This is a genomic window from Flavobacterium sp. RSB2_4_14 (assembly GCF_051547085.1).
GTDB lineage: Bacteria > Bacteroidota > Bacteroidia > Flavobacteriales > Flavobacteriaceae > Flavobacterium.
This window is the reverse complement of the sequence record NZ_JBPTTL010000005.1, coordinates 1-180,409: the sequence shown is the minus strand read 5'-3', so window position 1 is coordinate 180,409 and position 180,409 is coordinate 1. Positions and strand designations below refer to the sequence as shown.

The 180,409-nt window shown below is 33.3% G+C and carries 168 protein-coding genes, 1 other RNA gene and 1 pseudogene; 106 read left to right on the top strand and 64 right to left on the bottom strand.

Annotated elements, in window-relative coordinates; genetic code table 11:
• Positions 1 to 2,793 (bottom strand): annotated as a pseudogene (locus tag ACSVH2_RS10800) (hypothetical protein); the annotation flags it as partial.
• A 159-nt stretch (positions 2,794 to 2,952) separates the two neighbouring features.
• Between ACSVH2_RS10800 and folE the strand changes: the two are divergent.
• From folE to lgt, 4 genes are all read left to right on the top strand, one after another.
• Positions 2,953 to 3,624, top strand: coding sequence for a GTP cyclohydrolase I FolE (folE, locus tag ACSVH2_RS10795; RefSeq protein ID WP_438093191.1), 672 nt, complete (start codon positions 2,953 to 2,955; stop codon positions 3,622 to 3,624).
• Between the two features lie 104 nt (positions 3,625 to 3,728).
• Positions 3,729 to 5,210: a cysteine--tRNA ligase gene (gene cysS, locus ACSVH2_RS10790; RefSeq protein ID WP_438093190.1), complete on the top strand. Its 1,482-nt coding sequence runs from the start codon at positions 3,729 to 3,731 to the stop codon at positions 5,208 to 5,210.
• Positions 5,211 to 5,215: 5 nt separating this feature from the next.
• On the top strand, positions 5,216 to 5,458 hold the full coding sequence (yidD, locus tag ACSVH2_RS10785; protein WP_438093189.1) for a membrane protein insertion efficiency factor YidD: 243 nt from the start codon (positions 5,216 to 5,218) through the stop codon (positions 5,456 to 5,458).
• A gap of 76 nt (positions 5,459 to 5,534) precedes the next feature.
• Entirely contained in the window at positions 5,535 to 6,461 is a 927-nt protein-coding gene (lgt, locus tag ACSVH2_RS10780) for a prolipoprotein diacylglyceryl transferase (protein ID WP_438093188.1), read from the top strand.
• 49 nt (positions 6,462 to 6,510) lie between these two features.
• On the opposite strand, the gene ACSVH2_RS10775 is transcribed toward lgt, so the two are convergent.
• Both ACSVH2_RS10775 and ACSVH2_RS10770 read right to left on the bottom strand, forming a co-directional pair.
• Positions 6,511 to 7,551: an RluA family pseudouridine synthase gene (locus ACSVH2_RS10775; protein ID WP_438093187.1), complete on the bottom strand. Its 1,041-nt coding sequence runs from the start codon at positions 7,549 to 7,551 to the stop codon at positions 6,511 to 6,513.
• Positions 7,541 to 8,158, bottom strand: a complete 618-nt coding sequence (locus tag ACSVH2_RS10770; protein ID WP_438093186.1) for a PASTA domain-containing protein — start codon at positions 8,156 to 8,158, stop codon at positions 7,541 to 7,543. Before ACSVH2_RS10770 ends, ACSVH2_RS10775 begins: the two co-directional genes overlap by 11 nt.
• 106 nt (positions 8,159 to 8,264) lie before the next feature.
• Here ACSVH2_RS10770 and ACSVH2_RS10765 point away from each other — a divergent pair, with 106 nt between their 5' ends.
• The 4 genes from ACSVH2_RS10765 (at position 8,265) to ACSVH2_RS10750 (ending at position 12,065) form a co-directional block, all read left to right on the top strand.
• Complete coding sequence (locus ACSVH2_RS10765) at positions 8,265 to 9,239, top strand: D-alanine--D-alanine ligase (RefSeq protein ID WP_438093185.1); 975 nt, start codon at positions 8,265 to 8,267, stop codon at positions 9,237 to 9,239.
• A 9-nt stretch (positions 9,240 to 9,248) separates the two neighbouring features.
• On the top strand, positions 9,249 to 9,863 hold the full coding sequence (locus ACSVH2_RS10760) for a zinc-ribbon domain-containing protein (RefSeq protein WP_438093184.1): 615 nt from the start codon (positions 9,249 to 9,251) through the stop codon (positions 9,861 to 9,863).
• Between the two features lie 3 nt (positions 9,864 to 9,866).
• The gene (coaD, locus tag ACSVH2_RS10755) at positions 9,867 to 10,331 is read left to right on the top strand and encodes a pantetheine-phosphate adenylyltransferase (protein WP_438093195.1); all 465 of its coding nucleotides are present in this window, start codon (positions 9,867 to 9,869) and stop codon (positions 10,329 to 10,331) included.
• Positions 10,332 to 10,544: 213 nt separating this feature from the next.
• Entirely contained in the window at positions 10,545 to 12,065 is a 1,521-nt protein-coding gene (locus ACSVH2_RS10750; RefSeq protein ID WP_438093183.1) for a carboxypeptidase-like regulatory domain-containing protein, read from the top strand.
• An 8-nt stretch (positions 12,066 to 12,073) separates the two neighbouring features.
• Here the strand turns inward: ACSVH2_RS10750 and ACSVH2_RS10745 are convergent, their stop codons facing one another.
• Both ACSVH2_RS10745 and ACSVH2_RS10740 read right to left on the bottom strand, forming a co-directional pair.
• A complete protein-coding gene (locus ACSVH2_RS10745; protein ID WP_438093182.1) occupies positions 12,074 to 13,438 on the bottom strand; it encodes a DEAD/DEAH box helicase in 1,365 nt (454 codons plus the stop codon).
• A 55-nt stretch (positions 13,439 to 13,493) separates the two neighbouring features.
• Positions 13,494 to 14,096, bottom strand: a complete 603-nt coding sequence (locus ACSVH2_RS10740; protein WP_438093181.1) for an NUDIX hydrolase — start codon at positions 14,094 to 14,096, stop codon at positions 13,494 to 13,496.
• Positions 14,097 to 14,103: 7 nt separating this feature from the next.
• Between ACSVH2_RS10740 and pyrE the strand changes: the two genes are divergently transcribed.
• The 3 genes from pyrE to ACSVH2_RS10725 are packed head-to-tail and all read left to right on the top strand — an operon-like array spanning position 14,104 to position 15,568.
• A complete protein-coding gene (pyrE, locus tag ACSVH2_RS10735) occupies positions 14,104 to 14,745 on the top strand; it encodes an orotate phosphoribosyltransferase (protein WP_438093180.1) in 642 nt (213 codons plus the stop codon).
• 13 nt (positions 14,746 to 14,758) lie between these two features.
• A complete protein-coding gene (locus tag ACSVH2_RS10730) occupies positions 14,759 to 15,172 on the top strand; it encodes a hypothetical protein (protein WP_438093179.1) in 414 nt (137 codons plus the stop codon).
• Positions 15,173 to 15,175: 3 nt separating this feature from the next.
• Entirely contained in the window at positions 15,176 to 15,568 is a 393-nt protein-coding gene (locus ACSVH2_RS10725; RefSeq protein ID WP_438093178.1) for an SRPBCC family protein, read from the top strand.
• An 83-nt stretch (positions 15,569 to 15,651) separates the two neighbouring features.
• Here the strand turns inward: ACSVH2_RS10725 and ACSVH2_RS10720 are convergent, their stop codons facing one another.
• A complete protein-coding gene (locus ACSVH2_RS10720; protein WP_438093177.1) occupies positions 15,652 to 17,577 on the bottom strand; it encodes an LTA synthase family protein in 1,926 nt (641 codons plus the stop codon).
• 115 nt (positions 17,578 to 17,692) lie between these two features.
• Here ACSVH2_RS10720 and ACSVH2_RS10715 point away from each other — a divergent pair, with 115 nt between their 5' ends.
• From ACSVH2_RS10715 to ACSVH2_RS10585, 27 genes are all read left to right on the top strand, one after another.
• Positions 17,693 to 19,465: an AMP-dependent synthetase/ligase gene (locus ACSVH2_RS10715; RefSeq protein WP_438093176.1), complete on the top strand. Its 1,773-nt coding sequence runs from the start codon at positions 17,693 to 17,695 to the stop codon at positions 19,463 to 19,465.
• A gap of 19 nt (positions 19,466 to 19,484) precedes the next feature.
• Positions 19,485 to 20,543, top strand: a complete 1,059-nt coding sequence (locus tag ACSVH2_RS10710; RefSeq protein WP_438093175.1) for a proline iminopeptidase-family hydrolase — start codon at positions 19,485 to 19,487, stop codon at positions 20,541 to 20,543.
• Between the two features lie 123 nt (positions 20,544 to 20,666).
• Positions 20,667 to 21,056: a hypothetical protein gene (locus ACSVH2_RS10705; protein ID WP_438093174.1), complete on the top strand. Its 390-nt coding sequence runs from the start codon at positions 20,667 to 20,669 to the stop codon at positions 21,054 to 21,056.
• A 246-nt stretch (positions 21,057 to 21,302) separates the two neighbouring features.
• Entirely contained in the window at positions 21,303 to 21,644 is a 342-nt protein-coding gene (locus ACSVH2_RS10700) for a cupin domain-containing protein (RefSeq protein ID WP_438093173.1), read from the top strand.
• Positions 21,645 to 21,692: 48 nt separating this feature from the next.
• Complete coding sequence (locus ACSVH2_RS10695) at positions 21,693 to 22,262, top strand: helix-turn-helix domain-containing protein (protein ID WP_438093172.1); 570 nt, start codon at positions 21,693 to 21,695, stop codon at positions 22,260 to 22,262.
• A gap of 96 nt (positions 22,263 to 22,358) precedes the next feature.
• Positions 22,359 to 22,898 (top strand): helix-turn-helix domain-containing protein, encoded by a 540-nt coding sequence (locus ACSVH2_RS10690; protein WP_438093194.1) that lies wholly within the window; start codon positions 22,359 to 22,361, stop codon positions 22,896 to 22,898.
• 23 nt (positions 22,899 to 22,921) lie between these two features.
• Positions 22,922 to 23,116: a hypothetical protein gene (locus ACSVH2_RS10685; RefSeq protein ID WP_438093171.1), complete on the top strand. Its 195-nt coding sequence runs from the start codon at positions 22,922 to 22,924 to the stop codon at positions 23,114 to 23,116.
• Positions 23,117 to 23,254: 138 nt separating this feature from the next.
• Positions 23,255 to 26,614 (top strand): CHASE3 domain-containing protein, encoded by a 3,360-nt coding sequence (locus ACSVH2_RS10680; RefSeq protein WP_438093170.1) that lies wholly within the window; start codon positions 23,255 to 23,257, stop codon positions 26,612 to 26,614.
• A gap of 19 nt (positions 26,615 to 26,633) precedes the next feature.
• A complete protein-coding gene (locus tag ACSVH2_RS10675; RefSeq protein ID WP_438093169.1) occupies positions 26,634 to 27,068 on the top strand; it encodes a response regulator in 435 nt (144 codons plus the stop codon).
• A gap of 413 nt (positions 27,069 to 27,481) precedes the next feature.
• On the top strand, positions 27,482 to 28,936 hold the full coding sequence (locus ACSVH2_RS10670) for an OmpA family protein (RefSeq protein ID WP_438093168.1): 1,455 nt from the start codon (positions 27,482 to 27,484) through the stop codon (positions 28,934 to 28,936).
• A 199-nt stretch (positions 28,937 to 29,135) separates the two neighbouring features.
• A complete protein-coding gene (locus ACSVH2_RS10665) occupies positions 29,136 to 29,801 on the top strand; it encodes a hypothetical protein (protein WP_438093167.1) in 666 nt (221 codons plus the stop codon).
• Positions 29,802 to 29,905: 104 nt separating this feature from the next.
• Entirely contained in the window at positions 29,906 to 30,049 is a 144-nt protein-coding gene (locus tag ACSVH2_RS10660; protein WP_438093166.1) for a hypothetical protein, read from the top strand.
• A gap of 305 nt (positions 30,050 to 30,354) precedes the next feature.
• Complete coding sequence (locus ACSVH2_RS10655) at positions 30,355 to 31,113, top strand: MlaE family ABC transporter permease (RefSeq protein ID WP_438093165.1); 759 nt, start codon at positions 30,355 to 30,357, stop codon at positions 31,111 to 31,113.
• A gap of 2 nt (positions 31,114 to 31,115) precedes the next feature.
• Positions 31,116 to 31,853, top strand: a complete 738-nt coding sequence (locus tag ACSVH2_RS10650; protein WP_438093164.1) for an ABC transporter ATP-binding protein — start codon at positions 31,116 to 31,118, stop codon at positions 31,851 to 31,853.
• A gap of 16 nt (positions 31,854 to 31,869) precedes the next feature.
• Positions 31,870 to 32,727, top strand: coding sequence for an MlaD family protein (locus ACSVH2_RS10645; protein WP_438093163.1), 858 nt, complete (start codon positions 31,870 to 31,872; stop codon positions 32,725 to 32,727).
• Positions 32,728 to 32,747: 20 nt separating this feature from the next.
• A complete protein-coding gene (locus ACSVH2_RS10640) occupies positions 32,748 to 33,395 on the top strand; it encodes a diguanylate cyclase (RefSeq protein WP_438093162.1) in 648 nt (215 codons plus the stop codon).
• Between the two features lie 201 nt (positions 33,396 to 33,596).
• Entirely contained in the window at positions 33,597 to 35,360 is a 1,764-nt protein-coding gene (locus ACSVH2_RS10635; protein WP_438093161.1) for an Ig-like domain-containing protein, read from the top strand.
• A gap of 68 nt (positions 35,361 to 35,428) precedes the next feature.
• Positions 35,429 to 37,429 carry an OmpA family protein gene (locus ACSVH2_RS10630; RefSeq protein ID WP_438093160.1) on the top strand — a complete coding sequence of 667 codons (2,001 nt, stop codon included), beginning with the start codon at positions 35,429 to 35,431 and terminating at the stop codon, positions 37,427 to 37,429.
• Between the two features lie 165 nt (positions 37,430 to 37,594).
• A complete protein-coding gene (locus ACSVH2_RS10625) occupies positions 37,595 to 37,909 on the top strand; it encodes a hypothetical protein (RefSeq protein ID WP_438093159.1) in 315 nt (104 codons plus the stop codon).
• A gap of 135 nt (positions 37,910 to 38,044) precedes the next feature.
• Positions 38,045 to 38,284, top strand: coding sequence for a hypothetical protein (locus tag ACSVH2_RS10620; protein ID WP_438093158.1), 240 nt, complete (start codon positions 38,045 to 38,047; stop codon positions 38,282 to 38,284).
• The gene (locus tag ACSVH2_RS10615) at positions 38,281 to 38,661 is read left to right on the top strand and encodes a hypothetical protein (protein ID WP_438093157.1); all 381 of its coding nucleotides are present in this window, start codon (positions 38,281 to 38,283) and stop codon (positions 38,659 to 38,661) included. The genes ACSVH2_RS10620 and ACSVH2_RS10615 overlap by 4 nt, the downstream gene beginning before the upstream one ends.
• Before the next feature lie 11 nt (positions 38,662 to 38,672).
• Positions 38,673 to 39,104 carry a low affinity iron permease family protein gene (locus tag ACSVH2_RS10610; RefSeq protein WP_438093156.1) on the top strand — a complete coding sequence of 144 codons (432 nt, stop codon included), beginning with the start codon at positions 38,673 to 38,675 and terminating at the stop codon, positions 39,102 to 39,104.
• Positions 39,105 to 39,220: 116 nt separating this feature from the next.
• Positions 39,221 to 39,406: a CsbD family protein gene (locus ACSVH2_RS10605; RefSeq protein WP_438093155.1), complete on the top strand. Its 186-nt coding sequence runs from the start codon at positions 39,221 to 39,223 to the stop codon at positions 39,404 to 39,406.
• 72 nt (positions 39,407 to 39,478) lie between these two features.
• On the top strand, positions 39,479 to 39,631 hold the full coding sequence (locus ACSVH2_RS10600; protein ID WP_438093154.1) for a lmo0937 family membrane protein: 153 nt from the start codon (positions 39,479 to 39,481) through the stop codon (positions 39,629 to 39,631).
• Between the two features lie 25 nt (positions 39,632 to 39,656).
• Positions 39,657 to 39,896: a YtxH domain-containing protein gene (locus ACSVH2_RS10595; RefSeq protein WP_438093153.1), complete on the top strand. Its 240-nt coding sequence runs from the start codon at positions 39,657 to 39,659 to the stop codon at positions 39,894 to 39,896.
• Positions 39,897 to 39,920: 24 nt separating this feature from the next.
• Positions 39,921 to 40,268 carry a hypothetical protein gene (locus tag ACSVH2_RS10590; protein WP_438093152.1) on the top strand — a complete coding sequence of 116 codons (348 nt, stop codon included), beginning with the start codon at positions 39,921 to 39,923 and terminating at the stop codon, positions 40,266 to 40,268.
• Between the two features lie 2 nt (positions 40,269 to 40,270).
• Entirely contained in the window at positions 40,271 to 40,591 is a 321-nt protein-coding gene (locus tag ACSVH2_RS10585) for a hypothetical protein (RefSeq protein ID WP_438093151.1), read from the top strand.
• A 102-nt stretch (positions 40,592 to 40,693) separates the two neighbouring features.
• Here the strand turns inward: ACSVH2_RS10585 and ACSVH2_RS10580 are convergent, their stop codons facing one another.
• Positions 40,694 to 41,083 (bottom strand): hypothetical protein, encoded by a 390-nt coding sequence (locus ACSVH2_RS10580; protein WP_438093150.1) that lies wholly within the window; start codon positions 41,081 to 41,083, stop codon positions 40,694 to 40,696.
• A 227-nt stretch (positions 41,084 to 41,310) separates the two neighbouring features.
• Between ACSVH2_RS10580 and ACSVH2_RS10575 the strand changes: the two genes are divergently transcribed.
• The 7 genes from ACSVH2_RS10575 (at position 41,311) to ACSVH2_RS10545 (ending at position 50,967) form a co-directional block, all read left to right on the top strand.
• Positions 41,311 to 41,742: a MarR family winged helix-turn-helix transcriptional regulator gene (locus ACSVH2_RS10575; RefSeq protein ID WP_438093149.1), complete on the top strand. Its 432-nt coding sequence runs from the start codon at positions 41,311 to 41,313 to the stop codon at positions 41,740 to 41,742.
• 54 nt (positions 41,743 to 41,796) lie between these two features.
• Positions 41,797 to 44,187 carry a 3-hydroxyacyl-CoA dehydrogenase NAD-binding domain-containing protein gene (locus ACSVH2_RS10570; protein ID WP_438093148.1) on the top strand — a complete coding sequence of 797 codons (2,391 nt, stop codon included), beginning with the start codon at positions 41,797 to 41,799 and terminating at the stop codon, positions 44,185 to 44,187.
• Between the two features lie 46 nt (positions 44,188 to 44,233).
• Complete coding sequence (locus tag ACSVH2_RS10565; protein ID WP_438093147.1) at positions 44,234 to 44,587, top strand: four helix bundle protein; 354 nt, start codon at positions 44,234 to 44,236, stop codon at positions 44,585 to 44,587.
• A gap of 55 nt (positions 44,588 to 44,642) precedes the next feature.
• Entirely contained in the window at positions 44,643 to 45,824 is a 1,182-nt protein-coding gene (locus ACSVH2_RS10560; RefSeq protein ID WP_438093146.1) for an acetyl-CoA C-acyltransferase, read from the top strand.
• A 120-nt stretch (positions 45,825 to 45,944) separates the two neighbouring features.
• On the top strand, positions 45,945 to 47,732 hold the full coding sequence (locus ACSVH2_RS10555; protein WP_438093145.1) for an acyl-CoA dehydrogenase family protein: 1,788 nt from the start codon (positions 45,945 to 45,947) through the stop codon (positions 47,730 to 47,732).
• A gap of 123 nt (positions 47,733 to 47,855) precedes the next feature.
• On the top strand, positions 47,856 to 49,640 hold the full coding sequence (locus ACSVH2_RS10550) for a DUF885 domain-containing protein (RefSeq protein WP_438093144.1): 1,785 nt from the start codon (positions 47,856 to 47,858) through the stop codon (positions 49,638 to 49,640).
• 28 nt (positions 49,641 to 49,668) lie between these two features.
• Positions 49,669 to 50,967 carry a M20/M25/M40 family metallo-hydrolase gene (locus ACSVH2_RS10545; protein ID WP_438093143.1) on the top strand — a complete coding sequence of 433 codons (1,299 nt, stop codon included), beginning with the start codon at positions 49,669 to 49,671 and terminating at the stop codon, positions 50,965 to 50,967.
• 65 nt (positions 50,968 to 51,032) lie between these two features.
• On the opposite strand, the gene ACSVH2_RS10540 is transcribed toward ACSVH2_RS10545, so the two are convergent.
• Together ACSVH2_RS10540 and ACSVH2_RS10535 are read right to left on the bottom strand one after the other, a co-directional pair.
• Positions 51,033 to 51,854 carry a hypothetical protein gene (locus ACSVH2_RS10540; protein WP_438093142.1) on the bottom strand — a complete coding sequence of 274 codons (822 nt, stop codon included), beginning with the start codon at positions 51,852 to 51,854 and terminating at the stop codon, positions 51,033 to 51,035.
• A gap of 83 nt (positions 51,855 to 51,937) precedes the next feature.
• Positions 51,938 to 54,331 (bottom strand): arylsulfatase, encoded by a 2,394-nt coding sequence (locus ACSVH2_RS10535; RefSeq protein ID WP_438093141.1) that lies wholly within the window; start codon positions 54,329 to 54,331, stop codon positions 51,938 to 51,940.
• Positions 54,332 to 54,603: 272 nt separating this feature from the next.
• Here ACSVH2_RS10535 and ACSVH2_RS10530 point away from each other — a divergent pair, with 272 nt between their 5' ends.
• Together ACSVH2_RS10530 and ACSVH2_RS10525 are read left to right on the top strand one after the other, a co-directional pair.
• Complete coding sequence (locus ACSVH2_RS10530; RefSeq protein ID WP_438093140.1) at positions 54,604 to 55,725, top strand: helix-turn-helix domain-containing protein; 1,122 nt, start codon at positions 54,604 to 54,606, stop codon at positions 55,723 to 55,725.
• Between the two features lie 219 nt (positions 55,726 to 55,944).
• Complete coding sequence (locus ACSVH2_RS10525; protein WP_438093139.1) at positions 55,945 to 56,661, top strand: hypothetical protein; 717 nt, start codon at positions 55,945 to 55,947, stop codon at positions 56,659 to 56,661.
• A gap of 235 nt (positions 56,662 to 56,896) precedes the next feature.
• On the opposite strand, the gene ACSVH2_RS10520 is transcribed toward ACSVH2_RS10525, so the two are convergent.
• Both ACSVH2_RS10520 and ACSVH2_RS10515 read right to left on the bottom strand, forming a co-directional pair.
• Positions 56,897 to 57,583, bottom strand: coding sequence for a hypothetical protein (locus ACSVH2_RS10520; protein WP_438093138.1), 687 nt, complete (start codon positions 57,581 to 57,583; stop codon positions 56,897 to 56,899).
• A 437-nt stretch (positions 57,584 to 58,020) separates the two neighbouring features.
• Complete coding sequence (locus ACSVH2_RS10515) at positions 58,021 to 58,767, bottom strand: hypothetical protein (RefSeq protein ID WP_438093137.1); 747 nt, start codon at positions 58,765 to 58,767, stop codon at positions 58,021 to 58,023.
• Between the two features lie 354 nt (positions 58,768 to 59,121).
• Between ACSVH2_RS10515 and ACSVH2_RS10510 the strand changes: the two genes are divergently transcribed.
• The 6 genes from ACSVH2_RS10510 (at position 59,122) to ACSVH2_RS10485 (ending at position 66,310) form a co-directional block, all read left to right on the top strand.
• A complete protein-coding gene (locus tag ACSVH2_RS10510; protein WP_438093136.1) occupies positions 59,122 to 59,793 on the top strand; it encodes a hypothetical protein in 672 nt (223 codons plus the stop codon).
• Positions 59,794 to 60,021: 228 nt separating this feature from the next.
• A complete protein-coding gene (locus tag ACSVH2_RS10505; RefSeq protein WP_438093135.1) occupies positions 60,022 to 60,714 on the top strand; it encodes a DUF4386 domain-containing protein in 693 nt (230 codons plus the stop codon).
• A gap of 95 nt (positions 60,715 to 60,809) precedes the next feature.
• Positions 60,810 to 62,198 (top strand): serine hydrolase, encoded by a 1,389-nt coding sequence (locus ACSVH2_RS10500; RefSeq protein ID WP_438093134.1) that lies wholly within the window; start codon positions 60,810 to 60,812, stop codon positions 62,196 to 62,198.
• 232 nt (positions 62,199 to 62,430) lie between these two features.
• Positions 62,431 to 63,270: a T9SS type A sorting domain-containing protein gene (locus ACSVH2_RS10495; protein ID WP_438093133.1), complete on the top strand. Its 840-nt coding sequence runs from the start codon at positions 62,431 to 62,433 to the stop codon at positions 63,268 to 63,270.
• Between the two features lie 407 nt (positions 63,271 to 63,677).
• Positions 63,678 to 64,664 carry a hypothetical protein gene (locus ACSVH2_RS10490; RefSeq protein WP_438093132.1) on the top strand — a complete coding sequence of 329 codons (987 nt, stop codon included), beginning with the start codon at positions 63,678 to 63,680 and terminating at the stop codon, positions 64,662 to 64,664.
• A gap of 320 nt (positions 64,665 to 64,984) precedes the next feature.
• A complete protein-coding gene (locus tag ACSVH2_RS10485; RefSeq protein ID WP_438093131.1) occupies positions 64,985 to 66,310 on the top strand; it encodes a T9SS type A sorting domain-containing protein in 1,326 nt (441 codons plus the stop codon).
• A gap of 702 nt (positions 66,311 to 67,012) precedes the next feature.
• Here ACSVH2_RS10485 and ACSVH2_RS10480 read toward each other — a convergent pair.
• Positions 67,013 to 68,020, bottom strand: coding sequence for a carboxypeptidase-like regulatory domain-containing protein (locus ACSVH2_RS10480; RefSeq protein ID WP_438093130.1), 1,008 nt, complete (start codon positions 68,018 to 68,020; stop codon positions 67,013 to 67,015).
• A gap of 568 nt (positions 68,021 to 68,588) precedes the next feature.
• Here ACSVH2_RS10480 and ACSVH2_RS10475 point away from each other — a divergent pair.
• The 4 genes from ACSVH2_RS10475 (at position 68,589) to ACSVH2_RS10460 (ending at position 71,769) form a co-directional block, all read left to right on the top strand.
• Positions 68,589 to 69,335 (top strand): DUF3667 domain-containing protein, encoded by a 747-nt coding sequence (locus tag ACSVH2_RS10475; RefSeq protein ID WP_438093129.1) that lies wholly within the window; start codon positions 68,589 to 68,591, stop codon positions 69,333 to 69,335.
• A gap of 12 nt (positions 69,336 to 69,347) precedes the next feature.
• Positions 69,348 to 69,872: a hypothetical protein gene (locus tag ACSVH2_RS10470; protein WP_438093128.1), complete on the top strand. Its 525-nt coding sequence runs from the start codon at positions 69,348 to 69,350 to the stop codon at positions 69,870 to 69,872.
• A gap of 163 nt (positions 69,873 to 70,035) precedes the next feature.
• Positions 70,036 to 70,563 carry a superoxide dismutase family protein gene (locus ACSVH2_RS10465; protein ID WP_438093127.1) on the top strand — a complete coding sequence of 176 codons (528 nt, stop codon included), beginning with the start codon at positions 70,036 to 70,038 and terminating at the stop codon, positions 70,561 to 70,563.
• Positions 70,564 to 70,572: 9 nt separating this feature from the next.
• Positions 70,573 to 71,769, top strand: coding sequence for an LETM1-related biofilm-associated protein (locus ACSVH2_RS10460; protein ID WP_438093126.1), 1,197 nt, complete (start codon positions 70,573 to 70,575; stop codon positions 71,767 to 71,769).
• Between the two features lie 116 nt (positions 71,770 to 71,885).
• On the opposite strand, the gene ACSVH2_RS10455 is transcribed toward ACSVH2_RS10460, so the two are convergent.
• Positions 71,886 to 72,815 (bottom strand): LysR family transcriptional regulator, encoded by a 930-nt coding sequence (locus ACSVH2_RS10455; protein ID WP_438093125.1) that lies wholly within the window; start codon positions 72,813 to 72,815, stop codon positions 71,886 to 71,888.
• A 92-nt stretch (positions 72,816 to 72,907) separates the two neighbouring features.
• On the opposite strand from ACSVH2_RS10455, the gene ACSVH2_RS10450 reads away from it, so the two are divergent.
• From ACSVH2_RS10450 to ACSVH2_RS10425, 6 genes are all read left to right on the top strand, one after another.
• Positions 72,908 to 74,344 (top strand): NADP-dependent isocitrate dehydrogenase, encoded by a 1,437-nt coding sequence (locus tag ACSVH2_RS10450; protein WP_438093124.1) that lies wholly within the window; start codon positions 72,908 to 72,910, stop codon positions 74,342 to 74,344.
• 13 nt (positions 74,345 to 74,357) lie between these two features.
• On the top strand, positions 74,358 to 74,597 hold the full coding sequence (locus ACSVH2_RS10445) for a hypothetical protein (RefSeq protein ID WP_438093123.1): 240 nt from the start codon (positions 74,358 to 74,360) through the stop codon (positions 74,595 to 74,597).
• Positions 74,598 to 74,670: 73 nt separating this feature from the next.
• The gene (locus ACSVH2_RS10440; RefSeq protein WP_438093122.1) at positions 74,671 to 74,877 is read left to right on the top strand and encodes a hypothetical protein; all 207 of its coding nucleotides are present in this window, start codon (positions 74,671 to 74,673) and stop codon (positions 74,875 to 74,877) included.
• Between the two features lie 10 nt (positions 74,878 to 74,887).
• On the top strand, positions 74,888 to 75,730 hold the full coding sequence (locus tag ACSVH2_RS10435) for a DUF6671 family protein (RefSeq protein ID WP_438093121.1): 843 nt from the start codon (positions 74,888 to 74,890) through the stop codon (positions 75,728 to 75,730).
• A gap of 3 nt (positions 75,731 to 75,733) precedes the next feature.
• Positions 75,734 to 76,684, top strand: coding sequence for an L-threonylcarbamoyladenylate synthase (locus ACSVH2_RS10430; protein ID WP_438093120.1), 951 nt, complete (start codon positions 75,734 to 75,736; stop codon positions 76,682 to 76,684).
• Between the two features lie 3 nt (positions 76,685 to 76,687).
• Positions 76,688 to 77,650, top strand: coding sequence for a sodium-dependent bicarbonate transport family permease (locus ACSVH2_RS10425; RefSeq protein WP_438093119.1), 963 nt, complete (start codon positions 76,688 to 76,690; stop codon positions 77,648 to 77,650).
• A gap of 5 nt (positions 77,651 to 77,655) precedes the next feature.
• Here the strand turns inward: ACSVH2_RS10425 and can are convergent, their stop codons facing one another.
• The 3 genes from can to ACSVH2_RS10410 all read right to left on the bottom strand — a co-directional run bounded on the left by can (position 77,656) and on the right by ACSVH2_RS10410 (position 80,315).
• Entirely contained in the window at positions 77,656 to 78,300 is a 645-nt protein-coding gene (gene can, locus ACSVH2_RS10420; RefSeq protein WP_438093118.1) for a carbonate dehydratase, read from the bottom strand.
• Positions 78,297 to 79,964, bottom strand: coding sequence for a SulP family inorganic anion transporter (locus ACSVH2_RS10415; RefSeq protein WP_438093117.1), 1,668 nt, complete (start codon positions 79,962 to 79,964; stop codon positions 78,297 to 78,299). Before ACSVH2_RS10415 ends, can begins: the two co-directional genes overlap by 4 nt.
• A 63-nt stretch (positions 79,965 to 80,027) precedes the next feature.
• On the bottom strand, positions 80,028 to 80,315 hold the full coding sequence (locus ACSVH2_RS10410) for a hypothetical protein (RefSeq protein WP_438093116.1): 288 nt from the start codon (positions 80,313 to 80,315) through the stop codon (positions 80,028 to 80,030).
• 87 nt (positions 80,316 to 80,402) lie between these two features.
• On the opposite strand from ACSVH2_RS10410, the gene ACSVH2_RS10405 reads away from it, so the two are divergent.
• Positions 80,403 to 81,344 (top strand): LysR substrate-binding domain-containing protein, encoded by a 942-nt coding sequence (locus ACSVH2_RS10405; RefSeq protein WP_438093115.1) that lies wholly within the window; start codon positions 80,403 to 80,405, stop codon positions 81,342 to 81,344.
• A gap of 32 nt (positions 81,345 to 81,376) precedes the next feature.
• Here ACSVH2_RS10405 and ACSVH2_RS10400 read toward each other — a convergent pair whose 3' ends face one another.
• From ACSVH2_RS10400 to ACSVH2_RS10380, 5 genes are all read right to left on the bottom strand, one after another.
• Complete coding sequence (locus ACSVH2_RS10400) at positions 81,377 to 81,571, bottom strand: hypothetical protein (RefSeq protein WP_438093114.1); 195 nt, start codon at positions 81,569 to 81,571, stop codon at positions 81,377 to 81,379.
• 210 nt (positions 81,572 to 81,781) lie between these two features.
• Positions 81,782 to 81,979 (bottom strand): hypothetical protein, encoded by a 198-nt coding sequence (locus ACSVH2_RS10395; protein ID WP_438093113.1) that lies wholly within the window; start codon positions 81,977 to 81,979, stop codon positions 81,782 to 81,784.
• A 117-nt stretch (positions 81,980 to 82,096) separates the two neighbouring features.
• Entirely contained in the window at positions 82,097 to 82,795 is a 699-nt protein-coding gene (mnmD, locus tag ACSVH2_RS10390; protein ID WP_438093112.1) for a tRNA (5-methylaminomethyl-2-thiouridine)(34)-methyltransferase MnmD, read from the bottom strand.
• A gap of 3 nt (positions 82,796 to 82,798) precedes the next feature.
• The gene (locus tag ACSVH2_RS10385; RefSeq protein WP_438093111.1) at positions 82,799 to 83,278 is read right to left on the bottom strand and encodes a hypothetical protein; all 480 of its coding nucleotides are present in this window, start codon (positions 83,276 to 83,278) and stop codon (positions 82,799 to 82,801) included.
• A gap of 12 nt (positions 83,279 to 83,290) precedes the next feature.
• Positions 83,291 to 83,791 (bottom strand): DUF4920 domain-containing protein, encoded by a 501-nt coding sequence (locus ACSVH2_RS10380; RefSeq protein WP_438093110.1) that lies wholly within the window; start codon positions 83,789 to 83,791, stop codon positions 83,291 to 83,293.
• Between the two features lie 279 nt (positions 83,792 to 84,070).
• On the opposite strand from ACSVH2_RS10380, the gene ACSVH2_RS10375 reads away from it, so the two are divergent.
• Complete coding sequence (locus tag ACSVH2_RS10375) at positions 84,071 to 85,138, top strand: branched-chain amino acid aminotransferase (protein ID WP_438093109.1); 1,068 nt, start codon at positions 84,071 to 84,073, stop codon at positions 85,136 to 85,138.
• Positions 85,139 to 85,196: 58 nt separating this feature from the next.
• Here the strand turns inward: ACSVH2_RS10375 and ACSVH2_RS10370 are convergent, their stop codons facing one another.
• The gene (locus tag ACSVH2_RS10370; RefSeq protein WP_438093108.1) at positions 85,197 to 85,580 is read right to left on the bottom strand and encodes a hypothetical protein; all 384 of its coding nucleotides are present in this window, start codon (positions 85,578 to 85,580) and stop codon (positions 85,197 to 85,199) included.
• A 47-nt stretch (positions 85,581 to 85,627) separates the two neighbouring features.
• Between ACSVH2_RS10370 and ACSVH2_RS10365 the strand changes: the two genes are divergently transcribed.
• The 5 genes from ACSVH2_RS10365 to ACSVH2_RS10345 are packed head-to-tail and all read left to right on the top strand — an operon-like array spanning position 85,628 to position 88,513.
• Positions 85,628 to 85,846 (top strand): hypothetical protein, encoded by a 219-nt coding sequence (locus ACSVH2_RS10365; protein ID WP_438093107.1) that lies wholly within the window; start codon positions 85,628 to 85,630, stop codon positions 85,844 to 85,846.
• 53 nt (positions 85,847 to 85,899) lie between these two features.
• A complete protein-coding gene (locus ACSVH2_RS10360; RefSeq protein WP_438093106.1) occupies positions 85,900 to 87,003 on the top strand; it encodes an SRPBCC family protein in 1,104 nt (367 codons plus the stop codon).
• A gap of 57 nt (positions 87,004 to 87,060) precedes the next feature.
• On the top strand, positions 87,061 to 87,603 hold the full coding sequence (locus tag ACSVH2_RS10355) for an RNA polymerase sigma factor (RefSeq protein WP_438093105.1): 543 nt from the start codon (positions 87,061 to 87,063) through the stop codon (positions 87,601 to 87,603).
• Positions 87,604 to 87,633: 30 nt separating this feature from the next.
• Positions 87,634 to 88,047, top strand: a complete 414-nt coding sequence (locus tag ACSVH2_RS10350) for a hypothetical protein (RefSeq protein WP_438093104.1) — start codon at positions 87,634 to 87,636, stop codon at positions 88,045 to 88,047.
• Positions 88,048 to 88,051: 4 nt separating this feature from the next.
• Positions 88,052 to 88,513 (top strand): sensor of ECF-type sigma factor, encoded by a 462-nt coding sequence (locus ACSVH2_RS10345; protein WP_438093103.1) that lies wholly within the window; start codon positions 88,052 to 88,054, stop codon positions 88,511 to 88,513.
• Positions 88,514 to 88,538: 25 nt separating this feature from the next.
• Here ACSVH2_RS10345 and ACSVH2_RS10340 read toward each other — a convergent pair whose 3' ends face one another.
• Positions 88,539 to 89,588, bottom strand: coding sequence for a VPS10 domain-containing protein (locus ACSVH2_RS10340; protein ID WP_438093102.1), 1,050 nt, complete (start codon positions 89,586 to 89,588; stop codon positions 88,539 to 88,541).
• Positions 89,589 to 89,710: 122 nt separating this feature from the next.
• Between ACSVH2_RS10340 and ACSVH2_RS10335 the strand changes: the two genes are divergently transcribed.
• Positions 89,711 to 91,006, top strand: coding sequence for a hypothetical protein (locus ACSVH2_RS10335; protein WP_438093101.1), 1,296 nt, complete (start codon positions 89,711 to 89,713; stop codon positions 91,004 to 91,006).
• 139 nt (positions 91,007 to 91,145) lie between these two features.
• On the top strand, positions 91,146 to 93,125 hold the full coding sequence (locus tag ACSVH2_RS10330) for a KUP/HAK/KT family potassium transporter (RefSeq protein WP_438093100.1): 1,980 nt from the start codon (positions 91,146 to 91,148) through the stop codon (positions 93,123 to 93,125).
• Here the strand turns inward: ACSVH2_RS10330 and ACSVH2_RS10325 are convergent.
• Positions 93,115 to 94,287, bottom strand: a complete 1,173-nt coding sequence (locus tag ACSVH2_RS10325; RefSeq protein ID WP_438093099.1) for a poly(ethylene terephthalate) hydrolase family protein — start codon at positions 94,285 to 94,287, stop codon at positions 93,115 to 93,117. The two genes, ACSVH2_RS10330 and ACSVH2_RS10325, sit on opposite strands and share 11 nt — an antisense overlap.
• Positions 94,288 to 94,408: 121 nt before the next feature.
• Here ACSVH2_RS10325 and ACSVH2_RS10320 point away from each other — a divergent pair, with 121 nt between their 5' ends.
• The 3 genes from ACSVH2_RS10320 to ACSVH2_RS10310 all read left to right on the top strand — a co-directional run bounded on the left by ACSVH2_RS10320 (position 94,409) and on the right by ACSVH2_RS10310 (position 99,121).
• Positions 94,409 to 95,629 carry an RsmB/NOP family class I SAM-dependent RNA methyltransferase gene (locus ACSVH2_RS10320; RefSeq protein WP_438093193.1) on the top strand — a complete coding sequence of 407 codons (1,221 nt, stop codon included), beginning with the start codon at positions 94,409 to 94,411 and terminating at the stop codon, positions 95,627 to 95,629.
• An 8-nt stretch (positions 95,630 to 95,637) separates the two neighbouring features.
• Positions 95,638 to 96,714, top strand: a complete 1,077-nt coding sequence (locus ACSVH2_RS10315; protein WP_438093098.1) for an endonuclease — start codon at positions 95,638 to 95,640, stop codon at positions 96,712 to 96,714.
• A 181-nt stretch (positions 96,715 to 96,895) separates the two neighbouring features.
• Positions 96,896 to 99,121, top strand: a complete 2,226-nt coding sequence (locus ACSVH2_RS10310) for a DUF349 domain-containing protein (protein WP_438093097.1) — start codon at positions 96,896 to 96,898, stop codon at positions 99,119 to 99,121.
• 32 nt (positions 99,122 to 99,153) lie between these two features.
• Here the strand turns inward: ACSVH2_RS10310 and ACSVH2_RS10305 are convergent, their stop codons facing one another.
• Both ACSVH2_RS10305 and pyrR read right to left on the bottom strand, forming a co-directional pair.
• Positions 99,154 to 100,080, bottom strand: a complete 927-nt coding sequence (locus tag ACSVH2_RS10305; RefSeq protein WP_438093096.1) for an aspartate carbamoyltransferase catalytic subunit — start codon at positions 100,078 to 100,080, stop codon at positions 99,154 to 99,156.
• 78 nt (positions 100,081 to 100,158) lie between these two features.
• Entirely contained in the window at positions 100,159 to 100,692 is a 534-nt protein-coding gene (gene pyrR / locus ACSVH2_RS10300) for a bifunctional pyr operon transcriptional regulator/uracil phosphoribosyltransferase PyrR (RefSeq protein ID WP_438093095.1), read from the bottom strand.
• 248 nt (positions 100,693 to 100,940) lie between these two features.
• On the opposite strand from pyrR, the gene ACSVH2_RS10295 reads away from it, so the two are divergent.
• Positions 100,941 to 103,160, top strand: a complete 2,220-nt coding sequence (locus tag ACSVH2_RS10295) for a S41 family peptidase (protein ID WP_438093094.1) — start codon at positions 100,941 to 100,943, stop codon at positions 103,158 to 103,160.
• A gap of 52 nt (positions 103,161 to 103,212) precedes the next feature.
• On the opposite strand, the gene ACSVH2_RS10290 is transcribed toward ACSVH2_RS10295, so the two are convergent.
• Positions 103,213 to 104,832, bottom strand: a complete 1,620-nt coding sequence (locus tag ACSVH2_RS10290) for an ABC-F family ATP-binding cassette domain-containing protein (RefSeq protein ID WP_438093093.1) — start codon at positions 104,830 to 104,832, stop codon at positions 103,213 to 103,215.
• A gap of 150 nt (positions 104,833 to 104,982) precedes the next feature.
• Between ACSVH2_RS10290 and ACSVH2_RS10285 the strand changes: the two genes are divergently transcribed.
• Entirely contained in the window at positions 104,983 to 106,392 is a 1,410-nt protein-coding gene (locus ACSVH2_RS10285) for a TlpA family protein disulfide reductase (protein WP_438093092.1), read from the top strand.
• Positions 106,393 to 106,473: 81 nt separating this feature from the next.
• Here ACSVH2_RS10285 and fsa read toward each other — a convergent pair whose 3' ends face one another.
• The 4 genes from fsa to ffs form a co-directional block, all read right to left on the bottom strand.
• Entirely contained in the window at positions 106,474 to 107,130 is a 657-nt protein-coding gene (gene fsa / locus ACSVH2_RS10280; protein ID WP_438093091.1) for a fructose-6-phosphate aldolase, read from the bottom strand.
• Positions 107,131 to 107,170: 40 nt separating this feature from the next.
• Positions 107,171 to 107,974 carry an SDR family oxidoreductase gene (locus tag ACSVH2_RS10275; RefSeq protein ID WP_438093090.1) on the bottom strand — a complete coding sequence of 268 codons (804 nt, stop codon included), beginning with the start codon at positions 107,972 to 107,974 and terminating at the stop codon, positions 107,171 to 107,173.
• Between the two features lie 82 nt (positions 107,975 to 108,056).
• Entirely contained in the window at positions 108,057 to 109,055 is a 999-nt protein-coding gene (locus ACSVH2_RS10270; RefSeq protein ID WP_438093089.1) for an enolase C-terminal domain-like protein, read from the bottom strand.
• Positions 109,056 to 109,104: 49 nt separating this feature from the next.
• An RNA gene (gene ffs / locus ACSVH2_RS10265) (signal recognition particle sRNA small type) lies at positions 109,105 to 109,202 on the bottom strand.
• Between the two features lie 85 nt (positions 109,203 to 109,287).
• Between ffs and ACSVH2_RS10260 the strand changes: the two genes are divergently transcribed.
• Complete coding sequence (locus ACSVH2_RS10260) at positions 109,288 to 110,337, top strand: glutaminyl-peptide cyclotransferase (RefSeq protein WP_438093088.1); 1,050 nt, start codon at positions 109,288 to 109,290, stop codon at positions 110,335 to 110,337.
• A 30-nt stretch (positions 110,338 to 110,367) separates the two neighbouring features.
• Here the strand turns inward: ACSVH2_RS10260 and ACSVH2_RS10255 are convergent, their stop codons facing one another.
• From ACSVH2_RS10255 to ACSVH2_RS10245, 3 genes are all read right to left on the bottom strand, one after another.
• Complete coding sequence (locus ACSVH2_RS10255) at positions 110,368 to 111,549, bottom strand: acetate/propionate family kinase (protein WP_438093087.1); 1,182 nt, start codon at positions 111,547 to 111,549, stop codon at positions 110,368 to 110,370.
• Positions 111,550 to 111,558: 9 nt separating this feature from the next.
• Positions 111,559 to 113,652 carry a phosphate acetyltransferase gene (gene pta / locus ACSVH2_RS10250; protein ID WP_438093086.1) on the bottom strand — a complete coding sequence of 698 codons (2,094 nt, stop codon included), beginning with the start codon at positions 113,650 to 113,652 and terminating at the stop codon, positions 111,559 to 111,561.
• Positions 113,653 to 113,824: 172 nt separating this feature from the next.
• Positions 113,825 to 114,550: a bacteriorhodopsin-like gene (locus ACSVH2_RS10245; RefSeq protein WP_438093085.1), complete on the bottom strand. Its 726-nt coding sequence runs from the start codon at positions 114,548 to 114,550 to the stop codon at positions 113,825 to 113,827.
• Positions 114,551 to 114,657: 107 nt separating this feature from the next.
• Between ACSVH2_RS10245 and ACSVH2_RS10240 the strand changes: the two genes are divergently transcribed.
• Positions 114,658 to 115,554 carry a Brp/Blh family beta-carotene 15,15'-dioxygenase gene (locus tag ACSVH2_RS10240; protein ID WP_438093084.1) on the top strand — a complete coding sequence of 299 codons (897 nt, stop codon included), beginning with the start codon at positions 114,658 to 114,660 and terminating at the stop codon, positions 115,552 to 115,554.
• Positions 115,555 to 115,592: 38 nt separating this feature from the next.
• Here the strand turns inward: ACSVH2_RS10240 and dnaK are convergent, their stop codons facing one another.
• Complete coding sequence (gene dnaK / locus ACSVH2_RS10235; protein WP_438093083.1) at positions 115,593 to 117,485, bottom strand: molecular chaperone DnaK; 1,893 nt, start codon at positions 117,483 to 117,485, stop codon at positions 115,593 to 115,595.
• Between the two features lie 166 nt (positions 117,486 to 117,651).
• Positions 117,652 to 119,373 (bottom strand): transcription termination factor Rho, encoded by a 1,722-nt coding sequence (gene rho, locus ACSVH2_RS10230; RefSeq protein ID WP_438093082.1) that lies wholly within the window; start codon positions 119,371 to 119,373, stop codon positions 117,652 to 117,654.
• 182 nt (positions 119,374 to 119,555) lie between these two features.
• On the opposite strand from rho, the gene ACSVH2_RS10225 reads away from it, so the two are divergent.
• Positions 119,556 to 119,966 carry a DUF4293 family protein gene (locus tag ACSVH2_RS10225; protein ID WP_438093192.1) on the top strand — a complete coding sequence of 137 codons (411 nt, stop codon included), beginning with the start codon at positions 119,556 to 119,558 and terminating at the stop codon, positions 119,964 to 119,966.
• 57 nt (positions 119,967 to 120,023) lie between these two features.
• On the opposite strand, the gene ACSVH2_RS10220 is transcribed toward ACSVH2_RS10225, so the two are convergent.
• On the bottom strand, positions 120,024 to 120,518 hold the full coding sequence (locus tag ACSVH2_RS10220) for a metallophosphoesterase family protein (RefSeq protein ID WP_438093081.1): 495 nt from the start codon (positions 120,516 to 120,518) through the stop codon (positions 120,024 to 120,026).
• Between the two features lie 174 nt (positions 120,519 to 120,692).
• On the opposite strand from ACSVH2_RS10220, the gene truA reads away from it, so the two are divergent.
• From truA to lpdA, 3 genes are all read left to right on the top strand, one after another.
• Complete coding sequence (gene truA, locus ACSVH2_RS10215; protein WP_438093080.1) at positions 120,693 to 121,430, top strand: tRNA pseudouridine(38-40) synthase TruA; 738 nt, start codon at positions 120,693 to 120,695, stop codon at positions 121,428 to 121,430.
• A 3-nt stretch (positions 121,431 to 121,433) separates the two neighbouring features.
• On the top strand, positions 121,434 to 123,188 hold the full coding sequence (locus ACSVH2_RS10210) for an ABC transporter ATP-binding protein (protein WP_438093079.1): 1,755 nt from the start codon (positions 121,434 to 121,436) through the stop codon (positions 123,186 to 123,188).
• A 113-nt stretch (positions 123,189 to 123,301) separates the two neighbouring features.
• Positions 123,302 to 124,690, top strand: a complete 1,389-nt coding sequence (gene lpdA, locus ACSVH2_RS10205; RefSeq protein ID WP_438093078.1) for a dihydrolipoyl dehydrogenase — start codon at positions 123,302 to 123,304, stop codon at positions 124,688 to 124,690.
• A gap of 58 nt (positions 124,691 to 124,748) precedes the next feature.
• Here the strand turns inward: lpdA and ACSVH2_RS10200 are convergent, their stop codons facing one another.
• A complete protein-coding gene (locus ACSVH2_RS10200; RefSeq protein ID WP_438093077.1) occupies positions 124,749 to 126,071 on the bottom strand; it encodes a tetratricopeptide repeat protein in 1,323 nt (440 codons plus the stop codon).
• Between the two features lie 16 nt (positions 126,072 to 126,087).
• The gene (gyrA, locus tag ACSVH2_RS10195; protein WP_438093076.1) at positions 126,088 to 128,652 is read right to left on the bottom strand and encodes a DNA gyrase subunit A; all 2,565 of its coding nucleotides are present in this window, start codon (positions 128,650 to 128,652) and stop codon (positions 126,088 to 126,090) included.
• 265 nt (positions 128,653 to 128,917) lie between these two features.
• On the opposite strand from gyrA, the gene ACSVH2_RS10190 reads away from it, so the two are divergent.
• From ACSVH2_RS10190 to ACSVH2_RS10170, 5 genes are all read left to right on the top strand, one after another.
• Positions 128,918 to 131,461, top strand: a complete 2,544-nt coding sequence (locus ACSVH2_RS10190; RefSeq protein ID WP_438093075.1) for an ATP-dependent Clp protease ATP-binding subunit — start codon at positions 128,918 to 128,920, stop codon at positions 131,459 to 131,461.
• A gap of 91 nt (positions 131,462 to 131,552) precedes the next feature.
• Positions 131,553 to 132,923, top strand: coding sequence for a 30S ribosomal protein S6--L-glutamate ligase (gene rimK, locus ACSVH2_RS10185; RefSeq protein WP_438093074.1), 1,371 nt, complete (start codon positions 131,553 to 131,555; stop codon positions 132,921 to 132,923).
• Positions 132,924 to 133,025: 102 nt separating this feature from the next.
• Complete coding sequence (locus tag ACSVH2_RS10180) at positions 133,026 to 133,208, top strand: GldL-related protein (protein WP_438093073.1); 183 nt, start codon at positions 133,026 to 133,028, stop codon at positions 133,206 to 133,208.
• Positions 133,209 to 133,724: a DUF421 domain-containing protein gene (locus ACSVH2_RS10175; RefSeq protein WP_438093072.1), complete on the top strand. Its 516-nt coding sequence runs from the start codon at positions 133,209 to 133,211 to the stop codon at positions 133,722 to 133,724.
• Positions 133,725 to 133,727: 3 nt separating this feature from the next.
• Positions 133,728 to 134,087, top strand: a complete 360-nt coding sequence (locus ACSVH2_RS10170) for a DUF1304 domain-containing protein (RefSeq protein ID WP_438093071.1) — start codon at positions 133,728 to 133,730, stop codon at positions 134,085 to 134,087.
• Here the strand turns inward: ACSVH2_RS10170 and ACSVH2_RS10165 are convergent.
• Both ACSVH2_RS10165 and hutH read right to left on the bottom strand, forming a co-directional pair.
• On the bottom strand, positions 134,079 to 134,747 hold the full coding sequence (locus tag ACSVH2_RS10165; protein WP_438093070.1) for a hypothetical protein: 669 nt from the start codon (positions 134,745 to 134,747) through the stop codon (positions 134,079 to 134,081). The genes ACSVH2_RS10170 and ACSVH2_RS10165 overlap by 9 nt on opposite strands.
• Positions 134,748 to 134,789: 42 nt before the next feature.
• Entirely contained in the window at positions 134,790 to 136,292 is a 1,503-nt protein-coding gene (hutH, locus tag ACSVH2_RS10160) for a histidine ammonia-lyase (protein ID WP_438093069.1), read from the bottom strand.
• Positions 136,293 to 136,687: 395 nt separating this feature from the next.
• Here hutH and thrA point away from each other — a divergent pair, with 395 nt between their 5' ends.
• From thrA to ACSVH2_RS10135, 5 genes are all read left to right on the top strand, one after another.
• A complete protein-coding gene (thrA, locus tag ACSVH2_RS10155) occupies positions 136,688 to 139,135 on the top strand; it encodes a bifunctional aspartate kinase/homoserine dehydrogenase I (protein ID WP_438093068.1) in 2,448 nt (815 codons plus the stop codon).
• A gap of 59 nt (positions 139,136 to 139,194) precedes the next feature.
• Positions 139,195 to 139,689, top strand: coding sequence for an STM3941 family protein (locus ACSVH2_RS10150; RefSeq protein WP_438093067.1), 495 nt, complete (start codon positions 139,195 to 139,197; stop codon positions 139,687 to 139,689).
• Between the two features lie 15 nt (positions 139,690 to 139,704).
• Positions 139,705 to 140,625 (top strand): homoserine kinase, encoded by a 921-nt coding sequence (locus tag ACSVH2_RS10145; protein ID WP_438093066.1) that lies wholly within the window; start codon positions 139,705 to 139,707, stop codon positions 140,623 to 140,625.
• A gap of 70 nt (positions 140,626 to 140,695) precedes the next feature.
• The gene (gene thrC, locus ACSVH2_RS10140; protein ID WP_438093065.1) at positions 140,696 to 141,985 is read left to right on the top strand and encodes a threonine synthase; all 1,290 of its coding nucleotides are present in this window, start codon (positions 140,696 to 140,698) and stop codon (positions 141,983 to 141,985) included.
• A 33-nt stretch (positions 141,986 to 142,018) separates the two neighbouring features.
• Positions 142,019 to 143,203 (top strand): hypothetical protein, encoded by a 1,185-nt coding sequence (locus ACSVH2_RS10135; protein WP_438093064.1) that lies wholly within the window; start codon positions 142,019 to 142,021, stop codon positions 143,201 to 143,203.
• Positions 143,204 to 143,240: 37 nt separating this feature from the next.
• Here ACSVH2_RS10135 and ytxJ read toward each other — a convergent pair whose 3' ends face one another.
• Positions 143,241 to 143,627 (bottom strand): bacillithiol system redox-active protein YtxJ, encoded by a 387-nt coding sequence (ytxJ, locus tag ACSVH2_RS10130; protein WP_438093063.1) that lies wholly within the window; start codon positions 143,625 to 143,627, stop codon positions 143,241 to 143,243.
• Between the two features lie 159 nt (positions 143,628 to 143,786).
• Between ytxJ and clpB the strand changes: the two genes are divergently transcribed.
• The 8 genes from clpB (at position 143,787) to ACSVH2_RS10090 (ending at position 152,173) form a co-directional block, all read left to right on the top strand.
• Positions 143,787 to 146,390, top strand: coding sequence for an ATP-dependent chaperone ClpB (gene clpB, locus ACSVH2_RS10125; RefSeq protein WP_438093062.1), 2,604 nt, complete (start codon positions 143,787 to 143,789; stop codon positions 146,388 to 146,390).
• 81 nt (positions 146,391 to 146,471) lie between these two features.
• Positions 146,472 to 146,987: a hypothetical protein gene (locus ACSVH2_RS10120; RefSeq protein ID WP_438093061.1), complete on the top strand. Its 516-nt coding sequence runs from the start codon at positions 146,472 to 146,474 to the stop codon at positions 146,985 to 146,987.
• A 153-nt stretch (positions 146,988 to 147,140) separates the two neighbouring features.
• Positions 147,141 to 147,581, top strand: coding sequence for a hypothetical protein (locus tag ACSVH2_RS10115; RefSeq protein WP_438093060.1), 441 nt, complete (start codon positions 147,141 to 147,143; stop codon positions 147,579 to 147,581).
• Between the two features lie 171 nt (positions 147,582 to 147,752).
• Entirely contained in the window at positions 147,753 to 149,825 is a 2,073-nt protein-coding gene (locus tag ACSVH2_RS10110) for a prolyl oligopeptidase family serine peptidase (RefSeq protein WP_438093059.1), read from the top strand.
• A gap of 69 nt (positions 149,826 to 149,894) precedes the next feature.
• Positions 149,895 to 150,383 carry a hypothetical protein gene (locus tag ACSVH2_RS10105; protein ID WP_438093058.1) on the top strand — a complete coding sequence of 163 codons (489 nt, stop codon included), beginning with the start codon at positions 149,895 to 149,897 and terminating at the stop codon, positions 150,381 to 150,383.
• 502 nt (positions 150,384 to 150,885) lie between these two features.
• Positions 150,886 to 151,089: a hypothetical protein gene (locus ACSVH2_RS10100; RefSeq protein ID WP_438093057.1), complete on the top strand. Its 204-nt coding sequence runs from the start codon at positions 150,886 to 150,888 to the stop codon at positions 151,087 to 151,089.
• Between the two features lie 6 nt (positions 151,090 to 151,095).
• Positions 151,096 to 151,686 (top strand): hypothetical protein, encoded by a 591-nt coding sequence (locus ACSVH2_RS10095; protein WP_438093056.1) that lies wholly within the window; start codon positions 151,096 to 151,098, stop codon positions 151,684 to 151,686.
• Positions 151,667 to 152,173: a hypothetical protein gene (locus tag ACSVH2_RS10090; protein ID WP_438093055.1), complete on the top strand. Its 507-nt coding sequence runs from the start codon at positions 151,667 to 151,669 to the stop codon at positions 152,171 to 152,173. The genes ACSVH2_RS10095 and ACSVH2_RS10090 overlap by 20 nt, the downstream gene beginning before the upstream one ends.
• Positions 152,174 to 153,097: 924 nt before the next feature.
• Here the strand turns inward: ACSVH2_RS10090 and ACSVH2_RS10085 are convergent.
• The 22 genes from ACSVH2_RS10085 to ACSVH2_RS09980 form a co-directional block, all read right to left on the bottom strand.
• On the bottom strand, positions 153,098 to 153,565 hold the full coding sequence (locus ACSVH2_RS10085; RefSeq protein ID WP_438093054.1) for an Hsp20/alpha crystallin family protein: 468 nt from the start codon (positions 153,563 to 153,565) through the stop codon (positions 153,098 to 153,100).
• A 231-nt stretch (positions 153,566 to 153,796) separates the two neighbouring features.
• On the bottom strand, positions 153,797 to 154,270 hold the full coding sequence (locus tag ACSVH2_RS10080; protein WP_438093053.1) for a 4'-phosphopantetheinyl transferase family protein: 474 nt from the start codon (positions 154,268 to 154,270) through the stop codon (positions 153,797 to 153,799).
• The gene (locus ACSVH2_RS10075; protein ID WP_438093052.1) at positions 154,267 to 154,521 is read right to left on the bottom strand and encodes an acyl carrier protein; all 255 of its coding nucleotides are present in this window, start codon (positions 154,519 to 154,521) and stop codon (positions 154,267 to 154,269) included. The genes ACSVH2_RS10080 and ACSVH2_RS10075 overlap by 4 nt, the downstream gene beginning before the upstream one ends.
• A 3-nt stretch (positions 154,522 to 154,524) precedes the next feature.
• Complete coding sequence (locus tag ACSVH2_RS10070) at positions 154,525 to 155,796, bottom strand: beta-ketoacyl-[acyl-carrier-protein] synthase family protein (protein ID WP_438093051.1); 1,272 nt, start codon at positions 155,794 to 155,796, stop codon at positions 154,525 to 154,527.
• 229 nt (positions 155,797 to 156,025) lie between these two features.
• On the bottom strand, positions 156,026 to 156,454 hold the full coding sequence (locus ACSVH2_RS10065; RefSeq protein ID WP_438093050.1) for a 3-hydroxyacyl-ACP dehydratase FabZ family protein: 429 nt from the start codon (positions 156,452 to 156,454) through the stop codon (positions 156,026 to 156,028).
• Positions 156,455 to 156,657: 203 nt separating this feature from the next.
• Positions 156,658 to 157,710, bottom strand: coding sequence for a type III polyketide synthase (locus ACSVH2_RS10060; protein ID WP_438093049.1), 1,053 nt, complete (start codon positions 157,708 to 157,710; stop codon positions 156,658 to 156,660).
• A gap of 210 nt (positions 157,711 to 157,920) precedes the next feature.
• Positions 157,921 to 158,652: a methyltransferase domain-containing protein gene (locus ACSVH2_RS10055; RefSeq protein WP_438093048.1), complete on the bottom strand. Its 732-nt coding sequence runs from the start codon at positions 158,650 to 158,652 to the stop codon at positions 157,921 to 157,923.
• Positions 158,653 to 159,783, bottom strand: coding sequence for an NAD(P)/FAD-dependent oxidoreductase (locus tag ACSVH2_RS10050; RefSeq protein WP_438093047.1), 1,131 nt, complete (start codon positions 159,781 to 159,783; stop codon positions 158,653 to 158,655).
• Positions 159,784 to 159,897: 114 nt separating this feature from the next.
• Positions 159,898 to 160,179 carry a hypothetical protein gene (locus ACSVH2_RS10045; RefSeq protein ID WP_438093046.1) on the bottom strand — a complete coding sequence of 94 codons (282 nt, stop codon included), beginning with the start codon at positions 160,177 to 160,179 and terminating at the stop codon, positions 159,898 to 159,900.
• Positions 160,180 to 160,317: 138 nt separating this feature from the next.
• Positions 160,318 to 162,225, bottom strand: coding sequence for an acetate--CoA ligase (gene acs / locus ACSVH2_RS10040; RefSeq protein ID WP_438093045.1), 1,908 nt, complete (start codon positions 162,223 to 162,225; stop codon positions 160,318 to 160,320).
• A 107-nt stretch (positions 162,226 to 162,332) separates the two neighbouring features.
• Positions 162,333 to 163,004, bottom strand: a complete 672-nt coding sequence (locus tag ACSVH2_RS10035; RefSeq protein ID WP_438093044.1) for an ABC transporter ATP-binding protein — start codon at positions 163,002 to 163,004, stop codon at positions 162,333 to 162,335.
• Positions 163,005 to 163,006: 2 nt separating this feature from the next.
• A complete protein-coding gene (locus ACSVH2_RS10030; RefSeq protein WP_438093043.1) occupies positions 163,007 to 164,230 on the bottom strand; it encodes an ABC transporter permease in 1,224 nt (407 codons plus the stop codon).
• Positions 164,231 to 164,232: 2 nt separating this feature from the next.
• A complete protein-coding gene (locus ACSVH2_RS10025) occupies positions 164,233 to 165,318 on the bottom strand; it encodes an efflux RND transporter periplasmic adaptor subunit (RefSeq protein ID WP_438093042.1) in 1,086 nt (361 codons plus the stop codon).
• Positions 165,315 to 165,902 (bottom strand): TetR/AcrR family transcriptional regulator, encoded by a 588-nt coding sequence (locus ACSVH2_RS10020; protein ID WP_438093041.1) that lies wholly within the window; start codon positions 165,900 to 165,902, stop codon positions 165,315 to 165,317. The genes ACSVH2_RS10025 and ACSVH2_RS10020 overlap by 4 nt, the downstream gene beginning before the upstream one ends.
• Positions 165,903 to 165,985: 83 nt before the next feature.
• Positions 165,986 to 167,881 carry an acetate--CoA ligase gene (locus tag ACSVH2_RS10015; protein WP_438093040.1) on the bottom strand — a complete coding sequence of 632 codons (1,896 nt, stop codon included), beginning with the start codon at positions 167,879 to 167,881 and terminating at the stop codon, positions 165,986 to 165,988.
• A 92-nt stretch (positions 167,882 to 167,973) separates the two neighbouring features.
• On the bottom strand, positions 167,974 to 168,339 hold the full coding sequence (locus ACSVH2_RS10010; protein WP_438093039.1) for a response regulator transcription factor: 366 nt from the start codon (positions 168,337 to 168,339) through the stop codon (positions 167,974 to 167,976).
• A complete protein-coding gene (locus tag ACSVH2_RS10005; protein ID WP_438093038.1) occupies positions 168,336 to 171,029 on the bottom strand; it encodes an ATP-binding protein in 2,694 nt (897 codons plus the stop codon). The genes ACSVH2_RS10010 and ACSVH2_RS10005 overlap by 4 nt, the downstream gene beginning before the upstream one ends.
• A complete protein-coding gene (locus ACSVH2_RS10000; RefSeq protein WP_438093037.1) occupies positions 171,022 to 171,216 on the bottom strand; it encodes a hypothetical protein in 195 nt (64 codons plus the stop codon). Before ACSVH2_RS10000 ends, ACSVH2_RS10005 begins: the two co-directional genes overlap by 8 nt.
• A gap of 70 nt (positions 171,217 to 171,286) precedes the next feature.
• Positions 171,287 to 171,502, bottom strand: coding sequence for a DUF6814 family protein (locus ACSVH2_RS09995; RefSeq protein WP_438093036.1), 216 nt, complete (start codon positions 171,500 to 171,502; stop codon positions 171,287 to 171,289).
• 11 nt (positions 171,503 to 171,513) lie between these two features.
• On the bottom strand, positions 171,514 to 173,052 hold the full coding sequence (locus ACSVH2_RS09990) for an MFS transporter (protein ID WP_438093035.1): 1,539 nt from the start codon (positions 173,050 to 173,052) through the stop codon (positions 171,514 to 171,516).
• Between the two features lie 22 nt (positions 173,053 to 173,074).
• The gene (locus ACSVH2_RS09985) at positions 173,075 to 174,328 is read right to left on the bottom strand and encodes a hypothetical protein (protein ID WP_438093034.1); all 1,254 of its coding nucleotides are present in this window, start codon (positions 174,326 to 174,328) and stop codon (positions 173,075 to 173,077) included.
• A 97-nt stretch (positions 174,329 to 174,425) separates the two neighbouring features.
• Positions 174,426 to 174,845 carry an IS1/IS1595 family N-terminal zinc-binding domain-containing protein gene (locus tag ACSVH2_RS09980; protein WP_438093033.1) on the bottom strand — a complete coding sequence of 140 codons (420 nt, stop codon included), beginning with the start codon at positions 174,843 to 174,845 and terminating at the stop codon, positions 174,426 to 174,428.
• Between the two features lie 823 nt (positions 174,846 to 175,668).
• Here ACSVH2_RS09980 and ACSVH2_RS09975 point away from each other — a divergent pair.
• From ACSVH2_RS09975 to ACSVH2_RS09955, 5 genes are all read left to right on the top strand, one after another.
• A complete protein-coding gene (locus ACSVH2_RS09975; protein ID WP_438093032.1) occupies positions 175,669 to 175,944 on the top strand; it encodes a hypothetical protein in 276 nt (91 codons plus the stop codon).
• A gap of 463 nt (positions 175,945 to 176,407) precedes the next feature.
• A complete protein-coding gene (locus tag ACSVH2_RS09970) occupies positions 176,408 to 177,328 on the top strand; it encodes a carboxypeptidase-like regulatory domain-containing protein (RefSeq protein WP_438093031.1) in 921 nt (306 codons plus the stop codon).
• A 414-nt stretch (positions 177,329 to 177,742) separates the two neighbouring features.
• Positions 177,743 to 178,705 (top strand): site-specific tyrosine recombinase/integron integrase, encoded by a 963-nt coding sequence (xerA, locus tag ACSVH2_RS09965; RefSeq protein ID WP_438093030.1) that lies wholly within the window; start codon positions 177,743 to 177,745, stop codon positions 178,703 to 178,705.
• 154 nt (positions 178,706 to 178,859) lie between these two features.
• Positions 178,860 to 179,609 carry a YqjF family protein gene (locus ACSVH2_RS09960; protein ID WP_438093029.1) on the top strand — a complete coding sequence of 250 codons (750 nt, stop codon included), beginning with the start codon at positions 178,860 to 178,862 and terminating at the stop codon, positions 179,607 to 179,609.
• A gap of 10 nt (positions 179,610 to 179,619) precedes the next feature.
• A complete protein-coding gene (locus tag ACSVH2_RS09955; protein WP_438093028.1) occupies positions 179,620 to 180,276 on the top strand; it encodes a hypothetical protein in 657 nt (218 codons plus the stop codon).
• Positions 180,277 to 180,409: the final 133 nt, after the last annotated feature.

The following is a 180,409-nucleotide window of genomic DNA, read 5'->3' as shown; positions in this document are numbered from 1 at the left end:
AGGATCTGGCACGGTTACTACTGGCAATGGGTTGACTACTAAATTAAAGGAACTTACAGTATTACATCCGGTTGTATTATTGCGGATGTTAATCCAGATTTGTTGTGGGTTACTGGTGTTGGAATAACTATTCGGTAACGCATTGGTTTGACTTGTCGCATCGCCTTGGCTTGCATAATAGCTTACTGTTACATTGCTTTGCCCATTGGCAATTTCTGCTGTTTTTGTATTTAAAGTAAATTGTTCTGTATTGTCTCCTGGCGTGGTGTAGTCACACAATTCATAATTAGTAATTACTGGATTGGCTAGTGGTAATGGGTTTACTATTAAATTGAAAGTAGTATTGGAATAACACGCTGGCGAACCTAATGTGTAGGCTCTAACGTAAATCGTTTGTAATCCAGAGTCGATATTGCAATACAATCCGGTTATAGGATTAGCTCCCGTTTGTGAATTGGTCAGTGTCTCGTGGTAAGTAACAACTATGTTTGGATCACCGCCTGTAATCTGATTGGTCATGGTCGTTAAATCAAAACCACAATAAAATCCATCGTTGTTGTTACTGTCATCACATACCACATAATTAGATGGCGTGAATATCGTTGGGGAAGTGTTTACTGTTACTACCGCTGAACCTGATTGGGGTTGAGAACAGGTGGTTGAACTTCCTTCTTGCACACTTATTAAACTGTAAGTAAACGTTCCAAAAGAAGTTGTTGGAACATTAATAAAAGCTGTATTTCCTCCACCAGAAGTTGAAAGTGGTGGTTGAATTGCGTTGTTGATGGAATATATAAAGGTGTAAGGAGCATTTCCATTTGAAGCAGTTAAAACTAATTGCGGAGATGGCGAATTTAAACACGTTGAAACACTTCCTGAAATAGTTGCTGTAGGTAATGCATTAACCGTAATAATAGCAGATCCTGCCTGATTTTGAGCACATGATAGCGCTCCAGAACTTTGAACATTTACTAAGGTGTAATTGAAAACGCCTGAATTTGTGGTAGGAACATTTAAAGAAATACTATTTCCAACGATAGTTGTAATGGTTGGTTGAACAACATTATTTAATGAATATGTAAATGAATAAGGTGCTGTTCCTCCAGAGCCAGTAAATGTTATAGTTGGACTAGGAGCATTTTGACAAACAGCAGTTGTTCCCGAAATACTTGCTGTCGGCAATGCGGTTACAGTAACAGTTGCTGAACCTGAAATAGCTCTTAAACAAGTAGTTGAAATATTAGAAACACTCACTAAACTATAAATGGTATTGGCATTAAGATTAGGTGTTGTTATAGTGTTAGTTCCTGAAGCATTTAATATTATTGTTTGATTAGGACCAGCATTTACAGTATAAGTAACTGTTGCATTTGGGGTACCATTAAAAGTAATACCAGTAGTAGTTCCAGAGCATATCGTTGTTGTTCCTGATATTGTTACTGAAGGCAAAGGATTTACTATCAATTGAAAAGTAGTAGTGCCAAAAGTCAAAGGATTAGCATTCTCCTCCATTCTAACGTAAATCGTCTGAGGATTTGATGTGTTTACATATGCATTTATTGGACTTATTGCAGCAGTATCATTATCGGCATCTGCTTGAGTTAAATGATAAGTAACAGTGTAATTAGCTGGATTGTTAGCACCAAGAATAATTGCTGTTTGTGGAGTGAAATTGAAGGTAGCTGTACCACTACCCAAACTACTCTCACACAATGTTAAATTTGATGGTTGAATAGGAGTTGCATTACAAGAAATAAAACCTATTGTAAAAGAAAAAACAGAGATACATCCACTAGAAGTGGGTCCATTATCTGTAACTGACATGTATATTGTTGCTCCACCAACAGGACCAGGATATGATGCGGGGTTTGGAATAGAATTATCTAAATTTTGAGCTCCATTTGCTGTTGTATGATAATAAATCTCATAATTACTTGGTGTAAGTCCTGTCCCTGTAAAAATATTTGCTGCTGCTGCATTCAAGTTAAAATTTGGCAAATTACTACATTGAGTTAAATTTACAGGTTGATTTATTGGAGGTGGTGAGCTGAAGGTTACTGTAGCACTAGCGGATGCATTCGCAACGCATCCAGGTTTATTGACAATAACTGTGTAAGTAGCAGGCTGAGTAACCGTAATTGATTGTGTATTTCCAGCTATTGGACCAGTTACTGAAGATGACCATTGATAAGAGGTTGCTCCTGCAATTGTGGCTGTCAAAATAGCTTGAGCTCCAGGGCAAATAACTTGATTAGCTAATGATAACGGACATATAATATTACAATCAGTTGCTCCTGCACCCGCTTGTCCTGCATTAGTTTGCGTAACAGTAATGTTACCTGCTTGACCACTATAATTGGTCAACAAAACAACATATATATCACCTACGACAGCATTTAGAATTGTGAAATTTTCTACTGCAGCAGCAGAAAAACTACAACTGACACTTGTAGTTGGATTCAAATCTGCTGGACCACAAGTCGGTGCAGGAAATGGTCCCCAAAGAATATAATCAACATCAATTGGAGTTCCACCGTTTGTTGCTTGTGAAATTTGAAAATTAATATTTCCAGCAACTCCAATTTGCATGTAAAACCATGCCGGATTGGGCTGACTCCCCAAACACTCATAATCAATACCAGTCTCAGAAGTTGTTCCTGTAGAATTAGGGAAAGTTAAAGCAGATCCACCAGCACAAAATGCGTCACTCGAAGCACAATTAGCACCTTGAGAAAAAATTGAATTAACTGTTAATAAATTAAATAATAGTAGAAAAAAATAAATATTCTTCATGTACATTAGCATTTTTAAGGAGCGAAATGTACATATTTTTGAGAAATAATTAAGTTAAAATTGAATTATTTTTAAATATTAATGGTAATAAGTAGAGATTGATTTTTATTATTTATATTTGTCTTTTTAAAATTTAAACCCCAATTAATATTGAATTTAATGACAAACAGTGATTCCATTAATGATGAAATAGGAGATAATCATATTGCAAGTAGTGCTCAAAATCCTCTGCGAAGTGATGCTTTCGAATTATCTGATGATGTAAAAATAGAACTGATAAAAAAAGATGTTGAAAACATATTAAGCACTCTTGGTATGGATTTGACTGATGACAGTTTAAAAGGAACTCCGAATAGAGTAGCAAAAATGTTTGTTAAAGAAATTTTTGGAGGTTTAAATCCTAATAAAAAACCCAATTCTTCTACTTTCAAAAACAACTATAAATATGGTGAAATGCTAGTAGAGAAAAACATTACGGTTTACTCCACTTGTGAACATCATTTGTTGCCAATCGTTGGAAGAGCTCATGTTGCTTATATTTCTAACGGAACAGTAGTTGGACTTTCAAAAATGAATAGAATTGTTGATTATTTTGCCAAAAGACCTCAAGTACAAGAACGATTGACCATGCAAATAGTTCAAGAATTGCAAAAAGTTTTAAATACCGATGATGTGGCTTGTGTCATTGATGCAAAACATCTTTGTGTTAACTCTAGAGGTATTCGTGATATAGAAAGTAGTACTGTTACTTCTGAATTTGGCGGGAAATTTAAAACAGAACAAACTAGAAGAGAGTTTTTGGATTATATTAAACTAGACACTCAATTTTAATCTAAATCTTTAAAAAATAGCCCTGATTAAAGTGGAAATCCTTTTCTTTTTCTTTCAAAAAGAAAAGATTGTAACGGAAAGCAGGAAATAGCTCAAAAAAAAACATGCAACTTTACAAAAATCATCAACTTAAAATATACAATTCTCTTTCTGGAGAAAAAGAACTTTTCAAGCCTGTCCATGAAGGAAATGTAGGTATGTATGTTTGTGGACCAACAGTTTACAGTAATGTACATCTTGGAAATGTTCGTACATTCATGTCATTTGATATGATTTTTAGATACCTTCTACATTTAGGTTATAAAGTTCGTTATGTTCGTAATATTACTGATGTTGGACATATCGTAGATGATGTGGATGACGGTGAAGATAAAATTGCCAAAAAAGCTCGTGTGGAACAATTAGAACCAATGGAAATTGTACAACGTTATACGGTAGATTTTCATGATGTTTTAAATCAATTTAATTTTTTACCACCAAGTATAGAACCTACAGCCACAGGACATATTATTGAACAGATTGAAATCGTTAGAGAAATTATTGAAAAAGGATTCGGATACGAAACAAACGGTTCTGTTTATTTTGATGTGGTAAAATTTAATGAAACTAATCATTACGGGAAATTGAGTGGCAGAAATATTGACGAAATGCTTGCCAATACTCGAGACACTGACGGACAAAGTGATAAAAAAAATCCACAAGATTTTGCCTTATGGAAAAAAGCCGAACCAGAACACATCATGCGTTGGCCTTCGCCATGGGGAATTGGTTTTCCGGGTTGGCACTTAGAATGTACCGCTATGAGTACTAAATATCTTGGCGAAACATTTGATATTCACGGTGGTGGAATGGATTTAAAGTTCCCGCATCATGAATGTGAAATTGCTCAAAATGAAGCTTGCACTGGTCATAGTCCTGTGAATTATTGGATGCATGCCAATATGCTTACGCTAAATGGTAAAAAAATGTCAAAATCAACTGGAAATAACATTCTTCCAGACGAAATATATAATGGAGGAAGTCCTTTTTTAACCAAAGCTTTCTCTCCCAATGTGGCTCGTTTTTTTATGATGCAAGCACATTACAGAAGTATTTTGGATTTTACCAATGATGGAATTGTAGCAGCAGAAAAAGGATTTAATCGATTGATGGAAGGAATGGAAATTCTGAAAGGATTACAACCCAGCAATTCTTCATCTGTTGACATTATTTCATGGAAACAAGATTGTTATGAGGCTATGAATGATGATTTTAATACACCAATTTTGATTGCCAATCTATTTGAAGGCATCAAGTTTGTTAATTTGATTAATGATGGAAAAGAAACCTTGAGTGCTAATGATTTGAAAACACTTTCGGAGACATTACATACTTTTACATTTAATGTTATTGGCATTAAGAATGAAAAAAGTGCTTCGAATAATTCAGATAAATTAGATGGCGTTGTCGAAATGTTAATCACCATGCGAGAAGAAGCTCGAGCGAACAAAAATTTTGCGCTGTCGGATCAAATTCGTGACAAACTCTTAGCATTAGGAATTCAACTAAAAGACGGAAAAGAAGGAACAAGTTTTAGCATTCAATAAACTTTATGATAAAGAAAATCGTAATAGCGCCACTCCTATTGCTCATCTATTTTTATAAAATTGTACTATCACCTTTAATGCCATCAACTTGTCGATTTCAACCTACTTGTTCTAGTTATTTTATAGAAGCACTAAAAATTCATGGCCTTTTTTATGGCTCATATCTTGGTACAAAAAGAATACTACGGTGTCATCCTTGGGGCAAAAATGGTTATGATCCTGTTCCAGAGAAAAAATGCTCACACTAAAGAAATCTTAAATTATACATCTCTTTTTGTAACAAATAACTATTTTTACAATCAATCTTAAACAAAATAACTCATTATGATTTGGAATCCATCAGAAGGAATTAATATAGGTTTCTTTACTATCCGTTATTATAGCTTGATGTTTGTAATTGCATTTGGCTTAGGATGGTATATCATGAAGCATATTTTCAAAAAAGAAAATGAGCCAATAGAAAAACTAGACACCTTATTTATATGGACAGTAGTCGCTACTTTACTTGGTGCGCGTCTAGGTCATGTATTTTTTTACGACTGGGAATATTACCGAAACAATTTATTAGAAATTTTATTACCCTTCCGATTTAGTCCTGAATTTGAATTTACTGGTTTCCAAGGCTTAGCAAGTCATGGCGCGGCAATCGGTATTATTCTTGCGATGTATTTTTACAGTACCAAAGTTATCAAACGTCCTATACTTTGGGTTTTAGATAGAGTTGTCATTCCAGTTGCGAGTGGTGCTGTATTTGTTAGAATTGGAAATTTTTTTAATTCAGAAATATATGGACATGTCACCTCAAAAGATAATTTTTATGGAGTGAAATTTATCAGAGAAGATGAATTTTGGGATAGTCATAGTTTATCTCAAATTACAAATACCGTAAATAAAAATGATGCCTATAATCTTATTCAAAATGACCCAAAATTTGCTGATATTTTAAATCAAATTCCATACAGACATCCAGCACAATTGTATGAAGCAGGTTTGTATATTGTTGTTTTTTTCATTCTTTTCTTTTTATATTGGAAAACAAAAACAGCCGAAAAACAAGGATTATTATTTGGTTATTTCCTTATACTTCTATGGTCAGTTCGTTTCATAGTAGAATATGTAAAACAAAGTCAAGGCGGAATTGAAGAAACATTCGGTTTATTTACCACAGGTCAATGGTTGAGCATTCCTTTTATTTTAGTGGGAATATATTATTTGTTCGTTGCCGAAAAACCAGTTGAAGATAAAATATAAACTTGAATATTACAAAAAAAAGAAAAGTCCCTACTCGGGACTTTTTTTATTATTCCTCACTTTCGGAAGCATTTGATTTAGCATAATTCCGCCATTTTTCAATACAGTCTTTCATGTCTTGAGGCAACTCAGTGTCAAAACTCATAAATTCTTGAGTTGTTGGGTGAACAAAACCAAGCGTTTTGGCATGTAATGCTTGTCTTGGTAATGTTTTGAAGCAATTATCAATAAACTGCTTGTATTTGGTAAAAGTCGTTCCTTTTAAAATTAAATCACCACCATAACGTGCATCATTAAACAAGGTATGCCCTATGTGTTTCATGTGCACTCTAATTTGATGTGTTCTTCCAGTTTCCAATTTACAAGAAACCAAAGTAACATAGCCAAAACGTTCCAAAACCTTATAGTGAGTAACTGCATGTTTTCCGATTTCGGGATCGGCAAAAACAGCCATTTGCATTCTATCTTTAACATGACGAGCAATATTCCCAACTATCGTTCCTTCGTCTTCTTTCACATTTCCCCAAACCAAAGCAATGTATTCGCGCTCTGTAGATTTATCTTCAAATTGCTTTGCCAAATGCGTCATGGAAGCTTCTGTCTTGGCAATAACCAAAAGTCCAGTAGTATCTTTATCAATTCGATGAACCAAACCTGGTCTTTCACTTGAATTCATTGGTAAATTTTCAAAATGAAAAGCTAAGGCATTGACCAAAGTTCCTGTGTAATTTCCGTGTCCAGGATGAACAACCAATCCTGCAGGCTTGTTGATAACCAAAACCGCTGCATCTTCAAAAACAATATCCAATGGAATATCTTCTGGATCTATTCTGTTTTCAAAAGGTGGATGAGACAACATTATGCGTACAACATCAAAAGGCTTTACTCTATAATTGGATTTTACAGGAACATCATTCACCCAAATATTGCCTTTTTCAGCAGCTTGTTGAATTTTATTTCGAGTGGCATTTTCAACTAATGACATTAAGAATTTATCCACACGTAGAAACGATTGTCCTTTTGTAGAAACAAAACGATGATGCTCAAAAAATTCTTCTTCTAAATCGGGAATCTCTTCGTTATGGCTCATTTACAGGAATAATTTCAGTTGAATCAACTGCTGTTGAGTCAATAGTTTCTTCATAAGTAATTTTTCCGTCACCCAACACTAAATCTATTTTTGATGATTTCAAAACTTTATCACCTGCTTTCAATTTTTTTCCATTCATTCTCATTTCAAGAACCATATCTTTACCCAAGTAAGGTTTATAAGTTATCGTTCCTTCTAACAGTCCAACGGCTTCCAATGTTGGAACCGCTTGACGATAGGTTTTCTCAATCAAATCTGGAACCGAAACCATAGTATATTTTGAAGCATTGATTTTAATATATATTTTTCTTCCTTCTTTAACCTTTGCTCCTGCTTTTGGTTCTTGTTCAACAATAGTCAACTTTGGAAAATCAGGTTTGAAATCAACGGTATCTAAAATTATATAGTCTAAATCAATAGCACTCAATTTTTCTTCGGCTTGTTCAACTGAAAGCTTACTCAAATCAGGAACTGCAATTTCTTGCCCATGATGAGTTGTATAGGTTAACCAATGAAAAAACAAATAGGATATACCAGCAACAATAGCCATAGCAACAATAATTTGTGCAAAAAACACTTTACTGGTTAAATACGAACGTAAACTCATAAATAAATTTAATTTGAGCAAAGATATAAAAAACATAAAGGTTATTCGTTTGAAAAAAAATGATAATTTTGTTATTACTAATACTTACACATAACTAATGTTATCTATGAAAAAAGTTGCCATCATCATGGGCGGTTATTCTAGTGAATTTGAAATTTCTCTAAAAAGTGGAAATGTGGTTTACCAATTTCTTGATCAATCAAAATATAAAGGATATCGCATTCATATTTTTAAAGAAAAATGGGTTTATGTTGATGACAATGATGCTGAATTTCCTATTGACAAAAATGATTTTTCAGTGACCGTAAATGGCATTAAAATTAATTTTGATGTGGTTTTTAATGCTATTCATGGCACTCCAGGAGAAGATGGATTGATGCAAGCTTACTTTGAATTATTAGAAATTCCTCAAAGTTCTTGCGATTATTACCAAGCTGCTTTAACCTTCAATAAACGTGATTTATTGTCTGTTTTAAAACCCTATGGCATCAAAACGGCAACTTCTTATTATTTAAATTTTGGAGATGAAATTCATGTTGATGAAATCTTAAAAACGGTTGGCTTGCCTTGTTTTGTTAAACCGAATAAATCGGGCTCGAGTTTTGGTATTTCAAAAGTAAAATCTAAAGAAGAATTTTTACCAGCTATTGAAACTGCCTACAAAGAAGACAATGAAATCATCATAGAAAGTTTTCTTGATGGAACAGAAGTATCTGTTGGTGTTATCAATTATAAAGGAAATATAACTGTTTTACCCATAACCGAAATTGTCTCTGAAAATGACTTTTTCGATTACGAAGCCAAATATCTAGGGAAATCTCAGGAAATTACACCTGCTAGAATTTCTTCAGAAATGACGGCTAAAGTTTCGGCAGTAGCCAAAAAAGCCTATGAAGTGTTGAAAATGAGTGGATTTTCTAGAAGCGAATTTATCATCGTTAACGGTGAACCACACATGCTCGAAATGAATACCATTCCGGGTTTAACCACTGAAAGTTTAATTCCACAACAAGCCAAAGAAGCCGGAATTTCGCTTACTGATTTATTTAGTAATGCTCTGGAATTAGCATTTAAAAAGTAAAATTAATTTATGATAATTATTTTTGGGACAAAAGCTCGTTGTATTAGAAATGGACAAATTGATCATGTAGATTGTCCAAATTGTGGAAAAGTAACAAGGATGAGCTATAGTATATATGGAAAGTATTTTCATTTATTCCATATACCATTCGTACCAATAAAGAAAATTAAAATTGCTGAATGCAATAATTGTAATAAAACATTTGATTATATTGATTTGTATGAAAGTATTAGGATAAAAATTCATAAAGAAAAAGAAAAAAGACCACTTCGTTATCCTTTTACAATGTATTCAGGGATTATAATTCTAATTTGTTTTTTCGCATATGGATTTTATGATTCAAAGATGACTGAAAGTGACACTTTAAAATTCATTAAAAAACCTCAAGTTGGAGATATGTACTATGTGAAAATTTCGGATGGACAGTTTTCAACATTTAGAATTGACAGTATAACTCGAACAGAGTTATACGTCACTAATAACGATTTTCAAATCGACTTAGATTATGATATTGACACTATAGATGAAAATAAAAACTATACAAATTCAAAAGACACTCTAAGTATTTTGGATTTACAAGAATTTTTAAATAACGAAACAATAATCAAAGTAATCAGAAAATAAATGATACGAAAAGCAGTTTTCCCCGGTTCATTTGACCCAATAACTTTAGGGCATTATGATATTATTAAAAGAGGCGTTTCGCTTTTTGATGAAGTAATTGTAGCTATTGGTATCAATGCCGATAAAAAATACATGTTTACTTTGAACGAAAGAAAAAAATTCATTGAAGACGCTTTCAAAGATGAACCTAAAGTTTCGGTGATTACTTATGAAGGATTGACAATCAATTTATGTCGAAAGTTAGACGCTCAATTCATACTTCGTGGTTTGAGAAATCCAGCCGATTTTGAATTTGAAAAAGCCATTGCACACACCAACAGAAAGCTCTCTCAAATAGAAACTGTTTTTTTACTAACAGCTTCCAAAACTTCCTATATCAGTTCCACCATAGTTCGAGATGTCATTAGAAATGGTGGTGATTATACCGTTTTGGTTCCCGATACTGTAATTGTAAAAAAAGGAAAATAATTATTATACTATTGATATTCAAAGTTATAATTTAAATAATTTATCTTTTAAAAACTAGTGTTTGCTAAATTTAAGTTAACACACAAAAGCAGAAAAAATATTTAACTAAATTGCAATAGCAGATTTCCACAAGATTTCCTGCTACAATAGTGCTACAGTTTTTATAATCTCAATGATTAAAAAAACTTTTAATTAGAAAATTATACCTGCTTTATGACTACTATTAAAACTTCGATTTTCATTTTCTCCTTACTATTTTTTTTTCAAATAGCTATTGCCCAAAATATTTCTGGAAAAATTATTGATTCCCAAACTGGAGAAAGCATTCCTTATGCTACAATTTTGGTCAACAACGCTGAAAATTTGGTTTCAAATGCAGAAGGATTATTCACTCTATCCGAAAATAGTAGCAGTCCAAATACAATGTTAACTATATCCTATCTTGGCTATGCAAACCAAAAACTATCGGTTGGCAATTTAGTAAAACAGCAAAATATAATAAAACTTCAAGCTGGAATTATTGAACTTAAAGAGGTTAACGTCTCTAATAAAAGACTAAGTCCTTATGAAATTATGGCAAATGTCAAGGCGAATATCAAAAATAATTATGCTAAAAATAGTATCCCAAAAAAGGATATGATTTTTTTTAGGGAAATAACAAATTTCAAACCTTCCATTCTTGATGTAGAAATTGATGAGTCATCTGGATTTTCAAAAAATGCTCTTAAAACAGCAAATGCTCAGATGACTGCATTCACTTCAAAGTTAATAGCGCAACCACCACGAGAATATGTTGATATCCTTTGCAATAATTATTCTTACCTCACTACAAAAGATGACAAACCATATTACTTATCAAAACTTGAGGTGTTGAAAGCTACAAAACTCAAAAACGAAAATAGCTCGACTTCTCTTGATGATTTACAAAAATCGGCCACCGATATTATTTTGACACACCTTGATTCAACAAAATATTACAGAGTGAAAAGTGGACTTTTTGGTTCACGAGATACTATTTCATTGCGAAAAGATTTTAATAAAAAGAAAAGACCAAAGTCAAATCAATTAACATCGACTAAAGCTAATCTCACGTCATTTCTAACTGAAAATAATATTACTAATGTCACCAAATTTGATTTTATTCATGAGCCACAGACGTATGACTATACTTTTGAAGGTGCTACTTATACTAATGAAAATGAATTTGTTTATGTTTTAAGTTTTAAACCCAAGAAAAGCAAATCTAAATACAAAGGAAAATTATATATCTCAGAAACTGATTTTGCAGTAATTAGAGCTGATTATAAATTAGAAGATGGAAAAAAAGTTAATGGTGTTAATTTGAAACTTTTGCTTGGAATTAAAGCCATAGAAAACGTAAGTAAAGGAACCGTGATATACAAAAACAGTCCCGTTGGAAATGGTTATTATTTGCAATATGCACTTCAGGAAAAAGGACAATATATTTACATAAACCGACCTTTAAAATTTATCGAATTAACCGATGAAGACAAAGATGTAGTGGCATTTGATTTAAAAGTAGAAGGAAATTCGTTTGAAAAACTGGAATACCTCAATATGAATCGTTCAGAAAGTTCAGAAGCCACTATTGGAAAAATAACAGAAGATGATTTCAGTTTTATAAAACTAAAATCATACGACCCAAAAATTTGGAAAGATTACAATGGAATAGAACCTTTGGAGGAAATGAAACAATTTAAAGCAGTAGATTAGTGTTGAATTTAGTATTTATCAGTCTTACTATCTTCCTCTTTCTTAATAACTTTGCGCGCTACTTCAATTTTAAACTTCTTTCCTTTCATTTTTTCGTCACGAATGTTGGAAAGTAAGGCTGCAACTTTATTAAATTTCACGGCTGCAAAAGAAATAAAATCTTTTACTTCAATCAATCCCAAATCACCTTTCTCCAATTTTCCTTTTTGGGAAAAGAAACCCACAATATCAATTTTATTCAATTTATTTTTCTTGCCACCACTGATGTAAATGGTTTGGAATTCTGGAGGTTTTGGTAATGTTGTGGCATTGTCCACTTTTAAAACTGGCATATTATAATCGATATAATCCATTTTCTTTTCACTTTCATGTATTATAATATAAGCTGTTCCAGAAGCTAACATTCTCGCAGTTCGTCCGTTTCTATGTGTAAAATCCTCTTCCTTTGAAGGCAAATGATAATGAATAACGTGTTTCATTTCGGGAATATCCAAACCTCGAGCCGCTAAATCAGTGGTGATTAAATAACTCACACTACCGTTTCTGAATTGAATTAAAGCGCGTTCACGTTCATCTTGGTCCATTCCACCGTGATAATATGTGGCATAAATACCTTTTTCGTTTAAAGTGTCACTAATACGTTCTGCAGCATCTCTATGATTACAAAAAATCAATGCCGACTGCGATTTTAAAGAACAAATCAAGTTAAACAAAGTAGTAATCTTATCTTTCTCTTTAGAAACAACCATCTTCATAGAAAGATTCACTTTTTCTTCGTCCGATGGAATAAAATCTAAAACCGTTGGGTTTGTAACTTTCGTATATTTTGGAATTTCAATTCCAGAGGTTGCAGAAACTAATATTCGTTTGTTTACTTTTGATAATCGGCTTATGATGAATGACATTTGTTCATGAAAACCAAGTTGTAATGATTTGTCAAATTCGTCTAAAACTAATGTTTGAATGCGGTCAACCTTGAAAGTTCCTCTGTCAATATGATCAGCAATTCGTCCTGGAGTTCCAATCAATATGGCTGGTGGATTGGATAAATTCTTAATTTCAGTTTCAATGGAATGTCCGCCATAGCAAACATTAACTTTATAATCAGTACCCATTTTTTTCCAAACTTGCTCAATCTGTAATCCCAATTCTCTTGAAGGTACTAAAATCAAACATTGCACTCCGGCAATTTGCTCGTCAATTAATTCAAAAATGGGTAATAAAAAGGCCAATGTTTTTCCAGAACCTGTTGGCGACAACAACAAAACATTACTATCGTTTAAGATGGTTTCTTGAGCGGCAATTTGCATTTCGTTTAGGTTTTCTATACCTAAATTAAGCAGTAAATTATTGGAATGATACTGATTTTTCATTCGGCAAAGGTAAAGCCAATTTATTGGAATCCTATTTTAGCAAATAAAATCTAATTTAGTGAAGCAATTTTTCCTCTTCAAACAACAATTTTATATTTTCATAGGAATTTTTTAAAGCTTCTTTTACTTGCTCAGGGTTGAGCCAAGCCACCTTTTCAATACCTTCATTAGCTTGTGGTATTGGAGTTCCTTCAAAAGTGGATTGCATTTCAAACCAATGCGTGATTTTTAATTTGTATTTGCCGTTGCGTTTAAAAATGTGATAGGTTTTTTGAAGTTTATGAGAAACTCTAAGTTTGTTTACACCTGTTTCTTCCTCTACTTCACGCATGGCAGTATCTTCAATTTCTTCTCCTTTTTCAATTCCACCTTTAGGTAAATCCCACTTTCCATTTCTGAAAATGAACAGAACGTCACCATTTTTATTATAAACTAATCCTCCACCCGCTTTACAAACTGGAATTTTTTCCTTTACTTTTTTAAGAATTGCCTTTTCATCAGGATAATACAAATAAGCTTTCTGAATTTTGTTTTGAAACATTTTAATGATGACTTGCTCAATATCAACACTTTCCAGTAAGAACAACTGAAAATCGGTTTCTTTGGCTATTTCATTAGTTAAAAAAAGGGGTTTGTCGTTGACAAAAACTTTATACATTTGTACTATGATTTTTAATAAAGACACAGCCGAAAAAACAGCCGAATTGCTTTTACAAATAAATGCAATTAAATTGAATCCTAAAAATCCTTTTACATGGGCTTCAGGATGGCACTCTCCAATTTACTGCGACAACCGATTAATACTGTCTTTCCCAGCGATAAGAAATTTTGTTAGAGAAGAATTTTCGAAGCATATTGAGAAAAAATTTGGTAAACCAGACGTTATTGCCGGTGTTGCAACTGGTGCAATTGGCATCGGAATGCTCGTTGCGGAGTATATGGGATTGCCATTTGTATATGTTAGACCAGAGCCAAAAAAGCACGGAAGACAAAACCAAGTGGAAGGTTTTCTGCAAAAAGGACAAAATGTAGTTGTGGTAGAAGATTTGATTAGTACTGGAAATAGTAGTTTGGTAGCCGTAGAAGCTTTAAAAGAAGCTGGTGCCAATGTAAAAGGTATGGTTGCTATTTTTACCTATGGATTTGATATTTCAGTTGAGAATTTCAAAAAAGCCAATGTAAATTTACACACGCTAGCCGATTATGAAAACCTATTGCAATTGGCAGTAGCCAAAAATTATATCACCGAAAAAGAACTCACTACATTACAAGAATGGCGTAAAAGTCCATCGACTTGGAATGTGTAAAAAATTGTATTAAATGAAATCAAGAATACTTTTCATTTTTATTTCTGTTCTTTTCATTAACTGTAGTTCTGAAACTAATAATTCTGGCGAATACCGAAGTTTATGGATTATCAAAAGTATTTCCCCTGAAATACCATCAAACCCAAACCAACCAGATTGTAGATTGATGAACGATCAAATATTCTTTTCTGATTTTGGAACATTAACATGGTCATATCCATTACCTGACTCAAATGGTAGTTATTCTCAGCCATGTCAATCGGGATCAAATGCAGAATATTTTGATTACAAAAAAGTTGGCGGTGAAATTAAAATTTATGAACCAAACACAAATACCGAAGTAAATTGGGATTTTCAATTAGTCGACAATCTAATAACCGTTACCAGACCCAATTCGATAACTGTTTACGAAAAATATAATAATTAAATTATGAACTTAGAAAGCCCTAAAGTTACCGTAGCACAATCAGCAGAATATTTGTTCAACGCTCTGTCTGATGTGAAAAACTTTGAAAAATTAATGCCCGAAAACATTGCCAAGTTTGAAGTATTGGGCGATGATATTTTCAATTTTGGGTTAAAAGGAATGCCCGAAATTAAATTACGATTAAAAGAAGGTGTGCCTCATTCAAAAGTAAATCTTGCTGCAGCAAGTGACAAATTACCTTTTACTTTAACGGCAAATTTGGACAAAGTTACGGATGCATCAACCGAAGTTCAACTGCATTTTGAAGGTGATTTCAATCCTATGATGGCCATGATGATAAAAGGTCCAATTACCAAGTTTATTGAGACATTGGCACAGAATATGGAGAAATTGTAATGATTTAAGTTTTTTGATTAATGATTTTTGATTGCAGAATTTAAAACTTCAAAAATCTTAAATCATAATTCAGTAATCTGCATTCATTTCACAGTAGTCAATCGTTTATCAATCACCCTTTCCATATAATCTTGTATGAATGCTTTGCATCGCAATTCTAGTGCATTCATTTCGGCATTACGTTTTCCAATCAAATTGTTTTCCATGCCTTTATCCATTGCTGCATAAAACCCAACAGCTTTTTTCCCATCAAACGTGCAAATGTAATTGCCGCTCATAAATTGATACACATTGGCACCATATTTTACTACAAAAGGTGGAACCTTTTTTTCGTTAATCAAACTTCTACCCCAACTTCTAAATGGTTTTTGATACCCAATCATGTCTAAAAGTGTTGGATAAATGTCAATTTGCTGTGCCCAATCATTGTTCACTCCAACATAGTTGCCATTAGGAGAAAAGAATAAAATAGGAACTGTGTGTTTGTTAAACTCTTTTCGATATTCATCATAAGCAATAGTGTTGCCATGGTCGGCAACCAAAACAAAAATAGTGTTGTTGTACCATGATTGCTTTTTAGCTTCGGCAAAAAATCGTTTTAAAGCATAATCAGTGTAACCAATGGATTCATTGATATTTACTTTTCCTTTTGGAAATTTTCCTTCATACTTTTCTGGAACTTTGTAGGGTTCGTGTGAAGAAACAGAGAACAACGTGGCCATAAAAGGTTGTTTCTTTTGTGTTAATGTTTGATTAAAATATTGAAAGAAAGGTTCGTCCCAAATTCCCCAAACGCCATCAAATTCAGCATCGTTGTTGAATTCTGTTTTGCCATAATAATGGTCATAGCCCAAAATGTTTCCAAATCCTAAAAAACCCATTGAACCATTTGGTGCACCGTGAAAAAAGGAAGTATCATAACCTTCACTTTTCAAAGTAGAAACTAGTGACTCGATTTTCTGTTTTGGAAAAGGCGAAGAAGTAAAAGCATCTTTAAACGATGGAATTCCAGCAATTATTGATGACATTCCGTGAATAGATTTCCATCCATTAGCATAGGCGTTGGTAAAAATCAAACTGTGTTGCGCTAACGAGTCAACAAATGGTGTATATCCTTCATAATTTGGGATTTTTGTGCCTTTATTAAAAGCACCACTATATTCTCGACCAAAACTTTCTAATATAAAAATAACAATATTTGGAGTTGTCTTAGGGTTGTTCTTGTATAACTTTATTGGAACCAATAAACTGTCAACTTCCGATTTAGTAACCAAATTCACTTTCTTAAAAGTATTGGTATTCCAAGTTCTTATGACAGCAAAAGGAGTGTTCAAAACTACATCGGCTTGCGAAGCATTTTTCACATAACGACTAGCATCAAGCATATTTATTGGTCGGGTACTTTTCTTGAAATCACCTCTAATTCCACCTATACAAAGTGTGGTAATTAATAAAAAACTAACCACTGAAGCCGCAAAATATTTCACGGAAGGTTTTTCAACTTTATGGTGAACTTTTATCTTTTTATACAATAAAATCCAGATGTAAGACAAAGAAAAAAACAACAGAAAGACATGCCAATAATTCAATAAAAAATTAAAAAATAACTCTGTTTTATTGCTCTCGTTTTCTAAGGTATCTAAAGACGCTCTAGTACTTCTACTGAAAGTATATCGGTAATAAATAAAGTCAATGAAATTGGCAGAATAGACTAGTAAATTAGTTGCGAAATAAATGTAAAACAGTACTTTCTGATACCTTTTTTTGGTATTGATAATAGCAGGAAAAACAGAAATAATAATGAATAATGCATTAGCATACAAAATGGTTGTAGTATCAAAAGCCAATCCGTGATAGCACAATCTAAAAAAGTCGTAAATTCCATCAAGTTGAATAAGATCTTTATTGTATATAAAAAATAAAAGTCGGGCAATAAAATAAAAAACATAAGCTAATAAAATCCTAAAGACTACTGCTTTATATTCTTCAATGCGGGGGAATTTTTTCATTTAAATCATAAAATTAACGATGCAAAACTACATATTTCAGAGGTATGATTTTAAAATTTTAAATTAATATTGTGAATGAAGGTAATATTATTTAATTTGCATTAAAATTTAAGAAATGACACAAATCAAACGTCTTTTTGACTTTCCCTATTTTCAACTTGAAAAGAATAATATTTCCAATTGTCTAGTTACCAAATACGATGGAAAGTGGATTGCTACTTCTACTCAAGAATACCTTGATAAGGCGAATACTATCTCGAGAGCTTTGTTGCGTTTAGGCATCAAAAAAAATGATAAAATAGCCATAATTTCAACTAATAACAGAACCGAATGGCACATTATGGATATTGGTGTATTGCAAATTGGTGCTCAAAATGTGCCCATCTATCCAACAATCTCCGAAGTAGATTATGCCTACATTCTCAATCATAGTGAGGCAAAATATTGTTTTGTATCAGATGAGGAAGTATTGCGAAAAGTTACTTTAATCAAACAAGATGTCCCAAACCTATTAGAAGTATATTCTTTTAACCAAATTGAAGGATGCAAAAATTGGGTTGAATTATTAGAATTAGGAAAAGATACGAGCAATCAAGATGTGGTTGAAGACAGAAAAAATAGTGTTGATACTATGGATTTGGCTACTATTATATACACTTCTGGTACTACTGGACAACCAAAAGGCGTCATGCTATCGCATAATAATATTGTCTCCAATGTTTTAGACAGTGCCAATAGAATTCCATTTGGCGAAGGAAAAAGTGTTGCCCTTAGTTTCTTGCCTATTTGCCATATATACGAAAGAATGGTCACTTATATTTATCAGTTTTACAGTTGCTCTATTTATTTTGGTGAGTCGATGGATAAAATTAGTGATAACATAAAAGAAGTTCATCCTACGGTAATGACTGGTGTTCCTCGTCTTATCGAAAAAGTTTACGAACGAATTATTGCCAAAGGGTCAGACCTTAGCGGTATAAAGAAAAGATTGTTTTTTTGGGCAGTTAATGTGGGTTTAAAATATGAACCTTATGAAGCTAATGGTTTTTGGTATGAATTAGAATTGAAAATTGCCCGAAAACTAATTTTCAGTAAATGGAAAGAAGGTTTGGGTGGAAGATTAGATCTTATTGTAAATGGAAGTGCCGCTTTACAACCTCGTTTGGCAAGAATTTTTGCTGCGGCAGAAATTTATGTGATGGAAGGTTATGGATTAACAGAAACTTCACCTGTAATTTCGGTGAATGATATGCGAAATCGTGGTTTTAAAATTGGAACTGCAGGACGTATTATTGATAATGTCGAAATTAAAATTGCAGCTGATGGAGAGATTCTTTGCAAAGGACCAAATGTCATGATGGGATATTACAAAGACGAAAAACTAACCAATGAAGCCATTGTTGATGGATACTTTCACACAGGAGATATTGGAGAAATCGATAGTGACGGATTTTTAAAAATTACCGACCGTAAAAAGGAAATGTTCAAAACTTCGGGAGGAAAATATGTCGCACCACAGTTGATTGAAAATGCCATGAAACAATCCCGATTTGTGGAGCAAATTATGGTTATTGGCGAAGGGCAAAAAATGCCTGCCGCTTTTATTCAACCTAATTTTGTTTTTGTCAAAGAATGGGCTGCAATACATCATATCAATATTGGAGAAACAAATGAAGCTATTTGTGCCAATAATGAGGTTAAAGAACGAATATTAAAAGAAGTAGAAACTGTAAATAAAAAATTTGGAAACTGGGAACAAATAAAACGTTTTGAACTCACACCCGATGTTTGGTCTATTGATGGTGGTCACCTCACTCCAACTATGAAACTAAAACGAAAAGCAGTAATGGAAAAATATAAAGATTTATATCAAAAAATCTATAGCTAACACTTTAAATCTTTCAATTATGAAGTTAAAATTATTTCTAACTATTCTTCTGGCATCAATTTTATTTTCGGGTTGTAAAGAAAATAGTCCTGTAGATTCTATCAAAGCAAATTATCTTGATTATTCCAAAAGTGATGATCAAGCTACTGGTGGTATAAAAATGATTCCCATCTCCACTCCTATTGGCAAATTCAATGTTTGGACTAAAAGAGTGGGAAATAATCCAAAAATAAAAGTGCTTTTACTTCATGGTGGTCCTGGTGGAACGCATGAATTTTTTGAAAGTTTTGACGGTTATTTTCCCAATGAAAGTATCGAATATATATACTATGACCAATTAGGTTCGTATTATAGTGACCAACCGAATGATAATCGACTTTGGACAACCGAGCGATTTGTAGAAGAAGTAGAACAAGTGCGCAAAGCTTTGAAATTGGACAATACCAATTTTTATTTGTTAGGACAATCTTGGGGTGGAATTTTGGCAATGGAATATGCTTTAAAATATCAAAAAAATCTAAAAGGTTTGATTATTTCAAACATGATGGCAAGTGCACCAGCATATAACAAATATGCCGAAGAAGTTCTTGGACCACAACTTGATCCAAAAGTTTTTTCACAAATTAAAGAGTTTGAGAAAAACAAAGATTACTCCAATCCTAAATACATGGAATTGTTGATGAATTATTACTACACCGAACACATCCTTAGAATGCCAGTTGACCAATGGCCAGAATCTATTAATAGAGCATTCAAACATTTAAACCCAAATGTATATGTTTATATGCAAGGTCCGAGTGAGTTTGGAATAACAGGAGATGCAACTCTAAAGGATTGGGATATCACATCCAAATTAAAAACATTGACGATTCCAACATTGGTAATTGGTGCCAAATATGATACAATGGATCCAAAACACATGGAATGGATTTCAAAAGAAGTGCAAAATGGACGATTTTTACTCTGTCCAAACGGTGGTCATTGTTCTCAATATGACGATCAAGAACATTACTTTCCTGGTTTGATTAGCTTTTTAAAAGACGTTGATAACGGTAGTTTTTCAAAAGACAAAAACTAGTAAATTATCAAAAACGTTATTAACAATATTGATTAATAAATAGTTAACAATTAAACAACTGTTAAATTATTACATTCTCAAAATAATAATAATTTTATATCACTAACCCATAAATTATTAATTATGAATGTAAAAAACTTTTTAATTGGTGGAATTGTCGGTGGAATTACCGATTTTCTATTAGGATGGTTATTCTACGGAATTTTATTAATTGATTTTTTCCCTCCTATGAAAGGAACCGAAAACATGTTGTTCATTTTCTTAGGTTGTATGTCTTTTGGATTTTTAATTTCTTTTGTTTTTGCTCAAGGCGAAAGTATTTCTAAATGTGTTCCCGGTATTAAAGTTGCCGCTGGTATTGGATTATTCATGAGTTTGTGTATCAATTTTTTTAACAACATGATGAATGAAACAATAGATGTAAAAATGATGGCAACTGATGTTATTGTTTCAGTAGTTTTAGCTTCTATTGTAGGCGCTACTATTGCAGTTACTATTGGGAAATTGAAATAACTTATAATAAATGTTTATTGAAACGCTTTAGATTTTTCTAAAGCGTTTTTTTTTGTTTATTAGAAAGAGATATTTTAAAAAGAAACTTTAAAGCCACAATTAGCAATTTATACAAATAGAATATTTCTTTTTATGAATTGTTGAACCTTTAACCAATTTAAAGCGTCACCTTTGTAATGAGAATGCTTTTTTCAATACAATTGCTTATTGCAAATTTTGAATAAAAAGTGTATTTCTAATCAAAAAATGGATACTTCAGAAGTTGAAAAAGCAAAATCACATATCATTGTTGAAATCATACAATACATACCCAATGCTGTTTTAAGTAAAACTATTATTAAAAAAACTACTGGAAACATTACGGCTTCCTCTTTTGATGCTGGTGAAGAACTAGCCGAAAAAACATCTCCATTTGATAATTATATTCAAATAATAGATGGTACTGCGGAAATTATTATCAACGAAAAAACACATAAACTTACTCTGGGTCAAGGAATAATTATTCCTGCGCATGCTAAACATTGCTTTAATGCTAATGTACAATTCAAAATGTTATCCACTATTATTAAAAGTGGTTATGAAGATTAGATTACACTATTTAAGTAATCTGCAAATTCATAAAAAAATAATCAAACCATGAAACTCTATATTAAATATATGGTGAGTATCCGCTGTAAAATGGTGGTAAAAGATGCGTTGGAAAAACTAGGGCTTCATTATGTTATTTTGGATTTAGGCTTGGTAGAAATTATGGAAAATTTAACCGATGCTAAACGAGAAAAATTAAAAATAGCATTACAACGCTCTGGGTTAGAACTCATGGATGATAAAAAAGCCATTCTTATTGAAAAAATAAAGAATGTCATCATTGAAATGGTACATTACACAGACCAACTTCCCAAAGTAAATTATTCTGATTACATCAGCGAAAAACTAAAATTAGATTACACTCATATATCCAAAATATTTTCAGAAGTAAAAGGCATTACCATTGAACAATTTATCATTGCGCACAAAATTGAACGTGTCAAAGAATTACTTTTATATGACGAATTAAATCTTACTGAAATATCATATATTCTCAACTATAGTAGTGTTTCGCACTTGTCTCGACAGTTCAAAAAAGTAACAGGACTCACTCCTAGTTTCTTCAAACAATTGAAAGATAAAAAGAGAATTGCGCTCGAAAATATCGGAATTGTATAACTTCTTTCCATTATAGTGCAACCCAAATTTTCCATTAAAACTGAACTTTGTTATAAATAGATAAACCTGCTTATTTTGAAACTATACATTAAATATATGGTAAGTAATCGTTGTAAAATAGCGGTTAGAGACGAGTTGAAAAAACTAGGTCTTCACTTTATTGTGGTTGATTTGGGAGAAGTAGAAATTATGGAAAACATCACATTCGAGAAACGTGAAATGCTGAAAGAAGGCCTTTTGAAATCGGGGTTAGAACTCATGGAAGACAAAAAAGCCATACTTATTGAACGTATAAAAAATATCATTATTGAAATGGTTCACCATTCTGATGAAATTATCAAAGTTAATTTTTCTGATTATTTGAGTGAAAAATTGGGACAAAATTATACCTATTTGGCCAATTTATTTTCGGAAGTTCAAGGAACAACTATTGAACAATTCATGATTTCCCATAAGATTGAACGAATCAAAGAACTGATGATTTATGATGAACTAAACATTACTGAAATCGCATGGAAAATGAATTACAGTAGTGTAGCGCACTTGAGTACACAGTTTAAAAAAGTTACTGGACTTTCGCCCTCACATTTTAAAAAGTTAAAAGACAAAAGAAGAATTTCTATTGAAGAAATTTAATTACTACTTAAAAAACCATTTCTATGAATATTAAAAGAATTTTTGGCGCCATACTCACCATATTAGGAATTGGCGGACTGATTTATACTGCTACTATTTTCTCGAATACTGCTGGGAATAACCATGATATAAGAATACTCATAATTTATGGCGTTTTAGGGTTATTGTTTTTTGGAACTGGAATAAGTTTAGTTCGCACCACTAAAGACGAATCTTAATTGCATTTATAAAAACAGATGATGAATATTATTTTACATAAAAAAAACAGTCTCCTTTATTACTTTTCTATCGGTTTGATAGTTGCGTTATTGGCTGCTTCATATTACAATTTTTTTATTGTAAAATCAACTCAAAAAATGGTTGAACATTCCCAAGAAATCATTAAAAAAAATAATGAAATTTTGGTAAACATTGTTAATATCGAAACAAACAGCAGAGGGTTTTTATTAACGGAAAACAATGATTTTTTATCCACAATTAATCAAAGTCAAAAAAATATTGACCACATTATCGAAGACCTATTTGTTCTCACCAATGATAATTCAGCACAACAAAAAAGAATTGCGATTTTAAAAAAATCTATTTCAAAAAAAATCAGTTTATCTCAATCTTTGATTTATAATAAAAAAAATAATATTGGCAGTAATCAGAGTGAATTAGCAACTTTAGCGACAGGAAAAGCCGTTATGGACTCCATTCGAGAAAACATCAAAATGATGAATTTTGAAGAACTCCGATTGCTAGAACAACGAAAAAGTGAAAATAATTCAAGCGCAGGAATGTCTGACTCGTTATTTATAGTCATTGCTATTTTTCTTGTTCTTTTAATCATTTTTATTTATTACATATTTAAGTTAGAAAAAAATAGAAACTCCGAATTAGAAAACTATATCCACAACCAAAAACTTGCATCTCAATATTCATTGAGTTTGATTGAAGCTAGTTTAGATCCTTTGGTTACCATCAACAACGAAGGGAAAATTACCGATTTAAACCAAGCCACAGTAAAGATTACCGGAATTGCCAAAGAAGAATTGATTGGATCAGATTTTATCAATTATTTTACCGAACATCAAAAAGCCTTAGAAGTTTATCTTGATGTATTTGCAAGAGGTTCTGTGGTTGATGCACCATTAACTATTCGTCACAAAAACGGGAAATTAACCGATGTGCTTTTTAATGGTTCCATCTATAAAGATGAATTAGGAAACACAAAAGGTGTTGTGATTGTAGCTCGTGATATAGCGGAACAAAAATGGGCTAAAGACTTACGGATTGCAAATAATGAATTGGCATTTCAAAATGATGAAAAAGAAAAGCGTGCGGCTGAATTGGTTATTGCCAATGAAGAATTACTGTATCAAAATGAAGAAAAAGAAAAGCGCGCTGAGGAATTGAGCATTGCCAATTTAGAACTTGAATTCCAAAATAACGAAAAAGAAAAACGAGCAGAAGAATTACTCATTGCCAATAAAGAACTCGAATACCAAAATAAAATAAAAGAAAAAAAAGCAGCAGAATTAATCGTTGCCAATAAAGAACTACTGTTTCAAAAAAACGAAAAACAAAATCGTGCCGACGAACTAGAAATTGCCAATAAAGAACTTTTATTTCAAAATGACGAAAAGCAAAATCGGGCTGATGAATTAAAAATAGCTGACAAAGAACTTACTTTTCAAAACAGTGAAAAAGAAAAACGTGTTATTGAAAACAAAGAATTGGAAGCTTATAGTTCTTCTCTAGAAATTACTTCGCAATATTCTCGTAGTTTAATTGAAGCCAGTCGTGATCCATTATTTACCATCAGTCCACAAGGCAAAATAACCGATACCAATAAAGCTTCGGTTAGAGTTACTAATGTGACTAAAGAAGAATTAATAGATTCTGATTTTATCTCCTATTTTACTGAACCCGAAAGAGCAAAAGAAGGATACGAACTCGTATTTTCTAAAGGATTTGTTGTTGATTATCCGCTTACCATCAAAGATCATAAGTTTACAGACGTGCTGTTTAATGGTGCTGTTTATAAAGATAATGATGGAAAAGTTATTGGTGCAGTGGTAGTTGCCAGAGATATTAGCGAACAAAAGAAAGCCGAGAAAGAGCTAATTGAGGCCAGAATTTTTGCAGAACTCGCCACTTCCATTGCTGAAGATGCCAAAGTTACAGCTGAAACTGCTACTTTAAAAGCAGAAGAAGCCGTGAAATCAAAACAACAGTTTCTGTCCAATATGAGTCACGAAATTAGAACACCGATGAATGCCATCATTGGTTTTACCAAAGTGGTACTCAAAACGGATTTAACCGCTAAACAAAAAGAATATTTAACGGCTATAAAATTGAGTGGCGATGCCTTAATTGTTCTAATCAATGACATACTTGATTTAGCCAAAGTTGACGCTGGAAAAATGACTTTTGAAAAAACACCTTTCAAACTAAAACAGTCAATCAATGCGATGTTGCATTTATTTGAAACGAAAATACAAGAGAAAAATTTAAAATTGATTACTCATTATGATTCCAACATTCCCGAAGTATTAGTTGGCGATCCAGTGCGGTTGCATCAAATTATACTGAATTTAGTGAGTAACGCAGTTAAATTTACTCAAAAAGGAAACATAACCGCAAGTGTTCAATTAACCTCAGAAACGGCTGAGGAAGTTGCCATTACATTTCAAATTGCCGATACTGGAATTGGCATTAAAGAGAGTAAAACAGACAAAATATTTGAAAATTTTCAGCAGGCAACAAGTGGTACATCCAGAATATTTGGAGGAACAGGTTTGGGACTTGCCATTGTAAAACAGTTGGTTGAAGCACAAAATGGCAAAATCGAAGTTGAAAGTGTTTTAGGCAAAGGGTCGAAATTTAGTTTTACTCTCCATTTTAATAAAACCAATCAACCAGCAGCTTTGGAAACAGAAATTATTGAATTAGACACCAAAATAAAAGATACCAAAATACTCGTAGTTGAAGACATGGAACTCAATCAACTATTGATGCGAACGCTTCTCGATGATTTTGGTTTTGAGTGTGAAATAGCTGCAAACGGAAAAATTGCCATTGAAAAACTCAAAAAAAACAGTTACGATATTATTTTGATGGATTTACAAATGCCCGAAATGAACGGTTTTGAAGCCACAGAATACATTCGACAAACCATGAAATTAGATATTCCTATCATTGCCTTAACCGCTGATGTAACAACCGTTGATGTGGCAAAATGCAAAGAAGTAGGCATGAATGATTATGTTTCAAAACCTGTTGACGAAAAGTATTTATACAGTAAATTAGTAGGTTTATTAAAGAAAACAGATGAATTCATAACGGATGATTCAAACGAAATAGCTGACGGTGAGCATACAAAATATGTAGATATTAGTTATTTAAAATTGCTGACTAAATCAAATACAAAGCTTATGTCTGAAATGGTAGAAGCCTATTTAAAACAAACGCCTCCTTTAATTATGTCGATGAAACAAAGTTACAGAGACAAAGATTGGCATATGCTTAAAGCTACTGTTCACAAAATGATACCTTCATTTACTATTATGGGTATAGATCCAGAATATACAGATTTAGCCAAAAAAATTCAAGATTATGCCGATAAGCTAGACCAAGCAACAGAACTTGAAGAATTGGTCACTAAGCTTGAAAAAGTTTGCAAACATTCCTGTTTTGAATTAGAAAATGAATTAAAAAATATAAAGCAATAAATTGCTAAAAAAAGTACTAATGAAAAGTGAAAAAAAGATTAAACTGTTTCTTGTTGATGATGATGCTGTTTTTTTAAAATTATTAGAAATTGAGTTCATGCAAAATGGTGATTTTGATATTGAAACATTTGCCACAGGTGAATTATGTCTCAAAAGTTTGTCAAAAAATCCCGATATTATTGTACTTGATTATCATCTTGATGGTATTGTAAAAAATGCTATGAATGGAATTCAAACTTTAGATGAAATAAAAAAAATAGATAGCAAAATTCCAGTTATCATGCTCTCTTCTCAGGACAAAATTGAAATTGCTGTAAAATGTATGCATCACGAAGCTTTTGATTATGTCGTTAAAAGTGAAACGGCATTCGTTCGATTGAAAAAAATAATTGCTCTAATTTTTGTTTACAAAACCATGAGAAAAGAACTGGATTGGTATATGGATAGAATGTAAGTTAGATTTCCAATACTTTCGCTCTTATCCTCATTAGCATTTCGCTTCTCTCCTATTCAAATCTGAATACTAAATTTAAGGCGCTTTTGCTTCTTCAAATTTCATTTTGTTAAACCAAATATATTACAACTTTTGAATAAAATTCTGTAATAGATTAGCGTTTATAAAGCAACATCTTTGTAAAATAAATATAGAACAATACTACTGTTTTATAAAGTAAAATAATATAAAAATTTGTTTGTTTGGTTGGTCATTATTAGGGGTAGTAATGACAAAGGCAAGGGTAAAACCTTGCCTTTTTGTATTTACCAAATTTCATAACAAATAATAATACAAACAATTACAATAGTTATGTAACTTAAACATTCAAGTTGCCACTGACCTTTGTACCAATATTAATAAATATAAACAAGATGAAAAAATTACTATTACTATGTATCTGTACTGCATTTACATTTAGTGCTAAAGCACAAACAGAAGACAAGAAATGGAATGTCGGACTTAATGGTGGTATTATCCAGTACAACGGAGATTTAGGCAGAGATTGGTATCAAACAGATAAAGCTTCATATGGTTTTGTTGGTGTATCGGTTTCGAGGTATTTATGGGATTTTCTTGATGTGAATGCAACCTATTCAAGAGGAACACTAGGTTATGACAGTGGTACAACAGGTTTCAAAAGTGACTTTAGTGCTGTTGGTTTAAACTTAAGATGGAATTTAATAAATCAAAAATATGCCATAAGACCTTATGTTTTTGGTGGTATTGGTGCTATTTTATTTGACAGACAATTAAACTTTCATAAAGAAAAAATTGACACCGCATTTCCAACTGTTGGTGGTGGTATAAACATTCGTTTGACACCTGAATTGACACTTAACTTACAAGAAACATTTATGTATACTAACAATGATAGCAGAGATGGTGTTGTATCAGGTAAAAAAGATGATTATTTAATGCACACAGCTGGATTATCTTATAGTTTTGGGAAAAAGAAAGATGCTGATAATGATGGTGTTTCGGATAGTAAAGACAAATGTCCAGATACGCCAGCAGGAGTTTCTGTTGACAAAAATGGTTGTCCAGTAGATAAAGACAATGATGGCGTAGCCGATTATTTAGATGCTTGTCCAGATGTTGCAGGTTCAGTCATGATGAATGGTTGTCCAGACAAAGATAATGATGGTGTAGCTGATGTAAACGACAGATGTCCAGATGTAGCAGGAACAGTAGCACTAAAAGGTTGTCCTGATAGTGATAATGATGGTGTTGCCGATTTAGATGATAAATGTCCTAGCACTAAAGCAGGCACAAAAGTTGACGCATCAGGTTGTGCACTTGATAATGATAAAGATGGTGTGAATAATGAAGAAGATCGTTGTCCAGATAACTTTGGTCCAGTTAGTTTAAAAGGTTGTCCTGATACTGATGGCGATGGTGTAGCTGATATTGATGACCGTTGTCCTACTGTAAAAGGAACTATTGTTAACAAAGGTTGTCCAGAAATTGCTAAACAAGATGCAGTTAGAATAACGTATATCGCTAGCAAACTTTTCTTTGAAAACAACAGTGATAAATTAAAAGTAGCTTCACTTGTTTTATTGGATGAATTAACCACTATTTTGAACAAATATGAAGGTGCCAATTTATTTATAGATGGTCACACCGATAGTAATGGTTCAGATGATTTTAACATGGTATTATCACAAAAACGTACAAACTCAGTTAGAAGTTATATGATTGGAAAAGGAATTTCCGAAAGCAGAATTACCGCCACTGGATTTGGAGAAAGTAAACCAGTAGCTGATAACAAAACATCTTTAGGTCGTGCTAAAAACAGACGTGTAGAGTTGAAAATTAATTACTAGAAAAATATAATTTAGTTTTTTTGGTTGAAGAGCTGTCAATTTATTGGCAGCTTTTCTTTTTTAAACAAACATTGAAAATCTTAACGACTACAATAATTGTATAATTAAAAACGCTAATTATGTAACACGCAACCATGGCGTTATAACTAGTTTTACAGTAAATATTTAAACTTAATTAAATATTATTAAACGTACTATTATGAACAAAAATGTATTAAAAATTGGGTTATTTTCATTAGTTCTTTTGGGATTTACTTCTTGTAACAAAAAAGAAAATGATTTAGCTGAACAAAGAATTAGCGAATTAGAAAGGTATGTTGATTCCTTAAAAACTGTTTCGGATGAAGATATGAAAGCAAACTGGGATAAAATTTCAGAAGACTTTGAAAAAAGAAATGCTGAAGCGTCAGAAGCATTGGCTAATCTTGATGAAGAAACAAAATCTACATCACAAGTTAGAATTACTACTACCACAACGTATTATGATCAATTTAAAAAGAACATGGAACCTAAACCAGTAGTTACTCCTTCTCCATCACAATTGTTGAGAGATCGTTTATTTGGTGCAGGAAAAATTGGAGATGATATGAGTTTTGCTTGGGTAAACAAAGATAACATACTTAATGTTTATGAAAACTTTTTCCAATCATATAAAGATAATAAAGGTGACTTTTCAAGAGAAGATTATGATGAAATAAAATTGATGTATGAAGCATTGGACAGCAGAAAAAATACCGTTGAAAAAGAAGGATTATCAAATGATGATAATATGAAAATTTCTTCTATCAAATTTAAATTTTCTCCTATGTTTAAAATGAATAGAATGGGAGCTAAAAATAGAGAAGCTACAGAAGCAAAAGAATAATTATAATTATTATTAATTCAAGTTGGAAATGGCAATCAGGGATGGTTGCCATTTTTTTTTAAATCAAATAAGTTTTAATCAATTTCAATTAAATTCTAAAAACTATGGCAATTAAAAAAATTCATGTTATTGCAACTAAAAAAAGTGATGCCAAGAAAAATAAAGAGGCATCAAAAACGAAATCAACTCATCCAGAGCAAAAAATAAAGAAGAAGCTGAACGAATTTGGCGATGATGATGCCATTTAGTTAACAAATTTTCAATACAAAATGAACCTTAATACAACTGAAACCATATTAATTTTATAACATATCAATACAATTATATAACAGTTTAACAGTTCAATTTACTCAATTTTACATAGTTGAAAATGCTACTCAATAGAACTGAATATGGTAAGCGAAAGTATCATTTTATGAAAATGAAATAAATAAAGTTATTTAGTCAAGAGAAGAAGAACCTCACCAAAATTGAATGTTTTTGGTTCTAACAAATAGCTTTATTTTTTACAAAATAGTATCTATTTCAAATTTCTACAAAAAAAACCAAACTGATGGAACCCAGCATAAAACAACTATTCACGAATACAGGATACATTACTTTATTCACAGGACGTTTTTTTAAAGAAGTATTCAAACCACCTTTTCAAATCAACGAATTCCTCAGACAATGTTACGCTATTGGCTTTAAATCATTACCATTAGTTACGATAACTGGTTTTATAATGGGATTGGTTTTAACCATACAATCACGACCAACCATGATAAAGTTTGGTGCCGAGTCTTGGTTACCAAGTATGGTTTCTTTATCCTTAATTCGAGAAATAGCACCCGTTATTACGGCATTAATTTGTGCCGGAAAAATTGCTTCAGGAATTGGAGCCGAATTAGGTTCAATGAAAGTTACTGAGCAAATTGATGCCATGGAAGTATCAGCTATAAACCCTTACAAATATTTAGTAGTCACTCGAATTTTAGCTACCACTTTGATGGTTCCTGTTTTAGTTATTTATGCCGATTTTGTGGGTATTTATGGTGGGTATGTTGGTTATAATGTTCACGGAAACATCAGTATGTACCGTTATTTTTCGGATGTATTTGAACATCTCGAATTTTTAGATGTATTACCAGCGGTTGTAAAAACATTTTTCTTTGGATTTTTCATAGGATTAATTGGGTGTTACAAAGGATTTAATGCATCAAACGGAACAGCAAGCGTTGGAATTGCTGCCAATTCTGCTGTAGTTTCTGCATCGCTTTCTATTTTTATAATAGACATGCTAGCGGTGCAATTAACCGATTTATTTTTCTAGAAATGATGAAAAGAGAAGCTATCATATCAATCAAAAATCTTTATAAATCTTTTGGAGGAAAAGCAGTGCTAAAAGGTATTTCTCTGGATGTAAATAAAGGAGAAGATTTAGTAATTCTTGGGCGTTCTGGTTCTGGGAAATCAGTAACTATAAAATGCTTGGTTGGTTTAGTAGAAGCCGATAAGGGAAAAATAGAAGTTTTTGGAACAGATATAACCAAGTTATCCAATGTTGAACTCAACAAAATTAGAGTGCGTATCGGATTTATGTTTCAAAATGGAGCACTTTATGATTCAATGTCGGTGAGACAAAACCTAACCTTTACCCTAAAACATCACACTAAAAACTTATCTAAAGAGGAAATAGAAAATAAAATTCTTGAAGCATTAGATAGCGTAGGTTTAAAAGAAGCAATCGATAAGATGCCATCAGAATTATCGGGAGGAATGCAAAAAAGAATTGCCTTAGCGCGAACCATAATAATTAACCCCGAAATAATTTTGTATGACGAACCTACTTCTGGATTGGACACCATTACAGCAAGGGAAATAAGTGAATTGATTGTATCTACACAAAAAAAACAAAAAACAACTTCAATAATTATTACTCATGATCTAGCTTGTGCTAAGATTACAGGAAATAGAATTATGATTTTAAAAGACGGCGTTATAAATGCTGTTGGAACCTATGAAGAATTAGAAAAAAGTACTGATGAATGGGTACACTCCTTTTTCATTTAAAAACAAAATAGAAATAATGACAAAAAATTCAAATCACATCTGGAAATTGGGAATGTTTGTAATCATAGGGATTGTATTCTTTGCAATTACCATATATTTCATAGGTAAAACCCAAAATTTATTTGGTGCTACTTTTCAGTTGAATGCCAATTTTAAAAATGTAAGTGGCTTAAAAGTAGGTAACAACGTGAGACTTTCGGGAATCAATATTGGTACTGTCAAGAGTATCGAATTTGTATCTGACTCGCTAGTAAAAGTAAATTTTGTTATTCAAGATGATGTACAAAAATATATTAAAACCGATGCTATGGTTAGTATTGGCTCCGATGGGTTAATGGGAGATAAAGTACTGACCATTTCACCTGGTTCCAAATCGACTAAAGTGGTGGAAGACAATACTTATATCCTTTCAAGTAAAGCTGTAGAAATGGAAGATATGATGAAAAGTGTAAAAGTGAGCATTGATAATGCCAAAATAATCTCCCAACAATTAGCAGAATTCAGTTATAAAATGAACAATAATGATGGTTTGCTCTCAAAATTATTGACTGATAAATCCTTTGCCAATAAGCTCGACAATACGATGGTAAACTTAGAAACAAGTTCAAATGAATTCTCGAATTTTTCAAAAAAAATGAATAATAAAAACAATGTGATATCCAAGCTAGTTGACAATGAAAAACTTGGAAAATCCGTAGACTCTTCTATCATCAATATCCAGAATGCTTCAAAAGGATTAAATGAAATTGAAGAAGCCGCTAAAAAGAACTTTTTACTCAAAGGATATTTTAACAAAAAGGAAAAAGCAGCATTAAAAAAGCAAAAAGAACTAGAAAAAACAGCAAACAAGAAAAATGATTCTATTGTAAAATAAAAATTAAAAAAAACAGAAAAGTGTCAGCTATAGTAAAAAATATAATGTTTCCAAACAACTATTTAATTAATGAGAAACTAAGTCTCGCTAATAATAGTATTGCTTTACAATTTATTGAAAATAAAAATATTACTGCTGAATTAATTTTAGCAAATAAAAAACTTGCGCTACAAAATGAAGATAAAGATACTAGAGCAGCGGAATTAATTTTAATCTTTAGAGAACTTGCTTTTCAAAACATAGAAAAAGAAAAAAGAGCAAAAGAACTTGTTATCACTAATAATAAATTGGCTTCCAAAAACATACAGAGAGAAATACAAACTGCTGAACTTAATTTAGCTAACAAAGAACTCCTAGCGCAAAACCAGGAAAAAGAAAAAAGAGCTAATGAGTTGATTTTAATAAATAATGAACTAAAAAAAGCAGAAGAATATCATACAGAATATATTAAAGGACTAGAAGAAATGATGTTTATAACATCACATAAAATAAGAATACCAGTTGCTAATATTCTAGGATTAACAAAACTACTAGAAGACACATCAAACTCTCCAGATGAAATAGCACAAACTTTGAATTACATCAAAGAATCAGCTTTATCACTAGATGATTTTACAACGGAATTGACCCATTTTATTTCGAATCTTAAACATAAGAGTAAAATTTAATAAAGCAATCTAGAATTCCAAGATATTGAGACAAGGCTACGAATAAAATCATAAAAATATAAAAATCAAATACTTACAGTATAAACGTTATTGGTTTATGTGAATTATGTAACATTATAAACAAATGGTATAAGTCTTAGGGTTAACTATAGAACAACCTTTGCTGTGTGAAAATTAATTCACTTTTAAACCCAAAAAAAAATGAAACTAAAAAAAATAATGATAACAATGGCAATGGCCTTTGTTATGTTAATTGCAGGTTGTGCAAAAGATGATTTTGTAGAAACTGTCGGTGTTTGTCCTATTGTCGAGTCTACTAACCCAGATAATAACGACACAAACGTACCCGTTAATCAAGTAATTACGGTTACTTTTAATGAAGAAATGAACCCTGATTCTATTAATCAAGACTCGTTTACTATTGTTGGAACAACAGCTATTGGCGGTGTAATTACCCATTCGGGAGCAACCTACACTTTTACACCAAACGCACCTTTATCAACTAATACTACTTATGTTGGTACAATTTCTACAGAAGCACAAGATCCAAATGGAAATGCTTTGCAACAAAATTATAATTGGTCATTTACTACTGGAGCGACATTACAACCTAGAGTAATTTCGACAAGTCCATCACCTAATGAAACGGGAGTTGTATTGAATAAAGTGATTAGAGCTACATTCAATATGCCGATGAATCCGACTAGTTTAAGTCAAACTACATTTTTAGTGAAACAAGGAACAACACCTATAGTTGGTGTAGTAACCTATTCTGGAAATGACGCCTTTTTTACCCCAAATGTAAATCTTAGCGCAAACTTAGTGTACACTGCAACTATTACAACAGGTGCAACCAATACTGCCAATACACCTCTTGCAGCAAATTATACTTGGACTTTTACAACTGGAGCTATTGCTGCACCAAGAGTAATTGCAACAAGTCCAAATCCAAATGAAACTGGTGTTTTGCTTAACAAAGTAATTACGGCAACTTTTGATATGGCTATGAATCCATTAACAATAACTGATTTAAGTTTCAAACTAAGACAAGGAACTACTAACATTTTAGGTACTATTTCTTATTTAGGAAATACTGCATCGTTTGTGCCAAATAATCCATTGTTAGCCAATACTATTTACACAGCCACAATTACAACTTTTGCAAAAAATCTAGCTGGAATTCCTTTAGCTGATGATTATGTGTGGAGATTTACCACTATAAACAATAACAATAGTCCTGTTTTAGGAGGTATGGACATGTTTGGAGCTTTTGGTGGAACTGCAGGAGTTACAAATCAAGGTTTGAATACGATTATTAATAATGGAGGTTTAGGAACAACAGCTGTTTCAACTGCTGTGACTGGTTTTCATGATGCTACAGCTATTTATACCGAAACACCTCTTAATGTAGGTAATGTTACTGGCGGAATATATACTGCACCACCATTACCTGGAACAGCTACTTCTTTTGCTATTGCTACTCAAGCATTAGTGGATGCGAATGCTGCTTACATTAGTATTTCTCCAGCGGCAATGCCTGGTGGAACTGATCCAGGTGCAGGTGAACTTGGCGGTTTAACTTTAGCTCCAGGAGTTTACAAATCAGCTAGTGGTACATTTAATATATCTAATGGAAATTTAACCCTTGATGCTCAAGGCGATCCAAATGCAGTATGGGTTTTCCAAACAGCTGCAGGTTTAACTGTAGGTATTGCAGGTCCAACTGGAGCTAAAAGTGTTATTCTAACAAATGGTGCATTGGCTAAAAATGTCTTTTGGCAAGTAGGTAGTGCTGCTACCATTAATGCTGCTGGTGGTGGTGTTATGGTAGGAACAATAATTGCCTACTCTGGTGTTACGTTTTCAACTCCTGGAAATGCAGTTCAAACAATATTAAATGGAAGAGCCATTTCACTTATTGCTTCTGTAACTATGGTTAACACAACCATAAACGTACCTAATTAAGAATACTTTAATCTAATCTAGTTAAAATAAAATCCCTTCCGAGGAAGGGATTTACAAAATAAACACAAATGAAAAATACATCTATAATACAGAATGAATATCATAGAATGAAATTCTATAGTATCAAAAACATTTTAGTTATGGCATTGATTTGCCTAAGCAGTTTATCAACATTGCAAGCTCAAGAACCGCAGTACACAAAACCAACATGGTGGTTTGGTGCGGCAGTGGGTTCGAATTTCAATTTCTATAGAGGTTCAACACAACAATTGAATGCTGACTTCACATCGCCAACGGCTTTTCATAATGGTTTTGGAGCGGGTTTATACTTAGCACCAAATATAGAATATCATCCTGCTGACTCAAAATTTAGTTTTATGCTACAAGCAGGTTATGACAGTAGAACTGGTAAATTTAATGAAGTCATTACTCCATGTGATTGTCCAGCTGATTTGAGTACTAAACTAAGCTACATTACTATTGAGCCAAGTATCCGTTTTGCTCCATTTAAAAATAATTTTTATTTATATGGTGGACCAAGAATAGCATTTATTCAGGATAAATCATTCGATTATCAATTAGGAAAAAATCCAAATTTCCCTTTACAACCAGAAAATCCTGAAATAAAAGGTGATTTTAATAACGTTAATAACACCATTATTTCAATGCAAATTGGAATGGGATACGATATTCCAATAAATTCTGAAACTGCAAAAACACAATGGGTAGTATCTCCTTTTGTAGCATACCAACCTTATTTTGGACAAAATCCACGTTCAACCGAAACTTGGAATGTATCAACACTTAGAGCTGGTGCTGTTATAAAATTTGGTCAAGGTCATCGTGTAGCAACACCTGTGGATGGTGAAGTCCAGTTTTCTGTAACCGCGCCAACAAATGTAGCCACAGCAAGAAAAGTTAGAGAGGTTTTTCCAATCCGAAATTATGTATTTTTTGATGCAGGTTCATCAGAAATATCAAAACGTTACGTTTTGTTGAAAAAAAACCAGGTAGCAGATTTTAAAGAGGATCAAGTAGCACTCAACACTCCAGCAAATATGTCTGGACGTTCAGAACGTCAAATGATTGTGTATTATAACATTTTAAATATTCTAGGTGACAGAATGGGTAAAAACCCTTCTTCAACTATTAGATTAGTTGGTTCTTCAGATAAAGGACCAGATGATGGTCGCGCTATGGCTCAATCAATCAAAAACTATTTGGTTTCTGTTTTTAGCATAAATAGTAACCGAATAGCAGTTGAAGGAAGAGTAAAACCAGAAGTTCCATCGGAACAACCAGGAAAAACGCGTGAATTAGAATTATTGAGAGAAGGAGATCGTAGAGTATCTATAGAAAGTGATTCTCCTGCTTTATTAATAGAGTTCCAAAGTGGTCCTGATGCACCTTTAAAACCAATAGAAATAATCACAATGGAACAAAAAGCCAATAGTGATAGTGTAGTTTTTGATGTGGCAGGTTCAAAAGAAGTCTTTACTTCATGGACATTGAAATTAAAAGATTCTAGAGGGAAAACTCAAAATTATGGTCCATACAGTGATACTAAAGTAAGCATTCCTGTAAAAACTATTTTAGGAAATCAACCCGAAGGTGATTATGCTGTTACATTAACTGGAACAACCCTAAGTGGAAAAACCGTTACCAAAGAAACTACCGTTCACGTAGTACCATACATTGCTCCAGTAGTTCAAGAAAGCATCCGCTTTAGTGTGTTGTACGAATTCAACGAGTCAAAATCAATTGCTATTTATCAAAAATACTTAACCGATATTGTAACTCCAAAAATAATGAATGGCGACACTGTAATTATTACTGGTCATACAGATATTATAGGTGAACTTGATTACAACCAAAGTTTGTCTTTAGCTAGAGCTAATGATGTGAAAGGTATTCTTGAAAAAAGTACCGCTCAAGCAGGAACAAAAAATGTATCTTTTGAAATTCATGGTTATGGCGAAGATGAAAATTTAGCTCCTTTTGAAAACAAATATCCAGAGGAACGTTTTTATAACCGTACAGTAGTTATAGATATTATTTCAAAAAAATAATCCTAAAAGCAGAACATAAAAAGGGATGACAGTCAAATGTTATCCCTTTTTGTTATTTCACAATCTATGAATTCTGTAACAATAAACAAGAAATGTGTAATAGTTTAAAGAGCTATAATTCTGAATTTTACACTATCAAAAAAATTAATTTTAAATAACCAAATTATGAAAAAACTACAATTATACTTATTGGTATTCCTTTTATCACTAAGTGCCTTTTCAAACAGTGCCACAGCAGCTACAACTGATCCTGGTTCAAAAAATAACACTAAAGAAGTTCCGGCAGAAGTTAAAATCATGCTGAACCGATTAGAAGAGATTAAAGAAATGGACAAATCGTCTCTAAGTTCATCTGAAAAAAAAGAACTAAGAAAAGAAGTTCGTGTCATCAAAAAAAGTTTAAAAGCTTCTGGTAATGGTGTTTATCTTTCTATTGGAGCAATCATTATTATCATTCTTTTATTAATCCTATTACTGTAAAACATCACTTTTATTGATTCTTGTACGAACAAGTTTTTTTAAAGTGTTTTATTAAAATATTTAAAATAAGTGTTAGTTAGGTTTTAGTTCGATGAAAAAGCACCAGTTTGGTGCTTTTTTTAAAATCACAATTCAATGGAAACAAACAAAAAAATCAATAAAAAAATACTACTGCTGACACTGAAAATTAGAAATGATTATCCAGAATTACAGATTTTTCTAAACGAAATGCCCGTTACAATTCCAGTGGTTGAAAACCCGAAGATCAATGCTAGAGTTCTAGAAGAATATTTTAATTCGCTAGAAAACTTACTTCAAAAATATGCATCAAATAATGAAACATTAATTCATAAACTCAAAAAAACAAACCTATGAAAACAATAGCCATATATATGGATCATTTCTCGGCAAACTTTATAGAACATTCAGGAACTGCAAGAGAAGTTAAAACCATTACCTCAGATTTTAATCATTTTGATAAAAAGAAGATTTTACAAAAAGGAGAAAGTCATTTGCACAACAAAGAACAAGATTTGCAACATAAATTCTATGAAGAAATATGTAATAATTGTTCTGATTATAATCAAATACTATTATTTGGACCCACGACTGCCAAACTAGAATTGCATACTATTTTAACTAAAGACAATCGATTTTTGAATATAGAAATTGTTATTAAAAACACCGATAAGTTAAATATTAATAAGCAATTAGCATTTGTAAATAACTTTTTATACGCCGATACTTTATGAATTTGATGTATTTGAAAGTAGAACTTTTTTTTGAAAAAATAACTTCAATTGGCACTAAAATTTTAGGAAACTCTATCACGTTTATTTTGGCATTCATCATGGTAATATATTGGTGGGCTACGAATTTATTTACATCAGATGATGCGCATCAGAACATTGGTGATATCATTTTTGGTGTAACATTTTTAAGCTTATTTGTTATTCAAAAATCATTCAATCGCTATTCTGCCTTAGTTCATTTAAAAATTAATGAATTAATTTCTTCTCATGATCAAGCCAACAATGAAGTAATGAACACCAATATGAAAACTGAGAAGGAAATACGTGTACTTACTGATGAATATTTTACAGAAGAAGTTATAGAAAATGAAATTGAAAATGAAATTGAAAAAATAGAAGAGGATGAAAAATTGACTAATGAAATTAAAAAAAACGATAAGTAATTATTACGTCAAGAGAAAGAAATTTGAAACTTTTCGATAAAATTATGTAATACAATTTGCTAGTAATTAAACAACCTTTGTGTTGTTATAATACTGTAACACTAAAAATTAAAGTTATGAACTCAACAGAATTAAAAGGAAACTGGGACGTACAAAAAGGAAAATTGAAACAAAAATTTTCAACACTTACTGATAATGATTTGACTTACCTAGAAGGTAAAAAAGATGAAATGCTAGGGAAACTAGAAATCAAACTTGGTAAATCAAAAGAAGAATTACAAAAACTGATTAAATCACTTTAATCTACCAATTGAGAATATCATTTTCAATAAAACTATCAAATTCCAATTTTATAAATTAAATAAATAATTATCATGAGCAATTTACTTTACACCATCGCAATCGTTTTAATCATACTTTGGGCTGTGGGCTTTTTTGCCTATAGTGCTGGTGGCATTATCCATATCTTATTAGTTATTGCTGTCATAGCTGTTATATTAAGAATAATTCAAGGAAGACGATTATAAAAAAACAATTTAAAAAAAAGAAATTATGAATTCAGGCAAAGTATTATTAGGCGTTTTAGGCGGAGTTGCTATTGGAGCACTAGCTGGAGTTTTATTTGCACCAGCAAAAGGAACTAAAACAAGAAAAAGAATTTTGAAAAAAGGGAATGATTATTCCAAAGACTTAAAGAACAAATTTGAGGATTTGTACAACACAGCTACAACAAAGTATGAAGATGTTGTTGAACAAGCCAAAGAATTGGTTGGTGATCACCAAATGAAATAAAATAATTCGCATACAAAAAAATTTATGGAAACAAAGGCAACAACATTAGAAAATCTATTTGAAAAAGTAGAACAGTTCGGTAAAACCTCATTAGAACTTTATAAACATAAAGCAATATATGAAATAGCTGTACTCACTTCTACCCTATCTGTTAGATTAATACTTGTACTTGTTATTGCCTTGGTTTCCTTTTTTCTATCAATTGGCGCTGCGCTTTGGTTGGGCGATATTTTAGAGAAAAACTATTATGGCTACTTCATAGTTGCCTTAGCTTATGTTGTATTGGGTTTAATTCTATTTATTTTTAGAAAACCCTGGATTAAAACACAAGTCAGTAATCTTGTTATAAAAAGTATGTTAAAACCACTGTAACTATGAAAACTATAAATCAAGAACAGTTTTTATTGGAACGCATTGTTTCGTTGGAAATTCAACAACGAACACAATCGCAACAGCTAAAAATTCAATTTCACGAGTCACTACAACTGTTAAATCCATTTTCAATTATTAAATCTTCTTTAATAGAAATTGATACCGTTCCCGAAATTAAAAATGTAGTATTAAAAGGAATGGTGAATTTAACCTCTTATTACTTAGCAAAAAATCCAGTCTATGGTATTTTCCAACGACCTATAAACAGATTGTTAGGGAAAGTTATAACTACTGTAGTAAACAAATTTAAATCAAAAGAATAGGTTTCAGAATTATAGAAACATATTCATAAAAGATAAAAAGGAAGGGCTAGAATCAAATGTTTTGATTTTAGCCCTTCCTCTTTAATTATTTAATTTATGCGGTTAGTTAGCTGTTACAACAACAATTACCCTTTGTCTTTTAGTAGAATAATCTGCTGGATATTTTAGTTTGTGAGTAGCTAATAAAGTATAAGGTTCATCACCAGAATAATTCTCAATAAGAACATGAAACCCATTGCGAACAGAATAACCTCTGTAATGTAAAGGTATAGCAGAATCAGAAACCCAAATTCCATTTTCCTTAAATATAAATAGTGTAGTCTTTCTATCATAATACGCTTGTAGATTAGGATAATAATCAAATCGGGACAAATCGGGTACTTCAATATTTAGGGTGTCTTCAACTTCAAGCTTTTCTTCTACAATCTGAGCTTGCATTAAAAGTGAAGAAAAAATCAATATTGTCATCAAGACTTTCGTATTCGTTTTCATAATAATTAATTTAATATGTAGCAGTAATGCTTCTATGTAAAGGTAACGTCTTCAATAGTTTGAAGTGTTACAGTATTCTAGTTGAGAGTTATATAAATAAATGGTTTAGGAATTCTAAATTTCATTCTCATTGTTAAATTTCATAAAAAAATAAAATATAGTATGCGCGCATAATATTTTTTTATATCTTTGAAATCGAAACGAAAACGTTTTAGCTCTATTTAGGTATGAAGGACAAAACTATTGATTATATACTCCGCGCTACATGGCAAGCCGTTGCCAGAATGTATAATGAAGAAGCTTCTAAATTTGATGGTTCAATGGCAATAGGTTTTGCCCTATTAAGCATTGACAAAGAAGATGGAACGCCATCAACAGCTATTAGTGCTCGAATGGGAATGGAAGCAACAAGCTTAACCAGAACATTAAAAACTTTAGAAGAAAAAGGACTCATCCTCAGAAAAAAAAATCCAGACGATGGAAGAGGTGTTTTGATTTATTTAACTGATTTTGGTAAAGAAATGAGAGCACAATCCAAAGAAACCGTTTTAAAATTTAATGAGTCTATCCGAAAAAATATATCCGATGAAAAACTTCTAAATTTCATGGAAGTAGCCGAAACTATAAACGAATTAATCGCAGAGAAGAAAATATTTTAAATAATATTTAATTCAAATAACTATATAAACAAACAAACTCATAAACTTTAAGTTATGAAACGAATTATTAAAAAAGTGGCAGTAGTAGGATCCGGAATCATGGGTTCGGGAATTGCTTGTCATTTTGCTAACATTGGTGTGGAAGTATTGCTTTTGGACATCGTTCCCAATGCACTCACGGAAGCCGAAGAAAAAAAAGGACTGACTTTAGACAATAAAGTGGTTCGCAACCAAATGGTGAATGACCATTTGGCGAATGCCTTAAAATCAAACCCATCACCTATTTATAGTCAAAAGTTTGCTTCCCGAATTACTACTGGAAACACAACGGATGACATGGCAAAAATTGCCAATTACGATTGGATTATAGAAGTGGTTGTGGAACGTTTGGATACCAAAAAATTGGTTTTTGAACAAATCGATAAATTCCGTAAGCTAGGAACTTTAGTTACTTCTAATACATCTGGAATTCCTATAAAGTTTATGAGTGAAGGACGAAGTGAGGATTTCCAAGCACATTTTTGTGGAACTCATTTCTTCAATCCTGCGCGTTATTTAAAATTATTTGAAATCATTCCTGGTCCAAAAACATCGACTGAGGTTTTAGACTTCCTTTTTGAGTATGGTTCCAAATATTTAGGCAAAACTTCGGTCATAGCCAAAGATACTCCAGCGTTCATTGGAAACCGAATTGGGATTTTTGGCATTCAAAGTTTATTCCACTTAGTAAAAGAAATGGGATTAACCATTGAAGAAGTCGATAAATTAACTGGACCAGTTATTGGTCGACCAAAATCGGCTACGTTCAGAACTGTTGATGTGGTTGGATTAGATACTTTGGTTCATGTGGCAAATGGATTATATGAAGGTTGTCCAAATGACGAAGCACACGAACTATTCAAACTTCCCGATTTCATCAATAAAATGATGGAAAACAAATGGCTAGGTAGCAAAACTGGACAAGGTTTTTACAAAAAAGTAGATAAAGATATTCTCTCTTTAGATCTTAATACATTAGAATATCGTCCTGCTAAAAAAGCTTCATTTGCTACTTTAGAATTAACCAAAACAATTGATAAACCTATCGACCGTTTCAAAGTGTTGGTTAAAGGAATAGACAAAGCGGGTGATTTTTACAGAAAGAACTTCTCGGCCATGTTCGCCTATTGTTCTAATCGTGTTCCTGAAATCACTGACGACTTCTACAAAATTGATGACGCCATGAAAGCCGGTTTCGGTTGGGAAAACGGACCTTTCGAAATTTGGGATGCCATTGGTGTAGAAAAAGGAATTGCTTTAATGCAAACTGAAGGGTATCAACCTGCAACTTGGGTTACTGAAATGCTGGCATCTGGTAGTTCTAGTTTCTACACAGTAAAAGATGGGGCAACTTATTATTATAATATCCCAACAAAATCTCAAACTAAAGTTCCAGGACAAGACAGTTTCATTATTCTAAATAATATTCGCGAGAGCAAAAAAGTTTGGAGTAATAGTGGTGCTGTAATTCATGATTTAGGTGACGGTATCTTAAACCTTGAATTTCAGTCTAAAATGAATACCATTGGTGGTGACGTTCTAGTAGGAATTAACAAAGCTATTGACTTAGCCGAAACACAATACAACGGATTAGTAATTGGTAACCAAGGGGCAAATTTCTCAGTTGGAGCAAATATCGGAATGATATTCATGATGGCTGTGGAACAAGAATATGACGAATTGAATATGGCTATCAAATATTTCCAAGATACTATGATGCGTTGTCGCTACTCTTCTACTCCAGTCATAGTTGCTCCTCATGGAATGACGCTTGGAGGTGGTTGCGAAATGACACTACATGCTGATAGAGTGGTTGCTGCTGCCGAAAGTTATATTGGCTTGGTAGAATTTGGTGTTGGGGTAATTCCTGGCGGTGGTGGTTCTAAAGAAATGGCTTTAAGAGCATCAGACTTATTTCATAAAAACGATGTGGAACTAAATGTTCTCCAAGAATATTTCTTAGCAGTAGCTATGGCAAAAGTTTCCACTTCTGCTTATGAAGCCTTTGATACAGGTGTTTTGCAAAAAGGCAAAGACATCGTAGTTGTAAACAAAGACAGACAAATTGCTGTAGCCAAACAAGTTGCATTGCAAATGGCAGAGCAAGGCTATACACAACCTATCCGCAGAACTGATGTAAAAGTATTGGGAAAACAAGCTTTAGGTATGTTCTTAGTTGGAACTGACCAAATGGTGGCTGGAAAATACATTTCAGAACATGATCAAAAAATTGCTAACAAACTAGCATATGTAATGGCTGGTGGCGATTTATCTGAACCAACATTAGTAAGCGAACAATACTTATTAGATATTGAACGTGAAGCATTTTTAAGTTTGTGTACAGAGAGAAAAACATTGGAGAGAATTCAGTTCATGCTTACTAAAGGAAAACCGTTGAGAAATTAGTATTAAGACTGAAGTATTAAGTATTAAGACTAAGAAAATATAAATTATGCACAACTTTGAAAAATTAAAAATATGGCAAAAGGCAATGGATATAGCTGTTGAAGTTTATGAAGTATCCTTGCTCTTACCAAATGATGAAAAGTTTAATTTAATACATCAAATAAAAAAATGTGCTGTTTCAATACCTTCAAATATTGCCGAAGGTTCTGGAAGAAATCACAACAAAGAATTTATTCAATTTCTAGGAATTGCAAATGGCTCAACGTTTGAATTAATAACTCAATTAATACTTGCAAAAAGATTAAAACTGATAAAAGAAGAAACAATTCAACCTATAATCAATCAATTAGTAGAAGTTTCAAATATGAATTTCTCATTTCAAAAAACATTAAACCCATAAATAAAACGATTGGTAAGTCTTAATACTTAATACTCCAATCTTAATACTTTATAATATGAAAACAGCATATATAGTAAAAGCATACAGAACCGCGGTAGGAAAAGCTCCAAAAGGAGTATTCAGATTTAAAAGACCTGATGAATTAGCTGCTGAAACTATTGAGTTTATGATGGCTCAATTACCTGATTTTGACAAAACAAGAATTGATGACGTGATGGTAGGAAACGCCATGCCCGAAGCCGAGCAAGGACTAAATGTAGCCAGATTAATTTCCTTAATGGGATTAAAAGTAACCGATGTTCCTGGTGTTACAGTCAATAGATATTGTGCTTCTGGACTAGAAACTATTGCCATGGCAACAGCTAAAATACAAAGCGGAATGGCCGATTGCATTATTGCTGGTGGTGCCGAAAGCATGTCGTTCATTCCAATGGGTGGTTACAAACCAACTCCTGATTATGCTGTAGCAAAGGAAGGAAACGAAGACTACTATTGGGGAATGGGTTTAACTGCTGAAGCGGTGGCAAAACAATTCAACGTGTCTCGTGAAGACCAAGATGAATTTGCCTTCCATTCACACCGAAAAGCTTTGCAAGCTCAAGCTGATGGTAAATTTGACAACCAAATTGTTCCAATAACTGTTGAACAGACTTTTATCAATGAAAATGGTAAAAAAGAAACCAAATCATACACTGTAACCAAAGACGAAGGACCAAGAGCAGGAACTTCTACAGCAGCCTTAGCTGGATTAAAACCAGTTTTTGCCGCTGGCGGAAGTGTAACTGCTGGTAATTCATCACAAATGAGTGATGGTGCCGCTTTTGTTTTAGTAATGAGCGAAGAAATGGTGAAAGAATTAAACCTCACTCCTATTGCTCGCATGGTAAGTTATGCAGCAGCAGGTGTCGAGCCAAGAATTATGGGAATTGGTCCAGTAAAAGCTATTCCAAAAGCATTACAACAAGCAGGATTAACGCTAAATGATATTAATCTAGTAGAATTAAATGAAGCTTTTGCGTCGCAAGCGTTAGCTGTTACAAGAGAGTTAGGCATCAATCCAGATATTATCAATGTAAATGGCGGAGCGATTGCACTAGGACATCCTCTTGGCTGTACAGGAGCCAAATTATCCGTGCAATTATTTGACGAAATGAAACGCCGAGGTGATAAATATGGAATTGTTTCTATGTGTGTAGGAACAGGACAAGGTGCGGCAGGAGTTTATGAACTATTATAACGAATAAATATTAGGAACACAGATTTAAGAAATCTAAAAAATTATTAAAATTTCTATCATTTCTTAAATCTGTATTCCAAAAAAAAAAACATAACTATTACAACAAAAAAATATTAAACAATGGAAATTACAAGAGGAGGACAATTCCTAGTTAAAGAAACAAAATGTGAAGATGTATTCACACCCGAAGATTTCTCGGAAGAGCAAATCATGATGCGTGATTCTGTTAAAGAATTCGTTGATAAAGAAATTTGGCCAAACAAAAATCGTTTTGAAGCTAAAGATTATGCTTTCACCGAAGAAATGATGCGCAAAGCCGGCGAAATGGGCTTTCTAAGCGTTGCTGTTCCCGAAGCTTATGGCGGAATGGGAATGGGATTTGTAGATACATGTTTAGTATGTGATTATATTTCAGGAGCTACAGGTTCATTTTCTACTGCATTTGGAGCACATACTGGAATTGGAACAATGCCTATCACACTATATGGAACCGAAGCACAAAAACAAAAATATGTACCAAAATTAGCTTCAGGCGAATGGTTTGGTGCCTATTGTTTGACTGAACCTGGCGCGGGAAGTGATGCTAATTCAGGAAAAACTAAAGCCGTTTTATCTGAAGATGGAACACATTATAAAATCACAGGACAAAAAATGTGGATTTCCAATGCAGGTTTTTGTTCGTTATTTATAGTATTTGCGCGTATTGAAGATGATAAAAACATCACTGGTTTCATTGTAGAAAATGATCCGAGCAACGGAATCACTATGAATGAAGAAGAACACAAACTAGGTATTCGTGCTTCTTCTACTCGACAAGTTTTCTTTGCAGATACTAAAGTGCCAGTCGAAAATATGTTGGCAGGTCGTGGAGAAGGTTTTAAAATTGCCATGAATGCGTTAAATGTTGGAAGAATTAAATTGGCTGCTGCTTGTCTTGATGCGCAACGTAGAGTGACATCTAATGCAGTAAATTATGCCAATGAAAGAGTTCAATTCAATACACCTATTGCTCAGTTTGGCGCTATTCGATATAAATTAGCAGAAATGGCAACCTCGGCTTATGCTGGAGAAAGCGCTACCTATCGTGCTGCAAAAGACATTGAAAACCGTATCAAACTTCGTGAAGCAGAAGGAACATCACATCAAGAAGCCGAATTAAAAGGTGTTGAAGAATTTGCTATTGAATGTTCTATTCTAAAAGTGGCGGTTTCTGAAGATGTTCAAAACTGTGCCGATGAAGGAATTCAAATTTATGGAGGAATGGGATTCTCTGAAGATACTCCAATGGAAAGCGCGTGGAGAGATGCTCGTATAGCTCGTATCTATGAAGGAACCAATGAAATTAACCGAATGCTGTCTGTTGGAATGTTAATCAAAAAAGCCATGAAAGGCCATGTTGATTTATTGGGTCCAGCTTCAAAAGTACAAGAAGAATTAATGGGAATTCCATCATTTGATACTCCTGACTATTCTGAATTATTTGCTGAAGAAAAAGAATTAATTGGCAAATTGAAAAAAGCATTCCTTATGGTTGCTGGTGGAGCAGTTCAAAAATACGGAATGGACTTAGACGCACACCAACAATTATTGATGGCTGCTGCCGATATGTTAATCGAAATCTACATGGCAGAAAGTACTTTATTGCGTACCGAAAAAATGGCGAAAGCACAAGGAGAAGATAAAGTAAAAGAACAAATTGCCATGGCTAAGTTATACTTATACAAAGCAGTAGACATTATAAATCAAAAAGGAAAAGAAAGTATTATTTCATTTGCCGAAGGTGATGAACAACGCATGATGCTAATGGGATTACGCCGTTTTACCAAATACACTAACATGCCTAACATCGTTGGTTTAAGAGAAACTATTACTGCTAAGTTAGTGGCAGAAAATAGTTATTGTTTTTAGTTTAAAGTTAAGTTAATTGTGAAGAAGCCATCTGAATTTTCAGGTGGCTTTTTTTTGTACATTAGCAGGTAGAAAAAAGTTTTTATTTTCAACATTCTATTAATCAAACAAAACCATATTTCAATGAACTACAAGATTCAAAAAGTACTTTATATAATTATTGTCATGTTATATTGCTTTCCTGAAGCCGTTTTTGCACAAACCCAAACTCAAGATAAATCACTCCACAAACTTTTTGACAACTATTACGAGGAACGATTACAACTTTATCCGCTTGAAGCTACAGCTGCTGGTGATAACCGTTATAACAATATTCTTTATAATGATGGCACGCAGGAATTTATTAAAAAAACACATGATTTTTATACCAAATACCAACGAGAATTAAACAATTTTAAACCACAATCCCTTAGTGCCGAAGACAGAATATCCTATTTTATTTTTAGGGATATGCTCAATAGAGAATTAGAAGCGGAGAAATTCAAGAGAGAACAAATGCCTTTTGCACAATTCTATTCATTACCACTCACCATGGGACAATTAGGAAATGGTAAAGGAAATCAACCCTTTAAAACTGTAAAAGATTACGACAATTGGCTCGAACGCCTCGAGGTATTTAGCATTTGGACAGATACCACTATTGCAAACTTTAGAAAAGGGATAAAAAACGGAAAGGTTTTGCCTAAAGCTTTGGTAATAAAGATGGTGCCACAAATGGAAAGTTTAGCAGAAACTGATCCATCAAAAAATATTTTTTATGGACCCATAAAAGATTTTCCTTCTGATTTTTCGAGTGAGGATAAAGACCGATTAACCAAAGCCTATAGCCAAGTTATTACCACTAAAATTATTCCTTCCTATCAAAAGCTAGCGACATTTTTTGCTGGTGATTACATGAAATCCGCGCGTGCTACCAGTGGTATTAACGCACTGCCCAATGGTGATGAACTGTATCGTTTTTACATCAACTATTTCACCAATTCTCGACAAGAACCAGAAGCTATTCTCCAAACTGGACTGAACGAAGTACAACGCATTACCGCTGAGATGGAAGCCTTGAAAAACAAAATGGGTTTTAAAGGAACATTAAAAGAACTTTTTGCCTACATGCAAACCGACAAGAAATTCATGCCGTTTAAAACGGTGAAAGAAGTAATTGATGCCAACAATGCAGTGCTCACCAAAATTCAACCCCAATTGAATAAATATTTTAGTGTAGCTCCCAAAACAGCTTTTGAAATCAGAGAAGTGGAAGCTTTTCGGGCTGCAACAGCTTCACCACAGTACAATGCTAGTTCAGCTGACGGAAAACGTCCGGGGATTTATTATATACCCATATTGGATCCAACCAAAATTAATGTGACGAACTTTGCTCTTGAAGCTACTTTCCTTCACGAGGCGATTCCTGGTCATCATTATCAATTATCCCTTCAACGTGAAAATATCAAAAATCCAAAATTTAGACGCTTTGCCTCCTACTCTGCCTTTTCCGAAGGATGGGCTTTGTATGTTGAGTCATTAGGTGAAGAATTGGGTTGCTATACTGATCCTTATCAAAAAATGGGTGCTTATGGTATGGAAATTCACAGAGCCATCAGACTTGTAGTGGACACTTCGTTACACACCGGAAAAATGACCAGAGAAGAAGCCATAAAATACATGATGGATAATGAGTCCATAGCGGAACGAAATGCTACTGCTGAAATAGAACGCTACATGGCCATGCCAGGACAAGCATTATCCTATAAAACAGGAGAACTTAAAATAAAAGAATTACGCGATAAATACAAAAACAAACTAGGAGACAAATTTAGTTTAATGGCTTTTCACGATGCACTACTCCAAGCGGGAAGTATGCCTTTGAGTGTACTAGAAATTTATATGGAAGATTGGGCAAAAACTTTATAAACAAACGAAATACTAATTTGTTTTTATCATGAAAATAAAAATCACACTATTGTTTTTTATCATAGCTAGTTCCCTTTTGGCACAATCCAAAAATGAAAAGAAAATACTCACTGCTATTGATAAACGAACACCTGCAGCTATTGAACTTTTAAAAAAAGTAGTGAACATCAATAGCGGTACTATGAATTTTGAAGGTGTGCGAAAAGTGGGTAATATTTTTATGGAACAGTTAAAAACCATTGGGTTTGAAACACGCTGGGCTTCGGGTGATAGTTTTAATCGTGCTGGTCACTTAGTAGCGGTTCATAAAGGAACAAAAGGACCTAAATTGTTACTCATTGGACATCTAGATACTGTATTCGAAAAAGACAGTCCATTTCAATCCTATAAGATGTTGAATGACTCAATTATTCATGGTCCAGGTGTAGCCGATATGAAAGGTGGCGATGTTATCATGATATTAGCGCTACAAGCGTTGCATGATACAGGTGCTCTGAAAGATATGCAAGTTGAAATTATAATGACAGGCGATGAAGAATCTAGTGGCGAGCCACTTGCTCTTTCTAAATTGGAAATTATAGAAGCGGCCAAAAGAGCCGATATTGCTATTTGTTATGAAGATGGCGATGGACTTGCCACAACTGCTTTAACCTCAAGACGTGGTGCTGCCAACTGGACGTTAACAGTCAAAGGAAATGCTGCACATTCGTCTCAAATCTTTACAGACAATGTTGGCGTTGGTGCTATTTATAATGCATCTCGAATTCTCAATGAATTTTATACTCAATTAAGTAAAGAAGAAAATTTGACTATCAATCCGGGAGTAATTTTAGGTGGTAATAAAATAACCTATGATGCAGCGACAAATACTGGAACTGCTTTTGGTAAAGACAACATTGTTTCACAAGATGTGTATGTAAAAGGGGATTTAAGAGCAGTATCGGCAGCACAATTAGAAAAAGCGCATCAAATAATGTCAGATATAGTGGCAAAGAACTATCCTGGCACAACTGCTACTATTGATTTTGGCGATGGTGGATATCCACCAATGTCTTTAACCGAAGGCAATAAAAAACTATTGAGTTATTTTAATCAAGTGAGTGTTGACCTCGGTTTTGGGACACAAACGGCTACACATCCTCGCAAAGCTGGCGCAGCCGATATTTCATTTGCAAGTACTCATGTGGAAATGGCATTGGATGGGATTGGACTTCCCGGCGCTGATGGTCATACTATAAAAGAAGCAGCCAACCTTAATTATTTACCTATTGAAGCTAAACGCTCCGCTGTATTACTTTATAGATTAGTAAATGGTTATTATAAATAATACAAAACGGTCATTGTTCTTATTTTGAATGATGACCGTTAGTTTATTTTAGTTGCTATTTGATATTATTTAGGAAAAACGAAATTCACCAACGCTCTAATCCCAAAATCAGGTCTTCCGTTTTCTGGAACCGATACTGGAATACGAGGACCAATTACCAGTTGTACCATTTGTTTACCTAATTTAGTAACTCCACTCACTGTTGGCATAAAGAAAACTGATGTTGAATTAGCTTCCCAGTTTTGAGTAATTTCAAAAACGCTTCCTACTCCTGCGCCACTTTTCCAATTGTAAATCAAAAAAGGTTGTGCATACATCTGGTTGACATCGGCACGTTCATTATTTCCGGCAACTGACCATATTTGATTAACCAATGCGCCATAGGTCCAACCTTTAGTTTGCTTCAAAATTACTGCAGTAGGTCCAACTCCTAGTTTTTCTGTTCCCAATAGATTATCGGTAGCAGTTGGAACTAATATTGCCGGTCCAACACCCCAAGTCAAACCATTTTTGGCTTCTGCAGGAGAGAAAAAAGCACTTACCACAGCATCGCTTAATCCTGTTTCTTTAGCACCTGCCGCAGTGATATCTTGCTGTGATATTATTGGTAGCACTACACGTGAAATCATATTCCACTTTTCAGAAATGGAAATAGGGATTACCGGTTGAAAATTCAAGGTGTTTCTAGAACCATTAAAAGCTCCAATTCCCACATCAGTATTATTTTGAAATGGAACACTAATCAATGAGGCAATTGGGTTTGCTAACTTTTTAGCTAACTCTTCGGCTGATTGTGCGGGTTTGTCTTGTGCGTTTACTGTGCCTAATGCAAGTAAAAATGCAGACATCAATAGAAATGATTTTGTTTTAATATTTAGTTTTTTCATTATTTTTATTTAAAAACGGTCACCTCAATGATGACCGTTTGTATTTATATTTAACTAAGCGTTACTTTTTATTGTAATACTTGTTACTCTTTACGCATCGCTCTAGCGGCTTCTCTTTCTAAATCGAGATATTGCTCTTTTCCAGTATTTACGGTTACAAAACTAATTTCTCCTCCTTCAAATTCGCCTGGTGAAGAATATTGATTACTCACTGGGTCACCACTATCAAAACCTACACAAAGGCCATCACCCACAAGAGTGAATTTACCTGCCTGTGTACGCATTGGCATTTGAGCAACCATCTTATCGTTTATATACAATTTAGCAGTACCCATTGATTCAAAGTGTTCTCCTGATTTTTCTTTAATAAACTCCATACCAAAAGTGTATTTTCCAGGTTTTAATGTTTCTGTTGAAACCAATTGTTGTTCTGGCTTAATCCCTAAGAAGTTATACACATAGTACAATTTATGGTCTTTGATGAACAAACTATGTCCTCCAAAGCGAGAACCATGAGCAAAGATTACTCCTTTTGCATCGGCTGTAATTTCTACATTTGCAACTATCTTGTATGATTTCCCTCTTATATTTACAGCGACTGCTTCTGGCACTGCACTAGTATGAGGATAATAAGTATAGCTGTCTGTTACAGTTTCTTCAGTTGGACGTTCTGTGGTAATTATTTGAAGGGTAGTACGGTCATCCAAAGGCAATGCATTGTTTTTCTTTGCTTCTTCCAACCATAATGCCTTCATTGCTTCTACTTTCTCTGGGTATTGTTTAGCAAGGTCTTTAGATTCAGCACGATCTACATCCACATGATACAATTCCCATTTATCTTGGTCAAATTTACCTTTATCCGTTAATGGTGCATGAACAGCCACCGCTTTCCAACCGTCTTGCCAAATAGCACGTGTCCCAAGCATAGAAAAATACTGTACGTGTTTTTGGGTAGGATCATTAGGTTTAGCATCAAACGTATATTTCATAGAAACTCCAGATAATGGATATTGCTCTACTCCTTTGTATACTTTTGGCATTTCAAGTCCACATATTTCTAGAATAGTAGGCACAATATCAACGGCATGATGGTATTGGTTACGAACTTCTCCTCTAGCTTTAATTCCTTTTGGCCATGTGATGGTCAAGGGACAATCCGTTCCTCCTGCATAGTTAGAGTAGCGTTTAAACATTTTGAAAGGAGTTGATAAAGCTGCTGCCCACCCAGTCGGGTAGTGTTCATAAGTATTTGGTCCACCTAATTCATCAATTAGTTTCATATTTTCGGCTAAATCATCAGGGAAACCGTTAAAAAGATTATTCTCATTTACCGAACCGTTTGGTGTACCTTCTCCAGAAGCTCCGTTATCGGAAGCATACATAATAACCGTATTTTCATACTGACCTGTCTTTTTTAGATAGTCTATTATTCGACCAATTTGAACATCAGTATATTCAGAGAATGCAGCATATACTTCACACAAGCGAGAGAATAATTTCTTTTCGTCGGCATTCAATGTATTCCAAGGACGCACTGCATCGGCTGGATTCGCCATGTCTTTTGGCATTGGGTTCCATTCTGTTAGTGTAGTACCTTTTGGTAGAATTCCTTTTTCAATCATTCGAGGCAATACCCATTTGCGATACGCATCATAACCATCATCAAATTTACCTTTATATTTAGCGATGTAATCGGCTGGTGCTTGATGTGGTGCATGGTTAGCTCCTGGACAAAACCACATAAACCAAGGTTTAGAAGGGTTAGCCGATTTTTGGTCACCAATCATCTTGATAGCTTGGTCTGCCAAATCTTTAGACAAATGGTATCCTTTTTCTGGTCCATAAGGTGCTTCGATGGCGTGATTATCTTCTGTTAAGTCTGGATAGAATTGATTGGTTTCGCCACCGATAAAACCATAAAAACGATCGTATCCTTGTTGTAACGGCCATTGGCTTTTGTTAGCTCCTGCTGATAAATCAGTCTCAGGAACATTATGATTTTTTCCTAACCAAAAAGTACTCCATCCATTATCATTTAATATAGACGCCATAGTAGCCGCTTGTGCTGGTAACTGACAACTAAAACCTGGATATCCGTTAGCACCTTCTGTTATTACTCCCATTCCGTTTAGGTTGTGGTTACGACCAGTATTAATACAAGAACGTGTTGGTGAACAAAGTGCTACCGTTTGCCATTGTGTATAGGTCAAACCATCGGCAGCTAGTTTATCCATCGTAGGCATGTTGATTCTTCCTCCATAGGGAGACCAAGCCGCTAAGCCGGTATCATCATAAAGGATAAATAAAATGTTTGGCGAACCTTCTGGTGCTTTTTTACGAATGTATGGCGCCCAATCTGGTTTAGAATCACGAACATCCAATTTGATATCTGCTTTGGAAGCTGGCGTTTGTGCATGGCTACTAAATGATAGCATTACAATTACTGCAAGGAGTAAACTTTTAAATTTTGCATACATAATTAACATTATTTGATTTTAAGTTATAAAATACCAAGGACACTTTTTGATACTCATTCAAAGATATATAAATAGTTAAGGTTTTGATTGACCTTATTAATCTAAATACCTTAAAAACTCTAAAAAGGAAAAAGTAACAACATAAGCAATTGAAAATCAATTTTTAAAAGCATTAGCGTTTTACAATAAATAAGTATAAAATTATGATTCAGTACAAAAAAATTTGTTGAAATCAAAAAAGCGATTACTTTTATAGTGGTAAATCCAAATTTATGAATTTTAGCTTTTTAGAATTATTTGCTTATTTTGGTGGTGCCTTGGGTATTATTCTAGCTACTTCAGTGCTTTTTTCTTTTTCAGGCAAAAAGACTGTTAAGATTAGCATGGCGGCTGTCATATTAGTAACATCCTTAATGATTATTCTTGGTGCGCTTAATTACTCTGGGAAAATTCAAAACTATATACACTTACTTCGTGTTGACAGTCCTATTCATCTCCTATTTGGACCTGCAACCTATTTCTATGCGGCATCCTGTTTAAATGCTAAATTTAAATTTCAAAAAATTCATTTACTTCACTTACTTCCATTTATACTTAATGCTATTTGGTTTTTTCCATTTTATATGGAAAGTACACACTATAAACTTCTTTATTATGACACTTTTAAGTCAAATGGTAGTATGGTAATTCCAATTCAATATTTTATAAAAACCGTTAGTGGCATTGTATATTTTATTGCACAATTATATTTAGCAAAAAAATACAATCTTTTTACCAAGCAACCACAACGTAAAAACAAAGAACTTTATTATTGGCTTAATTTTTATTTTTTATGTCAATTTTTTCTTTTAACAGGGCTATTTATTGACCATTTAACTGGCTTATCACTGTTTAAAGACCCTTATTGTTTTGCTGTTACTATGGTAACAATATTTCTTTATTTGATTATTTTAGGATTATTCTTTTCTCCTCGACTTTTATATGGATACTATTATGTAGAACAAACGGAAATTGAAAAATATGCAAACTCCAACCTTGATGATAGTTTTAAAAACGAAGTTCTTGAAAAGTTAGAAGCCTACATGAAATTAGAAACAAAGCCCTATTTAGAAACCAAACTATCTTTGCAACAAGTAGCCAAAGACCTTTCGATTACTAAGCAAGAACTTTCTCAAATTGTTAATGAAAAAGCGAATATGAATTTTAATGACTATATCAATTCATACCGAATTGAAGAGGCAAAAATCATGCTTACCTCTTCTTCTTTTAAAAACATAACCATTGATGCAATTGCTCAAAAATCAGGATTTCATTCTAAATCTGCTTTTTACAATTCTTTTAAAAAACAAGTAGGTGTTCTACCAAAAGAATTTGCTCGTTTAAACCAACCGTAAGATAATGATTAATAACATTTTTTAACATTCGTATTTATTTTTTTTATAACTTCGTTTTTCTTAACCGAATAAATAAAATTATTACCCCTCAAATCTTGTATGTTTTTCTTTTAAAAAATTGCTGCATTCGAAAAGAAAACAAAATTAATTTTTACATCCACAACAAACGGAGAAGCCGAAAACCTTATAGAGTAGGCAAAATTAAATACAAGATTAACCATGAAAAAAATTCTTTTACTCTTGGCATTAGTTCCAATAATTGGATTGAGCCAAACCAAAAATGTGATTACTGCTTCTAGAGTCTTTGCCAAAAATGGAAAAACGTTAGAATTAGAAAAAGCGATTGCTGCTCATGCTCAAAAATACCATACTGGTGAATGGAAGTGGCGTGTGTTTGAAATTTTATCAGGACCTGATGCTGGTGGGTATCACATTGTTGAAGGACCAAATAGCTGGGCTGAAATTGATTCCCGAAATAATTTAGGAGATGTTCATATGGCGGATTGGGTGAAGAGCGTAGAAGCGCTAACTGAAGGCAGACAAAGTTCTAGTTTTTCAGTATATAGAGAAGATTTGAGTGCTGCAAAGCTTACTGATTTTACCGATAAAATTGCTGTAAATCATATTTACCCAAAACAAGGTGAGTTTGATAAAGTAGAATCAAGATTAAAAAAACTTAAAAAAGTTTGGGAAGCATCCGGTCAAAATGTGGTAGTATATCAGGCTAGTTCTTCTGGTGCACCTCAGCTTAGTATTGTTACTCGTTACAAAACCGGCTGGAAAGAAAGAGAAACAGGATTCCTGAAACCAATGAAAGAACGCTATGATGCCATATATGGTGAAGGTGCCTATCAAGAATGGATGGAGGAGACAAGTCCTACTGAAAAGTCATGGGGAGAAATGTTGAGCTTCAGACCCGATTTAAGTTCTAAATAATCCATTGAGTAATTCCATTTTTATACTTTTTTTAACCACATAGAAAAATAGATAAAAGATAGTGATAGCTCAATTACTTTGCCCGTTTGCTTTTGCTCGGGTCTTAGGTTCATACAGCTATTCTATTCTGTAATTTAGTGAAACGACTTTCATAAATTATAAAATCTATGTCTCTATGTGGTTAAATTTTTATGTAATTGCTATTTTGTCAATTACATCCCTCGAGTTACACAACTCATTTACGAACTGATTTTTCCTCGTATAGCTTCATCATTTGTCTAGCTTTTTTAAGATCGGAAACTGAAACTAAGGACATAGCGTATCGATAATAATAGGCAGGTTCTAAATCGGTGGTGAGTTCAAATAACTGACTATACCAATTGGCCGCTTCAACGAGGTTGCCTTCAAAATAAGCTCTATCACCTACTCTTTTGAGCATTTCTATTGATATAAATCCTTTTTCGAGCGTTCTTTCGTAGGTGTTTAAGATATTGATATCAACAAACATTTTTGATGGTTTGCGGTCCAAAGTAAGCAGCGAGTCTGATTTTATACCATTACTTTTATTGGCTTTGGCATAATTTGATGGTTTATCATTAATCAGTGTTACTGGTGTTTCTTTGGGATTGGCTAATTTTGGAATAATGAACCGGGTGTTATTCGGACCTAAATCATTGGTGTTGATTAAATTTAGATTGGGAACATTATAGGTAGTAGTGCGACCACCAAATTTCATGTTTATTTTTTCTTCCACATGAAATGAAATAATCACGGGTTCCAGATTTTTGTGTGCGTTTCTGTAGGCCTCTAATGCTTTGGTATCAAAAGTGGCATGAGGTATTACTGTGTCCTTACTTTGAGCAAAACTACTCATCCAAAGTGCACTGGCTATTATTATTAGTAGGGTTGCATACTTTTTCATGATTTCCCTTTTTAAACCTTGTTGCAAACAGCATAAATCTTATATAAAGTTACGAAATAATAAGCGCCTAAACTTATTTTGCTTGAATTTACATGTTGTAACTGAAGCAGAATAAAAAATGTTAAGCATTCCGTTTGTTTCGAAAAAAATAACCCTGACAGAGTTTTGAACTCTATCAGGGTTTGATAACAAAAAAAGCCACTATTTCTAGTGGCTTCTTTACTTACTAACTCTATTTATTAATCTTGCTCGTTTTCATTTTCCTATTTTCTTAAACCACATAGGAACATAGATTTTGTAAATCGTTTAAGTCGTTTCACTAAATTTAAGAATACCATAGCTATATGAACCCGATAATCGGGCTATCCCAATCTTTTTTCTATGATTCTATGTGGTTAAATTTTTTATTAATAATATAAACAAGTTAACCCTAATTATTAATCATCCTCGTTTTCATTTTCCATATCGCAACCGTCTTCTATATGGTCGTTTAATTGTGTCGCAAGTGCATTGTTTCCGTCGGTATCATCTGGACCAATTTCGATTACTCCATCACCATCACCGTCAACCGCGCTGCTCAAATCTACTTGGCTCAACACTTGATTTAAATCAAAGTTAAATACTAAATCGTAAGTACCATTTGCAATTACTAAGTTTTGAGCGGCATTTTCATAATCTATAGAAAAATCTTCGTCAAAGTTATGCCAAAACACAAAAGGTGTTCCGTTTATTGTTCCTCTAATTTCAAAAGTTTTAGTATAAATTGGTGAAGTAGTCACTAAGCTTGGGCTTAATTTAAATTCTACTTCTTCATACGTTCCGTTTGGAACCGTAACCGTTGTAACTGGAGCAGTTTGATTTAATAAATCCAATTCCCAAGGACCATTCAATTCTGTTTCGTCATCACCGTTGTACATTCCATCATTATTATCGCCATCAGAGTCACCGTTTGCATCGTCATCGCTACCGTTATTCATTCCTTCGGTTACTTCAAACTCAATTTTTCTAATATTTACTTTAAAACTTGTGATAACAATGTCACTTGCATTTTTGTTGGCAGCATTTGTATAAGTAGCTTTTGCTTTTATACGTAATGTTCCTTCCGAAGAAGTGTTGTCGCTAGAACAAGATACCATGACAATTACTAGCATTAAAATTCCGATAAGTCCTTTGATTTTTTTCATTTTTAAACAATTTGGTTATTAATTTATATTCTTTAATCCGATGGGTGAAAATAATAAAAAAGAATTACACCTTTTGGGTTATTTGGTAATAAAACAATTTATTTGTCATTTACCCTACTCTGTGGATTGATTTTTTTTTTAGTTCCTAGATAACTTCATTGCTCTTTTTTGTTAACCCCAATCTTTGTCATGCTGTCACGTCTTTTTTAGATGAGAACAATCTTTCTTCCTACTTTGTAATCTTTTTTATATATTTGAAATTATAACAAAGTCTGATTTTATCAGATCTATATACACGTTGGCAAACAATATAAAAACATGAAGCTAAAATATTTGATACTAATTACATTATTTATGTATTTAAAAAATTATTCTCAAAGTTCTGATTTTATTGTAACAAAATCTTATGATACCATTTATGTAGACAAGATTGAATTGACAGATTATAATGTAAAAACAAAAAAAGCTAACCAAAAGAAAAAATATAATATTGAAGAAATAATTAGTTATTACATAGCTAACAAAAAAAAATATTATGAACGTATTACTAATCAAATCGAAAAAAAAGAACTTAAGGATTCAGATAGATATGATTATAAAAGAATGGAAAATCTATACATAGAAGAATATGATAATCGTATAAAGTATAAATTCATTCAAAGATTAACCATAGGTAAAGTAAAATTGTTTTGCGAAGATTTAAAGCAAACCTATACTGGATCTGGAACTCCAGGTACACCCAATTATACACCAGCAAGTCACAATGATGATAAAAATTATTATATATCAATTTATGATTCAAAATTAGAACCAATCAATAAGGAATCCGATATTAATTTATTTGATTTTAGTCAGGGTTTAACATTAAATAAAGAAGTGTATGAAATATTAAAACTATATCTTTATGGAAACAAGGACATCGATATCAAACTTGATACTTTATTTTCCTCAAAACCAATTGCAAAAGAAAAACAAATCATAGATTTGATTAATGAATATAATCTTTGGGTAAAATCAAACAAATAACGTTTTGCCCAATGATAAAATGCCAGATTTCGCAGATGTGTAATCCGTGCCCGCAAAACATTTTAAAAAACCCACTCCACAAAATCTCCCTACTTTAAGGCAATATAAAAACACCTCATGGGTTTCATTAATTCAAACAAATAGTAACAAATGACAAGCCCGTGCGTCTTGTTTATATAATTAAATATGGAAATACTTTTATAATCACTATATACTACCTTCAAAAAAATGATTTCAGATAAAAATTTAGCTCGAATTGCAGGGTTTTGCTACTTGCTCGTAATTGCGACAGGTTTGTTTTCGGAAGTTTTCGTTAGACAAGCATTAAGAGTGCCCAACGATGCATTGGCAACTGCCCACAATATTCAAGCCAATGAAATGCTTTTTCGTTGGGGGTTTGTGGCTGACCTTTTCAATTTTGTAGTGGGCATACCCACCATATTGATACTTTATCATTTTTTCAAAAAGTCAAATAAGATTATACTACAAATTGCTTTAGCCTTTGTTATTATTCAAACGGCAATTATTGCAGTCAATCTATTAAATCAAATTACACCTTTGTTACTATTAGGCAATGACACTTACTTAACTACTTTTCAACCAAACCAACTAGCAACACTTTCTCTTCTGTCCTTAAATATTCAAGCACAAGGGTATGGAGTTGGTTTAGTATTCTTTGGGTTTTATTGTATTTTAATTGGATATGTAATTTTTAAAACCAATGCTATACCAAAAATTATTGGAATAGGGTATGCAGTAGCAGGACTATGCTATTTGATAAGTAATTTTACAATGTTTCTTTCAAAAGGATTTGCGAATCCGCTGTTCATTTACCTTGCAATTCCAATTCTTTTAGGAGAACTAAGTCTTTGTTTGTGGTTACTTATAAAAGGTATTGACACCACAAAATTAGAAAAATAAAATGCCCGAACCGCTAAAATGGGTTTGGCAATATAATCGAGTTAGCGGCAATTTTGCGAGACATCTCACATACATTAATTAACAAGAAATAAAAAATGAAATTAACAACCACAATCGTACTTCTTTTAATTGGACATCTTGCATTTGGACAAGACAGAATTCAAAAAATTGACAGCTTACTCAATGCTCTTTATTCAAAAGAGAAAATCAATGGAAATTTTCTAATTGCAGAAAAAGGGAAAGTTATTTATAGCCATAGTTTTGGACTTGCAAACGAAACAACAAAAGAAAAATTAAACGAAAATTCGATTTTTGAATTGGCATCTTGTTCAAAGCAGTTCACAGCCATGGCAATAATGATACTGAAAGAAAAAGGAAAGTTGAATTTGGACGATGACATTAAAAAATACTTACCTGAACTTTCATTTTACAAAGGTATAACTATAAGAAACTTATTAAATCATACTGGAGGTCTACCAGACTATATGGAACTTATGGATAGTATATTTGACAAATCTAAAATTGCCACTAACAAAGACATAATTGATATATTCAGTAACAATCAACCAAAAATATTATTTGAACCAAATACAAAATATGAATATAGCAACACGGGCTACGCACTATTGGCATCAATAATTGAGAAAGCATCGGGTATGACCTACGCTGACTATCTGAACAAAACTATTTTCAAGCCATTGAAAATGAAAAATACCTTTGTGTACACTCGTAGATTTTTGCCAAAGAAAATTGACAATTATGCTTATGGTTATGTTTACTCAGATAGTTTGAAAAAGTATATTTTACCAGACGAGTTGAAAGAAACTAAAATGGTTATTTGGCTTGATGGTATTGTTGGAGACGGAACAGTTAATTCAACTTTAAATGATTTATTAATTTGGGATAGAGCATTATACACCAATAAATTACTCACACAAGAGGGAATGAATGCAGTTTTTGAAGTAGCAACTTTGAAAGACGGATCTAAAACGAAATATAGTTTTGGTTGGGGAATGGACGACAATGCTGATTTTGGAAAAATTGCAAGCCATAGCGGTGGTTGGCCAGGTTATGTGACTTTTATTGAAAGACATATTACAAATGATAAAACGATAATAATACTTCAAAATCACGACAACGTTTCAATTCCTGTAAAATCAATTAGAAGTATACTCTATAATAAACCATTACCTATACAAAAAATCAGAAATGAAATTAGTATGACAACAGAACAACTTCAAAAATTTGTTGGGACTTATGAAGTTGAAAAAGAATTTGAAATCAAAATTTCATTAGATAAAGACCAACTATTTATACAATTGACAGGACAAAATGCGTTCCCGATATTTGCAGAAAGTGAAATGTTATTTTTCCTAAAAGTAGTAGATGCACAAATTCAGTTTGAAAAGAACGAAAAAGGAGAAATTTCAAATTTGTTTTTATTACAGAATGGAAATAAGATAGAAGCAAAACGGACGAAATAAAACCTGCCAGCCTATAGCACATTCTATAACATAAAACAATTAAAAATCAACAAATTACGCTGCTGAATTAAAATTTTATTTATATTTGTTTATCAGTGCTTAAAGTTGCCAGAAACCCCAAGGATGGCAGTACTAAATTTTAGTTTTATAACTTTAAACTAACAATTTAAGCAGGAACCTACTTAAGTTTAACGTTATAAAAATTAAAATCATGAAAAAACAATTACAAAAAATGTTTTACGCTACATTCATCATGATGCTATTTACCTTCATGGATGCCAATGCTCAGATTGTTTACAACGAATTAAGTCCGGATGTGACAATTATTCAAACTCCTATTGGTTCTTCGGCTCATGCGCTAGACATCAACAACGATGGAATAACAGATGTCACCCTTACCGCAAATGTAACGAGTTCGAGTCGTGCCGTGTGGTTAAGTACTCCCGCAGGTAGTGAGTCACTTATGTGTTGTCCTATCCTGCTAGCCAAAGCCATAAACAGTAATGTATCTATAGGTCCTGATGCAAGCGGGACTGGCGGATCCTGGACTAATAATATAAAGGCAATTTTAAGACAGGTTCCTATTACAAACACTCGTCCATGGGGCGCAAATCCAATTCCATTTGGCGAATGGTCAAATACCACTGACCGTTATTTTGCAATTAGATTTTTAATAGATGGAAACAGGTATTATGGATGGGTTCGTACATCCGTTGGCTTAGCCGGCAATAGCTTCACCATCAGGGATTACGCATACAATTCCGTGCCTAATCAATCAATACTTGCAGGAGATACGGGTGGAAGTTTAGGTATCATTGATACTACTATTGCACCATCAATGACGCTTTTTCCAAACCCAACATCCAATCAACTTACTATTGCTTTTGGAAGTATTAACAATGAAGTTGCTATTGCTATTGCAGACATTACAGGAAAAATTGTTTATGCAACAAAGGTAAATGATACTCAAAAGATAGAAGTCAATACATCCCATTTTGCAGAGGGTATTTATGCTGTGCAAGTACAGTCAGATAATTTTAGAGAGACAAAAAAACTTATTGTTGTAAAATAAAGTAATTGACAATTTTTATCTCTGGTGAGCGTATTTAGTTCATGCCAAAAAACAAATAAAAAAGAGCAACTCACATTGCTCTTTTTTATTATCCTTTTCCAAAGTTTATCATTCCCATCACTCTGAGTGTTCCAAGGCAATCGGAAATGACCCAAGGCGAAACCGAACGGAGCACAGTTAACCAAAGGGCCCAATTCCACATTATTTTATTGCATATTTATTAAGTTGTGTAACAAGTAAAGGCGTTAGGCTACATAGTGAAAACATTAAATATCAACAAATTACGCTGTTGAAATAAAATATTAGTTATATTTGTGATAGTCAGTGATAGTTCCCGTCAATGCTTGTAAGCATAGAAAAGTTAGCATCAAGAATTCAAGTAACTTTCAATTTTAAAAATTAATATTATGTTCAAAAAAGCTTTTCTTTTCATTACTACTATTTTAGTAGGGTTATCAGTATCGATTGGATATAATGGCCAAGATATATTCAAAGGGTCAACATCTGTTACATCATTTTTAGATTGGTTCAATACTACAGAACATTATGTACACCTAAAAGGGCTTATTATTTTAGACCTCATTCCAGCCGTTTTTCTCATTGTTCAAATAGCTTTATTTTTTAGAGACAAACAGAAAATAAAAGGATTGTTGGCTGTGCTATCATTGTTGGCAAATTGTGTTGGGGTATTTATTGTCACACAATATGCTTATCCCATTGCTGCCCAAATGGCCAATTGGACACCCGAAACTATCCCTTCCAATTGGATAAGCCTAAAAGATGATTGGATAAAATACATTGGTTTTTATGGACTATCGGGTATCGTAGGGTTGGTTTTTTTTCTGACAACCTACTATGTACCTGCAAAAAAGAATACTAGTATAAAACCGCTACACCCATTTTTAAATGTGTTAAAAAATGCACTGCTTTTTATACTAACCTTGCCTGCATTAATGGGTGCATTTGGTGTTTTTGATATGATTATTTTCCCCATTGGTTACAAAATTTCAGGAACAACTTTTATTGAAATGCACCGCCCAGTAGATTTACTAATGAGAAGCATAGGACCCATAATATTTACGATTATGCTTTCATTATACAGCTTACTTGCCATTCTTTATTTTATGGAAAAGAGCAAAACAAAAGGCTTTCTTATTGTAGCGGCAATCCTGCTCCTATTAGGCAACACTTTTGTCGCCTTGCAAGGCAACCGACCTTTAAACGATTTATTTCTAACATGGACACCTACAACCCTACCAAGCAACTGGTCAAGCCTTAGAGACGAATGGTTTAGTTATCATTTCTATAGAAATATTTTTAACACATTGCAGTTATATTGTATTCTTCTAATCTATTTTGTGCCAAAAAGCAAGAGCAAAATCCCTGCAATGTAATTAGTGAACAAAGAGGATTGAAGAAGTTTTCCTATCCGATAGCAGGATTTACTTACCATAAACACAAAAACCCAAAACAATAAAAAGAGCAACTTTCGTTGCTCTTTTTTTTAACCCACACTTTGTCATGCTGTCTCGTCTTTTAGGACGAGAGAAGCATCTCCACACAATCTTTCCTCCTACTTTGTACTATTTTTTATATATTTGAAATAATAAATAGGTCTGACGTTTATCAGACCTATAAGCTAGTTGGCAGAAACCTTAAAATTAAAATCTTAAAATAATAACAAAAAATTATGAAACTTAATTGTAACTTTAAAATGAAATTGATAATAGTCATTTTTCTATTTCTTTCAAGTCTTACTTTATACTCCCAATGTTGGAATAAAGTGCAGGGCGGTCATTGGAACTCTTTTGGAATAAAAAATGATGGAACTCTTTGGGGTTGGGGTCAAAGCGATGCTAGACTTCCAACAACATCTAATATTCCTTTACAAATTGGCAACGACGCAAATTGGACAAATATTTCAACTTCATATTGGTATACACTTATACAAAAGTCAAATGGAACTCTTTGGGGTTGGGGTACTGACCCATTCGGGGGTGTAATAAACTATGGTAATATTCCATTACAAATTGGCACATCAAATGATTGGGTGAAATTTGAAGCAGCTATATATCATTCTTTAGCTATAAAATCAAATGGAACACTTTGGACATGGGGAAATAATCAAAATGGTGAACTTGGTGACGGTACAAACATAAATAAAGTTATGCCAACTCAAATAGGCACATCAACAATTTGGACTCAAATATCAGGTGGGGATAGGCATTCACTAGCTATTAAATCTGATGGTACTTTATGGGCATGGGGCGCTAACGATTTTGCTCAACTTGGTGATGGCACTACAACTCCCAAAAATTTCCCTGTTCAAATTGGTACCGCAACCAATTGGGCTAAAGCCGAAGCAGGAGAATTATGTTCTTTTGCAATTAAAACTGATGGAACATTATGGGCTTGGGGTTATAATTATTTTAGTCAACTGGGAAATGGGAGTACTAACACTTTAGCAATTCCAACACAAATTGGTACTTCATCAAATTGGGCTGAAGTAATTTCTGGACATTCACATACATTGGCTATTGACAATAATGGTAAATTATATTCATGGGGAAATAATTCAAATGGTCAATTAGGAGGCGGAGGAAATAATTTTACACCCATCAACAATAATGTAGATTGGAATTCTATTAGTGTTGGTTATACACATTCTTTTGTTAAAAAAAATGACGGCTCACTTTGGGTTTTTGGAGAAAATTACTTTGGTCAATTAGGAAATGGAGTTTCAATAGATTTATGGACTCCCACTCCTATAAGTTGCCCAACATCTTTATCCGTTGAAGATTTTTATAATAGTCAACTTAAAATTTATCCAAATCCAACTAAGAATATAATTAATATTGAAAACAATAAATATCAAATAGATAGAATAGAATTATATGATGTTACAGGTAGACTAATAATAACAGAAATAGTAAATAGAAATAATTTTATTTTAAATATTTCAGATTTACAGAAAGCAACATTTATTTTAAAAATTCATACTGCCTATAATACTCAAACTATAAAAATAATTAAAAGTTGATAAAAACAGAAAGGCTATCTGCCAACAGCGGTTTGGCAAGATTGCAAATTTTGTAGTAAATTCACGTTTACATTCCCCAGCAAGCGCGAGCATCTTGCTCGTGCCCCTCCGCTACCTCGCGAAATGAAATTCGACGTAGTCAATCCTTTTGCGTGGTAATAAAATGAAACCCACACCACAAAACCTCCCAACTTCAAACCACCATAAAAACCCCATCAATGTCCCAGTTCCGTAGGAACGATTCATATTGTAGCCCAGGGTTTTAACCCTGGGATATAAAAACAATATATCTGTGCAACAAAAAAATCCGTGTAATCCGTGTAATCTGTGGCAAAAAAACAAAAAAAAAGCAGCTCTCGCTGCTTTTTCATTATAAACTGTGTCACTAAACCACCCTCTCCATCACAACCCTAACCTCAAACCCCCAGCTACCTCGCGAAATGAAATTCGACGTAGTCAATCCATTCGCGTGGTAATAAAATGAAAACCACACCACAAAACCTCTAAACTTCAAAGCACCATAAAAACCCCATCAATGTCCCAGTTCCATAGGAACGATACATGGTGTAGCCCAGGGTTTTAACCCTGGGATATAAAAACAATATATCTGTGCAATAAAAAAATCCGTGTAATCCGTGTAATCTGTGGCAAAAAAACAAAAAAAAAGCAGCTCTCGCTGCTTTTTCATTATAAACTGTGTCACTAAACCACCCTCTCCATCACAACCCTAACCTCATACCGCACACCACTATAAAACACCATCTCAACAACCTTCGATACATATGCCGGTCTGCTAAAAACAAAAGGATAAACACCATCAGGCATATTGCGCAACCTAAAACCACCATTCTCAGAAACCTTGCGTAAAAAGCCAAGCTCCTTACACTCCATAGTAACCAGTGCCAATCCATTCCCTTCTGCATCCACCACATCACCAATAGCAGAAAGAGTTCTATAAGAAGGCTTCGTCAACCGCTTAGTGTTTTTAAAATCAACAAAAAAAGGAAACTGCGAAAACTCAACAACCTTAGTCAACAATTGCATCTTATCCAATAAGATAGTCGCTTCTCTAAACTCAACACGCAGCGCATCAGTAGCCGCCTTTTTAGCTACAACACCTGCCTTCGGCTTTGGTATAGTCGAGTCATACAAATAAATCATCTCCCTAAAATCAGTAAGCACCACCTCAGTAATACCATACGTTGCCAAATCACCCAAAAACGCATTGCCCTTCTCCAATATAATAGTACAATTAGTAACACAGCGCGTATCAGCATTTCTCATTAATAAACTCTTCGGATAATTCACCTCTCTCCGCAACTGATAATTATTCGAATTAATAGCATACGCCATAATCTTCCCAGCAATATCAGCTGCCAAAACACATAAATCTTCCTTTACAGCACCTTTCTCTTCAATATTCCCCTGCCGTTGCAATGCCTGACTGCCCGACAGCACATTCAATACCGCAACCTTATCTTGGAATTGCTTAAACAAAACAGTAAAATTTGGAATTTCATCCAAAATTTCAGGAGATGTTCCTACAAGAAACTGCTCCATCGACCAAAACATACTTAGCTTTCGCTCTTGATAATAATTCATAGTATAAAAATTTAAGTTTATAATTAAGATTTGTGGTTTATACAAAATAAATAATTTTAAACCATTAAACAACAATACTTTACAAACTATTTTTAAAAATAATAACATTTTTACGAAATTCTCAAAAAATCAATACTATAAGTAAAAAATTACTTTTCATTCCCGACCAACTACATTCATTTTTAACACATTCCTACAAATATCACAAAGTAAACCCTCCGCGCACCATAGTAACTCCTCCGCGCGCCATAGTAACTCATTCGCGAACCATAGTAACTTGTCCGCGCACCATAGTAACTCCTTCGCGAACCATAGTAACTTGACCGCGCACCATAGTAACTCATCCGCGCGCCATAGTAACTCAATCTGGAGCCATAGTAACTATATCTGAGACCATATTATTTTCTCTACCACCACTTGTCATTCCCGCATATGCGGGAATCCAATTTCAATATCCGTTAAATCCGCGCAAATAAATCCGTTTTATCAGCGTTCCATCAACCACAAATTAAAACTACCCTTTGTCATTCCAGTCTCGTTTTTTGAGACGAGAGGAATCCATTTATTAATTCTATTTGTCATTCCCGCGCAGGCGGGAGTCCATAACAATTAAAACAACCATTTTTTTATTCCAACCAATTCACTATTTTAGTCCCAAGTTATAACCACCAGTAAAATGAATACAACTTGTAAAAACTGCAACACATCCTTCACCGGCAATTACTGTCCTGAGTGTGGACAAACCGCAGATACACACAAGCTCAACCATCATTTTGTTTGGCATGATATACAGCACGGTTTATTCCATTATGACAAAGGCATAGTACACGCCGCCAAAGAATTATACACCCGACCAGGTCATTTCATCAGAGAATACATAGAAGGAAAACGCGTAAAACATTTTAAACCCATTTCGTTATTACTGATTTTAGCTTCCATCAGTGGTTTTTTGGCTTATAAATACCAAATCAAGTTACTAAATCTTGATACTAGTACCGATATCAGCAATGGATTACTAACCATAGAAGAATTAAACCATTGGGTCACGACACATTATGCTTGGATAATCCTTTTTACAGTTCCAATTCGTGCCTTTACAACATATATTATTTTCAGAAAACAAGGTTACAATTACTACGAACACATAGTCCTTGCTGCCTATCTAGCATCACAACGTTTACTGCTCAGTATAGCCGTTTTCCCTATTGATTATTGGCTAAAAGACACCGCATTGCTCCCAATCTTCCTGCAATATAACTCCCTGATTGAAATTTGTTTATCAATATGGGGACACACCCAGTTTTTCAACAGACTGCCAAAAGGGAAAGTAATAGCTTTATCCATACTAAGTTGGGTCTTTTTTTTAGCAATAATGACACTCTGCCTTTTACTAATACTAAACATACTTAATTATAAAATTTAAAAAATACACACCATGAAACTACTCGGAATAAGCTCAAGAATAAACCATCCACAATATGGCAAAGGCGTAATAACCAATGTATCCTCCACAGAATATTGGGTAACCTTCATCGACAGCGGACTAGAAACCATCGACATTGATAGTGAATTTGAAGTCATCGAAGCATCAGATAACGAACTAGATACGGTAAGTTTTTACGAAGTAGAACAATCCCTTCTCTCCATCCTCAAGAAATGGAACGGCCTAGGCGAACCAGTAGCCATTGCGGACAAGTGGAAAGGCGGCAACCTAAAACTAGAACCAGGACAAGCAGGAGTGCAAGGAAAAGACATCCCGATAGATGTATTCTTCCACAAAATAGTCATGCTCCGTGACCGTCTTCGCGTAATGGAACAAAAGATAAACGCTAGCAACATCGAAGAAATAGAAAAAGTAGAACTACAGCAATACATCACTAGAATTTATGGCACATTGACAACGTTCAACGTGTTGTTCAAATTGCAAAGCCAATACTTTGTAGGGGAAAAAACAAAGTAATTATAATTCTTGATTTACACAACTATGATTTGCTATCATAAAGTAAAACGCCTTCATATCTTCTATAAAAACTATGAATCTATGTGTTTAAAATAAAAGAAAATCAATTACACCAAAAAGTTTATATTTTAGTATCTTTATACCTCTATAAAAACAACACACCATGAAAAAAGTAATTGCAACATTTGTTCTTTTTGGATTAATCATTTTAGGATGTAAAAGTTCCTCTTCTGCTGACACAGGCAACACACTAAAACTTGTTTTTGAAACCAAAAGCAATAGTGGTGTAACAGGAACAGCAACGTTCACACAAAAAGGTAACGAAGTAACACTAGTAGCCAAACTAGCTGGACTGAAACCAGGCACACACGCCATTCACATTCATGAAAAAGCAGATTGTTCTGCTGCCGATGCAGCATCGGCTGGTGGACACTGGAACCCAACGTTCAAAAAACATGGAAAATGGGGCGATGCCGAATACCACAAAGGCGATATAGGTAACTTCACCGCCGATGTTGATGGCAATGGAACCATTATTTTCAAAACAGACCAATGGTGCATAGGATGTGGCGATGAAACAAAAGACATCATCAACAAAGGATTAATCGTTCACGATAAACCAGATGATTTTGTTACCCAACCTACAGGAAATGCTGGCGCAAGAGTAGCGTGTTCGGCTATTATTAAATAGTTATTTTTCATGATTAACCCATCGGCTCACGGCTGGATAGACAAATTCTTTGCAGAGCAAAGACTATTGCCTCACCCTTTTCCCGAGAGTGAATTGGCTTTTTATACTCAAACGCGAGCTACGGGTTTTATCTTCGGACACACTATCAGTTTTGATAGTACACATCCTATTGATACTAACAGCCGACTGCCACAAGAAATATCAAAGATAGGATTGCTCAACACACTCTATCAGATGTTTCGTTGGGAAAAGCAAACAGATGAATCTGAACTATTCATTACCGAAGCTGTTGGATTTTATAATTCCTTAATCACCAAAGGATTTAATCCCTTGCAGAAAATGTTACCCAGCACTACGCCTTCTCACAAACTAGAGAAGATACTGCACGATAGGGTTCAGACTAACGAGGATTTGATTACCAAAAACTTTTCGCATGCAATAACCAATGCCCTACTCTTTATAGATGTTTTGGCCTTCAAACAATACCTCGAAAAAGGAAGCATCTCCGATAAATATTTCAATAAGATTGAAGGAATCGTAATGAGTATTGTTTCGCTTTCGCTAAAAACAAAGACCAATATATCGCCACACGATGTGTTGTTATTGAAACTTTTTGATGCCTCAGTGCGCTACACAAAGTTTTCTACCACTGCCATCAAAACCATAGACGATTTAGAACTGAGTTACCTTCAAAACGATTTGGAGAAGTTGTATATGATTGATTTGGCTGGCATCAGTTTGTGGAGCGATGAAAAGGTGGAAAACGAGGAACGCTACTTTTTGTATAAACTAGGCGAAAGTCTGAGTATTGACGATAGCTTGGTACTGAGCAGTATTACTTTTATCAATAGTTTTATTGCTAATCACAAAAAGGAAATCCCCTATTTTAATTATTCCAATCCGGTGAAACACTTCTATGATCAAACTTCGGATAGCGTAGTTGTTTTAATAAACCGAAACAAAAAAAGATTGCTCAAGGAAATATCTCAAAGCAAAGAGTTAATGCAATTACTGGCTAAGTCAACCCACAAAGACTTGGACAAGGAAGAGAAAAAGAAAATCAAACGGCAGTTGTTGGATGTGTGTAAAAGCATTCCGTCTCTCACTATTTTTTTGTTGCCTGGCGGAAGTTTATTGTTGCCTTTGTTGATTAAGTTTATTCCAACGTTGCTTCCCTCCTCTTTTAATGAAAATATAGAGGATTGATAAAAGATAAATATGCATTTTGTTATTGTCTTCGACAGGCTCAGACTGACATTTTCTTTCTAATTGCGTTTTTAATTTTCAAATCTATTTGTAATGTGTAATTTGAGATTAAGATCTCATATTGTATAATTATCAATCCAAGAAAAATAAGTGTTTCTCAAATTGCTTTTTTCTTGCCGGATATATTTTAAATACGCTTCGGCAACTGGACTCATCGATTTGTTTTTTAACCATACCAAATGCCAATTGGACTGAATAGGAAATCCTTTCATGGGTATGATTTTTAGATTACCATTTTCCAGTTCGTTCTTCAATCCTATGATAGGCATTATTGAATAGCCAATTCCGGCAATAACGGCTTGCTTGACTGCTTCATTTGAGGTAAGTTGCATTTTCTTTATGGACTGTAATCCATTGCGATGCAGGTAGTTTTCCATAACTAATCTAGTAGCCGAACCTTCTTCTCTAAAGATTAACGGAAAGTCCTGAAACATATCAATATTGTTGTTTTGAACTCCTGAAGAAGCGTTATGGTTTCCTATAAAATAGAGTTTGTTTTCTAGCAAATTCTCCGATTGCAATTGAATATCATCGGGCAGAATAGACACTAAAGCAAAATCAATTTCGTTGTTTTCCAAACTCTTGACTACTCTTGACTTGTTGGTCACATCCATCACAAGGTCTATTCCTTTATTTTGATTTAAAAAATCGGAGAGGAAATAAGGCATTACATACTTACCTGTTGACACCACAGATAAAGTCAGTTTTCCCGATAAAATCCCTTGAAAGGTTTTGGATTTGTAGTTTATGGTCGCCACTTCGTCTAATACTTTTTGAGCCGTGATGGCAATTTCGGCACCAAAGTGAGTTACATACAATTGTCTTCCTATCACTTCTGTCAAAGGAATATCAAACTGATCTTGTAGTTTTTTTAATTGAATAGAAACGGCAGGTTGCGTTAAATTCAATTCTTCGGCGGCTTTTGTGATACTCTTGGTCTCCGCAATTTTCAGGAATATCTGTAATTGATGTAAGGTATAATGCATAAATATATTTAATGTATATCATAACAAATATAAATAAAAATATATAAAAAAAGCATTATAGTTTTGCAGAAATAAATTAACCAAATAAAAATATGCATAGAATAACTATCGCAAAAGGAGACGGAATTGGTCCAGAAATTATGGACGCTACATTAGAAATCATCAAAGCTGCAGGAGCACAACTTGAGTATGATGAAATAGAAGTGGGTGAAAAAGTATATCTTTCTGGAAACACTTCTGGTATAGCTAAAGAAAGCTGGGATACCATTATCAAGAACAAAGTTTTTTTGAAAGCACCTATTACTACTCCACAAGGTGGTGGTTATAAAAGTTTGAATGTAACAACCAGAAAATTTCTTGGATTGTATTCTAATGTTAGACCATGTATGAGTTTACACCCTTTTGTGGAAACGAAACATCCAAAAATGGATATTGTTATCATCAGAGAAAATGAAGAAGATTTATATGCAGGAATTGAGCACCAACAAACGGATGAAGTAGTTCAATGTTTAAAAATCATCAGCCGTCCAGGTTGTGAAAAGATTGTTCGTTATGCTTTTGAATTTGCAAAACAATATGGTAGAAAGAAAGTAACTTGTTTTACCAAAGACAATATCATGAAGCAAACGGATGGATTGTTCCACCAAGTGTTTGATGAAATTGCAACAGAATACCCAGAAATTGAAAACGAACACTGGATTATTGACATAGGTGCTGCTAAAATGAGCGACACGCCAGAAGCATTTGATGTTATTGTAACCTTAAATTTATATGGTGATGTACTTTCTGATATTGCTGCACAAATTGCAGGTTCTGTTGGATTAGCTGGTTCAGCAAATATTGGAGAAGAATGTTCGATGTTTGAAGCCATTCATGGTTCGGCACCAAGAAGAGCTGGACAAAACATGGCAAATCCTTCGGGACTATTACAAGGCGCTGTGATGATGTTAAATCATTTAGGTCAAAATGTAATTGCTACGAAAGTACACAATGCTTGGTTAAAAACTCTTGAAGATGGAATTCACACGTATGATATTTTCAAAGAAGGTGTTAGCACTCAAAAAGTAGGAACTAAAGAATTTGCTCAAGCCGTTATTGCCAATTTAGGTCAAAAACCAAAAACATTAGCAGCAGTGAATTATGAGAATGGCCAAGCTTTAAATCTTCCAAAATACAAAAAGAGACCACAAGCCAAGAAAGAGCTTATTGGACATGATATTTTTGTTCATTGGAACGGAACAGATGCTAATGAATTAGCTGAAAAGATGTCAAAAATTGGCACTCAAAACGTGAAATTAAGCATGATTACTAACAGAGGTATCAAAGTGTGGCCAGAAGGGTTTTCACAAACCTTTTGTACAGACCACTGGAGATGCCGTTTCAAAACTGAGGAAGGTAAAACCGTATCAAAAGAAGAAATAATAATTCTTTTGCAACAATGTATTCAAAATGATATTGATACTATCAAAACCGAAAACTTATATCAGTTTGATGGTAAAATGGCTTTCTCACTAGGACAAGGACAATAAAAAAACAAAAACTATGACTGTACAATTAGTAACTGGTGAATTTAGCAAATTAGAAACATTGAATATGATAACTCAAATGTTTGAAATGAGAATAAAATTTCATGAAGACAAGATTATGAGTTCTCATAACGAAGAAGATATAAAAATGAGAGAAAAGAAAATTAAATTTCTCCAAGGCGAATTGGCACAAGCTAGAACCTACCTTGTTAGTAAAGAAGATCCAATTGCTGTTTTATGCACAATTACAATCTAATTAATATATGGATAAATATCAATTTAAGTTAATTGAGGGTGATTTTTCATCTCAGGATGCCAAGACCGTTTTAATGACTGTAATCAATAGTAAAGTGAATTTTCATAATCTAAATTCTTTTAGTGAATTTGTTAAAAACAATGAAACTTGTGAAACATCAAAACGAAGAGTTTCAGCATTATCAACAGCACGTGAAGATATCATGAAGCTTATAGAAGAAAGTGAAAAAAAAGGAATGAGGTTGAAAATTAACGGTGACATTACAGTAGAGTTTATTTAAGCTGAAGGATTTGGAAATTTTTGAAGGGAGAAAGTTAATCATTGCCACAAAGCATCAAAAAGAAAGTGTCATAGCGCCTTTATTAGAGGAACATCTTGGTGTAGAGTGCTTTGTCCCAACTGATTTTGACACCGATACGTTGGGGACTTTTACTGGAGAAATTGAGAGAAAAGCAGATGCTTTAACCACAGTTAGACAAAAATGTCTGCTGGCAATGGAGGAATACCAATGTGATTTAGGCATAGCAAGCGAAGGCTCTTTTGGTCCACATCCTTCCATTTTTATGGCACATGCTGATGATGAATTTTTAATTTTTATTGATAAAAAAAATAACTTAGAAATAATTGTACGAGAGATAAGTCTCGACACTAATTTTAATGCAACAACTGTAAATTGTTTTCAAAATTTGGTTGATTTAGTAAAGACAGTTGGGTTTCCTGAACATGGTGTGATTTTAAAAATCACTACGGAAGAAGTTCCTACCATTGTAAAAGGAATTCAATCCTGGGAATTATTGGAAGAGAGTTTTCATACGCTTTCGGCCATTAATTCCCAAGTTGTTGCAGAAACTGACATGCGAGCGATGTTTAATCCAACACGTATGAAGGTTATTGAAAAAGCTACTCAAAAACTAGTAGCAAAAATAAAATCACTTTGCCCTGAATGCCATACACCAGGTTTTGGTGTGGTAAACATCAAATCAGGATTGCCTTGTGAATGGTGTGGTTCACCAACAAAATCAACAAAATCGCATATTTATCAATGTCAAAAATGTAACTTTGAACAGGAAAAAATGTTTCCCAATGACAAGAAAACAGAAGATCCGATGTATTGTGATTATTGTAACCCATAAAAAATGAAAGTAGAAATCGAAAAAGCAGCGGCATTACTAGAAGAAGGAAATGTTGTTGCCATTCCAACAGAAACTGTTTACGGATTAGCAGCTAATGCTTTTGATGAAGATGCCGTCAGGAAAATATTTGAAATAAAAGGCAGACCATTATTCAATCCTCTAATTGTTCATATTAAATCAATTGACTTTCTAGAGCATTTGGTAAACAATATTCCACCCAAAGCGTTGCAACTCGCACAGCATTTTTGGCCTGGTTCCTTAACTTTAATTTTGCCAAAAAAGGAAATTGTTCCCAATATTATCACGGCAGAAAAAGATACTGTGGCCGTTCGCGTACCAAATCATCCCGTAACTTTGGCACTTCTCGATATATTAGATTTTCCTTTGGCAGCGCCAAGTGCTAATCCTTTTGGAACCATCAGTCCAACAGAGGCAAAACATGTAATCGATTATTTCAAAGATACAATACCCATGGTTTTGGATGGTGGAATATGTCAAAACGGAATAGAATCTACTATTGTTGGGTTTGAGTTTGATGAACCTGTACTGTATCGTTTGGGTTCAATAACAGTGGAAGAAATAGAAAAAATAGTTGGAAGATTATCTATTAAAAATAAAAAGGAAGTTGCTCCTGATGCACCTGGAATGTTGGAACGTCACTATGCTCCAAAAACCAAAACCTTTTTAGAAACTGATGTAAATGCGTTTATACAAAAACATCCTGATAAAAAAATAGGAGTTCTATTGTTTAATCAAAGGACAGAAAATCATGATCTTATTCATCAAGAAATTTTGTCTGAAAACGGAAACTATAAAGAAGCAGCTCTAAATCTGTATGCCGCGATGCATCGATTAGATAAATTGGGATTAGACTTAATTGTTGCCGAACGATTTCCTGATATTGATTTAGGAAAATCTATTAATGATCGCTTGGAGCGAGCTACTAAAAATTAATATATGAATTTAGATTTACTTTTAGATAATTTAACCAATCCTGCGCTTCTTTTCTTTTTGTTGGGGATAATTGCCACAAGATTGAAAAGCGATTTAGAAATTCCGCCGAACTCCTCAAAATTTATTTCGCTATATCTATTATTCTCCATAGGGTTTAAAGGTGGACAAGAGTTGGCTCACAGTCATTTTGACCTAGAGATAATTTATTCTGCAATTTTTGGAGTATTCATTGCGCTGGTTATTCCTATTTACTGTTTTTTTATTCTGAAAAGAAAATTTAGCATAGAAAATTCGGGTGCTATTGCCGCTGCTTATGGATCTGTAAGTGCCGTTACTTTTGTTACGGCTATTTCATTTTTAGAAATTCAAAAATATACTTTCAGCGGACACATGGTTGCCATCATGGCATTGATGGAAGCACCAGCTATTATTATTGGTGTAATCCTAATGAAAATGTTTAATAAAAATGAGGTTATAAAAACCAAAATGAAGACCGTAGTAAAGCATTCACTAACTAATGGAAGTGTGTTACTTATTCTAGGTAGTTTGGTTATTGGTTATTTAGCAAGTGATCAACAAGCTATGGGGATTAAACCTTTTACGACAGATATTTTTAAAGGATTTCTTGCTATATTCCTACTGGATATGGGTATAGTGAGTGGTAAAAAATTAAACGTTTTCTTTAAAAGTGGTTGGTTTCCGTTATTGTTTGCTATTATAATTCCTCTGGTAAATGGTAGTTTAGTGGCAATTCTTAGTCAGTTTGTAACCAATGAAATTGGGAATAGATTTATTTTTGCCATACTTGCAGCAAGTGCATCGTATATTGCAGTTCCAGCAGCAATGAAAATTGTAGCACCTAAAGCAAATCCGGGATTGTTTTTACCTATGGCATTGGCTATCACTTTCCCGTTTAATATTACTTTTGGAATGCCTATTTATCTCTCAATTATACTTTATTGTTAAAAAAATTAGTTAGAAAACTTTAAGCGATACACTTCATCAAGTTCGCCATTTGAACTCATATTTACATCTAAATCGGTTACGTAACCAGAGTTTAATCCGTATGTCCATCCGTGTAGTGTCAAATCTTGTCCGTTTCTCCATGCACCTTGAACAATAGATGTTTTAGCTAAGTCAAAAACTTGTTCTTGCACATTAATTTCGACAAACTTATTGAATCTATCATCTTCGTTTTCAAAGGAATTTAGATAATCTTCGTGCAAGCGATACACATCTTTTATATGACGTATCCAGTTGTCAATAATACCTATTGAATCATTACCCATTGCAGCTTTCACACCACCACAACCATAATGACCGCAAACAATGATGTGCTTTACTTTTAAAACATTAACCGCATAATCCAATACACTTAACATATTCATATCGCTATGAATAACCATGTTGGCAATGTTTCTGTGTACAAAAACTTCTCCGGGTTTTGCCCCAATAATTTCATTTGCAGGCACACGACTGTCTGAGCATCCTATCCAAAGTAATGGTGGTTGTTGGCCTTTGGCTAAATCTTTGAAATAATCACTATCTAAGGCAAGTTGATTCTCAACCCATTTTTTATTATTCTCAAGAATTCTTTTATAAAACTCTACACTCATAGTTCTTCATCTTTAAAAATTATTTCTTTATTTTGGATTAATTCCATCTTACGTTTCATAACATTGTAACGACTTTCAATAGTGACATTGTTATAATAACCACCACTATTTTCTAATTCATAGGCTTCTTTAAACCCAATCAATTTTACTTTAATGTTTTCATCTTTGGCTTTAAAATTCTTAAAATCTTTGATTAAATCCAAAACATCATGAGCAATATATACTGTATCAGAAGCATCTATAACTACTCTCGAGTTTTCTGGAATTGAAAGTAACGTTGACTTAATTGCTGATTTATTTAAAAACGAAACCTCCTGTGCTAAATCAATATGAATGATATCGCCATCATGATATTCTTCATTTCTGAAATGATAAGCACGCTTTGTATTACCTATTAAAATGAAAATTACATTAATAATCATTCCCAAAGCTACACCTTTGAGCAAATCAGTCAAAACAACCGCGAAAAAAGTAAAAATAAATGGAATAAATTGATAAACTTTATCTTTTTCCCAAAAATGTTTAACTGTTTTTGGACTTGCTAATTTGTATCCTACCATTAAAAGTATGGCTGCTAATGTTGCATAAGGAATTTTGTTCAAAAGCATTGGAATGGCTAATACACTCACCAATAATAAAACTCCATGAATTATAGCCGACATTTTTGATTTTGCTCCAGCCGAATTATTAGCCGAAGTTCTTACTACAACAGAAGTCATTGGTAAACCACCAAGTAATGCACTCAAAATATTACCAACACCTTGTGCTTTTAACTCAACATTGGTATCTGAAAACCTTTTTTGAGCGTCCATTTTATCAGCAGCTTCAATACACAAAAGGGTTTCAATAGAAGCTACAATGGCAATTGTAAAACCTACAAACCATACCTTGCTATTAGTAATAGCAGCAAAATCAGGTGTGACAATAATGTTTTTAAATTCGTCAATAGAAGTTGGGATTGGCAAATTAACCAAGTGTTCACTTGAAATGGCAAAACTACTTCCAGAACTTATAAAATACTCGTTGAGTAAAATCCCAACAATTACAGCAACTAAAGCACCAGGAACAACTTTTAATTTTTTTAGAAATTCAATTTTAGTCCATGAGATTAAAATAGCCAAAGAAATTAAGGTTATGATTATTGAACCCAATTGAACATGATCAAGAATTGAGAACAATTCTGAAAAGGTATTTTTTCCATCAACTTGTGAGAACGCTTCATCACCTTGAAAGTCAGAATCAAAACCAACAGCGTGAGGAATTTGTTTTAGAATAATTATCACGCCAATTCCGGCTAACATTCCTTCAATCACATTACTTGGAAAAAAATTTGAAATGGTTCCTGCTTTAATAAAACCTAAGATTAATTGAAAAATCCCAGCTAACAAAACAGCCAATAGAAAAGCATTAAATGAACCCAAGTCGGTTATAGCCACCAAAACAATAGCCGTTAAACCTGCAGCTGGACCAGAAACACTTAATTGTGAAGTACTCAAATAACCTACAACAATTCCTCCAATAACTCCCGAAATAATACCAGAAAACAATGGTGCACCCGATGCAAGAGCAATGCCTAAACATAGAGGTAATGCTACTAAAAAAACTACTAAACCTGCAGCAAAGTCAGATTTTATGTTACCTAAAAGATTTATTTTCTTTGTCATATCCAAAATAATTAATTAATATATATTCACAAAATTGTGAATACCGAAAACGTCTTAATTAAATCAAATAAATTGTGGTGGAGGTGAAAATATTTCTTCTAAAAAATTATCGTTTTTAGACTCAGTTTGAGAGAAAATTTTAGTTTTCTTTAATTTTACTTTTTTTGATAAAAAAGAAATAGTATGCTTAGGCAAAGTTCCTTTTAATAGTTTTAAATCTTTGTGTATTTCTTCTTCACAGAAACTATAAAATAAAGACGTATCAGTTTTATTATCTATCAACGTAACAATTGTTGGAGTCAATAAAAAAGCTAGAAATAAAAATAGTATTATGCTTGAAACAAATTTCATTTTGTAAAAATAGTTTTTTTTGATTATAAATTTTAACAATAAGATAATCTTATAGTTTTTATATTTGCATCAGAAAATATTATAATCATGACTATTACCCAACTTAAATATGTTCTTGCAGTAGCCGAACACAAAAACTTTACCCTAGCAGCCGAAAAATGCTTTGTTACTCAACCCACTTTGAGTATGCAAATACAAAAAATTGAAGAAGAACTTGAAATTCAGATATTTGACAGATCAAAAAAACCCATTCAACTTACAGAAATTGGTCAGAAAATTGTAAACCAATCCAAGAATATTGTTAATGAAGCTGATAGAATTCAAGATATTGTTGACCAACAAAAAGGATTTATTGGTGGAGAATTTCGTTTAGCCATTATTCCTACCGTGATGCCAACACTTCTACCAATGTTTTTGAATAATTTTATTAAAAAATATCCAAAAGTTAAACTAATAATTGAAGAGTTAAACACTGCTGAAATTATCACTAGATTAAAAAATGGACACTTAGATGCAGCCATCGCAGTTACGCCTTTGGAAGATGAAAAAATTAAGGAAGTAGTTTTATATTTTGAACCATTTGTGGCTTACATCCCATCCAATCATCAATCATTTCACAAAAAAGAAATTGAAGTCTCCGATTTAAATATAAACGAAATTTTATTGCTTCAGGACGGACATTGTTTTAGAGATGGCATTTTAAATTTGTGTAAAAATTTAAATTCAGAAGAAAAAAATCATTTCCAAATAGAAAGTGGCAGTTTTGAAACACTCATTAAATTGGCAGATGAAGGTTTGGGAACGACACTTTTACCCTATTTACATACTTTAAATTTGAATGAGAAAGACAAACTGAAATTGAAACATTTTGTAGAGCCAAAACCAGCAAGAGAAGTAAGTTTAATTTTTCCAAAAAATGAATTGAAAATTCATATTATTGATGCTTTAAGGTCAACGATAGCTGGAGTTGTTAAAGGAGCTATTACTTTTCAAAATGTTCAAATCATAAGTCCACTACAAAAAAAATAAGGAGCTTTTGCACAAACTCCTTATTTTTCATCTTAACTAACAACAGTCAAACATTGCTTGAGTTCCGGATGTTCTGAAGTAAAAAATTGAAGCCACTTTTTTAGTTGTTCAATTTCATAAGGCAATAAATTTCTTATTGCTTTTTTTAATTCCTTAGCAAAAAGAACCGGATCAAAACTAACTCTTTCGAGTACCGATTTGGTGTAATCGTAAATCATTCTAGGCATAATTTTTTAAGATTTGGGGTTATCTTATTGTAAGAACGTTTAGTAAAAGTAAAATAAAAAAATAATTACTACAACATTTTTTATTAAAAAAAGACGTTTAAACCCTTTTTTTATCGATGAAATACATTTTTAGTTAAATTTAAAAAGTATAATCTTACTAATTTATTTTGAAACAATAAAAAAGGAACCATTTAAGTTCCTTTAGTTTTATTAACTGTTAATTCGATTGACACAGTGTTTCAGTTCGGGCTTTTCAATAATAAAACTCATCAGCCACTTTGTTAGTTCTTCAAGTTCATAAGGTAACAAAACCTTGTAGGCCTTTTCAAGTTCTTTGCAAAATAAATTTGCATCAAAACTTACTTTCTTCAACACTGATTTGGTGTGATCTAGCATTGTTTTAGACATAAAAAAGTAAAAATAATTAATTAAGAAATTAGATAAGAACGTCTATTGCTTTATCAAAAATAGAAATATAATAAATAGTAAAATGAAATTAAAAGTTAAAAATTATCAACGAAAATGTTAAATTTTTGAAAGTCCTTTAGTAGCGCGTAACATTTCTCTTTTGCCTGGAGCACCAGGTAATTTTTCTACAGAAAAACCTGCTAGCAACATTGCGTTTTTAATGGAAGTGCGACACGCATAAGTAACCAAAATACCATTTGGTTTTAAGGCTTCATACATTTTTTGAAAGATAAGGTCTGACCACAATTCGGGTTGCACTCTAAATCCAAAAGCATCAAAATAAATCAAATCAAATACATTTGTGTCCTTAATATCTTGGAAGAATTGTTGCCGTTTGGTTAAGGAAAAATGAGGGGTAATTTGATTTCTTACATTCCAAACAGTGTTGTGCATCATTTCAAAAATAGCACTTTGGTCATCCGCAATCTGATTAATATAATTCATTTGCGATGCTTCATCAAATGAAACTGGATAGGCTTCTACTCCAACATAATTGATACCCTGATTGCTTTTCAATGCTTCTACATAAGTTATAAAAGCATTCAAACCCGTGCCAAATCCAATTTCTAAAATAGAAATGGGTTTTGCTTCGCCAGTTCGCAAAAGCTCGTGTCCTTCGAAAAGTGAAAACCCATTTTTTATGAATACATGATATGCCTCTTGAATTGCGCCATGTTTTGAATGATAACTTTCATTCCATTCTGGCAAATGAATGGTTGTTGAACCATCATTGGTCATTATAATTTCTCTTTTCAAAGTCTATTTTATATATAACTTTTTAATTCTAGGGATTGGTCCACCACATTTTTGTTGGTGACATTTTACACAGGCATCAACGCCGTTATTAAAATGTTCTTTGGCATTTTTTGGGTCTTTATATATTAATTCTTGAGCGTTTATAAAATTAGCTGCTTGTTCTTTAAAAAAAGCATCGTTATCAGACTCATCAGTCATCACGGCTTTGTGAATTTTTAGGAAATGCTGAGGAAATTCGCCAATAGTTTCGCCCTTTTTGATTCGTTCTTTTAAACGCTGATTGTCAACATACATTTGTTCCATCAGAGCTGCCATTTCTGACATTTGATACATTTCTAGCTTTTTTCCTTTTATAGTATCACACTTTTCAACTACTTTCTTTTCTTCTTTCTTTTCCTCCTTTTTTTGACAAGAAACTAACGTTGAGAGACTAGCAATGCAAAACAAACTGAAAAACAAAACAACTGAGATAATTCTCTTCATACTAATTTTATATTATTTTTTAATGTAAACGCCCGAAGCTATGAAAGAATAAGTTACCTCAGGTTTGGTTATTTTGGCAATTTCTGCCGAAGATTTTCCACCATCTTTTGCATAATGCTTTAACTCATCAACAGAAACAACATCAACAAAAGCTTTCCCGTTTACGATAGCCAAACTATTATCCGCATTTAAGGGAACAAAGAAACCATAGTCTTTAAATTTCACAAACGAGTCGTCATCACCAGCCAATTCCATTTTCATCCAACAACCCTTCTTTTTACAAACCGATTTGATGTTTGATTGAAATTGAACCGTAATAGTATCGCCTTTTTTAATGTTTTTATACTTTTTGAGCATTTCATCTTTAGTCAAGATTTTACTCACTTTAAATTTTTCACCAAACAAAGCGTAATCTTTACTGTCAAAGGATTTTGCTGCAGATTTAGATTGGGCAATTACATTCAAATTAGACAGTAATACAAAAGCAATAAGCAATAGATTTAATTTTTTCATTTTATATATTTTTAATGATTTACAAATGTATAAAGATTAGCTATTTCAAATGCTACATTGACAATTAATTTCAATAATTAATGAAAAATTAAGATAATAAATACTTCTGAAAAGAGAATTTAAAAAAAAACATTCATTCTGTTTTTAGCTTGTAAAAACAAATATTTTTTTATTAGTTTTACAAAAAAAAAGCAACGAAATAATAATCTTTAGAACAATCTCATAACTAATTGAAATCTAATTATATATGATTTTTTTCTTTATTTAATATTCAAATAAATGATGTTAAAAACACCTAACGAAATCGATATAGTTAGAGCTAGTACTTCAAAAATAAACGAAGTTGATTTTGAAAACCTTTCTTTTGGTAACACATTTACAGACCATATGTTGGTTTGTGATTTTAGAAACGGTCAATGGGAAAAACCTGTTATCAAACCTTATGAACCATTCTTAATTGATCCATCTGCTAAAGTATTTCATTATGGTCAAGCCATATTTGAAGGAATGAAAGCATATAAAGATAAAAATGATGCTGTTTGGTTGTTTAGACCTGATGAAAATTTTCATCGTTTTAATAAATCAGCAGTTAGAATGGCAATGCCCGAAGTTCCCGAGGACGTTTTTATTGGTGGATTAAAAGCCATCGTAGATTTAGAAAGAGATTGGGTAAAAAAAGGTTTGGGAAACACCTTATATTTAAGACCTTTTATGATTGCTATTGGTTCGGGTGTAATTGCTCAACCGTCAACACAATATCGATTTATGATTATACTTTCTCCTGCACGTTCTTATTATTCGGGAGAAGTAAAAGTTATCATTGCAGAACATTACAGTCGTGCTGCTAATGGTGGTATTGGTGCTGCAAAAGCGGCAGGTAATTATTCTGCACAATTCTACCCACAAAAATTGGCTCAGGAAAAAGGCTTTCAACAAATCATTTGGACAGATGATGCTACGCACACCAAATTAGAAGAAGCTGGAACAATGAATGTTTTTTTTAGAATTAATGACACTATAATTACTGCGCCTGTTAGCGAGAGAATTCTTGATGGTGTAACCAGAAAGAGTTTAATTCAATTGGCTAAACGTGATGGAATTAAAATTGAAGAACGTTCTGTTTTAGTAGAAGAAATCGTGGCTGCTGCAAAAGATGGAAGTCTAAAAGAAATTTTTGGTTCTGGAACTGCAGCTGTTGTTAGTCCAATAGTAGGGTTTCAATACCAAGAACACTATTATGAATTACCAAAACTGGAGAACTCTATAGCATTGCAGTTGAAAGACAAAATGACCAAAATTCAATACAAACTAGCTGAAGACACCTTTGGTTGGACAGTGAAAATATAATTTTGGATAATACATATCAGACTTAAAAAAGCGATTTTCAATGAAAATCGCTTTTTTATTATTTCAAAATCTCCTCAAAACTTGGTTTAAAATAATTTGGCCCTTTCATAACTTTGCCATCTTCTCTATAAATAGGTTTTCCATCTTCACCTAGTTTACTCATGTTACTGCGTTGAATTTCGTCAAACACTTCTTCAATTTTGTGTTGTAAGCCATGCTCGAGTATTGTTCCACACAATATATAGAGCATATCACCGAGTGCATCGGCTATTTCGACTAAATCATCATTCTGAACAGCTTCAAGATATTCTTCGTTTTCTTCTTTCATTAAATTAAAGCGAAGTATGTTTTTTTGGTCGCCCAAATGTCCTTTCATTTCATAACTAACACCCAATCCAAATGAGGTGTGAAATTCTTTTACAGCGTTGAGTTGTTTTTGCATATTATAAAAAATTAATTGATGATGCAAAATACAACTTTACATTACAAATGTCTAAATTTGTTGAAAATTTGAAAAATATGTTCACAACTGGTCAATGGATTTTTGCCGCACTTTTTTTTATTGCTTTTGTTATTGCTATGTATTTTGCCTATGGAAAAGATAAAGCATTGCATCAAAAAATGTATAAAGGAAGTTATAAGATTCTAATTGGTTTTATCATTTTTATTGCGCTGCTTTTTGTAATAAAAATATTTTTAAAGCACTAATACAATAATGGTATTACAGATTACCTAACTTTGTAAAACCAAAAAATCACTTCATGAGAATTTTAAAATATTTATTTCTTCTAGTTCTTTTAGCTTTAATTGGAATTACTGTATATGTAACCACACAAAAAGGAGATTTTGAAGTGGCTAAAAGTAGTATTATAAAAACGCAAAGAAGTACCGTTTTTGATTATGTAAACGATTATAAAAATTGGGAAACTTTTGGTTCTTGGATGAAAAAAGAAGAGAATATTAAATTCAATTATCTTTCAAAAACAATGGGTTCGGGTGCATATTGTTCTTGGGAAAGCGATTTTGGTAACGGAGATATTAAAACTTATTTTGTTAAAGAAAATGATAGCATTTATCAAAAAGCGAACTTTAACAGCACAAAATCTGATATTTTTTGGACCTTTAAAGATACTGTTGGAGGAACAAAAGTAACCATTCACGGCAAAGGAAAAATGGACGTTTTGACTAAAATCAAGATGTTTTTTAGAGGTGGTATTTCTGGGGTTTTATCAGATGAAATGGAAAAAAGTTTACTGAAACTTGATAAAACATTGGAATATGAAATGAAGACCTATTCCATCAAAGTCAACGGAATAGTGCAGCGAGGTTCAGGATTTTGCATCAAACAGACAATTTCTTGCAGAATAAAAAGTGTGTCAAAGAACATAAAAATAATTATTCCAAGAATGGTGTATTTTTTCAAAAAAAATAACCTAAAAATGGCTGGAAGACCTTTTGTATCGTATGATGTTTACGATATTACAAAAGATTTTGTCACTTTATCAGTTTGTATTCCTACTGAAGAACAAGTTTTCATATCCTCTGTAAGCGATGTCACCACTGCCGAAATCATTCCTTTTACCTGTTTAAAAACAACTTTGGTTGGCGATTACTCTCATACTGCTGAAGCTTGGACAAAAGCTAAAAAGTATATTGCTGACAAAGGTTTATCTCAAAACTTTGCGGGGAAATATATAGAAGTATATGTCAAAACAATTGATGAAGTAAAACAACCTTCCAAGTGGATAACTGAAATTTATATTCCTGTTTTTCCAAAAACTGAAGTGGCAAAACCCGCTGTTATTCCAACTGCAATCGTTGTTACACCATCGGAACCTGTTCCAACTCCTGTTGAAAACCCATAATTTTTCATCAAATTAAACCTTTTGCAGTATCTTTATTCCAATTGATAAATTTTCGCTTTGCAAGAAGAAAAAGAATTCATTGAGGAATTATTAAATCCAAAAACGCAAAACCAAGCGTTTCAAAAACTCTTGCGTGATTATCAAAGACCATTATACAATCATATTCGAAATATTGTTCTAAATCATGACGATGCTGATGATGTTTTACAAAATACCTTTGTCAAAGTTTTTCAGTATTTGAAAAATTTTAAAGGAGAAAGCAAATTATTTTCATGGATGTATCGCATTGCCACAAATGAAGCCATTACTTTTATCAATCAAAAAGCAAAACGAAATGGAACAACTAGTGAAGCACTGCAAAGTAAAATTGTAGACAATTTAAAAGCTGACACTTATTTTGATGGCAATGAAATTCAAATCAAATTGCAAAAAGCTATAGTCCTTTTACCCGAAAAACAACAACTCGTATTTAAAATGAAATATTTTGAAGAGATAAAATATGAAGATATGTCTGAAATTTTGGGTACGTCAGTTGGTGCTTTGAAAGCATCCTATCATCATGCTGTAAAAAAAATTGAAGATTTTATGAAAAACAATTAAACCATATAAAATTATTAAAGTCAAACGAACATGAAAGAATTCAAATTAGATAAAGAACCTAAAATAAACTCAGGATTTAATACTCCTGATGGATATTTTGATTCGTTTTCTGAACGTATTTTAACCCAACTACCTAAAGACGAAACTAAGGTCATTTCTATCTATAAAACTAGAAAAACTTGGTATTTTGTGGCAGCTGCTGTTTTAATTTTGATGTTGTCAATTCCTTTATACATTAAATACCAGGCAAGTACTAGCGAAATAAATTCAGAAATATTAGAAGACTATCTCACCTATCACTCCTCAATTACTGAAGACGAAATAGTAAATTTACTGGAAACAGAAGATTTAGAAAAAATGAAAATAGACTTAAAACTTAAAGAAGAAGATTTGGAAGAAATTTTATTAAACAATCCCGAACTTGAACAATACTTAATAAACTAAAAATATGATACACAAAAAAATAATGCTAGTAATGCTAATGATACTATCAGCCAATGCGTTTTCACAAAACGGTAAGATGTCAAAAGAAAACAGAGACCAAATAAAATCGTTGAAAATAGCTTTTATAACCAGCGAGTTATCGTTAACTTCTGAGGAAGCTACAAAGTTTTGGCCTATTTACAATGCTTTTGAGGATAAACAACAAGACATTAGAAAACAAAAAATGAAAGGTTATATAGATAGAATGGATGATGCATCACTCGATAAATTAACCGAAAAAGAAGCTTCAACATTACTTACTCAAATGGAAAGTACCGAAGATGAATTGTATCAAGCCAAAAAGAAATTAATAAGTAGTTTAAAAGGTGCAATTCCTCCTGTAAAAATTTTGAAACTTAAAAAAGCCGAAGAAGATTTTAATCGAAAACTTTTGCAACAATATCGGGATAAACGTCCTAGACCATAATAAAAAAGAGCCAATGGCTCTTTTTTTATTTGAATTCAATTCTTATAATTTTGTCCTTTCCAGCCGCAAAAGCTGTTGTTTTATTTATAAATCGTATCGTGTATAATGTTTTATCTGTTGAGAATTGTTTCCACGATTTTCCAGAGTCTGAGGAATAATACAACCCGGAAGTTCCAACAGAAACTAATTGTTTCCCATCAGAATTTGGCACAAACTGAATACAAGAAGCATAACCAAATCCTGTTTTTTCTCCAATTAATTTCCACGTTTTTCCTCCGTCGATTGTCATTGCTTTGTTTTGAAAATTCTGTTCTTGAACTTCATAATTTCCACCAGCAATAACTCCAATTTTCTTATCATAAAAATCGGCAGTAAAAATTCCTGTCATCGTTTTACCTTGAACAATAGGTGTTTCGAAAACTTCCCACGTCTTTCCATTGTCAGGAGAATAAAAAACCCTTGATTTTTTACCACCAGAAACTACCCAAGTTTTATCCTTCTTTATCACAATATTGGTATTACTGGCAGCAAAAGCCGCTTCACCTTCCATAACTTTGGGCAATTTATCACACGAGATTTTATTCCAAGTTGTGCCACCATCGCGGGTAATCAAAATACTAATACAATTTTCTATTGGATCACCTATAACAATTCCCTCTTGGTCATTCCAAAAATTCATGCTATCATAAAATACTTTTTCATGATTTTCGGTATACACTTTTTTCAAACTCAAATCAGATTTATCAATTTGAAAAATAAACGCTGGATTTCCAATATTTGTTATAAAAATAAATTTAGAATTTTGAGCAATACTTCTGAACTCTAACTTCAAACTATCATTTTGAATTTGCTTTTGAAATTTTTCTCCAGTACTAAAATTATAATACCCAAAACGACTGTTTTTACTAGCATACCACAATTTATCTTTATCAATCAATAGCGCTCTAATACTAATTTTATCGTTTAAAATAGTATCAATTTTTATAGATTGAAAAGTAATATTACTGGTTTGAGACACCAAGTTATAACTTTTGAAAAGTGCAAAAAGGGCAAATAATAAATATATATATTTCATTGTTTTTGTTAAAAAGTAGTACAATATACAAAATTTAACTAGGGAAATGTTAGTCTTGAAAATCCGTGGCACAATAATTGGATATTCTGTTGAAAAGAATTTTAACCCTAAATATATTTAGTATGAAAACAAAAAAATCAATGTTATTACTACTAGCTGTAGTAAGCATTACCACTGGATTTGCTCAAGACCGAACTACGGTAAGTGCCCAAAATTCTGATATAAGTGATAACTTAGATTTGAGAGCTGTTGCATCCATTTTTGGAGACTCGAGAGATTTAGGGGATTTTGAAAGAAGATTAAACGACCCAAAACTTCAAATTTCTAATTTGGATTTAAATCGAGATAATCAAGTTGATTATTTACGTGTAATTGAAAGTATTGAAGGAAACGCCCATTTAATTGTGATACAATCTGTTCTAGGAAGAGACCAATTTCAAGATGTAGCCACAGTTGAAGTAGAAAGAGATCGATTTAACAGGGTTCAAGTGCAAGTTGTTGGAGACGTTTATATGTATGGTAATAATTATATTTACGAACCTGTTTATGCCTACACACCTGTTATTTATAATTCATTTTGGGTAGGAAATTATACTCCTTACTGTTCGTCTTGGTATTGGGGATTTTATCCAAGTTATTTTTACTATTGGTCACCATTTCCAATTTTCAGATACCAAACTAATATTGGATATTGCATCAATAATTACCACCACTATAATTATGTGAACTACAGAAGATGTGAAGTTGCCTATAATTCATACAGAGGAAGAAGAGGAAATGCTTATGAAAATAGATATCCAAATCGCTCCTTTAATCACCGTAATCAAAACTATGAAAACCGATACGAATTAGATAATAGTAGAAGAAATCAAACAGCTTATACGAATACTCGAAATTATGCCAACAATACTATTTCAATAAGAGGAAATTCAAATCCAAGGACTGAAACACAAAGTATAGGAACACCAAGAAATTACAATGCCAATAATAATGTTAGAGGAAATTCTAATCCGAGAACTGAAACACAAAGTATTGAAACACCTAGAAATTTCAATGCCAATAATAATGTTAGAGGAAATTCAAATCCAAGAACTGATACACAAAGTATTGGAACACCAAGAAATTACAATGCCAATAATAATGTTAGAGGAAATTCTAATCCGAGAAGTGTAAATCAACAAAATGAAACTACTAGTAACACTATTCGAAACAATAATCCAAGAATAGTTGCATATGAAGGAAATCCGTCAAGAGCTAATTCAAATTCAAGATCAGAAAGAACAAGAAATACAGAAACTCCAAGAGATAATAATTACAGGAATACGCCTTCAAGAAATTCTAGCTCAGGAGAATATTCGAACCAAAGAATGAAAACCGATAGAACAGAAGGTAATGCCAGAGGAAACAAAAGAGGATAGTATAAATAAAAAGAAAAAAACCATAGGAAGCGCCACAAATTGTGGTGCTTTTTTTTTGTAGTAAAGCAAAAAAATAATGTTCTAAAAAAATAATCATTTTAAAAAAACAGTACATTTGTATCCTTTTTAACTTCTATTCATGAGCGCTCACAATCATCAGCTTCACAGCAAACTTACCACTGGCGGATTACTTGTTACATTAGGGATTATTTACGGTGATATTGGAACTTCTCCACTATATGTTATGAAAGCTATCCTTGGAATTCACGCCATTTCACGAGATATTGTTTTAGGTGGAATTTCATGTATCTTTTGGACGCTAACATTACAAACTACGCTCAAATACGTAATCATTACACTAAGCGCAGATAATCACGGTGAAGGAGGAATTTTTGCCTTATTTGCTCTAGTCAAAAGAACCAAAATAAAATGGTTAATTGTTCCCGCTATAATTGGTGGAAGTGCTCTGCTTGCTGATGGGATAATAACACCTCCTATTTCAGTATCTTCAGCTGTTGAAGGACTCCGAAATTTTAATCCTGAAATAAATACGATACCCATTGTAATTGGAATTTTGATAGCATTATTTACCATACAACAATTTGGCTCCAAACTAGTTGGTAGATTTTTTGCCCCAATGATGTTAGTTTGGTTTACCATGCTAGGTGCGCTTGGCACCATACAAATTATGTCGGATTTTAGTGTTTTTCACGCTATCAATCCTTATTATGCTTATGAATTATTGCAAATTCATCCAGAAGGTTTTTTTGTTCTTGGTGCTGTATTCCTTTGTACAACTGGAGCAGAAGCTTTGTATTCAGACATGGGACATTGTGGTAGAAAAAATATAAGAGTGAGTTGGATATTTGTAAAAGCGATGCTTTTATTAAACTATTTTGGTCAAGGTGCTTATTTGATTAATCATGAAGGAAAAACTTTAGCAGAACTTGGTGGAAAAGCCGGAAATCCTTTCTATTTAATAATGGCTGATTGGTTTCTTCCTATTGGAATTGTAATTGCTACAATGGCTGCTGTGATTGCTTCTCAAGCTCTGATTAGTGGCTCTTTTACATTGATAAATGAAGCAATGCGTTTAAATTTTTGGCCAAAAGTAAAAATTAAATATCCTACTGAAGTTAAAGGACAATTGTATATTCCTTCTATTAACTGGTTACTTTTATTGGGATGTATTGGTATTGTTTTGTATTTCAAAGAATCGTCTAACATGGAGCATGCCTATGGTTTGGCCATTGTTTTATGTATGATAATGACAACCGTTTTACTCAACTTTTACTTGATTTTGAAAAGAGTAAAACTATATTTTATTGTCCCTTTAATAACATTATATTTAGCTATTGAATTTAGTTTTTTATATGCTAACATCGTGAAATTTTTCCATGGTGGTTTTGTAACATTAATAATTGCAACTGGATTAATAGGCATCATGGCAACTTGGTATTTAGCCAAACAAATTAGTAAAAACTATACTAAAATTGTTAAAATTGACGATTATAAAAAAGTACTTTCTGAGTTGAGTGTCGATTTGTCTATTCCAAAATATGCTACTCATTTGGTTTATATGACTAACTCCAACCGTTCAGATGAAATTGAAGAGAAAGTAATGTATTCTATTTTACAAAAAAGACCTAAACGAGCTGATATTTATTGGTTCATTCATGTTAATGTGCTTAACGAACCATACAAAAAAGAATATAAAGTTACAGAAATCATGAAAGATGATTTGTTCAGAATAGATTTCTATCTTGGATTTAGAGAGCCAACAAAAATTAATTTGATGTTCAAAGAAGTATTGAAAGATATGGTTAAAAATGGCGAAGTAGATATTACCAGTCGTTATGAATCATTAAACAAAAACAATATCATTGGTGATTTCAAAGTAGTATTATCTGAAAAATTCTTATCAAATGATAGTGATTTGACTTTCTTTGAAAAAGTGGTTATGAATACTTATTTCCTTATCAAAAAATTCAGTTTGTCCGAAGAAAAAGGATTTGGTTTGGATAGTAGTTCAGTTAAAATTGAGCAATTCCCGTTAGTACTTCATGCACCAGAAAACATTGAGATGCATAGAATTAGAGGCGATAGAACTATTTTATAAACTTTCCATTAACTGTTCCATTATTATTCTGAATAACATAGGAATAAATACCATTTGTTAAATTGGAGGTTGCAATCAAAATTTCACAAGTAAAATTTTGGTCAATCACAACTTTACCCGAAATATCATAAATGGTGATATGATACTTCTCTCCTACTTTACCAGAAATGGTGATATAATCTTTAACCGGATTGGGATATACTTTTATTTCATTAGAAAAAGTTACATCATCAACATTCAAACTAGAACATTGGGAACAATTTTTTTGAAAAGTAATGGCACTATCTGATGTAATTAGTGTGTCAAAAGCGTTTCCTTGATTACAATTTCCTTTCAATTGATAATCCAACCATGGCAGCAAATAGGAATTAATAGTATTGTGTTGCGTAGCTCTTGTAATCGTGGGTTGTGGCGAGCAAGACGACTCTCCAACGCCACAGAAAAAGTTACTATTTGCCATTTGACAGTGACTTCCGCCAATAATACTGATTAAAGTTTTACACGAACTAGCCAATGCATTATACATAGGGATTTGGTTTGTATTAGGAGGAGTAACACAGTCATTTACTCCAGCGAAAACTAAAGAAGGAATGGAAACACTTGCAGCTGCTTGAATAGCTGATGGATTTGTTTCAGCAGGAGCAAAATTTATAATAGTTTTAATATTTGAATTTAGTTGTGCTGCCAAAAAAGAAGCGCCACCACCCATACTATGTCCCATAACCGCATTCATAGTACTTATTCTATTAAAAAAAATAGAATTAGAATTATTTCCTAATACAGTCATTTGCTCGATTACAAAAGATAAATCTTTACCAAATTCAAGATGTGAGGGTGAAAGTGACCCTTCTGTTTTTGGAAAAACCATGATATAGCCATTTGGCACTAAAAAATTCCAATAGTTTTGATAAGCATCCCATGTCATCACAAAACCATGTCCGAAACTCAAAACAGGAAAAGAAACCATACTTGCAGTGGTTATAGGAACATTATCTCCTGCAACATCTGAAGGATAATATATTTCGGTAGCAACAACTCTATTGTTTCTTGATGTATCTATAAAATTTACAGTGGTATGACCTATTTGAAAAGGTTGAGCAAAACCAATAGGAGCTACAAATAGAAATAAGAATAAGACAATTGGAATTTGTAAAGTTTTCATTTTAAGTGAACTATTAGAATACCAAATATAGATAATAAAAACAGTATTCTATTTTAGCTTGTTAAATTTAAGTTTGGATAACAAAAAAGCAATATCTTTGCACGCTTATTTTTTTTACACCATGCGATTACATCGAAACCTTGTTTACACCACCATCGACTCTTTAAATGCTATTTTCAATGAAGGAGAATATGCCGATAAAGTAGTAGCTCGAGCTTTGAAAAAAGACAAACGTTGGGGAAGTTCCGATAGAAAATTTGTTGCCGAAACTATTTATGAAATTGTTCGTTGGAAAAGACTTTACATGGAAATTGCCGATGTAAAAGAACCTTTTAATCGTGATCATTTATGGAGATTATTTGCTGTTTGGGCCGTATTAAGAGGTTATCCTATTCCAGATTGGAGACAACTTGAAGGCACTCCAGAACGCAAAATAAAAGGTCGCTTTGATGAATTATCCAAAATCAGAAAAATGCGTGAGTCTATTCCAGATTGGATGGACGAATTAGGTGTTAAAGAATTGGGTGAAGAAATTTGGACAAAAGAAATAGCCGCTCAAAATAAACAAGCGCAAGTTATTCTTCGGGTGAATACTTTAAAAACCACCAAAGAACAACTTCGAGCCATTTTAATGGATTTAAACATTGAAACCGAGTATTTAAAAGATCAACCTGATGCTTTAGTTCTCAAAGAAAGAGCCAATGTGTTTCTTACTGATGCTTTCAAAGAAGGTTTTTTTGAAGTGCAAGACGCTTCTTCACAATTAGTCGCTGCTTTTCTTGATGTGCAACCTGGAATGAGAGTAGTTGATACTTGTGCTGGTGCTGGTGGAAAAACATTACACATGGCATCGTTAATGCAAAACAAAGGCCAATTAATTGCAATGGATTTGTATGAAAGCAAATTAAAACAATTAAAACTAAGAGCCAAGAGAAACGGTGCTTTCAATATTGAATACAGAATTATTGATACGACTAAGGTTATCAAAAAACTTCACGAAAAAGCCGACAGAGTTCTTATTGATGCGCCTTGTAGTGGATTAGGCGTTTTAAAAAGAAATCCTGATGCAAAATGGAAATTGCAACCTGAATTCATCGAAAATATTAAAAAAGTACAAGCTGAAGTTTTAGAAAATTACTCTAAAATAGTAAAGCCTGGAGGGAAATTAGTCTATGCAACTTGTTCCGTATTACCTTCTGAAAATCAAGAACAAATCAAACGTTTTTTGAATACCGAAACCGGAAAATCATTTACTTTTATAAAAGACACAAAAATATTAGCCCAAGACACTGGTTTTGACGGCTTTTATATGGCATTATTAGAACGAAAAATTAACAATTAAAATATAAAATGAAAAAAATATTTACATTTCTATTATTCTTAAACCTAGCTATTGTTTTCTCCCAAGCTGGTGCACCTGCTAGTCCATATTACAATGGCTTTAACTGGACATTAACGGGTACCAATTTAAAGAATGCATTGGCAACAAAAATCATAAATACACATACCAATTTTTTGACTTATACGCCAGGAGTTTGGAATGCTTTAAAAATAACTGATTTAGATCCTGCGAATAGCGCCAATGTCCTTTTGGTATATGGTTGGGAAAATGGAACAGATGCTGATGCAACAAATGATCGTTCAAGAAATAAAGATGCAAACAGCGGAAATAATGGAGATTGGAATAGAGAACACATATTTGCACAAGCTCTAGGAAATCCTTCATTAGGACAAGATGGTCCAGGTGCTGATGCACACATGTTAAGAGCTTGTGATGTGCAAAGGAATAGTAATAGAGGAAATAAACTATACGCAGCCGGAACAGGAAATTCAGGTGATGTTGGTGCTTTTTGGTATCCAGGAGATGAATGGAAAGGTGATGTTGCTAGGATTATAATGTATATGTATTTGCATTATGGAGACCAATGTCTTCCAACTTTTGTTGCTGCTGGAACTACAGCCACAAGTGATTCAAATATGGTCAATATTTTACTGCAATGGAATGCAGAAGATCCAGTTTCTCAATATGAAGACAATAGAAATACCTACTTAGTCAATGCTTTCAACACCAATGGTCAAGGAAATAGAAATCCGTTTATCGATAATCCTTATTTAGCGACAGTTATTTGGGGTGGACCAATTGCACAAAACAGATGGCCTACCGTTTTCCTAGAAAACCCAACTTATGATTATGAAAACAGCATATCAGTTTACCCAAATCCATCCAATGATATAGTAAATATTCAATCCGATATTGAAGTTGAAGAAATAGCTATTATTACCATCAATGGTCAAGTTTTACAACAAATAAAAAAGCCGAATTTTGAAAATAACACCTACTCTATCAGTAACTTGCCAAAAGGTTTTTACTTTTTAAAAGTATCATCAAACAATTATACAACAACAAAAAAAGTGTTGATAAACTAAATTTAATAACTTCATTTTTACAAAAAAACTCTGTTGCAAGTCAACGGAGTTTTTTGTTTATAATCCAAAATGATTCTTTATTATCTTCAAAAATGTAGAGAAAACGTTGATTCTCTTTGAATTTTAGTGCTTCTTTACTATCTTTCGCCCTCAAAATGTGTAACCCTTAAACATTTACAAAATGTTAGAAGAAAAGAATGATAACCTGCAAGATGCAGATGGAAACGTAGTTAACGAGTCTATAGAATTGACATCAGCCGAAAATGAAGAAACTGTAGTCGAAATTCAAGATGAAAATCCTGCAATTGTAGCAGAAGAAGAAACTGTTCAAGAGGTAGAAACCTCATTAGAGGAAACAGAAACAGTTGAAGAAATAGAAACTCCATCAGAAAAAGTTGTTGCTATTTTAACAGAAGAACTTACCGAAGACGAGATTGAATTAGCTGCCGAAAAAAGAGAATTGGTAGAGGAAACTGTTGAAGATATTGTCGAAACCGAAGATCCGTCATTAGAAGAAAATACTATTGAATTGACAGCAGAAGAAATAGCTGATGATACTCCAGTTTTAGAAACAAGTGCTAACGAAAATTTGGAGGAAACGGAAAATCAGTCTGTAATTAATGCCATTGAGCAAGTAAATGCTGAAGAAAGTGAAGACGAATCTTTAAAAGAACGTCATGATATTCCAATGTTGGATTATGAAACACTTTCGATGGAAGAACTTGTTGATGAACTAGGTAACTTAGTTATTGCAGAAAAAGTGATGTCTGTTAAAGACCATGTTGAAGAACTAAAAAAATCTTTTTTATCAAAATACCATCATTTTATTGACGAGAAAAAAGAAGAGTTTCATGCAGAAAATCCAGAAACTACTGAAGATTTTCATTATCATTCTCCTTTAAAAGTAAAATTTGATCAGTTATATACACAATATAGAGACAAAAAAAACAATCATTTTAAAAGTCTTCAAAATGATTTAAAAACCAATTTGGAAAACAGATTGGCAATAGTTGAAGAATTAAAAAATCTAATTCACAGTCAAGAAAGTATTCCAGTAACTTTAAAAAAATTCAATGATATTAGAGATCGTTGGAAAGTAGCTGGTCCAATTCCAAAAGATAAATACAATCATGTTTGGAATAATTATCACTTTCACCTAGAAAATTTCTATGACATTCTTCACCTTGATAGAGAGATTAGAGATTTGGATTTCAAACATAATTTAGTTCAAAAGCTCAAAATAATTGAACGTGTTGAGGAATTAACCAAAGAAGAAGATATCAATAAAGCGTTCCGTGAATTACAAGATTTACACCGCATTTGGAAAGAAGAAATTGGACCTGTTTCAAGAGAACAACGAGAAGAAATTTGGAATAGATTTAGTGAATTAACCAAACAAATGCACGACAAACGTGAAGTTTTATTTGAAAAACTTCGTGAAGTTGAAACAACTAATCTTGAAAAGAAGAAAGAACTTATTGCTCAAATTGAAGTTTTGGCTCAAGAAAAAGTGAATTCTCACTCAGCTTGGTTGGCTCAAATTGTAAAAGTTGAAGCCTTACGAAATGAATTTTTCAAAACTGGAAAAGTACCTTCAGAAGTAAATGAAGCAACTTGGACCGCTTTTAAAAATGCCGTTAGGGATTTTAATTCTTTAAAAAATTCTTTCTACAAGGAAATAAAGAAAGACCAAAACGATAATCTTACCAAAAAACAAGCGCTTGTTGCAAAAGCTATTGAACTAAAAGACAGTACCGATTTTGGTGCTACAACGCCATTAATGAAACAAATTCAAGAAGAATGGAAAACTATTGGTCATGTACCAAGAAAATTTTCAGATAAACTTTGGATAGAATTTAGAGCAGCTTGTAATGAATATTTCGAGAAACTAAAAGAGCAAAAGAATGAAGCTAATGCTGAAGAAGTGGAAGCTTTTGAAAAGAAGAAAGAGTATTTAGAATCTATAAAATCTTTTGAACTAGTTGGTGAACATAAAGCCGATTTAGATGCCATCAAAGCCCATATCGAAACATGGAAAAGCTTTGGAAAAGTGCCTTTCGCCAGAAGACATATTGAAGGTAAATTCAATAAAATTTTAGATGCTTTATTTGAAAAATTGAGTTTGAGCAAAAAGGATAATGAAATGGCACGTTACGCCAACAAATTAGACCATTTGGCTGGAACTGATTCTAGAAAATTAGACAACGAAAAAGTGTTCATAATGCGTAGAGTTGAAGAAGCTCAAAGTGAAATTTTCCAATTGGAAAACAACATTCAATTCTTCGCCAGAGCAAAAGCGGACAATCCTATGGTAAAAGAAGTTATGAAAAACATTGAATTGAAAAAAGAAGAATTAGCCACTTGGAAAGAAAAGCTAAAACAACTTAGAAATCTAAAAACAGAATAACTAAAAAGTCCCGACATTTAATCGGGACTTTTTTATTGTTGGATTTTTGAGGCTAAAAGATAAATTACAGCCATTCTAATAGCTACACCGTTTTCTACTTGATCAAGTATAACCGATTGTTGTGAGTCAGCAACATCTGAGGTAATTTCCACACCACGATTTATCGGACCAGGATGCATAATTACAATTTCTTTATTCAAAGAGTTGAGCAATGCTTTGTCTACACCATATTGTTGTGCATATTCTCTTGTGGAAGGAAAATAGTTGATATCCATTCTTTCGTTTTGAACACGAAGCATATTAGCCACATCACACCATTCAAGTGCTTTGCGCAAGTTGGGCTCAACAGTTACACCAAGACTTTCAATATATTTTGGAATTAATGTTTTAGGTCCGCATACTTTTACTTCAGCACCTTGCATTTGAAGTGCATAAATATTTGACAGTGCTACTCTTGAGTGCAAAATATCACCAACAATTACCACTTTCTTTCCTCCTACTTCTCCTAGTTTTTCTTTTATAGAATAACTATCAAGTAACCCTTGTGTTGGGTGTTCGTGTGCGCCGTCACCAGCGTTTATGATACTGGCTTTCACATTTTGTGACAAGAAATAAGCTGCGCCAGGATTAGCATGTCGCATCACCACCATATCCACTTTCATGGAAAGTATATTGTTAACTGTGTCTATTAAAGTTTCGCCCTTTTTAACAGAAGATTGAGCTGCTGAAAAACTTATAACATCTGCCGAAAGTCTTTTTTGAGCCAACTCAAAGGAAAGTTTTGTTCGTGTACTATTTTCAAAAAAGATATTGGCAATAGTTATGTCGCGTAAAGAAGGAACTTTTTTTATCGGACGATTGATGACTTCTTTGAAATGATCTGCCGTTTCGAAAATCAAGTTAATATCTTCCTTTTTAAGATATTTTATTCCTAATAAATGGTTAACTGACAGTTCCAAATTGTTTATAGTTTGTTGTTTATGGTTTGTTGTTTATTGTGATTTTATTCTAAAATCAAAAATCGTTAATCATCATTCTTAAATCAAGTAAACCGCATCTTCTCCATCCTTTTCACTCCAAGATACAATTACTTTTTCATTATTAATTACATCTACTTGTCGTCCACGATAATCGGGCTGAATAGGTAAATGTCGACTAAATCTTCTATCTATTAATACCAAAAGTTCTACTTCTGATGGTCTTCCAAAAGATTGAATAGCAGTCAGTGCGGCATTAATACTTCTTCCAGTGAAAAGAACATCGTCAATAAAAACTACTTTTTTGTCTTCTACCAAAAAGTCGATTTGGGTTTTATTAGCATCTAATTGTTTTTCGCCTCGACGGAAATCATCTCGAAAAAAAGTAATATCTAAAAAACCAAGTTTGACATTTTTTATATGGTATTCGTTTTCCAATATAGCTTTGATACGATTGGCCAAATAAATGCCTCGTGGTTGAATGCCTATTAAAACAGTATTAGAAAAATCGAGGTGTTTTTCGATTAACTGACAAGCCAAACGATGGAGTATGATATTGACTTCTTTGGAAGTGAGCAATACTTTTTGACTCATAGTAGTGTTGTTTGGATTGTAAAAGTAGTATTTTTTATTGAGTGTGTCAAATTAGTTATTGAATTATAGTTTAAAGTCGGGATTGAGTATGTTGCAACAATAATAATTTACACTTTATATTTTACCTTAAAAATGTTAACCAAACTTAAAAAAAATCCTATTTAATTGTTAAATAATAAACAACTCACAAGTCAAATACCCAATTTTGAAATTCTAAAAATAAACTCCATAACAACTAAATTAATTTTATGAAACACCTTCTATTTTTCCTCACTTTATATTGCATCACGTTAACAGCAGTTGGACAAAATGAAACAAAAAACAATCTGCTAAATTTAGATATTGAAAATGTTGAAAGTGGAAAACCCATTGGATGGTCATCTTTTGGAAACGAAAAATATAAAATTGAAGTAGATTCAACCATTGTTCATGGAGGAAAATATTCTTTGTCAATAACAAACACTAGTGATTTGGTTGATTATAGAGCTTGGAGTTTTTCACTTCCGAATAATTACTATGGAAAAAAAATAAAACTGAAGGGTTATCTAAAAACCGAAAATGTCAGTGATGGTTTTGCAAGTTTATGGATGCGAATTGATCCCTCAATAGCTTTCGACAACATGGCCAAACGTAATATAAAAGGAACCAACGATTGGCAAAAATTTGAAATTACACTCAATATGGAACCAGATAATACAGAGCAAATAGTATTTGGAGGTTTACTAATTGGAAAAGGAAAAGTTTGGATTGATGATTTAGAAATAGTTATTGACAATAGTAAAGTTCAAGATTTAAAACCTTATGAAAGAAATAAATATCCAGCCGATTTGGATAAAGAGTTTGTTTCAACATCTAAAATAGAAAATTTCACACCAAATGATTTTCAAATTCAAAATCTTAAAACTTTAGGTTTAGTTTGGGGATTTATGAAATACCATCATCCTAGTATTGCAAATGGAAATTATAATTGGGATTTTGAATTATTCAGGATAACACCCAAAATATTGGAGGTAAAAACTTCTACTGAAAGAGATATTGTTTTGTTAAATTGGATAAAAAAAATTGGAGATGTAAAAGAAGGAAAAACAGAAAAAATAAACCCAAATGAAATAAAAATAATGCCCGATATAGATTGGTTAACCCAAAGCGGATTTTCAACTGAATTACAAAACCAACTTTTAAAAATCAAAAATGCAGACAGAAGCGCTAAACATTACTACATTGATTTTTATCCTAATGTAGGAAATCCTAAATTTGAAAACGAAAGTTCATATTCGAAATTATCATTTCCAGACACCGGTTATAGACTTTTAGCATTATTTCGCTACTGGAATATGATACAATATTTTTTTCCAAACAGAGAGTTAATTGAGGAAGATTGGAAAAATGTATTAGAAGAATTCATCCCAAAAATAGTGATTGCAAAAGACAAAACAGAATATACAGTGACAATGTTAGAATTGATTGCTAGAATACATGATACCCATGCAAATATTTGGGGAGATAATAAAGTTTTGAATGCATATTGGGGTAAAAACTATCCAGCATTTGAAACAAATTTCATAGAAGAACAAGCTGTAGTAACTGATTTTTATGATGATGAACTCGCTAAAAAAAGTAACATACAAATAGGTGATGTTATCATAAAAATTAACGACAAAGAAGTTTCAGATATTGTAAAAGAACGTATAAAGTTTTATCCTGCTTCAAACTATCCTACTAAATTAAGAGATATTGGCCCAGAGTTACTTCGATCAAACGATAGCATACAAAATATTACTTACAAACGTAATAATCAAATATATACTCAAAAAGTAAAATTATTTCCTACTAGTATTGTAAATATTTATAAAAAATACGAACGAATAGATACTAGCTTTTATTTTATTGATAAAGACATAGCCTACATTAATAATGGCAGTATCAAAAGAAAAGAGTTACCAGAAATTTTTAAAAAAATTCAAACTGCAAAAGCTTTAATAATTGATGACAGAAATTATCCTAGCGAATTTGTTCTATTTCAGTTGAGTAATTTTCTACTTCCGAAAAGTACACCATTTGTAAAATTTTCAAAAGGAAGCATTACCCATCCTGGAATATTTACTTACACAAAAACAACTTCTTCAGGCCATAAAAATAAAGACTATTTTAAAGGTAAAGTAATTATTCTTCTCAATGAGACAACACAAAGTTCTGCCGAATATCATGCAATGGCTTATAGAACAGCTCCAAACGCCACCGTAATTGGTTCAACAACCGCTGGAGCTGATGGAAATGTTTCTTCAATAAGATTGCCTGGTGGAATTTCTACGATGATAAGTGGTATTGGAGTTTATTATCCTGATGGAAGAGAAACGCAAAGAATAGGAATTGTTCCTGATATTGAAGTTAAACCAACTATTGAAGGAATAAAAAATGGAAAAGATGAAGTACTCGAAAAGGCGATAGAATTTATTAGAAAAAACTAATTATTACATGTAAAACAAAAAAAACGTCCAAACTTTATTTGGGCGTTTCTATTTAATTATACATTTTCTTTCTCATTTCCTGAATCTTTTCATCATCAAGATATTCATCAAAAGTCATGTATCTATCGATAACTCCGTTTGGTGTGATTTCTAAAACTCTGTTGGCAACCGTTTGTGCAAACTCGTGGTCATGAGTGGTGAACAATACCGAACCTTTAAAGTTTTTCAATGAATTATTAAACGCTGTAATAGATTCCAAATCTAAGTGATTTGTTGGTTCGTCTAACATTAACACATTGGCACGTATCATCATCATTCGAGATAGCATACAACGTACTTTTTCTCCACCAGAAAGTACGGTACATTTTTTCAACGCTTCTTCTCCAGAGAAAATCATTTTTCCTAAGAAACCACGAACATATACTTCATCACGTTCTTCTTCTGTTTTTACAAATTGACGTAACCAATCTACTAAGTTCAAACTTCCATCAGTAAAAAAAGAACTATTGTCATTTGGCAAATAGGATTGTGTGGTTGTAATTCCCCAATCGTAAGTACCAGCATCAGCGGTTTGATTTCCGTTTAAAATTTCATAGAAAGCGGTAGTTGCACGAGAATCCTTTGAAAAGACAACTACTTTGTCGCCTTTTGCCATATTCAAATCTACATTTTTAAACAATACTTCGCCATCAACAGAAGCAGCAAGGTTTTGCACATGAAGAATTTGATCACCAGCTTCTCTTTCGACATCAAAAATAATAGCTGGATATCTTCTACTTGACGGTTTGATTTCGTCTAGATTTAATTTTTCAATCATCTTTTTACGAGAAGTCGCTTGTTTTGATTTGGCCACATTCGCACTAAATCTTCGGATGAATTCCTCTAACTCTGCTTTCTTTTCTTCAGCTTTCTTGTTTTGTTGTGCTTTTTGACGTGCTGCTAATTGGCTAGATTCATACCAAAAAGTATAATTACCAGAGTAATGATTGATTTTAGAAAAATCAATATCAGAGATATGAGTACATACCGAATCTAAAAAGTGTCTATCGTGAGAAACTACGATTACCGTATTTTCATAATTGGCCAAGAAATTCTCTAACCAAGTAATGGTTTCAAAATCCAAGTCATTCGTTGGCTCATCCATTACCAATACATCAGGATTTCCAAAAAGGGCTTGTGCCAAAAGCACACGAACTTTCATTTTTCCTTCCATCTCGCTCATCAAAGTGTAATGCATATCAGCAGAAATACCCAAATTTGAAAGCATAGCACTAGCGTCAGACTCAGCATTCCAACCGTTCATTTCTTCAAACTGTACTTGTAGCTCTCCTATTCTATCTGCATTTTCATCGGTGTAATCAGCATACAAGGCATCCATTTCAGATTTAACGGCAAACAATACTTTGTTTCCCATCATTACTGTTTCTAAAACGGTATGTTCATCAAACATGTTATGATTTTGGTTCAAAACCGACATACGTTTTCCTGGCTCTAAAATTACTCTTCCTGAAGTTGGGTCAATGTCGCCTGCAAGAATTTTCAAAAAAGTTGATTTTCCAGCACCATTTGCACCAATTACACCATAACAATTGCCTTGAGTGAAGGTTGTATTTACTTCGTCGAATAAAATTCTTTTACCAAATTGTACCGATAAATTAGAAACTGTAAGCATGAAATGTATTTTATAAATTTTGGTGCAAAAGTAATGAATAGTGTTCAGTGTTTAGTTAAAAAATGTTCAGTTTTTTAACCCTTTATTTAACTAATGGTTAACAGAATAATCCATTTCATCTGAATATTTTTGTTTATCAATTTCTATTCAATGCATAACCACAGAAATATAAAATTCTTAACTTTAATTATACCCGTTTTATTTCTTTTTTCTTCGTGCAAAGGCGATTTTAAAGGTAGTGATTACGTTGCTTATTTTGGAGGAGAAATTGTAAATCCCAATAGTCAATATGTTTTTTTCTGTAAAGACAATGAAGTAATTGATACTTTAAAATTGGACAAAAACAATCGTTTCTTCATACAGTTCGACTCGTTAGCACCAGGATTATACACTTTCAAACATGAACCAGAATATCAATATGTCTATTTTGATAAAAATGATAGTTTGATGGTTACCATAAATTCAAAAGATTTTGATGGCTCATTAGTTTTTTGTGGACGTGGTGATGAAAAAAATAATTTTTTAATAGAATTGTATTTAAGAAACGAAAAAGACAAGAACAATATGTTTCCTGTTTTTGAATATGGGATTGATAAATTCCAAAAAACAATAGATTCCTCTTATGTAGTAGCTCAAAATTTTTACAAAACAAAAAAAGAAGAAATCAAATGGAATGATGAATTTGATATCCTTGCCAAAAGCTCTGTTGATTTACCCTATTATTCCAAGAAAGAATTGTATCCTTTGATGCACAAAATGAGAACTGGAGAAGATGTTTATGAAAAAATACCGAAAAACTTTTATGACTATCGAAAATCTGTAGACTGCAATAACGCGACACTTTCTACTTATTCTCCCTTTGTAAATTATTTATCCCACATGCTCAATAACATGAGCGCTATCAATTATCACAATCATTTTTCGGAGGTAGATTTGGCTCTTAAAACCAATATTAATAAGTTGAATATAGCTGATACTTTAATTAAAAGTGAAAAGATTAAAAATACAATTTTGAACACCATTGCTTTTCAATACCTTTTAGAAGATCAAAATATTGTAAACAATAATTTATTTATAGATACTTATTATAAATATTCTACCGATAAAAGTTATAAAAATGAAATTTTAAAAATTGGTAATGCCATTCAATTATTGAAACCAAATTATGATTTACCAGTAGTACATTTAGCCGATGCCGAAGGAAATGATATTTTATCAGATAAGGTAATTTCAAAAAATACGGTTATCTTCCTTTGGACAAGTAAAGCCCATTCACATTTTGAAGCAGTGCATAAAAAAGTATTAGACTTTAAAAAGAAATATCCTAATTATCAATTTATTGCCATCAATATCAATGACACTCAAGAGGAATGGAAAAAAATACTATCTAACTATAAATTTGATGGCATAACAGAATTGCGATGTACCAATTTCGAAGATTTAAAAGCGAAATGGGCAATAAATAAAATACATCGCACCATTGTTTTAAATGAAAATGGAAAGATAAAAAACGCCTTTACCAATATATTTGAAGTCAATTTTGAAGACAACTTAAAATAGTCTTTTAGAAGTTTCTTTCATTAAAAAAGTCGATTTTCATTCTGAAAATCGACTTTTTTATATTTACAAAATAGTATGATACTATTGATTTCCTTTTGCGTAATCCGCTAAAAATTGAGCCAATCCTATATCAGTTAAAGGATGTTTTAACAATCCTAAAATTGATGATAATGGACCAGTCATAACATCAGCACCTATTTTTGCGCAATTTACTACGTGCATAGTGTGGCGAATTGAAGCAGCTAAAATTTGAGTTTCAAAAGCATAGTTATCATAAATATCTCGGATTTCTTGGATCAAAGCCAAACCATCTGTTGAAATATCATCCAATCTTCCTAAGAAAGGGGAAACATAAGTAGCGCCAGCTTTGGCAGCTAACAAAGCCTGTCCAGCTGAAAATACTAGCGTCACATTAGTCTTTACTCCTTTATCAGAGAAATATTTACAAGCTTTAATACCTTCTTTTGTCATGGGAAGTTTCACTACGATTTGCTCATGCAAATCAGCTAACTCCTCACCTTCTCTAATCATTCCGTCATAATCAGTAGCAATAACTTCAGCGCTCACATCGCCATCAACAATATTACAAATATCAACGTAGTGTTTTAAAATATTATTTTTTCCTGTGATTCCTTCTTTTGCCATCAATGAAGGGTTTGTTGTAACTCCGTCAAGAACGCCAAGTCCTTGTGCTTCTCTGATTTCGTTTAAATTGGCAGTGTCAATAAAAAATTTCATAGTGTTTGTATATAATGTTGTGTGTTTTAAAAGTGCAAAGTTACAATTTATAATGATTCATCAGCATGCTTTCATAAATTCTATCGGGTAAAATTCTTTTGAGAACGATGGAGAATTTTTGCATAAAAGCACCTACTTTATAATGTAATTTTGGATTTTTATCATTAATGATTTGCAAAATAACCATAGCTAAATCCGTTGGATTTTCACCTGTATGCAAATGTGTATTCATCATGTTTAAAGTATTTTTATAAGGAGTTTCATAAACTGAACCTTCCACTATTGGAGCATGATAACGATGAGCCGCAATATCAGTTGCAAATTCACCAGGAGCAACGTTAACTACATTAACACCAAATGGTTTTACCTCTATACTAATGGCTTCGGTAACTATTTCTAATGCGGATTTCGAAGCTGAATAAACACCTCGATAAGGTAAACCCATATAACCTGCAATGGAAGTGATGTTGATTATCAATCCTGAATTTTGTTTTCTCATTTGAGGCAAAACAGCTTTCATTACTTCTATCGGACCAAAGAAATTAGTCTCAAAATTGTTTCGCATTTCATCCGTTGGCGTTTCTTCAATTGGTCCCGTAATTCCAACTCCTGCATTGTTAATCACAATATCTAATCGTTTTGAAATAGAAATTACTTTTTCAACAGTATGTTTTATACTCTCCACATTTTGAACATCTAATGCCAATAAAGGAAAAATAGAGTTTGTTATTTTATCGGGATTTCTACTCGTTCCATAAACAGTAAACCCTTTGTGAAATAAAAATTCACCAATGGCTTTTCCAATTCCTGATGAACCACCTGTAATTAAGACTACTTTACTCATTAAATTTTAGATTTTATATTTCAAATATTTAGCTATTATATATTTTTTGCTTTTGATAAAGATAAAAAACTTTAGGTTTTATTTAGATTAATTTTATTCCTAATCCATAATTTTCACTCAAAATAATTTTCCCATTCTCTATTTTGCTTCCCGATGCAATATCATTAGCAATTAAATTGGCACCATCCAAATCGGCATAATCACATAATGGAGCTAAAACTGCACCAGCCGAAATTCCTATAGTGGATTCGGTCATGCAACCCATCATAATTTTAAATCCTAATTCTCGAGCAAAGGCAATCATTTCCATAGCTGGTGTCAAACCACCACATTTAACTAACTTAATATTGATACTGCTGTAATGTGGCACTAAATTGTTCAAATCAACTAAATTTTGACAATCTTCATCAGCCATCCAATTAGCAAATCTATTAGCACGTAAAACGGAATAATTGTTGAAACCTATTTCCATTGGTTGCTCCAAATAAGTAAACTTAGCGGTTAACTCATTATTTTCTAACCAAAGGCATTGTTCAGCATCGAAACTTCCATTTGAATCTAGTGCTATATCTTTATTTAATTGTATTAGTTTTACAATATTATTTTCATCAAAATGGTTGCATTTTACTTTAAATTTATTCCAAGTAGATTGTTCTATTTTTTGAATTTGATTTTCAATTGTATCAATGCTAATCGTTATAGAAGATTCTGGAAGCTTTTTATAATTAATTGAATTGATTGTTAAAAAACTTTGTTTTTCCAATTTTCCAAACAAATCCCAATAAGCACAATCGAGAGCAGAACGCAAAAATGACGGCAAATTCAAACTGAGTAAAAAAGTATAAAAATCAGAGGGATAAACTATTTTTTTACTTTCAATTTTAGCTTTTATTTTCTCTAAAATAATTTGAAAATCATTCAAATTGATGTGATAATAATCTATGGAAGTACATTCACCGAAACCTTTTTCATTATTTTTTTCCAGAGTAATGATTAACGCTTCTCTGAAGGTATAATTTCCATAGGCAATGGCAAAGGTTTCTTTGAGTTGGAACTTTACTATTTGCCAAGTTAATTTCATAGAAAGGAATGGGATTAAAAAAAAGAATCCGAAACAAGTTCGGATTAAAAAATGGCAAGCGACCTACATCGCACCGCTCAACCACATACCTTTGCTATGTTCCCATCCTGGAGGATTTTGCAGGAGCTGGTCGTGTAGGACTTGCCGGTGCAAATATACAATCTTTTTATTTTTTTGCAAGAATTTAAGAGCAATATAAATATATTTGTGAGTGAAAAATTAAATCTAACCCATGAGAAATTATAATCTATTAGTAACCATTTTATTAGCATTAAACTTTGCAAGTTGTGGCGTAAGTCAAAAAGATAAAGAAGGATTTTTCAGTTTCGATGAAAACAGTATGAAACCGTTGTATCAGGCAAACGAAAAGGTTGAAATCACTTTATTAAATCAAAAAAACAAAACTATAGATAGTATTATATATTTTGCAAATGACACTAAAGTAAGTGCTGTAAAAGGCAATAGTAAATTTACACTTGATTTAGCTGGAAAGAAATTGGGATATCAAAACATCAAGGCACTTGTTTATTTTGAAGGTGATACTATTTCGATTAAAACAAGAGTGGAAGTTGCCTCGGGAATTGTTCCAAAATTAATGAAGTATACTGTAGTTAATTCCTATCCTCATGATATTGATGCGTTTACAGAAGGTTTTGAGTTTTATCGTGATACTTTAATAGAAAGTACGGGACAAAATGGTAAATCCTATTTTGCTAAAATTGATTACAAAACGGGAAAAGCTTATAAAAAAGTGGCACTTGACCAACAATATTTTGGCGAAGGAATTACAGTTGTCAATAATAAGATTTACCAATTAACTTGGCAAAATGGTGAAGGGTTTATTTATGATGCCAACACTTTAAAGAAAATAAAATCCTTTCCATATGATAAAAAAGTGGAAGGTTGGGGAATGACCAATGATGGCAAAAACATTTACCATTCTGATGGCACAGAAAAGATTTGGACCATGAATCCAGAAACGCAAAAACTAGAAGATTTTGTGAATGTTTATACCAATGACAGCAAAATTAAAAGCGTCAATGAACTGGAATGGATTAACGGTAAAATTTATGGCAACATTTGGCAAAAAGACGCTATTGCTGTTATCAATCCAAAAACTGGAGCTGTAGAAGCAGTATTGGACTTATCCGCTTTACGTGCTAAAGTAACCAATAAAGAAGCCGAAGTTTTAAACGGAATTGCCTATAACAAAGAAACAAATACCATTTTTGTAACTGGTAAAAACTGGAATAAGACTTTTGAAATTAAGGTAACAGAATAATTTTTTAAAGTTATTACTGTTCCTAACAAACTAAGCTAACAACTCATAAACTTGATTGGCAATTTCAATTTCTTCGTTTGTAGGAACAACCAAGATTTTAGTTATTGCATCTGCAATATTGATTTCCATTATTTCTTTTGATTTTTGTTCATTTTTGGCATCGTCTAGAACAATTCCGAAATACTCCATATCAGCACAAACCAACTTTCTCATATTCGCAGAATTCTCTCCAATTCCTGCAGTAAAAACTATGGCGTCTAATCCATTTAAAACGGCAACATAAGAACCAATGAATTTTTTTATTCGATAGGCATTCATTTCAAGAGCCAATTGACATTCGCTGTTTCCGTTTTTGGCATGCTCTTCAATTTCTCGCATATCACTAAAACCGGTAAGACCTAGCATACCACTTTGTTTTTGAAATAGTGTATTGACTTCATCAAGCGTATAACCCAACGTGTTTACCATATAAAAAATCACCGATTGATCCACATCACCGCTTCTAGTTCCCATAATTAATCCATTCATTGGACTAAAACCAAGACTGTGATCAACACTTTTCCCTTCTTTTATTGCGGTAATGCTACAACCGTTTCCTAAATGAATGGTAATGATTTTGGAACTTTTTTCTAAAAATTCGATGGCTTTTTTGGCAACATATTTATGACTTGTGCCATGAAAACCATAAACTCGAATTTTCTTTTCGGTTAAAAGAGAGTTGGGTATGGCATATTTATATGCTTTTTCAGGTATAGTTTGATGAAAAGCCGTATCAAAAACCGCAACTTGCTTAGCAGTAGGAAAAATTTCTTCTGCAACTACAATTCCTTCATAATTAGCAGGATTATGTAAAGGTGCCAATTGAAAAAGTTCTTTAATCTTACTCTTTACTTCCTCATTAATGATTACAGTATTTGAAAATGAACTTCCACCATGAACAACACGATGACCAATGGCTTCAATATCTGAGGTGCTTTTTATAACGCCAACTTTTTCATCTAAGAGTAAATTAACAATTTTTTGAAGTCCAACTTTGTGATTGGAAATAGCTAAAGTTTCCGCAATATCATTAGTTTTAGTTTTATAAGTCAAATTAGAATTTTCTAAACCAATTCTATCAATCATACCCGAACAAAGCACTTCATTGATAGGCATATCAATAATTTGGTATTTAATAGAAGAACTTCCGGAGTTGATGATTACTATTTTCATTTTAAAACTTTATAAACCTTGTGCTTGAATGGCTGTTATTACTACAGTATTGATAATGTCATCAACAGTGCAACCTCTACTTAAATCATTTACCGGTTTGTTTAATCCTTGTAACATTGGACCAATAGCTAATGCACCAGTTTCTCTCTGAACAGCTTTGTATGTATTGTTTCCAGTATTTAAATCGGGAAAAATTAAAACGCTTGCTTGACCGGCAACTTCTGAGTCGGGCATTTTGCTTTTTCCCACATTCATATCCACAGCAGCATCATATTGAATTGGACCTTCTATTTTTAAATCAGGTCGTTTTTTTCTAACAATTTCTGTAGCAGTTCTAACTTTTTCTACTTCATCTCCTTTTCCTGAAGTTCCAGATGAATAAGAAAGCATGGCAATTTTTGGTTCTATTCCGAAAGCCAAACTAGTATCGGCTGAAGAAATAGCTATTTCTGCCAATTGCTCTGCAGTTGGATTTGGATTGATAGCACAATCGCCAAAAATAGAAACTCTATCTTCCAAACACATAAAGAAAACGGATGAAACGACAGAAGAATTCGGTTTGGTTTTTATAAATTGTAAAGCAGGCAAAATGGTATGTTGAGTCGTATGACATGCACCAGAAACCATTCCATCAGCATGACCTTTGTAGACCATCATCGTACCAAAATAAGAAACATCGGCCATTAAATCTCGAGCAATTTCCATGGTTACTTTCTTTTCTTTACGCAATTCATAGTAGGTATTTACATAATCCTCAAAGTAGTCGGATTCAATAGGATTAATGATGACAACTTTAGATAAATCGAAATCTAAACCTAATTCGGTCACTTTGCTTTGAATTTGTTTTTTATTACCAATAATGGAAATATCAACTACGTTCATGGATAATAATCGGGAAGCGGCAGTAATTATTCTATCATCATTTCCTTCGGGTAAAACAATATGTTTGCGATGTTTTTTTGCTCTTTTTACCAAATTATATTGGAACATTTTTGGCGTCATGCCATCAGGTTCAAAAGTGATAAACTTCTGTGCTAAACTATCTAAATCAATATACTTTTCAAAAGTTTGCTTTGAAGTCTCAATTTTTTGAATATTATTCGAATAAATTTTAGACTTAATTCCTCCTATTTCATTGGCGATTTGATACGTTCCTTCCTCAACAGTAATTATAGGAACAACGGTTGAAAGTCCTTCAATTAATTTCAAAATACTCTCTTCTGGCATGATGTTTCCCGTTAAAACTATTCCTGAAACAGTTGGATAATTAATCGATTCGTTGGCTTGTAAAGCACCCAGAATAATATCGGCTCTATCTCCAGGAGTAATAACCAAACCATTTTCTTTTAAATGCAGTAAATAATTACTTAGTTGCATAGCACCAACGCTAAAACTATCAATTTGATTGTTTAAATAGGCTTCTCCAAACAACACTTTTGCATTCAACTTATTTACAATTTCTTGAATTGTAGGATTGTCCAAACTAGAAATTAAAGGAATAACATTAACTAATACCTCTTTTGGTAAACTTTTTTTGAGTGCGGCAGCTACTAATTCTAAATTTTCAGGTTGTACTTTATTAGCAATTACCGCTAAAACTTCAACGTCTTTATCTTTAAAAGAATCATACGCTAGATAAACACTATCTGAAAGTTCTTCGAGTGTTTTTCCAACTCCTGAACCTACAATTATTGTTGGTATACCTAAGTTTTTAGCAATCAAAACATTCATATCCAACTCAATTACAGTGCCTTCACCAGTAAAACTAGTTCCATCGACTAATACAAAATCAAAACGATCTTCAAGAATTTTAAATTTTTCAATAATCAAATCAATTACTTCACCTAGTTTGCCTTTATTTTTCTTCTTAATGAGTTTACTTTTGGTAATGGCATAGGCATCATTAAAAGAAATGTCTAATCCAAAATGAGAAATTACTGTTTCAATATGATTGTCAAATTCTCCTTCATTAAAATCTTCAATTATCGGTCTGAAATAACCAACTTTGGCCGTTTTTCCGATAATAATATTCATTAAACCTAAAGTGATAATGGACTTACCGCTGTTTTCTTCTGTCGTTGCGATGTATATTGCTTTGCTCATTTTGAGAGATGCTGTTAGTTTTAGTATGATAAACGAATAATAGTAAAGATAATGATTATCCCTTTTTTAGCCAAAAAATCATAGCTATTAAAATAAAAACTTACTATGATATAAAGCAAAAAAAAACCGCCATGTAATGAAACATGACGGTTTTCCCATTCAAAACCAAAACTTAATCTTTCTGAGATTTTACAGCTAAAGTGTAAATTACTAAACCGAAACCAATTTTGTTGATTGCGTCAGCGATGTTGTAAGCAACATCTACACTTCCTTTGCCTACAAAGCTAGTATACCAACCTTCGGTACCTAACATGTATCCTAATGGATAGATAGCCCAACCAACTAATACAAACCAACACAAAATTTTGTGTGCAGCTAAAACATTCTCACCAGCAGATTTTGCCAATTTTGCAGCCTCACCAAAATAAATTTCATACACAATTGCAAAATACGCAACTCCTGAAATGAAACCCCATAGAGCTGCTTGGTCTGTATAAACAGCTTCTCCAAAGTAACCTGTTACTAACATTACTACAGAATAGAAAATCATTTTCCATAATAAGCTTTGTTTTGCACCAGCTACTTTTAATATTAAATAAAACTCAAGACACATCATTGGAACTGTAATGATCCAATCTACGTATCTAAAAAATGTTGGAGATTCTTGGAAAGCAGCCCAATAATCTCTCATGTAATAATAGTGTACTGCTGCAACAAAAGTTATCAATCCTGAAACTAATACAGAAGTACGCCACTTTTTGTCAAATTGATTTAATGACAAAAAGAAAAAAGCTGAAGCAGCCATCATAGCCATACAGCCAACAAAGAATGTGAACCCTACATAATCAGTAGGCAGCATTTTAGATGTCAATGCCGTGAAAAGAAATGTGTTTGACATAATATAAAGTTTTAAATTTGTTTAATCAAAAGTAAAAAAGATTAAACAAATAAAAAAATATTTTGTTTAATTTTTTTTTATTATATTTAAACATTATTTAAAATAATATGTTAAAAAATACTAATTTATCAATACTGCTAAGCTTTTTAGGACTTTGGCTTACTTCATTCTTAAAAAATGAAGCTCAAATTATTGTAGGTTTTATTTTAATATTATCGTTTGGAATTATACATGGTGCAAATGATTTACTCCTAATCAAGAAAATAAATGGTTCGGAAAAAACAACTTATTGGAAATTATTGTTCAATTATATAAGTATAGTTTTAATAGCAGTCATACTATTTAGTTTTATTCCTTGGTTTGCTATGCTCCTATTTATTATTGTAAGTAGTTATCATTTTGGAGAACAGCATTGGGAAAATAAAAATACTTATAGTTCTAAAGTTGCAACAACTTTGTTCAACACTATCTATGGATTATTTATATTGCTATTATTATTTCAATTTCATGAAAAAGAAGTAATGACTATATTACTTGGAATTACAGGCATTAATTTATATTATATTAATATTACTTTACTGTTAAAAATTATTGGTCTCCTTTTATTAGTTTTTTTTATCTATAGTTTTTATACTTCAAAAGTTTTTCAAAAAAACCTGGCAGTTGAATTGTTGTATTTGGTCGTTTTTACAATACTATTTAAAGTAGGAAGTTTGATATGGGCTTTTGCTATTTATTTCATTTTCTGGCACAGCATTCCTTCATTGTTTGATCAAATCAAATTTTTGTTTGGCGAAGTTTCTGTCGAGAATTTTAAAGCATATGTTAAATCTGCCTTCATATATTGGATAACTTCAATAGTTGGCATTATCATATTGTACTTTATATTGAAAGATTATAAAATATTTGATTCGATATTTTTTTCATTTTTAGCAGCCATAACTTTTCCACATGTATTTGTAATAGAAAGAATGTTTCATTCTAAAAACAAAAAAACCGAGTAATTGCTTACTCGGTTTTCTATCATTTTAAAAAAAGATATTTACTTAACTTCTTCAAATTCTACATCTTGTGTATTATCTCCATTTGATTCTGCTTGTGGTTGAGCTTCTTGAGCTTGACCTTGACCAGCATCACCTTGAGCATAAATTGCTTCTGTTGCCACTTTCCATGCTGCATTGATATTATCAAGACCTTTTTGAATAGCTTCTAAATCTTGTGATTGGTGCGCCATTCTCAATTCAGTCAAAGCAGCTTCAATACCCACTTTGTGATCATCAGATAATTTATCTCCCAATTCTTTAAGTTGACTTTCTGTTTGGAAAATCATACCGTCAGCTTCGTTCAATTTATCTGCTTTCTCTCTAGCAATTCTATCGCTTTCAGCATTCATTTCCGCATCTTTTTTCATTCTTTCAATTTCTTCTGCTGTTAAACCTGAAGAAGCTTCGATACGAATATCATGTGATTTTCCAGAACCTTTATCGGTTGCTGATACTTTAATAATACCATTGGCATCAATATCAAAAGTTACTTCGATTTGAGGAACGCCTCTTGGCGCTGGTGGAATTCCATCTAAGTGGAAACGACCGATAGTTTTATTGTCAGCAGCCATAGTTCTTTCTCCTTGAATAACATGGATTTCAACACTTGGTTGGTTATCTGCAGCAGTAGAAAATACTTGTGATTTTTTTGTTGGAATAGTAGTGTTAGACTCAATTAATTTAGTCATTACATTACCCATAGTTTCAATTCCTAGTGATAAAGGTGTTACGTCAAGTAACAGTACATCTTTTACATCTCCAGATAAAACTCCACCTTGAATTGCAGCTCCAATAGCTACTACTTCATCAGGATTTACTCCTTTTGATGGTTTTTTGCCAAAGAATTTCTCCACTTGCTCTTGAATAACTGGAATTCTTGTAGAACCTCCAACCAAGATTACTTCATTAATATCTGAAGTTGATAAACCTGCATCTTTCAATGCTTTAGCTACTGGTTCCATAGAACGTTTTACTAAAGATTCTGCAAGTTGCTCAAATTTTGCTCTAGTCAACGTTTTTACTAAGTGTTTTGGACCTGTAGCGGTTGCAGTAACATATGGCAAGTTGATTTCTGTTTGAGTAGAAGATGACAATTCAATTTTAGCTTTTTCAGCAGCTTCTTTTAGACGTTGTAACGCCATTGGATCTTTACGTAAATCAATACCCTCTTCAGTATTAAATTCATTTGCCATCCAATCGATAATTACTTGGTCAAAGTCATCTCCACCTAAGTGAGTATCTCCATTTGTAGATAATACTTCAAAAACTCCATCTCCTAATTCAAGAACAGAAATATCAAAAGTACCACCACCTAAATCGTATACAGCAATTTTTTGGTCAATTCCTTTTTTATCTAATCCATAAGCTAAAGCCGCAGCTGTTGGCTCATTGATGATACGCATTACTTTTAAACCAGCAATTTCACCAGCTTCTTTTGTAGCTTGACGTTGTGCATCGTTAAAATAAGCAGGAACTGTAATAACAGCTTCAGTAACTGTGTGACCTAAATAATCTTCTGCTGTTTTTTTCATTTTTTGAAGTGTCATTGCTGACAATTCTTGTGGAGTGTAAAGTCTTCCATCAATATCAACACGTGGTGTGTCATTATCTCCTTTTACTACTTTGTAAGCTACAGTTGATGCTTCTTTTGCGCTTTCTGTATACTTGTTACCCATAAAACGTTTAATAGACGCTATGGTTTTTGTTGGGTTAGTCACTGCTTGTCTTTTAGCTGGATCACCTACTTTAATTTCGCCACCTTCTACAAATGCAATTACAGACGGTGTTGTTCTTTTCCCTTCTGCGTTAGCAATTACAACTGGTTCTCCACCTTCCATAACTGCCACACAAGAATTGGTTGTACCTAAGTCGATACCAATAATTTTTCCCATTTTATTTTTTGTTAATTGTGTTTAATTTTTTAAAACTTATGTGGCATAAGTCAACTTTTGTGCCAAGCAACAAAAGAGAATAAATTGTCAGTTTAATAAAAATAAATATGACAAAGTGACATTGTATAAATAAAAAATCCCAACTTTTCAGTTAGGATTTGATTTTCTAATCGTTCATTGAAATCAAGAACTCATCGTTATTTCTAGTTTTCTTAATCTTATCATTAATAGTATCCATAGCTTCAACTGGATTCATGTCGGCAAGGAACTTTCGTAAAATCCACATTCTTTGAAGTGTTTTTTCGTCTAACAATAAATCATCTCGTCGTGTACTAGAAGAAGTTAAATCGATAGCTGGGAAAATTCTACGGTTAGCAATTTTTCTGTCTAATTGTAATTCCATGTTACCTGTTCCTTTGAATTCTTCAAAGATTACTTCATCCATTTTTGAACCGGTTTCGGTTAATGCAGTTGCTATGATACTGAGCGAACCACCATTTTCAACATTTCGAGCCGCGCCAAAGAAACGTTTTGGTTTTTGTAATGCATTAGCATCAACTCCTCCAGAAAGTACTTTTCCAGATGCAGGTTGAACCGTATTATAAGCTCTTGCTAATCGTGTGATTGAATCTAAAAGAATAACCACATCGTGACCGCATTCTACCAAACGTTTTGATTTTTCCAAAACAATATTAGCAATTTTCACATGCTCAGAAGGTTCTCTATCAAATGTTGAAGCGATAACTTCACCACGAACACTTCGTTGCATATCGGTAACTTCTTCTGGTCGTTCGTCTATCAACAAAACAATCAAGTAAACTTCAGGATGATTGGCAGCAATGGCGTTAGCAATGTCTTTAAGTAACATTGTCTTACCTGTTTTTGGTTGAGCTACTATCATTCCGCGTTGTCCTTTTCCTATTGGTGAAAACAAATCTATTACTCGCGTCGAAACGCTAGCTTGTTTATCGGCGATATTGAATTTTTCTTGAGGAAAAATTGGCGTTAAGTGCTCAAACGAAACTCTGTCACGCACTACTTGTGGATCATGACCATTAATTTTTAAAACTCTAACCAATGGAAAGAATTTCTCTCCTTCTTTTGGAGGACGAACAACACCTTTAACTGTATCGCCAGTTTTTAAACCAAATAATCTAATTTGAGAAGTGGAAAGATAAATATCATCGGGCGAAGCTAAATAATTGTAATCCGAAGAACGCAAGAAACCATAACCATCGGGCATCATTTCTAGAACACCTTCACTTTCTATAATTCCATCAAATTCATAATCGGAATCACGGAAGTTATTTGGTTTTTTTCCTTTAAAATTAGGATTGTTGTTATTTGCTTTTTCATTTCCGTTACCATTGGATTGTGGTCGGTTTTGTTGTGCCTCTGGTCCATTTTGATGTTTTGGTCTTGGCTCGCGATTGGTATCGGTATTTTGGTTAGGATTTACAGCGACTTCTGATGGATTTTTCTCGGCAGTTTCTGCATTGTTTTCTGTTGGTTCAGCAACAGTTTCTTCGGAAGGACCTTTTTTATTTTTATCGAAAGGTTTTTTAAACTTTGGATTTTTATTTGGAATTATTGGACTCTGTTCCGTTTTTTCTGGTGCTTGAGCATAATTATCAAATAAATCGCTTTGAGTAGTTTCAATCGGCTTTTTAGTTTCGGGAAGAATTCTCGCTCTTTTGGTTTTACTTTCAGCTACTTTATCAGCAGTCACTTGAGGTTTTTCAGGTTCTGTTGTTTTATTTTGATGCTCTAAAATTTGTGCAATCAGCACATCTTTTTTGGCGCCAGTAACTTTTATTGTTTTTGCTAGTTTAGCAATTTCTTGAAGCTCAGCAAGCTTCATTTCTTTTAAGGCAGAAATATCAAACATGAATATTGTTTTGATTTAATTTTTTTTTGGAAATACTACAAATGTGGGTAGAAATTTTTGATAAAGAATAGTCCGAAGAATGAAGTACTTACGGATTTGTTATGCAATAATACGAATAATATTTTATCATGCAATAGTATTTTTTAAAAAGAAACTATATTTTTGTCCAACATTTTTATTGAATTATGTATAGAGTACAGACATATTATTTGATTGGTTGTTTACTAATTTCTGCTGTTCTACCTTTTATTTTTCCTTTATGGAAAGATGCAAACGGTAAAGCTTTCTATTTCATGATGGATATTGTTTATGTTATACTCTTCGGATTGAGTAATACCTTATCGTTACTAAGCATTATTTCACACAAAAAAAGACAACAACAATTTGTCATGGGCAGATTGAATATCATATTGAATTTAATTTTATTAGGATTATTTGTGTATCGAACACTAAACGCATCTGGAGAAACAGCTATTTCTGAGAAAGGTGTTGGGATGTTCCTACCTATTTTTTCTATCGTACTTTTGGTTTTGGCCAACAAAGCCATCAAAAAGGATGAAGATCTCGTAAAATCTGTGGATCGATTACGATAAACCTATAAACTTAGTTTTTTTAGTGCTGCGAAAATCCCAAGCGAAAGTTTGGGATTTTTATTTTTTCCCTATTTCAATAATCTCCAAATTCTGTATTTTATCACCATCAATTTCAAAGCGAAGCATAGTTCGCACTTGATGAAAACCATAAATGCCACATGCTCCAGGATTCATGTGAAGAAGATTAAGTTTCTTGTCAAACTGAACTTTCAATATATGAGAATGTCCACAAATAAAAAGTTTTGGTGGATTGTTTTGAATTTCTGGTCTAATCGCTTGATTGTATTTACCAGGATAACCACCAATATGAGTAATCCAAACATCAACATCTTCACATAGAAATCTATTGTGTAGTGGAAATTCCATTCTTGCTTTATCATCATCTATATTACCGTAAACGCCGCGCAATGGTTTTAAAGATTTCAAAGTATCAGTCACTTTCAAATCACCAATATCCCCAGCATGCCAAACTTCGTCAGCTTGATGGACATATTTTAAAATAGTTTCATCAATGTGGCTGTGCGTGTCAGAAAGGAGAAGTATTTTTTTCATTTTAATAGCCACAAAGGCGCTAAGTCGCAAAGTTTTTTTTCATTTTTACAAAGTTAATTATTTGGGAAAACTTTAGCCATTTAATCAATTAAAATCTTTGTAAATTTGCGCTTGATTAGATTTGATATAGAATTGCTCATATCTAATATTTAAAATCTAATATTAAAATTTCAATTGAGATATTTTATCAAATTAGCGTATAAAGGAACAAACTACCACGGTTGGCAATATCAGCCTGAGGTCAATTCTGTGCAAGAAACGCTCAATAAAGCATTATCTATAGTATTAAAATCAGTAATAGATGTTGTTGGCGCTGGTCGAACCGACACAGGAGTTCATGCCAAACAAATGTATGCGCATTTCGATTTTGAAACTGCCATTGATAGCCAACAATTAGTTCGTAAACTCAATTCTTTTTTACCCAAAGACATTGTCATTTATGATATTATAAAAGTTGCTGATGAAGCTCATGCTCGTTTTGATGCTACAAAACGAACGTATGAATATCATATTCACACTTTTAAAGATGCCTTCGAAAACGATAGCAGTTGGTTGCATCAATTGCCTTTGGATTTAGATAAAATGAACGAAGCTTGTCAAATACTTTTCAAACACCACGATTTTGAATGCTTTTCCAAAACCCATACCGATGTCAGAACGTTTAATTGTGTTATTTTTGAAGCTCATTGGACACAAAATGGCAACAAAATTGTTTTCACTATTACTGCTGATAGATTTTTGCGCAATATGGTTCGTGCTATAGTTGGAACAATGATTAACATTGGTTTAAATAAAATTACACTAGACGATTTTGAAAAAATAATTGAAAGTAAAGACAGAAGTCAAGCAGGATTTTCAGTTCCTGCACATGGTTTATATTTAACCCAAATTGAATACGAATACATCAACTAATACATGGAAGCCAAAGCATTTGATACTCATTTATTCAAACGTATTTTAAAATACACCAAACCCTATAAATATAGGTATTATGGTGTGATTTTATTTGCCGTTTCGCTTTCAGTATTTGCAGCTCTTCGTCCCTATTTATTAAAACAAACAGTGGATGAATATATTAAACCGAAAGACGAAAATGGTTTACTATTTTATGTAACCATAATGGGAGTTGTGTTACTTTTAGAAACATTTTCATCATTCTTTTTTGTTTTTTGGGCCAACCTTTTAGGACAAGACATCATCAAAGACATTCGAGTTAAACTCTTTAAACACATGCTAAGTTTTCGGATGAAATATTTTGATAATGCACCTGTTGGACAACTAGTAACTCGTTCTGTATCGGATATTGAACAAATTGCGCGTATTTTTAGTCAAGGTTTATTTATGATTATCAGTGACATGCTTAAAATGGTTGTGGTCATGATTTTCATGTTTTACATGAACTGGAGACTGACTTGGATTGTTATAATCGCTATGCCAGTTTTGGTTTATATTACTCGAATTTTTCAACGAAAAATGCAGGTAGCTTTTGAAGAAGTTCGAAATCAAGTAGCCAATATGAATACGTTTGTTCAAGAAAGAGTTACGGGAATGAAAATTGTTCAGCTTTTCAACAGAGAAGCTATTGAATTTGAAAAGTTCAAAGAAATCAATCAGAAACACAATAAAGCTTGGATAAAAACCATTTTTTATAACTCCATTTTTTTTCCAATTGCCGATATTATTTCGTCGTTAACACTAGGTGCAGTGGTGCTTTATGGAGGTTTTCACATTTTAGATGGTGATAAATTTACCACGTTTGGCGATTTGTTTTCCTATACCATGTTCATCGGAATGTTGTTCAATCCTTTACGACAAATAGCGGATAAATTCAACGAAATGCAAATGGGAATGATAGCCGCCAATCGAGTTTTTGATATTTTGGATAGTGATAAAGAGGTTCAAATTGATGGAACAAAAACAGCAAGTCATTTCAAAGGGAATATCCGTTTTGAGAATGTTCGCTTTAGTTATATTGAAAATGAAGAAGTGCTCAAAGGGATTAATTTGGATGTAAAAGAAGGTGAAACGATTGCCATTGTTGGAGCTACTGGAGCAGGAAAATCTACAATAATCAATTTGTTAAACCGTTTTTATGAAATAAATTCAGGGACAATTTACGTGGATGATCAAAATATAAATGATTTTAAATTAGAAAGTTTACGCCAACAAATCGCTATTGTTTTGCAAGATGTATTTCTTTTTGCCGATACAATTCACAACAATATTACGCTAAATAATACTGCCATTTCTCGTGAAGATGTTATTGAAGCTGCTAAAAAAATTGGTGTACACAAATTTATCAAAACTCTTCCTGGTGGTTATGATTATGATGTTAAAGAACGCGGTGTAATGTTATCTTCTGGACAAAGACAATTGATTGCTTTTTTGAGAGCTTATGTTAGCAATCCTAGTATTTTGATTTTGGACGAAGCCACATCTTCTATTGATACTTATAGTGAAGAATTAATTCAAAAAGCAACCGAGAAAATCACAAAAGGAAGAACCTCTATTATTATTGCCCATCGATTGGCGACCATTATGAATGCCGATAAAATTATTGTGATGGATAAAGGTCAGATTGTGGAAGAAGGAACTCATCAAGATTTAGTGAATAAAGAAAAAGGTTATTATAAAAATTTATATGATTCGCAGTTTGCTGTTGAAAGTTAAATTTTCAAAATAAATCCTTAAATTCGCAGTCTCAATTAATTTAGAAAATTATACAAAATGGCACTAGCAACAGCGACTGCATTTTTTACAAAAAATAAATAAAAACTCAAAAAATGAAATACGACATTATAGTTTTAGGAAGTGGTCCTGGTGGTTATGTTACTGCTATTCGTGCCTCACAATTAGGTTTCAAAGTTGCCGTAATCGAGAAAGAAAGTTTAGGTGGCGTTTGTTTGAATTGGGGTTGCATTCCAACGAAAGCACTTTTAAAATCGGCACAAGTTTTTGATTATCTAAAACATGCTTCTGATTATGGATTAACCGTAAAGGAATTTGATAAAGATTTCTCAGCAGTTGTAAATCGTAGTCGTTCGGTTGCAGACGGTATGAGCAAAGGAGTTCAATTCCTAATGAAAAAAAATAAAATCGATGTTATTGAAGGATTTGGAAAAATAAAACCGGGAAAGAAAGTTGATGTAACTGCAGCTGATGGAAAAGTAACTGAATATTCAGCAGATAACATCATTATTGCCACTGGTGCACGTTCTCGTGAATTACCAAATCTTCCTCAAGATGGTGTAAAAGTTATTGGTTACCGCAAAGCAATGACTTTACCTTCGCAACCAAAATCGATGATTATTGTTGGTTCTGGAGCGATTGGAGTGGAATTTGCCCATTTTTATAACGCCATGGGAACAGAAGTTACTATTGTAGAATTTATGCCAAATATTGTTCCTGTTGAAGACGAAGACATCTCAAAACAGATGGAACGTTCTATGAAAAAAGCAGGTGTAAAAATCATGACCTCTTCATCTGTAGAAAGAATTGATACAACTGGTAAAGGTGTGAAAGCATTTGTAAAAACGGCAAAAGGAGAAGAGATTCTTGAAGCCGACATTTTACTTTCAGCTGTTGGAATTAAAACAAATATTGAAAATATTGGTTTAGAAGAAGTAGGTATCAAAACTGATAAAGATAAAATCTTAGTTAACGATTTTTCACAAACAAATATTCCCGGATATTACGCTATTGGTGATGTTACACCAGGTCAAGCTTTGGCTCACGTTGCTTCAGCAGAAGGAATTAATTGTGTAGAGAAAATTGCAGGATTACACGTTGAACCTATTGACTATGGAAATGTTCCTGGTTGTACCTATGCAACTCCAGAAATTGCTTCGGTTGGTTTAACCGAAAAACAAGCCAAAGAAAAAGGATATGAATTGAAAATTGGAAAATTCCCTTTTACAGCATCAGGAAAAGCAAAAGCCGCTGGAACGCCAGATGGATTTGTAAAAGTAATTTTTGATGCAAAATATGGTGAATGGTTAGGTTGTCACATGATTGGTGCAGGAGTTACCGATATGATTGCCGAAGCTGTTGTTGCTCGAAAATTAGAAACAACAGGACATGAAATTCTTAAGTCAATCCATCCTCACCCAACAATGAGTGAAGCGGTTATGGAAGCCGTTGCTGATGCTTATGGCGAAGTAATTCACTTATAAAAACAAAAAAAATATCCCGATTAAAATCGGGATATTTTTTTATTTACTAAATTCAGATTTACATTTTTGCTTTCAATGCTTTGTATTTATCTGTCATTTCCAGTGCATTATAAACACTTAATAATGTTTTTTTAGCTGATTCATTGTCTGGTTTTAATTCTACTGCTTTTTCTAAATAAGGCAAAACAGATTTAAAATTCTTTTCTCTTTCTAGTTTCAATGCTTCATAGCGTTTGTTATCTTTTTCAGAAGTACCTAACTTGTTCATCTCGGTTACAAATTTTTCATCTGCTCTCAATTTTAATTCGGCTAAATTCAAATTGGCGTTGAAATAATTAGGATCTATTTCCAAAGCTCTTTTATAATGTTTTTCAGCTTCATCAAGTTTATTAGCATTAGCACTAATAACACCTAAGTTATAGACCAAATCAACATTATTAGGATCTTTAGCTAAGGCTTCATTTACAAGTCGTGTGTAGGTATCAAAGTCATTCAATTTCAAATACAAATCTGCTTCAGTTAGAATAAGAGATGTATCCTCAGGATTTGCTTTTCGTGCATCGGCAACTGCAGCTTTTGCTTCTTCAACTCTTCCTTTTTCTATCAATATTAAAGCAATATTTTTGTTGATTTCACCTCTTCGAGACTCTAATTTTTCATCTCTAGGTTTTTCATGCGTACCCGATTTAACAAAAAGATCTCTATCATTTTTGGTTGGAAAAGACTCTTCTACTTTGGTAACCTTATTCACTGCCCAAAAAACTGTTCCTTCACCGGTATAGTTTAAAGTTTTCAATTCAGTATAATAAATAAGTGCTTTATCATAATCTAATCCAGTTACTGCATAACTAGCCGCATAGTACAATTTATCTTGATCTTTTTTATCCAACAAATAAATGGAATACAAAATATCGGCAGCTTCTTTATATTTTTTAGCATTTCCTAAAGCAATAGCTACATTTAAAAGATCTGGCTTGAAGGTAGTAATAGTTTCATTAATATCATCGGTATAAATCTTTTTACCTGTCTTCTTCTCATAGTCAAGAGTTGCATTTAAACCAACAGCTAAATCCGAAATTGCTTTTGGATTTGCCAATTTGAGTAATGCTGCCTGTACTTGAGCTGGACTCATTGTTTTATCTACAGCTAAAGACTCTAATACCGGAATCATTACTTTGTAGAAATTAGCATAAACTTTATCACTTTCTTCAACTGCTAATGGTTCTACTTTTGAAACTAAATCCTTATATTCTAATAAATCTTTTCCTTTTATTTCACTTTTAGCATAGATTTTCTTCAATGCTTTTAGCTCCTCTTTTTGAGCAAAAGTTGAAACAGAAACTAGTATTGATGCTGTCAATACGATGTGTTTTATTTTCATGTGGTTTTATTTTAAATTATTCTTGTGGTTCAGTATTGTCATCTGAAGTTTCTGTTTCGCTTTCATCGTTGATGTCGTCGCCATCAATAATCTCTCCTTCTATTTCTTCAACTTCATCTTCTTTCATTACTTTAGTTACTGCAGCAATTGAGTCGTTGCCTTTGATATTAATCAAACGAACACCTTGAGTTGCTCTTCCCATAACTCTCAAATCAGAAACTTCCATTCTAATAGTCAATCCTGATTTGTTGATAATCATTAAATCATCTTCATCTGTCACAGCATTGATAGAAATTAAAGCGCCTGTTTTTTCTGTTATGTTCAAAGTTTTCACCCCTTTTCCACCTCTATTAGTAATGCGGTAAACATCTTCTCCATCTTCATCTACTAGTTTAGTTCGTTTTCCATAACCTTTTTCAGTAACAACTAATAACTGTGTATCTGTTATATCATCCTTGTTTACAGAAACCATACCAATTACTTCATCTTTATCATTTGCTAAAGTAATTCCGCGAACTCCAGAAGCTGTTCTTCCCATTGGACGCGTTTTTTCTTCTTCAAAACGAACTAATTTTCCTGATTTTACTGCAATTAAAACTTGGCTTTCACCGTTGGTTAATTTAGCTTCCATTAGCTCATCATCTTCTCTAATAGTGATGGCATTAATTCCATTTTGTCTCGGACGAGAATATTGTTCCAATGGCGTTTTCTTCACTTGACCTTGTTTGGTTGCCATGATTACATAATGACTATTGATGTATTCTTCGTCTTTCAAATCTTGGGTACAAATGAATGCTTTTACTTTATCATCACTTTCAATATTGATTAAGTTTTGAATAGCGCGACCTTTACTGGTTTTACTTCCTTCTGGAATTTCATAAACCCGCATCCAGAAACATTTTCCTTTTTGGGTAAAAAACAATAAATATTGATGATTAGTTGCTACAAACAAATGCTCTAAGAAATCTTGATCTCTTGTTCCTGCACTTTTTTGTCCAACTCCACCTCTATTTTGAGTTTTGTATTCTGATAAATTAGTACGTTTGATATAACCCGCATGCGAAATGGTAATTACCACATTTTCATCAGCAATTAAATCCTCAATACTTACATCACCTCCAGAATATTCTATAGTCGAACGACGAGCATCACCATATTTATCTCTGATTTCTACTAATTCATCTTTAATCAATTGCATTCTCAATTCTTTACTTGCTAATAAATCTTTCAAGTGTTGAATTAATTTCATGATTTCTTCATATTCCGCTCTCAACTTATCTTGTTCAAGACCTGTCAATTGACGTAAACGCATTTCAACAATAGCACGGGCTTGAATTTCGGATAAAGTAAATCGTTCAATTAATTTTGTTCGTGCTTCGTCACCATCTTTTGAAGAACGAATTAAAGCGATTACTTCATCAATATTATCCGAAGCAATAATCAAACCTTCTAGAATATGAGCTCTTTCTTCTGCTTTACGCAATTCGAATTGTGTTCTTCTGATAACAACGTCATGACGGTGTTCAACAAAATAATGAATCAAATCTTTAACGTTCAACATTTGTGGTCTTCCATTGACCAATGCGATATTATTTACACTAAAAGAAGACTGTAATTGTGTGAATTTATAAAGTGTATTCAAAACTACATTAGGAACTGCATCACGTTTTAATTCATAAACGATTCGCATTCCATTTCTATCCGATTCATCGCGAATATTAGAAATTCCTTCAATTTTTTTATCATTAATCAAATCGGCAGTTTTCTTAATCATGTCTGCCTTATTAACTTGATATGGAATTTCAGAAACAATGATGGCATCTTTTCCGTTTGACTCTTCAAAACTTACTTTGGCACGAATAACAATTCGACCTCTTCCGGTTTTGAATGCTTCTCGCACACCTTCCATACCATAGATAATTCCTCCTGTTGGAAAATCGGGTGCTTTTATATGTGTGATTAATTCATCAATTTCAATTTCATTGTTATCGATGTAAGCCAAAGTTCCATCTATAACTTCTGTTAAATTATGTGGTGCCATGTTTGTAGCCATACCAACCGCAATACCAGATGCACCATTTATTAATAAATTAGGAACTCTTGTAGGCATTACTTTTGGCTCATACAAAGTATCATCAAAGTTCAATTGGAAGTCAACGGTTTCTTTGTCAATATCTGCCATAATGTCTTCAGACATTTTTTTCATTCTGGCTTCAGTGTAACGCATCGCTGCAGGACTGTCACCATCAACAGAACCAAAATTACCTTGACCATCAATTAACAAATAACGTAAACTCCATTCTTGAGCCATACGAACCATGGCATCATATACTGATGTATCTCCATGCGGGTGATACTTACCCAAAACCTCTCCAACAATTCTTGCGGATTTTTTATGAGCTCTATTAGAAAAAACACCTAAATCATACATTCCATATAATACTCTTCTGTGCACTGGTTTTAGACCATCACGCACGTCAGGTAGTGCTCTTGAGACAATAACAGACATCGAATAATCGATGTAAGCTGATTTCATTTCATCTTCAATGTTTATAGGAATTAACTTTTCTCCGTCAGACATAGTGGTATAAATTATTTATAAAAATTAGTTTAAATTCAAAACGTGCTAATATAGACTATTTAGAAAAAATAGAACCTATTTTTTGCTACAAATTTGAATGATTTATTAACAAAATAGGCACTTTTTTTGGTTAATAAATAACTTGTACAGGTGCTTTTATTATTGATATTTTTTTTGTCAATTAGCTGACAGTACTTTTAGTCGGAATGATTTTTGTTAGGAACATTAATAATCACTAAATTTACATTACCAATAATTTAATTATATGGATGATAATTTTTCGCCAAGAGTAAAAGATGTAATCACATACAGTAAAGAAGAAGCACTTCGTTTAGGGCACGATTTTATTGGTACAGAACATCTTATGCTTGGTATCCTGAGAGATGGAAATGGTAAAGCGATTGCAATTTTGAATAACCTATCTATAGATTTGGACCATTTGAGAAAAAAAGTAGAGATTTTAAGTCCTGCCAATCCAAATGTTGAAATTAGCAACGAAAAGAAAAATTTACACTTGACTCGTCAAGCAGAGCGCGCTTTGAAAACAACTTTTTTGGAAGCAAAAGTATTTCAAGCGAATTCAATTAGTACTGCACACCTTTTATTGTGCATTTTAAGAAATGAAAATGATCCAACAACCAAACTATTGCATCGTCTAAAAATAGACTATAATGTAGTTAAAGAACAATATTTAAATATGACACCTAGCGAAGAAGATTTTACAGATAATCTGCCTAGAAATGAATCCTATAATGACGATTCAGGTCAAGATGACAGTTTAAAAGAAGGTAGTTTTAACAATCCGGCAAATAAAACCAATAAAAAATCGAAAACACCTGTTTTAGATAATTTTGGTCGCGATTTGACTGAGATGGCAGAAGAGGGAAAACTCGATCCAGTAGTAGGTCGTGAAAAAGAAATAGAGCGTGTTTCTCAAATTTTAAGCCGTAGAAAGAAAAACAATCCATTATTGATTGGTGAACCTGGAGTTGGAAAATCTGCCATTGCCGAAGGTTTGGCATTGCGAATTATTCAAAAGAAAGTGTCACGAATTCTATTTAATAAAAGAGTGGTAACACTCGATTTAGCTTCTCTTGTTGCAGGCACAAAATACCGCGGTCAATTTGAAGAAAGAATGAAAGCGGTAATGAACGAATTGGAAAAAAATGATGATATCATTCTTTTCATTGATGAAATTCACACTATCGTTGGTGCTGGTGGCGCAACAGGTTCGCTTGATGCTTCCAATATGTTCAAACCTGCATTAGCAAGAGGTGAAATACAATGTATTGGTGCAACAACATTAGACGAATACCGTCAGTATATTGAAAAAGATGGTGCGCTTGAAAGACGTTTCCAAAAAGTAATTGTGGAACCAACATCTGTGGAAGAAACTATCACTATTTTGAATAATATCAAGAATAAATATGAAGATCATCATAACGTGATTTACACTGACGAAGCAATTGAAGCATGTGTGAAATTGACCAACAGATACATGTCTGAACGTTTTCTTCCAGACAAAGCTATTGATGCTTTGGACGAAGCGGGTTCTAGAGTTCATATTACTAATATTGATGTACCAAAACAAATTTTAGATTTAGAACGTCAGTTAGAAGAAGTACGTGAATTGAAAAATTCTGTTGTTAAAAAACAGAAATACGAAGAAGCTGCCAAATTACGTGATGATGAAAAACGTATAGAAAAAGATTTAGCCATTGCACAAGAACAATGGGAAGAAGATTCTAAAAGCAATCGAATCAGAGTAACAGAAGATAATGTTGCTGATGTGGTTTCTATGATGACAGGAATTCCTGTGAACAGAATTGCACAAACAGAAAGTAATAAATTGGCTCATTTACCTGAGTTAATTAATGGAAAAGTCATAGGTCAAAATGAAGCCGTGATGAAAATATCGCGTTCCATTCAACGAAATCGTGCTGGATTGAAAGATCCAAATCGTCCAATTGGTTCATTCATTTTCTTAGGACAAACTGGAGTTGGAAAAACACAATTAGCTAAAGTATTGGCTAAAGAACTATTTGACTCAGAAGATGCTTTAATCAGAATTGACATGAGCGAATACATGGAAAAATTTGCCATTTCCAGATTAATTGGTGCACCTCCAGGTTATGTTGGTTATGAAGAAGGTGGACAATTAACTGAAAAAGTTAGAAGAAAACCATACTGCGTAGTGCTTTTAGACGAAATTGAAAAAGCGCATCCCGATGTTTTCAATATGATGCTTCAAGTCCTAGATGATGGTTATTTAACCGATAGTTTAGGAAGAAAAATTGATTTCAAAAACACAATTATCATCATGACTTCCAATGTTGGCGCACGTCAATTAAAAGATTTTGGTCAAGGTGTTGGTTTTGGAACTGCTGCTAAAGTGGCACAAGCTGATGATCATTCAAAAAGTGTAGTCGAAAATGCTTTGAAAAAAACATTTGCGCCAGAATTCTTGAACAGAATTGATGATGTAATTGTTTTCAATCCATTAGAAAAACACGACATCGATTTGATTATCGAAATCGAATTGAAAAAACTTTATGGAAGAGTTGAAGAACTTGGATACAAACTTAATTTATCAGACAAAGCCAAAGCATTTATTGCAGAGAAAGGTTTTGATAAACAGTTTGGTGCTCGACCATTAAAAAGAGCCATTCAAAAATATGTAGAAGATGCATTAGCAGAAGAAATTATTACTTCTAAAATAGCATCTGGTGATGAAATTTTTATGGATTTAGATGAAGTTGCTCAAGAGTTAACCGTCACAATTCAAAAAGCTGAAAAGCCGACAAAGTAAATTAGTCTAATTTATACAAGCCACGAATCCTCGAATGAAATTTAGTTTAAATTATTCGTGAATTCGTGGCTTTTTATTTTAATTGTATATAATGCCACAAAACAAAATAATATTAGGTTCAGAGGAATGGTGTTCCTTTCCCGAACTTGGAATTCCTGCCATCAAAGCACGCGTAGATTCGGGTGCTAAAACTTCGGCACTACATGCTATCAACATTGCACCTTTCATTAAAGAAAATGAAAATTGGGTGAAATTTGACATTAATCCCATTCAGAATAATTTAAAAACAGTTATCCATTGTGAAGCAAAACTAATTGACAAACGCATTGTCAAAAGCTCCAGCGGTTTCCGTGAACAACGTTATGTTATCCAAACCAAAATAAATATTGGACAAGATACATGGGAAATTGAAATGACTTTGACCAATCGTGACTCAATGGGTTTCAGAATGCTATTGGGAAGAGAAGCCATGAGTGGCAGAATTTTAGTTGACCCGGAACAAAAATACCTATTAGGACAAACCACAACCGAAAGTTTAAAGAGTTTATACATTGATGCTATTGTAAATAAATCAGGATTGCGAATTGGAGTTTTAGCCAGTAATCCTGAGTTATACAGTAACAAACGAATTATGGAAGCTGGAGAAATGCGTGGACACGAAATGCATTTTTTGAACATCAAAGAATGTTACATGAAACTCGATGCTGACAAACCAGAAATTCATTATCGTGGTGGAAAAATTCTGGATAATTTTGATGCTATAATTCCGAGAATTCGTCCAAGTATTACGTTTTATGGTTGTGCGTTAACACGTCAATTTGAAGCTATGAAAGTATATTGTTTGAATTCTGCAGCAGCCATTACTCAATCACGTGACAAACTATTTTCTTTACAATTACTATTGCATCATGGTGTTGACATTCCTACGACAGGATTTGCCAATTCGCCATTGGACACGGATGATTTGATAAAAATGGTTGGCGGTTCACCTCTAATTGTAAAACTATTAGAAGGAACACAAGGAAAAGGAGTTGTTTTAGCTGAAACCAAAAAAGCAGCAGAATCAGTTATTAATGCATTCAAAAGTTTGAATGCTAATATTTTGGTACAAGAATTTATAAAAGAAGCCAATGGAAAAGATTTGCGCCTTTTCGTTGTTGATGGAAAAGTAGTTGCAGCTATTCAACGTGAAGCAGCTGCAGGAGAATTCAGAGCCAATATTCACATGGGCGGAACAGCATCTATTATCAAACCAACTGCTGATGAAAAACGAATTGCTATAAAAGCCGCCAAAGCTATGGACTTGAAAGTAGCAGGTGTTGATATTATTCGCTCGGCAAAAGGACCTTTGTTATTAGAAGTCAATTCTTCTCCAGGATTAGAAGGCATTGAAGGTGCTACTAACAAAGATATTGCTGGGGAAATGATTAAAGCCATTGAGAAAAACTTTAAACCTAGATAAATTAAATGCTATGAAATGTCCATGATTTAGCAATCTAAACACCGATGAAGATTTTCCTCATGGCATTACATATGACCTTTAAAAAACAAATATTATCTACATATGAATAATAAATATAAATTACCGTTAGTGCTATTTTTATTTTCAATGATATTCACAATTATTGGAGCTTTATTCAAAATACAACATTGGCCAGGTGCTAGTATATTGCTAATTATTGGGCTTTTATCACAAGCTTTTGCTATTTTTTTACTCATTGTTGTCTTGCTAAAAAAATCAAAATAAATGAATCCTTATCTCGACATCGTTTTTAGAAGTGTGAGTGTTTATCTTTTTATGGTAATTGCGCTGCGCGTTTTTGGCAAAAAAGAATTATCACAGCTCAACACAGCCGATGTTATTTTGATATTGTTGATTAGTAATTCCGTTCAAAACGCCATGGTAGGAAGCAATTCATCGCTTTATGGCGGAATGGTAGCAGCTTTAGCACTATTTATCATTAATTTTATTTTTAAAAAGATAATGCTGAATTCTAAGTTCATTAAAAATTTAGTACAAGACAAACCAGAAATACTGGTACATGACGGAAAAATAGAATTCAAAACCTTGGCAAGATTAGGCATTACTTCAGAAGAACTACAAGAAGCCATGCGCGAACATGGTTTGGAATATTATAAAGATGTTAAGTTAGCGATGTTTGAAATTGATGGTAATATTAGTGTGATTTCGGGAAATGAAAATTTGAGACAAACGCATCACAAACGAAAAATCCATAAAACATTAGGCAACATAAACCATTAGATAATGACACTACTTTCTCAAATTATTATTGGATTTGTTGCTGTTTTACATCTCTATATTCTATGGCTCGAAATGTTTGCATGGACAACTCGAGGACGAAAAGTTTTTAAAACCATTCCTGCTGACCAATTTGAAAAGACTAAAGTCATGGCTGCAAATCAAGGATTGTATAACGGATTTCTAGCTGCGGGATTAATTTGGTCTTTATTTATAACAGATATTTCTTGGAGTAAAAACGTGGCTATCTTCTTTTTATTCTGTGTTTTAGTTGCTGGGATTTACGGCGCAATTACAGTTTCTAAAAGAATATTTTTTGTACAAAGTATTCCTGCTATATTGGGATTATTGAGTATGTTAATCTAACTTATTATATTCTTGAATATATCCCAATTTCTTTAAAGTTAACATTTTTTTAAATTCAGGTTTTGATAAGTTAAATACACTTTTTGTAGAATCAATTTTTAGAGATTTTCTTTTTGCCAAAGAATCTAATCTTATCAAATCTTCATCTGAAACAAGTGTCATTAATTTTAAATCGTTATTGTTAAGAGATAAAACTTTTATTTTCCAATAAATAGAGACTTTAGAATTTAAAATAATTGTACCTCTAATTCTTTTTGCTTTGTTTGAGTCAGAGATAGCAAAAATTGTATCATAATCTGTATTCGTAATTTCAACCGAGTCTTTTAACTTTCTGAATTCAAAAAAAATATTATTATGATAAATTCTATTCTTAACAATTTTCATGCTATCTTTTAAAGCATCAAATTCTAAAAAGCTTATATTGTTTTTAGTTATCCATTTATAATAAATTAACCTTTTTTCAATGATTAAAAATGTTGAGTCTTGATTTATATAATTTCCAATAAATTTGTTTGGTAATTGTTTTAATTCATTATCATTTATAGGTTGAGCTTCTTTAAATAAAAAATCTATTCCATAGTAAGGTACCGCATCAGCTCGTTTACAACTACCAAAAAATAAAACTGAAAATATTGGTAAAAGATATTTAGCTATTTTCATGACATTTGTTTTAATAAAAAGAAACTAATATCATGCCAAATATTAATCCTCCAACTCAATCATAAAACTATTCAAAAACGCCACAGAGTTTTCTATATCATAATGCAGAATTCTATCTTCATGTACCAATGGCACATCTTCTCTATACGATTTCAAAAATAGTTCTATAAATTCACTCGATTGTAATGGTCTTCTAAATTCAATAGCTTGTGAAGCATTCATCAATTCGATAGCCAGTATTCGCTCCAAGTTTTCCATGACTTTCAAACACTTCGTTGCTGCGTTTGCTCCCATCGAAACGTGATCTTCTTGTCCATTACTCGATACAATACTGTCAACACTTGCTGGAGTGGCCAATTGTTTGTTCTGACTAGCAATACTTGCCGCCGTATATTGCGGAATCATAAACCCAGAATTCAATCCTGGATTGTCAATTAAAAATGCTGGCAAACCACACAGTCCTGAAATCAATTGGTACGTTCTTCTCTCTGAAATACTTCCTAATTCTGATAAAGCTATCGCTAGGAAATCTAGAGCTAATGCTAAAGGTTGACCATGAAAATTACCACCAGAAATAATTTCATCTTCTCCAACAAAAATATTAGGATTATCAGTAACCGAATTGATTTCGGTTTTAAAAACTTTCTTGGCATATTCTATCGCATCTTTCGAAGCGCCATGCACTTGTGGAATACAACGAAAAGAATATGGATCTTGAACGTGTTGTTTTTCTTGAGAAATGATTTGACTTCCTTCTAATAGTTCATTCATTCGTTTTGCCGTTAGAATCTGACCTTTATGTGGTCGTATGTAATGAATTAATTCATTAAATGGTTCTATTCGTCCATCAAAACCTTCTAAAGAAATAGCCGAAATCAAATCGGCTAAATAAGAATATTTTGTAGCTTTTAAAAGGATATAACATCCATAAGCGCTCATAAATTGTGTTCCGTTCAATAATGCCAAACCTTCTTTGGACTGCAAGACAATAGGTTGCCAATTGAAGTGTTGTAAAATTGCTGAAGACTGAACTTTTTTACCTTCAAAATACACTTCGCCTTCGCCTAATAATGGCAACGATAAATGAGCTAACGGAGCCAAATCGCCACTCGCGCCTAGTGAACCTTGAGTATAAATTACAGGAAGGATATCATTATTATAAAAATCAAGCAAACGTTCCACCGTTTGTAATTGCACACCAGAATGTCCATAACTTAACGATTGTATTTTCAACAACAACATTAATTTTACAATCGCAGCAGGCACTTCATCTCCAGTACCACAAGCATGTGATTTTACTAAATTTTCTTGTAGATGTGATAAATTTTCATTGGATATTTTCACATTACATAACGAACCAAATCCCGTGTTTATTCCATAAATTGGTTTATCGTTCGATGCCATTTTAGTATCTAAATAGTCTCGGCACTTTTCGATATTAATTTTTGCTTCTTCAGAAAGAAAAAGGGTTTTATTTTGAGAAATAATTTCTTGTAAAGTCTCTAAACTCAATACTTCGGTGGTAATATAATGCGAATGTTCCATTGGTAGTTTGTAAATTGTCGTCAAAATTCCATAAACAATAGTTAATACACAAGTTTTGTTACTACTATTTATTGAGAATTCTATAATGAAAAACCCTAAAAGAGGTTAAATTATATACTTTTTTTTACTCAATCCAATAATACTGCGATATTCATAAAAATAGCAGCAACTCTTTTTTAATCCACAAAAAGTAGTATTTTTGAAAATCATGTGGCGTAAAAAAGACATATTCTCTTTAGCATCAACAACTAAAACCTTAGTTGCAACTACTGTTGCTACCACAACAACTACAACCCCTTTTGGGGTATAATCATATCATATAATCCAATTACAGATTCTTTCCATGACGAGAGAAAAAAAATAATGACTTTATATTTCCCTAAAAAAATAAAATAATGATAGTATTAAAATTTGGCGGAACTTCTGTAGCCAATGCCCAAAATATTTCAAAAACAATCGATATAGTTTATAATAAAAGTAAAGAAAGTAAACTAGCTGTTGTCGTTTCTGCCTTTAGTGGCGTAACTGATTTGCTGATTTTAGCAGGAAAAACGGCATCGGTAAAAGATAAAAGTTATAAAGATATCGTTAGTCAAATCGAAAAAAAACACAAAGACGCTATTGATGAATTAATCCCATTGAGCGAACAAAGTGATATTATTGACGCGATTAATCATGAAATAAATCTTTTAAAAACGTTGTTAGATGGTTGTTATCTTTTAGGTGAATTATCAAACCGTACAGCTGATATTGTGGCCGGTTTTGGCGAATTACTATCTTCTCAGATTATTGCCGTTGCCCTAAAACAAAAAGTAAGCAATTCCTCTTTCAAAGACAGTCGTGAAGTTATTAAAACCAACTCCAACTTCGGAAAAGCCAATGTAGATTTTGACATCACCAATACCTTGATTTCCGATTACTTCAAAAACAACGATTTCCAAGTGGTACTTTTCCCCGGATTTATTGCCTCTTCGGTTGATGGTAATACAACTACGCTGGGTCGAGGTGGTTCTGATTATACAGCAGCCATTATTGCCGCAGCAGTAAAAGCTGAAGTGTTAGAAATTTGGACTGATGTAAACGGTATGTTTACTGCCAACCCAAAAATCGTAAAACAAGCCCAACCTATCGAAACCATTTCCTATCAGGAAGCAATGGAATTGTCTCATTTTGGTGCCAAAGTATTATATCCGCCAACAATCCAACCAGTATTGAAGGACAGTATTCCTATTTTCATCAAAAATACTTTTGAACCAGAAGTTTATGGAACACTAATTTCTAACCATCCAGCAGCGACCAACAATCCTATAAAAGGTATCTCGCATATCGATAATATTGCTTTGCTTACACTTGAAGGTTCAGGAATGATAGGTGTTGCTGGTTCTTCCAAACGATTATTTGAAGTATTGTCAAACGAGTCTATTAACGTTATTTTCATCACTCAAGCGTCATCGGAACATTCCATTTGTATTGGTATTTTGAATGCCGATGCTGATAAAGCCAAAACTGCCATAGACAAAGCGTTTGAATTAGAAATAGCTCAAAATAAAATCGATGAATGCATTGTTGAGAAAGATTTATGTATCGTTGCCCTTGTGGGTGAAAGCATGAAAAATCACCAAGGCATTAGCGGAAAAATGTTTAGCACTTTAGGGAAAAACAATGTGAATATTCGCGCCATTGCACAAGGTGCTTCCGAAAGAAATATATCTGTTGTTATTAATGAAAAAGATGTAAAAAAAGCACTAAACACGCTACATGAACGTTTCTTTGAAGACAACACCAAACAATTAAACCTATTTGTAATGGGTATTGGAAATGTGGGCGAAAAATTCATTGATCAAATCAGTCAACAGAAGAAATTCCTAAAAGAAAACCTTAAAATTAACCTTCGTGTCATAGGGTTATCCAACTCTCGTAAGATGGTTTTTGACGAAGAAGGAATTAATTTAAAAGATTGGAAAGCTTCTGTTGACCAAGGAGAAACAGCCAATGTAGCCACTTTTATAACTCGTGTAAAGGAATTAAACTTACGCAATAGCATTTTTGTTGATATTACTGCCAATTATGATATTGCCAATATCTATGATAAGTTCCTCAAAGAAAATGTTGCCGTAGTGACTTGTAACAAAATCGCTTGTTCGTCGGAATATGACAATTATAAAAACCTTAAAAATTTATCCCGAAAATACAACGCTCCTTTCCTATTTGAAACCAATGTTGGTGCAGGTTTGCCTATCATCGATACGTTAAAGCATTTGATTGCTTCAGGTGATAAAGTGAATAGAATTAATGCTGTCTTATCAGGAAGTTTGAACTTTATCTTTAATAATTTTAGCGAAACGTATAACTTCCATGATGTAGTAAAAGAAGCAGGAGTTCAAGGATTTACAGAACCTGATCCAAAGATAGATTTAAGTGGTGTGGATGTAGCCAGAAAGATACTAATCCTAATTCGCGAAAGTGGCTACAAAATGGAAATGGAAGACATTGTCAACAATTCATTCTTACCAAAAGAATGTATGGAAACTACCAATAATGATGATTTCTTCAAATCATTAATCAAACACGCTGCTCACTTTGATAATTTATTAGCTGAAGCTAAAGCCAAAAACAGCCGATTGAAATTTGTTGCGTCTTTTGAAAACGGAAAAGCTAGTGTTGGTTTGCAATTTATCCCATCGGACAGTCCGTTTTACAATCTAGAAGGAAAAGACAATATTGTACAGTTTTATACCGATCGTTATGTTGACCAACCTTTACTTATAAAAGGTGCTGGTGCTGGTGCCGCTGTTACTGCATCGGGTATTTTTGCTGATGTAATTAGAATTGGAAATGTATAAAATAAGTTTGTGGATTTTAGTTTATAGTTTGTAGTAATCTTGTAAAACTCTATTACGAAATGGAAGAAATAGAAATTAGATTTAACTCAAAAAAGATATTCTTTAGAATTGTATATGGATTTGCTTTGATAGGAATAGGATTTTGGCTTTTGTATGGTGATACAAGTTTACTAAATAGATTTCCTCGTATATCAGATCCTAATTTTAAAAAATTTATGGGTTTTTTAATAATTGGTTTGATGACTTTAGGTGTTTTATTTTTATTTAAATGTTTACTAACAAAAAAACCAGGTTTTGTAATAGATGAAAGCGGTTTTACGGATAGAACTTCAATATTTTCTAAGGGAAAAATATACTGGGAAGATATTGAATATGTTGAGCGAAATGTTATAAAATTCTTTATAAATGTTCCTTCTTTAAAAGTAGTTTTAAAAAATTCAAGCAAGCCAAAATTATATTCTGCTGGACTTTTAGATGTTTCGTTAGATGAATTAATAAAACTAGTGACAGATAATTTTGAAAAAAAATCTCAAAATCAAGTTAGTAGTTTTTAATTTTAAAATTGTAAAATGACTGAAATAAAAATATTCTGCCCTGCAACCATCGCCAATCTCAATTGCGGATTTGACGTTATGGGTTTATGTCTCGAAGGTATTGGTGACGAAATGATAATTCGAAAAGTAGCAGAGAAAGGCATCAGAATAACCAAAATAACAGGTGCCGATTTGCCATTGGAAACCGATAAAAACGTTGCTGGAGTAGCTGCTCTTGCAATAGTTAACGCTACTAATCCTGATTATGGTTTTGAAATCGAAATCCATAAAAAAATCAAAACAGGAAGCGGAATAGGAAGTTCTTCTGCAAGTGCTGCGGGTGCAGTGTTTGGTATAAATGAACTTTTAGGAAAACCTTTTACGCGTCATCAGCTAGTTTATTTTGCCATGAAAGGCGAAGTCGTAGCAAGTGGTAGCGAGCACGCAGATAATGTAGCGCCTTGTATTTTGGGTGGTTTTACTCTTGTACGTGGTTACAATCCTTTGGATGTCATTAAAATCGAAAGTCCAAGCGAAATTTACGCAGTGGTTTTGCATCCTCATATTGAAGTAAAAACTTCGGACTCTCGCGCTGTGCTTTCTCCAAATGTTACATTAAAAAAAGCCATTACCCAATGGGGAAATCTAGGCGGTTTAATAGCAGGTTTGTATTCCAAAGACTATGAACTCATCGGTCGTTCTTTGCAAGATGTAATTATCGAACCCTTGCGCAAAAAATTAATTCCTAACTTTGATGAAGTGAAAAATAGCGCACTTGATGCTGGTGCTTTAGGTGCAGGAATTTCTGGAGCTGGACCATCTATTTTTGCTTTATGCAAAGGACAAGCAATTGCCGAGAAAGTAGCTTTTGCCATGAGTAGTAACTATTTAGATACTGGAATTCCTTTTGATATGCATATTTCGAAAGTGAATAATGAAGGAGTGAAAATAATGTAAGAAATACGAAGTACGATATACCAAGTAAAAAGTATATCGTACTTCGTAATTCATAAATCGTAGTTTAAAAATGAAATACTTTAGTTTAAATAACAATTCACCAAAAGTAAGTTTCCAAGAAGCCGTAGTGTTAGGTTTAGCACCCGACAGAGGTTTGTATTTCCCAGAAAGCATCACACCACTACCCGATTCTTTCTTTCAAAATATTGAAAATTTTTCTCACGGGGAAATAGCTTTTGAAGCCATCAAACAATTTGTAGGCGATGAAATTCCAGAAACAGAATTGAAACGCATCATAGCCGAAACACTTTGTTTTGACTTTCCGTGTGTGCCAGTGGAAAACAATGTCTATTCATTAGAATTATTTCACGGACCAACAATGGCGTTCAAAGATGTTGGTGCCCGATTTATGTCACGTTGTTTAGGCTATTTTAACCGCAATGATGATAAGAAAGTGACCGTTCTTGTAGCTACTTCTGGTGATACTGGTGGCGCAGTTGCTAGCGGATTTTTAGGGGTAAAAGGCGTTGAAGTAATCATATTGTATCCTTCAGGTAAAGTGAGCGAAATACAAGAACGTCAGCTTACTACATTGGGACAAAATATAAAAGCTTTAGAAGTAGATGGTGTTTTTGACGATTGTCAAGATATGGTTAAGAAAGCTTTCTTAGACGATTCTTTAAGACACAAAAACTTAACCTCTGCCAATTCAATAAATATTGCCCGTTGGCTTCCGCAAATGTTTTATATCTTCTTTGCTTACCAACAACTAAAGAAACAAAACAAACCAATTATTCTTTCTTGTCCTAGTGGCAACTTTGGAAACATTTGTGCTGGTATTATGGCAAAACGTTTAGGCTTGCCTATCGCTCATTTTGTGGCTTCAACCAATGCTAATGATACCGTGCCTCGCTTTTTAGAAAAAGGAAACTATGATCCAAAACCATCTGTTGCAACAATTTCCAACGCAATGGACGTAGGTAATCCTAGTAATTTTATCCGAATTCAAGAGTTATATCATCATGATTTAAATGAATTTGAGAAAGATTTCTCTTCCTATAGTTTCACTGACACTGAAACAGAAGCCGCTATGAAAGACATTTATTCCAGAACGCAATACATCGCCGAACCTCATGGTGCTGTGGGTTATCTTGGTTTGAAAAAGGAAATGGAAAAACAACCCAACAGTGTTGGAGTATTTCTGGAAACAGCGCATCCTATAAAATTCTTGGATACGGTTGAACCTTTATTGGATTTGAAATTACCCATTCCAATACAAATAGAGAGTGTATTAGGTAAAGAAAAAGTTTCGGTTAAAATTGGTACTTATGAGGAATTTAAAAGCTTTTTAGAAAACTAATTCTTTCTATTATATTTGTTAAAAATCTATTCCATGAAAAGAATTACTTCCCTACTTGCTTTATTTCTTATTGTTTCTTCCTGTGGTGTGAAACAAACACGTCAATTGTTAACTTCGGGTGACTATGATAGCGCTATTAGTAATGCAGTGCAAGGATTACAAGGCAATAAAAACGCCAAAGGCAAACAAGACTATATTTACATACTCGAAGAAGCTTTTGCCAAAGCCAAAGAACGTGACTTGCGCGACATCAATATATGGTTTAAAGATGCCAATCCTCAAAACTTAGAAAAAATATACAACACCTACGTAAAACTCAATTACCGTCAAGAGCAAATTCGTCCGTTGTTGCCGTTGAAGTTACAACAAGAAGGTCGAGATGCTATTTTTCCTTTTGAGGATTACTCAGACCAATTGGTGAGTAGCAAAAACGCTTTATCCAAATACCTTTACGACAACTCCAAAGCGTTATTAATCAACAAAGACAAGATGGTTATTCGTCGTGCTTATGATGATTTACTGTACTTAGAATCCCTCAATCCAGGTTATAAAGATGTGGTGACTTTAATTAACGAAGCGAGAAGCAAAGGCACCGATTATGTTTCTGTTTATACCAAAAACGAAACCAATATGGTTATTCCTATTCGTCTCGAAAACGACTTGTTAGACTTCAGCACCTATGGATTGGACGATAAATGGACGGTATATCACAGCAATCGAATAAAAGATATTGATTATGATTTTGGCATTGTGGTTAACTTTCGTGCTATCAACATTTCGCCCGAACAAATCAAGGAAAAACAATTTGAAAAAGAAAAACAAATTAAAGACGGTGTAAAAAACCTATTAGATGCTAATGGTAATGTGGTGAAAGACAGTTTAGGAAATCCTATCAAAGTAGATAATATGAAAACGGTACATATCAGCATTTATGAGTTTTCACAAATCAAAGCCTGTCAAGTTACCGCTAAAGTAGATTACATCAACTTCAGAACCAAGCAACTCATCGAAACCTTTCCACTAACGAGTGAGTTTGTTTTTACCAATATTTATTCGACCTACAAAGGAGACAGAAGAGCTTGTGAGCAAGAGTATTATCCTAATTTTGACCGAAGAGCGGTTCCATTTCCTAGTAATGAACAAATGATATTTGATACAGGCAATGATATCAAAGCCAAACTAAAAGATATCATCGTCAGAAATAAATTTAGGCGATAAAAAAAATCGTCTCGTTTTGAAACGAGACGATTTTTTTTTATACATATTGTTCCAAATCTTCTGCTGCAATATCGCTGTGCGAAGCATTGTGAATTGCAACACCATTTTTAATTAGAATAAGCTGTGGTGATTGATGCATTACTTGAAATACCTCGGCTATTTCATTAGAAACATCGCGATGTTCTAATAAATCCAAGAAATAAGGCGTAACTTTAGACTGCAAATCAAATTCGTTTTCAAATTGTCTCAGCGCCATGCGGCTCACGCTGCAACGCGTACTGTGTTTGAAAATCACTACAGGTGTTTCTGTTGATTCGTTGATGATTTCGTTCAACTGTCCCACGTTCGTTAATGGTCTCCATGCTACTTTCGAACTGTTGGTGGTTTCGTTTGAATCACCAAATAGATTTTTAAATAAACTCATTTTGTCTGGATTTGCGTCATTTTGACATTGAAATAGGATTTAAACCATTGGTTTCAAGACATTTTGACTGTAATTTTATATTGGAACATAAATTGTCCCATCGTTAGCAAAAGTAATCAACTTTAAGACAGAAACAACAAACTACAAAAAATACAAATTATGAATATTAATAAATTCACCATCAAATCGCAAGAAGCTTTGCAACAAGCACAGCAAATTGCACAAAGTTTTGGGCAACAACAGCTCGAAAACGAACATATTTTCAAAGGCATCTTGGAAGTCGATGAGAATGTGACGCCTTTTATTCTGAAAAAACTTAACGTTAATGTGGCCCTTTTCAAGAAAGTGTTGGATAGCACTATTCAGAGTTTTCCAAAAGTTTCGGGTGGCGAGATTATGTTTTCTCGTGATGCTGGCACTGCCATGACGGAAGCTGAAATTATTGCTAAGAAAATGAACGACGAATTTGTTTCTATCGAACATTTAATCCTTGCTATTTTCAAATCAAAAAGCAAAGTAGCACAAATATTAAAAGACCAAGGCGTAACCTATGCTGGACTAGAAGCAGCAATTGCCGAAATCAGAAAAGGTGAACGAGTAACTTCAGCATCGGCTGAGGAAACCTATAATGCTTTGAATAAATATGCCAAAAACTTAAACGAACTAGCACGCACAGGCAAACTCGACCCAGTTATTGGAAGAGATGAAGAAATCCGTCGTGTGTTGCAAATTCTTACACGTCGTACTAAGAATAACCCAATGCTTGTGGGTGAACCTGGTGTAGGTAAAACTGCGATTGCCGAAGGTTTGGCGCATCGAATTGTGGATGGCGATGTACCCGAGAATTTGAAAGACAAAGTGGTCTATTCGTTAGATATGGGTGCTCTGATTGCTGGAGCCAAATACAAAGGGGAATTTGAAGAACGACTAAAATCTGTAGTGAAAGAAGTGACTTCTGCCGAAGGTGATATCGTTTTGTTTATTGATGAAATACACACGTTGGTTGGTGCTGGTGGTGGCGAAGGTGCTATGGATGCGGCAAATATTCTAAAACCAGCTTTGGCTCGTGGTGAATTGCGCGCTATTGGAGCAACCACTTTGGACGAATACCAAAAATATTTCGAGAAAGACAAAGCACTCGAAAGACGTTTCCAAAAAGTAATGGTCGATGAACCAGATACCGAAAGCGCCATCTCTATCCTTCGTGGGATTAAAGAAAAATATGAAACCCATCACAAAGTGCGTATCAAAGACGATGCAATTATTGCAGCAGTAGAATTGTCACAACGTTATATCACCAATCGTTTTCTTCCGGACAAAGCGATAGACTTGATGGATGAAGCTGCTTCTAAATTGCGTATGGAAATCAATTCGAAACCTGAGGAATTGGATGTTTTGGATAGAAAGATCATGCAATTAGAAATTGAAATCGAAGCTATTAAACGGGAGAATGACGAAACGAAGTTGAAAGGTCTCGGTATGGATTTGGCCAACCTCAAAGAAGAGCGCAACGAAATCTTTACCAAATGGAAATCAGAGAAAGATGTGGTAGATAACATCCAAGCGGTGAAACAAGAAATAGAAGATTTCAAAACCGAAGCGGAACAAGCTGAGAGAAATGGAGATTATGGCAAGGTAGCCGAAATTCGCTATGGGAAAATTAAAGACGCTCAGGAACGTTTGGATGCATTACAAGTTCAATTGGCAGAAAACCAAGCGGGAACTTCCTTAATCAAAGAAGAAGTTACTCGCGAAGACATTGCCGAAGTAGTAGCCAAATGGACTGGAATACCCGTGATGAAAATGTTGCAAGGCGAAAGAGAAAAACTCTTGAAACTAGAAGACGAATTGCACCACAGAGTGGTTGGTCAAGAAGAAGCTATTGAGGCTGTGAGTGATGCTGTTCGCCGTAGTCGTGCCGGATTGCAGGATATGAAGAAACCAATTGGTTCATTCCTATTCTTAGGAACTACTGGTGTGGGTAAAACCGAATTGGCAAAAGCTTTGGCAGAATATCTTTTTGACGATGAAAACGCTATGACCCGAATTGACATGAGTGAATACCAAGAACGACACAGTGTAAGCCGTTTGGTTGGTGCACCTCCAGGATATGTAGGTTATGACGAAGGCGGACAATTGACTGAAGCGGTTCGACGCAAACCCTACTCTGTTATTCTATTAGATGAGATTGAAAAAGCGCATCCTGATACGTTTAACATCTTGTTACAAGTGTTGGATGAAGGTAGATTGACGGATAACAAAGGTCGTGTGGCTGATTTCAAGAATACTATTATTATTATGACTTCCAATATGGGAAGTGCCATTATACAAGAGAAATTTGATAACCTCAAAGGCAACATTGAAGCGGTTACCGAAGCCGCTAAAGTGGAAGTTTTAGGATTATTGAAACAAACCGTTCGCCCGGAGTTTATCAACCGTATTGATGAGATTGTGATGTTTACGCCGTTGACTAGTGCCAACATCAAACAGATTGTAGGTTTGCAGTTGAAGAGCGTTACCAAAATGCTGGCACACCAAAACATTACCATGGATGCTACACCTGAAGCTATTGAATACTTGTCACAAAAAGGGTACGACCCACAATATGGAGCGCGACCTGTGAAACGAGTAATCCAACGTGAAGTGTTGAACCAACTCTCCAAAGAGATTTTGGCTGGGAAAGTTACCACCGATAGCATCATTTTACTAGATGCTTTTGACGGACAGCTGGTGTTTAGAAACCAAAGCGAATTGGTGAGTTAAGCATTTGTTTTATATAAAGTTATTTTGTTTGAAAAGCCCTGATGATCAAAAACTATCGGGGCTTTTTATATTGGGTAGCAGTTGACACGCTGTGCTTGCAATGATGATGTAGTTTGGTTTATTGGTGGTGTAGATTCTTTGTTTGGTGGCATTGAGAGGTTGTTTAGTAGTGCACTTTCGTTGGTTGGTGGCATTGATGGGTTGTTTGGTGGCATTGAGAGCTTGTTTGGTGGCATTGAAGGTTTGTTTGGTAGCATTGAGCCATTGATTGGTGGCATTGAGAAGTTGTTTGGTGGGATTGAGATGATGTTTTGGAAGATACTTATGGGCTTTTGGGTGATTGAGAAGTTGTTTGGTAACATTGAGAGGTTGTTTGGTGGGATTGAGAGGTTGTTTGGTGACATTGAGAGATTGTTTGGTGACATTGAGAGGTTGTTTGGTGACATTGAGAAGGTGTTTGGTGACATTGAGAGGTTGTTTGGTGGGATTTATTGTTTGATTATTGGCGATGCTTTGTTTCGTTCCAATGTTTACAAGTTTCACAGGGTTGAAACCCTGCGCTACAATATGTTTCGTTCCTACGGAACTTGGCAGTGATTGTTTTTAGTTGTTTTTTTTGTTGTGTTAGGAATTATGAATGTTATTATATTTTTAGTTTTTCTTACAAGTATTTTAGTATATTTGAAGAAGGATTGTAGAGTTTTTTCACAGTCTGAAGTTATCTGCAAGTTTAAAACAACATCCTTAAAAATGACAAACCTTTTAAAAAAAATCGTTCTAACTTTTCTCGTATTTAACCTTAGTTTAAGTTATGCTCAAAACAAGGAAGTAGATTCTTTAATTCAAAAACTTGACAACAAAGATGCTTACATAGTTTTAACGAAAACAACTTCGCCAAGGTTAAAAGGAAATACAGCAAATAGAATTGTTGAAATTGGAAAAATTGCTTCACCTGAATTAGTTAAAATCCTTGACAGTGAAAATCAGGGAATTGTTGCTCATTTTATACTTTCTAAAATTTGGGAAGAAGTATGGGAAGAAGAAGTTTGCTGTAACATTAGAAGCATTGGAGAAATTGAGATTATGACAATTAATGGCCTTGAAATTATAATTGAAAATAATGTGTTGTTCTCGACACCAGAAAGTCTAAAAAAGGAAAAGGAAATTTGGAAAAAATTATGTCAAGTCTAGAAAACTAAGAGTAACGAATGTTTCACACAATTACGAATATAGTAGTCAATTCACGTATACGTTTCGCAAGAATTTTTATCTTTAACAGAAAATAAGAAGTTCCGAAGTTCGCAACAGACGCGAAGGTGGTACGATCAAAAACATAACAACCAAAAACTCAATAAACACATCATGACAAAATACACGTTACTACTAATGGCACTAATCGGGATGGTTAGTCCTATGAAAGCACAAGAAGACAAATACCAGTGGCTTGAAGAAGTGGATGGCAAAGCGGCTTTGGAATTTGCAGAGGCTCAAAACAAGATTACTTTTGAACAATTGAGTAAAGAGAAAGACTATCAATCTATTTATGATAAAAGTTTAGCCATATTCAATTCGACAGATAAAATAGCAACTCCTAGTATTCAAGGGAAGTATGTTTATAATTTTTGGAGAGACAAAGACCATGTTAGAGGCATATGGAGAAGATGTCTTTTGGATAATTATATCAGTGGCAAGCAGGATTGGGAAACACTTATTGATATAGACGAAATGTCTAAAAAAGACAATATCAAATGGGTTTTTAAAGGAGCAAGTGGTTTATATCCTAACTATACTAGATTTTTAATTCAACTTTCAAAAGGTGGTGGAGATGCTGTAGTTATTAAAGAATTTGACGCTGATAAAAAACAGTTTATTGAAAACGGATTTGCAATTGATGAGGCGAAAGGTTCTGCTGGGTATGTAGATGAAAACACACTAGTTGTGAGCACTAATTTTGGTGAAGGAACCATGACCACCTCAGGCTATCCTAATCAAGTGAAACTTTGGAAACGTGGTACCTTGTTAAAAGATGCTCAACTGATTTATGAAGGTCAATCTTCTGATGTACGTTCTTATGGAACTGTGATAAGAGATGAAAACAAAAGCTATATTTCTGTAACACGTTCTCCCTCGTTCTTTTCTACTCAAAAAATGATTTGGATGGACAACAAAATAATCACATTAAGTATTCCAGAGGATAGCGACGTAAGTGGTATTTTAAAAAATCAATTGATGGTTCAATTGAAATCGGATTGGACTGTCAATGCTAAAACATACAAAGTTGGAACACTACTAAGTCTCAATTTTACCGAATTACTAAAAGGGAATAAAGAAATTCAAGTTATTATTACACCTGACGAATTTTCCAGTATTTCAGGAGTTTCTACTACCAAAAACAGCTTGTTGATTAATGTATTAACTAACGTAACCAACCAATTGTATGTTTATACTTTTGGAAAAGGAACTTGGAAAAGCGAAAAGGTAAAAGCACCCGAACTAGGCACTATTTCCCTTGGCTCTACTGATGAGTTTTCTGATTTGTACTTTTTTAGTTTTCAAAACTTTTTAACTCCAACCACTTTGTATGTAGCCGATGCTAGTAAAAACAGCGTTACCAGTCTAAAATCGCTACCTGCTTATTTTGATGCTAGTAAATATGAAGTCAAACAGTTTAAAGTAAAATCAAAAGATGGCACTTTAATTCCTTACTTCATGGTGTATGCCAAAAACATGAAATACAACAGTAAAAACCCAACGTTAATTAACGCTTATGGTGGTTTTGAACTTTCAAGAAATCCTACTTACATCGCAACCTATGGCATATCTTGGTTAGAAAAAGGTGGCGTTTTTGTATTAGCTAATATTCGTGGTGGTGGCGAGTATGGACCAAAATGGCATCAGGCTGGATTGAAAGAAAAACGACAAAATATATTTGACGATTTATATGCCGTTTCCGAAGATTTAATTGCTAAGAATGTAACGGCACCAAAACATTTGGGCGTTATGGGTGGCAGTAATGGTGGTTTGTTAGTAGGCGTTGCTTTTACACAAAGACCCGATTTGTACAATGCAGTAGTGTGCCAAGTGCCGTTATTGGACATGCAACGGTATAACAAACTATTGGCTGGTGCCAGTTGGATGGGTGAATATGGCAATCCCGATATTCCAGCAGAATGGGAATACATCAAAAAATATTCTCCGTATCAAAACGTAAAAGAAGGCATGAAGTATCCCGAAGTATTCTTCACCACTTCTACTCGCGATGATAGAGTGCATCCTGGTCATGCTCGAAAAATGGTAGCCAAGATGAATGATATGGGTTACAAAACCTATTACTATGAAAATACCGAAGGCGGACATGCTGGTTCTTCTACCAACGAGCAAAGTGCAAAATCAAATGCGTTGACGTTCTCTTATTTATTGATGAAGTTGAAGTAAGGATTGTTTAAAAATATTGAACAACCCGATAGTACACATTTGCAGAACAAATAAAACATATAAACACAAATGAAAAACAGCCTCTATTCATTACTATTCTTTTTCAGTCTAACCATTTTTAGCTCATGTTCTAAAGATAATGATACTCAAACTTGTCCTGAAAGCGAGATTATTTCAATGAAAATTAATGGCGAACTTAGGCAGTTTCAAATTATTGGTTGGGGAATTGACCTTGAAAATGACAACTCAGGTTATACATTAACATTGCAAATATTTTCGGGAGTTTTTAGTCCGCAACAAGACTCCTATGATATCACGTTAAAGCTTCCTTATAAAAAAACGGGAACCAATATTATGGAAGAGTTCCATTATTTTCGAGTTCAAAACGGAAGTTCCTCCGAAGGTGATTTTGTTCAAGGAGAATTACAGAGTAAAGTAACTGTGAACAAAAACACCTGTTTTAGCGCAACATTCTCTGGGCGCGCTATAATTGATGGAAATGAAGTTACTATCACAGAGGGAATTATTAATCATGTTTATAGTGATCCTTTTGATTAAGTGATTACTACCGCTATTAAGTGTAGCTGTTGTAAAACTTATAAAAATATTATTCCGACGCATCGGGATTAAAATATTTACAATACACAACGGCTGCAAATGCGGTTCCTTTCTCTTCCCAAAAAACAAAACATCATTCCAACTTGCCAATGAAAAAGTTCCATAGGAACGGATTGTGGAATTACAACGGGTTTGAGTATTTATAGGAATTTTTTATATATTTACATTTGCACTAAAGTCTGACGGTTGTTAGACTTACACACCCTAAAATGGGTTGATATGTATGACGCAGTCATACATATAAAGGAGTTGGCAGCAAGTTTATCGAAAAAACAACTAAATAACTAATAATAAAACATATAGAAAATATTTTGATATGAAAAAATATAAATTTTTACATTTTTTTTACCTTTTGTTTTTTTTTACACTTATTAGTTGCAACGAAATAAATCATCAATATGATGATTCGTACGCAATGAATATGACTGTTTTTGGTGCAAGTATGAATTCTAAAATTGATTTAGTTATAAATGGCGATAAAGCACAATATAATGGAGAAATATATGACTGTAAACAATTTTCAGACAGAATTGAAATTGGAAATGGAAAGGTAACTTTTTCTGCTGTGGACGGGGATTTAATTGTAAATATTCCAACTTTAGGAAAAGTTAGGTATTTGAAACTCTCTGGAGAAAATAAATTTTAATTGAAAATGACTGACAAATTAACTGAAATATTCAAATTTGAAAGACTTTTACAAGATGCTCAAAAAATCACAATTCCTGATGAGGAAAAATATTTGACTGCATATTTAGAATTTATTCAGTATTTTAAAAGCATTGATAAATTAACACAGCATCATACAGTAATAGGTATTTCCTTTACTTACAGTTGGATGCCAACTATATTAGATTTTCGATCAGACAAAATTGAAGAAGCGACCCAAATTTTAAATAATGCAAAACAAGGAATTCAACCAAGTAAAACAGAACTTGATATTTTGAAAAGTTGTTTTAATAATTCATTAGTTGGAAGTTCTAAACTTTTGCATTTTATCAATCCAGAAAAGTTTGCAATTTGGGACAGTAGAGTTTATAGATACCTTTTCAAGCAAGAGCCTCATTCCTATCGAGTTGAAAATAATAGTACATATTTAGAATATTTGTCATTCTGTGATATTATAACAAATAGCACTTCAATAAATAAATTACAACAAATTGTTGAACAGAAAGTTGGATATAAATTGACAAAAATGAGAGCGGTTGAATTAATATTTTTTTACAATGGAGCTAAATTTAAATAGGACATTTAATGAAAAATTAGAGGGTTTGATTTCAAGCAATTTCTTAAATAAAATTATTAGAAATCATTTGCTAATATTTGATATTGAAGACAATGGAAAACGAAATTTTTTTAATGAAACGATAAATAAAATAAATTGGAAGAAATACGATGAAGAAATTCACGACTATGACGACGATTTTGATTATGTATATTTCTATGGGGCTTATTTTGATAAGAAAGAATTGTATAATGTTTTTCACAACTTCAAAAATAAGATAATTATATTTGACAACGAAACAGTGCTTCATAAGCAATCGCTAATTGATATTTTAGAAGGTGCAATTTGTAGTAGTCCTGATTCTGGAGACAAATGGCCAATTCGTCTTGATGGACACAAAGAGTTTAAATTTACAGGTTCAGTAATTATACTAACGAACCAAGATAAAGAGAAATTTTGCAAAACAAAAAAATATGAATATCTAATACGAGATATGATTAAGATATAAAAACCAGCTGCCAACAAGCGTTTTGCAAGATTGCAGGGTAAGTGCTAAATTTAAAGTTTTGCTTATCTTTGTGGTTAGTGCTTAACCGAAAGAAAAGGCTTAATTTAACCCAAAACCTATTGCAGCAAGGGAACGTTCGCAAATTTGCGGTAAAATACTAAAAATACCACCTGTTACATTGCAAACTGACACCCATTACAATCGATTCTGACACCCAAACATTGGCATCTGGCACCCGTTACAATCGATTCTGACACCCAAACATTGCAAACTGGCACCCGTTACAATCGATTCTGACACCCAAACATTGGCATCTGGCACCCGTTACAATCGATTCTGACACCCAAACATTAGCAACTGACACCCGTTACAATGCATTCTGACACCCAAACATTCGCATCTGGCAACCGTTACAATCGATTCTGACACCCAAACATTGGCATCTGGCACCCGTTACAATGCATTCTGACACTCAAACATTCGCATCTGACACCCAAACATTGGCAACTGGCACCCGTTACAATGCATTCTGACACCCAAACATTCGCATCTGACACCCAAACATTGGCAACTGGCACCCGTTACAATGCATTCTGACACCCAAACATTGGCAACTGGCACCCGTTACATTAGCAACTGGCAGCCAAACATTACAAACTGTCTAGCGTTACATGCCCTACTGTTCGAGCATTAATTTCAAAAGAGTTTGTGGATACTTTCCTTATAAATCAACGCCTCACGCCTCTTGCAAACGAAACAACCTACCAAAATAAAAATATAAAAAGTAACCACAATGCAATTGCAGCCAACACTAAGCTACACAAACCAGCAAAAAGAACTGCAATAAAGTAGAAAGAAAAAATACAATAGGGCAAAAAAAATCCCAGCTATTGCTAACTGGGATTTTCTCAATCTATTTAGTTGTTACTCAACTTTTATTTTTTTAACCGGTCTTTCAACGGCAACTTCTTTTTTAGGAAGCATAATGTCGAGAACGCCATTGTGGTATTTGGCATCGATTTTATCGATAACTAAATTTTTAGGTAAAACAAACGAACGATAAAAAGAATTGTAAGAGAACTCTCTGGTACGATAGTTTTTATCTTCATGTTTGGTTTCTTCTTCTTTTTCTGCACTGACCAACAACATATCATCTTCAATTTCAACTTTGAAATCTTTACGTTCTAATCCAGGTACAGCCAATTCAATTTTATATTCTTTTTCATTTTCAATGATATTGGCGTCAGGAACAAGAGCAAACTCTTTTTCGTTGAACAAACCACCATTAAAATCCAGTAGCGATGAACCAAAAAATGGGTTCATGTTGAAGAAATCTTCTGTCATAGTTGGCAGTGTTCTTCCATTTCTTTTTTTCGAAACAACTAGTGACATAATGTTAATTTTAAATTGTTATTATACAAAATTGTATGGACTAAAAGTAAACTAATATTCAATTATAAAACATGATAATTATCATATAAGTAATTTATTTTTAAGTAGTTAAGCTATTATTTATATGAACCAAACCATCGATTAGTATATCAATTTATTAACTTTATTCAAGACTTTTCATAAACAAAAAAGGATAAGAACATGACTATTAAACAAAATATAAAAAAATAATTATTCTAAAATTATTACTCTAGAAAACCGTCCATGATGCGTTATAGACGCAGGAAATAAAATATTGCTTTCAGGATTCAACCAATTGGGAATGCCATTCGTCTTTTGAATGTTTGACTTAGTTTCTAAAGGATGAACAGCATTAAAACCGTTCTTTGTAGTAAGTGCAATGGTGTAGACATAATCAGATGTGATTTGGGTTTGAGTATAATAAACTAGGTCACCGAAAAGAACTTTATCGTCATCACATTCAAATTGAATCGGATTAAAAACACGTTGACCACTCATGCGGTTGTATATTTTATAAGCTGCCTCTTTCCTACTCCACAAGTTCCAAACCATCAATTCAGTATTGTTAAATGACAGTATAAGTTGTTGCTCATGGGCTGTAAAGAGTTTATCCAAAAAACCTTTACGCTGCCAATTGCTTTCTTGATGTGCCAATGCCAAATCGACTATGTCGTTTCCTATCACTTTTCGGCTAATTTAGTTTCGATGATTTCCAAAGTCGCTCTAACACTTATCATTTTCTCCATCGAATCGTTATCGATGACAATACCAAAAGCATCTTCTACATCCAAAACTACATCAACTAGATTGGCAGAGTTAATCTGCAAATCGGTGATGAAATCAGTATCTTCGGTGAGGTTGTTAAAAGCCTCTTCGTTTTTAACAAAGGGTTTAACGATTGTTTTTAGTTGGTCAATAATTTGTTCTTTATTCATAGTTTAGTTGTATTTTTTAAATAGTACACAGGCATTGACGTCACCAAAACCAAAACTTGCTTTAGCTACAATAATTAGTTCTTTTTGTATGAGTTGTTGTGGAATTTGACTTTCATCAATAATAGCGGTTATCTCAGGATGCAAATCTTCGCAATTGATATTTGGAAAAATAAAACCATGATGCAATTGCAAAACTGAAGCAACGCTTTCAATACTTCCCGAAGCCGAAAGACAATGACCAACCATCGATTTCAAGGAATTGATATAGGGAAAGTCTTTTCCTTTAAGTTGTAATGCTTCACTCCAGTTATTTAATTCCAAACCATCTTTGGAGGTAGCTGTCAAATGTCCATTAATGGCATCAATTTCATTGGGAGAAACTTTAGCATTTACTAAAGCATCGGTTATACATCTTTTTACTGCATTGGCATTGGGCGCAGTCATAGTGCCACCACCACGTTGACCGCCTGAATTGATGTTGCCACCTAAAACCTCAGCATAAATCTTGGCACCACGAGCCAAAGCACTTTCTAAATCTTCCAACACCAAAGCGCCAGCACCACTACTCAGCACAAATCCAGAAGCAGATGCTGACATGGGTCGTGAACCTTTTTCGGGTGAATCATTGTGTTTAAACGTACACACTTTCATAGCATCAAATCCGCCCCAAATATAAGGTCCAGAGTCGCTAGTACTTCCAACTAACATGCGTTTGGCTTGTCCTAATTTAATGCGTTCATATCCCATAAGAATACTTTCGGTTCCAGTAGTGCAAGCAGATGAATTGGTGGTGACTTGATTGCCTAATCCTAGTTTTCCACCCAAATAAGCACTCACACCACTATTCATAGTTTGCGCTACAGCTGTGCTTCCTAATCGTCTAGTTTGAAAGTCGTCAATTTTATAAATGCTTTCGCGAAATTTATCAATACCCGAAGTTCCTGTTCCAAAAATAGTTCCGCTATCCCAATCGGGTTCGTCTTGAATGGCTATTGACAAACCAGCATCATTCCATGCTTCCATTCCTGCAATTACGCCATAAAGAATTCCTGAGGAATTAAAATTGCGCAGTTCTAATTCGGTGAAGTATTGTAATGACAATTCGGTTGAGATTTCGGGTTTACCGGCTATTTGACAGGAAAATTGTAAGCGTTCCAACTCGGCATCGTGTTTTATTCCCGAAATACCATTTTGTATCGCATGAGTAAACGCAGGAATGCCAACTCCGTTAGGAGCAACAATACCAAGACCTGTGATGACCACTCTTCTATTCATGTCAATGTTAAATTAACCTATTACTTGCAATTACTACAAATTTTTTATTTAATATAAAAAATTTAAACACATAGAGTCATAGTAAAAAAGTGATAGATAGCCCAATTCTTGGGTTCACATAACCTATGCTATTCTGAAATTTAGTAAAACGCCTTTCAAAATTTACAAAGAAACTATGTATCTATGTGTTTAAAAAAAATTAAAATCTTATTACGTGAACGTGTTATTCTTATTTTATTATTCCTGCTATGGTTCCGCTACAAACATCCTCGCCACATTCGTTAATCATGAATACTTTGCATTTCAGTTTTCCAAAACGGAAATAGAGTTTTTGTGAAATCACCGTTACAGTTTCGTTTGGAAAAACTGGTTTTAAAAATTCTATTTCACTTGAGGTTAAAGCAATTACAGCATCTTTAGTAAATGTAGTGTTTAATAAATAAATACCCAAACACACTACTCCTATTTGCGCCATTGTTTCTGTTAAAATAACGCCAGGCGTTACTGGATTACCTTTGAAATGTCCTTTATAAAAATCTAAACTTTCATCAAATGTAAAATTACCAACCAATCCATTTTCGGTGATGCTGCTAATTTCATCTACAAACAAAAAGGGTTTGGAGTAAGGTAATAGTGCTATGATTTCTTCGTTATTCATTTTTTTTATCAATTCTAAAAGTAATCAAAATAAAATTAAAAAATAAACCACATAGAGACATAGAAAAAAAGGTTTAGATAGACCAATTCTTGGTTGCTCATAGCTATGAATTTACTATACTAAAGTGAAACGTCTTATTAATTTTCATAAAAACTATGTTTCTATGTGTTTAAAAACAAAAAAACTAACACCAACCGATGTGTTTAAAATTGCAACAATATTCGCTGAGCCGAAAATCCAGGACCGAAACTAAGCATCAATCCTTTTTCGCCTTTTGCGGGTTGATTATCCATGATACGTTCCAAAACATAGAGCACAGTAGCACTCGACATATTACCATACAATCGAAGCACTTCTTTAGTATCATCTATATTCTTGCCTAAATCACCAAACAAATCCTCTACCGTTTGGACAATCTTTTTGCCACCGGGATGAAAGATTAAATGGTCGATATCATTTATACTCAAATTATTCATTTCCAAAAAAGGATGAATGATATCGGGAAAATGAGAGGCAATCGTCTCGGGCACTTCAATATCCAAAACCATTTGCAATCCCATATTGGTGAGTTTAAAACCCATCATGTGAATGTTATCATAAAAGTGATACATGGCTTCATCCACAATTTCTGGACCTTCGTCTTCTTCACAAGAAGAAAGCAATACACACGCCGCACCGTCGCCAAAAATTGCCGCACTGACTATATTCGCCATCGAATAATCATTGAGTTGAAACGTAGCCGTTGGACTTTCAACCGCAATGACCGCAGCTCTTTTTCCGGGATTTGCTTTTAGGAAGTTTTTGGCATAAATAATTCCAGATATTCCCGCAGCGCAACCCATTTCGGTTACGGGTAAACGAACAATGTCTTGGCGCAATTGTACTTTATTAATCAAATAGGCATCGAGTGACGGAATCATAATACCGGTGCAACTCACCGTGATGATATAATCTAAATCGGTTGGGTTCCATTTTGCTTTTTCTAAGGCTTTCACCAAAACTTTTTCACCCAAATCAATCATCTCCCGCACATAAATATCATTACGTGACTCAAAGGAAGTATTGGTAAACACTTCTATTGGATCCATAATGGAATAGCGTTTATCGACCATAGCACCTTCAAAAATCTTTTTCACTTTCCTGATAAAGCGTTCGTCTTGACCATGAAGCCACGTGTCTAGAAACGGGAGAATTTCCTCTGTGTTTCTAGAGTACTTGGGTAATTGCTTGGCTACTGTTTTTATTTTTACGCTCATATTTTTTCAATGTCAATATCAATAATTGATTACATAAAAAATTAAAACACATAGATACATAGAAAAAAAGAGTTAAATAGCCCAAGTATTGGGTTCACATAGCTATGCTACTCTCTTGTAAAGTAAAACGCCTTTTAATTTTTTATATAATCTATGTTTCTATGTGGTTTAAAAATTAAATTATCTTAAACCTTTAAACAACTTTAAACCTTAAACCTTTAAACTATTAAACCCTTTTCTAATTATCCATTGATAACGAAAAGCCCATTTCCATTTGATGGTATGGTTTTCTAATTGTAATGCTACAGAAAATTGTTCTAATTCTTCTCTTTTAAAACCTCTTAATATCGATGTTAATCCGTCTTCTCTCGACATAGCATTTAATCGAAAGACAAAACATAATACTTGGAATAATCGATAGGATATTGCACTTCTATGCAAATCATTTATTACAATACCAATGCTAGCATTTTGATAAAATAGTTGCATCAAACTGAGTATTTCCTTGTCTTTGAAATGATGCAACGTCAAGGTGCAAAGCACTATGTCATATTGCAACGATTGAAATCCTTCCTCAAAAATATCTTCACAACGGTAACTGATGTTTGTATATTCTTTTGACAATTTTTCAGCGTGACTAATTGTGTAAGCGTTAGCATCAATACCTATTAACTTAAAACAATAACCGTTTTGTTTTCCAAATTCTGCCAATTTTCTAAGCATATCACCATTACCACAACCAATATCTACTATCGTAACTTCCTTTTCTTTTGGAATGGGTTTCAGTAAACTTTGAACGCCTTGTAAAGTTAATTGGTTGCCGCCTAAAAGTTGGTTGATTTTTGCAATTTTATCCAACGCATCGCGCAATTCTTCACCTTTCATGTTAAAGTTATCCATGATTTCGGGTTCGTCGGTACGGTATTTAGTGTTTATTGCCATTTAGTTATTGATGATAATTGGTTTTCCGTGGGTTTTCTTGATGATTCTTGTCAACAGAAAAGGTGCTATGATGATTATACGATATAAGAACTCCGATAGTTTTGGTTGCAATAGAATGTTTGCCAATAGTCGTCCGGTTTTCAATCGAGTGCTGAAGGTTTTGTTCCATTGCTTGGTATAGGTTTCTTCCATTGCTGCTCTTGTTTTTATTTTTCCATTACTGAAGTCAGCTATAACTTCGGAAACTATCTTGGCACTGTGAATAGCCATTGCCATTCCGTTACCACAGAGAGGATGAATTAATCCGGCGGTATCACCTATCATGAGAATATGTTGTTCGACTGGTTGTTTTTGTTCAAATGAAATCTGACTAATGGTAAGTGGCTTTTCAAACAATAGTTTGGAGTTTTGAAAGATAGTCTTCAAATGTGGATTTTGTTCCAGTACATTTTCTTGATATTCGCTACTGCTTTTATATACTTTAAAACTTTCGAAACTGGCTAAATAACAAATATTGATTTTGTTATCTTCCACTTTAGAAACACCACAATAGCCTCCGTTGAAATTATGTAAACCTACCACATCGTTTGGAAAATTGCCTTCGTAGTGTGCTTTGATGGCTAACCAAGGTGATTTATGGTGAATAAAGTCTCGGTTTAATTGAATATCTATATTGGAACGTTTGCCAAAAGCACCAATAACTAATGTTGCTTTTATAATAGTTCCATCAGCAGTAGTGATGGCGAATGTATTGTTATCAAAATGTATGTTTGTTACGGCATCTTGAAGGACTGTAACACCGTTTTTGAGTGCTTTAATATATAAATAGTTATCTAAAGTGTAGCGACTGATTCCAAAACCACCTAAAGGCAATGTAGTATGGATTGTTTTACCTGAAATAGTAGAAAATTGCAGCTTATTGATTTTTGTGGGTTGCAATGCTGAAATGGAAATGTTTAACCAATTAAGATAAGGCAAGACTTCATTGGAGATGTATTCGCCGCAGACTTTATGTTTAGGATAACTGTTTTTCTCGATGAGTGTAACAGGTATATCTAGTTTACGCAGATGTATGGCTGCCGTTAAGCCTGCCAAACCTCCACCAATAATTATAACTTCGTTTTCCTTCATAAAAAGTAAATTTAGGAAAAGGAATGAAAGTATTGTTATATAATTCTGTTAAAGTAATTCCATATTGTTGAAAATAAAAAAAATCGCCAACTCGATGGAATTGGCGTAATCAGATTAAGCAGATTTATATATTCGATGTATTGGTATTCTGGCGCCTTGTTTCAAGATAACACTCTCGTCAGTGACAGCCCATACCGTAGTTTCAACCATTTTCATAGATTGATTGTCTTCAAAATAAATTCGAATTTTTGTGCGATCTATATTTCCTAAAGATTGTGCCCTATTTAAGTCAATGTATCGCTGATAAATTTCATTCTTATCTATAAGTACTTCAGCTGTTGGAAAATGAAGAAAATGAATTTTCTCTTTTTCGATAATCTCAAAAAAAGTTGGCATAATAGTAATGTTTTAATTAGTAAATAGTTAAAATCAATTCATTGATTTATTTTAAAAACAGTTAACAATAAAATACCCTACTATATTATTCTTTTTTATTTAAAAAAAAAGTCTCGATAAATCGAGACTTTTATATTATTAGACTTTTGCATTCTTTATCTCATCCACTATCTCTGGATTTAATAGTGTGGAAATATCCCCAAAGTTAGAGTAATCGCCTTCGGCAATTTTTCTTAAAATTCTGCGCATGATTTTGCCAGAACGGGTTTTAGGTAAACCAGAAACGAATTGGATTTTGTCTAGTTTAGCAATTGGACCAATTTGGTCGGAAACTAATTGGTTGATTTCTTTTGCCAAATTGTCTTTATCACGAGTTTGTCCTATTTCTTTCAAAATAACAAAACCATACAATGCATTCCCTTTGATGTCATGTGGGAAACCTACAATCGCACTTTCTGCAACCGCTGGATGCTCGTTGATGGCATCTTCAATTGGTGCTGTTCCAAGATTGTGTCCGGAAACAATGATTACATCATCAACTCTACCAGTAATTCTGTAATACCCTACTTCATCGCGCAAAGCGCCATCACCTGTGAAATATTTACCCGGAAAAGCGGTGAAATAGGTTTCTTTATAGCGTTGGTGATCGCCCCAAATGGTTCTTGCCATGGATGGCCACGGAAACTTGATACACAAACTTCCCGTTACTTGATTGCCTTCTATCTCGTTGCGCAATTCATCCATTAAAACAGGCTGTATTCCTGGTAATGGTAACGAAGCATACGTTGGTTTTGTAGGTGTTACAAAAGGAACTGGTGAAATCATAATGCCTCCTGTTTCGGTTTGCCACCAAGTATCCACAAGTGGACAGCGTTTTCCTCCAACGTGGTCATTGTACCAGTGCCAAGCTTCTTCGTTGATAGGTTCGCCCACTGAGCCTATAACTCGTAGCGAACTCAATGGATATTTTTGCACGTAGTCTAAACTTTCTTTGGCCAAAGCACGAATAGCAGTTGGCGCTGTATAGAATTGTGTTATTTTATGTTTTTCGATAACTTCCCAAAAACGACTGTGGTTAGGATAAGAAGGTACGCCTTCAAATATCACAGTGGTTGCGCCGTTTAATAATGGACCGTAAAGAATATAGGAATGTCCAGTTATCCAACCAATATCGGCAGTGCACCAGAAGATATCATTTTCTTCGTAGTTGAAAACGTTTTTGAAAGTATAAGCGGTGTACACCATATAACCTGCCGTAGTATGCACCATTCCTTTTGGTTTTCCAGTAGAACCCGAAGTATACAAAATAAACAATGGATCTTCGGCATCCATGATTTCGGCAACGTTATTTGGGATGGCTTTGTCTAATAAAGGTTGCAACCAAAGGTCGCGTCCTTCTTTCATGTTTACCGCTGTGTTGGTTCTTTTTACCACAAAAACTTTTTCTACACAAGGTGTTTTTTCTAAAGCTTCGTCTATGATTCCTTTTAAGTCGATGGATTTATTACCTCTAAAACTTCCATCAGAAGTAATGACCCATTTGCATTCGCAATCATTAATTCGAGCTGCCACTGCTGATGCAGAAAAACCTGCAAATACCACAGAATGGATGGCTCCAATTCTTGCACAAGCCAAAACGGCTACTGCTAATTCGGGTATCATGGGTAAATAAATACACACTCTATCGCCTTTTTCAACACCTTGCTCTCTTAGCACATTTGCCATTTTTGAAACTCTGGCATACAATTCATTATAAGAAATGTGTAATGCGGATTCATCAGGATTATTAGGTTCAAAGATGATGGCGGTTTTTTCGCCTCTTCTGGCTAAATGCCTATCGATGCAGTTTTTGGTAATATTTACTTTGGCATCGAGAAACCATTTGAACTTGGCTTCTTGAAAATTCATCTCAAAAACTTTTTCCCATTTTTGATACCAAGTAAAATTTTCATCGGCAATCTTATCCCAAAACTTGCGTGGTTCTCGGACAGATTTGTTATACATTTTGAAATAATGTTCTAGGTTGTTTATTTTGTAATAACTCATTGTTAATCTATTTTAATATCATTTTACTATGGTAAATATAATTATTCTATTTACGCCACATTAAAATTTCTTGCTAAATAAATATACATGAAATAATTAATAAGGAGTTACGACAGAATAATTCCATCTTTCATTTCAATAATTCGGTCACTTTTGTGCGCAAAATCATCATCGTGAGTTACAGCAATGATAGTTTGCCCAAAATTTTTGGTGAGTTCTTGAAAGATATCAAATACAATACTAGTATTTTTACTATCTAAATTTCCTGTTGGTTCATCGCCCATTATTATTTTTGGGTCATTAATTAATGCTCTTGCAATGGCTACACGTTGTTGTTGTCCGCCGGAAAGTTTACTAGCAGGTTTGAGAGCTTGGTCTTGTAATCCCAATATTTCAAGTTTTTGATACGCTTTTTGCTCGATTTCATTTTCTGATAATTTACCTAATTTCAAAGCTGGAATCATAACGTTTCTCAAACATGAAAATTCAGGTAATAAATAATGAAACTGAAACACAAATCCGATTTTTTCGTTTCTAAGTTCGGCCAATTGGTCGGTTGACAAACCTGTTGTGAGTTGGTTATCAATATATAATTTCCCATTGTAATCGGTATCCATGGTAGACAAAATGTATAAAAGTGTTGATTTTCCACTACCCGATTTTCCAACCATCGAAAGAAATTCACCTTTTTTTACATCGAAAGAAATGTTTTTCAGCACCTGAAATTCAGTTGGGTCATGAAAAAATTTGTTAATATTTTTTGTTTCTAGAATGTTCATTTTTATTTTCTTAATATTTCTACAGGATCAACATTGGCTGCTTTCTTTGCCGGAATATATCCAGCAAAAAAAGTAATTACTAATCCTATTAGAACGCCTTGAATAAACTTTTGGGGTTCATAATCAATTGGAAAATAGCCAATATCGCCACCGAGATATACTTTTTTGAGAAACATAATTAAAATTGCAGCTATAATTACACCGCCAACAACACCCATAATTCCAATAGAAATGGCTTGTGTCACAAATATTCGGATTACATCTTTTCCTTTAAAACCCATCGCTTTTAAAATGGCAATATCATTTATTTTTTGAGAAACTGTCATGTTTAAAATGTTATAAATTCCGAAACCTGCTACTAGTAAAATAGTTATTGAAACGAATGTGATAATCATTTTTCGCATTTTGTTGGTTGCCATGATGGTTGCATTTGCTTCTTTCCATCCTTCTGCCTTATAGCCTGTTAATTGCGTTAGTTTTGCAGCAACTTTTTCAGCTATTTCCGGGTCGATAACATTTACATTGATGTCGGTTATATACGAGTTTCCTTCTTTCAATAATTGTTGTGATGCCGCCAGATTGATGTATGACTTAGTTTTATCTGTAATCGAATTATTGGTTTTAAAAATGCCTACTACTTTAAAAGTTCGGTTTACTCCTTTGGATGAAGTTAGATTTAAATTATCACTTATTTCTAAATTCATTTTTTCGGAAATACCACTACCAATCACAATTCCGTTTGGATCTGACTTTAATAAATCGAAGTTACCTTCAACCATGAATGATTTTATGTTATACATCAAATTAGCTTCATCGGGTTTTATTCCAACTGAAAGCCCAGATATTTGTGATTTTCCATTGTTATAAAAAACACTCGTATTAACTTGTGGAGTTACAACGGTTACTTCTTTTTGTTTTAAAATAGTTTCAATTATCATTTGTGGGTTGATAATTGTGTTGTTATTGGAAACTACTTTTGGGTTGACAATAATGTAATTCTCATTAGCATCTTTTATCAAAACTTTGCTAATTTGATCGTCTTTATACACTCTAATATGTGAAGTATTTCTGAAAATTGATGTATTGGAACTTTTATCAAAACCAACCAACAAACTATTCATAAAAATATAAACCGACATACCCAACAGCACACCCAAAACCGCAACGGCTGTGAGTTTTTTGTTAGAAAATATATAGGTTTTTGCTATAACCGAATTGATGTTCATTTTTACAACTTTAAGGGTAAAAGAATATCGTTTTTATTAATTCCTTCCAAAACTTCAACATATTCAGTTGATATAATTCCAGTTTTTATAATTACATATTCGTCTTTGCCTTTTACATTTACTTTGTTGCCAAAACCCAAATAACTTCTCGGAATTAATAAAGCATTTTTCTTCTCGCCAACAAGGATATTCGCTTCTAATTGCGTTCCAAAAAGTGAGTTTATTACAAGTTTATCAAATGTTACTTTGCAAATGAATGACTGTGTTTGTGTATCAAATGCAGCTAGTATTTCGGTTATTTTACCATTATAAATAATGTCTTTATTGGTATTTAATTTCACAAAAACCGTTTGACCCAATTTTACTTTTCCAATACTATTTTCATCGACATTTAATACCGCTTCAACCTTTGTTTGATTGGCAATTGTTGCAATGATTTCGCCTTTCCGAACATAATCACCATTTGTTTTGAGTTTTTTGATGATGGTTCCAGATTCTGTAACTTTTATTAAATTATAATCTTGTATCACCTGATTATTTTTCAATAATCCTTTCGTTGCAATTTGTTGCTGTTTGGCTTGTTGCAAAATGAGGGCATATTGTCTTTTTAAAGAATTCAAATTTGATAACGAATTTTTTGCACTCAACTGTGCATTTTCATATTCCACTTTCGAGCCAATACTTTGTTGATTTAATCGTTCATATCGTTCTGCTTGTTTTTTATCTTGAAGATATTTACTTTCAGCAAACTGAATATTTTGTTCTAATTGCAATAAGGCTGGAGCACTTGAAGAGATATTTTGATTAGAAATCACCAATTGTTCTTGCGATGTTTCAGCATTAATTTTATTAATCTCGTTATCAATAGTTGCAATAACTTTTCCCTTGGAAATGCTATCTCCTACTTCAAAATTTGCGTTTTGAATGACACCATCTGTTTGAGCCGTTAAATTATAAGAATCATCCCATTCCAATTGTCCAGAAGCAAAAACCAATTCTTTAATATCTTGATTTATGGGTTGGATTTCTTTCCCATCGCTACAAGAAAAAAGAAATAGAATGCTGATTATGGCTAGTGTTTTTTTCATGTTGTCATTAGTTTTATAGTGGTATTCATAATTTTATTTCCCTCAGATTTCAAATTGATTTCAAATTTGGAGAACTTCCATTTTAACATCATCATGCGGAAACTTCCAATAATGATATGAACAATATCTTGTGTTGAAATTTCATTTGTAAATTCATTATTTTGTTTTCCAGTCTCTATTATAGTTGCTATCAGTTGCATTTTATAATTGATAATTTTTAGAATAGAGTTGTTTATCTTTTCAGATTCATCAAATAATCCTTCCGATAAAATAGCAACCACAAAATGAGGGTTTTGACTAAAGAATTGAAATTGGCTTTCAAATAGTTGCAACAATTTTTCTTCGGATGTACTATTTTTTACAGCAATTTTTTCCAATCGCTCTTTCATATTGTTTGCCAAATAATCCAATAATAAAATGACTATATCTTCTTTGTTATTGAAATGTCGGTACAAAGCACTTTCAGAAAAATTCATTTCTTGTGCTAAATTCTTCGTTGTCAATCCCTTTATCCCTTTGCCCATCAAAAGTTTCCCTGCAGATTCTATTATTTCTTGTTGCCTTTTGGATGTAGTATCAATCATAATTAAATATGTTAGTGAACATTCACTCTACAAAAGTAGATAAAAAAAACCAAGTATTTACATATTTGGTTTTTTTAAAATTATTACTTGAAAATACCTATCTTCCCCAATGTCAATACTTCTCGGATCTCATCAATTATGGCTTCATCATCAATAGTTGAAGGTATTTGAAATTGCTCACCATCGGCTATGCTGCGTAATAGTTTGCGCAATATTTTTCCTGAGCGTGTTTTGGGCAATCGTTCTACTATCACAACATCTCTTAAGGAAGCCACGGCTCCAATTTGTTCTCTCACTAATTGTACAATTTCATATTGTAATTGGAAATGTTCTATTTCTTCCCCATGTTTGGTAACTACTAATGCTAATGGAATTTGTCCTTTCAATTCATCATTAATCCCAATTACGGCACATTCAGCAACCGATTTATGCGAAGCCACAATTTCTTCCATTTCGGCTGTGGACAAACGATGTCCTGCCACATTAATTACATCATCTACTCTTCCCGTTATGAAAATATAATCGTCTTCGTCTTTAAAACCACCATCGCCTGAAAAGTAATAACCTGGAAACTTATTCAAATAACCCGCTTGAAACCGATGATTATCATTCCAAATATCCAATAATGTTCCCGGCGGTAAGGGTAATTTGATAACCACGTAACCTTCTTCATTTGGTCCCAATTCTTGTCCGTTTTCGCCAAGTATTTTAATGTTATAGCCTGAAACTGATTTGCCCGAAGAACCCGGTTTGATTGGTAAATATTCTACGCCCATCATGTTACAAACCATTGGCCAACCCGATTCTGTTTGCCACCAATGGTCGATTGCTGGAATGGGAACGTGTTCGCGATACCATTCCAAAGTAGCCACATCGCAACGTTCACCTGCTAAAAACTGTGTTCGCAAATTGGATAAGTCGTATTGCTTGATAAATTCGCCGTTTGGATCTTCTTTTTTGATGGCGCGAATAGCGGTTGGTGCCGTAAACATAACGCTCACTTTATGCTCTTCAATCACTCTCCAAAAAGTACTAGCATCGGGAGTTCTAATGGGTTTGCCTTCAAAAACGATAGTAGTATTTCTATTGAATAATGGCCCATAAACGATAAAACTATGACCTACAACCCAACCCACATCAGAAGCAGCCCAAAATACTTCTCCCGGTTGAACGCCATAAATCTTTTGCATCGAAAACTTCAAAGCAACTACATATCCGCCAGTATCTCGAACAATGCCTTTGGGTTTTCCTGTCGTTCCCGAAGTGTATAAAACATACAACGGATGGGTAGTTTCCACAGGAACACAATCGGCTTCTTCGGAACCATACACTAAAGCGTCATAATCGACATCGTATTTTTTGAATGGAATTCTAGCTCCTAGCTTTCTATTGAATACCACCACTTTCTTTGGTTTGTGTTCTGCCAATGCTATCGCTTCATCTACCAGAGGTTTGTAAGCAATCAATCGGTCAATTTCAATTCCTGAAGAAGCGGTTAGGATTACTCTCGGTTTGCAATCGTCAATTCGGATGGCTAATTCATGTGGCGCGAAACCTCCAAAAACTACCGAATGTGTTACGCCAATTCGAGCACACGCTAACATGGCAAACGTGGCTTGTGGAATCATTGGCATATAAATAATGGCCGTGTGCCCTTTTTTCAATCCTAAAGAAACCAAACCACCAGCCAATCGTGCCACTTCCGATTTGACTTCGTTGTAGGTGTATTTCTTTACCGTTTGGGTTACTGGCGAGTCGTAAATGATAGCAATTTGGTCGCCATAACCGTCATTGATGTGTTTGTCTAATGCTAAATAACAAGCATTGAGCGAACCGTCTTTATACCACAATGGATAACCTGTTTCATCTGTTGATAATTTCTGTTGTGGTTTTGTAAACCAATCAATTTCATTAGCTTGTTCAGTCCAAAACTTTTCTGGATTTTGGATGCTTTGGTTGTATAATTCTTGATAAGTCATTTGTTTCGTTTTGTTGAGTTATAAATGTAGTTATGGAATCCTTATTCGAAATGAAAGGACAAAAATGGGTCGGTAAAGGAGTTTGTTGCTTCTTAAATTTCTAGTAATTCGTTTACTTGTTCGACTACTTTTTTAATAGAAAAGGGTTTGGTTAAATAGGCATCAGCACCCAATGCTAATCCTTTTTCAATATCGCTTTCTTTATTTTTAGCCGTGAGGAAAATGACTTTGCAGTGCTTCAGTTTTTCATTCTTTTTTATTTGCTCCATCGTTTCAAAACCATCTACCAATGGCATCATGATATCCAAAATGATAATATCGGGAAATTGCGTTTTTAAAATATCGAGCGCTTCCTGACCATCGCGAGCAATAAACACTTCGAAGTTGTTCTTCTTGAAAGTGTACTCGAGTGTCATGACAATATTGGGTTCGTCGTCTACAATTAAAATCTTCTTCATTCTTGTTGTTTTTTGGGTAATGTAAAATGTAAACAAGCACCACCAGTGGCGTTATTGGTTGCCCAAATTTTTCCTTTGTGGTGTTCAATAATCTGTTTGCAAATGGCCAATCCTAATCCGCTACCAATAGGTTTTTTGAAATTCTGATTGGTGGATTGATAAAACTTATCAAAGATAGTATCAAAATCGTTAGGAGCAATTCCTTTTCCGTTGTCACTTACTTCTACTTGCACATAATCGAATTTGTCATAAACGGCTACGGTAATTAATCCGTTGTGATCAGGACAAAACTTAATGGCATTCGAAATCAAATTGGTTATGACTTGTACTATTCTGTCTTCATCATAATCTACTTTTAAATAACTGTTGCCTTCTACATGCACATGAATATTCTTGTTGTTGATCAACTGTTGTAATGGTTCAATCGCATTTTCAATGGTTTCGATAATGCTATGTGTTGCCAAATGCACTTTTTGTTTTCCGGTTTCAAATTTCTCTAAATCGAGTATTTTATCAATCAAACGGTTCAATCTATCCGACTCCGAAATAATGTTTTGTAAAAACTGTTTTCTTAATTCCTCTGGAATTTCATCATCGTCATACAATATTTCACTCGAAGCCCGAATAGCGGTAATTGGTGTTCTTAATTCGTGAGTTACAGTATCTAGAAATTCGTCTTTTTGTTTGTCTTTTCTCATCAAAGATACATTGGCATCATGCAATTTGGCTGAAATTTCTTTGAGCTCGTTGGAAGTTTCTGTCAACTTTTTATTGATGATGATATTCTCTTTTGACTCTTCTAAAATTTTTAAAACTTCTGGCAATGAAATTTTTTCTTCTTTGACTACACTAGAAATTAAGATTTTGGCGGAAGCTGTACCGATATGACCTGTCAATAAGTTTTCGGAAAATTTAATTAATCGAGCATCGGCAAGTTTTTCGTCTTTGTCTACATTATATTTTAGATTAAAAATATTCATGGCACGCTTGGTTCTATCTTCTCCCAAGAATTTAATCAGCACTTTTTCAATATCCAATCTATAAGCGGTTCCTTTCCATACAAAGGCATTTTCGTGCATGGTGATGTATCTGTTGATATCCAAAAACATTTCAGCATAGTTTCGTTCCCGATAATTGCCTTTGAAACTCACTGAAACGGCAATGTAAATCATCAAATTGAAAAGTAAACTCCAAAACAAAGCATGCGGCACAGGTTGCAAATAATCCAAGCCGAAAAGTTGTAACGGTTTCAATAATTTGATACCAAACAAACCATCCGATATAAAGGTAGTATCGGCTGAAGTAATTCCAAATGCATAGGGAATTAACAAGGTGTAAAGACAAATTAAAAAACCTACTATCAATCCCGTCACAGCGCCAGTTTGTGAACCTCTTCTCCAGAATAATGCACCAAAAAACGAAGGTGCCAATTGTGCAATGATTACAAAAGCGATTAATCCAATAGAAAATAAACTATAATCTAACGCAAAATAACGGTAGATGAAATAGGCAATAATAATCAATGAGAAAATCCCAATCTTACGGATGTTGACAATCTTTTTGTTGATGGTAGATTGCTCGTTGTGTTTCAATCTTCCTAACAATCCATAGGGAATAATCAAGTTGTTACTCACCATAGTGGAAAGTCCAATACTCGAAACCACTATCATGGAGATGGCTGCCGAAAATCCACCTAGAAATACCATTACGGTTAAAGTCTTATTTCCAAAAAACTGCGGAATTAATAACGAATACGTATCAGAATTAACACTTTGCCCTTCAAATAAAATATTGCCTCCCCAAGCTATTGGATATACAAAAATGTTGAACAACAACAAGTACAATGGAAACAACCAAATAGCAGTATTGACATGGTTTTCTCTATTGTTTTCGATTACCGATACTTGAAATTGTCGTGGTAATAAGAAAATAGCAAACATGGAAAGAAAGCATAGGAAAAACCAGTTGATGGCTTGTGGTAATCCGCCGATGGTATTCTTTTGTTGAAAGTTTTCCAGCAAGGAAGCTTTGGCGTAAATATCGTCAAAACCATCAAAAACAAAGAAGGTAACATACACCCCAACGATGATAAAAAACACTAACTTCAAAATACTTTCCAAGGCAACTGCGGTAACAATTCCTTTTCTTTTTTCGGAAGCATCTACATAACGTGTACCATAAATAGACGAGAAAATCGCCAAGGCAAAAGCGACATAAGTGGTGCTGTCATCAAAAACATAGGAACTAGATTGGGTATTAGTCACTAAGTGAAACGTTTCTGAAATGGATTTTAATTGTAAAGCGATGTAGGGCAAAATACCACACAAACAAACAATGGTTACCACCGCACCCAAAAATCTACTATTGCCATAACGCAAAGAAATAAAATCGGCGATGCTGGATATTTTATTCACTCTAGAAATGCGAATGATTTTCTTGAGTATGATAATCCAGGCTGGAGCAATAATTATGGGTCCAATATAAATGGCTAAGTAACTCAATCCTGAATTGGCTGCTACTCCAATACTACCATAATACGTCCAAGCCGTACAATATACTGCCAAGGAAAGCGAATAAACATAAGTATTATTAGTCCACTTTGAATTTCCTTTTTTCTCTGCCCAATGCGCAATACCAAAAAGGATTCCCAAATAAAGTGCTAGTATGACTAATAAAACTATACTATTCATGGTAGCGTTTTATGATGATAAAAGATAATAAAACCGAAAATAACCATGCCGAGAAAATATAAATGTAAATGACTGGAAACCCCAAGAAACTATTGGCACTATCAAACAAGAGCAGTATTGGAATGTTAAATCCAAGTAGCAATACCATTGAAATAAATACTAATTTTTGTTGGTGTCTTTGTTTCATATACATTTAAAATTATAAAACCAAAAGCTCTTAACGAATTAAGAGCTCTAGGCTAACCAATTAATAAACATTAATCTTCATACTCATCTGTTATGGCATACCATCCAAAGATGGTTAAACCTGTTACAATCATCGGCAAAAGAATAAAGAAAACTATTATTCCAAAAACCAAATCATCCTGTTTTCCTGTGGTCAATTTGTATCCAAAAATACCAATTGAAAGATAGGCAACTACAATTGCTAATGCAATCCATACAATTCCTAAATATTTTTTTAATGTGTTCATAGTTTACAATTTTAGTCGTGAAGTGTATTAATTTTTCTATCTATATATATCATTCCTATGACAAAACAAACGGCAGCAATGCCTATTGGATACCATAATCCTTCCAGATAAAACTCTACATCGCCAGCTTCTTTGGCATTGGTAACAAAATAGGTTGAAATAGCCGGAAGCAATCCCCCAAATATACCATTTCCAACGTGATATGGCAAGGACATGGAAGTATATCTTATCTTAACAGGGAACATTTCTACTAAGAATGCTGCTATTGGACCATAAACCATCGTAACAAAAATTACCTGAATAAAGACCATGAAAATCAACCACAATCTATCTGAGTTGTTAATCATTTTGGTGACTTTGGTTTCAATTTTATCTTTGCCTTTTTCATCTACCATTAGCTTTCCAGCTTCAAAATGTTTGGTTTTTATTTCCTCTACTGTTGTACCATCCGTAAAGGCTTTGGTTGTAGTGTAAATTGAATCTAACTTGGTAGCATCGACTTCTTTACTTGATGGTACTACTTTAGTTTGAGCCGCAATTTCTGTTTTCAAAGTCAAATCGGTGGTTTCATACATCGATCTATAAATTGGTCGGTACAGAAATATTGCCAATAACATTCCGGTCATCATAATAGATTTTCTTCCCCATTTGTCACTCAACCAACCAAAGACCACGAAGAATGGTGTTCCTAAAATTAAAGCAACTCCCAAAAGCATATCAACTTGTGAGGAGTCAATGCTTTGTACTGTTTTTAGGAAATTCATGGCATAGAATTGTCCTGTGTACCACACTACTCCTTGTCCCATAGTGGCTCCAAACAACGCTAACAAAACAAACTTTAAGTTGTACTTATTACCAAAACTCTCTTTTAAAGGATTGGTTGCTGTTTTTCCTTCTGCTTTCGCTTTGGCAAAGACCGGAGACTCATCCATGTTTTTACGAATCATATAGGAAACAAAAACCATTAGGATGGATACCCAAAAAGGTACTCTCCAACCCCATTCGTCAAAAGCTTCTTTGGACATTACATTTTTAGTAATCAGAATTACCATCAAGGAGATGAACAAACCGGCAGTTGCTGTAGTTTGAATCCATGAGGTCCAATATCCCTTTTGCCCTTTTGGTGCGTGCTCTGCCACATAGGTTGCTGCTCCACCATATTCACCTCCGAGTGCTAAACCTTGTAAAAGTCGTAATACTAAAACTAAAACTGGCGCCATAAACCCTATGGTTTCATAACTAGGAATACATCCTATTACGAATGTTGCTCCACCCATTAACATCAAAGTCACCATGAATGTGTACTTTCTTCCGATTAGGTCACCCAATCGTCCGAAGAATAAAGCTCCAAATGGACGCACTACGAAACCAGCTGCAAATGTTGCTAGCGTTGATAAGAACGCTGCTGTTGGATTGTCTGTAGGGAAAAATTTAGTTGACAATACTACGGCCAAACTACCGAAGATGTAAAAGTCGTACCATTCAATCATTGTTCCCATTGAGGAAGCGGAAATTACTTTCCAAATACCTTTTGTTGATTTTTTTGTCATATTTTATAGTTTAATTGGTTTATTAAAAACTGTAGGCACAAGAGACCATGATTCTATAATTGGCCACATTCTCGTTATTTCCATCATAGGTAGCATCAGGTTTTACATCGCCCCACGTGGCTCCTGTGTATTCTAATTCAGGGGTTATTCTGAATTTGTTCTGTTTGAAGTCTACTCTTCCGGCTATTCTCATTACGTCATCAACGCCTCTGGTGCCCACAAAACCTCTTCCGTATAAGGTGGTAGGATTGTCTTTATCTACTCCTCCATTTTTAGTGTACCCGAAAAATAACCCTGGTGCTATTTTTTTACCGTTACTAGCTACTTCAAACCACATGGCAGTTGTTTTAATTCCTTCATAGGTTTCGGGTTGACCGGTTGTAGTGTAACCCGCGAAACCACCTAACATTACAAAGTTGTACAAGTTTTTACCTGTAATTCCATAAGCTTTTACGAAAAACTTATCGTTGTTGTACTTGATATATCCCATAAAGCTGGTTGTATTTACTTTTTCGGAGGTGGCGATGTTATTGCTTACGGTTAAGGGTTGTAATGATTTGTATTCAGCTTGTAAACCTCCAATCCAGTTTTTGTTTTTGAATTGGATGTGACCGTTCAAAGTAGGTAATGGTGAGTTGAATGATGCTGAGTTTTGGGTTCCTCCTGTGGCGGTTGCTGTGGTGAACTCTCTTTCTTTGTAGGCAGTGAACGCAAAAGACCATTCTTTGGTAAAATTATGTTTTACTTTGACTTGTGATACCCAACCAAAAGGATTAAACATAATTCCTGTACTGAAATTAGCTACGCCAGGAAATACTTCGGGGATAAAGGTAGGATACCAAGTTTGTCCCAATGTTAGCGCTGTTTTTTTCCATTCTAAATTTACGTAGGCATGGCGTAATCTAAAAAGTCCTATGGTTTGTTCTGTGTTTCCGAAGAAATCACCTTCTAGAGTTCCATAGGTTTTTGCTCCCCAAACATCAGGACCTTTGGCTTTTACTCCTAATCGTGATACTACTGAAAGAAAATTTGATGCACCGGTATCGTTGATGTCATTTCCGTTGGCATCGAGCATAACGTCTAGAGGGTATAGATTTAGATTGTATTCGCGGACTTGTGCGGAACGACGCGTGTCCCAGATGTAATCGGTTCTGATGAAACCGTAAATGCTTACGTCCCATTCTTTTTCTGCGGGAACTGGTGCCGGTGTAGGTGTTGTTTGTGCGCTACCCAAAAATGGAAAAACGGAAAACACTAGTAATACAACTTTTTTCATAATTTAATTTGTTGGTTTGGTTACTTTTTGTTCGACCAAATTCTAACAAATTGTGAATGAAAAAAATTATGATATATATATATGTAAACTACTATAGCTAATCTTTAAAACGCTCCCATTTGATGAGCATGAATTTATCGCCTAGTTCGGTGATAATCATGCCTGCTCCTTTTAGTGTTTCTTTGTTTTTTAGGAATTCTACTAACTCTGGATGGTTGTATATCTTGTAGGTAGGATGGTAATCGGTGTGATTGGGTTTTGTGATTTTAAATTCCTTTACCCAGTTGCTTACCGTTACATGGGAAACCCCGATAATACGTTCTATTTCACGAAAACTTAAGCCTTCGAGATAGAGCTGCAAGGCCTTGGTGACATAGTAACTGTCTATCTTTTTACCGAGTTTGTTGACGGTGAAATAGTAATTGCATTTTTTGCATAAAAACCGCTGTCTGTCTTTGATGACACCGCTTTTTACTATTGCATCATTTTGGCATTTGGGACAGGCTAAAATTTCCATATATATAAATTTTGCATAAATATACTTAATTAGCAATTATATAAAAATGTATTTGTTATTTTTTTTAGTTAATAATTATGGAGTATTTAATTTTAGTGGGGTTTTGTTGCGTATTCTTGAATTAAAGGTTTTGGGTTTCGGGTTGTTTTAAATGTTTTTTTTTGCCACGGATGCACAGATTTGAAGTTTTTTTTTGCCACGGATTGCACAGATTAGATGGGATTTTATTTGCCACGGATGCACAGATTAGATGGGATTTTTTTTGGGGTGATGGAGTGGAGTTTTGTTTTGAGCTTCTCGATATTATTTTTAAAAGGAAAAACTAGCGTTTTCCCTTTTAAAAATCACTCGAAGTGACGTGAGTGGTTGTTTTTCTTATTGCTTCTCGATATTATTTTTAAAAGGAAAAACTAGCGTTTATCCTTTTAAAAATCACTCGAAGTGACGTGAGTGGTTGTTTTTCTTATTGCTTCTCGATATTATTTTTAAAAGGAAAAACTAGCGTTTATCCTTTTGAAAATCAAACGAAGTGACGTGAGTGGTTGTTTTCTTATTGCTTCTCGATATTATTTTTAAAAGGAAAAACTAGCGTTTATCCTTTTGAAAATCACTCGAAGTGACGTGAGTGGTTGTTTTTCTTATTGCTTCTCGATATTATTTTTAAAAGGAAAAACTAGCGTTTATCCTTTTGAAAATCACTCGAAGTGACGTGAGTGGTTGTTTTCTTGTAGGTTCTCGATACAATTTTATTCCGTTCCCAAAGTGTTGGGACGAAATAAAATCACTCGAACTGACGGGATGATAGTATGGTGTTATTGAAGAAATGGTTAGTGTTTATTTTGAAACGTTTGCCATTTCCAACTTGGAGATTGCCATTTCCAACTTGACGTTTGCCATTTCCAAACTGAAAGATGTCATTTCCAAACTGAAAGATGTCATTTCCAAACTGAAAGATGCCATTTCCAAACTGAAAGATGTCATTTCCAAACTGAAAGATGCCATTTCCAAGTTGAGAGATGCCATTTCCAAGTGGGAATTTTGGATTTTCATGATAGGAATGAGGGCTAATTTGGGAATATTTCTTACTTTATTTTTTTGATTTTGTTTAAAAGTTGCATTTTTGAGGTGTTTTTTGGGGTGTTTTTGGGAATATTTCTTACTTTATTTTGCTAAAAATAGATGTTTTTTTTTGTTTTTTTTATAAGTTTTTGCCCTTCGACAAGCTCAGGGTGACAACTCAATTTTAATTTGATTTTGATTTTTTGGATTTTTTTGGCGATTTTTTGGTTTTGATTTTTTGAAAAAAATTGTTTTAGGAATAGTTTTATAAAAAAAGTGATTCAGTGAACATCGACGAACTACATTCTTGATTTTATTATTTTTAATTTTTTTGTTAATTTTTTATTATTTTATTATTTTTTTTATTAAAAAATAAATATTTCGTAAATCGTATTAGTAGCTAAAATTTTACTTGTTTTTTTGAAAAATTGTTTTTTAGATTTGTAAACCCAACTCTATCAAAGCGTTAGAGGGTATTTTATTAATGTAAAAAAATTTTTATTATGACTTCAAAACAAGAGGACGAATTGTCTATGGAAATTGTGTTATGCAATTTATTGGTTACTGTACCGGCATCGATTACTGAGCAGATGCCAGATTTTACTATTTTGGCCACGGAGGTTTCTGAAAAGGTTACTATTCTGAGGGATTTAAAGCAGGGACAGCGGTTGAATCGGAAGGGATTTTTGGTTACTAAGATTAATTATCGAGAGGTTATGATTGACCTGGGATTGAACATGGCTGCGCGAGTGAAGGCCTATGCGCTGGCAGAGGATGACATGGTGCTTTGGAATGAAATGGATTATAAGCGTTATCAGTTTGAAAAGATGCGTGATAGCGATGTTGCTGATGAGTGTATGAGTATTTTTGATAGGGCTGAAAAGTTGTTGTCGGTTTTGGGCACTTATGGTGTTACTACTGATAATTTGAGAGCGTTAAAAGCTTCGATTGATGCGTATAATGAGTATTTGCCATTGCCTAGGGCTAGTGTTGTGAATAAAAAGCTTATTACTGAGCAGATTAAAAAGACGTTTGCTGAAATTACTATTTTGCTTTTTAAAATGGATACTTTGGTTAAGATGCTTGAGTTTAGCGAGCCGCAATTTTATAGTGATTATTTTAATAGTAGAAAGGTGATTGTTACTGGTGGCAGGGTTATTGCGTTGCGCGGTTTTATAACTGATGATAATGGTGCTGCTCTTGAAAAGGTGGTGGTTACTATTGCTGATTTGAAGGGTTTTAGTACTACGAGTACTGGTAGGGGTTATTATCAGTTTCAAAATTTGCCGCAGGGTGTTTTTGTTGTTAGTTTTGCTAGGGCTGGTTATGAGACGGTGAATGTTAGACTGGCTATTACTCCTACTTTGCGATTGGATTTTGATGTTGTGTTGAAGCGTGTTGATGCTGTTGGGAAGGTGGCTTAGGGAATTGTGAGTTGTTTAAGGTTGTTTAAAGTTGTTTAAGGTTGTTTAAGGTTGTTTAAAGTTGTTTAAGGTTGTTTAAAGTTGTTTAAGGTTGTTTAACATGGTTTATTGGGAAAGCGCCTGCAGTGATGTGGGTGCTTTTTTTTTTGGGGGTTTATTGTTTGTGGTTTATTGTTTGGGGTTTATTGTTTATTGTTTATTGTTTGTGGTTTATTGTTTATTGTTTGTGGTTTGGGGTTTCTTGTTTGTGGTTTATTTTTGCCACGGATTGCACAGATTAGAACGGATTTATACATTGTGAAGTGGGTATTTTTTTTTATATTTATTTTTTTTTAGGATATGAAATGGGAAGCTAAGGTTATACAACACAGAGGTGAAAAGCGGATTGGGGTGTTTTTTGAAAAAAATGCGGATTTGATTGCGCGTATAAAACAAATTGAGGGTTCTAGATGGAGCCAGCAACTAAGGGTTTGGCATGTGCCGGATATTGATGAGAACAGAATTCGGTTTAAATTAGCATTGGTTGCTGACACTTTGCCTAGTGATGAAGGAATTATTCAAATTGAAAAATTCAAACAATGGTTGCGTTCTAGGCGCTATAGTGAGAGTACTATTGTTACTTATAGCGAAGCTTTGAAATCGTTTTTTGTTTTTTATAATAGTAAAGCTATAGCCGAAATAACGAACGAGGATGTTATTATATATAACAATGAGTATATCTTAAAAAACGGATTGTCTTCCTCCTATCAAAATCAGATTGTTAACGCCATCAAACTTTATTTTAAAACGTGTAGAGATACTAAGATTGAGGTTGACAAGATACATAGACCAAAACGGGAGAAGGTTTTGCCCAATGTTTTGAGCAAGGAGGAGGTATTTAAAATTATTGATGTTACTGAAAATTTAAAACATAAAACACTCTTGGCTTTGATTTATTCTTCGGGTTTACGGATTAGTGAAGCTCTAGCGATGAAACCGCAAGATATTGATAGTATCCGCATGTTGATTCATATAAAAAATGCAAAAGGGAATAAAGATCGTTATACGCTATTGTCTGAAAAGGTATTGGTGATGATGCGAGAGTATTATAGTGTTTATAAACCAAAGGAGTATTTGTTTGAAGGTCAATATGGTGGACAGTATAGTAGCCGAAGTGCGCAAGTAGTTTTGCAAGAAGCTGCCCAGAAAGCTGGTATAGTAAAACATATTAGTTTGCACACCCTGAGGCATAGTTTTGCAACGCACTTGCTAGAGAGTGGAACTGATTTGAGGTTTATACAGGATTTGCTAGGTCATAGTAGTCCAAAGACAACAATGATTTATACGCATGTGAGTAGTACTTCATTGAAAAAGATTAAAAATCCATTTGATTTATAAGAAAAAAAATATATTTTTGTTAGGCTTACTTTTTTAGACCAAAAAATAAGCGCAATAAAAAAACAAAAAACATGCGCCTATCTCGCCAAATTGGATGTATATGTGTTCAAAACATGCGAGTATAAGATAGTTATAGCCCATTTTAAAAAGACAGATGACCACTCAAGAAATATTGAACATTACAGAACATAGACCTTGGAAAATGCCGGCAGAAAAATGGAAGTATTACCAAGAATGGAATAATGCTGTATTTCTTCATTGGCAAGTTGACTTTCAAGAATTACAAACCTTAGTTCCGACAGATATAGAAATTGACCTCTTTGACGGAAAACCTTGGGTTTCATTAGTTGCATTTACAATGGAGAAAATTAGACCGAGAATTTTGCCTTCTTTTTCACCCATTTCCGACTTTGACGAGATTAACATCCGAACTTATGTAAAGAAAGACAATAAAGCAGGAGTTTACTTTTTAAGCATTGAAGGAGGTACTCAAATTTCTTGTAAGATTGCCAAGACACTTTCAGAATTACCATACAGGTATTCAAAAATCAAAAGGCAGAAAACTTTATATCACTCAGAGAACGGACACTTTAATGATAGGTTTTTTATTAAGTACAAAACAGGAATAGAACTTGAAGAAAAGACTGACCTTGACAAGTGGTTAACTGAAAGATATGCTTTATTTCAAGACACTAAAACTTCAATTAATGAATATGAAATCCACCACATTGAATGGCCAACATATAAAGTTGACATTGAAGAAATTGAGATTGAATATCCTAGGTTTAAGAAATTACTGAACAACATGCCAGACAGAAAGCACTATTCGACAGGTGTTCAAGTTATCGCTTGGGACAAGAAAAGAATTAAGAAACGTGCTGAAATAGCACTAAACACAAATTAATAAACAAGACATGAAGACATTTTTGACATTCATTTTATCAGTTCTGTTTTTCGGAAACGCTAATGCATCAAATGAGCAAGATTTCATCCAAACTCATATTAAAGAGTTCTATGATATGGATAGGACAGTACGTGAATTTGAAAACAAATTACTGAATATAGAACAGAAAGACACCGCTCTTAAATACATTGACAATTATTCGCTTGCAATCGAAAAATCCTTATCAGCATATTCCAAATATAAAACCTCTGACAACAAGTTAATTGCTGAAGTCACAACTGATTTAACAAAAATGCTAACGGACATATTGAACAATAATTATCAGCTTTTAGGAAAGCTTGTAAAATCAGACTTTAAGCAGCAAGAATTACAACAAGAATGTAAGTCATTAGTTGAAAAGAATAAGTATATATCAGGTTTTTTACGAGATGTTTCTATAGGTATTTGTATGACAACAGTTAAGGACAGACCTAAAAAGGCAAGTGATAATGAACAATTTTCAAAATTGACAGAAAAAAAAAGAAATCAAATAAACGAACTCTTGATTTCGAAATTCGGAAAAGAGATAAAAACAATGAGTAAGGAAAACACAAATACGCCATTTGAATATTCATGTGTAGCTATTTATGAATTTCTAAATATGACTTGGAAATTTGAAAAGGAATAAAAAAACGGGCTATAACAGCACCTACAAGAAATTGGCGGTTCAGTGGTTAAATGAAGCTTTGTACTTCGTATCAAGTTCGGTGGTTGCAGACAGTTTTCGTCTCCGAAATCGCCAACTTCTTGTAGCTGCAAAA

What these genes read in the sequence shown, in the direction of transcription:
- folE (WP_438093191.1), top strand. Translation starts at nt 2,953, where the DNA reads ATGACAAACAGTGATTCCATTAATGATGAAATAGGAGATAATCATATT.
- cysS (WP_438093190.1), top strand. Translation starts at nt 3,729, where the DNA reads ATGCAACTTTACAAAAATCATCAACTTAAAATATACAATTCTCTTTCT.
- yidD (WP_438093189.1), top strand. Translation starts at nt 5,216, where the DNA reads ATGATAAAGAAAATCGTAATAGCGCCACTCCTATTGCTCATCTATTTT.
- lgt (WP_438093188.1), top strand. Translation starts at nt 5,535, where the DNA reads ATGATTTGGAATCCATCAGAAGGAATTAATATAGGTTTCTTTACTATC.
- ACSVH2_RS10775 (WP_438093187.1), bottom strand. Translation starts at nt 7,551, where the DNA reads ATGAGCCATAACGAAGAGATTCCCGATTTAGAAGAAGAATTTTTTGAG.
- ACSVH2_RS10770 (WP_438093186.1), bottom strand. Translation starts at nt 8,158, where the DNA reads ATGAGTTTACGTTCGTATTTAACCAGTAAAGTGTTTTTTGCACAAATT.
- ACSVH2_RS10765 (WP_438093185.1), top strand. Translation starts at nt 8,265, where the DNA reads ATGAAAAAAGTTGCCATCATCATGGGCGGTTATTCTAGTGAATTTGAA.
- ACSVH2_RS10760 (WP_438093184.1), top strand. Translation starts at nt 9,249, where the DNA reads ATGATAATTATTTTTGGGACAAAAGCTCGTTGTATTAGAAATGGACAA.
- ACSVH2_RS10750 (WP_438093183.1), top strand. Translation starts at nt 10,545, where the DNA reads ATGACTACTATTAAAACTTCGATTTTCATTTTCTCCTTACTATTTTTT.
- ACSVH2_RS10745 (WP_438093182.1), bottom strand. Translation starts at nt 13,438, where the DNA reads ATGAAAAATCAGTATCATTCCAATAATTTACTGCTTAATTTAGGTATA.
- ACSVH2_RS10740 (WP_438093181.1), bottom strand. Translation starts at nt 14,096, where the DNA reads ATGTATAAAGTTTTTGTCAACGACAAACCCCTTTTTTTAACTAATGAA.
- pyrE (WP_438093180.1), top strand. Translation starts at nt 14,104, where the DNA reads ATGATTTTTAATAAAGACACAGCCGAAAAAACAGCCGAATTGCTTTTA.
- ACSVH2_RS10730 (WP_438093179.1), top strand. Translation starts at nt 14,759, where the DNA reads ATGAAATCAAGAATACTTTTCATTTTTATTTCTGTTCTTTTCATTAAC.
- ACSVH2_RS10725 (WP_438093178.1), top strand. Translation starts at nt 15,176, where the DNA reads ATGAACTTAGAAAGCCCTAAAGTTACCGTAGCACAATCAGCAGAATAT.
- ACSVH2_RS10720 (WP_438093177.1), bottom strand. Translation starts at nt 17,577, where the DNA reads ATGAAAAAATTCCCCCGCATTGAAGAATATAAAGCAGTAGTCTTTAGG.
- ACSVH2_RS10715 (WP_438093176.1), top strand. Translation starts at nt 17,693, where the DNA reads ATGACACAAATCAAACGTCTTTTTGACTTTCCCTATTTTCAACTTGAA.
- ACSVH2_RS10710 (WP_438093175.1), top strand. Translation starts at nt 19,485, where the DNA reads ATGAAGTTAAAATTATTTCTAACTATTCTTCTGGCATCAATTTTATTT.
- ACSVH2_RS10705 (WP_438093174.1), top strand. Translation starts at nt 20,667, where the DNA reads ATGAATGTAAAAAACTTTTTAATTGGTGGAATTGTCGGTGGAATTACC.
- ACSVH2_RS10700 (WP_438093173.1), top strand. Translation starts at nt 21,303, where the DNA reads ATGGATACTTCAGAAGTTGAAAAAGCAAAATCACATATCATTGTTGAA.
- ACSVH2_RS10695 (WP_438093172.1), top strand. Translation starts at nt 21,693, where the DNA reads ATGAAACTCTATATTAAATATATGGTGAGTATCCGCTGTAAAATGGTG.
- ACSVH2_RS10690 (WP_438093194.1), top strand. Translation starts at nt 22,359, where the DNA reads ATGGTAAGTAATCGTTGTAAAATAGCGGTTAGAGACGAGTTGAAAAAA.
- ACSVH2_RS10685 (WP_438093171.1), top strand. Translation starts at nt 22,922, where the DNA reads ATGAATATTAAAAGAATTTTTGGCGCCATACTCACCATATTAGGAATT.
- ACSVH2_RS10680 (WP_438093170.1), top strand. Translation starts at nt 23,255, where the DNA reads ATGGTTGAACATTCCCAAGAAATCATTAAAAAAAATAATGAAATTTTG.
- ACSVH2_RS10675 (WP_438093169.1), top strand. Translation starts at nt 26,634, where the DNA reads ATGAAAAGTGAAAAAAAGATTAAACTGTTTCTTGTTGATGATGATGCT.
- ACSVH2_RS10670 (WP_438093168.1), top strand. Translation starts at nt 27,482, where the DNA reads ATGAAAAAATTACTATTACTATGTATCTGTACTGCATTTACATTTAGT.
- ACSVH2_RS10665 (WP_438093167.1), top strand. Translation starts at nt 29,136, where the DNA reads ATGAACAAAAATGTATTAAAAATTGGGTTATTTTCATTAGTTCTTTTG.
- ACSVH2_RS10660 (WP_438093166.1), top strand. Translation starts at nt 29,906, where the DNA reads ATGGCAATTAAAAAAATTCATGTTATTGCAACTAAAAAAAGTGATGCC.
- ACSVH2_RS10655 (WP_438093165.1), top strand. Translation starts at nt 30,355, where the DNA reads ATGGAACCCAGCATAAAACAACTATTCACGAATACAGGATACATTACT.
- ACSVH2_RS10650 (WP_438093164.1), top strand. Translation starts at nt 31,116, where the DNA reads ATGATGAAAAGAGAAGCTATCATATCAATCAAAAATCTTTATAAATCT.
- ACSVH2_RS10645 (WP_438093163.1), top strand. Translation starts at nt 31,870, where the DNA reads ATGACAAAAAATTCAAATCACATCTGGAAATTGGGAATGTTTGTAATC.
- ACSVH2_RS10635 (WP_438093161.1), top strand. Translation starts at nt 33,597, where the DNA reads ATGAAACTAAAAAAAATAATGATAACAATGGCAATGGCCTTTGTTATG.
- ACSVH2_RS10630 (WP_438093160.1), top strand. Translation starts at nt 35,429, where the DNA reads ATGAAAAATACATCTATAATACAGAATGAATATCATAGAATGAAATTC.
- ACSVH2_RS10625 (WP_438093159.1), top strand. Translation starts at nt 37,595, where the DNA reads ATGAAAAAACTACAATTATACTTATTGGTATTCCTTTTATCACTAAGT.
- ACSVH2_RS10620 (WP_438093158.1), top strand. Translation starts at nt 38,045, where the DNA reads ATGGAAACAAACAAAAAAATCAATAAAAAAATACTACTGCTGACACTG.
- ACSVH2_RS10615 (WP_438093157.1), top strand. Translation starts at nt 38,281, where the DNA reads ATGAAAACAATAGCCATATATATGGATCATTTCTCGGCAAACTTTATA.
- ACSVH2_RS10605 (WP_438093155.1), top strand. Translation starts at nt 39,221, where the DNA reads ATGAACTCAACAGAATTAAAAGGAAACTGGGACGTACAAAAAGGAAAA.
- ACSVH2_RS10600 (WP_438093154.1), top strand. Translation starts at nt 39,479, where the DNA reads ATGAGCAATTTACTTTACACCATCGCAATCGTTTTAATCATACTTTGG.
- ACSVH2_RS10595 (WP_438093153.1), top strand. Translation starts at nt 39,657, where the DNA reads ATGAATTCAGGCAAAGTATTATTAGGCGTTTTAGGCGGAGTTGCTATT.
- ACSVH2_RS10590 (WP_438093152.1), top strand. Translation starts at nt 39,921, where the DNA reads ATGGAAACAAAGGCAACAACATTAGAAAATCTATTTGAAAAAGTAGAA.
- ACSVH2_RS10585 (WP_438093151.1), top strand. Translation starts at nt 40,271, where the DNA reads ATGAAAACTATAAATCAAGAACAGTTTTTATTGGAACGCATTGTTTCG.
- ACSVH2_RS10580 (WP_438093150.1), bottom strand. Translation starts at nt 41,083, where the DNA reads ATGAAAACGAATACGAAAGTCTTGATGACAATATTGATTTTTTCTTCA.
- ACSVH2_RS10575 (WP_438093149.1), top strand. Translation starts at nt 41,311, where the DNA reads ATGAAGGACAAAACTATTGATTATATACTCCGCGCTACATGGCAAGCC.
- ACSVH2_RS10570 (WP_438093148.1), top strand. Translation starts at nt 41,797, where the DNA reads ATGAAACGAATTATTAAAAAAGTGGCAGTAGTAGGATCCGGAATCATG.
- ACSVH2_RS10565 (WP_438093147.1), top strand. Translation starts at nt 44,234, where the DNA reads ATGCACAACTTTGAAAAATTAAAAATATGGCAAAAGGCAATGGATATA.
- ACSVH2_RS10560 (WP_438093146.1), top strand. Translation starts at nt 44,643, where the DNA reads ATGAAAACAGCATATATAGTAAAAGCATACAGAACCGCGGTAGGAAAA.
- ACSVH2_RS10555 (WP_438093145.1), top strand. Translation starts at nt 45,945, where the DNA reads ATGGAAATTACAAGAGGAGGACAATTCCTAGTTAAAGAAACAAAATGT.
- ACSVH2_RS10550 (WP_438093144.1), top strand. Translation starts at nt 47,856, where the DNA reads ATGAACTACAAGATTCAAAAAGTACTTTATATAATTATTGTCATGTTA.
- ACSVH2_RS10545 (WP_438093143.1), top strand. Translation starts at nt 49,669, where the DNA reads ATGAAAATAAAAATCACACTATTGTTTTTTATCATAGCTAGTTCCCTT.
- ACSVH2_RS10540 (WP_438093142.1), bottom strand. Translation starts at nt 51,854, where the DNA reads ATGAAAAAACTAAATATTAAAACAAAATCATTTCTATTGATGTCTGCA.
- ACSVH2_RS10535 (WP_438093141.1), bottom strand. Translation starts at nt 54,331, where the DNA reads ATGTATGCAAAATTTAAAAGTTTACTCCTTGCAGTAATTGTAATGCTA.
- ACSVH2_RS10530 (WP_438093140.1), top strand. Translation starts at nt 54,604, where the DNA reads ATGAATTTTAGCTTTTTAGAATTATTTGCTTATTTTGGTGGTGCCTTG.
- ACSVH2_RS10525 (WP_438093139.1), top strand. Translation starts at nt 55,945, where the DNA reads ATGAAAAAAATTCTTTTACTCTTGGCATTAGTTCCAATAATTGGATTG.
- ACSVH2_RS10520 (WP_438093138.1), bottom strand. Translation starts at nt 57,583, where the DNA reads ATGAAAAAGTATGCAACCCTACTAATAATAATAGCCAGTGCACTTTGG.
- ACSVH2_RS10515 (WP_438093137.1), bottom strand. Translation starts at nt 58,767, where the DNA reads ATGAAAAAAATCAAAGGACTTATCGGAATTTTAATGCTAGTAATTGTC.
- ACSVH2_RS10510 (WP_438093136.1), top strand. Translation starts at nt 59,122, where the DNA reads ATGTATTTAAAAAATTATTCTCAAAGTTCTGATTTTATTGTAACAAAA.
- ACSVH2_RS10505 (WP_438093135.1), top strand. Translation starts at nt 60,022, where the DNA reads ATGATTTCAGATAAAAATTTAGCTCGAATTGCAGGGTTTTGCTACTTG.
- ACSVH2_RS10500 (WP_438093134.1), top strand. Translation starts at nt 60,810, where the DNA reads ATGAAATTAACAACCACAATCGTACTTCTTTTAATTGGACATCTTGCA.
- ACSVH2_RS10495 (WP_438093133.1), top strand. Translation starts at nt 62,431, where the DNA reads ATGTTTTACGCTACATTCATCATGATGCTATTTACCTTCATGGATGCC.
- ACSVH2_RS10490 (WP_438093132.1), top strand. Translation starts at nt 63,678, where the DNA reads ATGTTCAAAAAAGCTTTTCTTTTCATTACTACTATTTTAGTAGGGTTA.
- ACSVH2_RS10485 (WP_438093131.1), top strand. Translation starts at nt 64,985, where the DNA reads ATGAAATTGATAATAGTCATTTTTCTATTTCTTTCAAGTCTTACTTTA.
- ACSVH2_RS10480 (WP_438093130.1), bottom strand. Translation starts at nt 68,020, where the DNA reads ATGTTATTATTTTTAAAAATAGTTTGTAAAGTATTGTTGTTTAATGGT.
- ACSVH2_RS10475 (WP_438093129.1), top strand. Translation starts at nt 68,589, where the DNA reads ATGAATACAACTTGTAAAAACTGCAACACATCCTTCACCGGCAATTAC.
- ACSVH2_RS10470 (WP_438093128.1), top strand. Translation starts at nt 69,348, where the DNA reads ATGAAACTACTCGGAATAAGCTCAAGAATAAACCATCCACAATATGGC.
- ACSVH2_RS10465 (WP_438093127.1), top strand. Translation starts at nt 70,036, where the DNA reads ATGAAAAAAGTAATTGCAACATTTGTTCTTTTTGGATTAATCATTTTA.
- ACSVH2_RS10460 (WP_438093126.1), top strand. Translation starts at nt 70,573, where the DNA reads ATGATTAACCCATCGGCTCACGGCTGGATAGACAAATTCTTTGCAGAG.
- ACSVH2_RS10455 (WP_438093125.1), bottom strand. Translation starts at nt 72,815, where the DNA reads ATGCATTATACCTTACATCAATTACAGATATTCCTGAAAATTGCGGAG.
- ACSVH2_RS10450 (WP_438093124.1), top strand. Translation starts at nt 72,908, where the DNA reads ATGCATAGAATAACTATCGCAAAAGGAGACGGAATTGGTCCAGAAATT.
- ACSVH2_RS10445 (WP_438093123.1), top strand. Translation starts at nt 74,358, where the DNA reads ATGACTGTACAATTAGTAACTGGTGAATTTAGCAAATTAGAAACATTG.
- ACSVH2_RS10440 (WP_438093122.1), top strand. Translation starts at nt 74,671, where the DNA reads ATGACTGTAATCAATAGTAAAGTGAATTTTCATAATCTAAATTCTTTT.
- ACSVH2_RS10430 (WP_438093120.1), top strand. Translation starts at nt 75,734, where the DNA reads ATGAAAGTAGAAATCGAAAAAGCAGCGGCATTACTAGAAGAAGGAAAT.
- ACSVH2_RS10425 (WP_438093119.1), top strand. Translation starts at nt 76,688, where the DNA reads ATGAATTTAGATTTACTTTTAGATAATTTAACCAATCCTGCGCTTCTT.
- can (WP_438093118.1), bottom strand. Translation starts at nt 78,300, where the DNA reads ATGAGTGTAGAGTTTTATAAAAGAATTCTTGAGAATAATAAAAAATGG.
- ACSVH2_RS10415 (WP_438093117.1), bottom strand. Translation starts at nt 79,964, where the DNA reads ATGACAAAGAAAATAAATCTTTTAGGTAACATAAAATCTGACTTTGCT.
- ACSVH2_RS10410 (WP_438093116.1), bottom strand. Translation starts at nt 80,315, where the DNA reads ATGAAATTTGTTTCAAGCATAATACTATTTTTATTTCTAGCTTTTTTA.
- ACSVH2_RS10405 (WP_438093115.1), top strand. Translation starts at nt 80,403, where the DNA reads ATGACTATTACCCAACTTAAATATGTTCTTGCAGTAGCCGAACACAAA.
- ACSVH2_RS10400 (WP_438093114.1), bottom strand. Translation starts at nt 81,571, where the DNA reads ATGCCTAGAATGATTTACGATTACACCAAATCGGTACTCGAAAGAGTT.
- ACSVH2_RS10395 (WP_438093113.1), bottom strand. Translation starts at nt 81,979, where the DNA reads ATGTCTAAAACAATGCTAGATCACACCAAATCAGTGTTGAAGAAAGTA.
- ACSVH2_RS10385 (WP_438093111.1), bottom strand. Translation starts at nt 83,278, where the DNA reads ATGAAGAGAATTATCTCAGTTGTTTTGTTTTTCAGTTTGTTTTGCATT.
- ACSVH2_RS10380 (WP_438093110.1), bottom strand. Translation starts at nt 83,791, where the DNA reads ATGAAAAAATTAAATCTATTGCTTATTGCTTTTGTATTACTGTCTAAT.
- ACSVH2_RS10375 (WP_438093109.1), top strand. Translation starts at nt 84,071, where the DNA reads ATGATGTTAAAAACACCTAACGAAATCGATATAGTTAGAGCTAGTACT.
- ACSVH2_RS10370 (WP_438093108.1), bottom strand. Translation starts at nt 85,580, where the DNA reads ATGCAAAAACAACTCAACGCTGTAAAAGAATTTCACACCTCATTTGGA.
- ACSVH2_RS10365 (WP_438093107.1), top strand. Translation starts at nt 85,628, where the DNA reads ATGTCTAAATTTGTTGAAAATTTGAAAAATATGTTCACAACTGGTCAA.
- ACSVH2_RS10360 (WP_438093106.1), top strand. Translation starts at nt 85,900, where the DNA reads ATGAGAATTTTAAAATATTTATTTCTTCTAGTTCTTTTAGCTTTAATT.
- ACSVH2_RS10350 (WP_438093104.1), top strand. Translation starts at nt 87,634, where the DNA reads ATGAAAGAATTCAAATTAGATAAAGAACCTAAAATAAACTCAGGATTT.
- ACSVH2_RS10345 (WP_438093103.1), top strand. Translation starts at nt 88,052, where the DNA reads ATGATACACAAAAAAATAATGCTAGTAATGCTAATGATACTATCAGCC.
- ACSVH2_RS10340 (WP_438093102.1), bottom strand. Translation starts at nt 89,588, where the DNA reads ATGAAATATATATATTTATTATTTGCCCTTTTTGCACTTTTCAAAAGT.
- ACSVH2_RS10335 (WP_438093101.1), top strand. Translation starts at nt 89,711, where the DNA reads ATGAAAACAAAAAAATCAATGTTATTACTACTAGCTGTAGTAAGCATT.
- ACSVH2_RS10330 (WP_438093100.1), top strand. Translation starts at nt 91,146, where the DNA reads ATGAGCGCTCACAATCATCAGCTTCACAGCAAACTTACCACTGGCGGA.
- ACSVH2_RS10325 (WP_438093099.1), bottom strand. Translation starts at nt 94,287, where the DNA reads ATGAAAACTTTACAAATTCCAATTGTCTTATTCTTATTTCTATTTGTA.
- ACSVH2_RS10320 (WP_438093193.1), top strand. Translation starts at nt 94,409, where the DNA reads ATGCGATTACATCGAAACCTTGTTTACACCACCATCGACTCTTTAAAT.
- ACSVH2_RS10315 (WP_438093098.1), top strand. Translation starts at nt 95,638, where the DNA reads ATGAAAAAAATATTTACATTTCTATTATTCTTAAACCTAGCTATTGTT.
- ACSVH2_RS10310 (WP_438093097.1), top strand. Translation starts at nt 96,896, where the DNA reads ATGTTAGAAGAAAAGAATGATAACCTGCAAGATGCAGATGGAAACGTA.
- pyrR (WP_438093095.1), bottom strand. Translation starts at nt 100,692, where the DNA reads ATGAGTCAAAAAGTATTGCTCACTTCCAAAGAAGTCAATATCATACTC.
- ACSVH2_RS10295 (WP_438093094.1), top strand. Translation starts at nt 100,941, where the DNA reads ATGAAACACCTTCTATTTTTCCTCACTTTATATTGCATCACGTTAACA.
- ACSVH2_RS10290 (WP_438093093.1), bottom strand. Translation starts at nt 104,832, where the DNA reads ATGCTTACAGTTTCTAATTTATCGGTACAATTTGGTAAAAGAATTTTA.
- ACSVH2_RS10285 (WP_438093092.1), top strand. Translation starts at nt 104,983, where the DNA reads ATGCATAACCACAGAAATATAAAATTCTTAACTTTAATTATACCCGTT.
- fsa (WP_438093091.1), bottom strand. Translation starts at nt 107,130, where the DNA reads ATGAAATTTTTTATTGACACTGCCAATTTAAACGAAATCAGAGAAGCA.
- ACSVH2_RS10275 (WP_438093090.1), bottom strand. Translation starts at nt 107,974, where the DNA reads ATGAGTAAAGTAGTCTTAATTACAGGTGGTTCATCAGGAATTGGAAAA.
- ACSVH2_RS10270 (WP_438093089.1), bottom strand. Translation starts at nt 109,055, where the DNA reads ATGAAATTAACTTGGCAAATAGTAAAGTTCCAACTCAAAGAAACCTTT.
- ACSVH2_RS10260 (WP_438093088.1), top strand. Translation starts at nt 109,288, where the DNA reads ATGAGAAATTATAATCTATTAGTAACCATTTTATTAGCATTAAACTTT.
- ACSVH2_RS10255 (WP_438093087.1), bottom strand. Translation starts at nt 111,549, where the DNA reads ATGAAAATAGTAATCATCAACTCCGGAAGTTCTTCTATTAAATACCAA.
- pta (WP_438093086.1), bottom strand. Translation starts at nt 113,652, where the DNA reads ATGAGCAAAGCAATATACATCGCAACGACAGAAGAAAACAGCGGTAAG.
- ACSVH2_RS10245 (WP_438093085.1), bottom strand. Translation starts at nt 114,550, where the DNA reads ATGTCAAACACATTTCTTTTCACGGCATTGACATCTAAAATGCTGCCT.
- ACSVH2_RS10240 (WP_438093084.1), top strand. Translation starts at nt 114,658, where the DNA reads ATGTTAAAAAATACTAATTTATCAATACTGCTAAGCTTTTTAGGACTT.
- dnaK (WP_438093083.1), bottom strand. Translation starts at nt 117,485, where the DNA reads ATGGGAAAAATTATTGGTATCGACTTAGGTACAACCAATTCTTGTGTG.
- rho (WP_438093082.1), bottom strand. Translation starts at nt 119,373, where the DNA reads ATGTTTGATATTTCTGCCTTAAAAGAAATGAAGCTTGCTGAGCTTCAA.
- ACSVH2_RS10220 (WP_438093081.1), bottom strand. Translation starts at nt 120,518, where the DNA reads ATGAAAAAAATACTTCTCCTTTCTGACACGCACAGCCACATTGATGAA.
- ACSVH2_RS10210 (WP_438093079.1), top strand. Translation starts at nt 121,434, where the DNA reads ATGGAAGCCAAAGCATTTGATACTCATTTATTCAAACGTATTTTAAAA.
- lpdA (WP_438093078.1), top strand. Translation starts at nt 123,302, where the DNA reads ATGAAATACGACATTATAGTTTTAGGAAGTGGTCCTGGTGGTTATGTT.
- ACSVH2_RS10200 (WP_438093077.1), bottom strand. Translation starts at nt 126,071, where the DNA reads ATGAAAATAAAACACATCGTATTGACAGCATCAATACTAGTTTCTGTT.
- gyrA (WP_438093076.1), bottom strand. Translation starts at nt 128,652, where the DNA reads ATGTCTGACGGAGAAAAGTTAATTCCTATAAACATTGAAGATGAAATG.
- ACSVH2_RS10190 (WP_438093075.1), top strand. Translation starts at nt 128,918, where the DNA reads ATGGATGATAATTTTTCGCCAAGAGTAAAAGATGTAATCACATACAGT.
- rimK (WP_438093074.1), top strand. Translation starts at nt 131,553, where the DNA reads ATGCCACAAAACAAAATAATATTAGGTTCAGAGGAATGGTGTTCCTTT.
- ACSVH2_RS10180 (WP_438093073.1), top strand. Translation starts at nt 133,026, where the DNA reads ATGAATAATAAATATAAATTACCGTTAGTGCTATTTTTATTTTCAATG.
- ACSVH2_RS10175 (WP_438093072.1), top strand. Translation starts at nt 133,209, where the DNA reads ATGAATCCTTATCTCGACATCGTTTTTAGAAGTGTGAGTGTTTATCTT.
- ACSVH2_RS10170 (WP_438093071.1), top strand. Translation starts at nt 133,728, where the DNA reads ATGACACTACTTTCTCAAATTATTATTGGATTTGTTGCTGTTTTACAT.
- ACSVH2_RS10165 (WP_438093070.1), bottom strand. Translation starts at nt 134,747, where the DNA reads ATGAAAATAGCTAAATATCTTTTACCAATATTTTCAGTTTTATTTTTT.
- hutH (WP_438093069.1), bottom strand. Translation starts at nt 136,292, where the DNA reads ATGGAACATTCGCATTATATTACCACCGAAGTATTGAGTTTAGAGACT.
- thrA (WP_438093068.1), top strand. Translation starts at nt 136,688, where the DNA reads ATGATAGTATTAAAATTTGGCGGAACTTCTGTAGCCAATGCCCAAAAT.
- ACSVH2_RS10150 (WP_438093067.1), top strand. Translation starts at nt 139,195, where the DNA reads ATGGAAGAAATAGAAATTAGATTTAACTCAAAAAAGATATTCTTTAGA.
- ACSVH2_RS10145 (WP_438093066.1), top strand. Translation starts at nt 139,705, where the DNA reads ATGACTGAAATAAAAATATTCTGCCCTGCAACCATCGCCAATCTCAAT.
- thrC (WP_438093065.1), top strand. Translation starts at nt 140,696, where the DNA reads ATGAAATACTTTAGTTTAAATAACAATTCACCAAAAGTAAGTTTCCAA.
- ACSVH2_RS10135 (WP_438093064.1), top strand. Translation starts at nt 142,019, where the DNA reads ATGAAAAGAATTACTTCCCTACTTGCTTTATTTCTTATTGTTTCTTCC.
- ytxJ (WP_438093063.1), bottom strand. Translation starts at nt 143,627, where the DNA reads ATGAGTTTATTTAAAAATCTATTTGGTGATTCAAACGAAACCACCAAC.
- clpB (WP_438093062.1), top strand. Translation starts at nt 143,787, where the DNA reads ATGAATATTAATAAATTCACCATCAAATCGCAAGAAGCTTTGCAACAA.
- ACSVH2_RS10115 (WP_438093060.1), top strand. Translation starts at nt 147,141, where the DNA reads ATGACAAACCTTTTAAAAAAAATCGTTCTAACTTTTCTCGTATTTAAC.
- ACSVH2_RS10110 (WP_438093059.1), top strand. Translation starts at nt 147,753, where the DNA reads ATGACAAAATACACGTTACTACTAATGGCACTAATCGGGATGGTTAGT.
- ACSVH2_RS10105 (WP_438093058.1), top strand. Translation starts at nt 149,895, where the DNA reads ATGAAAAACAGCCTCTATTCATTACTATTCTTTTTCAGTCTAACCATT.
- ACSVH2_RS10100 (WP_438093057.1), top strand. Translation starts at nt 150,886, where the DNA reads ATGAATTCTAAAATTGATTTAGTTATAAATGGCGATAAAGCACAATAT.
- ACSVH2_RS10095 (WP_438093056.1), top strand. Translation starts at nt 151,096, where the DNA reads ATGACTGACAAATTAACTGAAATATTCAAATTTGAAAGACTTTTACAA.
- ACSVH2_RS10090 (WP_438093055.1), top strand. Translation starts at nt 151,667, where the DNA reads ATGGAGCTAAATTTAAATAGGACATTTAATGAAAAATTAGAGGGTTTG.
- ACSVH2_RS10085 (WP_438093054.1), bottom strand. Translation starts at nt 153,565, where the DNA reads ATGTCACTAGTTGTTTCGAAAAAAAGAAATGGAAGAACACTGCCAACT.
- ACSVH2_RS10075 (WP_438093052.1), bottom strand. Translation starts at nt 154,521, where the DNA reads ATGAATAAAGAACAAATTATTGACCAACTAAAAACAATCGTTAAACCC.
- ACSVH2_RS10070 (WP_438093051.1), bottom strand. Translation starts at nt 155,796, where the DNA reads ATGAATAGAAGAGTGGTCATCACAGGTCTTGGTATTGTTGCTCCTAAC.
- ACSVH2_RS10065 (WP_438093050.1), bottom strand. Translation starts at nt 156,454, where the DNA reads ATGAATAACGAAGAAATCATAGCACTATTACCTTACTCCAAACCCTTT.
- ACSVH2_RS10060 (WP_438093049.1), bottom strand. Translation starts at nt 157,710, where the DNA reads ATGAGCGTAAAAATAAAAACAGTAGCCAAGCAATTACCCAAGTACTCT.
- ACSVH2_RS10055 (WP_438093048.1), bottom strand. Translation starts at nt 158,652, where the DNA reads ATGGCAATAAACACTAAATACCGTACCGACGAACCCGAAATCATGGAT.
- ACSVH2_RS10050 (WP_438093047.1), bottom strand. Translation starts at nt 159,783, where the DNA reads ATGAAGGAAAACGAAGTTATAATTATTGGTGGAGGTTTGGCAGGCTTA.
- ACSVH2_RS10045 (WP_438093046.1), bottom strand. Translation starts at nt 160,179, where the DNA reads ATGCCAACTTTTTTTGAGATTATCGAAAAAGAGAAAATTCATTTTCTT.
- acs (WP_438093045.1), bottom strand. Translation starts at nt 162,225, where the DNA reads ATGAGTTATTACAAAATAAACAACCTAGAACATTATTTCAAAATGTAT.
- ACSVH2_RS10035 (WP_438093044.1), bottom strand. Translation starts at nt 163,004, where the DNA reads ATGAACATTCTAGAAACAAAAAATATTAACAAATTTTTTCATGACCCA.
- ACSVH2_RS10030 (WP_438093043.1), bottom strand. Translation starts at nt 164,230, where the DNA reads ATGAACATCAATTCGGTTATAGCAAAAACCTATATATTTTCTAACAAA.
- ACSVH2_RS10025 (WP_438093042.1), bottom strand. Translation starts at nt 165,318, where the DNA reads ATGAAAAAAACACTAGCCATAATCAGCATTCTATTTCTTTTTTCTTGT.
- ACSVH2_RS10020 (WP_438093041.1), bottom strand. Translation starts at nt 165,902, where the DNA reads ATGATTGATACTACATCCAAAAGGCAACAAGAAATAATAGAATCTGCA.
- ACSVH2_RS10015 (WP_438093040.1), bottom strand. Translation starts at nt 167,881, where the DNA reads ATGACTTATCAAGAATTATACAACCAAAGCATCCAAAATCCAGAAAAG.
- ACSVH2_RS10010 (WP_438093039.1), bottom strand. Translation starts at nt 168,339, where the DNA reads ATGAAGAAGATTTTAATTGTAGACGACGAACCCAATATTGTCATGACA.
- ACSVH2_RS10005 (WP_438093038.1), bottom strand. Translation starts at nt 171,029, where the DNA reads ATGAATAGTATAGTTTTATTAGTCATACTAGCACTTTATTTGGGAATC.
- ACSVH2_RS10000 (WP_438093037.1), bottom strand. Translation starts at nt 171,216, where the DNA reads ATGAAACAAAGACACCAACAAAAATTAGTATTTATTTCAATGGTATTG.
- ACSVH2_RS09995 (WP_438093036.1), bottom strand. Translation starts at nt 171,502, where the DNA reads ATGAACACATTAAAAAAATATTTAGGAATTGTATGGATTGCATTAGCA.
- ACSVH2_RS09990 (WP_438093035.1), bottom strand. Translation starts at nt 173,052, where the DNA reads ATGACAAAAAAATCAACAAAAGGTATTTGGAAAGTAATTTCCGCTTCC.
- ACSVH2_RS09985 (WP_438093034.1), bottom strand. Translation starts at nt 174,328, where the DNA reads ATGAAAAAAGTTGTATTACTAGTGTTTTCCGTTTTTCCATTTTTGGGT.
- ACSVH2_RS09980 (WP_438093033.1), bottom strand. Translation starts at nt 174,845, where the DNA reads ATGGAAATTTTAGCCTGTCCCAAATGCCAAAATGATGCAATAGTAAAA.
- ACSVH2_RS09975 (WP_438093032.1), top strand. Translation starts at nt 175,669, where the DNA reads ATGGTTAGTGTTTATTTTGAAACGTTTGCCATTTCCAACTTGGAGATT.
- ACSVH2_RS09970 (WP_438093031.1), top strand. Translation starts at nt 176,408, where the DNA reads ATGACTTCAAAACAAGAGGACGAATTGTCTATGGAAATTGTGTTATGC.
- ACSVH2_RS09960 (WP_438093029.1), top strand. Translation starts at nt 178,860, where the DNA reads ATGACCACTCAAGAAATATTGAACATTACAGAACATAGACCTTGGAAA.
- ACSVH2_RS09955 (WP_438093028.1), top strand. Translation starts at nt 179,620, where the DNA reads ATGAAGACATTTTTGACATTCATTTTATCAGTTCTGTTTTTCGGAAAC.